206 protein-coding genes, 2 tRNA genes, 5 pseudogenes, 1 riboswitch and 1 other annotated feature (1 of these 215 running past the window's edge) are annotated in these 230686 nt (G+C 45.0%); of the genes and pseudogenes, 172 read left to right on the plus strand and 41 right to left on the minus strand.

Features of this window, described 5'->3' with window-relative positions:
- Nucleotides 1-63: 63 nt before the first annotated feature.
- The 4 genes from EKN16_RS02150 (at nucleotide 64) to EKN16_RS02165 (ending at nucleotide 2542) form a co-directional block, all read left to right on the plus strand.
- Complete coding sequence (locus EKN16_RS02150; RefSeq protein WP_125653491.1) at nucleotides 64-489, plus strand: DUF86 domain-containing protein; 426 nt, start codon at nucleotides 64-66, stop codon at nucleotides 487-489.
- A 161-nt stretch (nucleotides 490-650) separates the two neighbouring features.
- The gene (locus EKN16_RS02155) at nucleotides 651-1322 is read left to right on the plus strand and encodes a helix-turn-helix transcriptional regulator (RefSeq protein WP_232016159.1); all 672 of its coding nucleotides are present in this window, start codon (nucleotides 651-653) and stop codon (nucleotides 1320-1322) included.
- Nucleotides 1323-1502: 180 nt separating this feature from the next.
- Nucleotides 1503-1988, plus strand: a complete 486-nt coding sequence (locus EKN16_RS02160) for a DUF948 domain-containing protein (RefSeq protein WP_125653492.1) — start codon at nucleotides 1503-1505, stop codon at nucleotides 1986-1988.
- 149 nt (nucleotides 1989-2137) lie between these two features.
- A complete protein-coding gene (locus tag EKN16_RS02165; RefSeq protein ID WP_125653493.1) occupies nucleotides 2138-2542 on the plus strand; it encodes a YtxH domain-containing protein in 405 nt (134 codons plus the stop codon).
- Nucleotides 2543-2670: 128 nt separating this feature from the next.
- On the opposite strand, the gene EKN16_RS02170 is transcribed toward EKN16_RS02165, so the two are convergent.
- From EKN16_RS02170 to EKN16_RS02180, 3 genes are all read right to left on the minus strand, one after another.
- Nucleotides 2671-4251 (minus strand): MDR family MFS transporter, encoded by a 1581-nt coding sequence (locus tag EKN16_RS02170; RefSeq protein WP_125665775.1) that lies wholly within the window; start codon nucleotides 4249-4251, stop codon nucleotides 2671-2673.
- 147 nt (nucleotides 4252-4398) lie between these two features.
- Nucleotides 4399-4860 carry a MarR family winged helix-turn-helix transcriptional regulator gene (locus EKN16_RS02175; protein WP_125653494.1) on the minus strand — a complete coding sequence of 154 codons (462 nt, stop codon included), beginning with the start codon at nucleotides 4858-4860 and terminating at the stop codon, nucleotides 4399-4401.
- Between the two features lie 175 nt (nucleotides 4861-5035).
- A complete protein-coding gene (locus tag EKN16_RS02180; RefSeq protein ID WP_125653495.1) occupies nucleotides 5036-5914 on the minus strand; it encodes an AraC family transcriptional regulator in 879 nt (292 codons plus the stop codon).
- Nucleotides 5915-6122: 208 nt separating this feature from the next.
- On the opposite strand from EKN16_RS02180, the gene melA reads away from it, so the two are divergent.
- The 9 genes from melA (at nucleotide 6123) to EKN16_RS02225 (ending at nucleotide 12901) form a co-directional block, all read left to right on the plus strand.
- Complete coding sequence (gene melA / locus EKN16_RS02185; RefSeq protein WP_125653496.1) at nucleotides 6123-7421, plus strand: alpha-glucosidase/alpha-galactosidase; 1299 nt, start codon at nucleotides 6123-6125, stop codon at nucleotides 7419-7421.
- 331 nt (nucleotides 7422-7752) lie between these two features.
- Complete coding sequence (gene racE / locus EKN16_RS02190; RefSeq protein WP_125653497.1) at nucleotides 7753-8562, plus strand: glutamate racemase; 810 nt, start codon at nucleotides 7753-7755, stop codon at nucleotides 8560-8562.
- A gap of 132 nt (nucleotides 8563-8694) precedes the next feature.
- Nucleotides 8695-9060 (plus strand): GntR family transcriptional regulator, encoded by a 366-nt coding sequence (locus tag EKN16_RS02195; RefSeq protein WP_125653498.1) that lies wholly within the window; start codon nucleotides 8695-8697, stop codon nucleotides 9058-9060.
- Nucleotides 9061-9062: 2 nt separating this feature from the next.
- The gene (locus EKN16_RS02200; RefSeq protein WP_125653499.1) at nucleotides 9063-9953 is read left to right on the plus strand and encodes an ATP-binding cassette domain-containing protein; all 891 of its coding nucleotides are present in this window, start codon (nucleotides 9063-9065) and stop codon (nucleotides 9951-9953) included.
- 1 nt (nucleotide 9954) lies between these two features.
- Complete coding sequence (locus EKN16_RS02205) at nucleotides 9955-10644, plus strand: hypothetical protein (protein ID WP_125653500.1); 690 nt, start codon at nucleotides 9955-9957, stop codon at nucleotides 10642-10644.
- 105 nt (nucleotides 10645-10749) lie between these two features.
- Nucleotides 10750-11961: a M14 family metallopeptidase gene (locus EKN16_RS02210; RefSeq protein ID WP_125653501.1), complete on the plus strand. Its 1212-nt coding sequence runs from the start codon at nucleotides 10750-10752 to the stop codon at nucleotides 11959-11961.
- Between the two features lie 50 nt (nucleotides 11962-12011).
- Complete coding sequence (locus EKN16_RS02215) at nucleotides 12012-12251, plus strand: hypothetical protein (RefSeq protein ID WP_125653502.1); 240 nt, start codon at nucleotides 12012-12014, stop codon at nucleotides 12249-12251.
- An 81-nt stretch (nucleotides 12252-12332) separates the two neighbouring features.
- Nucleotides 12333-12635 (plus strand): iron-sulfur cluster assembly accessory protein, encoded by a 303-nt coding sequence (locus tag EKN16_RS02220; RefSeq protein ID WP_125653503.1) that lies wholly within the window; start codon nucleotides 12333-12335, stop codon nucleotides 12633-12635.
- Between the two features lie 41 nt (nucleotides 12636-12676).
- Nucleotides 12677-12901: a YuzB family protein gene (locus EKN16_RS02225; protein WP_125653504.1), complete on the plus strand. Its 225-nt coding sequence runs from the start codon at nucleotides 12677-12679 to the stop codon at nucleotides 12899-12901.
- A gap of 51 nt (nucleotides 12902-12952) precedes the next feature.
- Here EKN16_RS02225 and EKN16_RS02230 read toward each other — a convergent pair whose 3' ends face one another.
- The 3 genes from EKN16_RS02230 to EKN16_RS02240 form a co-directional block, all read right to left on the minus strand.
- Complete coding sequence (locus tag EKN16_RS02230) at nucleotides 12953-13510, minus strand: NADPH-dependent FMN reductase (protein WP_125653505.1); 558 nt, start codon at nucleotides 13508-13510, stop codon at nucleotides 12953-12955.
- A 144-nt stretch (nucleotides 13511-13654) separates the two neighbouring features.
- Nucleotides 13655-15634, minus strand: coding sequence for an LTA synthase family protein (locus EKN16_RS02235; protein ID WP_125653506.1), 1980 nt, complete (start codon nucleotides 15632-15634; stop codon nucleotides 13655-13657).
- Nucleotides 15635-15724: 90 nt separating this feature from the next.
- Entirely contained in the window at nucleotides 15725-16867 is a 1143-nt protein-coding gene (locus EKN16_RS02240) for a THUMP domain-containing class I SAM-dependent RNA methyltransferase (protein ID WP_125653507.1), read from the minus strand.
- A gap of 127 nt (nucleotides 16868-16994) precedes the next feature.
- On the opposite strand from EKN16_RS02240, the gene EKN16_RS02245 reads away from it, so the two are divergent.
- Nucleotides 16995-17621: an O-methyltransferase gene (locus EKN16_RS02245; RefSeq protein ID WP_125653508.1), complete on the plus strand. Its 627-nt coding sequence runs from the start codon at nucleotides 16995-16997 to the stop codon at nucleotides 17619-17621.
- A gap of 30 nt (nucleotides 17622-17651) precedes the next feature.
- Here the strand turns inward: EKN16_RS02245 and EKN16_RS02250 are convergent, their stop codons facing one another.
- Nucleotides 17652-18869: an MFS transporter gene (locus tag EKN16_RS02250; RefSeq protein WP_125653509.1), complete on the minus strand. Its 1218-nt coding sequence runs from the start codon at nucleotides 18867-18869 to the stop codon at nucleotides 17652-17654.
- Between the two features lie 235 nt (nucleotides 18870-19104).
- Between EKN16_RS02250 and hemE the strand changes: the two genes are divergently transcribed.
- The 5 genes and pseudogenes from hemE to EKN16_RS32790 all read left to right on the plus strand — a co-directional run.
- Nucleotides 19105-20175, plus strand: a complete 1071-nt coding sequence (hemE, locus tag EKN16_RS02255) for a uroporphyrinogen decarboxylase (protein WP_125653510.1) — start codon at nucleotides 19105-19107, stop codon at nucleotides 20173-20175.
- Entirely contained in the window at nucleotides 20168-21100 is a 933-nt protein-coding gene (hemH, locus tag EKN16_RS02260) for a ferrochelatase (RefSeq protein ID WP_125653511.1), read from the plus strand. The genes hemE and hemH overlap by 8 nt, the downstream gene beginning before the upstream one ends.
- Nucleotides 21101-21135: 35 nt before the next feature.
- The gene (gene hemG / locus EKN16_RS02265) at nucleotides 21136-22617 is read left to right on the plus strand and encodes a protoporphyrinogen oxidase (RefSeq protein ID WP_232016160.1); all 1482 of its coding nucleotides are present in this window, start codon (nucleotides 21136-21138) and stop codon (nucleotides 22615-22617) included.
- A gap of 58 nt (nucleotides 22618-22675) precedes the next feature.
- Nucleotides 22676-22758, plus strand: a riboswitch (ZMP/ZTP riboswitch).
- Nucleotides 22759-22816: 58 nt separating this feature from the next.
- Nucleotides 22817-23656: pseudogene (locus EKN16_RS32785) on the plus strand (bifunctional 5,10-methylenetetrahydrofolate dehydrogenase/5,10-methenyltetrahydrofolate cyclohydrolase); the annotation flags it as partial.
- Between the two features lie 99 nt (nucleotides 23657-23755).
- Nucleotides 23756-24235: pseudogene (locus EKN16_RS32790) on the plus strand (GNAT family N-acetyltransferase); the annotation flags it as partial.
- On the opposite strand, the gene EKN16_RS02275 reads toward EKN16_RS32790, so the two are convergent.
- From EKN16_RS02275 to EKN16_RS02305, 7 genes are all read right to left on the minus strand, one after another.
- Entirely contained in the window at nucleotides 24165-24344 is a 180-nt protein-coding gene (locus tag EKN16_RS02275; RefSeq protein WP_125653512.1) for a small acid-soluble spore protein H, read from the minus strand. The pseudogene EKN16_RS32790 and the gene EKN16_RS02275 sit on opposite strands and share 71 nt — an antisense overlap.
- A gap of 95 nt (nucleotides 24345-24439) precedes the next feature.
- A complete protein-coding gene (locus tag EKN16_RS02280; protein WP_125653513.1) occupies nucleotides 24440-24667 on the minus strand; it encodes a hypothetical protein in 228 nt (75 codons plus the stop codon).
- Nucleotides 24664-25875: a Ger(x)C family spore germination protein gene (locus EKN16_RS02285; RefSeq protein ID WP_125653514.1), complete on the minus strand. Its 1212-nt coding sequence runs from the start codon at nucleotides 25873-25875 to the stop codon at nucleotides 24664-24666. The genes EKN16_RS02280 and EKN16_RS02285 overlap by 4 nt, the downstream gene beginning before the upstream one ends.
- Before the next feature lie 31 nt (nucleotides 25876-25906).
- Nucleotides 25907-27001: a GerAB/ArcD/ProY family transporter gene (locus tag EKN16_RS02290; protein WP_179955584.1), complete on the minus strand. Its 1095-nt coding sequence runs from the start codon at nucleotides 26999-27001 to the stop codon at nucleotides 25907-25909.
- A gap of 50 nt (nucleotides 27002-27051) precedes the next feature.
- A complete protein-coding gene (locus tag EKN16_RS02295; RefSeq protein ID WP_179955585.1) occupies nucleotides 27052-28158 on the minus strand; it encodes a GerAB/ArcD/ProY family transporter in 1107 nt (368 codons plus the stop codon).
- Nucleotides 28155-29735, minus strand: coding sequence for a spore germination protein (locus tag EKN16_RS02300; RefSeq protein WP_125653515.1), 1581 nt, complete (start codon nucleotides 29733-29735; stop codon nucleotides 28155-28157). The genes EKN16_RS02295 and EKN16_RS02300 overlap by 4 nt, the downstream gene beginning before the upstream one ends.
- Nucleotides 29736-30045: 310 nt before the next feature.
- Nucleotides 30046-31416, minus strand: a complete 1371-nt coding sequence (locus EKN16_RS02305) for an MFS transporter (RefSeq protein ID WP_125653516.1) — start codon at nucleotides 31414-31416, stop codon at nucleotides 30046-30048.
- Nucleotides 31417-31584: 168 nt separating this feature from the next.
- Between EKN16_RS02305 and EKN16_RS02310 the strand changes: the two genes are divergently transcribed.
- The 18 genes from EKN16_RS02310 (at nucleotide 31585) to EKN16_RS02395 (ending at nucleotide 51237) form a co-directional block, all read left to right on the plus strand.
- Nucleotides 31585-32268: a helix-turn-helix transcriptional regulator gene (locus EKN16_RS02310; protein WP_125653517.1), complete on the plus strand. Its 684-nt coding sequence runs from the start codon at nucleotides 31585-31587 to the stop codon at nucleotides 32266-32268.
- A gap of 189 nt (nucleotides 32269-32457) precedes the next feature.
- The gene (locus tag EKN16_RS02315) at nucleotides 32458-33063 is read left to right on the plus strand and encodes a hypothetical protein (RefSeq protein WP_125653518.1); all 606 of its coding nucleotides are present in this window, start codon (nucleotides 32458-32460) and stop codon (nucleotides 33061-33063) included.
- A gap of 69 nt (nucleotides 33064-33132) precedes the next feature.
- A complete protein-coding gene (locus tag EKN16_RS02320) occupies nucleotides 33133-33723 on the plus strand; it encodes a hypothetical protein (protein ID WP_125653519.1) in 591 nt (196 codons plus the stop codon).
- A gap of 348 nt (nucleotides 33724-34071) precedes the next feature.
- Entirely contained in the window at nucleotides 34072-34596 is a 525-nt protein-coding gene (locus tag EKN16_RS02325) for a GNAT family N-acetyltransferase (RefSeq protein ID WP_125653520.1), read from the plus strand.
- Nucleotides 34597-34645: 49 nt separating this feature from the next.
- Nucleotides 34646-35065: an HD domain-containing protein gene (locus EKN16_RS02330; protein ID WP_125653521.1), complete on the plus strand. Its 420-nt coding sequence runs from the start codon at nucleotides 34646-34648 to the stop codon at nucleotides 35063-35065.
- 39 nt (nucleotides 35066-35104) lie between these two features.
- Entirely contained in the window at nucleotides 35105-35569 is a 465-nt protein-coding gene (locus tag EKN16_RS02335; RefSeq protein ID WP_125653522.1) for a hypothetical protein, read from the plus strand.
- Nucleotides 35570-35751: 182 nt separating this feature from the next.
- Nucleotides 35752-37575 (plus strand): sensor histidine kinase, encoded by a 1824-nt coding sequence (locus EKN16_RS02340; protein WP_125653523.1) that lies wholly within the window; start codon nucleotides 35752-35754, stop codon nucleotides 37573-37575.
- Complete coding sequence (locus EKN16_RS02345) at nucleotides 37572-39146, plus strand: response regulator (protein ID WP_125653524.1); 1575 nt, start codon at nucleotides 37572-37574, stop codon at nucleotides 39144-39146. The genes EKN16_RS02340 and EKN16_RS02345 overlap by 4 nt, the downstream gene beginning before the upstream one ends.
- A gap of 154 nt (nucleotides 39147-39300) precedes the next feature.
- Complete coding sequence (locus tag EKN16_RS02350; protein ID WP_164522643.1) at nucleotides 39301-40641, plus strand: ABC transporter substrate-binding protein; 1341 nt, start codon at nucleotides 39301-39303, stop codon at nucleotides 40639-40641.
- A gap of 71 nt (nucleotides 40642-40712) precedes the next feature.
- The gene (locus EKN16_RS02355; RefSeq protein WP_197719120.1) at nucleotides 40713-41579 is read left to right on the plus strand and encodes a carbohydrate ABC transporter permease; all 867 of its coding nucleotides are present in this window, start codon (nucleotides 40713-40715) and stop codon (nucleotides 41577-41579) included.
- 9 nt (nucleotides 41580-41588) lie between these two features.
- Nucleotides 41589-42419 (plus strand): carbohydrate ABC transporter permease, encoded by an 831-nt coding sequence (locus EKN16_RS02360; RefSeq protein ID WP_125653527.1) that lies wholly within the window; start codon nucleotides 41589-41591, stop codon nucleotides 42417-42419.
- 32 nt (nucleotides 42420-42451) lie between these two features.
- Nucleotides 42452-43231 (plus strand): SDR family NAD(P)-dependent oxidoreductase, encoded by a 780-nt coding sequence (locus tag EKN16_RS02365; protein ID WP_125653528.1) that lies wholly within the window; start codon nucleotides 42452-42454, stop codon nucleotides 43229-43231.
- A 51-nt stretch (nucleotides 43232-43282) separates the two neighbouring features.
- Nucleotides 43283-44629: a family 4 glycosyl hydrolase gene (locus EKN16_RS02370; protein WP_125653529.1), complete on the plus strand. Its 1347-nt coding sequence runs from the start codon at nucleotides 43283-43285 to the stop codon at nucleotides 44627-44629.
- A 13-nt stretch (nucleotides 44630-44642) separates the two neighbouring features.
- The gene (locus EKN16_RS02375) at nucleotides 44643-45620 is read left to right on the plus strand and encodes an aldose 1-epimerase (protein WP_125653530.1); all 978 of its coding nucleotides are present in this window, start codon (nucleotides 44643-44645) and stop codon (nucleotides 45618-45620) included.
- A gap of 2 nt (nucleotides 45621-45622) precedes the next feature.
- On the plus strand, nucleotides 45623-47344 hold the full coding sequence (locus EKN16_RS02380) for a dihydroxy-acid dehydratase (RefSeq protein WP_125653531.1): 1722 nt from the start codon (nucleotides 45623-45625) through the stop codon (nucleotides 47342-47344).
- A gap of 38 nt (nucleotides 47345-47382) precedes the next feature.
- The gene (locus tag EKN16_RS02385; protein WP_125653532.1) at nucleotides 47383-48315 is read left to right on the plus strand and encodes a hypothetical protein; all 933 of its coding nucleotides are present in this window, start codon (nucleotides 47383-47385) and stop codon (nucleotides 48313-48315) included.
- A 33-nt stretch (nucleotides 48316-48348) separates the two neighbouring features.
- Nucleotides 48349-49806 carry an alpha-ketoglutaric semialdehyde dehydrogenase GucD gene (gene gucD / locus EKN16_RS02390; protein ID WP_125653533.1) on the plus strand — a complete coding sequence of 486 codons (1458 nt, stop codon included), beginning with the start codon at nucleotides 48349-48351 and terminating at the stop codon, nucleotides 49804-49806.
- A gap of 291 nt (nucleotides 49807-50097) precedes the next feature.
- The gene (locus tag EKN16_RS02395; RefSeq protein ID WP_125653534.1) at nucleotides 50098-51237 is read left to right on the plus strand and encodes a glycosyltransferase WbsX family protein; all 1140 of its coding nucleotides are present in this window, start codon (nucleotides 50098-50100) and stop codon (nucleotides 51235-51237) included.
- Nucleotides 51238-51279: 42 nt separating this feature from the next.
- Here the strand turns inward: EKN16_RS02395 and EKN16_RS02400 are convergent, their stop codons facing one another.
- The 3 genes from EKN16_RS02400 to EKN16_RS02410 all read right to left on the minus strand — a co-directional run bounded on the left by EKN16_RS02400 (nucleotide 51280) and on the right by EKN16_RS02410 (nucleotide 55514).
- Nucleotides 51280-52245, minus strand: a complete 966-nt coding sequence (locus EKN16_RS02400; protein WP_183530625.1) for an AraC family transcriptional regulator — start codon at nucleotides 52243-52245, stop codon at nucleotides 51280-51282.
- 90 nt (nucleotides 52246-52335) lie between these two features.
- Entirely contained in the window at nucleotides 52336-53874 is a 1539-nt protein-coding gene (locus tag EKN16_RS02405; RefSeq protein WP_125653536.1) for a response regulator, read from the minus strand.
- A gap of 11 nt (nucleotides 53875-53885) precedes the next feature.
- Complete coding sequence (locus tag EKN16_RS02410; protein ID WP_164522645.1) at nucleotides 53886-55514, minus strand: sensor histidine kinase; 1629 nt, start codon at nucleotides 55512-55514, stop codon at nucleotides 53886-53888.
- A gap of 266 nt (nucleotides 55515-55780) precedes the next feature.
- Between EKN16_RS02410 and EKN16_RS02415 the strand changes: the two genes are divergently transcribed.
- The 10 genes from EKN16_RS02415 (at nucleotide 55781) to nagA (ending at nucleotide 73172) form a co-directional block, all read left to right on the plus strand.
- On the plus strand, nucleotides 55781-58396 hold the full coding sequence (locus EKN16_RS02415) for a discoidin domain-containing protein (protein WP_125653538.1): 2616 nt from the start codon (nucleotides 55781-55783) through the stop codon (nucleotides 58394-58396).
- A gap of 189 nt (nucleotides 58397-58585) precedes the next feature.
- Nucleotides 58586-59950 (plus strand): ABC transporter substrate-binding protein, encoded by a 1365-nt coding sequence (locus EKN16_RS02420; RefSeq protein ID WP_164522646.1) that lies wholly within the window; start codon nucleotides 58586-58588, stop codon nucleotides 59948-59950.
- A 94-nt stretch (nucleotides 59951-60044) separates the two neighbouring features.
- The gene (locus EKN16_RS02425) at nucleotides 60045-60923 is read left to right on the plus strand and encodes a carbohydrate ABC transporter permease (RefSeq protein WP_125653540.1); all 879 of its coding nucleotides are present in this window, start codon (nucleotides 60045-60047) and stop codon (nucleotides 60921-60923) included.
- Complete coding sequence (locus EKN16_RS02430; protein ID WP_125653541.1) at nucleotides 60923-61762, plus strand: carbohydrate ABC transporter permease; 840 nt, start codon at nucleotides 60923-60925, stop codon at nucleotides 61760-61762. Before EKN16_RS02425 ends, EKN16_RS02430 begins: the two co-directional genes overlap by 1 nt.
- Before the next feature lie 48 nt (nucleotides 61763-61810).
- Nucleotides 61811-62899 carry a glycoside hydrolase family 99-like domain-containing protein gene (locus tag EKN16_RS02435; RefSeq protein ID WP_125653542.1) on the plus strand — a complete coding sequence of 363 codons (1089 nt, stop codon included), beginning with the start codon at nucleotides 61811-61813 and terminating at the stop codon, nucleotides 62897-62899.
- Nucleotides 62900-62942: 43 nt separating this feature from the next.
- On the plus strand, nucleotides 62943-68225 hold the full coding sequence (locus tag EKN16_RS02440; protein ID WP_125653543.1) for an S-layer homology domain-containing protein: 5283 nt from the start codon (nucleotides 62943-62945) through the stop codon (nucleotides 68223-68225).
- Nucleotides 68226-68619: 394 nt separating this feature from the next.
- Nucleotides 68620-69627, plus strand: coding sequence for a zinc-dependent alcohol dehydrogenase (locus tag EKN16_RS02445; RefSeq protein WP_125653544.1), 1008 nt, complete (start codon nucleotides 68620-68622; stop codon nucleotides 69625-69627).
- A gap of 45 nt (nucleotides 69628-69672) precedes the next feature.
- Nucleotides 69673-70734, plus strand: coding sequence for a Gfo/Idh/MocA family protein (locus tag EKN16_RS02450; protein ID WP_125653545.1), 1062 nt, complete (start codon nucleotides 69673-69675; stop codon nucleotides 70732-70734).
- Between the two features lies 1 nt (nucleotide 70735).
- Nucleotides 70736-71698 (plus strand): acetylxylan esterase, encoded by a 963-nt coding sequence (locus tag EKN16_RS02455; RefSeq protein WP_125653546.1) that lies wholly within the window; start codon nucleotides 70736-70738, stop codon nucleotides 71696-71698.
- Nucleotides 71699-71921: 223 nt separating this feature from the next.
- The gene (gene nagA / locus EKN16_RS02460) at nucleotides 71922-73172 is read left to right on the plus strand and encodes an N-acetylglucosamine-6-phosphate deacetylase (RefSeq protein WP_125653547.1); all 1251 of its coding nucleotides are present in this window, start codon (nucleotides 71922-71924) and stop codon (nucleotides 73170-73172) included.
- A 27-nt stretch (nucleotides 73173-73199) separates the two neighbouring features.
- Here the strand turns inward: nagA and EKN16_RS02465 are convergent, their stop codons facing one another.
- Nucleotides 73200-74312 (minus strand): GntR family transcriptional regulator, encoded by a 1113-nt coding sequence (locus tag EKN16_RS02465; protein ID WP_125653548.1) that lies wholly within the window; start codon nucleotides 74310-74312, stop codon nucleotides 73200-73202.
- 170 nt (nucleotides 74313-74482) lie between these two features.
- Between EKN16_RS02465 and EKN16_RS02470 the strand changes: the two genes are divergently transcribed.
- The 11 genes from EKN16_RS02470 to EKN16_RS32800 all read left to right on the plus strand — a co-directional run bounded on the left by EKN16_RS02470 (nucleotide 74483) and on the right by EKN16_RS32800 (nucleotide 85847).
- The gene (locus EKN16_RS02470) at nucleotides 74483-76957 is read left to right on the plus strand and encodes a glycoside hydrolase family 38 N-terminal domain-containing protein (RefSeq protein WP_125653549.1); all 2475 of its coding nucleotides are present in this window, start codon (nucleotides 74483-74485) and stop codon (nucleotides 76955-76957) included.
- Nucleotides 76958-77234: 277 nt separating this feature from the next.
- A complete protein-coding gene (locus tag EKN16_RS02475) occupies nucleotides 77235-77792 on the plus strand; it encodes a DUF1003 domain-containing protein (RefSeq protein WP_125653550.1) in 558 nt (185 codons plus the stop codon).
- 223 nt (nucleotides 77793-78015) lie between these two features.
- Complete coding sequence (locus EKN16_RS02480; protein WP_125653551.1) at nucleotides 78016-78672, plus strand: response regulator transcription factor; 657 nt, start codon at nucleotides 78016-78018, stop codon at nucleotides 78670-78672.
- A 3-nt stretch (nucleotides 78673-78675) separates the two neighbouring features.
- The gene (locus EKN16_RS02485) at nucleotides 78676-80115 is read left to right on the plus strand and encodes a sensor histidine kinase (protein ID WP_125653552.1); all 1440 of its coding nucleotides are present in this window, start codon (nucleotides 78676-78678) and stop codon (nucleotides 80113-80115) included.
- A complete protein-coding gene (locus tag EKN16_RS02490) occupies nucleotides 80112-80870 on the plus strand; it encodes a hypothetical protein (RefSeq protein WP_125653553.1) in 759 nt (252 codons plus the stop codon). The genes EKN16_RS02485 and EKN16_RS02490 overlap by 4 nt, the downstream gene beginning before the upstream one ends.
- A 177-nt stretch (nucleotides 80871-81047) precedes the next feature.
- Entirely contained in the window at nucleotides 81048-82481 is a 1434-nt protein-coding gene (locus EKN16_RS02495; protein ID WP_125653554.1) for an ABC transporter substrate-binding protein, read from the plus strand.
- A gap of 117 nt (nucleotides 82482-82598) precedes the next feature.
- A complete protein-coding gene (locus tag EKN16_RS02500) occupies nucleotides 82599-83462 on the plus strand; it encodes a carbohydrate ABC transporter permease (RefSeq protein ID WP_125665783.1) in 864 nt (287 codons plus the stop codon).
- Nucleotides 83463-84353 carry a carbohydrate ABC transporter permease gene (locus EKN16_RS02505; RefSeq protein ID WP_125653555.1) on the plus strand — a complete coding sequence of 297 codons (891 nt, stop codon included), beginning with the start codon at nucleotides 83463-83465 and terminating at the stop codon, nucleotides 84351-84353.
- A 50-nt stretch (nucleotides 84354-84403) separates the two neighbouring features.
- The gene (locus tag EKN16_RS02510; RefSeq protein WP_125653556.1) at nucleotides 84404-85537 is read left to right on the plus strand and encodes an efflux RND transporter periplasmic adaptor subunit; all 1134 of its coding nucleotides are present in this window, start codon (nucleotides 84404-84406) and stop codon (nucleotides 85535-85537) included.
- A gap of 35 nt (nucleotides 85538-85572) precedes the next feature.
- Nucleotides 85573-85722 carry a hypothetical protein gene (locus EKN16_RS32795; protein WP_232016161.1) on the plus strand — a complete coding sequence of 50 codons (150 nt, stop codon included), beginning with the start codon at nucleotides 85573-85575 and terminating at the stop codon, nucleotides 85720-85722.
- Nucleotides 85719-85847 carry a hypothetical protein gene (locus tag EKN16_RS32800; protein ID WP_232016163.1) on the plus strand — a complete coding sequence of 43 codons (129 nt, stop codon included), beginning with the start codon at nucleotides 85719-85721 and terminating at the stop codon, nucleotides 85845-85847. Before EKN16_RS32795 ends, EKN16_RS32800 begins: the two co-directional genes overlap by 4 nt.
- A gap of 142 nt (nucleotides 85848-85989) precedes the next feature.
- Here EKN16_RS32800 and EKN16_RS02520 read toward each other — a convergent pair whose 3' ends face one another.
- On the minus strand, nucleotides 85990-86529 hold the full coding sequence (locus EKN16_RS02520) for a phosphatidylglycerophosphatase A family protein (RefSeq protein WP_125653557.1): 540 nt from the start codon (nucleotides 86527-86529) through the stop codon (nucleotides 85990-85992).
- Between the two features lie 149 nt (nucleotides 86530-86678).
- On the opposite strand from EKN16_RS02520, the gene EKN16_RS02525 reads away from it, so the two are divergent.
- Nucleotides 86679-87740, plus strand: coding sequence for a GerMN domain-containing protein (locus EKN16_RS02525; RefSeq protein ID WP_125653558.1), 1062 nt, complete (start codon nucleotides 86679-86681; stop codon nucleotides 87738-87740).
- 77 nt (nucleotides 87741-87817) lie between these two features.
- On the opposite strand, the gene EKN16_RS02530 is transcribed toward EKN16_RS02525, so the two are convergent.
- Nucleotides 87818-89314: an alpha/beta hydrolase family protein gene (locus tag EKN16_RS02530; protein ID WP_125653559.1), complete on the minus strand. Its 1497-nt coding sequence runs from the start codon at nucleotides 89312-89314 to the stop codon at nucleotides 87818-87820.
- Nucleotides 89315-89579: 265 nt separating this feature from the next.
- Between EKN16_RS02530 and rph the strand changes: the two genes are divergently transcribed.
- Both rph and rdgB read left to right on the plus strand, forming a co-directional pair.
- Nucleotides 89580-90326: a ribonuclease PH gene (rph, locus tag EKN16_RS02535; protein ID WP_125653560.1), complete on the plus strand. Its 747-nt coding sequence runs from the start codon at nucleotides 89580-89582 to the stop codon at nucleotides 90324-90326.
- Complete coding sequence (gene rdgB / locus EKN16_RS02540; RefSeq protein ID WP_125653561.1) at nucleotides 90323-90982, plus strand: RdgB/HAM1 family non-canonical purine NTP pyrophosphatase; 660 nt, start codon at nucleotides 90323-90325, stop codon at nucleotides 90980-90982. Before rph ends, rdgB begins: the two co-directional genes overlap by 4 nt.
- A gap of 172 nt (nucleotides 90983-91154) precedes the next feature.
- On the opposite strand, the gene EKN16_RS02545 is transcribed toward rdgB, so the two are convergent.
- The 3 genes from EKN16_RS02545 to asnB form a co-directional block, all read right to left on the minus strand.
- Entirely contained in the window at nucleotides 91155-91967 is an 813-nt protein-coding gene (locus EKN16_RS02545; protein WP_125653562.1) for an AAC(3) family N-acetyltransferase, read from the minus strand.
- A 264-nt stretch (nucleotides 91968-92231) separates the two neighbouring features.
- The gene (locus EKN16_RS02550; RefSeq protein ID WP_125653563.1) at nucleotides 92232-92432 is read right to left on the minus strand and encodes a cold-shock protein; all 201 of its coding nucleotides are present in this window, start codon (nucleotides 92430-92432) and stop codon (nucleotides 92232-92234) included.
- A 298-nt stretch (nucleotides 92433-92730) separates the two neighbouring features.
- Nucleotides 92731-94575, minus strand: a complete 1845-nt coding sequence (gene asnB / locus EKN16_RS02555; protein ID WP_125653564.1) for an asparagine synthase (glutamine-hydrolyzing) — start codon at nucleotides 94573-94575, stop codon at nucleotides 92731-92733.
- A gap of 136 nt (nucleotides 94576-94711) precedes the next feature.
- On the opposite strand from asnB, the gene EKN16_RS02560 reads away from it, so the two are divergent.
- The 4 genes from EKN16_RS02560 (at nucleotide 94712) to EKN16_RS02570 (ending at nucleotide 97044) form a co-directional block, all read left to right on the plus strand.
- Complete coding sequence (locus EKN16_RS02560) at nucleotides 94712-95083, plus strand: hypothetical protein (protein ID WP_125653565.1); 372 nt, start codon at nucleotides 94712-94714, stop codon at nucleotides 95081-95083.
- Nucleotides 95080-95442: a hypothetical protein gene (locus EKN16_RS02565; RefSeq protein ID WP_125653566.1), complete on the plus strand. Its 363-nt coding sequence runs from the start codon at nucleotides 95080-95082 to the stop codon at nucleotides 95440-95442. The genes EKN16_RS02560 and EKN16_RS02565 overlap by 4 nt, the downstream gene beginning before the upstream one ends.
- Nucleotides 95443-95452: 10 nt before the next feature.
- Nucleotides 95453-95587: a hypothetical protein gene (locus EKN16_RS33405; protein ID WP_260182340.1), complete on the plus strand. Its 135-nt coding sequence runs from the start codon at nucleotides 95453-95455 to the stop codon at nucleotides 95585-95587.
- Between the two features lie 128 nt (nucleotides 95588-95715).
- Nucleotides 95716-97044 carry a 5'-deoxyadenosine deaminase gene (locus tag EKN16_RS02570; protein ID WP_125653567.1) on the plus strand — a complete coding sequence of 443 codons (1329 nt, stop codon included), beginning with the start codon at nucleotides 95716-95718 and terminating at the stop codon, nucleotides 97042-97044.
- A 292-nt stretch (nucleotides 97045-97336) separates the two neighbouring features.
- On the opposite strand, the gene EKN16_RS02575 is transcribed toward EKN16_RS02570, so the two are convergent.
- The 4 genes from EKN16_RS02575 to EKN16_RS02585 all read right to left on the minus strand — a co-directional run bounded on the left by EKN16_RS02575 (nucleotide 97337) and on the right by EKN16_RS02585 (nucleotide 99647).
- Nucleotides 97337-98239 carry an SDR family oxidoreductase gene (locus EKN16_RS02575; protein ID WP_125653568.1) on the minus strand — a complete coding sequence of 301 codons (903 nt, stop codon included), beginning with the start codon at nucleotides 98237-98239 and terminating at the stop codon, nucleotides 97337-97339.
- Nucleotides 98240-98309: 70 nt separating this feature from the next.
- The gene (locus EKN16_RS32015; protein ID WP_164522648.1) at nucleotides 98310-98474 is read right to left on the minus strand and encodes a hypothetical protein; all 165 of its coding nucleotides are present in this window, start codon (nucleotides 98472-98474) and stop codon (nucleotides 98310-98312) included.
- Nucleotides 98475-98549: 75 nt separating this feature from the next.
- Nucleotides 98550-98924 carry a hypothetical protein gene (locus tag EKN16_RS02580; RefSeq protein WP_125653569.1) on the minus strand — a complete coding sequence of 125 codons (375 nt, stop codon included), beginning with the start codon at nucleotides 98922-98924 and terminating at the stop codon, nucleotides 98550-98552.
- Nucleotides 98925-99570: 646 nt separating this feature from the next.
- Nucleotides 99571-99647, minus strand: a tRNA-Arg gene (locus EKN16_RS02585).
- A 169-nt stretch (nucleotides 99648-99816) separates the two neighbouring features.
- Between EKN16_RS02585 and EKN16_RS02590 the strand changes: the two genes are divergently transcribed.
- Nucleotides 99817-102981, plus strand: coding sequence for an efflux RND transporter permease subunit (locus EKN16_RS02590; protein ID WP_125653570.1), 3165 nt, complete (start codon nucleotides 99817-99819; stop codon nucleotides 102979-102981).
- An 18-nt stretch (nucleotides 102982-102999) separates the two neighbouring features.
- Entirely contained in the window at nucleotides 103000-103890 is an 891-nt protein-coding gene (locus EKN16_RS02595; protein WP_125653571.1) for a TetR/AcrR family transcriptional regulator, read from the plus strand.
- 756 nt (nucleotides 103891-104646) lie between these two features.
- Here the strand turns inward: EKN16_RS02595 and EKN16_RS02600 are convergent.
- Nucleotides 104647-104717 (minus strand) — tRNA-Gly (locus tag EKN16_RS02600).
- 195 nt (nucleotides 104718-104912) lie between these two features.
- Here EKN16_RS02600 and EKN16_RS02605 point away from each other — a divergent pair.
- From EKN16_RS02605 to EKN16_RS02715, 23 genes are all read left to right on the plus strand, one after another.
- Nucleotides 104913-105797 (plus strand): hypothetical protein, encoded by an 885-nt coding sequence (locus EKN16_RS02605; RefSeq protein WP_125653572.1) that lies wholly within the window; start codon nucleotides 104913-104915, stop codon nucleotides 105795-105797.
- Between the two features lie 91 nt (nucleotides 105798-105888).
- Nucleotides 105889-107190: a trigger factor gene (gene tig, locus EKN16_RS02610; RefSeq protein ID WP_125653573.1), complete on the plus strand. Its 1302-nt coding sequence runs from the start codon at nucleotides 105889-105891 to the stop codon at nucleotides 107188-107190.
- Between the two features lie 233 nt (nucleotides 107191-107423).
- On the plus strand, nucleotides 107424-108011 hold the full coding sequence (clpP, locus tag EKN16_RS02615; protein ID WP_125665787.1) for an ATP-dependent Clp endopeptidase proteolytic subunit ClpP: 588 nt from the start codon (nucleotides 107424-107426) through the stop codon (nucleotides 108009-108011).
- A 21-nt stretch (nucleotides 108012-108032) separates the two neighbouring features.
- Nucleotides 108033-109289 carry an ATP-dependent protease ATP-binding subunit ClpX gene (gene clpX / locus EKN16_RS02620; RefSeq protein WP_125653574.1) on the plus strand — a complete coding sequence of 419 codons (1257 nt, stop codon included), beginning with the start codon at nucleotides 108033-108035 and terminating at the stop codon, nucleotides 109287-109289.
- A 98-nt stretch (nucleotides 109290-109387) separates the two neighbouring features.
- Complete coding sequence (ispG, locus tag EKN16_RS02625) at nucleotides 109388-110503, plus strand: flavodoxin-dependent (E)-4-hydroxy-3-methylbut-2-enyl-diphosphate synthase (protein WP_125653575.1); 1116 nt, start codon at nucleotides 109388-109390, stop codon at nucleotides 110501-110503.
- 135 nt (nucleotides 110504-110638) lie between these two features.
- A complete protein-coding gene (lonB, locus tag EKN16_RS02630) occupies nucleotides 110639-112345 on the plus strand; it encodes an ATP-dependent protease LonB (RefSeq protein ID WP_125653576.1) in 1707 nt (568 codons plus the stop codon).
- Nucleotides 112346-112429: 84 nt separating this feature from the next.
- On the plus strand, nucleotides 112430-114772 hold the full coding sequence (gene lon, locus EKN16_RS02635) for an endopeptidase La (RefSeq protein WP_125653577.1): 2343 nt from the start codon (nucleotides 112430-112432) through the stop codon (nucleotides 114770-114772).
- 18 nt (nucleotides 114773-114790) lie between these two features.
- The gene (gene yihA / locus EKN16_RS02640; RefSeq protein WP_125653578.1) at nucleotides 114791-115411 is read left to right on the plus strand and encodes a ribosome biogenesis GTP-binding protein YihA/YsxC; all 621 of its coding nucleotides are present in this window, start codon (nucleotides 114791-114793) and stop codon (nucleotides 115409-115411) included.
- A gap of 168 nt (nucleotides 115412-115579) precedes the next feature.
- Entirely contained in the window at nucleotides 115580-116170 is a 591-nt protein-coding gene (locus EKN16_RS02645; protein ID WP_125653579.1) for a non-ribosomal peptide synthetase module, read from the plus strand.
- A gap of 339 nt (nucleotides 116171-116509) precedes the next feature.
- Complete coding sequence (gene speD / locus EKN16_RS02650; RefSeq protein ID WP_125653580.1) at nucleotides 116510-116908, plus strand: adenosylmethionine decarboxylase; 399 nt, start codon at nucleotides 116510-116512, stop codon at nucleotides 116906-116908.
- Between the two features lie 163 nt (nucleotides 116909-117071).
- Nucleotides 117072-118475, plus strand: coding sequence for a glutamyl-tRNA reductase (gene hemA / locus EKN16_RS02655; RefSeq protein ID WP_125653581.1), 1404 nt, complete (start codon nucleotides 117072-117074; stop codon nucleotides 118473-118475).
- 97 nt (nucleotides 118476-118572) lie between these two features.
- Entirely contained in the window at nucleotides 118573-119391 is an 819-nt protein-coding gene (ccsA, locus tag EKN16_RS02660; protein ID WP_125653582.1) for a cytochrome c biogenesis protein CcsA, read from the plus strand.
- A complete protein-coding gene (locus tag EKN16_RS02665) occupies nucleotides 119378-120085 on the plus strand; it encodes a precorrin-2 dehydrogenase/sirohydrochlorin ferrochelatase family protein (protein ID WP_125653583.1) in 708 nt (235 codons plus the stop codon). The genes ccsA and EKN16_RS02665 overlap by 14 nt, the downstream gene beginning before the upstream one ends.
- Nucleotides 120082-121050 carry a hydroxymethylbilane synthase gene (hemC, locus tag EKN16_RS02670; RefSeq protein WP_125653584.1) on the plus strand — a complete coding sequence of 323 codons (969 nt, stop codon included), beginning with the start codon at nucleotides 120082-120084 and terminating at the stop codon, nucleotides 121048-121050. Before EKN16_RS02665 ends, hemC begins: the two co-directional genes overlap by 4 nt.
- A gap of 5 nt (nucleotides 121051-121055) precedes the next feature.
- Entirely contained in the window at nucleotides 121056-122618 is a 1563-nt protein-coding gene (gene cobA / locus EKN16_RS02675) for a uroporphyrinogen-III C-methyltransferase (RefSeq protein WP_232016165.1), read from the plus strand.
- Nucleotides 122619-123205: 587 nt separating this feature from the next.
- Nucleotides 123206-124201, plus strand: a complete 996-nt coding sequence (hemB, locus tag EKN16_RS02680; RefSeq protein ID WP_125653586.1) for a porphobilinogen synthase — start codon at nucleotides 123206-123208, stop codon at nucleotides 124199-124201.
- A 40-nt stretch (nucleotides 124202-124241) separates the two neighbouring features.
- Nucleotides 124242-125543: a glutamate-1-semialdehyde 2,1-aminomutase gene (gene hemL / locus EKN16_RS02685; protein WP_125653587.1), complete on the plus strand. Its 1302-nt coding sequence runs from the start codon at nucleotides 124242-124244 to the stop codon at nucleotides 125541-125543.
- Between the two features lie 15 nt (nucleotides 125544-125558).
- Nucleotides 125559-126533, plus strand: coding sequence for an RluA family pseudouridine synthase (locus EKN16_RS02690; protein WP_125653588.1), 975 nt, complete (start codon nucleotides 125559-125561; stop codon nucleotides 126531-126533).
- A 92-nt stretch (nucleotides 126534-126625) separates the two neighbouring features.
- A complete protein-coding gene (locus tag EKN16_RS02695) occupies nucleotides 126626-128056 on the plus strand; it encodes a LysM peptidoglycan-binding domain-containing protein (RefSeq protein ID WP_125653589.1) in 1431 nt (476 codons plus the stop codon).
- Nucleotides 128057-128204: 148 nt separating this feature from the next.
- Nucleotides 128205-128435, plus strand: a binding site (T-box leader).
- A gap of 207 nt (nucleotides 128436-128642) precedes the next feature.
- Nucleotides 128643-131303, plus strand: coding sequence for a valine--tRNA ligase (locus EKN16_RS02700; RefSeq protein ID WP_125653590.1), 2661 nt, complete (start codon nucleotides 128643-128645; stop codon nucleotides 131301-131303).
- Nucleotides 131304-131334: 31 nt separating this feature from the next.
- Nucleotides 131335-132711, plus strand: a complete 1377-nt coding sequence (locus tag EKN16_RS02705) for a bifunctional folylpolyglutamate synthase/dihydrofolate synthase (protein WP_125653591.1) — start codon at nucleotides 131335-131337, stop codon at nucleotides 132709-132711.
- A gap of 7 nt (nucleotides 132712-132718) precedes the next feature.
- Nucleotides 132719-134116 carry a UDP-N-acetylmuramate--L-alanine ligase gene (murC, locus tag EKN16_RS02710; RefSeq protein WP_179955587.1) on the plus strand — a complete coding sequence of 466 codons (1398 nt, stop codon included), beginning with the start codon at nucleotides 132719-132721 and terminating at the stop codon, nucleotides 134114-134116.
- Between the two features lie 155 nt (nucleotides 134117-134271).
- Nucleotides 134272-134919: a hypothetical protein gene (locus EKN16_RS02715; RefSeq protein ID WP_125653593.1), complete on the plus strand. Its 648-nt coding sequence runs from the start codon at nucleotides 134272-134274 to the stop codon at nucleotides 134917-134919.
- Nucleotides 134920-135226: 307 nt separating this feature from the next.
- Here EKN16_RS02715 and EKN16_RS02720 read toward each other — a convergent pair whose 3' ends face one another.
- On the minus strand, nucleotides 135227-136117 hold the full coding sequence (locus EKN16_RS02720) for an AraC family transcriptional regulator (protein WP_125653594.1): 891 nt from the start codon (nucleotides 136115-136117) through the stop codon (nucleotides 135227-135229).
- 118 nt (nucleotides 136118-136235) lie between these two features.
- Between EKN16_RS02720 and EKN16_RS02725 the strand changes: the two genes are divergently transcribed.
- From EKN16_RS02725 to EKN16_RS02750, 6 genes are all read left to right on the plus strand, one after another.
- Complete coding sequence (locus tag EKN16_RS02725; RefSeq protein ID WP_164522650.1) at nucleotides 136236-138125, plus strand: ADP-ribosylglycohydrolase family protein; 1890 nt, start codon at nucleotides 136236-136238, stop codon at nucleotides 138123-138125.
- A 3-nt stretch (nucleotides 138126-138128) separates the two neighbouring features.
- Nucleotides 138129-138965, plus strand: coding sequence for an amidohydrolase family protein (locus EKN16_RS02730; RefSeq protein ID WP_125653596.1), 837 nt, complete (start codon nucleotides 138129-138131; stop codon nucleotides 138963-138965).
- A gap of 216 nt (nucleotides 138966-139181) precedes the next feature.
- Complete coding sequence (locus EKN16_RS02735; RefSeq protein ID WP_125653597.1) at nucleotides 139182-139469, plus strand: hypothetical protein; 288 nt, start codon at nucleotides 139182-139184, stop codon at nucleotides 139467-139469.
- A gap of 417 nt (nucleotides 139470-139886) precedes the next feature.
- Nucleotides 139887-141086: an aspartate aminotransferase family protein gene (locus tag EKN16_RS02740; protein ID WP_125653598.1), complete on the plus strand. Its 1200-nt coding sequence runs from the start codon at nucleotides 139887-139889 to the stop codon at nucleotides 141084-141086.
- A 361-nt stretch (nucleotides 141087-141447) separates the two neighbouring features.
- Nucleotides 141448-141594, plus strand: coding sequence for a hypothetical protein (locus EKN16_RS32810; protein ID WP_232016167.1), 147 nt, complete (start codon nucleotides 141448-141450; stop codon nucleotides 141592-141594).
- Nucleotides 141595-141745: 151 nt separating this feature from the next.
- On the plus strand, nucleotides 141746-142567 hold the full coding sequence (locus EKN16_RS02750) for an AraC family transcriptional regulator (RefSeq protein ID WP_232016168.1): 822 nt from the start codon (nucleotides 141746-141748) through the stop codon (nucleotides 142565-142567).
- Between the two features lie 235 nt (nucleotides 142568-142802).
- On the opposite strand, the pseudogene EKN16_RS02755 reads toward EKN16_RS02750, so the two are convergent.
- Nucleotides 142803-143133: pseudogene (locus tag EKN16_RS02755) on the minus strand (GNAT family N-acetyltransferase).
- Between the two features lie 216 nt (nucleotides 143134-143349).
- Here EKN16_RS02755 and EKN16_RS02760 point away from each other — a divergent pair.
- From EKN16_RS02760 to EKN16_RS02800, 8 genes and pseudogenes are all read left to right on the plus strand, one after another.
- Nucleotides 143350-143802, plus strand: coding sequence for a VOC family protein (locus tag EKN16_RS02760; protein ID WP_125653600.1), 453 nt, complete (start codon nucleotides 143350-143352; stop codon nucleotides 143800-143802).
- Nucleotides 143803-144067: 265 nt separating this feature from the next.
- Nucleotides 144068-144607, plus strand: a complete 540-nt coding sequence (locus EKN16_RS02765; RefSeq protein WP_125653601.1) for a GrpB family protein — start codon at nucleotides 144068-144070, stop codon at nucleotides 144605-144607.
- A gap of 157 nt (nucleotides 144608-144764) precedes the next feature.
- Entirely contained in the window at nucleotides 144765-145448 is a 684-nt protein-coding gene (locus EKN16_RS02770) for a response regulator transcription factor (protein WP_125653602.1), read from the plus strand.
- The gene (locus tag EKN16_RS02775; RefSeq protein ID WP_125653603.1) at nucleotides 145449-146450 is read left to right on the plus strand and encodes a sensor histidine kinase; all 1002 of its coding nucleotides are present in this window, start codon (nucleotides 145449-145451) and stop codon (nucleotides 146448-146450) included.
- Nucleotides 146451-146551: 101 nt separating this feature from the next.
- Nucleotides 146552-147302 (plus strand): annotated as a pseudogene (locus EKN16_RS02780) (VanZ family protein); the annotation flags it as partial.
- A 34-nt stretch (nucleotides 147303-147336) separates the two neighbouring features.
- Entirely contained in the window at nucleotides 147337-148245 is a 909-nt protein-coding gene (locus tag EKN16_RS02785; protein WP_125665789.1) for a VanZ family protein, read from the plus strand.
- 231 nt (nucleotides 148246-148476) lie between these two features.
- Nucleotides 148477-149160 carry an ABC transporter ATP-binding protein gene (locus tag EKN16_RS02795; protein ID WP_125653604.1) on the plus strand — a complete coding sequence of 228 codons (684 nt, stop codon included), beginning with the start codon at nucleotides 148477-148479 and terminating at the stop codon, nucleotides 149158-149160.
- Nucleotides 149157-151745 (plus strand): ABC transporter permease, encoded by a 2589-nt coding sequence (locus tag EKN16_RS02800; protein WP_125653605.1) that lies wholly within the window; start codon nucleotides 149157-149159, stop codon nucleotides 151743-151745. The genes EKN16_RS02795 and EKN16_RS02800 overlap by 4 nt, the downstream gene beginning before the upstream one ends.
- A 587-nt stretch (nucleotides 151746-152332) precedes the next feature.
- On the opposite strand, the gene EKN16_RS02805 is transcribed toward EKN16_RS02800, so the two are convergent.
- Nucleotides 152333-153283 carry a DsbA family protein gene (locus tag EKN16_RS02805; RefSeq protein WP_125653606.1) on the minus strand — a complete coding sequence of 317 codons (951 nt, stop codon included), beginning with the start codon at nucleotides 153281-153283 and terminating at the stop codon, nucleotides 152333-152335.
- Nucleotides 153284-153454: 171 nt separating this feature from the next.
- Between EKN16_RS02805 and EKN16_RS02810 the strand changes: the two genes are divergently transcribed.
- From EKN16_RS02810 to EKN16_RS02830, 5 genes are all read left to right on the plus strand, one after another.
- Complete coding sequence (locus tag EKN16_RS02810) at nucleotides 153455-154015, plus strand: TetR/AcrR family transcriptional regulator (protein ID WP_125653607.1); 561 nt, start codon at nucleotides 153455-153457, stop codon at nucleotides 154013-154015.
- Nucleotides 154016-154255: 240 nt separating this feature from the next.
- On the plus strand, nucleotides 154256-154717 hold the full coding sequence (locus EKN16_RS02815) for a DUF8821 family protein (RefSeq protein WP_125653608.1): 462 nt from the start codon (nucleotides 154256-154258) through the stop codon (nucleotides 154715-154717).
- 1057 nt (nucleotides 154718-155774) lie between these two features.
- A complete protein-coding gene (locus EKN16_RS02820; protein WP_125653609.1) occupies nucleotides 155775-156242 on the plus strand; it encodes a DinB family protein in 468 nt (155 codons plus the stop codon).
- A 216-nt stretch (nucleotides 156243-156458) separates the two neighbouring features.
- A complete protein-coding gene (locus EKN16_RS02825; RefSeq protein ID WP_125653610.1) occupies nucleotides 156459-157652 on the plus strand; it encodes a winged helix-turn-helix domain-containing protein in 1194 nt (397 codons plus the stop codon).
- A gap of 735 nt (nucleotides 157653-158387) precedes the next feature.
- Nucleotides 158388-158771 carry a VOC family protein gene (locus EKN16_RS02830; RefSeq protein WP_125653611.1) on the plus strand — a complete coding sequence of 128 codons (384 nt, stop codon included), beginning with the start codon at nucleotides 158388-158390 and terminating at the stop codon, nucleotides 158769-158771.
- A 339-nt stretch (nucleotides 158772-159110) separates the two neighbouring features.
- On the opposite strand, the gene EKN16_RS02835 is transcribed toward EKN16_RS02830, so the two are convergent.
- Genes EKN16_RS02835 through EKN16_RS02850 form a run of 4 tightly spaced genes read right to left on the minus strand, consistent with a single transcriptional unit; the run spans nucleotide 159111 to nucleotide 161671 of the window.
- Nucleotides 159111-159524 (minus strand): cupin domain-containing protein, encoded by a 414-nt coding sequence (locus EKN16_RS02835; protein ID WP_125653612.1) that lies wholly within the window; start codon nucleotides 159522-159524, stop codon nucleotides 159111-159113.
- A 41-nt stretch (nucleotides 159525-159565) separates the two neighbouring features.
- The gene (locus EKN16_RS02840) at nucleotides 159566-160306 is read right to left on the minus strand and encodes an SDR family oxidoreductase (RefSeq protein ID WP_125653613.1); all 741 of its coding nucleotides are present in this window, start codon (nucleotides 160304-160306) and stop codon (nucleotides 159566-159568) included.
- 25 nt (nucleotides 160307-160331) lie between these two features.
- Nucleotides 160332-160661, minus strand: coding sequence for a carboxymuconolactone decarboxylase family protein (locus tag EKN16_RS02845; RefSeq protein ID WP_125653614.1), 330 nt, complete (start codon nucleotides 160659-160661; stop codon nucleotides 160332-160334).
- Nucleotides 160662-160690: 29 nt separating this feature from the next.
- The gene (locus EKN16_RS02850; RefSeq protein ID WP_179955588.1) at nucleotides 160691-161671 is read right to left on the minus strand and encodes an aldo/keto reductase; all 981 of its coding nucleotides are present in this window, start codon (nucleotides 161669-161671) and stop codon (nucleotides 160691-160693) included.
- A gap of 186 nt (nucleotides 161672-161857) precedes the next feature.
- Here EKN16_RS02850 and EKN16_RS02855 point away from each other — a divergent pair, with 186 nt between their 5' ends.
- The 18 genes and pseudogenes from EKN16_RS02855 (at nucleotide 161858) to EKN16_RS02940 (ending at nucleotide 176763) form a co-directional block, all read left to right on the plus strand.
- The gene (locus tag EKN16_RS02855; protein WP_125653616.1) at nucleotides 161858-162775 is read left to right on the plus strand and encodes an AraC family transcriptional regulator; all 918 of its coding nucleotides are present in this window, start codon (nucleotides 161858-161860) and stop codon (nucleotides 162773-162775) included.
- Nucleotides 162776-163151: 376 nt separating this feature from the next.
- A complete protein-coding gene (locus tag EKN16_RS02860) occupies nucleotides 163152-163505 on the plus strand; it encodes a hypothetical protein (RefSeq protein ID WP_125653617.1) in 354 nt (117 codons plus the stop codon).
- 157 nt (nucleotides 163506-163662) lie between these two features.
- Nucleotides 163663-163866 (plus strand): annotated as a pseudogene (locus EKN16_RS32815) (HIT family protein); the annotation flags it as partial.
- 98 nt (nucleotides 163867-163964) lie between these two features.
- Nucleotides 163965-164489 (plus strand): hypothetical protein, encoded by a 525-nt coding sequence (locus tag EKN16_RS02870; protein ID WP_125653618.1) that lies wholly within the window; start codon nucleotides 163965-163967, stop codon nucleotides 164487-164489.
- Nucleotides 164490-164514: 25 nt separating this feature from the next.
- On the plus strand, nucleotides 164515-164991 hold the full coding sequence (locus EKN16_RS02875; protein ID WP_125653619.1) for a UPF0158 family protein: 477 nt from the start codon (nucleotides 164515-164517) through the stop codon (nucleotides 164989-164991).
- A 105-nt stretch (nucleotides 164992-165096) separates the two neighbouring features.
- Entirely contained in the window at nucleotides 165097-166515 is a 1419-nt protein-coding gene (locus tag EKN16_RS02880) for an SPOR domain-containing protein (RefSeq protein ID WP_125653620.1), read from the plus strand.
- Between the two features lie 62 nt (nucleotides 166516-166577).
- Nucleotides 166578-166820, plus strand: a complete 243-nt coding sequence (locus EKN16_RS02885) for a DUF4321 domain-containing protein (RefSeq protein ID WP_125653621.1) — start codon at nucleotides 166578-166580, stop codon at nucleotides 166818-166820.
- A gap of 36 nt (nucleotides 166821-166856) precedes the next feature.
- Nucleotides 166857-167486, plus strand: coding sequence for a Maf family protein (locus tag EKN16_RS02890; RefSeq protein ID WP_125653622.1), 630 nt, complete (start codon nucleotides 166857-166859; stop codon nucleotides 167484-167486).
- Between the two features lie 58 nt (nucleotides 167487-167544).
- Nucleotides 167545-168234 carry a RadC family protein gene (gene radC, locus EKN16_RS02895; protein WP_125653623.1) on the plus strand — a complete coding sequence of 230 codons (690 nt, stop codon included), beginning with the start codon at nucleotides 167545-167547 and terminating at the stop codon, nucleotides 168232-168234.
- A gap of 43 nt (nucleotides 168235-168277) precedes the next feature.
- On the plus strand, nucleotides 168278-169312 hold the full coding sequence (locus EKN16_RS02900; RefSeq protein WP_125653624.1) for a rod shape-determining protein: 1035 nt from the start codon (nucleotides 168278-168280) through the stop codon (nucleotides 169310-169312).
- 70 nt (nucleotides 169313-169382) lie between these two features.
- Nucleotides 169383-170240 carry a rod shape-determining protein MreC gene (gene mreC, locus EKN16_RS02905; RefSeq protein ID WP_125653625.1) on the plus strand — a complete coding sequence of 286 codons (858 nt, stop codon included), beginning with the start codon at nucleotides 169383-169385 and terminating at the stop codon, nucleotides 170238-170240.
- Nucleotides 170237-170761 carry a rod shape-determining protein MreD gene (mreD, locus tag EKN16_RS02910; RefSeq protein WP_125653626.1) on the plus strand — a complete coding sequence of 175 codons (525 nt, stop codon included), beginning with the start codon at nucleotides 170237-170239 and terminating at the stop codon, nucleotides 170759-170761. The genes mreC and mreD overlap by 4 nt, the downstream gene beginning before the upstream one ends.
- 63 nt (nucleotides 170762-170824) lie before the next feature.
- On the plus strand, nucleotides 170825-171484 hold the full coding sequence (locus tag EKN16_RS02915; protein WP_125653627.1) for a septum site-determining protein MinC: 660 nt from the start codon (nucleotides 170825-170827) through the stop codon (nucleotides 171482-171484).
- Nucleotides 171485-171566: 82 nt separating this feature from the next.
- A complete protein-coding gene (minD, locus tag EKN16_RS02920) occupies nucleotides 171567-172358 on the plus strand; it encodes a septum site-determining protein MinD (RefSeq protein WP_125653628.1) in 792 nt (263 codons plus the stop codon).
- A 7-nt stretch (nucleotides 172359-172365) separates the two neighbouring features.
- Nucleotides 172366-173514 carry an FtsW/RodA/SpoVE family cell cycle protein gene (locus tag EKN16_RS02925; protein WP_125653629.1) on the plus strand — a complete coding sequence of 383 codons (1149 nt, stop codon included), beginning with the start codon at nucleotides 172366-172368 and terminating at the stop codon, nucleotides 173512-173514.
- A gap of 131 nt (nucleotides 173515-173645) precedes the next feature.
- Nucleotides 173646-174611 carry a M23 family metallopeptidase gene (locus EKN16_RS02930; protein WP_125653630.1) on the plus strand — a complete coding sequence of 322 codons (966 nt, stop codon included), beginning with the start codon at nucleotides 173646-173648 and terminating at the stop codon, nucleotides 174609-174611.
- Nucleotides 174604-175488, plus strand: a complete 885-nt coding sequence (locus EKN16_RS02935; RefSeq protein WP_125653631.1) for a site-2 protease family protein — start codon at nucleotides 174604-174606, stop codon at nucleotides 175486-175488. The genes EKN16_RS02930 and EKN16_RS02935 overlap by 8 nt, the downstream gene beginning before the upstream one ends.
- A 39-nt stretch (nucleotides 175489-175527) precedes the next feature.
- Complete coding sequence (locus EKN16_RS02940) at nucleotides 175528-176763, plus strand: Rne/Rng family ribonuclease (protein WP_125653632.1); 1236 nt, start codon at nucleotides 175528-175530, stop codon at nucleotides 176761-176763.
- Between the two features lie 18 nt (nucleotides 176764-176781).
- On the opposite strand, the gene EKN16_RS02945 is transcribed toward EKN16_RS02940, so the two are convergent.
- Complete coding sequence (locus EKN16_RS02945; RefSeq protein WP_125653633.1) at nucleotides 176782-178152, minus strand: arsenic transporter; 1371 nt, start codon at nucleotides 178150-178152, stop codon at nucleotides 176782-176784.
- Nucleotides 178153-178201: 49 nt separating this feature from the next.
- Nucleotides 178202-178348 (minus strand): hypothetical protein, encoded by a 147-nt coding sequence (locus EKN16_RS32020; protein WP_164522651.1) that lies wholly within the window; start codon nucleotides 178346-178348, stop codon nucleotides 178202-178204.
- A gap of 301 nt (nucleotides 178349-178649) precedes the next feature.
- Between EKN16_RS32020 and rplU the strand changes: the two genes are divergently transcribed.
- The 21 genes from rplU to yajC all read left to right on the plus strand — a co-directional run bounded on the left by rplU (nucleotide 178650) and on the right by yajC (nucleotide 197809).
- Nucleotides 178650-178961: a 50S ribosomal protein L21 gene (gene rplU, locus EKN16_RS02950; RefSeq protein ID WP_125653634.1), complete on the plus strand. Its 312-nt coding sequence runs from the start codon at nucleotides 178650-178652 to the stop codon at nucleotides 178959-178961.
- 11 nt (nucleotides 178962-178972) lie between these two features.
- Nucleotides 178973-179314, plus strand: coding sequence for a ribosomal-processing cysteine protease Prp (locus EKN16_RS02955; RefSeq protein ID WP_125653635.1), 342 nt, complete (start codon nucleotides 178973-178975; stop codon nucleotides 179312-179314).
- 14 nt (nucleotides 179315-179328) lie between these two features.
- Nucleotides 179329-179640 carry a 50S ribosomal protein L27 gene (rpmA, locus tag EKN16_RS02960; protein ID WP_125653636.1) on the plus strand — a complete coding sequence of 104 codons (312 nt, stop codon included), beginning with the start codon at nucleotides 179329-179331 and terminating at the stop codon, nucleotides 179638-179640.
- 140 nt (nucleotides 179641-179780) lie between these two features.
- Complete coding sequence (locus EKN16_RS02965; RefSeq protein ID WP_125653637.1) at nucleotides 179781-180518, plus strand: Spo0B domain-containing protein; 738 nt, start codon at nucleotides 179781-179783, stop codon at nucleotides 180516-180518.
- Nucleotides 180519-180534: 16 nt separating this feature from the next.
- Entirely contained in the window at nucleotides 180535-181872 is a 1338-nt protein-coding gene (gene obgE, locus EKN16_RS02970) for a GTPase ObgE (protein WP_125653638.1), read from the plus strand.
- Between the two features lie 147 nt (nucleotides 181873-182019).
- The gene (locus tag EKN16_RS02975; RefSeq protein ID WP_125653639.1) at nucleotides 182020-182457 is read left to right on the plus strand and encodes an ACT domain-containing protein; all 438 of its coding nucleotides are present in this window, start codon (nucleotides 182020-182022) and stop codon (nucleotides 182455-182457) included.
- 25 nt (nucleotides 182458-182482) lie between these two features.
- Nucleotides 182483-183769, plus strand: coding sequence for a homoserine dehydrogenase (locus tag EKN16_RS02980; protein ID WP_125665791.1), 1287 nt, complete (start codon nucleotides 182483-182485; stop codon nucleotides 183767-183769).
- A gap of 36 nt (nucleotides 183770-183805) precedes the next feature.
- Nucleotides 183806-183970 (plus strand): hypothetical protein, encoded by a 165-nt coding sequence (locus tag EKN16_RS32025; protein ID WP_164522598.1) that lies wholly within the window; start codon nucleotides 183806-183808, stop codon nucleotides 183968-183970.
- Complete coding sequence (gene thrB, locus EKN16_RS02985) at nucleotides 183967-184950, plus strand: homoserine kinase (RefSeq protein WP_125653640.1); 984 nt, start codon at nucleotides 183967-183969, stop codon at nucleotides 184948-184950. Before EKN16_RS32025 ends, thrB begins: the two co-directional genes overlap by 4 nt.
- Nucleotides 184947-185816 (plus strand): prephenate dehydratase, encoded by an 870-nt coding sequence (gene pheA / locus EKN16_RS02990; RefSeq protein WP_125653641.1) that lies wholly within the window; start codon nucleotides 184947-184949, stop codon nucleotides 185814-185816. Before thrB ends, pheA begins: the two co-directional genes overlap by 4 nt.
- Nucleotides 185817-185854: 38 nt before the next feature.
- Entirely contained in the window at nucleotides 185855-186736 is an 882-nt protein-coding gene (gene ilvE / locus EKN16_RS02995) for a branched-chain-amino-acid transaminase (protein ID WP_125653642.1), read from the plus strand.
- 189 nt (nucleotides 186737-186925) lie between these two features.
- Nucleotides 186926-189292: a LysM peptidoglycan-binding domain-containing protein gene (locus tag EKN16_RS33610; RefSeq protein WP_179955589.1), complete on the plus strand. Its 2367-nt coding sequence runs from the start codon at nucleotides 186926-186928 to the stop codon at nucleotides 189290-189292.
- Nucleotides 189293-189560: 268 nt separating this feature from the next.
- Nucleotides 189561-190226, plus strand: a complete 666-nt coding sequence (locus EKN16_RS03005; RefSeq protein ID WP_164522652.1) for a BofC C-terminal domain-containing protein — start codon at nucleotides 189561-189563, stop codon at nucleotides 190224-190226.
- 161 nt (nucleotides 190227-190387) lie between these two features.
- Nucleotides 190388-190891 carry a crossover junction endodeoxyribonuclease RuvC gene (gene ruvC / locus EKN16_RS03010; protein WP_125653644.1) on the plus strand — a complete coding sequence of 168 codons (504 nt, stop codon included), beginning with the start codon at nucleotides 190388-190390 and terminating at the stop codon, nucleotides 190889-190891.
- Nucleotides 190888-191523, plus strand: a complete 636-nt coding sequence (ruvA, locus tag EKN16_RS03015) for a Holliday junction branch migration protein RuvA (protein WP_125653645.1) — start codon at nucleotides 190888-190890, stop codon at nucleotides 191521-191523. Before ruvC ends, ruvA begins: the two co-directional genes overlap by 4 nt.
- A 20-nt stretch (nucleotides 191524-191543) precedes the next feature.
- On the plus strand, nucleotides 191544-192584 hold the full coding sequence (ruvB, locus tag EKN16_RS03020; protein WP_125653646.1) for a Holliday junction branch migration DNA helicase RuvB: 1041 nt from the start codon (nucleotides 191544-191546) through the stop codon (nucleotides 192582-192584).
- A gap of 5 nt (nucleotides 192585-192589) precedes the next feature.
- A complete protein-coding gene (locus tag EKN16_RS03025) occupies nucleotides 192590-193033 on the plus strand; it encodes a thiol-disulfide oxidoreductase DCC family protein (protein ID WP_125653647.1) in 444 nt (147 codons plus the stop codon).
- Between the two features lie 22 nt (nucleotides 193034-193055).
- Nucleotides 193056-195218 carry a SpoIID/LytB domain-containing protein gene (locus EKN16_RS03030; RefSeq protein WP_232016173.1) on the plus strand — a complete coding sequence of 721 codons (2163 nt, stop codon included), beginning with the start codon at nucleotides 193056-193058 and terminating at the stop codon, nucleotides 195216-195218.
- Between the two features lie 8 nt (nucleotides 195219-195226).
- Entirely contained in the window at nucleotides 195227-196273 is a 1047-nt protein-coding gene (gene queA / locus EKN16_RS03035) for a tRNA preQ1(34) S-adenosylmethionine ribosyltransferase-isomerase QueA (RefSeq protein ID WP_125653648.1), read from the plus strand.
- Nucleotides 196274-196330: 57 nt separating this feature from the next.
- Entirely contained in the window at nucleotides 196331-197464 is a 1134-nt protein-coding gene (gene tgt, locus EKN16_RS03040; protein WP_125653649.1) for a tRNA guanosine(34) transglycosylase Tgt, read from the plus strand.
- A gap of 18 nt (nucleotides 197465-197482) precedes the next feature.
- Nucleotides 197483-197809, plus strand: a complete 327-nt coding sequence (gene yajC, locus EKN16_RS03045; protein ID WP_125653650.1) for a preprotein translocase subunit YajC — start codon at nucleotides 197483-197485, stop codon at nucleotides 197807-197809.
- Between the two features lie 148 nt (nucleotides 197810-197957).
- Here yajC and EKN16_RS03050 read toward each other — a convergent pair whose 3' ends face one another.
- Together EKN16_RS03050 and EKN16_RS03055 are read right to left on the minus strand one after the other, a co-directional pair.
- Entirely contained in the window at nucleotides 197958-198803 is an 846-nt protein-coding gene (locus tag EKN16_RS03050) for a phosphatase PAP2 family protein (protein WP_232016175.1), read from the minus strand.
- Nucleotides 198804-198975: 172 nt separating this feature from the next.
- The gene (locus tag EKN16_RS03055; RefSeq protein WP_221226551.1) at nucleotides 198976-199389 is read right to left on the minus strand and encodes a TIGR04086 family membrane protein; all 414 of its coding nucleotides are present in this window, start codon (nucleotides 199387-199389) and stop codon (nucleotides 198976-198978) included.
- A 142-nt stretch (nucleotides 199390-199531) separates the two neighbouring features.
- Here EKN16_RS03055 and EKN16_RS03060 point away from each other — a divergent pair, with 142 nt between their 5' ends.
- Together EKN16_RS03060 and EKN16_RS03065 are read left to right on the plus strand one after the other, a co-directional pair.
- Nucleotides 199532-200857 (plus strand): ArsB/NhaD family transporter, encoded by a 1326-nt coding sequence (locus EKN16_RS03060; protein ID WP_125653652.1) that lies wholly within the window; start codon nucleotides 199532-199534, stop codon nucleotides 200855-200857.
- A 233-nt stretch (nucleotides 200858-201090) separates the two neighbouring features.
- Nucleotides 201091-201792, plus strand: a complete 702-nt coding sequence (locus EKN16_RS03065; RefSeq protein WP_408636399.1) for a YetF domain-containing protein — start codon at nucleotides 201091-201093, stop codon at nucleotides 201790-201792.
- Between the two features lie 71 nt (nucleotides 201793-201863).
- Here the strand turns inward: EKN16_RS03065 and spoVB are convergent, their stop codons facing one another.
- Complete coding sequence (spoVB, locus tag EKN16_RS03070; RefSeq protein WP_125665798.1) at nucleotides 201864-203447, minus strand: stage V sporulation protein B; 1584 nt, start codon at nucleotides 203445-203447, stop codon at nucleotides 201864-201866.
- Nucleotides 203448-203655: 208 nt separating this feature from the next.
- Here spoVB and EKN16_RS03075 point away from each other — a divergent pair, with 208 nt between their 5' ends.
- The 16 genes from EKN16_RS03075 to EKN16_RS03145 all read left to right on the plus strand — a co-directional run bounded on the left by EKN16_RS03075 (nucleotide 203656) and on the right by EKN16_RS03145 (nucleotide 224086).
- Complete coding sequence (locus tag EKN16_RS03075; protein WP_232016180.1) at nucleotides 203656-203937, plus strand: post-transcriptional regulator; 282 nt, start codon at nucleotides 203656-203658, stop codon at nucleotides 203935-203937.
- Nucleotides 203938-204026: 89 nt separating this feature from the next.
- Nucleotides 204027-205304, plus strand: a complete 1278-nt coding sequence (gene secD, locus EKN16_RS03080; RefSeq protein WP_125653653.1) for a protein translocase subunit SecD — start codon at nucleotides 204027-204029, stop codon at nucleotides 205302-205304.
- On the plus strand, nucleotides 205294-206226 hold the full coding sequence (gene secF / locus EKN16_RS03085) for a protein translocase subunit SecF (protein ID WP_125653654.1): 933 nt from the start codon (nucleotides 205294-205296) through the stop codon (nucleotides 206224-206226). The genes secD and secF overlap by 11 nt, the downstream gene beginning before the upstream one ends.
- A 41-nt stretch (nucleotides 206227-206267) precedes the next feature.
- Nucleotides 206268-207179 carry a cation diffusion facilitator family transporter gene (locus EKN16_RS03090; protein WP_125653655.1) on the plus strand — a complete coding sequence of 304 codons (912 nt, stop codon included), beginning with the start codon at nucleotides 206268-206270 and terminating at the stop codon, nucleotides 207177-207179.
- A 151-nt stretch (nucleotides 207180-207330) separates the two neighbouring features.
- Entirely contained in the window at nucleotides 207331-209778 is a 2448-nt protein-coding gene (gene recJ / locus EKN16_RS03095) for a single-stranded-DNA-specific exonuclease RecJ (RefSeq protein WP_125653656.1), read from the plus strand.
- 43 nt (nucleotides 209779-209821) lie between these two features.
- Entirely contained in the window at nucleotides 209822-210334 is a 513-nt protein-coding gene (locus tag EKN16_RS03100; RefSeq protein ID WP_125653657.1) for an adenine phosphoribosyltransferase, read from the plus strand.
- Between the two features lie 383 nt (nucleotides 210335-210717).
- Nucleotides 210718-212901 carry a RelA/SpoT family protein gene (locus EKN16_RS03105; RefSeq protein ID WP_125653658.1) on the plus strand — a complete coding sequence of 728 codons (2184 nt, stop codon included), beginning with the start codon at nucleotides 210718-210720 and terminating at the stop codon, nucleotides 212899-212901.
- A 28-nt stretch (nucleotides 212902-212929) separates the two neighbouring features.
- Entirely contained in the window at nucleotides 212930-213373 is a 444-nt protein-coding gene (dtd, locus tag EKN16_RS03110; RefSeq protein ID WP_125653659.1) for a D-aminoacyl-tRNA deacylase, read from the plus strand.
- A 196-nt stretch (nucleotides 213374-213569) separates the two neighbouring features.
- Entirely contained in the window at nucleotides 213570-213746 is a 177-nt protein-coding gene (locus tag EKN16_RS32030) for a hypothetical protein (protein ID WP_164522653.1), read from the plus strand.
- A gap of 1066 nt (nucleotides 213747-214812) precedes the next feature.
- Nucleotides 214813-216057: a histidine--tRNA ligase gene (gene hisS / locus EKN16_RS03115; RefSeq protein WP_125653660.1), complete on the plus strand. Its 1245-nt coding sequence runs from the start codon at nucleotides 214813-214815 to the stop codon at nucleotides 216055-216057.
- A 91-nt stretch (nucleotides 216058-216148) separates the two neighbouring features.
- Nucleotides 216149-217966, plus strand: a complete 1818-nt coding sequence (gene aspS, locus EKN16_RS03120) for an aspartate--tRNA ligase (RefSeq protein WP_125665802.1) — start codon at nucleotides 216149-216151, stop codon at nucleotides 217964-217966.
- Nucleotides 217967-218001: 35 nt separating this feature from the next.
- Nucleotides 218002-218757, plus strand: a complete 756-nt coding sequence (locus EKN16_RS03125; RefSeq protein ID WP_125653661.1) for a tRNA threonylcarbamoyladenosine dehydratase — start codon at nucleotides 218002-218004, stop codon at nucleotides 218755-218757.
- Nucleotides 218754-219413, plus strand: coding sequence for a YdeI/OmpD-associated family protein (locus tag EKN16_RS03130; RefSeq protein WP_125653662.1), 660 nt, complete (start codon nucleotides 218754-218756; stop codon nucleotides 219411-219413). The genes EKN16_RS03125 and EKN16_RS03130 overlap by 4 nt, the downstream gene beginning before the upstream one ends.
- A gap of 217 nt (nucleotides 219414-219630) precedes the next feature.
- Nucleotides 219631-220977 carry an Nramp family divalent metal transporter gene (locus EKN16_RS03135; protein WP_125653663.1) on the plus strand — a complete coding sequence of 449 codons (1347 nt, stop codon included), beginning with the start codon at nucleotides 219631-219633 and terminating at the stop codon, nucleotides 220975-220977.
- Nucleotides 220978-221180: 203 nt separating this feature from the next.
- A complete protein-coding gene (locus EKN16_RS03140) occupies nucleotides 221181-222488 on the plus strand; it encodes a replication-associated recombination protein A (protein ID WP_125653664.1) in 1308 nt (435 codons plus the stop codon).
- Between the two features lie 251 nt (nucleotides 222489-222739).
- Nucleotides 222740-224086, plus strand: a complete 1347-nt coding sequence (locus EKN16_RS03145) for a hemolysin family protein (protein WP_125653665.1) — start codon at nucleotides 222740-222742, stop codon at nucleotides 224084-224086.
- Nucleotides 224087-224175: 89 nt separating this feature from the next.
- On the opposite strand, the gene mnmA is transcribed toward EKN16_RS03145, so the two are convergent.
- Nucleotides 224176-225276, minus strand: a complete 1101-nt coding sequence (mnmA, locus tag EKN16_RS03150; RefSeq protein WP_125653666.1) for a tRNA 2-thiouridine(34) synthase MnmA — start codon at nucleotides 225274-225276, stop codon at nucleotides 224176-224178.
- A gap of 250 nt (nucleotides 225277-225526) precedes the next feature.
- Between mnmA and cymR the strand changes: the two genes are divergently transcribed.
- The 6 genes from cymR to alaS all read left to right on the plus strand — a co-directional run.
- Nucleotides 225527-225946, plus strand: coding sequence for a cysteine metabolism transcriptional regulator CymR (gene cymR, locus EKN16_RS03155; RefSeq protein WP_125665804.1), 420 nt, complete (start codon nucleotides 225527-225529; stop codon nucleotides 225944-225946).
- 53 nt (nucleotides 225947-225999) lie between these two features.
- On the plus strand, nucleotides 226000-227154 hold the full coding sequence (locus tag EKN16_RS03160) for a cysteine desulfurase family protein (RefSeq protein ID WP_125653667.1): 1155 nt from the start codon (nucleotides 226000-226002) through the stop codon (nucleotides 227152-227154).
- Between the two features lie 15 nt (nucleotides 227155-227169).
- Nucleotides 227170-227718: a PRC-barrel domain-containing protein gene (locus EKN16_RS03165; RefSeq protein ID WP_125653668.1), complete on the plus strand. Its 549-nt coding sequence runs from the start codon at nucleotides 227170-227172 to the stop codon at nucleotides 227716-227718.
- Nucleotides 227718-227912 (plus strand): hypothetical protein, encoded by a 195-nt coding sequence (locus tag EKN16_RS03170; protein ID WP_179955590.1) that lies wholly within the window; start codon nucleotides 227718-227720, stop codon nucleotides 227910-227912. The genes EKN16_RS03165 and EKN16_RS03170 overlap by 1 nt, the downstream gene beginning before the upstream one ends.
- A 241-nt stretch (nucleotides 227913-228153) precedes the next feature.
- Nucleotides 228154-229224, plus strand: a complete 1071-nt coding sequence (locus EKN16_RS03175; RefSeq protein ID WP_125653670.1) for an AI-2E family transporter — start codon at nucleotides 228154-228156, stop codon at nucleotides 229222-229224.
- A gap of 370 nt (nucleotides 229225-229594) precedes the next feature.
- Nucleotides 229595-230686, plus strand: partial view of an alanine--tRNA ligase gene (gene alaS / locus EKN16_RS03180; protein ID WP_125653671.1) — the 5' end (the start) only. The gene runs 1545 nt beyond the window's last position; 1092 of the gene's 2637 nt are visible here — the first part of the coding sequence; its start codon is at nucleotides 229595-229597; its stop codon lies off the right edge, out of view.

Genomic DNA, 230686 nt, shown 5'->3' on the forward strand with positions numbered 1-230686 from the left:
CACGCAAAAATAAGCAGTAAATAAAGGTAAATAAATGGTAATACGAGGCAGGGATTAAAGCGGATGTATTATGTGAATCGCGAACAAATATCAGCCAGACTGCGTATCATACCATCCCTTGTGGAAGCCATGCAGACCCTTGATTCTCAGTGGGATGGGAGCTTAATTCAAGGCTTGGCGCAAGAACGCGCACTACACTTGGCAATTGAAGCTGTGACGGATATCGGAAGCTGCTTGATCGACGGTTTTATTATGCGAGACGCGAGCAGCTATGAGGATATTGTGGATATTATCGCGGGGGAGAATGTTTTCTCCGCAGAGCTGCATGAACCTTTGCTTGAGCTTGTACGCCTTCGCCGACCGCTTGTCCAGGATTACTATGAATGGCCCCACTTCGAGCGTCATCCCATGACTCATTCACTGCCATCCAACCTGCTAGCCTTTAAGTTAGCGGTTGAGAGGTATCTAATTCAAGAGCTTGGAGAATAGATCTAGAAGTAAATGGAAAGTGAGCAGTGAAGGCCTAAGGCCTTCACCGCTCACTTTCTTTGTCGTCGATTTACGAAACGGTAAAAATGCGTTACAATGACGCTACATGAAGTGGCTATTCGTGCTGAATTAGTCATTCGACACGCAAGGTGGTGGTGAGATTGGAACAATCTGGCAGTCTGTTCGTGCAGAAAGAACTGTCGTTTAAGCAGGAAGGATCGACACGACAAACCGTGTTAACACTTCTTAAGACACAGGGTCAGCTGAATGCGGCTGAATTAGCCAGGCAGCTGGACATTACTGAGATGGCGGTAAGAAGGCATCTATCCACGCTGGAACGCGATGGTCTGATAAGTCCGATCATCGTTAGACAAGCCATGGGAAGGCCCACGCATCGTTTTCAACTCACGGAGCAAGCTGAGCATTTGTTTCCAAAGAATTATCATGTACTTGCGCTTGATCTGCTTGAAGAGCTGGAGGATGCTCCTGAGACGGCTGTTCTGGTGGAACGTTTATTCGAGGGACGCAAACGCAAACTATTGGAGCGTTACGCCTTCCGAATGGAAGGGAAAACGTTGAAAGAAAAGGTTATAGAATTAGCGGCTATTCAGAATGATGGGGGCTACATGGTACAGCTTCAAGAAGATGAAGAGGTGCTTGTATTGAACGAATATAATTGCCCGATTGCTCAGGTTGCCAAACGCTATCAGCATGCATGTCAATGTGAACTGGCTTTATTCGAACAATTGCTTGAGGCTGAGGTGGAGCGGTCGGAATGCTTGGCCAAGGGTGGCGAGAAATGCAGCTACCGTATTACCCATTCGAGATCCTAGCTATCATTTTGATTCTAATTAAATAAATGAATTCCATTCACGGGAGCTGCATCCCCGTGTTTTTTTGTTTTCCTTTCTTCTCATCTATGTGTGTCAAGTCAAGCCCATGCTGCTTATAATGACAGTACGAATTGGGCTCTCGTCTAGAGCACAGGAGTCATGCAGAGGAGGTGTTTACTCTTGGCTACCATTTGGATGCAAGCTGTGTTTGTTGCTGCGTTTGTGACGTTGGTCGTTGGCGTACTGCTGTGGTTAAGGTCGGCTGATCGGAAGCTGGCTCAGCTGGTGCAAAGCGCTCAGACCATGGAGCTGCATGCAAGAGCGGCAGCTATTCAGGTAGGTGACCTGGTTCAGTCTACAGAAGCCACGATGCAGACCGTCCAAAGTCAGCTAGAGGGTGTTACGAAGCTGATGGAGGCGACCAAACGTATCGGCAGCGCTGCCGAGCAAGCTTCATCCACGGTAAGTCGATTGGCTAATGCTTGGTCCGAAACGGCTGAACAGCATATCTCAAAAGCGGGTGGCAAATATAAGCATCAAATTGCTAATGCGCTCGATTGGGCGGAAATAGGCTGTACAGCCTGGCAGTTCTGGCAAACCAAGCGTAAAGAAAATGCTTCTCCTGTATGTTCCAAGCATGACGAAGGGCACGATACAAAAGAATAGCTGACAACCGAGCTGACAGTACCCAACTAGCGGTTGCAGTATTACTGACAACCGAGCTGACAGAACCCCAGCTAACGGTTGCAGTATTACTGACAACCGAGCTGACAAAACCCAGCTAACGGTTGCAGTATTAAAGGGAGCGATAAACCATGGCAAAAAGTAAAACGAGAAATTTCCTGCTCGGAGCGCTAGCAGGAGGTATTGCTGGATCCGTTACTGCATTGCTTTTAGCACCTAAATCAGGCCGTGAGCTGCGTAAGGATATCGTAGTGGGAGCTCAGCAAGTAAGCGAGCGAACCGTTCAAATTGCGAGTCAGGTTGGAGAATCGACCACTCGCCTTGCTAGGCAGGTTGGTAATGGAGCGACGGAGTTCGCTGGTAAAGCACGTGATACTGCTAGTAATGTCATTGAGAGCGTGCGCAGCTGGCGCTCCCCGCAAGTTGATGGAGAGCTGGATGATATCTCGGATGCAGCCTCAAATTTATTAGAAACTGGAGCTTCAGAGACCGATGAGGAAAATGCAGATAAATCGGTATTGCAAACAATAAGTTGAAACATTTCAACTTAGATGAAGAAAATAGAAAAGAGCTTCGCCTATGCGTTTTGCATGGGTGAAGCTCTTTCTTATTAGCATGATACTTTGGGAGAAAGGGCTGGAAAATCTAGAAAATGTGCTTGCTTCTAATGAGAATCTGCCGTATGCAAGGAGGCGTCCTGCTTCTCTTCCTTGGTACGCTGCTTTAATTTAACGGATCCTAAGAAGATGGCAAGAATCGCACCAATTAGAATAAAGCCAAGGCCGTATATGAAGACACTATGGAGCGAATCGACCAATGTTGATTTTAGAACAGGAACTATTTTTCCGAGCGCTGCTTGGGGGATCTGCTGGAGTGCTTCCTTATTAAGCAGTGAATTATATAAAGCTTGCGGATCTGTCTGAATAAGCTCGAGTGTTTTTGTTTTGAAAACTGTTGTCTTATCCGTCGTAGCAATATCATTGATAATTGGTGTTAATTTCTCACCAAGCTTGCCGCTTGAAGTGTGATTCATAATGACACCAAGAATAGTGATCCCGAAAGTACCGCCGATTGAGCGGAAGAATTGGCTGGAGGAAGTAACAACCCCAAGCTCCTCTTTCTTAAAGCTTTCTTGCAAGATCAATGTGAGCAAGGGCATGACAAGTCCGATCCCTACACCCATAATAATCATGTAGGTGGATGCAAGCAGCCGAGTCGTACTCTGATCCATCGTTGAAAGTAAGAAGAAGCTAACGGCAGCAATAATCATCCCCGTTACCATTTGACGGCGAACACCAATTTTGTAAACAAATTGACCGCCGATGACACTTGCTGCAATAAGAGCTAGCATCATAGGCATCATGACTGTGCCTGAAGCAGAGGCACTGATACCGACAATGCCCTGCATGAATAAGGGAACGAACACGACTGCGCCAAACATCCCAAGACTCATGAAGAAACCAATTCCGTTAACCTTGGTGAACGTCCCATTCCGGAATAGATGCATCGGTAGAATGGGTTCACTCGTTTTTGTCTCAATGCGTACAAAAAGAATCAAAGAAACAACAGCAAGAACGAACATTCCAATGATCTGCCAGGATACCCATGGGAAATTTTTCCCTCCCAGTGATAGGGCAAGCAATAGGCTCACAACACCGATAATCATCGTAACAATTCCGGCGTAGTCAATTTTTACGGCGCCTTTGGACTTATGACGCGGCAAGCCTGCTATGATGAAGGCTAGGGCCACAAAGCCGACAGGAAGATTAATAAAGAAGATCCAGTGCCAATTGACGGAATCGACAATCCATCCACCGATTTGTGGACCGATAACTGAGGAAAGACCAAAGATCGCTCCGAACATCCCCTGCCATTTGGCACGCTGCTTACCAGTGAAGAGATCCCCGATAATAATCATCGCCATTGGCATCATAACACCGCCGCCGATACCTTGTATACCGCGGAAAATAATCAACTGTTCCATAGATTGAGCCACGCCGCATAGTGCGGAACCGGCAATAAAGATCAGAATACCTAGTACATAAATAAGCTTACGACCGAATAAGTCAGCGAGCTTGCCGGCAATGGGAACAACCGTTGTTGAAGTTAACATGTAAGCTGTTGTTACCCAAGTGATTAACCCAAGTCCGCCCATTTCGCCGACAATCTTAGGCATTGCTGTACCGACAATTGTATTATCAAGTGAGGCGAAGAGCATGGCAATCATTAGGCCGGCAATGAGCATCCCTTTATGTTTGAAAGGCTGGTCTTGCGGTTCTGGTACGACACCAGATTTTGTTTTTGTTAGTTCCACGGGATGTTCATCTCCTTCAATTTGTTCGAAGAAAACAGACTTCGAAAGTTTAAACTAAATTGTAACGCGGACAGCTCGTTATCCTTCTAAGGTGGAAGCGGCCAGCGCGATTCGCTCGAAAGTGTTAACGAAATGCTCAATTTCAGCGGGATCTAGCGTGTTGAGAAGCCGATTATGGATTTTTCGTGACTCCAAAATAACCTTCTCCATAGCAATAGAGCCTTTCTCTGTAGGGAGCAGCAACGTGACACGCCGATCCTGTTCATCGGCTAAACGCTTCACGAAGCCATGCTGTACGAGTCTGTCGATCATTACTGTAATAGCGCTTGGTTTTACTTCCATTCTTTCCGCCAACATAGAGGCCGTTACGCGCTTCTCTTCAGAGATCAGCTTCAGAATATAGCATTGTGGCCCTGTTAAACCATCCTCTAGCTTCTCGCTAATTAAGGAGCTTATCTTTCGTGTCGTCGAGCTCATAGCAAGCTGGAATCGTACAGTATTACTTTCGGAGCTTGTCGGTTGATCTTGTTGGTCACCCAAACGTGGTAACCTCCTTGCGTGATAATTTCCTTTCCTACTTATTCATTCAGCATTAAATAGTTAGACTATTCAATAATTCATTGATAAATAGTTAAATGATTTAACTAAATGATAAAAGAAAAATCGCCTTGCTGTCAAGACGATTTTTACATCAATATTTATATATGATGACTCACTAAGAATGTTCGTTTCGATACTCCGAGCGGAAATCAGAGGGAGAATAGCCAGTCGCTCGGCGAAACTGCTTGGAGAAATAAAGGGCATCACGATAACCTACAGAGGTCGCAACTTGATCGATGGTCAATAGAATTTTGCCAGACAACAGCTCCTTCGCGCGCTCAATCCTGACTCTTAGCAGAAATTGCATGGGCGATACACCTGTATATTGCTTGAACATTTTGGATAAATGGGTTCTATGATAGCCGAGGCTTTGAGATAAGTCATCAATGGATATTTCTTTGGCAAATTGATAGGAAAGAAAACGAACTGCCTGCTTGATCTGCCGCTCCATATCAGGAAGGATCGCAAGCGAGTTCAGTGTTAATCTGCCTGCATTGACCTCGCCGAATTCTTTGAGCAGAATGCGAAGCAAACCATTGGCTTCCAAGTCCGCTAGCTCTGGAAAAGGTGTTTGTTTAAGCGTTTGCTGCATTTTTCGGTAAAGGTGTACGACCGACCGAATATCATCTTTATGCACAACGGGATGAGCGACAGAAAAACCTAAGCTTGACAGCAAAGGCTCAGCCAAAAAGCCTCGAAAAGCAACCCATCGATAATGCCATGGATCTGTATCATGAGCAGAATAGGTAAACAGTACATCTGGAAAGATAAAGAAGGTATCACCCTTCACGCACTCATAGCGTTTGCCATCGATCTCGAAGGTTCCTCTGCCTGATAGGACAGTATGTACAAGGTAATAATTATGTACGGCAGGACCAATCTGATGGAGCGGGAATGGTTTGCCTTCGCCACTGAATAAGACCGTCAACTCGCCATTCCCCGGCTGCGTGTTTGAGCCGATGCTAATTTTGAAATGTTCAACGGGTGGTTTCATATATACCTTTTACTTCCTTTCCTGATGTACCTGATTTCCTTTCTTCAGCCTATCGCATGAAACTACAAATGTCCATAAATATCATACTTTATTTCCTACTCAAATTTAACGATTATGGTCTATAGTGTGAATGAGAAGAAGACATTAATCCGGTTTCATAAAAAAAGCTTTGATCGACTAATACTATTTTTTATAGGAGGATTTCTCTATGTCGAAGATTACTTTCATTGGTGCGGGAAGCACGGTTTTTGCTAAAAATGTGTTGGGCGACTGCTTGAAGACACCAGTGCTGCAAGGGTTCGAAATTGCTATTTTTGATATTAATCCAGAGCGGCTTGCTGATTCAGAAACGATGTTGAATCATATTAAGAATACGAGCGGCAGCACCTGTGTGATTCATGCGTATTCGGATCGCAAAGAGGCGCTTCGGGGTGCCAAATATGTCGTTAATGCCATTCAAGTAGGCGGTTACGATCCATGTACCATTACGGATTTCGAGATCCCGAAGAAATACGGCCTGCGTCAGACTATCGCGGATACAGTTGGTATTGGCGGTATATTCCGCAACCTGCGGACGATTCCGGTTATGCTTGATTTTGCCCAAGATATTAATGAGGTATGTCCAGATGCGTTATTCTTGAACTATACGAATCCAATGGCGGTTCTTACGAATGTAATGAACACGTATGGCGGCGTTAAGACAGTCGGATTATGCCACAGCGTGCAATCCTGCGTCAGTGAGTTATTCAAGCATCTAGGAATGGATACAGCAGGGGTTAAATCCAAAATTGCCGGCATTAACCATATGGCTTGGCTGCTTGAAGCATCCAAAGACGGTGTAGATCTGTATCCAGAAATCAAACGACGTGCACGTGAGAAACAAAATGAAAAGCATCACGACATGGTGCGTTACGAGATGATGCTTAAGTTTGGCTACTATATTACGGAATCGTCTGAACACAATGCGGAGTATCATCCGTATTTTATCAAACGCAATTATCCGGAGCTTGTGGATCGGTTTAACATTCCGCTTGATGAATACCCGCGTCGCTGTATCGAGCAAATCGGCAACTGGAAGAAACTTAAGGCAGATCTCGTTAACAACACCGAGCTGCATCATGAACGTTCCCATGAATATGCCTCCTACATTTTTGAAGCGATTGAAACGAATGTTCCGTTCAAAATTGGCGGGAACGTCATGAATACCGGCTTGATAACGAACCTGCCTCGTGAGGCAGTTGTTGAAGTATCCTGCCTGGTTGATCGCAATGGCGTAACACCAACATTCGTCGGTGACCTGCCGCCGCAATGCGCAGCGCTAAACCGGACAAATATTAATACGCAGCTGCTAACCATCGAAGCAGCAATTACACGTAAACGTGAACATATTTATCATGCTGCAATGCTGGATCCACATACAGCAGCTGAGCTGTCGATCGACGATATCATTGCAATGTGCGACGATTTAATTGAAGCTCATGGTGATTGGCTGCCGCAATACATCTAAATGTAAGGGAAAAGCAACCGCGCCGCTGCTGACGAAGAGCTTGCCGCAAATCGGAAAAGCTTTGAAAATTGTGCTCCAGCCCAATCTTTCAACAGATGAAACAACCGCAATACCAACGACACCAGAGAAATAAGGGATTCCTTTTAGTAAAGAACGGCGTCTGCCTTGCCTGCATAGGTGAGAGCATAGCCGTTTTTTTGTTTTGCTTTTTCCCATGTTCCTTTTACCCTTGTACCTTGTCCTGAATTGCGCTACGATGTAGGTACGTTTTTTTAATAGCGTTCATATTCTATTGAAGTCCTGCCAAAACGTACAAGAAAGCGGTGTTTCCGTGCAACAACCGATCGCAGTATTGGATTCTGGCGTAGGCGGTTTGACCGTCGTTAGAGAAGTGATGCGTCAGCTTCCCCGAGAGAAAATCATTTACTTCGGTGATACCGCCCGTACACCTTACGGTCCGCGTCCTGCGGAAGAAGTAACACGGTTTACTCGGGAAATTGTCGACTATCTCATTCAATTTCGTCCTAAAATGATTGTAATAGCTTGTAATACAGCAACAGCTGTAGCGCTTGAGGATATCCGGTCAAGAGTAACTATTCCTGTCGTTGGCGTGATTCATCCGGGAGCACGAGCTGCTAATGGTCGTACCCAATCAGGTGTCGTTGGTGTGATTGGAACGGAAGGTACGATTCGCAGCGCTGCCTATGAACATGCGCTTAAAGGGCTATCGCCTAACCTAGAGGTGATCAGTCTAGCTTGCCCTCGTTTTGTTCCTTTGGTGGAGCAGGGGAATTTTCGTTCCGCTGAAACCTACGAGGTCGTTCAATCCTCGTTGGAATCATTGAAGTGTCGTCAGCTGGATACGCTTATTCTAGGTTGTACACACTATCCATTCCTTGCGGATACCATTTCGGAAGTAATGGGTAATAATGTGACGTTAATTAACTCCGCGGATGAAACGGCTCGTGAGATCAGTACGATTCTCCATGATCGTAACCGGCTTGCACGTAATGAAGCGCTGCCGGTACATCAGTTCTTTTGCAGCGGCGATCCACGTATGTTCAAGACCATTGCCCAGCAATGGCTTGGAGAGCAAATTGAATTGACGCCAGTCGTATGGCAAGTTCCTCAAATCGGATAATACCAGAGTAAGTAAAAAGAGCGATTCTTTCGTCCCTGTTGGACGAGGAATCGCTTTTTTTTTGTTGACAACAATGTGTTTAAGTTATATGGTTAGTTACATAAGTAACTAACCAACTAGGTGGTGAGGAAAATGGCTTCTTTAATTGATGATGGCCGTCCGATATTCGTTCAAATTGCCCAGCGAATCGAAGACGATATCATAAATGGTGGACTTCAGGAGGAATCACAGGTTCCTTCCACGAACGAATTTGCATCTTTCTACCAAATTAACCCGGCTACGGCAGCTAAAGGCGTTAATCTTCTCGTAGACCAACAAATTCTATACAAGAAGCGGGGAATTGGAATGTTTGTATCAACCGGAGCTCGTGGCGTGCTAATAGAGAAGAGAAAAGAACAGTTCTATGAGCAATATGTCATAACGATGATTAAAGAGGCACAGAAGCTCGGTATTACGATTGAGCAGCTGAAGGAAATGATTCAGAAAGGGGATCAATAGAAATGAAGAACATCGTTGAAGTAAACGGATTGACCAAGACTTATGGGAATGTTGCAGCTGTTCATGATGTAAGTTTCACGCTAGATAGCGACAAGATTTATGGATTACTCGGTAGGAATGGCGCTGGCAAAACAACAATCATGCATATGATCGCAGCACAGCAGTTCGCAACAAAAGGTGAGATTAAGTTGTTTGGGGAAACCCCGTACGAGAACAACAAAGTCCTAAGCCAATTATGTTTTATCAAAGAAAGTCAGAAATATCCAGATAGCTTTCGTATTGTCGATGTCCTTCATGTGGCGGCTACATTATTCTCCAATTGGGATCAGAAATTTGCAGAATTATTGATTGAAGATTTTCGACTGCCAATCAAGCGTCGAATGAAGAAATTATCCAGAGGGATGCTTTCCTCAGTCGGTATAATTATTGGCCTTGCCAGCAGGGCACCATTGACGATGTTCGATGAGCCCTATATCGGACTTGATGCTGTAGCAAGAGGTGTGTTTTACAACCGACTCATTGAGGATTATGCCTTGTACCCGCGGACGATCCTTCTCTCCACGCATCTCATCGACGAGGTTAGCCAAATCTTAGAGCATGTCTTGATTATTGATGGAGGCAAGCTGATGATGAATGAGGATGCCGATTTTCTTCGAGGTCTGGGATGCACGGTTATAGGATTGTCTACTGCTGTTGAAGCTTTTACGGCAGGTAGAGAGGTCATAAACCGGGAGTCATTAGGGGGAATGATCGCCATAACTATCACGGGCAAATTATCGGCTGAGGATCGACTTACAGCTGCTGAGCAGGGACTTCAGCTTAGTCCTGTCTCGATGCAGCAACTGATTGTTCACATGACGAGTCAAAAGAAGGAAAGAAAGGAAGTGCTTTAGGATGAACCGAATCCCAGCTGTTGTTAACATTCATTGGAGAGACAAGACGGTTTGGCTCGTTGTACCTTGGCTCATTCTAACCAGTAGTTTTGTCGTTAACCTCGTTGTCGGTCTCTTTATGAAGGAGGGTGAATACATTTATTCCGGTGGGCTAGCTTCCATATTTATATATATACTTGTAGTCGGCATTCTTACCTTATCCCAATCGTTTCCATTCGCGCTTGGCTTATCTGTAAGAAGGACGGATTACTTCTTAGGTACTGGAATAGCTGCACTGGGTATCAGCTTCATTACAGGAATTCTGCTCTATCTACTCTCATTCATTGAGAATGATTTGACGGATGGCTGGGGGGTGCGTGTTCATTTCTTTCACCTGCCTTATCTCAATGACGGGACGCCCTTGGAGCAATTATTTATTTATTTTATGTCTATGTTAGCTATTTTCTTCTTCGGATTTATGATAGCAAGCATTTATCGGCGTTTTGGCAGAATGGGGATGTTTGTTTGTTCACTCCTTGTCTTGGTGTTCGGTACAATTGGGAGCTATATGATGACTCATTTTGGACTGTGGATGGATATGTTTGAAGTCTTGAAGCCATTGTCGGCGTTTATGCTAGCCTTATGGTTAATACCGATTACGGCTTGTACCACAGGAATATCCTATCTTCTGCTGCGAAGAGCATCCATGTAACAAATGAGGCATGTGACTAGTGGCAGCGGCATAGCATGTGACTAGACCGATTGAAGTGCTAACTTAAAGCAAAGTCAACGGCTGGACTATTGAGGAGGTATAGCGATGCTTCCCTATGTTGTGAAACCGGGAGATACCGTGCTGCGCATTGCTCAAAGGTTTGCCATTAATCCCACATCGCTCCTAGCAACTAACCCCCAGATTGACGTATCCTCACAGCTCATTCCTGGCTTGGTACTGTTCATCCCCTCGCATGCGGGCACGATGTATTGTGTTCAGCAAGGGGATACGTTTCTGCGGCTTGCTTCTCTCTTCTCTATGTCTCTTGCGGCTTTACTCGCCGCTAATCCATTTCTTGATCCGAAGCAGCTTGTACCCGGACAGCTGTTAGCCATCCCGCTAGGCGGATATCACCGAATTGTTGATGCACGCGCTGAATATGGTTATAAGGAACTGCTGCAGGATATGGATGCGCTTGAGCTGGAATATCCTTTTCTCGAGCGTGTTTGTATAGGGCAAAGTGTGATGGGCAAACCCATATATGCGCTCCGAATCGGCGAGGGACCACGTAAGGTTCACTTTAACGCTGCAATGCATGCGAATGAATGGATTACAACACCCTTGCTTATGACCTTTATTGAAGATGCAGCTGGGGCTTGCTCGCTAAGCAGGAAGCTTGGTGGCGTAGATATGAGGGCATTGATCGAGCAAGTGACGTTATGGTTCGTACCTATGGTCAATCCCGACGGTGTAGAGCTGGTACAGGAAGGATTAAGGCATGAACATCCTCATTATGCTGAACTTCTACAATGGAATAGGCAATCCCATCGTTTTACCAAATGGAAGGCCAACATCCGTGGCGTAGATCTCAACGACCAATTCCCGGCATTCTGGGAGGAGGAGGTTGAACGTCGGGCTGTTGCTGGACCTGGACCGCGTGATTATCCGGGAACTGCTCCACTATCGGAACCAGAAGCGAAGGCACTGGCCGCGTTCACGACTGAGCAGCAGTTCGATCTAGTAGTTGCGATGCATACGCAAGGGCAAGAAATCTATTGGAATTATCGCGGGTATGAGCCGCCTGAAGCGGAGTCTATTGCTGGAAGGCTCGGGCAGGCAAGCGGATATAAGCCCGTGAAGCTGCGCGGAAGCGATGCGGGATATAAGGACTGGTTTATTTATGAGTATCGTAAGCCAGGCTTTACAATCGAGGTGGGGCAAGGTGTTAACCCGCTGCCGATTGAATCCTTTCCCGATCTGTATGATGAAGTGCGTCCGCTGCTTCTAGCCGTTATTCAGACGATGTGCGGGAAGTGAACGGAGCCTCCTGCTCTTATGCTATAATGAGCGAAAAGGAGGTAGTCTGCATGCGTAAATTACTTTCACTCCGACATTGGCGCCTGGTGTTTGTCCGAATATTCCGCTTGCTAACCGCAAGGGAAGTTCGGCTGATGGACAAGCTTTTATACCTGATTCCGGTGCTGCTTTACTGGGTACTGCCGGATGTAATGCCCTTTATACCGATAGATGATATCGCCGTAACAATGATTGCTGCGGAGTTATATACCCGTTATATGGAACGTAAGTACAAGGCACTTTTACGATAGCGGTTGAACATTAAGCAAGGTTTCTTTACAATAGATAATAGAAAAATTGAAAGTAAATAAAAACATATAGGAGATGAAATCATGAATTGCAAAATAACACGCAATGCTGCAAAAGTACTCCGCGAGGAACTGAATAAACCTGAGAATGAAGGAAAGCTTCTTCGTGTATTCGTCACGCATTCGCATGGCGACCATGCGCATTATGGAATGAAAATGGACGAGTCTGGTGCGAATGATGAAGTGATTGAGACCGACAAAGAAATAAGCGTTATACTGGAAAAGGGGATCGAGCTGCTGGACGGTGTACGTATTGATTATTTTTATGTACCTGAGGAAGGCTTTGTTATTTCTAATCCGACTAAAGGCAACAACGGCGACCACTAAGCGAGCAAGGCTGCTGTAAAAGGTGGAGCGGGGAGATTAATATGGCAAACGATATTCGGATATGCGATAAATGCAAACATATGAAGATAAAATCAATGTTACCGAAACTCGAGCAGATGGCACCGGGTGTTGAAATCAAGGTAGCCTGCAAGTCCTATTGCGGACCTTGCTCCCGGTTCGCATTTGTCTTTATAAATGGACGTTATATAACGGCACCGACTGAAGATGAAGTCATCGAGAAAGCACGTAAATATGTAAAGAAATAAAGGGGAGCAGTTCTTCGATAGCCAGGATGGCTAATGAAAAACTGCTCTTTTTTAGGTTTCCTTTGTGTGGATAGCTTGCTCAAGTGTTTGGAGCAGAAGGCGGCAAGCCTCTGCTGTTTGGAGGTCTATGATCATGCCTTCTGTACTGAGCTTTGAGCGAATGAAAGGCACCGACATTGTGGCGGAATCAACGATTACAGCGCTCATTATCGTTAACGTGAGTAATAGGGAAGCAAGTGCCTTATCGCCGCCCAAAGGGTTAGGGGATGCGCTTATTGCTGCAACTGGTTTATTCATGAGTTCACCGGAGGATACGATCCAATCGAGGGCGTTCTTGAGTACACCCGGCACGCCATTGGCATATTCAGGTGTACAGATGACCACGGCATCGGCATGTTTAAGTTTTGCTCGCAAATCCGCTACTGCAGCAGAGGGGATGGCATCGTCACCGTCTAGATCGGGATTGAAATGCGGCAGAGTATCAAGCCCTGCATAGTTTATAAAGGTAAAGTTTCCTGGGGCCAAAGCTGCCAAACCGTGCAAGAAAAGGCTATTCGATGATTGTTTACGAAGACTCCCGGATAGGGTCAAGATGGTTCGTGTATTCATGTTGGACCTCCTACAGTTTTCTGTATCACCAATATAAACTATGACATCAATGGCAGGGTCAAGCATAATGTTCCTTTTTTGACCTTGCAGCTAATGTATACCAAACAAGAGCGTCCGCAGTAAACTGCGAACGCTCTATTTCGATCATTTTTTCCTAAACTCTTTAATTAAATCATGCTGCACAAGTAAGTCCGATTCGATGAGCTCTTTGTTGGCATCGGCTGCTCCGGCCTTGCATAAATTGACATCCGTGAGTTTGCCGCTAGCCACATCATAACATTTGCTATGCTCAGGCTTGCCGTCATCAGGCGGAATGTAGAATACTTTGCCATCCGTATAGGAGCCATTGCGCAATACGACCTTTTTACCTGCTAGCGGTTTCTCCGTCACTAGTGGTGTACCTACGAAGTACTTATTCGCTGAGGAGATCCCAAGCAAATGTAAAATGGTAGGTGTCAGATCGATCTGGCCGCCTACTTGATCATACACGCCTGCACGGTCACCGTTTGGCAGATGAACGACTAATGGAACCTGTTTCAGAATATTGAGCTGGTCCAGCTCTGTTAACGGCTTACCTAAGAAGGTCTCAAACGGCTTCCAGTCGCGAATGGAATTATCATGATCACCATAGAACAGGAAGATGGACTTGTCCCACAGGCCTTCAGCCTTTAGACGCTCTACCATCTTGCCGACCGACTCATCTACATAATGAACGGCTTCTAGATAATCACCGAAGATTGTCCCTTTAAAGTCACCCACATCCAAGGTTTGGTGGTCTTCCGGAAGTGTGTAAGGGTGATGGCTGGACAGCGTGATTAAGAAGGAGTAGAACGGCTGCTTTTGCTTCTTCATGATATCCATAGACTGTTGGAAGAAGGAGGTATCGCCCAGCGACCAGCCAACGGGCTCATCAATTTTAAAGCTTTTTTTACTATAAAAGGTATCATACCTAAGTGTCTGGTACATCATATTCCGATTCCAGAAGCCACCATCATAAGCATGGAACACCGATGTCAAATAGCCATTATCCTTCAGTGTCGATGGCATACTATCGTACTCGTGCTGTGCATAGCGGATAAAGATAGAGCCCGCTATAAGCGGCTGAAGGGAGGCATTGGCTGCCATATCGGCGTCCGATGTACGTCCTTGTGAGGTCTGATGATAGAAGTTCTTAAAGTACATGGACTCGCCAAGCAGCTTATTCATGTTCGGTGTTACTTCTTGACCATTTATTTTTTGCCCGATGACGAAATTCTGGAATGCTTCAAGCTGAATCATGATCACATTCATGCCTTTATACTTACCGAACAACGGATCAGATTCGAGCTGCTTACGCTCCTGACCACGATCAGCGAACCATTGCTTGACTTCATTGATCGTCTCTGGAGGAACCGTGTTGTTCTGGAACCAATGTTCTTTGGTATATCGGTAAATATCATAGCCGTGGAACCCGATTACGCCCGTTACATTATAGAGAGACATGTTCCACCAATTGCCCACAAACAAGCCGACTGCCCATGTTTTCTTGGCGATATTAATCGGAACGAAGACAAGCGTTACGCCAGTTGCAAAAATAATGCAGCTCAGTGATATCCGCATAACGACGCGGTGAAGCAGCTTTGGCTTGGTAAAGGAAAGCTGCACGGATTGTTGACGCTTGCGGAAGATCACAAAGATGGCGAACAGAATAATAAACGGCCAATCTATGAAGAACCAGATATCTATAACACTGAGCAGCGAACCAATACTATCGCCGAGTGAACTGACTTGACCTGCCTGCAAAAGAACAGGAATCGAGATCAAATCTTGAAAGTAACGGAAATAAATCAGGTCCGAATACACCAGTGCGGTAAGCAGCAGGTTGAGAATGGTAAGCGCAATAATGCGTCCTCTGAGCGGCAGCCACAATGTCCAGAAGGAAGTCAATGCCAATGTTCCTAATGCGACGAACACATCATCGACACTCATGGCCATATTAGGGACATGAACATAACGGTCGAAGAGAACAAGCTTGTACATCATTAGAATAAAAAATAAAAAGAGATCGAAGCCCTTCATACGGACGATCGCCCTCATCGTCGCTTGATAGCCACGATTGGCGAACGTTTGTTTCTGTTGAGCCATAAGCTGAGTATTCCTTTCTTTATTTACAAAATATTCAAAGTGCTACAACCAATTATAGTATACTTCCCCTTCAATACAAGGCTCAGAAGTTTATTCCTTATTACGTGGGGGAAGAGGGCCGAAATATTGGTAAAGGACACATTCGATTCGACCGTTAAACAGCTTTCGTTTCTTGTCCGCATTGCGTCCGATTGTTTGTTCAAATGCCTTAGATTGGGTAAAAGCAAACATCGACCATGTAGGCAAATAAAGCGAGCTCAGGCCTAATTGCTTGACGGCTTTGTCTGCTTCAGCCTCATCACCAAGACGCAATCCATAAGGGGGATTCGTAATGATACAGCCATAATCGCCTTCCGGCTTTAATCTAGATACCGGCATAACGCTGAGTTTAATGTCGCGCTCGAAGCCTGCTTTCTTCACGGCAGCCATCGCAACATCGATAGCCGAAGGGTCAATGTCGGAGCCTGATATCATAAGCGGAATATCATCCTTGACGGAATCGTAAGCTTCTTCTCGCGCTTGCTCCCATAGCTCATCTGGAATTAGAGGCCATCCCTCGCTGTTGAATGCACGACGGAGTCCTGGTGCGATATTCCAGCCGATCATGGCAGCTTCAATTGGAATCGTTCCTGATCCGCAGAAGGGATCATATAGTGGACGTTCCGGCTGCCATCTGCTCAGCAGCACCAACGCTGCTGCCATCGTTTCTTTGAGTGGTGCTTCGGTTACCAGCTTCCGGTAGCCGCGTTTGTGCAGACCGGGGCCAGTCGTATCTAATGTTATCATCGCCATATCGTTCAACATCCACACTTCAATGACGAATCTACCGCCATCCTCAGGAAACCATTCGGTTCCATGGACGGTTTTCATTTTCTCGACAACCGCTTTTTTTACGATCTTTTGGCATGCAGGAACGCTGGTCAGCTGCGATTTATGCGAACGGCCCTCAACAGGGAACTCGCCATCTTCAGGAATCCAGTCTGGCCAGTTAATGGCTTTTGTACCTTCGAATAGCTCTTCAAATGTGGTTGCTGGGAATTCGGCCATTTTAATAAGTACGCGATCTGACGTACGCAGCCAAAGATTGGCACGGCAAATATCCGCCGGTCCACCGGTAAAGATAACGCGACCGTTCTCCACTTTCAAATCGTTATAACCCAAATCCTTGAGTTCTCGTGCCACAACTGCTTCAAGCCCCATAGGGGCGGTTGCGATAAGTTGTAATTTCTCCATTAATAATCACTCCACTTCGGACGACTCGGTTGTTTCCGGTCCATAAAAATCATACAATCAAGTATAGGCCATTCTAGGGATTAATTACAAACATTACGTAGCGGAAAATGAGGAAGGAGCAGGAATAATGACGACTGAACAGTATGTAGAGCGTTTGCTTGGTGAAGATATAGATTTGGAACGTGTGATTAGGGTAATCAGCGAGCAAGGTATGCCAGATATTTCGATTGCAGCGGGCTATGGTCGATTGCTTACGATGCTGGTACGCACGTCAGGTGCGAAGAATGTTCTCGAAATCGGAGCGCTCGGCGGCTATAGCGGAATTTGCTTGGCAAGAGGACTGACAGAAGGCGGACAATTAACATCGCTTGAGCTTGTTCAGCAGTATGCGGATGTGGCTCGCGGGAATCTGGAGGCAGCTGGTTTTGGCGGACAGGTGAGCTATATTGTAGGGGATGCCAAAGTGAGCTTGGCGGAGCTAAAGGAGCAGGGCAAGAAATTCGATTTCTTCTTTATCGATGCGGATAAGGAAAATTATCCGGTTTATCTGGAGCTTGCCATTTCACTTGCGAATCCCGGTGCTATTATAACGGGTGATAATGCTCTGCTTCATGGACGAACGATTGATCCAGAGAAGAATGGCCCTTCAGTCTTGGCGATGCGTCAATTTAATGAACGTATGGTTAATGATGAACGACTTATAGGTACACTGCTACCAGCTTACGATGGGTTGGCAGTTGCGGTTGTGAAATAAAAAGCTGATTGTGGCAAAGGGGCGCCCTCGTTATGAGGCGCCCTTTGTTGTTATTGGTCGGGTTACGAGAGTCTTGCGGACCCATAAAGCATTAAGCACGAACAATCCAGACGAGACTAGGAATACCCCGCCGATACCAATCCAACCCGATACAAGTCCACCTACGATTGGTCCGATCATATTGCCGAGGGACAGCATGCTGCTGTTAAAGCTGTATGCACGGCCTTCCATGCCATCTGGCGTAAACCTGCGGACCAGTGCATTAACGGAAGGAATTAGCCCGCCCAGGAATACACCCTGCAGCAAGCGGAAGAGCAGCAGCTGCCATACAGTCGTTGCCATCGCTTGCGGAATGAATAATAAGGCGGCACCAATTAGCGAGACAACGAGCACACGCTCTTGACCGATTCGATCACTTAGCCGTCCGAGCAGTGGCGAGGCAATCATATTCGATAGTCCTGCTGCGGAACCGACAAAGCCAGCCCAGAAGGCTAGATTAACAGTGGTACCATGCAGCTGCTGGACATAGAGCGGCATGAGCGGCATCGGTCCAATCATGGCGAACTGAAGCAGGAATGTGACGGCGAATAGCGAGTATAGCTGGGGAACGCGGCCCAACTGCCGGAAGCCGGCGATGATCGAGACATTGGGACGAGCTGCGGCCCCAGCTCGATCGAATTGTTCCCGGACGACGAAGAACGCCAGAAGCGATGCAGCGAACAACAATGCGCCTGTGAAATAAAAGATCGGTCGAAAACCAATTGCATCAGCGAGCAGTCCGCCGATGAATGGGCCAAGAATCGTGCCAGCAATTCCGCCGGATTGCAATGTTCCCATAGCGAAGCCCATTCGTTTCTTAGGCGTCGAGGCGGATATTAGGGAGACGGCAGCTGGGTTGAAGCCGGAGATCGTTCCGTTAAGCATGCGAAGGAAAAGCAAATGCCAAGGTGACGTAGCAAAGCCCATAAGAACCATCACGATGGCCATTCCGAATCCGGAGCGCAGCAGCATCATTTTACGTCCATATTGATCCGAGAGCTTGCCCCATAAGGGTTGAAACAGAAAGGCGGTTACGAAATTTCCTGCAAAAATGATACCTGCCCAGGTCGCGATCTCACGTTGATTGGTCAAGCCAATCCGATCAGATTGCAAGTAGAGTGACATAAAAGGGATGATCATTGTCATGCCGCCCATGACTAGAAATTGCCCAATCCAAAGGACGGCGAGATTCTTCTTCCATTGTTCCATGGTGAGCTCCTGTTCTATCCGTTTATCTGGCTGTCTACACAATAAAGTCAGTATAGCATAAACAATCAAGCGAGTTTAAAGCAGACAAATCCTGTGGTTATTGATAGAATGATAAGTTGGAGCAGCGGGATTTGTCATAGCTTTGTCAAGGAAAGTCGACTGATGACGGTTGTTACACTCCTGTAAAAAGGGCATAATGGAAACGTAGGGAAAACGAGAGAAATGGGGAACGTCAATGAGCTACAACGACCGATTCATCCGGGCATGCCGGAAGGAGCAAGTCGATCGCTTGCCTGCATGGTATATGAGACAAGCGGGACGCTATGATCCCGATTACCGTAAAATTAAAGAAAAATATTCACTTCTTGAAATATGCAGTCAACCTGAACTCGCAGCTGAAGTTACACTTATGCCGGTGAAGAAGCTCGGCGTGGATGCGGCGATTTTGTATTCTGATATTATGAATCCTGTTGCATCGATCGGTATTGATTTCGATATCGTTGCGAATGTTGGGCCTGTTATTGCTAATCCGATTTGCTCGGCTGCTGACGTTGCGAAACTGAAGCCTATCGATGTAGAAGGTGATCTTTCCCATGTCATCGAGACGATTCGTATTCTGGACCGTGAGCTTAATGTGCCTCTTATTACATTCGCAGGCGCACCTTTTACGATTGCGAGCTACTTAATTGAAGGCCGTCCTTCGAAGTCTTACATAAAGACCAAGACGCTGATGTACACCGAGCCAGCTGTGTGGTTCCTGTTGATGGACAAGCTTGGCGATATGGTTATCACTTATTTGCGTGCCCATGTAGCGGCAGGAGGCAAAGCATTCCAACTGTTCGACAGCTGGGTTGGTGCGCTCGCTCCAAATGACTTTAAAAAGTATGTTCTGCCTACGATTGAGCGGATTTTCGCAGAGCTAGCCGATTTGAAAGAACCGAAGATCTACTTCCCAGGTGTGGCATCGGGAGAGCTTCTTCCGACACTCATTGGCTTGCAAGCGGATGTTATCGGCCTGGATTGGCGGGTGCCGATTGCTGAAGGGCGCCGTCGTCTTGATGGTAACTATGCGGTTCAAGGTAACCTTGATCCATTCGTATTGACTGCACCAATAGAAGTCATTAAAGAGTATGCCAAAGGGATTATTGATGAAGGCATTAAGGAGCCAGGCTTTGTCTTTAATCTGGGACATGGGCTATTCCCTGAAGCTTCACTTGATAAGCTGAGCGAGCTGACTGCATTCGTTCATTCCTATTCAGCCGAAGCGATTGCAGGCTTGAGAGAAAAGGAGGCTCGACATGTCTAATCGGGTAGGTGTGCTCGTCATGTCTTACGGAACGCCGGAGAGCATGGATGGTATTGAAGAATATTACACCCATATACGCAGAGGCAATGCTCCGACTCCAGAGCTTCTTGCCGAGCTAAGCGGACGCTATGAGGCTGTAGTAGGCGGCGTATTCCCGCTTCGCGAGAATACGAATCGTCAAGTAGCAGGATTGCAAGCTGTGTTGGATAATACCCAGCCAGGGCGCTATGTTTGCTATCAAGGGCTTAAGCATGCACGTCCATACATAGAAGATGGTGTTTCGAACATGGCAGCTGACGGCATCCGTCAAGCCATCGGTATTGTACTGGCACCACACTATTCGACAATGAGCGTTGGCGGCTATGTGTTGCGTGCGAAGGAACGCGCTGATGAGCTTGGCATCCAAATGACTTTCGTTGAGAGCTATCATTTGCATCCCAAATTGATTGAAGCGTTGGTTGATCGTGTTCAAACCGCTATAGCACCTTTCAACAAGGAAGAGCCGATCAAGGTTTTGTTCAGTGCACATAGTCTGCCAGTTAAGATTCGTGAGGTGAATGATCCTTATGAGAGTCAGCTTCTAGAAACATCCTCTGCCGTTGCTGAGGCAGCAGGTGTGAAGGATTGGCAGTTTACTTGGCAGAGCGCTGGTCGGACTCGTGATCCTTGGCTAGGACCTGATATTTTAGAAACGTTAAAGGAAGTAAGCAGCGCTGGATATAAGCAGGTGTTGGCTGCTCCAGTCGGCTTTGTCTCGGACCATCTGGAAGTCTTATATGACTTAGATATTGAAGCACAAGCAGCGGCCAAGGGCTTGGATATGAAGCTCGCTCGCATTCAAATGCTTAACACGGACCCGCTGTATATGGAGACACTTGCTGAGTCTGTTATTGCGAAGGACCTATGGACACAAGAAATAGAATAGCACACTGGAAGTAACTAAGGCACAAGGAGATGAACATGATGCGGAGAGAAGGACTACCTGATCGATTTGTCGTCATTGGCGGAGGGATCAGCGGACTGAGCTCCGCTTTTTATTTGCTTTGGGAGGCACATTTGCGAGGACGAGCGGCTGTTGTTACGCTTGTAGATCCCTCAGAGCGATTAGGTGGCAAAATCAATACGCTGAAGCGGGACGGTTTTGTCATTGAAAAAGGACCGGATTCCTTCCTGGCTCGTAAGACGCCAATTATCGATCTTGCCCGAGATTTGGGTATTGCCCATGAGCTTGTTGGTACGAACCCCGCAGCGAAGAAGACGTATATTCTGCATAAAGGTAAGCTGCATGCTATGCCTCCTGGACTTGTTCTGGGAATCCCGACGGAGATCGCTCCGTTCGCTAAGTCCAGCCTGCTCAGCTGGGGCGGGAAGCTCCGGGCATTCATGGATTTCTTGAAGCCCGCGAGCAAGGACACAGACGATGAATCACTTGGTGATTTCTTAACGCGTCGGCTTGGGCCTGAAGTGATGGAGCGGGTAGCAGAGCCGCTGCTTGCCGGCATTTATGCTGGAGATTTGCGAAAGCTTAGCTTGCAGGCTACCTTCCCTCAGTTTAAGGAAGCCGAGCGGAAGCACGGCAGCTTAATCCGTGGTATGCGGGCTAACAAACGTAAAGCCGGTGCAGTACCTTCTGCTGGTCCTAGCAGCCTTCCTGCTGCTGTAAGAAGCAGTGTATTCATGACCTTCAGAGGCGGTCTAGCTACGATGATAGACGCTCTTAACGAGGCATTGGTAGATGTAGACCGGAGACTTGGAGTGAAGGCTGTAGCCTTTCGTCAAAATGATCCGATGACCGATGGCGAGGATGTTGCGCCTTATGAAGTGCTGCTAAGCAGCGGCGAGGTGCTGGATGCAGACGGTATTGTCATAACCGCTCCAGCCTTCGATGCTGCGGATCTGCTTGAACCCCATATTAACGTAGATGCGCTGCGAGCAGTCCAATATGTATCGGTAGCTAACGTCGTGATGGCTTTTGATAAGAAGAATTTTGGAATCGATTTCGATGGATCTGGTTTTGTTGTACCAAGATCTGAAGGGACGACAATTACAGCTTGTACGTGGACGTCGGCCAAGTGGCTTCATTCCAGTCCGAGTAATAAAGTGCTTCTGCGCTGCTATGTGGGCAGATCGGGTGATGAGGAAGTCGTAGACCTTCCTGACGATCAGCTTACTGAAGCGGTACGCAAGGATATTCGAGACGTGATGGGGATTACGGCAACGCCGTTATTCACAGAGATTACTCGGCTGCATAAGTCGATGCCGCAGTATCCAGTTGGACATCTGCAAGAGACTGCTAAACTGCGGACAAAGCTGCGTTCTGAGATGCCAGGTGTTTGGGTAACTGGCGCGGCATTCGATGGCGTGGGATTGCCTGATTGTATTCGCCAAGGTAAGGAAGCGGCAGTAGGTGTTTATAAATCGCTTTTCGGCGAATTTAAATAATACCGTTCCAGAAAAAGATAGCCATTTTCGCTAGTTACGTGTACACTCTTCTTAACATTTCACGATGCGTGACTGGCGGAGCATGGGTGTAAACCATGAGGGAGCGCATAACATAATTAGCCGTACGCCTGGGCAAAGGTAAGGGGATTCTCCTCTTGCCTTTTTATGCTTTTAATAACCTTTGGAAGGGTTGAGGCAGATGAATGCAGAGAAAAGGACGATCATATTGAATGGTTTGCCAGTTGCGGAGAGGATCAAAGAAGGCTTGAGACAGCAGGTTGAGAAGCTGACACAGCGCGGCGTTATTCCTTGTCTAGCGACTATTCTAGTCGGAGATGATCTTGCTTCTGAAACGTACGTGAGAATGAAAGGCAATGCCTGTCGTAAGCTGGGTATCGATTCCAAGCGAATCCTGCTGGATAAAGGTATCTCTACCGATGAGCTAATCAAGGTTATCGAGCAATTAAATGGAGACTCCGCCATTCACGGCATTCTTCTACAGCATCCTGTACCCTCGCATATTGACGAGAGAGCGGCATTCGAAGCGATCTGCATCGATAAAGATGTGGACGGAGTGACAACGTTAGGTTTTGCCCAAAATGCTTTTGGCTTCGCACAATTTCCTTCCTGTACGCCTGCGGCCATTATGTCGATTCTAGAAGATTATGAGATTCCGGTAGAGGGTAAACATGCAGTGGTTATCGGTAGAAGCCCGATTCTTGGCAAACCAGTTGCCATGATGCTCTTGAATAAGCATGCAACCGTTACAATCTGTCATTCCAAAACAACGGATCTAGCAGCTATTGTACGATCTGGCGATATTATTGTTGCTGCAGTGGGAAGAGCGAGGTTTGTCCAGGCCGATTGGATCAAGCCGGGTGCTGTTATTTTGGATGCTGGTTATAATGCCGGTAACGTAGGAGACGTCGATTATGATGCTTGCGAGCCAATTGCTAGTGCAATTACTCCTGTTCCAGCAGGAGTAGGTCCTATCACGATTGCCACGCTGCTGAAGCATACGGTTGAAGCGGCTGAGAGGTTATCTCTCATTAAACCGATTACGATTGATGTGAAGCGAGCAGCTATAGAGGAAAGCAGCGATGTTCTGCAGCTTTGGAAAGGCTCTGCACAGTGGCTCCAATCCAAGGGAATCAACCAATGGGATCCAGATTTTTTTCGAATTGAACAAATTCACGAATCCTTTCAAGATGGCTCGGAAATATATATAGCTCGGCTAAATGGAGAACTAGTAGGGACCTTACAGATATGGTGGTCCGATCCAGAGGTATGGGAGGCACTTGATGATCAAGAATCCGGCTATATCCATCGATTTGCGGTAAGCAGGAATCATGGAGGGCTTGGCATCGGTTCATTATTATTGGATTGGGCGGAGACTTATATCAGGAGCAAAGGCAAGCATCAGGTAAGGCTGGATTGCATGGCGACTAACGAGAGATTGAATCAATATTACTTGGATAATGGCTATCAGCCTCGAGGAGTAAAGGTTTGGGGGAATGGGTGGAAAAGCAACTTGTTTTGGCTTACTATTAATGTTCTACTAAGCTATTTAAAGGAACTTCATGTTCATTCTCCGGTTGGTCGAGAGGATAAATTCTAGCTTTTTCATTCTGTTCATCCACGCGTTGAATATAAATGGGGACCCCATCATAGAAAACATTAGCCATAACAGGTGAAGTTACAATCTCGTTTGCTCGTTGTGCATTCATTTATATAACCTCCAATGGTGTAATGATTATTATGCTTTCTCAAAATGGCCAAATTATTCATCTCCATGTTGAATCCGACTTTCTGAATCACCGGTTTATTTTTCAAGAAGCTTTCCCAATGGCTTATAAATTGCGTCCACCATCTGGGTGGGACCCGGCATGTCCGGATAGAAAACAAGCAGGATGGCAAGCAGCCATCCGATTATCAGTATGGCTGCAAAGGCTACCTTCTCCTTTTTCAGATGTTGATTCATTTTCGGCCATTCATACATAGCCATGAGAACAACGATGACCGTTATCCCTAGTATGGCTGCCCACCTCACTTTTTCTTCACCTCTTTTTCCGGTCTAACCGCTCCCTCACTGGACATGCCCGGTCGGAGTATTCTTGCTTTCGCTTCAATATTCACTTCAATTTCAGGAAATATTTCGTCCCAGTGTTCCTTCGCCTCATTCCATTGCTTCGGATATTTGCGATGAAAGGCGTCCGCAACACCGAAGATGTCCGCATTGAACTTGTGTTGTCCTTGAGCAAGGGCCATTTTTACGCGCCTTTCGATATTTTCGTTCAAATCATTTTCTATTTTCTTTACAAATTTTGGATTCGTCAAATTTAGATTAGTTGTATTTTGCACCACATCGTCTTCCGTTTCAATCCTAACCGTCATGATCCATTTTTTATCCTTAATTTCCGGAATCAGCTCCGTTTTACTGCGCAGCAATCTCATGGATATGTGACCATCTGCCTCCTTTGGCTTAATGGTGACAGTGGCTATTTTGATCTCGTTCCTCAGCCACAGCAATCCCCTTGTCACCTTATCATCCATCCGTCCGACCATTTTATCTTTCTTAAACACGGCAGTTCCGGTTATGTACGGAATCGTTTGTTTTTCCTTATCCGGCTCCGGCGGCAATATTTCAAGCCAAGGCAGGGCAGCTGTACCCGCATCGCCGGTCAGCATTTGCGCCAAATCGTTGACCGTTGTTTTCATCCCGATTCGGGTTTTCGCCAATTCCCGCAGCACTTCCGCTGAGCTTCGTTCAAGCGGGGGGAGTAATTCCATTACAGCCTTTGCTTTTCCTTTGCTAACAAACACATCAGCGCGTTCGCGGGGTTCCGGATCCCGCATAATGAAATCAATATGCTCACGAATTCCTTTCTTCGCTATTTTTTCACCGATGACGAATACTTCGCAATGCCCCCAGAAGATTCTGCGCGGAAGCTTCTCTTGAAGCTTGGACATCGCGTCAGCAATCGTAGTTCCTTCCGCGGATCTCACCAACGTTTGTCCCGCTCCACCACCGCCGCCGCCGCTACCACCGCCAGCCATGCCCCCCCCGCCACCTGCCGCTCTCGGAATAAACACTTGAATGGAAAGTTCGATGGTCTTATCATTCTTTTTATCAAATCCTGCCGCCATAACCAGCGCCAAATCATTGACTTCCTCTCTGTCCCAGCAGCCGGTGAGCAGCATAAGAGTGATAGAGAGCGAAACAAGGTGGAGAACTTTTCTTGAAAAAGAGGCATTCATCTTTTTGCTCTCCCTTATTTATGGAATTTTGTTAGCTCTTTTTCTTGAACTTTTGTTGTACGAAAACGATGATTAACAGCAACATTGGAATAACTGCTTTTATAGATATAAGATAAAAAAAGTCAGACGTACGGATAAAATGGGACATTTCCTGCAGGTTGGGTGCTACCCAAATACTGATTGGCACCAATAGAAAACCGAGTGGAAATACAATCGGTCGGTAGTCGGACAGATTCAACCATTGCGAGGTGATAAGAACAAGCACATAATAATACATTGAAATTTTAACAAACGCACCCAGCACCCAAAACGCCATCACGAGCGACTCCATATGTTCAAGAAAGCCGGCAAGGCTGATGTATCGTGCGGCGACCATCACCGGATAATTGAAACTACCTGTAATTGCTCCGAATAAAAAAAGAGCTACAATACTGGTAACCACCATAGTAAGCATCACCGCAAACACCGAGATTATTCCCCATTTCATTCCTTTTTCCCGATCGGTCAAGAATGGGAGCAGAAAAGTAATGTCAATGAATTCAACGAACCAGCTTTGTGCTGAAATAGAACCCATTAGGGAGGGTTTCATTCCCTTCTCCATCACCGGAAACATATGGTTCGGTTTCATGTCCGGAATGAGCAGAATACACATCAATAGGAGAATAATCATCATAACCGGAACGAACATCTGGGCGCACCTTCCCAGCACTTCCACACCACCCCGCACAGCGAAAGCACAGACTAGTATCATACTGCTTATGACCACGATGATCGGGGTTTTAGGAAGAAAAGTACCTACAATGAACTCCCCGTATTGCCTGATGACGAAACCATTATCATGCACATAAACGAAAAAGTAGACGAACCCAAGAATCTTTCCTGGGATCTGACCGAGGATATGTCCACTGTATTCGACGATGCTCTCCTTCGGGTACAGCTTATTCAACTGATAGGTGAAAAACACTATAAGAATCCCCATCAAAGAAGCCCAAATTGGCGATAGCCACATATCTCGTCCGGCATGTGTCGCCATGATCGTCGGCAACGAGATAATAGCTGTTGCAATTATCGTCGGATACATCATGATCGCCATCTGGAATGCGGAAATTTTGCCTTTTTCGATCATCCTTGTTCACCCCCTTTGGTTGGACCTCGGATCTGCCCTGCGGACTACCGTTACTTGTTGGCTTCATGTTTCTGTTGAATTTTTTTTCGTACGAACGCGATGAATAACAGTAATATGGGGATAACTATTTGCACGGATATTAAATAAGGAGCGTCTGACGTACTGAGAAAATGGGTCAGTTCCTGCAGGTTGGGTGCTACCCAAAGACTGAACAGCACCAACAAAAAACCGACTGGAAATACGATTGGCCGATAGCTTACGAGATTTAACCATTGCGAGGTGCCCAGAACAAGCGCATAATAGAACACTGAGATTTTGACGAACGCACTCGCCACCCAAATCGCCATTACGATCGACTCCAAATGTTCAAAAAAGTCAGCAAGGCTAATATACCTTGCCGCAGTTATCACCGGATAAACCAAAACGCCTGTAACTCCTCCGAATAAAAAGAGGATGGCAAAATTGGTAAGCACCATGAGAAGCATTACGGCAACCACCGAGATCATTCCCCATTTCATTCCTTTTTCCCGGTCAGAGAGAAATGGAAGTAGAAAAGAGATGAGCATGAATTCACTGAACCAGCCCTGCGGTACAACAGAACCTAGAAAAGAGGGTTTCAGTCCATGCTCCATCATCGGAAACATATTTTTCGGATGTAAGTCCGGAATGAGCAGAACAATAAGTAATAAAAAAAGAATCGTCACACCTGGCATGAAAAACTGGGCACACCTTCCCAAAACTTCCACGCCGCCCCGTACCGCGAAAGCACAAACCAGCACGATACTTCCCAGAACCATGACCATTGGGGTTTGAAGAAGAGTCGTGCTCACGACGAACTCTCCATATTCTCTGATAATGATGCCATTAATGTGCAGATAAAAAACCAAGTAGATCAACCCAATGAGCTTTCCCGGAATCCGACCGAGGATATGTTGGCTGTATTCAACGATGCTCTCCTTCGGGTAGAGCTTATTCAACTGATAGACGATATACACGATAAGAAATCCGATAGAAGAAGCCCAAATCGGCGATAGCCACAGATCCCGTTCCGCATGTTTTGCCGTGATAGACGGTACCAAGAGAAGAGCAGTTGCCAGTACCGACGGGTACATCATGATCCCCATCTGGAAAGCGGATATTTTTCCTTTTTCAATCATCCATGTTCATCTCCTTTGGTCGGATCCGGTTTCTGCCCGGGGGACTGCCGGTATTTGTTGCCGTCTCCGGATAAATGGGGGCGCGTGTTCAGCATCCAGAGTGGAGCTCTAATCAGTACGTCTTTCATATCACGGCCTTTCATCGGGGCCAACGGACTCAGGTACGGAACACCGAAAGAACGCAGCGTACAGAGATGAACGACGATCATGATGACCCCAAGCATCAGGCCGAGCAATCCCAGCATACCGGCGAGGATCATAATGGGGAAACGCAGCAGCCTTAATGCAATCCCTGCGGTATAGCGAGGGATCATAAAGGAGGCGGTCCCGGTAATCGCCACCACCATGACCATCGGCGCTGAAACGAGACCGGCTGAGGTCGCCGCTTGACCGATAACAAGGGCGCCGACAATACTGACGGCTGCGCCAATTTGCTTGGGAATCCTGGCACCTGCTTCACGTAACGCCTCGAAAGTAATCTCCATCAGCAAAGCCTCAACGAGTGCCGGAAACGGAATCTCTTCCCGCGACTTTGCAATACTGAGCAGGAGAGTGGTCGGAACCATCTCTTGATGGTACGTCAGGATCGCAACATAAGCCGAAGGAACCAGTAAGGCGACTCCAAAGAAAAAGTAACGCAACCAACGAATAGCGGTACCAACCACGAACCTTTGATAATAATCCTCAGGTGATTGCAATAACGAAAAGAGGGTAGTCGGAGCTATCAGGATAAAGGGAGTACCGTCCACCAAAATGACTACACGGCCTTCCAATAGATTCGCAGTGGCCACATCAGGCCGTTCTGACGTCAAGAGTTGAGGAAAAGGGGAATAAGGATTATCCTCTATCAGTTCCTCGAGATACGCGCTTTCGAGCACACCGTCGATATCAATTCGCTGCAGCCGACTCGTAATCTCTTCGATCAGTGTATAGTCTGCAATACCCTCTATATAGGCGATGACGACCTGTGTTTGGGAATAGAGTCCGATTTTCATCGATTTCATTTTTAGCATCGGACTCTTAATCTTTCTTCTTAGGAGAGAGGTATTGACCGCTAATGTTTCCGTGAACCCTTCACGCGGACCCCGCACAACCGCTTCAGCCACCGGCTCTTCAATCCCGCGCTTTTCCCACTTGGCTAATCCTAAAGCGATGCCCTGCTGTTCCTGATCGATGAGGAGCACTGGGTTTCCGTTTGAAATTTGTCCAATCACGTAGAGAACCGTTTTTACTTCCTTCCTACTGGAAACGGAGATCTTCGTTTGAAGAATCATATTCATATTGCCTTGTTCCGCCGCTGTCTCCTGCATGAGCGGGGTAAGTACATGCTGATCGATCAAATCTATATTCGACAGACCTTCTATATAAATAAGTACTGCTTTTGTTTTTCCCGCGATTAAAAAGTTGTGGATGACGACATCCGTGCAATTCGCATAGATGGCATACAAAACTTGCAAGTTTTCATTCAAATCCGTAGAGAGAGGGGGTTGTTGGTTAGTCGCCTGCTGCTCGTTATTCGATGGTTTACGCGAACTAGTTCTCAATAGGTTTTTGATTACTGTTTTAGAAAAGCGCATGGCTTATCTCCTCACCTCATTTCTATCCATGTTCACCATAATGGGCAGCTTATATAACCTCATGAACTTAACTCTTCATATAAATTATACCCCTGAATTTTCCAGTAGGTTTAGGGAATCATCATGAGCCTTCTATATATAAAAAAATTGACATTCAAACTATGGTCAGTTTGATTGTCAATTTTATCGTTAATCAGGTGCTTTGCACCTCATAAGGGGGAACCCGTTAACCTCAAAGGCGGAGCGTGTCGTTAGACCTCATTGATAACATCCGAAGCGGTCATGCAATCCAAGATGGTTGTCGATCCATCTATTCTTGACTAATCGACCTTATTAGTGCAATTCGACTACTTGCGAACAAACTCATTAGTATTAACAAGAGATGGAATCCCATCGTAACAATCAATCCAGATTGCATCGTCATTCCTGCAGCTTGACTAACAACAAGGATGGCACCACCTATACCGATGACCACACCCGGTGTAAAAGAATCTGCAAATTGCAGATTCGCGGAAGTCTCGCCAGCCCCATCTGCTTGAGTATGAGCAAATGCCACTGCACCGCTAGTTGGATGCGCCAATCCCATTCCGATTCCCGCTATGATTTGTCCAATGACAGCAAAGCCAATCGTTACAGCTGGAATCCAAAACACGATTGAAAATCCAACTATTAGCAGCAGCACACCCAGGACAATTCTTTTATTTCGCCCATGACCTTGGTCTGCTGAATCCCATCGGCCTTGCATATAGGCAAAGACACACCAGCTTAGTGCTGCGCTGGCTACTATTAATCCGGCCTGAGCGGGCGTTGTACCTTTCACATTGATTAGAGCTAATACCAAGAAATTCTGTGTGCTGATATATGCGGCGAAGAACAGTCCTCGTGCTGCAAGAATAGCTGGCATACCTCTTCGGAATGTAAGAGTTCCCCTAGGCAGCAGCTTGCGCAGTGGTTGTGCCATTAACGCTAGTCCAGCAATGACTAAGACAATCCCCGTAATTTTCGGCAGCATACCAAGACCAACTAAGAAAATCCCAGTACCAATCGTTAATAATACGGCCATCCATGTAGCGGTGGCTCCGCTTCCCTCTTGTGAACCCTGTGCCCTTAATTTCCTGAAGGCCGGTAAACTGAGAAGTGCTGATACGATCAGAATCGGTAATATTCCCCAGAAAACAAACCGCCAAGACCACTGTTCTGCAATAATGCCTGCGACGTAGGGACCAAGCATGGACGGAAGAACATAGGCAGTACCGAATGCTCCAAGTATCTTTGCGCGTAATTCATCGGGATAACTTAACGATATCGCAGTGTAAACGCAAGTCATCATAGCACCGGCACCTAGACCCTGCATCGCTCGTGCCACTATCATCATCCACATGTCGCTTGCAGTCGCTGCAACGATCAGCCCCGCGATAAACAAAAGAAGTGCGAAAGTAAACGGTGCTGCTGGTCCTTGTCGATCAATGATACGGCCAACGACCAAGGTGCCAATAATCTGGGCAAGCAGATAAGTGCTGAATATCCAACCAAACAGATCAATTCCATTCAAGTCGCCAGCGATGGAAGGTGCGATCGTAGTGACTGCTAAGCCTTCGAATCCAACTGCCATCACGGAGAGAATAATTCCTATCGATAGTGCAAAATAACGCGGGCTGAAAATACTTTGATGATTAGACATTAATATTAGGCCTCCAAAAACAGTTTTTATATGTACACAACGTATCCGGATACTTAGTAAACATATTTATTTATAAAGTAAACATACATGGTATCTTTGACTTTGTAAACATTTATATTTAAAATGTAGAGAGAGGTGCAGATCCATTACGTATGAAGGGGGAGCCAAATGAATCGGAATGAAACGAATAAGGATTCCTCAACTCGAACCCGAAGAGGGATCATTGATCTTCTCAAGCAGCAGGGAGCGATGGATGTCATGGCACTGTCCTCTGAATTCTCGCTATCTGGGATGGCTATTCGTCAGCATTTAAATGCCCTGCAAGATGAAGGGTTAGTAACCTATGAAGAAGAAGCCCGTCCTATGGGGCGGCCGGCGAAGCTATGGAGACTAACTCCCGCGGCTAATCGATTCTTCCCAAGCGGGTATTCAGAGTTGTCGGTTAGTCTGATTGATTCGATGAGAGAGGCCTTCGGAAATACGGGGTTAGACAAGCTGCTGGCTGTACGCAACAAGAATATGCAAGAGCAATATCAGCAGCAACTTGGCAGCTTATCAAGTGTAAGGGGAAAGCTGGAGAAACTAGCCGATATTCGGACCAATGAAGGCTATATGGCAGAGGTTCAGGATCAAGACGATGGGAGTCACTTGTTGATTGAGAAGCATTGTCCGATCTGCGAGGCTGCCGCTGCCTGTAAAGGGTTATGTGCGAATGAGTTGAAGCTATTCCGGAGTATTCTTGGAGATCATGTTCTTATTGAACGGGAAGAGCATATTTTATCGGGGGGAAGGCACTGTGTATACAGAGTTATGGAAGCCGAACAAGTCCAAGATACAAAAATGCCAGTATAACTTAATTTGAGTATTATTTATAGATCTACAGTAAACGGACGGTCACTCCACGAGATTGCTGTCCCTTTTTTGTTTGAATCTTAAAATATCGAATATTAATTAGCAAAAGTTTGGGAGAATACCGGGATATTTTGGAGGTTATTGAATATTACCGCAGGCTTAAAATCTTTCATTCATAGGAGAGGTTCAATGTTTAAATGGTTGAAAAAAAATCGGAAGATAACGATTCAAGAACAACAAAACAAACTCAGAGAAATTGGCGTAAATCTTAAAGAGCATATAAGAATTGATAAGTATCTGAATTTTGAAATATCCGACTATGAAAAAAGACCTTATTTGTTCTTGATGATGGCAATGGGGTCTGAAACAGAAGATGAAGATTCGCTGTTCATAAGCGACGATGTTTGGTATTTCGATAGAGAATGTATTGAAGATAAAGGGGATTATATTCGGATCATAGAGCGAATATCAGAAATAGTAAAATTCGAAATAACTATAGAGGACATTGATGATTATGTGAATATAGAAAATGAGCAAATATGGATTTCATTTAAGGTAAACGGAAATACGTACAAGTATGAGCTTGTTGTAAATTATGATTGGATGGATATTCGTATATTCGAAATATTTTCAGAATTATTAGAGCGATATGGAAGTGGAAAAAGATTCTATTTTTCTGATATAGATCAAAGCTTATTAGTAGTTGCTATTCAGAAAGAATATTATAAAGACTTAAATCAATTATTAAATATTTTTATTCCTGCGTACCTCGGAGAAGGCAGAACCAACATTTGACCTCAGGTACGTGAATAGTAGCGCTTTAACTAAAATAGTTGTGTCTTTGTGCGGAAAGGGGCAGATCCTATGTTAGTTGTCCATTGGTCACCAGTAAACAACTCAAAGAGCATATTAAAAAATGGAATAAAGAAAGAAACCAATGGTGTATATTGCTTCCCATTAACGGGTCATCAGTCATTAGATAGATGGTGGATGAAAGCGTTAAAGAGATTTCGAAAAGATGGAAAAAGGTACAACGGATTTATCTTTAGATTACAGGAAAGAGATCTTCCAGCCTATTTTGGTCATTTTGTCGGACACACGACAAGTGATAAATTTGAAAAACCAATCCAAACATTAATAGAATTAGGTAAAGAAATAGAGGACACGATTATATGGCGAATCGGTGAGAGAGTTTTTTGGAACACCGCTGAATCATTCAATCATTTTGATGATTATTTAGAGCGTGGAAGAGCCGAAATGAGAGAAAACCCAAAGAAATATAAAGAGTCGTTAACCGACGCAGCATTTATGGAGTACATACTCGAAGACTATCAAATTGTATTAACGAATCGAATAACGGCTGACAGAATCATTCGTGTAATTCCGCCGATGGAGGAATTTGGAAGAATTTTATATAAGAATAAGAAGCAGAAACCTTTTGCAGGTGAATTCTAAGGTGGATAACACTGCCAATGGAGGGGATTTTAATATAAAGTCGAAATGTTAAAAGGATCGGCTGTTTCCAGGCTATACGCTTCCGAGGGACTCGGATAAGATATACTAATTCCGATTACTAGACTGCAACTTCGTTCACTTTTAATCGTCTATATATTTATCCAAATCCAATATATGGCGGGAGTGGACGGGAGAATGCAGATCAATGCGAAGCGAATTCGTTCAAATACAGGAAACAGGCTGTTCGCCTTCATGGCGATGACGGCCTTATTCATGTTTGCTGTAGGCTGCGACGAACCTTTTTTGTAAAGAACGCAATTTCAAATCATGATCATTAGAGGTGCATAAATGCAAAGTTTATTGAGAGTAGTTCAACCATCTATTGATTATCGGGAAGTCTATCTTTCCTTCTATGAGGATTGGAAAAGCAGTGGAGAGGATATGGTACCCTGGGTTATAGAAAAGGAACCTACGAATTTCCAATCGATGATTGATTTTTTATATGAACAAGATAGCGAAGAGAAGCTCAAGAACGATTGGGTTCCGCACTCCACCTATTGGTTAATGGATGAATCGAAGCAAGTGGTGGGTGCGGTGAACATCCGCCATCGTTTAAATGAGAAGTTGTTTAATAGCGGAGGTCATATCGGCTACGGAATTCGCCCCTCAGAACGACGTAAAGGCTATGCAACCTTTCTATTATCAGCGGCATTAGAAAAGACGAGAAACTTGGGAATTAATAGAGTTCTCGTAGTATGTGATAAAGGGAATATAGGCTCTGAACGGACCATTATAAAAAATGGGGGTCAGTTTGAATCAGAGTTTGTTGAGGAAGATGGCAATGTGGTTCGAAGATTCTGGATCGATCAATAGCAGACAGTGAAAAAGGCATTTTTAAATTTCTTCAGCCAGGAGGATATTCGTGGATATTACAACCGCATTAATAATTGCAGCTACGGCACATAAAGGACAATATGATAAGGGCAATAAACCCTATATTTTACATCCATTAGCTGTTATGAATCGAGTACATACACTGGAAGAAAAAATAGTCGCCATTCTGCATGATGTTGTTGAAGATACAAGTGTTACTTTGGAGGTATTAAGTGTTCAAGGATTCACGCCAGTTATGATTGATGCCATCGATCGATTAACCAAAAGAGAGAGCGAAAGCTACATGGATTTTATACAAAGGGCAAAAGAAAATGAGATTTCTAGAAATGTCAAAATAGCAGATATTCAAGAAAATATGGATTTATCAAGGCTAACTAAGCCAACTGATAAAGATCATGAGAGAGTGGAGAAATATCAAAAGGCATTACACGAATTAATGGTGGATTAGTTTTGTTTTCATAGGAAAAAGCGAGGAGATTCTTCTAAAATGAAGCGAATGATCATCTTTCTATTAGTAGGCATCGTGCTAGTTTCCTGTTCGAACCAGGATAAAGTTACTAAGGGAACAACGCTAACTACGATGCCTGATGGATTTAAACCTATACAGGTAGAGGTTATCCGGCTGGACCCCTTAAAGCAATTCAAAACCAGTGAATTCGCTAAGACAATTACAGCCAATAATCAAGTTGAAGGACTATTCAAGCTCATAACAGCGTTGCCTTTATTCCCAGAGGGATACGTACATTGTCCAATGGACAACGGGGTTGAATATAAGCTTGCTTTTAAAGATGCAGAGGAGCAAATCATACCAGCAAAAGTAAGAGCGACCGGCTGTCAGCAGGTGGAGATTAACAATCAAATCTACTGGGGTCTGGGGTCAAACGGCATTGGTTTTATGAGTTTACTAATTGAAGCGTTGGGGCTGACAAGAGAAGAATTTAGGGGAACATAAAACTAAGGATAAGGGGTTCTCACTTTGTTAAAAGGTGAGGGCTTTTTTCGTTTATCGCTTAGCCTTCTTATGTGTGCCCAGCATGGGCACTATCTTATAAGTTAAAGAATTCCTAAGTCATTGACCGTAATCATTAACTAATCGTATACTTGGTGGAAATTAATGCCCGAGGGGGTCTAAGGATGATTCGGATGAAACGTCGACTGAACTTAATCACGCTTATACTGCTGCTCATGTGCATTATTATCATTCCAGTTCTGATCCAAGGTTATGTGCTAGGAAAAGGTGCGGTTCAGCAAGTGGAGTCGCTGTATGATAAATCGGTTTCCAGCAATATGGAGTCGCTTTCTATTAGCTTGGACTTTTATGTGAATCATATTGAAGATTATATTCGTACGCTATCGCAGGATCTGGAACTGCAGAGGCTGCTAGATCGTAAAGAGAGTTCATCTGCCTCGGGCATTCAAGCAGTCAGGGACCGTTTGAATGTATTCACTGCGTCCTATCGATTGAGAGTTCCTTTAAACGTACAAATCATTAATGATCAAGAGGAAGTATTCAGCAGTAATCTCATGCACGATACAGAAGTGGTAAGATTAAAGGAAATCGTGCATCAGTTTAAATGGATGAATGACAGAATACCATATGACAACAGCATCATGTATCGCAATGTTGGTGCCGATTTTCACGATCTTACCACTGGGCGTAACGCCTTATATTTTACGAAAAATATCGTTCAGGGGAATATGGCTCTTGGTCTCTTGAACGTCCAGGTGAGCGATACCCTATTTCAACGGCTGCTTCGCAAAATTCAATTGAATAGTTCTACACTTGCTTTTATTAGCCAAGATAATGGCGATCTGCTCATTTCTAGCGAAGACAAGAATTCCGATCTGCAGGAACTGACCAGCAATGCAATTGCCCATGCAAAGATCAACGGAGGAGAATATTCAAGCTTTCGTATCCAGTGGAATAAGAAAAGCTACTTCTGCTCCATTCAAAGTATGCCTTTTTTAAAATGGTACTTAATTGCCTTAACGCCTGAAGACTCACTGGCTAGTCCGACCAAACAGTTATGGAATCATACACTTACCGTAACCATTTCCTCCATTCTCCTTATTTCGCTTATCCTTTACATTTTCACGAGAAAAGCGATGCTTCCTATATTGAATTTATCCAAAACGGTTCGGAAAATCCGCTTTAACGATACCGGAGAAAGTCAAAATGTGATTTGGCAATTTGATTACAAGGGCCTGGAAGAAATTGAAATTTTATGTTCAGGCATTAATCAGATGGTAAGTCGAATAAATGAACAGATTGAGCAAATCAAATCAGATGAGCGGGAAAAATCGAATCTGGAATTGAATCTGCTGCTGTCACAAATCAAACCCCACTTTTTGCATAATTCAATCAACTCCATTCGCTGGATGGCAGAAATGAAGGGGGAGAAGACGATCGCCCAAACCCTTGTCAATTTGAGCAGCATGCTCAATTATACGCTTAGCAAATCGCTCACCATCTGGAGTACCATTGGTGAAGAGCTGGATTATGTAAAAAGCTATATCGCGTTTCAGGAGAAACGGATGTTCATGAAAATTGAAACGCAGTGGGATGTTCCACAGGAGGTCCTACATGCGAGTATACTTAAACTAACACTTCAGCCCATTGTAGAGAATGCCATCTTGCATGGGTTCACGAATATCGATGGGATTACACCAAAATTAACGATATTATGTGCTGTGGAAGAGGACCAGATACAGGTGGTAGTTATGGACAACGGAGTCGGCATGGAGGAATCCATAGCTGCAGGAATCCTGCTAAACGATATAAATGAGATTGAGGATGAAGAGAGAACCTCAGGTATTGGCATGAAAAATGTGCACCGCCGCATGCAGCTGGAATATGGCATTCGGTATGGTATTGATATTCGAAGTGAAAAGGGTAAGGGAACGACCGTAACGCTAACCTTCCCGTACAGGAATCATATTGGAGGAATATCCGAATGAAAGTAATGATTGTTGAAGATGATATGTTGGTTAGAATGGGAATCAAATCTTTGATTCCTTGGTCTGAGATGGGGCTTGAGGTCGTCTGTGAAGCAAGAGATGGAGCTGAAGCTGTTGAACTATACGAGACCTATTTGCCTGACATTGCACTTGTAGATATTCAGCTTCCAAGAATGAATGGACTGGATTTTATTGAGAAAGTGAAACCGCTCAATCCTCACGGTGAGTTTATTATTCTTACCTGCAATCAAGATTTCGAAACGGTTCGAAAATCGCTGCGTCTGGGCGTTCATGATTTCATTGTCAAATCAACGATGGAAATTGAAGAGCTTCAGCTCATTTTGAAGCAGTTAACGAGCAAGATGAAAGCCAAAGACTTAGAGCACGTCGATCAAGAGGAATCGACATCGGAGGCGGGTCCCAGAAATATTCGTAAAGCAGGTCTATTGAGAGATTGGCTGCACGGATTGTATAACGGTTCGGAGACAGAAGAGTTTGCCGAGAAATTGGGGGAATTTAAACATTTCCTGCAGGAGGGAGAGTTTCAGTCATGGGTCGTTGCATTGGATATTTCTCAGCATGATTCGATTCTAACCTCTCAGGAATTGGTTAAAATCGGACATTCAATCGATAATATGGCAGCTGAACTTTACCGGGGCAAGCTAATCGGGTTTGTAGAAAACATCAAAGATAATCGTTGGCATGTACTTCTGCACAGCGAGAATAGCTTGGAGATCGACCCCATTCTGTTAATCGATTCTGTTTCGCAGTATCTTGGTTATTCCCTGTCCATTGCAGTGAGTAATAGGTTTACAGATTGGCGGGAGTGGATCGATTATGACCGCCAAGCCAATGAGCTGTTAAGCCTCAAGTATTTTCGTGAAAATGATCATTTGTTTCAGGGTGAGCTGCTGGAATCCACGCTTTCGGATGCCGTGTTTATTTGGAAAAAGGCTGTATTGAACAAGCTATCCAGCTTTCAATTCGAGCAGGCGGAAGCTCTGCTTGCTGAGCTGAAGCAGATCATTGGTCCGCCATATCCCAAACCGGCGCTGGTACACAATGTATTGGAGGACGTTTTATTCCAGTTGAAGCAGATTAGTGAAATGTCAGGATGGCATTCACTGGAGGCACATTTCCAAAGAACGGAGCTATTGGACTGTGTTTCATTAACACAAGCTGTTCATTTGCTGACCAACGGGATTCACATTTTACAGGATACGACCTTCAAGGAGAAGAACGGTCATGAAAGAAAGAAGTTTGTCGATGCCACCGAATTGTTTATTCAAGAGCACCGGTTTGAGGAGATCAGTTTAAATGGCATAGCCGCGCATCTTCATGTCAGTCCGGTTTATCTAAGCCGGATTTATAAAGAAGAGAAGGGGATGTCCTTCAGCACCGCTGTATTGACAGCCAAAGTAGAGCAAGCTGAAGCGATGATCCGCAGTGGAATGACCTTAACGGAGATTTCCGATAAGCTGGGATACTTAAATCTCAGCTCATTTACCCGTATGTTCAAGAAAATTAAGGGTGTCGCTCCGTCGCATTACACGGAAACCGAAACCGATTAAAAAATGATAAACCTACATTAAAAAATGATAAACCTTTTCCGCTTTGGGTATAAAATGATAAATCAAATGGTTGGCTTTGGACATTCATCTATGAATGGAAAGTTCCTATACTAAAGGTGCTAGACAACAAAGAATGAAAGAGGGGAAGCTTTCCATGAAATTAAAAAAAGGCACCGCATTAATTACAGCAGTAATGTTGATGACAGCACTTACCCTTAGTGCCTGTTCATCAGGCTCAAATGAAAGCGCTACACCAAATGATTCCTCTACCTCCGGTAGTGGGGACAAAGTCAATATTGTTTTTTGGAATTCAGGGTATGCAACTATTGACGAAAATAACAAATCCAAGAAAAAAGAAGACTTCTACATTTCTCAAGCAGTGGCTAGATATGAGAAGGCACATCCGAATGTAACGATTGATGTGCAGGACATCCCTTCGGGAGATCAGCTGTTCGCTAAATTCCAAACAGCTAGTATTGCCAATAATGGTCCGGATATGACTGTTCTCTGGTCGGGTACGTACATGCTTCGCTTCAAGCAGTTCTTGGAGCCGATGGATAGTTACTTTACAAGTGAAGAAAGATCCAGAATCGTTGGCTGGAACGCAGTTACGGAAGACTTCAAGACAGACGGCAAAGCCTATGGTGTTCCATTCCAGACGGACGGCACGTTTGTTCTAGCGTATAACAAGAAGATCTTTGCTGATGCAGGGGTTGATCCTATTGCACAGCGTCCGAAGAATTTCCAGGAATTCGTAGCCATGTTGGATAAAATCAAATCAAAAGAGGTTACACCTCTTGGATTGTTCAAGGACAGTTTCCTTCATGTACCGGACTACTGGATTGCACAGACGGTGGATACTTCCGGTCTGGACAAATTGGTTAAAGGCAAAATGGACTTCTCCGATCCAAAGCTTGTGAATGTCATGAAGGGCTGGCGTGAGCTGTTTGCCAAAGACTTGGTCATTGCCGATGATTCAATCCGACAATTGTTTATTCAAGGACAATTAGGTATGGCTGTAGGCGCCAATTCAGATATCTTGACCTATAGCAAAGAGATGGGCGACAACTTGGGTATCATGAAACTTCCTGATTTCAGCGAGGATGTCAAAATCCACGATGGCGGTCCAGGCGGAGTCGGCGCTGCATTTGTCGTGACGAATTACTCCGAGCACAAAAAAGAAACAGCAGATTTCATCAAGTTCCTCATGAGCAAGGACGAGCAAATTAACAAAATCAAGTCAGGTGAAGCTCGTATTACTGTAGTCAATGATGTCGATGTGAATCAATATGATTCGAATCCATTGGTGAAACAGATGCAGGATATGGCTAATGAGCCGAGCACGATTTTCTGGCCTGATAATGTGTACCCTGCAGAGCTGACAAGTGAAATGATGTCGCTGCAATCCCTTGTTTCCAACGGGAAAATGTCGGCGGAAGATTTCATGAAAAAGATTGATAAAAAACGTAATGAGGTGCTGAAAAGCGCGCAATAGCCAGTAAAGTGTTAAATTGATGAGCCCCCTTAGGGGGGCCACTTTTATGAATAGCAAGGAGGAGTATGGGAATGAGTCTCAAGCAAGAGCGCTGGGTTGGTTTATTGTCCTTGCTGCCGGCTTTTCTGTTATTAGCCATATTTGTGGGTTATCCCATGCTTAATACGTTCTTTCATAGCTTTACTTCATGGGACGGGGTAACATCCAAATTTATCGGATTAAGCAACTTTAAGAATATCATCACGAATGGCGATTTGCCGCTCATGCTGCGAAACAATCTGATCTTCCTGTTATCTGTTCCAGGCATATTGTTGATCTCACTTGTGGTATCTGTACTGCTGCACGAGGAGGTTCTAGGCTGGCGCTTCTTCCGTTCCGTTTATTATTTACCTAGTATTTTGTCTACGGTCGTTATCGGTTTCTTGGTTAAGACGATGTTCTCAGGCAGAGGTGTCGTTAATACCATTATGGAGAGCGTCGGACTAGGCGATTATATTGTGAGCTGGCTTGAGAACGTTCCTGCCGAATTCATGATATTGATCCTTTGCTTCTACTGGCAGACTCTTGGTCAGGGTACGCTCATTTTCTTGTCAGGGCTGTCATCCATTTCTCCTGAATTGTACGATGCTGCTAAGATAGATGGAACAACCTGGTGGCAGCGATTATTCCATATCATCATTCCATCTCTTTATCCAACCATTTTCTACTTTACGATTGTCAATGTTATTTATGTTTTTGTCGGATTATTTGGACTTGTCTTTGCCGTTACTGGCGGAGGGCCAGGCTACGAAACGACTCCGATCGATTATATGATTTATATTCAGGCCTTCAAAAGCGGCAATATGGGCTACGCGAGCGCGCTTTCGATGTTTCTGTTCGTCATTGTTATGTTTATTACCTGGATTCAGTTGAAAATATCCAAACGATTGGATCAATAGGAGGACATTATGAATACTGCCACTAGAAGAGGGATTCGATTCTTAATCTTTATCACTCTCGCTATTATCGCCATCACGGCATTGTATCCCCTCCTTTACATGGTTTTTAGCAGTATGAAGCCTACGATTGAATTTATCAAGCACCCAATTGGGCCTCCCAAAACCTGGTATATTGATAATTTCAAAGCGTTGATTTATCGCTTTTCCATGTTTCGCGTATTTGGTAATTCCATCTTATATGTAGGGCTGAGCATGATTGCTTGTCTAGCTATTTCTATTCCAGCTGCATACGCTTTTGCAAAATTGAAATTTGCATTTAGAAACGGCTTTTACATTATCATGATTGCTACGATGACGATTCCTGGCATCACCTTTATTATTCCCAACTATCTATTGATGTCAAAAATCGGTTGGACCAACCACATCATTTCTGTTATTGTCATCTGGGCAGTAACGGCTATTCCTAGTACGGTTTTCTTGCTCACATCATTGATGCGGGCAATGCCTGATGAAGTGCTCGAAGCGATAAAAATTGACGGTGCAAAATATTTCCAGACGATGACGAAATTAATTCTGCCCATGAGCTTGCCAGGCGTGGTGACGGTATCAATATTCAATGCAACGAACTGGTGGAATGATTTATTGACCCCATTGATTTATCTGCAATCCGAAAAGCTGAATACGATGACCGTTGTAGTAGCGACTGTTCTTAACAGGTTCAGCTCGGACTTCCCACTTCTCTTATCAGGATTGCTGCTTGTTTCACTGCCGCCGATTGCGATTTATATTGTATTCCAAGGTTATATTCGTAAAGGTTTAGTTGTGGGAGCTGTCAAATAGACCAAATTGTGGAGCGAAAGGAATGGATACGCATGAATAAGAAGCAAGGTCGTCTCTTTTCAAAAGTAGCTATTGTCACAGGAGCAGCAGCGGGAATCGGTAAAGGAACTGCTTTACTCTTTGCCGAGGAGGACGCTAGCGTTGTACTGGTCGATGTTAACGAGGAGAAATTAAACGAGGTTGCCGCAGAGATTCGCCAAATGGGTGGAAGCTGTGAAATCGTGTGCGGGAATGTGGGTCTAATGAAGACTGCGGAGGAAGCAGTAGCATGCGCGGTTAATGTCTACGGCCGACTCGATATTTTATTTAACAATGCGGGAATTATGCCCGTCGGCGATATTCTGGATTATCCTGAAGAGATTTGGGATGAAGTACTGCAGGTCAACCTGAAGTCCATGTTCCTGATGTGCAAAAAGGCCATTCCGGAGATGCTCAAAAGAAACAGCGGCTCCATTATTAATACGTCCTCTGTAATGGCTTCATTAACAGAGCCGGGCTATACAGCCTATTCGGCTTCCAAAGCGGGTATTATCGGCTTGACCAAGGAAATTGCCGTCTCGTATACCGAGAAGGGAATTCGCTGCAACTCCATTGCACCGGGCTGGGTTGAAACGGATATGAACGTTCGACTCGCCGAAAGTATGGGGGGCATGGACAAATTGTACCCGATTATCAAGCAGCAGCAGCCGCTCGGAAGAATGGCTACGACACGCGAAGTTGCTTATGCGGTGCTGTTTCTGGCCTCGGATGAATCCGTCGCTGTCAGCGGTTCTTGCCTGAGCATCGATGGAGCGGCATCGGCTGCGATTTAACGACGAAAATTCTTAATAAAAAATAAGTCATTTTAATTTGGAGGAATTCCCATGGTTAAAATCAGTATTATTGGAGCAGGCTCTGCCATGTTTTCCCTAAGTCTAATCAAAGATATTTGCCTTACACCTTCCCTTGAAGGCAGTGTAATCAGCTTTATGGACATCGATGAGCAGCGTTTGAACAGCGCCTATTCGCTTTGTGAGCGTTATGCCAAAGAGGCAAATATTCAGCTGACTCTTGAAAAAACGACAGACCGGAGAGAATCAATTCGCGGAGCTGACTTTGTCTTGCTCGCGGCGTTAGTTGGAGGACATCAGCGTCTGAAAGACGGATGGGATATTGCTCAGAAACATGGTTATCGCTTTGGAGGAAGCCTTCACGTCATGCATGATGAAGGATTCTGGATCAATTTCGATCAGCTGCGCCTAATGGAATCTGTTATGCAGGATATTTTGGAGATCTGTCCGAATGCTTGGTACATGCTTGTGTCCAACCCTGTTATGGCTGGCGTAACTTACTTGCAGCGCAAATATCCGCAAGCCAAACTTGCAGGCTTCTGCCACGGCTCCAATGGAGTAAAAGCAGTCGCTGAGGTGATTGGTCTTGATCCGGAACATATTACTTATGAGATTCCAGGCGTTAACCATTTTATCTGGCTGACAGAGTTCCGTTACAAAGGGGAAAATGCATTTCCTATTCTGGATCGCTGGATCGAAGAGAAATCGGCAGCCTACATTGAGACTTGTGCGACCTGCGACTGGCTCGGACCAAAGGCGATTGATCTTTACAAGAAATTCGGCGTATTCCCAATCGGCGATACAGGAAATCCTGGGGGCGGTTCATGGCCAGCTTGGCATCATGCGGATGAAGCAACAGAGCTCCTTTACAAGGAAGATCCTCAGGCATGGTGGCGTGACCTTTACTTCGCAGGAGGAGCTGCGGGCGTAGAGAAAATCCAGAAAGTTTCAGAGAATACGGCTGAGAACGTTATGGATAGCTTCCCGCCAGTGCATTCGTCCGAACCGATGATTCCGTTTATCGAAGCGATTGCTTGCGATGTTCCTAGAGTGATGATCCTTAATATTTTGAATGATAGCAGTTATGTGCCTGGCATCCCGCAAGATTTTCAGGTAGAAATTCCTTGCTACGTCAGTGGAATAGGGGTCCAAGGCATCAAAACGAAAGGCTTGCCTAAACCTTTGATTAACTTTGCACTGCGTGATCGTGTTGCACCAGTCGAGCTGGAGCTGCAAGCCTACGAAAGCGGAAACTATGGCGACCTTGTGCAATTAATTATGATGGATCCGTGGACTCGTTCTGAACAACAGGCGCGGGCGCTGCTGGATGAGATCCTTGAATTACCTAGCCTTGCTGCGATGAGAGAGCATTTTAATTAAAGGAGCGGGTTGTATGGCAATCGAACAGTTTGACCTTTACGGCGAAACCGCGATAAGAGTGCAAAATGAGGAGATGGAATTCATTCTTGTTCCCGCATGGGGGAGCAATTTATTGTCTTTGCGATTAAAAAGCAAAAACCTTGAATTGCTGCGGTTTCCGAAAAGTCGGGAATTGTACCAGGCAGATCCAATATTGTATGGACTGCCGATTCTCTTTCCTCCCAATCGTATTGCCGATGGTACGTTTGATTTTAATGGCAAGAAGTATTGCTTTAACATCAACGACCCTTTAGAACACAATCATACGCATGGGTTGCTGTTCGATGCGCCGTGGACGTTCCTGCGGGCTGAAGCTGAAGGGGAACGAATCGTGCTGGAGACGATCATTCATTCGGAAGAGCATGAAGAGATTATGGCTCAATTCCCTCATCTCTTTACCGTTCATATGCATTACATTCTGGAGCAGACAACGCTTACCATCGAAGCAACGATCAGCAGTCGGGATACAGCTCCATTTCCTTGGGGACTTGGTTATCATACGACATTCAATTATCCCTTTAATGGTTCTGGAGATCACTCCTTATGCCGGTTTTCACTTAATGCGGATAAGCAGTGGGTGCTGGACGAGAGATTTTTGCCGACAGGGGAGCTTGTAGATATCCCTTATTTGGAACAGCTGCAAGAAGGGAAAAGCTTGGTTGGACACGCGCTTGATGATGCTTTCCAAACAGCAAAAACCGGAGCAAATGAAGCGGTGCTGACAGATAGGGGTTCCGGAATTTGCGTTGTATACAGCGGTGATGAGTATTTTAAACATTGGGTTATTTACAATGATGATTCTAAGCAGGGTTATCTATGCCCAGAGCCGTATACGTGGATAACGAATGCGCCTAATTTGCAGCTTCCGGAGGAACTGACGGGTTTCCGCGTTCTCCAACCTGGCGAACAAGTGAAAACGACAACTCGAATTGTGATTGAAGAGGTGGTTTAAACATGTCTTTGCGCAGTGATCGATGGTTTAAACATCCGTCTAAAGAAACGCGATTTCAGCATCTGTCGGCAATGAGGGCGAATGGCCATGTACCAGAATCGTTTGTAGGTAAGCCGATCATTGGCATTTTTAACTCATGGAGCGATTTGAACAGCTGCAATGCGCCTCATAAAGAATTGGTCGAGTTTGTTAAACGTGGCGTGCTGCTCGCCGGAGGATACCCGCTTGAGATGCATACGATCACCACACCTTCTGATTTCATGAAGCCCTCGGATCTGCCCTACCGCAACCTGATGGCGATGGATGTTGAGGAATCTATTCGGGCATTGCCAATTGACGGCGCGGTGCTGCTCTGTGAATGCGATAAGACGACTCCTGCTCAGCTTATGGGCGCAGCCAGCAGTAATATTCCTTCCATTCAGCTTGCTGCTGGGCATCGGGCATCCGGATCGTTTCGCGGGAAGAAAGTGAATTATGGTACCGATCTTTGGCGATTAATGGATGATTACAATGCTGGACTGATGACAGACGAGGAATGGAAAGAGCTGGAGAAATGTATTTCGTGTACGCAGGGGGGATGTCCTGTAATGGGGACTTCTTCCACCATGAAATGTCTTTCGGAAGTACTTGGTATGATGCTTCCAGGCACATCCACTATTCCAGCCACGCATGCAGGCCGCAAATGGGCAGCGGAAGAAACGGGTAAACGAATTGTCGAGATGGTCAGGGAAGACTTGACACCAGCTCGTTTAATGACGGAAGCTGCTTTCGATAATGCGATCAAGCTGCTCGCAGCGATTGGTGGCTCTACCAATGCGGTTATCCACTTGACTGCGATTGCAGGTCGTCTCGGCATCAGCATCCCTTTGAAGAGGTATGAAGAATTGTCTGTGGACATTCCACTTCTGGTCAATCTTCAGCCGAGTGGTGAGCACAGTATGGACGATTTCTTTGAAGCAGGCGGGCTTGGAGCTGTAATCAGCAGACTGCTGCCAGAGCTGGATACGACCTGTCTTAGCGCATTAGGTACTACGCTAGAAGAATCCTATCGCGATTATATGTCGTTCCGGGACGATGTTATTTATACAATAGATGAACCGTTCAAAGCGGATGCTGGCATTGCAGTGTTCACTGGTAATTTGGCACCTAGCGGCGCGATTCTGAAACGAGCAGCCAGTTCCCTCATCAACCATAAACACAGAGGCAAAGCGATTGTATTCGATAGTTATGAAGACATGCATGCACGAATAGATAGTGAAGAGCTGGAAGTCGACGAGATGTCCGTGCTTGTTCTGCGAAACTGCGGGCCTATTGGCGCAGGTATGCCAGAATGGGGAGCACTGCCGATTCCCAAGAAGCTATTAAAGCAGGGTGTACGGGATATGGTTAGAATAAGCGATGCCCGTATGAGCGGAACAAGCTTCGGCACGAATATTCTGCATGTTTCACCGGAAGCGCAGCTTGGAGGACCACTGGCGGCAATCCGCAGCGGGGACTGGATCGAAGTGGATCTGGATCAGGGCATTCTTCATGTAGAACTGGATGAAGCGGAAATAGCTGAACGAATGAAGGAATGGACGCCTGTTCGCGTGCATAAGCGTGGCTTTATGCGACTGCATACTGATCATATCCTGCAAGCCGAAGAAGGCTGCGATCTCGATTTCCTCCGTCCACGATCCAAAGAAGACGCGCATTTTATAGAACCAACCGTTGGAAGAGGTTAATTGAAAACAGCTTCGAATGATTCGAGGGGGAAACAGCAATGAACAAAGCACAAGCATTTGCGGCTAGCCTTGGTCTGCCGGCAAAGGAACAATATCAGCTTGCAACAAGTGAAAAAAGATTTGAAGATGGCGCACATTATCGAGTGGAAATTCCTTCTGTTGAAGGTCCAGCAGTTATGGAAAGCGTAATAGCAGAAGCCAAGCAATTCGGACTAACCGTCAACCGTGTCTCACAAGGCAGCGGCATTATGCTGTTAAGTGATTCAGAGATTCGAGACATGGCACAAATGGGGATTGACGAAGGGATAGAGGTATGCCTTTTTGTCGGGCCGCGAATGAGCTTCGATATCGGAGCGATGTCACTTAGCAGCAGCGGTAAGCTGCTTGGAGGACGTCATGCTGGTATGGATCAATTGTTATATGGGCTGGAAGAAATTTTCCGCGCAGCGGAGCTAGGTATTCGAAGTGTTCTTGTGGCGGATGAAGGCTTATTATGGCTGATTGATCAGGCTAAAAGCAAAGGTCAGCTGCCTAGCGATTTGGTGGTCAAGATTTCGGCGCTGATGAGCCCAACAAATCCGGTAAGCTCCCGAATTTTAACCGAGCTTGGCGGTACAACCTTGAATGTACCTGGAGATAGCACACTTCCACAGCTTTCGTCGATTCGAACCGTTGTAGATGCTCCAATTGACCTGTATGTTGAATCTCCGGATGATTTGGGTGGGTTTATCCGCAATTATGAAATTCCAGAAATCGTAAGAGTCGCATCGCCAGTTTACTTGAAATTCGGACTGCGTAATGCAACTAGTGTCTATCCGTCAGGCGTTCATAATATGGGAGTAGCTATTGCACAGTGCAGAGAGAAAGTACGCAGAGCGCATCTGGGTCTTCAGGTGCTTGAACGGAATAACTCGAGTTTCATTCAATCTGGCAAAGCTGCCAAAGGCCTAGGAATCCCTGTAAAGAGCTAAAGGTACAAGAAATGGGATGGAGGGAATAGAGAAATGACTAAAAAGCAAACTTATTTAAACTATATAGACGGACAATGGAGCCCATCCCTAAGTGGAAAATTGACTCCGAGCATCAATCCTGCCAATAGGGAGGAAATCGTCGGCTATGTGCAGGATTCTGCTGGCCCAGATCTTGAGCTTGCCGTGAGCGCTGCTAATCGTGCCAAAGGGGCATGGCGAAAGCTTTCGGGTGCAGCACGTGGCGATTATCTGTTTAAGGCGGCCAATCTCTTGGAGGCAAGGCTTGAAGATATAGCAGAAACAATGATGCTGGAGATGGGTAAAACCTTTGCTGAATGTAAAGGTGAAACGGCTCGTGGAGTCGCGATTCTCCGTTATTATGCCGGAGAGGGTATGCGTAAGACGGGTGACGTTATCCCTTCCACAGACCATGAGGCGATGATGTTCACAATGCGAGTGCCTCTTGGAGTCGTAGGTGTCATTACACCTTGGAATTTCCCTGTTGCGATCCCGATGTGGAAAATGGCGCCTGCACTTATTTACGGAAATACAGTTGTGATCAAGCCAGCAATCGAAACCTCGATTACGGCAGCCAAGCTTCTGGCTTGCTTCGACGAAGCGGGCTTCCCGCCAGGTGTTGTTAACATGGTTACAGGCGATGGCGAAGTGATCGGAGGCGGCATTGCGCGTCATGCCGATATTCAAGGGATTACCTTTACAGGCTCCAATAAAGTCGGGAAACAGATTGGTCAAACTGCTCTAGCCCGTGGAGCAAAGTATCAGCTGGAGATGGGCGGGAAAAATCCGCTTATCGTTGCAGAGGATGCCAATCTTGATCTTGCCGTAGATGCGGCAATTACCGGCGGATTGAAATCCACTGGGCAGAAGTGTACAGCAACCAGCCGAGTTCTTGTTCATGCTTCTATCTATGAAACCTTCAGAGCCAAGCTGTTGGATCGTGTGCAGCAGCTGAAGCTGGGGAACGGGAATGATGCTTCAACGTGGATGGGTCCTTGTGCCAATGAGAAGCAGCGTAATACGGTTCTTTCCTATATTAACAAAGGGATTGAAGAAGGAGCGAGCTTGCTCTTCGGCGGAGGCATACCTGATAACGAGGATTTGAAAAACGGATATTACGTACAGCCTACTGTATTTGACAATGTGACTTCGAGTATGACCATTGCCAAAGAAGAAATCTTCGGACCTGTGCTGGCGCTCATGCCTTTTGATAATCTGGAAGAAGCTTTATCACTTGCAAACGACGTGGAATATGGGTTAAGTGCCTCGATTTTCACGCAAAATATCTCATATATCCTCACCTTTATTGCAGATATGGATGCAGGCTTAGTACGTATTAACGCTGAAACCGCAGGTGTTGAGCTCCAGGCTCCATTTGGCGGCATGAAGCAATCCAGCTCTCATTCTAGAGAGCAAGGACAGGCAGCCATCGAGTTCTTTACATCAATTAAAACGGTTTTCTTAAAAGGTTAACTACACCAAGCGCCAGATCATTCGCAAAAACATTAGCGGGTATAGAAGCGTTGCATAAGTTGCGATGTTTGTGATCCAAATAATGGTACGAAACATACGCTCTACAGCTATTGTCTTATGAATCGAAAAAAGCACTTAAGGTGTCGCCGCTCGTTTCCTTGCCGGGAACGAGCGGCTTTTTAATTGACAATAAATCGGTGATTCGGACAAAAATATCGGTATATCTGCCAAATACGTAGGAAACATTCCCCTATATACTGTATCTATTCCAGAAATAAGGAGCGTATTCAGATGAATCAAAAACCACAAGTAGCCGTTTATTATTTTCCCAATTATCATATCGATCCACGGAATGAAGCCTGGCACGGTAAAGGCTGGACCGAATGGGATTTAGTTAAAGGTGCCACTCCTCGTTTTCCTGGGCACCAGCAGCCTAAGGTGCCGATGTGGGGTTATCTCGACGAATCGAAGCCGGAAACGGCGCAGCTGCAAATCGATGCTGCCGCAGATCATGGCATTGATGCATTTATTTACGATTGGTATTGGTACGAGGACGGCCCTTTCCTCAATCATGCGCTGGAAGAGGGATTCTTAAAGGCACCCAATAATGATCGTCTTAAATTCTCTCTAATGTGGGCGAATCACGACTGGATCAATATATTTCCTTACAAACGCAGCACAGATCATACTTTTCTTCAAAGTGGTAAGGTCTCTGATCTAGCATTTGATGCGGCTGCCGATTATATGATTGATAAGTATTTTAGTCATGCTTCTTATTGGAGAGTGGATGGAGGATTATATGTATCCTTTTATGAGCTGATGAGCTTGATTCAAAGCATGGGAGGTGTCGAACAGACACGGGCTGCTCTGGATCGCCTTCGCGTTAAAACACGCAAAGCCGGCTTAGGCGAGATTCATCTGAATGCAGTTGTTTGGGGGATTCAGAATTTGCCGGGTGAACAGACGCTGGAAAACCCTAATGAAATGGTGAAGGAATTTGGTTTTGACAGCGTCACTTCATATGTTTGGATTCACAATGTGCCAATGGAATCCTTTCCAACTATTGATTACCCGCAATATGCGCAGAAAGCGGAGCAGGACTGGTATAAGTTCCGCGAGCAGTATGAGATTCCTTACTTCCCTAACGTATCCATGGGCTGGGATTCCAGTCCGCGAACCGTGCAAACAGATGTATTCGACCAGTTGGGTTATCCTTTCACATCCGTCTTAATAGGTAACACACCGCAAGCGTTCCAAGCTTCCTTGGAAGCTGTGAAAGTATTTTTAACGGATGAAGAAGCAAGCTCTCCGCCTATTGTTACAATCAATTCATGGAACGAGTGGACGGAAGGCAGCTATATTGAGCCGGATACTGTGCATGGCATGGCCTATCTAGAAGCGATTAAGGATGTATTCGGAAGCAAGGAATGAAGCAAATAAAGAGCCAGCCCTTAAATACTTAGGGGCTGGCTTTTATAGCATTGCTGTCTTATCTCGCAGCGTATCTGCATAAAATTTGGGTGAAATACCTTCCGCTTTTTTGAAGATTCTGCTGAAATTATAAATGTTGTTATAGCCGACAAGATCGCATATTTCCCCGATGGAGTGCTTCTTTTTCTTTAAATATTCTTTGGCCTTATCCATGCGAATATGGGTATGAAATTCTAATGGTGTTTTGCCTGTTGCTTCTTTAAACAGGGTTCGAAAGTAATTCGTGGATAATGCCAAGGAATGGGATAAATCATGGACATTCAGATCCTCTTGGTAATGGTCGTACATATATTGAATCGCACGCATCATTTCTATTTTGTGGGAATGCTCCTTTTCAATGCCTTCTTTCGTCTTACAATCTCGAATCAAATACTTTAATATTTGCAGCATTAGTGCACGAGCTTCGATCGGATAGGTGAGCTGTTTTTCCTGAGATGCCAGCACCAGCTCTCTAAATAGCTGCAAATATTTATGTGGATCTGAAGCGTTGGCTGTCACTGGGAAATTGATTTCATTCAAAACAACAACTGGGCGATCGGATAGCTGTTGCTCTAAAGGAACTTGATTTAAATTTTTATAATCGATATTTCGATAAACATGATCCGCTGAAAAGTCCAAGCTTTCTCCCATATAGAGCAGGTCAAAATGAACGGCAAAATAGTGATAAGCTTTACCAGGGCTAATGGAATAGGAATGGCGGACATGGGGAGGTATAATAAAAACATTTCCCGGTTTCATGTAGTATTTCTTATCATTGATGTGAAACTCGCCTGTGCCCTCCATTAGAAAAATGATCTCATAATCATAGATCACTCTAGGGGGGATAACCACAATTTCTTCGATTTTGTTCCACAATTCTTGTACAAACCGAACATAAGGAGCAAGATTCAGCAAATCGATTTTTCTCATGATTGGGGCTATAGCAGAAGAGGCTTCTATTTGTACCAAATTGCTCACCACCTTTATACGTTGAGTATAAAAGGCATGGGTGGATAAGTACATGTGTTCAAAAAGCCATTTCTAGGGCAAAATTGTGGTTTATTTATAATCCTTTGGGCTTATCCCAACGGTTTTTTTGAACAGCTGACTGAAATAAGCAGGATCCTTGAAACCAACCTTATAGGCAATCTCATAGGATTTCATAGATTGTGTCAAGAGCAGTCTCTTGGCTTCTTGGATTCGATATTCGGTTAATAAATCGCTGAAATGCTTCCCTGTCTCTTGTTTGATTTTTCGGCTTAAATAGGTGTAAGAGTAGTTTAAAAAAAGTTGGTCCTTCAAGGTTTGCAATGTAATCTCATCCATATAGTTCAAACGGATATAATTCGTGATTGCTTTTATTTCTTCGGAAACCATATTTTGTTTGGAATGAGTAATAGCGGCCATGGTTTCCTTGAGATAATTCTCCAGCACCACCATCATATCGGACAAGATGTCGATCGCGAAGATTTGTTTGCGAATTTGCAAATACAACTCGTTATTGATTTCCAGACTGAATTCTTTCCTTGTTCGATCTGTAATTTCAAGTAGGTTTAATATCTTTTGCTGGACTTGGTTCTTATTCAATCCAGTGCCCATGATCTCTTTATAGATGATTCGAATAAAGGCATGCAGCTCTTCAGCACCGCCTACGCGCAAAACCTCTTCCAGTGCTTGCTCGTTCAACTCTTTTCGGTGGCTTATAGGGTCATCCAGCTGCTGCAGGACATCAAAGGAAATAATAGAATTTTTTCCAAGCAGCATGCGATAGTCCTGACATTGTTTAATCTCTTGAATGCCCTGCGGCAATTGCACCAAAGATGCCAACAAGCTGCTAAGCTCAATTGAAGTACTGAACAAGATGCTATCCGCACACATTTGCAGAATTTCTCTTGCGATCAGAAAGACATGATCCCGGAAAGCAGTTGTTTCTTCATCTCCGGAGAAGATAAGCAAATAAATACCGGATGGGGAAAGGAAGCTCCAGTGCACATAGGGATAAGTTTTCATTAAATTATTGGCTTTTCCGTGCAGAGATAATTTAGAGAAGGTTATCCCGCTTTGATGAAGCAGATCAATATTGTCGATATCAATCGAGAGTACGATGAATTTCCGCTCTGCCATTTGGATGCTTTGCAGAAAATTACATTTTTCCTCCTCTGACTTCAATGGATTTACAAGCAGCTGAAAGGCTTCATCCTGCCATTTTTGCTGCTCTTCTTGTGAGTCCAGCTTGCCAACCTTAATTAGGCGGACGCGCTCAATCAGCTCTGGAACATGGATGGGCTTCGTAATAAAATCCGAAACACCAAGCTTAATCGCTTGCTTGGCATATTCAAAATCGCTATATGCCGTAAGGAAAATGATATAAATTTCGGGATAGCTTTCACGCACGAGCTTGGCTAGCTGCAGACCATCCATGATCGGCATACGAATGTCGGTAATGAGAATATCCGGTGGATCGGCATGAATCAGCTGCAAGGCTTCTTCGCCATCGGCAGCCTCACCGCTAATTTGACAGTCCATCGATTCCCATTCGGGAATGGTCGCGATTGCTTCGCGAATTTTCGGCATATCATCTACAATGATTATTTTCATTCAACTTTCTCCTACATCAGAATGGGCAGTTTCAGGCGGACCAGAGTGCCGTGCCTCACAGGCATAAACTCAAGCCCATATTTATCTCCGAAATGATGTTGAATTCTAGACTGAATCATGGCTAATCCCGTTCCCAATCCTTTGGAGTTCAAAGCGCTGTCATTTATTCCTCCACCATTATCCTCTACCTCTATTATCATTTCGTAATTTTCCTCATAGGCGCGAATGATTAACACCCCTTGTTCTTTATTGGCATCAATGCCATGGATGAATGCATTCTCAACCAAAGGCTGTAAAATGAGCTTGGGAACCTTGACATTCATTAAGTGCGGGTCGGTTTGGAGCTCATATCGAAAGCGCTCCCCGTAGCTGTATTGATGGATTTGGATATAATTTTGCAAAAATTCCAATTCGGTATGTAGCGGGATGAGCGGATGTCCCGGTGAAATGGAAAAACGGAAGATGGCTGCTATTTTTTGCATAATATCCGGGATGTGTTCGATATTCGTTCTTGTTCTGGCTAAGCTGCTAATATACTCCAGACTATTGTATAAAAAGTGCGGATTCATATACATACGTATCGCTTTGAGCTCCGCTTCCTTATGCAGCAATTCTGTCTTGTACACCTTTTGAATCAAATCCTGGGTTTCGAGGATGAGTCGATTAAAGCTGTGGCAGAGCGTAGCAATCTCATCCTGTGAACGAATATTGCTGATCAGCGCATACTCCCCCCGTTCTGCCCGTTTCATTAATTTGGTTAGCGTGCGCAGCGGGTTGGTTACATTTTTGAGAATGAAATAGGTTATGAATAACACGCTAATCCAGGAAAGCAGCGTTATGGCTGCAGCGAATAGGGTTTGATTGACCATTTCAGAGCTTAGCTCATTCGTGCGAATAATACTCAAGTATTTAAAGTCTGCATATTTAGAGGAAGTAGAGTCAACCACTATGTTTCTATCTTTCGGTTTCTCGAATAACTGACCGATTTGGGTCAAGGTGTTCATAGAAAGGATAATATTGTTCTTAGATGTAATTAAGAAGGTATTCGGGCTGTAGTTATCATATAATTGCTGCACCTTTTGCGGGTTGAGCATGAGAGTCAAGTATCCTAATGTCATGCCATTCTCTCGATCTAAGATTTGCAGGTTGCAAACAAGGCGTTGATGATCGATAAAAAAGGCCCATTCTGCTTGTCCTTCCCGTTCAAAGGTCATCACATGAAGTCCTTCCAGGAATTGAATGGGGATTTGTGAGCCAGTCGAATATATCAAATTAGTTCCTTCATGGAGATAGATTGCATCTGCGTAATCGCCAATTTCGAGCTTCATATTATCCATCTCGGAATCCAGAACATTCTGTACGGTAGTAATAATCCTTTGTTTTTCGTTAGACTCTAGTGGATATTTTGTAGGCATGACCGTATTACGCAATAATTTAACAATTTGCGGCTGATCGCCGATATCATTCGTTTTTTTGGCAAAGGCTCGCAGGATCCCGTCTATTTTCCCCGCTGTTTCCATAAGGGTCTGGTTTCTGGACTCCATTAATTTTTGCTCCAAAATATGTTTGGAACGTAGATAAAAGGTGCCGCTAACCAGCGTTAAAGGGATCAAGGTTAATAAAGAATAGATTACCATCATTTTGTAAAGTAGTCTGGACCGCATCCATTCCTTCAATTTACGCACTACGCTGATATCCTTCCCTTGTACGGAATAATTTTGATTCATTTTAGTGTAGTGTAAAATCTGGTAAAAATACAGTAGGATCTGGTAAAAATACAGTAGGATGTGTCAAATACAAAAAAGATAACTTGCATTAACATATAAAATGTAAGCGCTATCTCGAATGCTGGAGCTAAGGTGCTCGAGAGTGAAGCTTAATTATAATTTGGAAAGAGGGATGAATAATGTTGAAAAAGTGGTACGTTCAAAGCCTGCTCTTGTTTGGATTCACAATTGCTTTGCTATTGATTTGCGGCGGGTATGCGAGCGCGGCTAGCTACTATGTGAATAACCTCTCTGGATCAAATTGCAGCAACAGTTATGCGGGAACGCTCAGTACAAGCGACGGCACGAATGGTCCATGGTGCAGCTTTACACCTATAAATGCAACGACATTCACCGCAGGTGACCAAATTTTATTGCACAATGGCGCTACATGGACAGGGCAAACGCTAACATTGAAAGGAAACGGAACAGCGACTAACCCTATCCTGCTGTCATCTTACGGATCGGGAAGTAATCCGATTATCGCTCCAGGTATAACAAATGCAACTACGATTTTACTGAATGGGGTAGGCGGCTGGAAGATCACAAATCTTGAATTACAGAATGCTTTCGAAGGCATTCGGCTGCAGTACGATCATGTGACGAATAAAGATTACATTTGGATTGAGAATGTAGTCATCCGGCATATGAACAGCAGCTATAACAGCAATCCGTCAGCTTACAGCCACACTTCTGCGGGAATCAGCGTGCGAACTTTAGCGGATGTGTCTTCTCCTCAAGATTCGGATATCGTGAACGCTCCCTCCAGATTAACAGCGTTGACCCATTTAACGATCAAGTCTGTATCCATGTATGACTGCGACACAGGAACCTGGTTCGGGATTAAAGCTGACTCTGGCTTCGGCGGTCCTAATGATGCGCAGATGTGGATAAAAAAAATAACGATGCAGGATGTCTCCATTGACGGCGGCGGAATGTGGGGCTTTGATTTTCACTTTATAGACGGAGGCACCTTCACCAATCTCATAGCTAGAAATGTTGGGACAGTAACGAATCCGTTCGGATCAGCAGGTATCGTCGTCGCCTACTCCAAAAATGCTGAGTTTATTGGAGGTGAAATCAGCAATGTGGTTCGAAATCCAGCTCAGAACTATGATGGGTGCGGGTTTGACTTCGAAGGGGTCGGTAAGAATATCTCACTGCGCGATATGAACATTCACGATACAGCCGGAGCGGGAATTTTTCATTTTAATAATGCAAACACACCTGATGTGGATACGGTCATCAACAATAATGTCATCAGCCATTATGGCAAGAATACGTCCAATACCAGCAACCAAGAAGGAATTACTTTTGCTGGAGGCAGCGGGATTGTTACGAATAACATTTTTAATAATAGCAAAAGTAGAAGTCAATATGCAGGGACTTATTCTGGATTTACTTTCATTAACAATTCGGTCAATACGGTAAGCAGCAGCTTTGTACCAGCCGCTCCAGCAGCTCTAGCATCCCCTGCGGGAACAAGTCTAGTATCTGGCCAAACGCTGGGTACACTTCGCAACGATTATACGGGACAAGTGGGGATGAGATTTACGACAGGCAGCAGCGCTATGACCATTTATGGTCTGGGTAGGCAATTTGTCACTGGTAACTTGAATACCCATACGGTTGCCTTGTATAAGGATAGCGATAAGTCACAAGTTGCGCTTTGCAGTGTGAGTACTTCGACCGGCACTGCGGATGCGTTAGGATATAAATATTGTAAGCTGGCTTCAGCTGTAACTTTATCGGCAAATTCCAGCTATTTCATCGTGACCGCAGAGGACAGCTCAGGCGACCAATGGTATAACGACGACACCACCATTTCCCCGAGCGCTGGAACAATCCAGACATCAGGTGTTTATGGGGGTGGAAATTGGTTTAACAGTACAGCCGGGAATCGCAATTATGGTCCTGTCAATCTTCTCTATGTGCCGACAACTAATCTGGCGCTTGGAGCAACCGCATCCGCTTCTGGAACGGATACTGCAAACGGTTATGCAGCGAGTAAAATAAATGACGGTCTTGCCAGCACGGACTTCAATGGATGGGCAAGTGCAAGCCCAGTCATGCCGCAGTGGGTACAATTGGATTGGGGAATGAATAAGACATTTGATACGGTCGAGCTGTACACAACAACCGGCTATGAAACGAGAGGTTACCAAATTCAATATTGGAATGGATCCTCCTGGGTCAATTGCTTCGCTGCGGTGACAGGAAATAACCAAGCCCATAGGTCGCATACGTTTCCAGCGGTTACGGGGTCAAAAATTAGAATATATGTGAACCAAGGGGATGCAGCTTCCAGTTATGCAAGGGTAAGCGAGCTAGAGGTCTATTTTGCAAATCCTAATTTAGCACCTGGAGCAATCACTTCAGCCTCTGGGACGGATACAGGGAACGGCTACGCGATGAGTAAAATAAATGACGGTATTGCCAGCACAGACTTCAACGGTTGGGCAAGTGCAAGCACGGTCATGCCGCAGTGGGTACAAATGGATTGGGGAGTGAATAAGACATTCAGCCGAGTGGAGCTGTATACGACCAGCGGCTATGAAACGCGAGACTACCAAATCCAGTATTGGAACGGAACCTCTTGGATAGATTGCCTTACCGCGATAACGGGTAATACGCTTGCGCATCGAACACATACTTTCACAGCTGTTACAGGATCGAAGCTCAGGGTTTATGTGAACCAAGGGGATGCACTTAGCAGCTTTGCGAGGGTGAATGAGTTGGAGGTTTATTACAACTAGAGGGAAGAAGCTTGCTTCACCGCCAAGGATGGCTAGAGCCGTCTCTTCTTGTACCGAATCATTTTGTTTCGTTAAATGGCAGTGTAAAATCGGGTAAAAAGACAGGAAGATATGTCAAATACAAAAGGGGTAACTTCTATTAACATAGTAAATGTAAGCGCACCACAACAAAACGGGGAGGTTATCATTTTGAAAAAGAGATTAGGGATCATACTCACAGCAGCATTAATGGTAAGTTTATTAGCAGGCTGCAGTAAAAGTGAAAATAAGGTTTCGACGGACATTACAACGCCAGAAGGAAACAAAGGTACGAATTCTAGTCCAGTTGAGCCAACAGGCGGGGATAGCGAGGCTTTTACCATACGTGCTTCAACTTGGTTCTTTGATGATACAACTACAGCTTACCAAGCTGCGATCGAGAAGAAGTATAAAGAAATGTATCCAAACGCGACGATTCAATGGGATGTACTGCTTGGGGAAAAATATTTTGATAAATTAAAAACGGAATTGGCTACGAACTCAGCAGCCGACGTGATCTTCTTCCAAAACTTTGGAGGACAGGATCTATTGAATTTATATAACAAAGCAGGCTATTTGACGGATCTAAGCGATCAGCCTTGGGTATCTACTGTAGTTGAAGCTTCGCTTCCTTTCTTAAAAAGCGAGGATGGCAAAGTGGTGGCAGCTGGTACGACAGTAGGCGGAGAAGGCTTTTGGTACAACAAGAAAATTTTTGCCGATAATGGGTTAACAGCTCCTACAAACTGGGATGAATTCATTAAACTGAACGAAGCCTTGAAAGCGAAAACAATCACACCGATAGTAGCAGGGTTTAAGGATCAATGGACGCTCGGAATGACGTTGACGGATCTCATTCAAACGATTAAATCCTCCAAAAACATCAATTTTGATCGCGATCTTTATGACGGTAAGGAAAAAATCAACGGTCCGGAATATCAAGAAGCTTTGGATAAATTCGCCGAACTAACTTCTAAGGGCTTCTTCAACAAAAATGCATTGACGATTGATTGGCCGCAAAGCCGGTTGGAATTCGCAGCAGGCAAAGCTGGGATGATCTATCAAGGGAACTGGCTGCCGGGTATGCTCGATGCTGATTGGAAGGACAAAGGCTTAACTGCTTTTGATGTCGGGTATTTTGCAATGCCTGCTGGACCTAAACCGGTATTTTCAATTGGCGCAGGTGACTACATTGCTGTTAATGCAAAAACAAAATATGTGCAGCAATCCAAGGATTTGCTAAGCGCCATCATTGATGAATCGACCTTATCGATTCGCGCTAACGATTCAGGCTCTGTGCCTATCTACAAAGATATGAAGGTAACCTATACGGTTCCTGCGACGAATGATTTCTTGGCACTGTTTCAAAATGGCATAAAGGTACCAGGTTATGCATTAATACCACCATCTGTTGGTGATACGCTTCTGCAGGCAGCCTCAAGATTGGTTGCTGGAGAGAAATTATCAGGCAAAGAACTGGAAGATGCACAGAAGAATTATGACAAAGACAAAGGCTCACTCATCTTGCCTAAATAAGGATTGCTATTAAATAAGTTAACTATTCAGGAGCCAATGGTAGATAAAGCTGATCCTAGCGACCATTGGCTCATCTACTAAGGTGGGGAGTCAAATGAAACCGAACAGAAGGCTGTTTTGGTGGGGGGCAGGTTTTCTTATGCCCTCTATGATTATCTTTGCATTGTTTGTCTATTACCCATTTACAAGCAGCTTGTATTATTCGCTAACTGATTGGAATGGCATTACCAAGCCCAATTTTGTTGGAATTTCAAATTATAAAGATTTCTTTGAAGATGGTATGGTCATGCACGGTTTAATGAATACCTTCTATATCACTCTATTCGTCATGATCATATCGAATCCGATATCGCTGATTTTAGCCCTGCTGTTGAACCGACCCTTGAAATCACGAGGCTTTCTCCGCTCAGCCTTTTATTTACCTTCTATTATTAGTCTAGTCGTCATCTCGATTGTATGGGGCAATATATTGCAATATGAAGGGGTAATGAACACTTTATTGCATCGTTTTGGTTTGGATACGTGGATACAGGATTGGCTGGGATCCTCGAAGTCAGCCATGCTCAGTATTGTTGCAATTAGTGTGTGGCAGTTCACAGGTTATGGAGCTGTTATCTATTTGGCAGGTCTACAATCCATTCCAGTTGATATCTATGAAGCCTCCAAAATTGATGGTGCTAGCGGCTGGAGCCTCTTCTCTCGCATAACCTTTCCTTTGCTTATGCCATCTGTAACGATTTGCACATTTTTAGGATTGGTTGGCGGCTTGAAATTTTTTGATCTGCCCTTTATCTTAACGAATGGCGGTCCTGGTGATTCAACAACTACGCTTTCTATGGTGATCTTTAAAATTGCCTTTTCTTTTAGCAAATATGGATATGCCACTGCTGCAGGTGTTTTGTTTATGTGCTTAATCATTATAGTGACAACCATCCAATTGCGAATTACGCGGAAAAGGGAGGTTGAATACTAATGCAATCGTACACAGGTCTTCGGAAGAATAAGTTGAATGCTTTTGTTGAAATTATACTGTTTATCATTTCTTTGATTTTTTTGTATCCGGTTTACTATATGATCGAAGCCAGCGTGAAGCCAGCTAAGGATTTCTACACCCCGCTTCAATTACCGACAAGTATTATTTGGGATAATTACACGGCTGTGTTTAATAAGGTCAATGTATGGAACGGATTTATGAACTCCTTACTGATTTGCGCTGGAACGCTTGCCATCGTGGTCGCGTTTTGTTCGATGGGTGGATATGTAATCTCTAGACTGAATCATCGTTTTTTTAAATTGATATTTTTTATTTTTCTGTCCGGAATGATCATCCCGCTGCAGACAAGTATGATCCCTCTATTCAAGCTGGCTTTGCTGTTTGATTTAATGAATACGCGAACATTAATGGTCTTGATCTATACGGCGGGCACCATTCCACTAGCCACGATGCTGTACGTCGGTTACACCAAGAATATTCCGATTGAGTTGGAGGATGCGGCCTTTATCGATGGGAGCAGCCGTACGCGTATGTTCTGGAGGATAATTTTCCCCTTGCTGCTGCCGGCTACAGGGACATTGGTTGTTATATCTTTATTCGGATTTTGGAACGATTTTATTACGCCGCTGATCTTCATGCAGGATCAGAACAAAATGACGTTAATTATGCAAATCTATCGCTTTAAAGGTGCGCACTCCGTAGAATATGGGCCGATTTTTGCCCTCTGTGCTTTGGCAACGGTACCTTTGGTCATCATTTTTGTTTTTATTCAGAAATATTTGATCAAAGGCATTACAGCAGGTGCGATTAAGGGTTAGAAGTGTAATTTAGAAGCGTAAGATCTATTACAATTCGGAGGTCATGATATGTCGAGAAAACCCTATGAAATTGCTGCTTATTACTTTCCACAATGGCATGCAGACCCGCAAAATGAATTGAAATTTGGCGAAGGGTGGTCGGAATGGATTGGCTTAAGGCAAGCAAAGAAAAGGTTTCCTGGACATGAACAGCCAAAAACACCGCTGTGGGGGGAGCTCGATGAAGCCGATCCACTTGTATCTGAGATACAGATAAATGCGGCCGCCGATCATGGAATTACGTGCTTTATCTATGATTGGTATTGGGATTTGGGCAGCTCCCAGCTAGGCCCCTTTCTACATCGAGCATTAGAGGAAGGTTACTTACAGGCTCCCAATAAAGATCGTCTGGACTTCGCATTAATGTGGGCGAATCATAATCCAATCAATCGCGAGCGCTTCGAGGCGATGGCGGATTACATTGTAGAGCATTATTTCTCCTATGAACATTACTGGAAGGTAGAGGGTGGTTTGTACTTTTCCATTTATGAAATGCACACGCTCGTCCAAGGCTTAGGTGGGGTCACTGCAACTAGAGATGCCTTACAAAGCTTTCGCGATAAAGCTAAAGCAGCAGGATATGGAGAGCTCCATATTAACGCAGTTGAGTGGGGCTTGCAAGATACGCATAAAGCCATTCTAGGCGAGGACTCCAATGTGTTTATTCAATTGGTTGGGATCGATAGCGTGACTTCCTATGTTTGGTTCCACAATGAAGTGCCTCAAGGATTTCCAGAGATGTCTTACGATGAAGGGGCTGTGATAGCGAATCGGCTTTGGACGGCTTTTACAGATCAATTCATTGTTCCTTATTATCCTAACGTTACGATGGGCTGGGATCCTAGTCCGCGGACTGATCAAGCGAATGACTACATACAGGGGGACTATCCGAATACCTCGATTTATGTAGGTAATACGCCAAGTGCATTCCAGAGATCCTTGGAGCAGGTAAAGGAATATCTGGATCTACAGCAGCTGGAAAAACCCAAGATTGTCACCTTATATGCTTGGAATGAATGGACAGAAGGCGGATATTTGGAACCGGATACAATACATGGCTATGGTTATCTGGAGGCTATAAAAGCAGTATTTGGTTAGGAGCTTTTTTTTGAAATCCATTATATGAGGAGTGAAAAAGTCTATGTTAACGGCTTTTGGAATGACCACAAGGAATGGTAAAAGGTTGTTCACTTGGTTTCTGGCGGTTACTTTATTACTGTCCGTTATACCAATAAGTAAAGCATCAGCAGATGCTCCAAAATTATATACTGAGGTGCCTTCAGAGGCTAGGCTTGTCTCACAAGGTGCACCAGTCACGGCGTATAATGGCATGGAAATTCATGATGGCCCTCAAAGTAACTTAACAGATGGCGATCTTACTACACTGTCTGGAGGAGCATTGGGATTTGTTGATTTGTATTTGGATCTGGGTCAAAAAATGGGATTGGATTATGTGAAGATCAATTTCAATCGCCATTGGACAGGGGTTAATACCATCTATGTGTCCGATGACGCCACGAACTGGACGGAAGTCGTCAGTGGAGACGGCAGCCTAGGCAAATATGAATATTTGCAGAATACGACGATCACCGATATTTTGAAGAATAATATTTTCGGTGCCTTATTACCCTCCAATACATCGGGTAGGTATGTAAGAATAAGAGCCCAACAGGATTATGTGAATATTAATGAAATTCAGGTTTATTCACAAGATGCTCCACCTGTAGTGGTTTCTAAACAATATACAGAGGTGCCTTCAGGAGCAAGGCTTGTCTCACAAGGTGCACCAGTCACGGCGTACAATAATATGGAAATTCATGATGGCCCGCAAAGCAACTTAACAGATGGCGATCTTACTACACTGTCTGGAGGAGCATTGGGATTTGTTGATCTATATTTGGACCTGGGTCAAAAACTATCATTTGATTACGTTAAAGTTTTTTTTACTAGACTCTGGAACGGAACAAATACCATTTATGTGTCAGACGATGCCCAAAATTGGACGGAAGTAATCACTGGAAATGGCAGCATAGGGAAATATGAATATTTAAAAGATACTACTGCCACAGATGCAATTAATCAAACTAATATTTTGGGTGCATTATTACCAGCCCATACAGCAGGCAGATATGTAAGGTTAAGAGCGCAGCAGGATTATGTGAATATGTATGAAATCCAAGTGTATTCCTCACAGTCTGTGCCTTTAGAGCATTTGAAAGTAGAAGGTTCATCCACGATGAGCGTTGTACAAGGTTTCTCGATGCAAATGAATGTTAAAGCACAACCGGAGCTGGCGTCAGATAAAAGCGTTACATGGAGCGTTGTGCCAAAAGCAGGTTCAACAGGTGTAGCTTCGATAGACGCTGCTACTGGCCTTTTAACAGCAATAACAGCAGGGATCGTAACCGTTAAAGCGACCGCAAACGATGGCTCCGGGATTATGGATTCAGCGGATGTTAGTATTAACCCTTCCGTTGAACAGTGGAGAGAAATGGAGTTTTCATTAGTAAGCTCCAAAACCTACAACAATCCATTTATGGATGTGGATGTGACGGCTAGTTTTACGGGTCCGAATGGTGAAATTCTGACACGTCCCGCATTCTGGGATGGTGGGGAAACGTGGAAGGTTAGGTTCTCACCAACTACTGTAGGGGAATGGTCGGTTACTACCCAAGCTACCGATTCCACAGATACAGGCCTTAACAGCAGCACGCCAATCTCCTTCAATAGTGTTGAATACAAAGGAACGTTGGATATCTATAAGCGAGGTTTTCTTAAAATAAGCGATACGAAGCGTTATTTCTCTTATAATGACGGAACTCCGTTCTTTTACTTGGGTGATACGCATTGGTTCATGCCATCCGAGGACTTTGATGCTTCAAACGTTGACGGGATTGATTCACAATTCAAATATGCCGCGGATCATCGAGTAAGCCAAGGCTATACGGTTTATCAGTCAGAACCGCTTTATACAAATGGTAATTACCTTGATGTTTCACATGGAATTGTGCCCACACATCTAGCAAGGCTTCAGGATATGGATCGGAAATTTCAATATATTGCGGATGCTGGACTTGTTCATGCTAATGCCGCTCTAACCTTTAGATCTTTATTGAATGTGACAGATCCTATTACAATAGAAAAATTAGGAAAATATTGGCAAGCTAGATTTGGAGCTTTCCCTGTCTTGTGGACGACTGCACAAGAGGTCGACCCGGGCAATGATGTTAATCCGTATTGGCATATGGTTGCGAAAGCGATCTATGATAGCGATGCTTATCATCGCCCATTAACAGCTCACATGGAAGGCGGCGATGCGCTTCATTCAGGTTGGGGAGATAAGTATTATCATTCTTGGTTTGCTGTGCAGCCCTCCAATTTGCAAAAAGATGGCTATCAAACCTTTTGGGATTATGCTATAAAGCAGCCATATGTTGCCTATGAAACAGGCTACGAATTTAACCGGACTACAACTGATGTGGCACGTTCTACTCCTTATCGAGCATTCTCCAATGGTGCTTTTGGATTTGGTTACGGCGTACAGGGAGTATGGGCATTAAGTGATTCGCCGGATAATTGGTTTCCTTATGGTCCGTATTATCGATGGTTTGATGGATTGAATGCATTAGGCGGCTTTCAGATGACGTATTTCAAAAACTTCTATGAAAGCTTGCAGTGGTGGAATCTCACGCCAACCTTCCGTGACACAACGTACGCTGACTTTACAGGGAAGGATCTTTCTTACCTGCTGATTGATGGGAACAAGACCTATATTGCTTATTTTGCTGAGACGAATAAAACAACAGGTACCCTTAAACAAATGGAAAACACCGTATATAAAGCAGAGTGGTACAACACAAGAACGGGTCAGTACACACTTATATCGGATCAAGTAACACCTGTTAACGGACAGTGGGTTATTCCGCAAAAACCCGATAACTTGGACTGGATCCTATTGGTGACTTCAAGCCAGTCAGCGCTTTCGCCAAAGCTTGTCGTATCCAGTGCAAACCAAGCAACGACGATTAATACGCAGCATGCAACGCTGCAGATGTCAGCTGTTATAAATGTGGAGCATACACCTGCTCAGGTTAGTTGGAAGGTGACCCAAGTTGACGGATCCGCTACTGATTTGGCAACGATCGATCAGAACGGTTTATTGACCAGCTTGAAAAACGGAAATGTACTGGTTACCGCAACAACTGGAAACGGCTTATTGACCGCTTCCAAAACCGTTATCTTAACCAGAAAGGACAAAGCTAATCCTCCTGAAAAAGCGCAAAGCCTGACTGTAGTCGATGGGGGAGAAAAATTTGCGGGGAATAAGCAATTCCTGACTTATTTTTCGCCAAGCAATACTTGGGATCAAAGAGTGGACTGGGCTGTCTATGAATCAGACGGAGTAACGCCTACGGATAAAGCGATGATCAGTCCATTTGGAATCATTACTTTATTGAAGGAAGGCAATGTGAAAATTGTCGCAACTGCAATGGATGGATCAGGAGTTAAAGGTTCCTACGATTACCCGATCCATTTTGATATTACGAACCCATTACTTGTAGGAGCAGATGCAACTGCTTCCTCATCTGATTATGGCAATGATTATACACCAGCGAAAGCGATTTTGAGTAAGCATGGTGCTTTCGAGGGATGGAGCTCATCGGCGGAAATCCCAACCTCCTATGACAAGCCGGATTGGCTGCAGGTTAAATTTGCTCAGCCGACGGTCTTGAATCATATTGAAGTCTTTACAACAGGTTATGGTTATAACATGAAGGATTTTGATGTGCAATACTGGGATGGAAGCAAATGGACCAATCTATATTCAGTAAAAGGGAATACGAAGGACGTAATAAAGGTACTGTTTCCCGAGATTACGACAACCCAAATCAGGGTGATATGCTACAAAGGGGATGCAGGGGGCATAAGCCGTATAGACAGCATTGAAGTATATAAAGACCCTAAATCGCATGATGCAAGTTTAAGTGGCATTTCTGTTGGAGGGAAAGTGATTAACGGTTTTACGCCTGGTACTAAAAGCTATCAGGTCGTGCTGCCAGCAGGGACATCTGCAGCTCCAACGGTTACAGCGGCAGTGAATGACAGTCACGCGAATGTTACGATCACTCAAGCAGCGGCATTACCTGGTACTGCAGTTATTAATGTGACGGCAGAGGATGGAGAGACAACAGTTGTTTACGAGGTTAAGTTTACTGTTGCCACAAGTCCACCTGCAACAACGCCTTCTACGTCAACGCCAACAACACCAAAGCAAGGCAAATCAGGCAGCGTGAATGTGGAAGCAAAGGTAGATAGCAGCGGCATAGCAGCAGTTGATGTGAAGGCGGCTGATTTACAGGATGCTATCGAGCATGCTGTTAACGGAATCGTAACCATCAATGTGCTGGGCACGAAAGAGGCTGACAAAGTAACGGTGACCATTCCGGCACAGCAGTTCCGTACAGGAACCGGGACCCAAATTGAGCTCCTTATCGTGGATACCGGTCTTGCCGTTCTATCGATAAAGGCAGAAGCATTAGGGGGTTGGATAGATGCTGATTCGCAATATATTCAGTTATCTGTGTCCAAAACGGATACACCTGAACAAGTAAAACAACAGATAGGCAGCCATGTCGTTTATGACTTTAGCCTCAGTATCGACGGGAAGCCAATTAGTGAATTCAAAGGAAATTCAATAAAAGTGTCAAGAGACTACACGCTCCAGCCCGGCGAAGACCCATATACCATAGTCGTATATTACATCGATGATAATGGAAAGTTGGAAGTTGTAAAGAATGGACTTTACAATTCTGCCACCGGTCGAATGGAGTTTTCACCTAAACACTTTAGCAAATATGTGATCGCGAATAACCAAGTGAACTTTAGCGATGTGGCAGCTGTAGTTTGGGCCAAGAATAGTATTCATGCATTGGCTGCTAGAGGGGTTATTGCGGGGAATGGTAGCGGTCAATTCAAGCCAAATGACCATGTCACTCGAGCAGAGTTTTTGAAGATGCTGATGGAATCCTTGGACCTCGTCGATGGAAAGGATACGTCTTCTTTCAGCGATGTGAAGAAAGGGAGCTGGTATTACAGTTCTATCGCAGCTGCACAAAAGCTAGGCATTGTTAAAGGGAAGAACGACGGCAGCTTTGGGGTGAATGAACCTATTACTAGGCAGGATATGGCCGTAATTGTATACAAAGCAGCACAAGTGGTAAAAGCAAAGCTGAACGGCGGCAGTAATGGAGTTCCGTTTACGGATCAAGGGGATATATCCACTTATGCCTCGGAAGCGGTGCTGGCCATTCAAAAAGCGGGCATCATCAATGGATTGGATAACGGCAGCTTCGCTCCGAAAAGCCAAGCTACGAGAGCGCAAGCAGCTGTAATGATCTACAAATTGTTTACTCTTATAAGTTGAACTTAAGAAACGAATAATGAACCGCTGCACAGATGGAATGTTCTTCCGATCGCTGTTGAGCCCGGATTCCTTGTTTTGTCCCCTGATAAGGGGGAAATCCGGTCTCAAAGGCGAGCGCTGACGCTTCTCCAGAATCATCCATCCGCTCCTGCACCAAATGGACCGCCCGATGATTTGCCGGGCGGTTGATTGTAATCAGTGTTTGCCATAACGAAAACAAAAGCGAAGCGGACGGAATCGTTCTGAAGAAGCGATAGCGTTCGCCTTTGTCTCCGGATTTCTACCTCTAAAGGATAGAATCAAGAAATAGGGAGACAACAGCGATCGTAAGAATGATCCGTCAGCGTAGCGGGCTTTCACGCACAAACAATGCTTCGAAAGGGGAATAGCTTCTATGTCAAATCCGACTATCTTTTTTCCGCAGACCAAACAAGTTGAAATTGAGAATCGGCCAATGCCCAGCCCAGCTAACGATGAACTGCTGATTGAAACGTTGTATACGCTAATAAGTACAGGAACTGAGTTGACCATATTAAACGGAGGCTTCAAGGAAGGATCCGGTTGGGATCTGTATGGCAAATTCCCTTTTAGTCCTGGATACAATAATATCGGCAAAGTAATCGATGTCGGGGAGGATGTGCCCAGGGATTGGATCGGGAAAAAAGTGGCCTCTTATGGTTCTCATGCCAAATATGTTGTGAGCAGCATTCAACACACCCGCCTCATTCACCGAGATATCCCGGATGAGCACGCCGCTTTCTTTACCTTGGCGGAAATTGCGATGAACGGGATTCGCCGCAGTCACATAACATGGGGGGAATCTGCTGTCGTGTACGGCTTGGGACTGATTGGACAATTAGCTGTCCGCTTCGCAAAAAATTGTGGCGCTCAACCGGTTTTTGCGGTGGATATTTCCGATGAGCGATTACGTAAACTGCCTCGTGATCCCGCTATTATTCCGATTAATTCGATAAAGGAAAATGTTGTGGAAATCGTGAAGCAGGCAACAAGAGGACGGATGGCGGATGTTGTTTTTGAAGTTACAGGATCTGGGCCACTCATTCCTGAGGAATTCAAAACATTAAAGAAACAAGGGCGGTTTGTGCTCTTAAGCAGTCCCCATTCGGCTACGCCTAATTTCGATTTTCATGACCTGTGCAACGGTCCAAGCATCACCATAATAGGAGCTCACAATAGCTCTCATCCGCAGCATGAAACCGATGACAATCCATGGACGAAGAGTAGGCATGCAGAGCTTTTCTTCGATCTGGTTGGTGATAAAATGCTTGATGTGGAACCGTTAATTAGCCACCGCGATATCTATACGAATGCTGCTAGTCTCTATCAAATGCTGCTTACGGACAGGTCGGCAGCGATGGGCGTTGTGCTCAAGTGGTTTTAATATAAACAAGAAATTCTGTAATTATTATATGGAGGTATTTCCTAAATGCGAAAAATGAAAGTAGCCGTAATTGGCTGCGGGACGATTGCCAGCAGCCAACACATTGGAGCTTATGCTCGGAACGAATTCGCCGAAATCAAGTATCTTGTAGATGTCAGACAGAGTCATGTTGAGGAAATGGCCAAAACGTATAATGTACCCTTTACGGAAACAGATTTCAGAAAGATCCTCCTTGATGAGGAAGTGGAGGCTGTCTCGATTTGCACCCCTAATGATACTCATGCTCCAATAGCCATTGCTTGTTTGAATGCAGGCAAGCATGTCCTGTGTGAGAAGCCTGCCGCTATCAATTTGGAACAGGCTGTAGAAATGAAGAAGGCTGCTGACCGGAATAATAAAATTCTCAATATCGGTATGGTCAATCGTTATAATACGGCTGTTAATCGAGTTAAACAAATGATCGACAACGGTGAGCTAGGCAAGATTTATCATGTGAATTGTTCTTTCCGGACCCATCGTGCAATCCCCGGTTTGGGAGGACCGTTTACGACAAAGGCCAAATCGGGTGGTGGTGTATTGATCGACAGAGGTGTGCATTTTCTGGATCTAATCTTCTATAGTTTAAGTCAGCCTAACGTACTGACCGTGACTGGTGCTGTACATAGTGAAATGGCCAAGGATATGAAGCAATATACCTATCTTGATATGTGGGCAGGGCCGCCTAGATTCGATGGAACTTATGATGTGGAGGATTATGTTACGGGAATGATGCGTACCTCGGGTCCGACCATCAGCTTGAATGGGGCATGGGCCCAGAATATCGGGGAGACCGCCATGTTTGTGGAATTTCTCGGAGATAAAGCCGGAATAAAGCTGCAATATGGTGGAGAAGATTTTAAAATTTATTCAGCGGAAAAAGGAGCACTTTTCGAAACAATGCCCTCCTTCCCTGCTGCGGACATGTTCTTTGACGAAATTGATGGATTTCTTCGTTCCGCCATGGAAAATACAAAAGACAGAGCTAATATTGACCATGTCATCCTTACTTCAGAGGTGATGGAATCCATCTATAAATCAGCTGAACTCGGAAAAGAGGTCAGTTGGTAACATGCCTACAATTGATATGACCCTTGATGAACTGAGGCAATACAAGGGGACCAATCCTTGTCCTGTCGATTTGGATTCGTTCTGGGATGAGTCTATCCAAGAGATGAAAAGTGTTCATGCTAATGTGGAGTTAGTTCCAAGTAAGTTTCAAGTGCCCTCAGCAGACTGCTTCGACCTTTATTTTACCGGCGTGGGAGGAGCGAGAATTCATGCCAAATATTTAAGGCCCAAGCATGCTTCTGAGCCGCATCCGGCAGTTGTGAATTTTCATGGGTACAGCCTTGATTCAGGAGACTGGATAGATAAGCTTAGCTATGTAAGTTTAGGCTATTCCGTTTTAGCAATGGATTGCCGGGGACAGGGAGGTAAGTCAGAAGACTCAGGCAGCATTAAAGGTGGAAATACATACTTTGGCCATATTATCCGAGGGCTGGATATGGGGCCTAAGCATTTGTTATTTAGGCAAATTTTCTTGGATACCGCCCAATTGGCCGGCATAGCTATGGAGCTTCCAGAAGTGGACGGCACACGTGTTGGTGCATTTGGTGAGTCACAGGGAGGGGGATTGGTCTTAGCTTGTGCGGCATTAGAGCCGAGGATCAAGCTGGCGGCACCGGTGTTTCCATTTTTGAGTGATTATAAACGGGTCTGGGACATGGATTTAGACGTTAGTGCTTATCAAGAGCTTCGCAACTACTTCAGACAATTTGATCCTTTGCATGAAAGAGAAGATGAGATATTCGAAAACCTGGGGTATATCGATATTCAATTCTTGGCTAAACGAATACGAGGTAAGGTGATGATGGCTGTTGGTTTAATGGATACAGTATGTCCGCCTTCCACTCAATTTGCCGCATATAATAAGATCAACGCTGAGAAACAAGTAGTCATTTATCCGGATTTTGCTCATGAAAGATTGCCAGGAATTAATGATAGAACATTAGAGTTTATGTGCGGGTTGTGACGTAATCACAGAAACAAAGTTACTAGCGACTACACGCACTAGTAACTGGATAACCGTTTCTCCACCAAGGGGCCGTTCGATAATTTGTCGGGCGGTTTCTTGTCCTTAGAAAATTGCGGGGGCGGCATCGTCAGCAGCTGGTGCTGGATGCAATCAATAGGATAAAACTGGACTCATTGCTGTCTGTAAGCCAAATTCAGAAAACGTATAGGAGGCAGGAAAGATGAGTGAGCAATCGTTACTATTCCGAAATGGTAAGATCTATACTCCCGATGGGAACCTTTATCAGGAGCGTTTAACGATTGTTTACAACGGTAAAATCGTAACAGAAACTAGCGGTATTATTGAAGGCGGTATAGTTGCTTGGCAAGGTGAGCGGATCGTTTATGTGGGCCCAGATGAAGGTTTTTTCGAGACAGAACAAATAAACAATCAATCACATTTATTAATTGATGCAGAAGGTGGCTGGGTACTTCCGGGATTTATTGATGTACATGTGCACGGTGGATATGGTCATGATTTTATGGAGGCAACTGTCGAAGCGTTTGATGAACTTACACGATTTCATGCCGCTCATGGCACAACGGCTATACTTGCTACAACGGTTACTGCTCCACGAGATGCCCTTAGCGATGTAATCCAGACTGTACATGGGTATAGAAGTAGAGACTTACGTTATGCAGAACTTCTGGGTGTCCATCTTGAAGGACCTTTTATTAGTTCTAAATGGTCTGGCGCGCAAAACCCCGAGCATATACTGCCACCACAATCAGACTGGTTAGAAGAATGGGTTAGAGAATATCCGGGTATTATCAAGATAGTTACACTTGCGCCGGAGAGTGAAGGAGCCATGTCGCTTATTACATGGCTTAGCCAGCAGGGTATTGTGCCTGCATGTGGGCATACAGATGCAACCTATGACTGTATCCTTGAGGCCGTTCACAATGGCTTGCGTCATGGGGTTCATACGTTTAATGCAATGAAAGAGCTTCACCACCGCGAACCTGGAACAGTGGGGGCTATCCTCAGCGATGATCGTATAAGTACTGAAATCATCGCGGATGGTTATCATGTACATCCAGCTTGCATTAGGATTATGACCAAGCTGAAACGAGCGGATCAAGTCATTCTTATTACGGATGCCATACCAGCAGCTGGATTGAGTGATGGCGAATACACAATTGCGGGGCTTGATGTCATTGTGAAGGATTCCGTTTCACGTCTAAAAGAAGGGGGGAACTTAGCCGGCAGCATGTTGACGATGATTGAAGCCTTCCGATTTATGATCCATGTTGTAAAGTTGGAGATCGAACAGGTAAGCCGGTTCGCGAGTGGCAACCCGGCACTGTTACTTGGCATTGAATCGGATATGGGAAGTCTTCAAGCAGGCAAGCTTGCTAACATACTGCTTCTCTCGCCGGATTTAGAACTCTTGCAGGTATGGGGGCGCGGCCGTTCTATATTTGAACAATAGCGTCTATAAGTGCCTGGGGTGTCAGCCTTATTTGATTAAAGCACGCGTGCTCTCTCTAACAATCAAATGAGGTGATACTTGTGACTCCGCATTTTCAAGCTTTGTATCTCCATAAAGCAGCTTTTCGGCTGCCATTTTGCCAAACTGAAAGGTGTTCTGATCCACGGTAGTAAGACGCGGCGATGTCCACTGCCCTAAAGGCTGGCCATCATAGCCGATGATGCTGATGTCATTAGATACCTGTAAACCGCGATTGTTAGCTGCTTGAATTGCACCAATGGCTTTATAATCACTCGCTGCAAAAACGGCTGTTGGGGGCTCAGCAAGCTCCATTAATTCGTTGAAGCCTTCATAACCAGAGGCCTCTGTTTCTTCACTGCAATCTTTAACAATTACTAAGTCAGGATCAAATGCGATATTATGATTGCTAAGTGCAAGTCGGTAACCTTGGAGGCGAAAGGAAAAGTCCGAGAAAATCTCCATTTGTGATTTGCCGGATACAATTATGCCAATACGAGTATGCCCCAAATCCAAAAGATGCTGCGTGGCTAAGTAACCACCTGCTAAGTTGTCTCCTGTAATATAGGGAATTTCAAGGTGAGGGAAATAGAATTGAATAGTGAGCATTTTCCGTTTTTCTAGCTTCCACTGGGAAACTGTGTTCATGAATTCTGCCATGTTGTCATCGAATAAACCGAAGAGAATATAACCCGCTTCCAAATCTTCCGGCAGTTGTAGACGATCACCCATATTATAGATAGCAAATTCAATCTTATGCTTGTTGCAAACCTCAGCAATCCCAGACAACATAGCTAAATAGAAGCCGTCATTTAAAAGTCTGGAGAGAACGTTGCGATGAACAAAATATATTTTTGAAAGTGCAGACGAAATTGTCGCTGACTCGAGCATGCCAGAGGTAGCTTTAATAAAGCTGCCTTTTTTGCGTATACGAATAATTAAATCCTCCTCGGCAAGATAAGCAAGTGCCTTGCGCATGGTCATTTCGCTTGTTTTATAGATGCGAGCGAGCTCTGTTTGTGACGGAATGGGATCGTTAGGTTTAAGCTCTCCGGTTGATATGCGATGTTTAAAGTCATCGATGATTTGTTTGTAAATTGGTTTTTTCGGGGCGAGACTCAATCGGATCACTCCTGCTTCTATGTGGTTGCCTATTGATTAAAGATACTGGAGTTATTCGAATTAAGCAATATAATAAAGATACATAAATAAATTATTAAAGATATTTACAACTGTATATAAAGACTTAATATAGATTATAAGATATCTTTTAAATATGAGGAGGCATTTTAATGAAAACATTTCATTTGCTTAGCAATGCACATTTAGACCCTGTTTGGCTTTGGGAATGGGAGGAAGGCGCAGCCGAGGCGATTTCAACCTTTCGAGTTGCGGCTGATTTGTGTGAGGAGTTTAACGGCTTTATTTTTAATCACAATGAGGTCACGCTTTATAAGTGGGTTGAAGAGTATGAGCCTGTTTTATTCGCTCGCATTCAAGAGCTAGTTAAACAAGGGAAATGGAATATTATGGGCGGGTGGTATCTACAGCCAGATTGCAATATGCCTAGCGGGGAGTCATTTGTTCGGCAAATGCTGCTCGGTCGAAATTATTTTCAGGAGAAGTTTGGGGTAAAACCAACGACCGCGATCAATTTTGATCCATTTGGCCATACGCGTGGGTTAGTGCAAATCATGAATAAAGCGGGCTTTGATTCTTATATCTTTTGTCGCCCAACTCAGAAGGATTGCGAGCTGCCTGATCATGATTTTGTTTGGGTGGGATACGATGGTTCGGAAATTATCGGACATCGTGCAGATGAATTCTATAATTCCCCACGTGGAAAGGCTGACGAGAAAGTTCGTGAATGGATCGAAAAGACTGCGGATCAACCGATTGGCTCTGTGCTTTGGGGTGTAGGTAATCATGGTGGTGGACCCTCCCGAGAAGATCTGCACAAGTTAAAGCTGCTTATGGCGGAAACCAAGGATGTTCAAATTATTCATTCGATACCCGAAGCCTTTTTCAAGGAATTACGTGTTGTAAAAGAAAACTTGCATCGACATGAAAAAGATATTAATGCCTGGGCACCTGGCTGTTACACCTCGCAAATTCGGATTAAACAAAAGCATCGTCTTTTGGAAAATGAAATATATATGCTGGAAAAAATGATGTCGCATACCTCACTGCAAGGCTTAATCGCTTATCCGTATGATCTGATACATGAGGCCTTATGCGACCTAATGGTAACTGAATTCCATGATGTACTGCCAGGGTCGTCCATACAGCCAGTGGAGGAAGCGTCCTTGCGTTTAGTGGATCATGGACTTGAAATCATTTCCAGACTGAAAGCGCGTGCATTCTTTGCACTAGCAAATGGACAGAAGAAAGCGGAAGAGGGAGAAATTCCGATATTAATCTACAATCCACATCCGTATAAAGTTAGCGGGATTTTCGAGTGCGAGTTTCAGCTGGCGGATCAGAATTGGAAGGATGAATTCTCACTGCCATTGGTCTATAAGGATGGTGTGCAAATTGCTTCACAAGCTGAAAAGGAACTTAGTAATTTGAACTTGGACTGGCGTAAACGTGCTGTGTTTCAGGCAGATCTTGAGCCAGGGCAAATGAATCGCTTTGATGTTCGGTTAGAGGTGCTGCCGAAAAAGCCAGTTCCAGCACTGCAGCCGCAGGATGGAAAAATTAACTTCCTAACAGAAGAGTTAGAGGTCATCATTAACTGTGAAACAGGATTGATCGATCGTTATAGAGCAAATGGTATGGATTATGTGCAGCCGAATGCCTTTGTTCCGATTGTCATTGATGATAATGACGACCCTTGGGAGACGCAAGCGTTGAGCTTTCGCAATGTAGAAGGCGCGTTTAAGCTGATGTCTGCGGAAGAGGGTACTCGTTTCTCAGGTATTCGCGGCAGTCGTTTGGAATCCGTGCGTGTCATTGAGGATGGAGCGGTTCGTACCGTAGTGGAAACTTTGTTTGAATACGGGGACTCCTTTATTATTCAAACCTACAAGCTGCCGAAAAAGGGCACTGAAATTGAAGTGCAAATCCGTGTGCATTGGAATGAAAAAAGCAAGATGCTCAAGCTCTCCATCCCAACTGTATTCGCGGAAGGCAGGTATTGGGGGCAGGTTGCTTATGGTCGGAATGAGCTGCCTAGCAACGGAAATGAAGCTGTTTCGCAAAAGTGGTTGGCTGTAATAGATGAAAAACAGGATTTGGCGTTAACCTGTATTAATGACGGTGTCTATGGGTCAGACTATTTAGATGGGGAGATGCGTATTTCATTGCTGCGTTCTGCTGGTTACTCCGGGCATCCCATTGAGGATCGTCCCATTATGGCGCAGGATCGTTATTCCAGCCGGATTGATCAAGGTGAGAGATTGTATCGCTTTTGGTTTAACGGAGGTAAAGCTTCCCAGCGGATGGACCTTATTGATCGTGAAGCTCTCTCTTGGAATGAGAAGCCATTTGTGCTTTCGTTCTTTCCTTCAGGTGCTGGGGCTTTACCAGAGAACGCTATAAGCCTAAGTGACTCGACCATTCTCTTAACCGCGTTCAAAAGAGCTGAGTTATCCGATGATTTCATCATTCGCTTATTCGAGCCAACGGGTGAGGCAAGAGTAACGACAATAACAATTCCAGCTCTCGGGATCAAACAAGAGATTGAGCTTGGTAAATTTGAGATTAAGACGCTGAAGGTAAATACTACTTCTAAAGAGATAACTGAGGCTAGCTTGATGGAATAGGAGTGTAAAGAATTGATTTTATGAAACAAACACCTATATACAAAGTGGATAGCATCGGAATATGATAATGAAGACATAAAAAACTTATGAGCGAAGGAGTTGAGTATTTTCATGGGTAGTCAAAGATCGTTAGAACCGGAGCCTGATAGTAGCACGGGGGGAAGTCATTTTCGGACCTTGTGCAATGAAGATTTGATTACTTCAAGAAAAAGTGCTCAACTCTTCCGAAACATGGGTTTAAATTGACTTCCTCACAATAAATGAGGAGGTTAACAACATGGCAAAAAGAAATTATTTTCAGTGGAAAAAAGAATTTGCAGATGCTTCTAAAATTCAGGGATTTGATATTGAGCTTAATCAGGAGAGTACCAAACGGATTGATCGGCTAGTTAACCATTATGAAAAAAGCATTCTTTCTCATTTGGATGAGGAATATTTGAGAAAGACGAGTTGGTCAGATCGGATTGCTGATCGAATGGCCTACTTTGGGGGCAGCTGGAGATTCATCATCTACTTCGCCATATTTCTTGTGGTTTGGATTACATGGAATGAAGTTCCGTTCACGCCCTTTCATTTTGATAATGCCCCGTTCATTTTATTAAATTTATGCCTCTCATTTGTTGCTGCTTTTCAAGCGCCAGTCATTATGATGAGCCAGAATAGGCAAGCTGCAAGGGATAAACATGAATCCATTATTGACTTTGCGATTAATTATAAAGCAGAACAGGAAATTGATGATATGCAAAGCCATCTACACCGGATTGAAAGTGAACTATTAGAAGTCAAAAAACTTCTTTTGGCATTTTCTCCACAGAATAATAACCCAGAGGATTAGCTGGAAATTGCTATAGGATAGCTGCTAGCGCTCCTAAGCAAAATTATAGCTTATTGGAATAACGTGGACGTCGATTACGGAACCGTAATTGACGTCCCTATTTGTTTTCTATGAAAGGTCGGTACAAACGTGGCGGTGGCTAACAATCATGCCTTGGTTTCAGAATTATGTTAATATAGTTGAGGTCAACGCCCAACAAAATAGTTCCCAGGAGACTACTAAGATGCAGAAAAAGATCTTGATCGTTGAAGACGATATCCATATATCCAAAATCATTAAAATGAATCTCAACATCGTGAATTACGCGACTATTGAGGTTTATGATGGCTTGTCAGCGCTGGAAATGATCAAGCGGGAAAAGTTTGATCTCATTCTATTGGACGTGATGGTTCCACAGTTGGATGGGTTTGCGCTGATGGAGAAAATTCAGCCATTAGGCATTCCGGTCATCTTCCTAACGGCGAAAAACTCCGTGTACGACAAGGTCAATGGCTTAAAGCTGGGAGCCGATGATTATATGGTCAAGCCTTTCGAAGCGATCGAGCTGCTTGCTCGGATCGAAACGGTGCTGCGCAGATATGGTAAGGAAGAGCATGTGATAAAGTTTCAAGATATCCAAGTAGATCTGGACAAACGGGAAGTGACCATTCAGGAGAATACCGTTGAAATGACGCCAAAGGAATATGATTTGCTTGTCGTGCTGATGAAGAATAAGAACATTGCTCTCTCCAGAGAACAGTTTATCGATAGAGTGTGGGGCGGCGATTATTACGGTGAAACGAGAACCGTTGATATGCATATCAAATCGTTACGCAAGAAGCTTCAACTGCAGGAGCATATCAAGACCATTTACAAAATCGGTTACCGGCTGGAGGATTGATCGATGAAATTTTGGCATAAAATTTATTTGTTCTCGCTTCTGGCTTTCGTTCTTATCTTTAATGCGGCCTCCATCATGGTCATTGAGCAGAGCCACAACAAAATGCTTAGCCAGGAAATTAACAGCGCTTTAAGTAAAAACATGAGTATTCATTCCAGTGTCGATGCTATTGTTCCGATCCTTCGTATCTATGACTCCATTGATTACGAGAAAACCGTACTAACGAATATCGCCAATGAATTTGTCCAAAGAAACAGCGATGAACCTATTTATTTGGATATCAAGAATGAAAAGCAGCACACCATCTTCAGTAATGCTGATTTCAAGATGCCGGCGAAACGCGGTGAATTGGACAAGCTGGCTGAGGATCAAATTAATTATATTTTGCGTGATATCGGCCAGCGTACCATTTTATTTACCACGAACATGACGGATATTAATCATAAAAGCTACGTTTTCACCTACATGAAGGATGTAACTTCTGTCTACCAAGGACGAGTGGACCAGTACCGTTTTTTCGTCAAAGTAGATGTAGCTGCATGCTTTCTCTATATGCTTATTATGTTTTTCGTGAGTAGAGGGCTGACAAGGCCAATTGATCGTCTCAATCGAACGGCTCAAGTTATTGCGCAGGGAGACTTCTCGGAACGCGCATCGTTCAAGTCAAAGGATGAGATTGGCGTTCTGGCGCGCAACTTTAACGATATGGCATCAGTTGTTGAGGATAAAATCAATGATCTGGAGCGGCATAATCTGGAAAAGCAAAGGTTCATCGATAATTTCACCCATGAATTAAAAACGCCGCTAACCTCAATTATCGGATATGCCAATTTTTTAAGGACGACCAAATATAACGAAGAGCTCTTCCTGGATGGCTTGGATGTCATCTACTCGGAAGGCAAGCGTTTGGAGTCGCTGTCTCTTAAGCTAATGGATTTGATTTTGCTTCAGAAGGATAAATTTCAATTCGAGGAACATGATCTGGGCGCTATTATTACGGAGATCGAGCCTGCGCTCAAGATGAAGGCCAAGGAGAAGCGAATTTCAATTCTAATGGATTGCGAAGTGGGCAGACTGCTGCTCGAAAAGGACTTAATCAAAACGATGATCTTCAATCTTGTAGACAATGCAATTAAAGCTTCTGCTGAAGAGCAGCGTATTACGCTCCGTACTTATTGGATGGATAGTCGTTATATTCTTGAAGTGATCGACCAAGGCATCGGCATTGCCAAAGAGCATTGGGACAAAATCTTTGAACCGTTCTACATGGCAGATAAAGCTAGAACAAAAACCAATAACGGAGCAGGCTTAGGCCTCTCGATATGTCAAAGTGTTGCAAGTATGCATCATGCCTTCATCGAAGTAAACAGTAAAGAAAATGAAGGCACGACGATTAGAGTCATCTTTGCTCATACATCTCCGAAAGGAGTGATGAATCCATGAATAAGCTTATCATCGTAATTATGTGTGCAGCATTCATGATTCTGACGACGGGATGTGAGGGAGTCTTCAATACTATCAAGAAAAACACCGTCATGGTCAAAAAAGTAACCAATGAGCATAAAACCAATGAAATCAATTATGATGGTGTGCTCTCTCAGGAGGCTGTGAAGACGCTCAGTTTGAATGCAGTGAACAAGTACTATAACGAAAAGCTGACCATGAACGAAGTGCAATTCGAGCTGATGGCGGTAGAGCAGAAGAAGCTGAAGGATTTGCTGCAAAGGATTCACTACGGTGTCGTGGAGCGACCACAGGTAATACTGGGGAGCCAAGTCGATTTTGCCGAAGCACTGAATAAAATTCCTAACGGCCTGTTTTATATGACTTTGACTCAATCATCCGCTCCTAATGATGTCTATGATATTGTATTGAATGCCAGAGACGGTGACGTCGTTAAAGTTTCCAAAAAAGAACAGGAGCCTCGAGCTGCTTATGGAGATACACGACAAACTATGATTGTGGATGAGATGAGCGGGATTGCTGCTCAGTTTATACAGGATAAGGGAAGCTATGCTTTAACCGAGTTGACCTTGGACAAGAAATCCATCCGATGGGGCAGTAATGTAGAGTTATTTTATATGAGTAAGGGTAAGCAAACGTTAAGTTATAGTGTCGTCGTTGACTTGATAACGAAACAAGTGGTGGGATTTAACAAAGACGTGATGGCTATACTCAGCTATTATTCACAATCGTAAGGACGATAACTAGGCTAGCTGCACTCGCGCAGTTGGCTTTTTTTTGTGCTTGTTGTATTCAAATTTTACAACTTCAATACAAGTCCATCTAACTTATCATATATTCTCGCATTACACTGGTAGAAGACCAGCGAAGGAAGCATAGGTTCCATTCGAAGAAGGAGAGGAAGAATACATATGAAGAAAATGTTGCTGATTTTAATAGCGATGATATTGATTACCTCTGTTACTGCTTGCAGCAGCCAAGCGAGGAATGGAGACGAGGTACAAGCACCTAACAAGAGTCAGACAGCAAATCAACCAAAGGGAGATGAACCAACAAAAACACCGGGTGGGAAAAAAACAGATGAGGTTAAATCCAGCGGCGGGAAAAAAACGATTGTATTTTCTACTTTTTTTCATGCTGAATTCTTTAAGGAAGCGAAGAAGAAATATGAAGCCAAACATCCCAATATTACGATTGACCTGAAATATATAGAAAGTGAAGATGGTGAACAAGGAAAAGCTGCTTCTGAGAAATTTATTAAAACGACGAACACAGCCATGTTATCAGGTAAAGGACCTGATTTGATTGAAATGGACTTATTGCCAGTAGATAAATATGTCAATAAACAATTGTTAGCCAATATGAGTGAAATGATAGATGCAGATCCCTCTTTCAAGAAAGAGCAATATTTCACGAATATTTTGGACCATTCCAAGTTAAACGGTGGGCTATACGGCATGCCCTTGAATTTCTTTATGTATGGTTTAATTGGAAATGAAACCTTGATCGAGAAAAGCGGATTGAAATTTGATGACAAGCATTGGAATTGGACGGAATATATCGACGTAGTCAAGGCTCTGATGAAGGTTGGCGATCAAAATAACAGCAAATATGGGCTATTCGCATCACCGGATTCAATGGTCATTTCAATGGTCACTGATCAGTACTCCACCTATGTGGATGAGGTAAATAGGAAGGCGAAATTCGATTCGGATACCTTTATTCAATTACTTAAGCAAGTTAAGTCTTTATCCGACCAACATATTATCACACTGGATAATGTACAATCTCTGTTCATGAATGTCTCTATTGTCTCACCCACCGATTATATTCGTGAAATCAACCAGAGTGAATTTTTGCCAAAGGGCTATCAGTACAAGGCGAAGCTGTACGCCAAACCACATGCAGACGACCTGCAGGCTGGAGGTTATTTTAGAAGCTATAAAACCATTGGGATCAACGCGAAGTCGTCTGTGAAGGAGGAGGCATGGGACTTCATTAAATTCATGATGTCTGATGAAATGCAGAGTTCACTAGGCAGTGCGGGCTTCCCAATCAATAAAAGCGTCTATCAAAAACAATTGAAGCAGCTGCAACAGGTGGGACATGTGAAGTCCGATCAAGAGATGGGACCTATGAAAGGCAAGCTATTCAAGGTAACTGCTGAGGATGTTCAAGGCTTAGAGGATTTTCTTACTGGAGCCATCTATCCGGTTGCGTTCAAGCCTTCTAAGGTGGAAGAGATCATTTTGGATGAATCCAAAGCCTACTTCAGTGGGCAGAAATCAGCTGAGGCAGTAGCGAAGCTTATTCAAAATAGGGTTGCAACTTTCTTGAATGAATAATCACAACCAACTGCTCGTCTTGAACCTTGGATGACAATTCAGGGTTCATTTTTTCTTTAAACCATGGTTCTAGGGGGTGTAATATACGTGTCGGACAACCGTAATCCGAGTAAGTTCATGAAGCTGCTGCGAAAGGATTGGACAGCAGCTTCTCTCTTCTTGGCACCAAGCTTAATCGGCTTCGCGATTTTTTATCTGATTCCGTTTGCCATGGGATTCTTCTATTCCTTTGAGGACAACACGATTGATGGCAAATTTGTCGGTTTTGACAATTATAATGACCTGTTTGCCAGCGGCTCCTTCCGTAAAGCAGCTGTAAACACCTTCCTCTTCACTGGGATCAGCGTACCTCTCATTATTGTTCTGTCCTTATTTGCTGCGCTCTTGCTCAATCAAAAGCTGTTTATTCGGAATTGGCTGCAGACTGCTTTTGTATTGCCGCTTGTTGTGCCCATTGCATCCATCATTATGATGTGGCAGATCTTATTCGATTGGAATGGTACCGTGAATGTTTGGCTGCAGAGTATGCATATGGATCGGATCGATTGGATGAAATCAGATTGGTCAATGGGTGTATTTGTCATTGTTTATATATGGAAGAACATCGGGTACAACATTATTTTGTTTCTGGCAGGGCTGCAGAGTATACCGAAGGATTATTATGAAACGGCTGATATTGAAGGCGCGGGTCGCCTTCACAAATTGAGGCATATCACGCTTATCTATTTGACCCCGACGATGTTCTTTGTTGTGCTAATGTCCATTATTAATTCATTCAAGGTATTCCGCGAAACATATCTGATCGCAGGCGATTATCCGCATGATCGAATTTATATGCTGCAGCATTATATGAACAATATGTTTCTCTCACTGGATATTCAGAAGCTGACCGCAGCTGCCACCTCCATGGTAGGCTGTATTCTAATTTTCGTGATCGTCATGCTTTCCATAGAACGACGGTTTCGGCAATTCATCGATTAGATGGCAAAGGACGGTGATCACTTGACATTATTTCACAAACTGTTGTTAACGTTGGTGATGGGGGTTATCGCCGCGATGATGCTGTTCCCCATAGTGGTCACATTCACAAACTCCTTGATGACGGAGGGAGAGATTGATCATAATTACAGCCTTATTGGCAAGATGGTTAATATTGCAGGGGGAGAGAAAGACGGATTTATTAACTTAAAGCTGCTTCCTGATTGGCTGTCGTTCCATCAATATGCGGAAGTGTTGATTCATAAGCCGATGTTCCTCCAGATGTTTTGGAACTCTGTATTGATGGTCACACCGATCATTGCGGGCCAAGTGCTTGTCGCATCTCTGGCTGCCTATGCTTTTGCCAAGCTCCGATTTAAGGGGCGAGATAAGCTGTTCGTTATTTACTTAATGACTATGCTTATGCCTTTTCAGGTCACATTGGTTCCCAATTACATTATTGCGGAGAAGCTTGGGTTAATCAACACGACATCTGCAATCATTTTACCGGGAATATTCAGTGCTTTCGGTGTATTTATGCTTAGACAGTTCATGCTGCATATTCCGAATTCCTATTTGGAAGCAGCCAAAATGGATGGGGCTGGCCACTTGAGGATTTTCTTTAACATTATTATTCCACTTATTCAGCCTGGTATTGCTGCATTGATTGTATTGCTGTTTGTAGACAATTGGAATATGGTCGAACAGCCTTTAATTTTTCTAGAGGACTCCTTCAAGCAGCCGTTATCGCTCTATTTGTCCCGTATTAACGAAGGAGCCCGCGGAGTAGCTTTTGCCGCAGCAGCACTTTATATGGCTCCTATGGTGCTGTTGTTCTTATATGCTGAGTCTTACTTTGTTGAAGGCATTCAGCTTTCTGGAATTAAAGGCTAGTGAAAATCAAGACTTCTTGTTTCACTTGGATAATTATAGGGGTGATAATAATGGAATTACAACATACGGAACAGTTGCATTCAAGACGTAAACGAATCATTCGCCTACTTATCAGATTGTTCATCGGCCTCCTGATTATGTTAACGCTGCTTAGCAATACTTTGAAGGCTCTCACTTTACCCAAGGTAGCGGTAATCGAATTGAGCTCAGGACAGCTTGATCATAAGTTTCAAGGAAGTGGAGTATTGAAGTGGAGTTCAGAGGCCTCATTAACCAATAGCACAGGTTGGAAAGTGAAGCGTGTAGCTGTCAAGGAAGGGGATATCGTGAAGAAAGGACAGGCTCTGGTGTTCTATGACACTAAAGCAGCGAAACAACAGCTTCTCGACGAGCAAGCGAATATGGACAAGCTTAAGCTTACCATTGAAGAGCTCCAAGGCAATTTCATTGAGGCTTCGGTGAGTGGTGATCAGAAGAGTATTAACAGCGCGAAACGATCGATAGAGATGAGCAAAATCGATCTGGATGTTGAGCAGCGAAAAATACAAGGATTAAAGGATTTTTTAGTAGCGAATAGCCAATTAGTGGCTCCCTTTGACGGGCTCATTATGAAAGTAAACGCGACAGAGGGATTAGTTGCTGCAAGTGGGGGATCAGATGTGCAGATATCCAATAGTAGTCTTGGATTTGAGTTTGAGGTATTGGCTCCTGCGGATGTGGCTGCTGTGCAGAAGATCGGGGATAAACTAGATGTTCAATTGAATGGAGATACTTACGAGGGCCAAATTGCCCAAATCCAAGATTCGAATCTCATCGATCATTCAGGTGAAGGAGACAGTGTGACCATAAATACGCCCATGAAGCGTCTTCTGATTACGCTGCAGGGCATTGGTTTGAAGGGTGGCGAGAGCGCCCAAGTGGAGCTGACGAAACCGACAACCGATGATGCAATATTGTTGCCCAATAAGGCCATTCATGAGGATAGCGGTGGAAAATATATATTCAAAATCGAAGAGAGAAACGGTCCGCTAGGCAATGATTTTTACATCCGTAAAACATCTATTGCCATCGCGGATTCGAATAATAATGAGTCAGCCGTAGCCGAAGGCGTATTCGAGCATGATCAAGTTATCATCGAGAGCAGCCAGCCGCTGCAGGATGGAGATAAGGTTCGTATGCAGTAGGGTTAAAGAATAATCTAAGATTAATATTTCAGTACATGCTTATGCAAATTTTAGTCATGCTGTTATTGATCATGTTCATCTATTTGGCACTGAATTTCATAACGTTGTTCTGCCGGAAAGTGTCGATCGGAATTTTAATCCAGACGGAGACTATAAGCCAATCCGTTTCCATAATTGCGATTTGAGCAAAGGGCAGCTAATAAACTGCAATTTATCGAACATGGAAATCAGTGCATGTAATATTGTCGGACTAAAGATTAACGGATTTTTAATTGAAGATTTAATCAGAGCCGCTGGTGAAAATAAATAATATTCCGCAGGCATCAAGGAGACAAGTTGTCTTCAAAACGCTCGATCTTTCAAACAATCAATGGATGTTGGTTTTCAAATCAAAAAGGGTCACAAAAGCCGAAAAGCTTTGTGACCCTTTGTGTTTACCTATTAAAACCCACTCAATCAAGCGGCGGCTCTATACGATTTTCGCGTTCTGCTTGATTGCGATGCGCGAGCCGGCTGCTTGCTGAGGCAGCAATTGCGCCAACGATATCATCCAAGAAAGTATGACAGGAGCTGCTTTCTTTATCGTTGAGCTGCTTTAGAATGCCTGGCTTTAATTTATCGACATAACCAAAATTAGTGAATCCAATGCTGCCATAGACGTTTACAATAGATAGCGCTAATATTTCATCGCATCCATATAAGCCTTCATCGTTCTCGATCATTTCCTGTAGGGGAGGGAGAAGTTTGCCTTCCTCAGCAAGGATATCAAGCTGAATACCGGTTAGAACCGCATTCTGTACCTCGCGTTTGGTGAGCACCGCCTCCACGTTGAGCTCGCATTCTTCCAACGTTAGTTCCGGAAAGTAATCTTTTTGCAGGAAAATAACGAGTTCCGCGATTTGCGTAATCGTAACACCGCGTTTGAGCAGCCATTCCCTTGTAGCAGAGGCAACAGTTTGGCTATTCAGGTTGTATAATTTCGATTTTGGCATTGGCTTCACCTCTTGTCTTAATTTGTGGGACAAAACAGGTCTATTTACAACGGAGGGCTCGTATACATAGTACTACAAAAGAGGAACTTGTACCAAATGACTGACAAGCCTTCAAACAATTCACTTACCAATGGGGAGGAAAAATCGACATGACTCACTATCGCCTGTTTCGCCGTGCTGCGCTCGCCGGAGCGCTGGCGCTGCCCATTCTGACTACCGGCTGTGGCTTGTTCTCGCAAGAAGCGAGCCAATCCATCGACCCGCCACAAAACAGCACGCAGAATGTTAGTGGTAATGCAGCGGACAATGGGACAACAGCAGCTGTCAATCAGAAGGATCAAACACAAATGACGGTTTACTTGAAGGATCACAATGGTCTACTGGCTCCTGTTACGGTGTTAGCCTCATTAGGCGGAGCGGAGAAAGCAGGCCAGAAGGCATTGGAATTAATGGTTGACGGCGGATCTTCTGCTAAGGAGATTCCCGAAGGCTTCCAAGCCATTATTCCAAAAGGAACAACCGTTAAGAATTTCACCATCGTACCTGACCAGAAGCTAGCCGTCGTTGATTTCTCCAAATCGTTCGCCATGTATACGGCTGCAGAAGAACGCCAAATTGTTGAGGCAGTTACTTGGACGCTGACTGGTATGCCAGGCATTAACAAAGTCGATATTTGGATGGAAGGCAAGAAGCTGGCGCAAATGCCGGTGAACGGCTTGCCAATGGATGGACCGCTAACCCGATCTGTGGGCATCAATCTTCAGGCAGCAGATGGTGTGAACTATAGTCAGTCGACCCCGGTCACACTGTATTTCTCTGCTGTAACGCCAAATAATGAATCTTATTATGTACCAGTAACCCGTTTGGTTAACCGCTCGGATAATAAAGCCAAATCAGCCATTCAGCAGCTAATCAATGGACCTCTAGTTACGGATCCTCTGACTGCTGTCATTACACCTGATGTGGTCGTGAAGAGTGTGACGAAGAAGAATGATATCATAACCGTCGAGCTTCAGGATAATGCCTATCAAGAGGGTCAGCAAGAGCCAGCTGAGATGCTGCAGGCAGTCGTGCTTGCTTTGACTGAGAATACAACGGCGACGAAGGTTCAAATTAAACTAAATGGGAAAACCAATATCATAGATACGAATAACCAATCCTACAGCGAGCCAGTCAGTCGTCCAGAGCATGTGAACGCGTTTAAATCTTAATCAGGAAAGGCTGCCCCTCAAGTCATGTGAATGACGAGAGGGGCAGCCTTTCTTTGTTTTTCGCTTATAAGCTTCCTTCATTTTATCTCTAATGCAGCTTCTGGGTAGGGAGATTTGGAATCATTTAGTAATGACGGATTCGTTTGCTTCAAGGTTTTCTCGAAAAAAGCCAACGTATAGTCGTTAATGATTCGATGCGCTAGTTTCGTATCAGTTCGATCCCCGAATATAAGAGGAATGAGAGGTGAATACAAAGGAATGTCTGAAAAGGTGTAATGTTCAACTCCTTTGATCCAAACCTGATAACCATGATTATTAAGAGCGTGCTTGGAGTTATTACTGAATAGGGTTAGAAAGTCTTGATTTTTCGCATATTCCTCACGTGTAGCACCAAGCTTTTTGAGGTCCGACTCTGACATTTCCTCGGCCGTAAGAAAGGATGGAGCCTTTTCACTTTCCGGAACATCAGCTGATATTTGCATGAAAGGTTTAGGTATACTGGTACTTGGCAAAGCAACTGTTCCGAACAGCGTGCCATCTAAATTAATGGCTGCTTTTACTCTGGAATCAAGGAATAGGGTTTGTGCTGCAGCTGCGCCGCCGAAGGAATGCCCTAACATTCCAACTCGCAGCATATCCAGCTTTCCTTTGAACATGGTTTCGGAAGAGGACAAGTTGATATTTTGCAAATAATCGAGAACCGATCCAGCGTCCTTCACCCACACTTTGTTCAGTATCTCATTCATGTCGATGAAGCCTTGAAATTTACTCAGATTTATTGGCTGATCGGAAAGTTTCCGACCATCAGGCAAGACAGTTAGAAGTGCATTATAAGTATGCTGAATGGCGACCACAATAAAGCCATGAGAGGCGAGTTCTTCCATTTGGTACGTATTCTGAAATCCATATAAGCTCAAGCCATGCGAGAATAGTAGGACAGGGTACGCGCTCTCCCTTGTAGAGATAGGTGCGTCTTTCGTTGAATAGGTTTTAACCATTTCTAGATTGCTCAGAAGTATGGCAGGTATCTGATAATCCTTCTCAACCTCTTTGAGGATTGCATGCGAATTGACTCCATAGTTGCCTGTTGTTGAGTGAGTCGGTTGACTGCTTGGATACCAGATCTGGATAAGCAATTCCCTATGATCATTAGGATCTGCCGTAAAAGTTTCCTCTCGTGAAGGATCTGTCACATAACGTATCGTAGTTCCAACTGTATAGCTGCCCGTTGGTTTATCAAAGCTGAATACAGGCAGCACAATAGGTAAAGCCGCCGAAAGTGTATATCCTAATAAACTAAGTATGACGAGGGGGATAACTACCCAGCTCTTCAGTGTACTAACTAGCTGTTGTGGCTTCTTTATCCATACGACGACCGATATCAGAAGAATCATGAAATAGATTAGAATCATCTGAGCGCGGAAGCCTTCCGTAATACCGTGTATGGCAGCTGCAACAATTGAAAGGAAACTTAGAATGCGGGCCATCTGTCTTGTTCTGTAGGTATATCTAAGATTTGCAAGGGTAAGCATCCCTCCTGCAAATGCGAGTAGTACCCATTCCATCATTCTCATCCTGCACAACCTTTCAAATTATGATGACATTTTCTGCTTCTCCCAACGAGCCATTTCAGTATACAATGCATCAAAAAATGGAAAAACCGACCAAAGTTGAGTGAAGGCTAGACTTTGGTCGGGATTTAAATTAATTCTGTGTAAAGCTCAAACTGGAATGGACAGCAGGGCGGCGGGTGCTTTTCACGCCTGTCTTTGGTAAACTAGGATAGTTGGAAAAGCAATCAAATAAGAAGCTGCAGCTGAATATGGAGGATTATTGAACATGAGAACAGACGGACGACAGTGGAACGAGCTACGCCCGGTCACGATAACGATGAACCCGAACAAATATGCGGAAGGCTCGGTATTGGTTGAATTCGGTGATACGAAGGTTCTTTGCACCGCATCAGTCGAGGAAAGAGTTCCTCCTTTTATGAAAGGCCAAGGTAAGGGCTGGATCAACGCTGAATATTCGATGCTGCCTCGTGCAACCCAAGTACGTAATCAACGCGAGTCGGCAAGAGGTAAGCTGACTGGACGCACAATGGAGATTCAGCGGCTAATCGGTCGCGCTCTGCGTTCAATCGTTGATTTGCAAGCTTTAGGTGAGCGGACCATTACACTGGATTGTGATGTTATTCAAGCGGATGGAGGGACACGAACAACCTCGATCACGGGTGCCTTTGTTGCACTTTCCCTTGCAGTCCATAAGCTGTCGAAGACGCATGAATTCGCGAAATACCCAATCACGGACTATCTGGCATCGGTCAGCGTTGGCGTTATCCAAGAGAGAACGCTGCTTGATCTGAATTATGATGAAGATTCCAAAGCGAAGGTTGATATGAATGTAGTTATGACTGGTTCAGGTAAATTTGTTGAAGTACAAGGAACTGGTGAGGAAGCGCCATTCTCAAGGCAGGAGCTAGATGGGCTTCTAGGCATTGCGGAGGAAGGTATCCATGCACTTATTGCTAAGCAGCGTGACGTACTTGGAGTCAAAGGAAGTCGAATCGGTGTTATAACGGTATGAAACGAGGAGATACTGTTGTCGTCGCAACGAAGAATGCCGGTAAGGTGAAGGAGTTCGCCCATGCCTTTGGCAAGCTCGGTTTGAACGTAGTGAGTATGTTCGACTACCCGGATTTGCCAGAAGTCGTAGAGGATGGACTAACCTTTGCAGAGAATGCCCGCAAGAAAGCCAGAGAGGTTGCAGAAGCGCTGGGAATGCCTGTTCTTGCAGATGATTCCGGACTGGAAGTGGAGGCGCTTGGCGGTGATCCTGGCGTATATTCCGCTAGATACGCTGGTCCAGGAGCAACTGATACGCTTAACAATGCAAAGCTGTTAATGGAACTGGAGCACTTAGCAAAGGACTCCTTCACTACTGATGGTAAGCAGAATCAATTGGAGGATGGGACGAAGCTGCTCAGCCCCGCTCGGTTTGTATGTACATTAGCTTTGTTCGATCCTGCAAGCGGTAAATTCATGGAGTCGATCGGCTTTGTTGATGGCCAGATTGCGAGTAAGCCTAGAGGGAGCGGTGGCTTCGGTTATGATCCATTATTCTGGCTTCCTACGCACGGCAAAGCAATGGCTGAGCTCACTATGGAAGAGAAACAAGCGATAAGTCACCGAGGAGCAGCACTTGCCTTGCTGCTTGGGAAACTAGAGAACCATTCCGAATAGATAGATGAAACGAATATGACCACGGGACCTTTGTAGAAAAGTTCCCCGTGGTCATGTTTTTGTTGTTTGAGCGATTACGATATTATATCGATTACGGTATTATATTGAAAATTTCTGATTTCCACCTCGCGATGTGATGGATGATTTCTTTGTTATTCCTTATGAATCTTCCTTATTGGCCCCACCGGTAGCTGTCCATCCAGTACTTAGCATAATCTACAAGTTCTCTTTGCGGCATTAAGCGAACCGTAGCGTCCCCAATTGTACCTATGCGTACGAGTCCACTTGCTTGTTCGAACGCTTGTCCAATCTCGATGAAATCCTCCGTATCAAATGAAATGTCGTCGAAGGACACCCATTCTCTCTGACCGTTAACCTTACAGGCTGTCTCTAGCTTGGTTTGCTTTTTATGTGGATAGTCTGATCTATACTCAGCCAAATGCAAGGAAGTGTTATTGTCATGATTGACGCCTATTAGAAGCACCCAGGCATTCCGATCATAGAGACGAGCGAGAGGGGACTGCTCCCCAAGACCATAGGGAAGGGAATGATCTCCCGTTATGAAGAGCGCTTCAGGTCCTCTAGCAGCAAAAGAAACCTGCGGATGATTGCTGCGATGGGTTCCATCTTGCTTACGAAAGCATTCCGCCACTGCGCCCATGCCCCAAGTAGGGGTCAGATCTCGGTCAAATGCAGGCATTTCCTTGCGGATTGTATCCCACCAGGCCTTTGGAACAGGTGGATTCTCCCAAAGTGTCGGATCTGACAAATCACTGGTATGCGTAGGCATGACGAGCGTTCCTTCTTCACCAATTGCTTCCTCAAGGGCATGAATAACAGCGGGTGGTCCGCCAACGATCCATCGGTTCAGCGATTTAAGTGAAGAGTGAACCAGTAGGGTCATCCCCTTAGCAACACCCAGACCTGTGAAATCTTCCGTTAGTGAGGAAACGGTAGCTGGCCAGGCAGATTCGTTAACCTTCATCTTCTGACATCCTTTCATACGACATTCTTTCGTAACGCCGCATTTGTGAAGCGGTGAGCTGCATGTAGTCTTAACGTTATAAGAAGTAATAGGGATGTTATCCATCATACCATCGTTCACATGATCTAAGAAACGGTTCCAATGATTAAATTTGAAACGAGGCGTCTTGATGGAAGAGGGAGGAGGCTGTGGTGTATGTTCCAATAAATAAACATAAAAAAAAGAGTTCCTAACGAATGTTAGGAACTCTTTGGAAACTGTAAACTACAGTTTTACAACGTTTTCTGCTTGTGGTCCACGGTTGCCTTGAACAACGTTGAATTCAACATGTTGTCCTTCGTCAAGGGATTTGAAGCCTTCGCCTTGAATTGCGGAGAAATGTACGAATACGTCATTTCCACCTTCAACTTCGATAAAACCGAAACCTTTTTCTGCGTTAAACCATTTAACTGTTCCTTGTGCCATTTTGAATGACCTCCAAAAGTTTATTTAATATGTTTATTTTTGATTTATAACAAAAAATCACACATTGAAAAAGGTATCATCTTTACAAATGCTAACCTTTTCAATAAGTGAATTTAAGGTCTAATTTGTTTATAAATGTATCCTACCACACTAAAATGAACAAAGCAAATGCCTTTTTATATTTTACGAAAATTTGTTTGCTTTAGGAGCGGAATGGTGTGTGCAATTGGCCGATTAGATAACCCCCGGAAGAGAGCGAGCAAATGGCTAACTCCGGGGGTTTGCCTATCAGACTCGATTACCGAATCGAAACGTTATACTCGCGAAGCCACATATCGACTTGCAATAAATAGGCAAAAAGTTGGGGACCCGACATAAGCTGACCAAACCAAGGGAGGTTCGAGCTGGCTGTCTCGGACTCCGCAATCTCACGTATTTTCCTCACATTGATAAGTGGAAGCAGCGGGGAGTTCCCTTCATTCAAGATATCAAGCAATCGTGTGCGGACGGCAGATAAATAATTGGGGTTATGTGTTTTCGGATATGGGCTTTTTTTGCGATACAGGACGTCATTAGGCAGGACACCCTCGAGTGATTGACGGAGAATCCCTTTTTCACGGTCGCCAGCCATTTTGATCTGCCATGGAATATTAAATACGTATTCAACCAAACGGTGATCACAATAAGGTACACGCACCTCAAGGCCAACTGCCATACTCATCCGATCTTTTCGATCGAGCAGCGTTGGCATGAACCGAGATATATTGAGGTAAGACATTTCCCTCATTCTTGATGCAGCAGCATCTTCGCCCTTCAACCTCGGAACCTCAGCGATCGCATCTGAATAGCGGTCACCCAGATATTCAAGAGGTCTGATCCAAGCGGCAACATCCTCAGATAACAACCCAGCACGCATACCTGCAGCGAGTGACCAAGGGAACGTGCCTGCATTTAATGCATCCTCCCGATGAAACCAAGGGTAACCTCCGAATATTTCATCCGCTGCTTCTCCCGATATGGCGACTGTTGCTTCCTTCTTTATTTCTTTGCAAAAGAGCAGCAGCGATGCGTCAACATCCGCCATGCCAGGTAAATCCCTTGCAATCATCGCATCGCGAAGGGCTTCCACTAGCTCGGGCGTATCAAACGCAATGGGGTGATGTTCAGTTTGCAGATGCTCTGTCATTCGCTTGATCCAAGGCGCATCAGCATTAGGTTGAAAGGCATGTGCTTTGAAATGTTTATCATTATCCACATAATCGACGGAGAAGGTATGGACATTGCCTTGACCTGATTCCATATAATAGCGAACGGCAAGCGCGGTTAAGGCGCTGGAATCTAATCCTCCAGACAATAAGGTGCAAAGAGGGACATCAGATACGAGTTGACGCTCAACTGTATCGCTGAGCAGTTCTCCCACTGTGCGAGCTGTAGCATCGACATCTTCCGTATGCGGTTTGCTCTCCAGTCTCCAATAAGTAGTGATGGATACCCCGGAACGGTTGACGATGGCGCAGTGACCAGGCAGCAGCTCGGAGAGATCACGATAAACGCCATGTCCCGGTGTACGTGCTGGACCCACGATGAAGATTTCTGCCAATCCTTCAGGCCCTACCTCTGGTTTGACGGCAGGATGAGCAAGTAATGCTTTGGGCTCGGAGCCGAAAATAAAGCGGCCCAGCTGTTTGGCATAGAATAGCGGTTTAACGCCTAGACGATCTCTTGCAAGGAACAGCTGCTGTTCCTTTGAATCCCAAAGAGCAAAAGCGAAGATTCCATTGAATTTCTCAACACAAGCGGGTCCCCATTCCATATAAGCAACTAACAATACCTCGGTGTCACAGGTTGTGATAAAGCGTCTTCCTCGTCCTTCAAGCTCGCGTTTCAGTTCTGGAGCGTTATAGAGCTCTCCGTTATATACGAGGACATAAGTATCATCTTCTGAGTTGCGTACCATCGGTTGAGCACCGTTTACCGGATCAATGACCGAAAGTCGTCGGTGTCCCAAAGCGCAATGTGGCGAAATCCAAGTACCCGAGGCATCCGGACCACGGTTGGCCAGCGTTCCAGTCATCTTTTCCAGCGTCGCGGATTGTTTTGTCAGGTCATCGGTCCAATCGATCCAGCCCGTGAATCCACACATGGTTCTCATTCCTCTCTTTGCAGTGCGTAAACAGCGATACTAAGATGGTTATGCGCTAATTAAGGATATAATGTCTGTCCGTAAGGGGATGCTAAGAGAAGGCGATAATTGATAAATAGAAGGGGAAGTTGTGGGTGTGAATAACAATACTGGTGTGAAAAACAATAATGATGAAGCATTTTACGCTAGAAAACGATATTATGTGTCCGTTCAAGCAGGTTCCATTCTGGAGAGTCCCACATTAGCGGCCTATGAGCTGGTCATTGAGGCAAATCAAGAGGAGAGGGACCAACTTGAAGAATGGTTTGGGGAGCTGTCATCAATGGATGAAGCGGAGGCGCTCCATTTTACCGAGCATCCCTTCGGGTCAGCCACGGTTGAAGAAATGAGCAGGGGCGTAGATGGCATACTAGAGGAGATTTATAAACAGCTGTACCGATTAGGCACTTCCGAAACGAAAAATCATATCGCGATGATGGGGTTATTTCCCGAAGGGAATTTGAAATGAAAGTGATTGAAGCCTATGTCAGGAGGGCTGTTGACCGTGATGGGATACACTGCTGTGAAGTTGAGGTTCATACGGACCAGCAGGAGTCACCGGAGCTGCTTGCTTTTTTTGGCACATCCTTAGATAACGATTATGATTTGGTGGCAATTGTCAGGAATGATGCTAGTACTGAGGTAGATTGGTATGACAATAGCATGCACAGCGCCTTCAGTGACATCAGTATGGAGCTGTTCGAGACAAGCACAATGAAGACGGACTGGGGAGAGAGGGAGTTCTTCAAGGAGCAAGTTCTTTCTTATTCTGGTATTAGAGAAGAGCTGAATCGGCTGTTGGATCACAGCTATTATGAAAGGGGGTGAAATCAACAATATGTCCCAATCCCAAAAAGACAAGAGCCTAAAGTATGCCAAGAATCCAAACTTTGCTGAGGATGTTGTGAAGAAGCGTGAGCAAAATGCACAGCAAATTATACCGGGTGTGAAAGGGAGAAATAAGACGTTCTAATTGTATTGAATTTGAATTCCGCCTCCTTTGCATCGTTCATGCTACGTTGGAAGCATAAAGACATTCGACATTCGAGAACTAAATGCTCGCAGTTTATCGTATGCATACGAGAATGAGGAGGCGGCTTCATGAGTACAACCTTATTACACAAAGCGACAATTGTTACAATGAATGAGCTGGATGAAATTCTGGTTGGCGATGTGCTGCTGATGGATGAGAAAATCGTATCCGTTGGTAAGGAAATTCCAGAGTACGAGGCAGAGACAACGGTTATCGAAGCAAAAGGAAAGCTGCTGCTGCCCGGATTCGTGCAGACGCATATTCATCTTTGCCAAACATTATTTCGTGGGCAAGCTGATGACATGGCTCTGATGGATTGGCTGCGCAAACGCGTGTGGCCTTTAGAAGCCGCACATGATGAGGATTCGGTCTATTATTCGGCTCTATTGGGTATTGGAGAGCTGCTGTGCAGCGGGACAACTACTATACTAGATATGGAGACGGTCAGCCATACGGATTCGGCCTTTCAAGCGATGGCGAGCAGCGGTATTCGGGCGATCTCAGGCAAGGTTATGATGGATGCCGGCGGTGATGTACCCTTGGGTCTCCAAGAGCAGACGCAGCATTCTGTTGAAGAGAGCACAAGGCTGTTAGAGAAGTGGAATGGTTATGATGGAGGACGACTTGGCTACGCCTATTGTCCACGATTCGTGGTCTCCTGCTCTGAGCAGCTTCTTACAGAGGTTAGAGATTTATCTGCACATTACAATGTGCTTGTACATACACATGCAGCTGAGAATCTAGAGGAGATTGAGCTTGTTCAGAGTCAACGAGGAATGCGGAATATCGTCTACCTCGATCATATCGGACTTACATCACCAAGGCTTGTTCTCGCTCATTGCATCTGGCTCGATGAACAGGAACGCGAGATTCTGAGGCGTACGGGTACGAAAATGACACATTGCCCCGGCTCGAACTTGAAGCTTGCTTCGGGGATTGCTATGGTGCCTGAGCTTATGGAGCAAGGAGTAGAAGTTGGCATTGGAGCCGATGGGGCGCCATGTAACAATACACTCGATATGTTCCAAGAGATGCGGTTAACTGCTCTGCTGCATAAAGTGCGCTGCGGTCCAGAATCCATGGATGCACGTAAGGTGCTTCGGATGGCAACGATTGGTGGAGCTCGCACACTTGGGCTCGATCACCTCATCGGCTCCATCGAGATTGGGAAGAAGGCGGATCTTGTGCTGCTTGATTTAAATGACTTCCACACCTTTCCTTCCTATGAAGCAGACCCGTATTCGAGAGTTGTTTATGCCGCCTCACGCAGTAATGTGGATTCGGTCTGGGTCGATGGGAAGCGGGTTGTTGAACGAGGCAAAGTTCGTACGGTAGATAAGAGGGTTGTACTAAAAGAGGCAGATCGCTCCATAGCGAGGCTGCTTAAACGGATTTAATCAGGTTCCTTTTTCTAGGCTAGGTAAGAAACAATTCATTATGCTGCATACATTATACAAAAAGCTAAGTGCCGCCAAATGCTCTTAGCTTTTTGCTTTTTGTGTTGTGTGAAGGGATTTATTTGCTAGCTATATAAGTTGAACTAGAGATATAACAAGTGAGTGCAGCAGATGGATGATTCTGGAGAAGCGTCAGCGTTCGCCTTTGAGACCGGAAGAACATTCCATCTGTGCAGCGGCTCATTGTTCGTTTCTTAAGTTCAACTTATATGGTTGAATATAGAGGACGCTCTTAGCCGTTGATAATTTCCCCGCCATTGATATGAAGAACCTGTCCATTCATATAAGAGGAATCCTCTGTGGCCAAGTAAACATAAGCTGGTGCCATCTCATCAGGCTGACCACATCGCTTCAGAGGTACATCAGAGCCAAATGTGGTCACCTGTGGCGCGTCGGAGGTCGAAGGGATCAATGGCGTCCACACCGGACCTGGTGCGACAGCATTCACGCGAATTCCCTTATCCGCGAGATTCATGGATAAAGATCGTGTGAAAGACACGACGGCGCCTTTCGTCGCAGAATAATCAAGTAGGTTCGGACTTCCGCGGTAGGCCGTTACGGAAGCTGTATTAATAATTGCAGCTCCTTTGTGCAGATGCGGCATTGCAGCTTGGGTCAAATAGAATATACCAAAGATATTCGTCTTGAAGGTTCGCTCCAGCTGTGCTGGCGTGATCTGCTCAATGGTTTTCTGAGGATGCTGCTCAGCTGCATTATTGACCAAGATATCCAGCTTACTAAGCTGCTTTACGGTTTGAACAACGGCCTTAAGGCAAAAGGCCGGATCGCCGACATCACCCGCAATCGTTATACATCGTCGGCCCTTTTCTTCCACGAGCCGCTTCGTTTCCTGCGCATCTTCATCCTCGTTCAAGTAGATGATGGCTACATCTGCGCCTTCCTTGGCATAGATAATCGAAATGGCGCGGCCTATACCGCTGTCTCCACCTGATATAAGAGCCACTTTTCCTTCTAGCTTGCCAGCAGGACGGTAAACAGGTGAATCCGATTGAGGTATGGGATTCATGACGGCCTGCAATCCAGGCTGTCGATCCTGATGCTGAGGCGGAAAAGACGTCGGCCTTACTGGTGGTAAGGGTTGATTGGATGATGGGGGCTGCTGTTGCTGTGTCATAAGTTATGCACTCCTTTTAGAGGAGTAGTATGTCTAGTGCAGATCACTTTTACACATGTACACATGGTTATTACTCTATCTTGCTAGGATTATTCGAATGGTTGAGAAGATTAGAATTGTAATAAGGATAGTCCATAGCTTGCTGTATTTGTTCAACCGTCTCTGCGTCGCTGAATAGCTCCACGACATATAAGCCAAGATCGAGCGCGGCGGAAACTCCACCGGCTGTAATCATATAACCGTCCTGGACAATTCGAGCGGATACGACTTGCTACAAGTAACTGTTATCCGTAAGAACGGTTAGTGTGATCTATTTACATACGGAACTTGGATTAGTATAAACGGTTGGATCTAGCTTCATTATTTCCTTCTCCAGTTGACAAAATTTATCCTTAATAAAGGATGATTTTTTACTATCTATTACCAATTTCCTGAGGTTTGTATAATCTTCCGCTAGGGAATTATTCGTGTTATTCCTCTTATTTATCTGGTATTTAAATTCATCAATGATATCCCTATTTTCCTCTTGTTCATATTCATCAATGACATTCCTGATACTATCATGCATTTGGATCAAAGCTTGACGATCATCCTCTTTTTTCTTCTCATAGAGATACAAACTAACTGGTACTCCGAATAAAATAATTAATGTAATAATCAAGGTGAGACGTTTTTTAGATTTCATTCTTGACTCCAGTTATATTCCTCATCGGCTGAGGTATTTGCTTTCACATAATCGACAATATTTTACTACAAAAGTCTCTTTCTCGATATATTAGAGCGCCCATTATAAAAACATACCGTATAGCGGGTCTTATGAGCACGGTTGAAGAGCAGTTATTGAAAAGAGAGCAACTATTAACTGAGCTACGATCTGGATCCTTTCACCGTCTTCGGAGACAAAGATTCCGCCTATTAAAGTAGCAAGTCTGTCAATCGAGCTGACAGCCTTGAAATAGGAATTATGGAATCTAGTTCCATGTATATTCATTTCAAGAAATTCAGGAAGTATTAATGGCTGTGTTGAGGAAACATTTTCTACACACGGAGGTAGAGAAAAAACGGGTTCATTTTAATCAAGACAGAATTCCCCATTTTCAACAATGAAATGCCCCAGCAGTGTTGTTTATTTATTGTAAACTTAGTGTATGTCGATTGCCGCTGCCTGAATTGGGTATTCAAGTAAAAAGTGTGTAGAAAAAAACTGAAACGTATCGTTTCCAATCGGATTCTGAATTCAATATTACAATGCAAAAAAACCTCGAATCCCAATGATATCAAGGGATTCGAGGTTTTTTGGTATGTATTAAAAGTAACGTGTTTGAATGTTATGGCGTCCCAGGAGGGATTCGAACCCCCGACCCACGCCTTAGAAGGGCGTTGCTCTATCCAGCTGAGCTACTGGGACAGCGTAAGGCATATTATATCATGATAATTTGAAAAATTGCAATACCTAAATATTGTGTCGTTTTTGTGACTGGAATTCCACTTCGTTGACTATCGAACATCGTTCAAATATGATGGAATTATTATTGAACAATTGGTCAAAAAGCTAGAAATAGACAAGGAGTGGGAGAATGAAAGGTATCATCGGTTTTTCGATTAACAACAAGTTTGCGATTTGGATCATGACGATCATTGTCACAATCGGCGGTCTTTATGCCGGGCTGAACATGAAGCAAGAGACCATTCCTAACATTGTTGTCCCAGTATTAACGGTTAACACCATTTATCCTGGTGCGACACCTGAGGAAGTGGCAAATAATCTTACGAAGCCTCTTGAGTCTCGAATCAAGAATTTGAATGGCGTTACTGCATTCACCTCAACCTCAATGGAGAATGTCTCGTCTATTGTTGTTGAATATGATTATAGCAAAGATATGAAGGAAGCGGAAAGTGAGCTAAAGGATGCCGCAAGCGCTTTGACTCCTCCAGAAGGTGCTCAAGCAACCAAAATATCCAAAATCAGCTTGAATGATTTTCCAGTTCTCTCCTTAAGCATTACTTCAAGCAAACAAACACCTGAAGAGGTTACAAAACTGGTTGAAGAAGAGATTAAGCCTTCTCTAGAAGGGATTGACGGAATCGGAACTGTCTCTATATCTGGACAACAGATGAAAGAAGTACAATTGTCCTTTAAGAAGGACAGGCTGCAAGCACTCGGCTTATCTGAAGATACGATCAAAGCGATTGTTCAGGCGTCGGCCATCAAAGCGCCTCTTGGCATTTTTGAAATGGAAAAGTCTGAGAAATCTATCGTGGTGGATGGTAATGTAAATACGTTGGAGCAGCTGCAAAATGTATCGATTCCAGTGATTCCATCCGCTGCTGGAGCACAAGGTGGACCGACGAAGGGTGCTGTACCATCAGGTATTGCGTCGTCACAGGCAGGCACTGCGCTGCAGAAAGCTCCCCAAGGTCAGGCTGGAGCACCGATAAGCATTCCGACTGTTAAGCTATCTGAGGTAGCAGATATTAAGCTTGTGTCAATTGCAGAGTCCATTTCCCGTACGAATGGCGAACCGTCCATTGGCATCAATGTAACCAAGGCCTCAGACGCCAATACAGTGGATGTCGTCAATGCGGTGAAGGATCAAGCGGCTCAAATTGAAAAAGATCATCCAGGCGTGAAAATGATTGTTCTGCTTGATCAAGGTAAGCCAATCGAGAAGTCGGTCAGCACGATGATTGATAAAGCTTTGTTCGGTGCATTATTCGCCGTCATTGTTATTCTGCTGTTCCTTCGCAATTTCCGTACCACAATTATCTCCATTATTTCGATTCCATTATCACTTGTAATCGCGCTTCTTGTATTGAAGCAAATGGATATTACCCTCAACATTATGACGCTTGGCGCGATGACGGTAGCTATAGGACGGGTTGTGGATGACTCCATTGTCGTCATCGAGAATAACTATCGACGGATGTCGCTTCGTTCCGAGAAATTAAAGGGAAAAGCACTTGTTATTGACGCAACGCGTGAAATGTTTATTCCGATTTTGTCCTCCACTCTCGTCACAATTGCAGTTTTCCTGCCGCTTGGCACCGTGAGTGGACCGATCGGCCAGATCTTTATGCCATTTGCCTTAACGATGGTTTTTGCTCTGCTGGCCTCGTTGTTAGTGGCGATAACCGTTGTCCCAATGATGACAAATCTGATGTTCCGCAAGGGATTGAAGGAATCGCAGAGGCATGAAGAGAAGCCAGGCGTAATTGCCATACGATACCGCAAGATTTTAAAATGGACGCTCAATCATAAGTTAATTACATTTATCTCGGCGATTGTTATACTAGCAGCCAGCTTTGCGCTTGTACCCAAGGTTGGCGTTAGCTTCCTTCCGGACGAGCCGAATAAATATGTCATGGTGACATACGCACCAGCACCGGGTCAACTGCTGGAGGATGTGGAGAAGACTTCACTTGAGGCTGAGAAGCTTATTATGAAACGTGCGCATGTAGCTAACCTACAGTATTCTATAGGTGGTCAAAGCAATTTTAGCGTAGGACCTAACAAGTCGGCGTTATTCTATATTCAATATGAATCCGACACGAAAGACTTCAACAAAGAGAAAGAACTTCTAGTTGAAGATTTAAAAAAAATCGCTCCTGCTGGTAAATGGGGACAGCTGGATTTTGGTGGAGGCGGCCTTGGCGGAAGCAAATTAAGCCTATCCGTTTATGGGGACAGCTTTGAACAAATCAAGCCGGTAGTTGCTCAAATTCAGGCTTTGGTTGAGAAAAACAAATCATTCGAAAAAGTGGATACGTCACTCTCGAAACAATATGAGCAATATACACTTGTCGCTAATCAAGAGAAGCTTAGCCAATATGGGTTAACAGCTGGTCAAATCGCAATGAAGCTTAGTCCAGTTCGTCAACGTCCTGTATTGACTAAGGTCGCTATGGATGGAAAAGAATACAGCGTTTATGTGGAAGTCGATACGAAGCAGTATACTTCTATTGCAGATATCGAGAATGAAACGATTACTTCTCCACTTGGTATTGCAGTACCCCTTAAAGATGTCGTTAAAGTGGAAAAAGGCACATCAGCTAATACAGTCACAAGTAAGAATGGCAAGCTGTATGTAGAAATCTCTGCTAACATCGTTGCCAAAGATGTAAACAAAGCTTCCTCTGACTTGAAGAAAGAGACAGACAAGCTGAAATTGCCGGCAAATATGTCACTTGATTATGGTGGCGTAACTGCGCAAATTAACGATACCTTCAAACAATTAGGTCTTGCTATCGCAGCTGCCATTGCTATTGTATACTTGCTGCTCGTCATTACGTTTGGTGGGGCACTAACGCCTTTCGCGATCTTGTTCTCCTTGCCATTCACAATTATCGGGGCGTTGATTGGTTTGTACGTTTCGGGAGAAACGATTAGCGCAGCGGCTATGATGGGGGCTCTGATGCTCATTGGTATCGTCGTTACGAATGCGATCGTTCTATTGGACCGTGTACTCCATATGGAGAAAGCGGGCATGTCGACACGCGAAGCGCTTATCGAGGCAGCAGGCACGAGACTGCGTCCAATTCTTATGACTGCACTAGCAACAATTGGAGCTTTATTGCCACTCGTTCTAGGTTTTGAAGGAGAAAGTGGCGGACTGATCTCTAAAGGACTAGGGGTTACCGTTATTGGCGGACTAGCAAGTTCAACGGTGCTTACTCTGTTAATTGTTCCAATTGTATACGAGTTTCTCGCTAAATTCCGCAGAAAAACCGCAGCCGAGGAATAAAGAAGGCGGTGACGTGTTGTGGAAGGGAAAAAGGATAAAATTATTGTAGCAGCTATCAAATGCTTTTCCGAAAAAGGCTACCGAGGGACGTCCATTCAAGATATCGCGGACTCCCTGGGGATCGCCAAAGGATCGATGTATTTCTACTTCAAATCGAAGGATGATTTGCTTCAATCGATTTGTAAGCATTACTTGGAAGCTATCGTTAAGCAGGCGCAAGCTGTTGCGGAGTCTTCCCTGTTACCTAAGGAGAAGCTGGCCAAACTCATTATTCTAAGCTATGAGCAGTATGAGCGGAATCAAGGCTTCATTTCCACACTGATACAGGAACGTTTTGATATTAAAGATGAACTGCATGAGTTAATCGTAAAAGTGAGAAGGGTATTGCTGCTTTCAAGCCGCTCTATCATTTGCGAGCAATATGGCTCTGAAGCGGAGCCTTATGCTTGTGATGCAGCTGTAATGTTCCACGCCTTTATCGATGGTTACCTCGGATTTGTCATTTTGGAGAAGAAGCAGTTTAATGTCGAGCGGCTTTCAGGTTTTATTTTGAAGCGCTTGGATGAGCTTATTTCGGGAATGATTGTGAAGAACTCTGATATTATCATGGGAATGGATATTTTGGAGCAGTGGAGCTCTGCCGCAGATGCAGGAAATGGTATGGGGAAAACAGGCATTCTTGCACAGATTGATACGATTCGTACCGAGGTAGAGGGCTCCATTAAGTTCACTGCCGATCAAAGGAATGAGATAACAGCGGCTTTACAGGTGATTGAGGTCGAACTTGAAAAGTCGGAGCCGCAGCCTGTTGTGATTAAAGGCATGCTCTCACTGCTCAAGAGTGTGAAGGTGGGCGAAATCAAGAAGCAGCTTGTTAAGCTTGAAGCTTATGTATTAGAGATAATTTAGCCCTTCATCGGGATAGATCAAAAAGGACGGCCTACTCTCGAGAAGAGAAGTGGGTCGTCCTTTTTGCGTTCATTTTATCTCATAACCAGTGGTTGACTATTTTGTAACGGGCCCGTTTCGAGCCTAAGCTGAGCGGACTGTGGAACCTCTATTCAGATCGAAACACGACTCCAAACAAGTTCAGCGGACATAGGTTCCGCTATCAACTAAAATGAAGCCTATTTCAGATGATTTGCTGGAGAATAGCGTCTTCTCTGTCCTTTAATCCCCCTACATGCAGCGATTGGACTGAAATAAGAGCTCTCCTGTCCGCTCAGTATCTGATTACCTTCGTCGTCAACCACTAGTTTTGGTTTTGAGCCAAAAAACACTACCCAATTGAGTTGGCTCTCAAATGGATAGTGTGTGGTTAGGCTTTATATTATGAAATTCAATTTATTAACTCAAATCCTGATTAAAGTGTTCCCGTTCGGGAACTTTTATAAGGTAGATTTCGACGCTCGTCCTACTTAGTTGATTCATGGAAGCTTATACGGACGGTCGAACCGCTGAGGGTTCTCATCCCTTCCGAAGAAGCAAATTCATAACGAAGCGGGTGAAGGGAATATTCGAAATCCTGATTAAAGTGTTCCCGTTCGGGAACTTTTATAAGGTAGATTTCGACGCTCGTCCTACTTAGATGATTCATGGAAGCTTATACGGACGGTCGAACCGCTGAGGGTTCTCATCCCTTCCGAAGAAGCAAATTCATAACGAAGCGGGTGAAGGGAATCGAACCCTCGCCTCAAGCTTGGGAAGCTGGCGTTCTGCCACTGAACTACACCCGCATGTAATAAATACAAGCAGTCCCAATAATAGCATAGGCACAAATGGAAATCAACAACAGGTAGTGTTATAATCGATCTCGAACCAGACATAGACAAGGTGACTCGTTTTGGTTCGACAGACAAGGCGGTGATTGTATTACAACTTCTATCCCTCCGCAGGACGATAGTAAAGAAAATGTTTATCTTTTTCCTAGTATGCTTGATCAATACCAGAACCAGCTGACCCGGATGCTAGAGGCTGAGCAGTATGGAGAAGCAAAGGAGCTTCTGCGGTTTTTATTGCAATGCCAAGGGGAAGAGAAGCGGCATTACGATGAGTGGGGCAACTTACTTACTTGGCTTGAAGTGGCTTTCCCCTTCGATGAGGCAGAAAATTCTGGTGAGGGTTCACATGAGCTTGAGGATGAAGAAATGGAAGCCTCATTCCGCAGAGAAGCACTTGTTCCTGAACAATACGATGAAACTTATGTACAACAGGTTCTATACATCATTCAGCATCATCCTGTTGCAGATCAGCAGATTCTCGCTCTCGAGCGTGCAACACATCTTAAATATCCAGGTGTGGACGAGACAATTGTGAGCTGGCTTACAACGAATGAACTGCATCCAGCCCTGCAGTTCAAGGCGCTCCAATGCTTGCGAAGACGTGGTCTTACAGGCCCTCTTCAATTGGAACGGCTTGGCGAACTCGTGGAATTGGATATCGAACAAACGCCTTTAGCAATGGATGATTTTCCACAGGTGGTTGCGAGAGTTGTAGAACGGGTAGAATTAGTAACAGAGGTTATCGATGTGACAATGCCGCATTTTGCCAAAGAGTTATGGAAGGACTGCCTTCAATGCTTGTATGGGACATCGGCCTATGATCGCATGCTCAAGGATGATGACGAAACGGTAGATTGCTTTGCAGCTGCTCTCCACCAAGTGCTTGAGCTTTCGCTTTATGGTAGAGTGAATGATGACGACGTAAGGGATACATATGGCATTACAGATACGCTGAGATTCCGTTATGAGCAAGCTTGTCGTTCCTTGAGACAGGTCGCCTTGCTTAGAGAAAATGGCAATGGAGACGAGTCTTGATATTCGAGCGGATGTTGATTATAATAGAATGGTTTATTACGCGTAAAACCTGACGCTCAAGCGTCATTTAATTTGGAGGGGAAAGCATAACATGACAGCAACTTGGGAAAAAATAGACAAGAACCTTGTCTCGATCGAAGTGGAAGTAGCAGCAGAGAAAGTTAACGAAGCGATAGACAAAGCATTTAAGAAAGTCGTAGCAAAAGTAAACGTACCTGGATTCCGTAAAGGGAAGGTACCACGGGGTATTTTTGAAGCTCGTTTTGGTATCGAAAGTCTGTACCAAGATGCAATTGATATTTTGCTTCCGGATGCTTATTCTGAAGCTCTTCAAGAAACGGGTATTCTTCCAGTTGACCGTCCTGATATCGATGTAGATCAATTTGGTAAAGGTCAATCCTTTAAATTCAAAGCTAAAGTAACAGTTAAACCTGAAGTACAGCTTGGTGATTATAAAGGTCTTGAAGTTCCAGCGGCTGATGCATCCGTTAGTGAAGAAGAAGTGGCTGCTGAGCTTGACCGTTTGCAACAGCGTCATGCTGAGCTTACGGTTATCGAAGAAGGCGCAGCTGAGAATGGTGATGTTACAGTCATCGATTTTGATGGCTACGTAGATGGCGAAGCATTCGAAGGCGGCAAAAGCGAGCGTCACTCCCTTGAGCTTGGTTCAGGCTCATTTATCCCAGGGTTCGAAGAGCAAGTAGTAGGTCTGCAAACAGGTGACTTTAAAGATATCGAAGTTACATTCCCTGAGAGCTACCACGCTGAGAACCTTGCTGGTAAACAAGCTATTTTCAAAGTGAAGCTGCATGAGATCAAACGCAAGAACCTTCCGGCTCTTGATGATGAATTTGCTAAAGACGTCAGCGAATTCGATACACTGGAAGAATTCAAGCAAGATCTCGTAAGCAAGCTGGCTGATCGCAAGCTGAAAGAAAGCGAAGCAGCACGCGAAACAGCTGTTGTGGAGAAAGCTTCAGAAGCAGCTGAGATCGACATCCCAGATGCAATGATCGATTCCGAAACAAACTTCATGCTTCGTGATTTCGAGAACCGTCTGAAACAGCAAGGAATGAACCTTGAACTGTACTTCCAGTTCTCCGGTCAAGACGAAGCAGCGCTTCGCAGCCAAATGCACGGTGATGCAGTGAAACGCGTTCGCAACAATCTTGTTTTGGAGCAAATCGCGAAGACAGAAGGCATTACAGCGGATGATTCCGATTTGAATGAAGAATTAGAGAATCTCTCCAAGCAATACGGACGTTCCGTTGAAGAGCTTCGTACGATCTTCGAAGGAAACGGCAACCTAGACAACATCAAGGAAGATCTTGTTCTACGTAAAACCATTAAATTCTTGCTTGAAAACAGCAAAGCAGAAACAGTAGTTGCATAAGAAAGACGTTGGTTGTTCATTAGGACAAACCCGTTCTATGATTCGATAAGGCACGTATCCACGTGCCTTATTTCAACCTTATCGTACCTTTCTATTAACAAATTGGGCTTCGTCCCGTACATATGTAATACCGAGTATCGTATAATGTAGTATTGAGAAAAATGACATTGCTTCCGGAACATGATAAAATAAGTACGGATCAAAAGTCGATGGAGAGAAAGAAGGTTGGTCGCATGAATCTGGTGCCTATGGTCGTTGAACAAACGAATCGGGGAGAGCGTTCTTACGATATTTACTCCCGTTTATTGAAGGATCGGATAATATTTCTAGGAAGTGCGATCGACGATGATGTTGCTAATGCCGTCATTGCACAGTTGCTTTTCTTGGCTGCTGACGACCCGGAGAAAGACATCAGTCTGTATATTAACTCACCAGGTGGTTCAGTAACCGCTGGTATGGGTATTTACGATACGATGCAGTTCATCAAGCCGGAAGTATCGACGATTTGTGTCGGTCTTGCTGCAAGTATGGGCGCTCTCTTACTTACTGCTGGTGCAAAAGGCAAGCGTCTTGCCCTCCCGAACAGTGAAGTAATGATTCATCAGCCGCTTGGCGGCGTTCGAGGCCAAGCTTCCGATATCAAGATTCACGCGGACTGGATTTTGAAAACGAAACAAAAGCTGAATCAAATTTTAGTTGATCGTACAGGACAGCCTTACGAGAAAATAGACCGTGATACAGATCGTGACAACTTTATGAGTGCTGAAGAGGCTCTTAATTATGGCCTTATTGATAAGGTCGTAACATCATCCAGCCAGTAAAAGAAATGAAAGGGTGATTTCATGTTTAAATTCAATGACGAGAAAGGCCAGCTGAAGTGTTCCTTCTGCGGCAAATCGCAAGATCAAGTGCGAAAGCTCGTTGCCGGCCCAGGCGTCTATATATGCGATGAATGTATCGAACTTTGTACGGAAATCGTTGAGGAGGAGCTCGGTCATGAAGAAGAGCTTGATCTGAAGGATATTCCTAAACCAAAGGATATTCGCAACATTCTCGATCAATATGTTATTGGTCAAGATCAAGCGAAAAAATCGCTCTCTGTAGCGGTATACAATCATTACAAACGTATCAATTCCCAGAATAAACTGGAAGATGTTGAGCTTCAAAAGAGTAACATCCTTCTTGTAGGACCGACAGGCTCTGGTAAAACGTTGCTCGCACAGACGATGGCCAAAATCCTGAACGTTCCGTTCGCGATTGCGGATGCAACTTCTTTGACTGAAGCTGGTTATGTCGGTGAAGATGTTGAGAACATTTTGCTTAAGCTGATTCAATCTGCTGACTATGATGTGGAGAAAGCCGAGCGCGGCATTATCTATATCGATGAAATCGATAAAGTAGCACGCAAATCGGAGAACCCATCTATCACGCGCGATGTCTCAGGCGAAGGCGTACAACAAGCGCTGCTTAAGATTTTAGAAGGAACGGTAGCTTCTGTTCCCCCACAAGGTGGACGGAAACATCCGCATCAAGAGTTTATCCAAATTGACACGACTAACATCTTGTTTATTTGCGGTGGTGCTTTTGATGGTCTTGAACAGCTCATTAAGAGACGTATCGGCAAGAAAGTCATTGGCTTCAATACAGCCGGCGACAGCGTGAAGGATCTGAAAGCAGGCGAATACCTGTCGATGGTTCTTCCGGAAGACTTGCTTAAATTCGGGCTAATCCCTGAGTTTGTTGGCCGGTTACCGGTCATCTCAACTCTTGAGCCGCTTGATGAGCCAGCTCTCGTTCGGATTCTTTCCGAGCCGAAGAACGCGCTTGTTAAGCAGTATCAGAAGCTGCTTGAGATGGATAACGTGAAGCTCGAGTTTGAAGCTGCAGCTTTGGATGCAATAGCCAAGGAAGCAATCAAACGTAATACGGGAGCGCGTGGACTACGGGCCATCATTGAAGGCCTGATGCTGGACGTGATGTACGAGGTTCCTTCTCGTGATGATGTCAGCACTTGTCTGATCACGGAGAAAGTCGTTATGGACAGAATTATGCCAGAACTGACGCCGAAGAAGGGCAAGAAAAAGGAAGAAAGCGCCTGATCCAATAGACACCGACAATATTTCCACCCTTGCCTCAAGCGGCGTATAATGCCGCCGCAAGCAAGGGTGGACTTTGACGTTAATGGGAGTGATTAAGGATGTATACGCGTAAAGATACCGTACCTGTTAAAGTCGGGCCTCTTACAATTGGCGGCAGCGACGAAGTTATCATTCAAAGTATGTGTACAACGAAGACCGCGGATGTAGAAGCGACTGTCTCCGAAATTTTACGTTTAGAAGAAGCGGGCTGCCAAGTGGTTCGTGTAACCGTTAATAACAAGGAAGCTGCTGAAGCGATCAAAGAAATTAAGAAACGCATTCATATTCCGCTAGTAGCAGACATTCATTTTGATCATCGTTTGGCCTTATTAGCGATTGAGAATGGTGTGGACAAGGTTCGAATCAATCCAGGCAACATCGGACGTCGCGAGAAGGTGGAAGCCGTTGTTAAAGCCTGTAAAGACCGCGGAATTCCAATTCGAATTGGGGTCAATGCAGGTTCACTAGAGAATCATTTGCTTGAAAAGTATGGCTATCCGACTCCGGAAGCAATGGTAGAAAGTGCCCTTTTCCATATCGGTATTCTTGAAGAATTAGATTTCCACGATATCATCGTCTCATTGAAGGCATCTGATGTACCCATGGCTATTGCTGCATACCGGATGGCTGCGGAGCAAATTCGTTATCCTCTTCATCTGGGTATTACAGAAGCAGGGACACTCCATTCAGGCACAATCAAGAGCTCTGCTGGTATTGGGGCCTTGCTTTCAATGGGAATTGGGAACACGGTGCGTATTAGCTTAAGCGCAGATCCGGTTGAAGAGGTCAAGGTAGCGCGCGAGCTATTGAAATGCTTCGGTCTTATTACGAACGCAGCTACCCTTGTTTCTTGTCCGACATGCGGACGATTGGATATTGATTTGTTCTCTATTGCCAATGAAGTTGAAGAATATATTAGCAAAATCAAAGTTCCGATTAAAGTGTCGGTGCTTGGCTGTGCGGTGAATGGACCCGGTGAAGCGCGTGAAGCTGATATCGGTATTGCTGGAGCACGGGGCGAAGGGATGCTGTTCCGTTACGGAGAGATGATCCGTAAGGTTCCAGAGGCCGACATGCTTGTTGAGCTCAAGAAAGAAATCGATGAGATTGTCCGTGTGTTTGAGGCAACTGGAGAAATTCCAGGGCGTAAACCTCATCCTATTCCAGCTAAGTAATAGCGTCTTTAGGGAAGCGATTCAAACTTTACATCAAAATAGCGATTATTCCATCCGGCTGGAGGCAATACTGAAAAGTATGAGTCCATTAAAGCCGGATGTTTTTTTCTTCTTACCTGAGAGGAGTAAATCGCTATGAGTTTAAGTATGATGTTAATGTTGGTTCAAGTTTTCTTTGCTATTGTAATTGGTTTGTATTTCTGGAACTTATTACGCAACCAGAAGACAAACCGCTCTGCCGTTGATCGTGAATCACGTAAAGAAATGGATAAACTGCGGAAGCTTCGTTCTGTTTCGCTCACTAAGCCTCTGTCCGAGAAGACACGTCCCCAATCGATCAATGATATCGTAGGTCAGCGGGATGGTCTGCGGGCGCTGAAGGCGGCGTTATGCAGTGCTAATCCACAGCATGTCATTATCTATGGACCACCGGGAGTCGGCAAGACAGCGGCTGCTCGTGTTGTGCTAGAGGAAGCCAAGAAGAACCCGACCTCCCCCTTTCTTCAAGATGCCAAATTTACCGAGATTGACGCAACGACCGCCCGTTTTGATGAGCGCGGTATAGCGGATCCTCTGATTGGCTCCGTTCATGATCCGATCTATCAAGGTGCGGGAGCGATGGGTGTTGCCGGTATACCGCAGCCAAAACCAGGTGCAGTAACGAAAGCGCATGGTGGTATGCTGTTTATTGATGAGATTGGTGAATTACACCCGATCCAGATGAATAAGTTGTTAAAAGTACTCGAGGATCGAAAGGTATTTCTAGAGAGCGCCTATTACAACTCCGAAGATACGAATATCCCGATGTATATTCATGACATTTTTCAAAATGGGCTGCCAGCAGACTTTCGACTTGTTGGAGCTACTACACGCTCACCGCAGGAGCTGCCGCCAGCTCTACGGTCACGCTGTATGGAAATTTATTTCCGTCCTTTGCTGCCAGGTGAGGTTTCCCAGATTGCAGTCAATGCATTGAAGAAAATTGGTTTGCCTCCATGTCAGGAAGCAATAGATGTCATTACGCGCTATGCAACGAATGGTCGTGAAGCAGTCAATGTTATTCAGCTTGCAGCAGGACTTGCACTTTCGGAGAAACGAGACTCCATTTCGGCTGCTGATGTGGAATGGGTTGTGAACAGCAGTCAGATCCCGCCGCGCCCAGATCGGAAGGTTCCAGCAATGCCGCAGGTTGGTTTCGTGAATGGACTAGCCGTTTATGGTCCCAATATGGGCACGCTGCTTGAGATTGAAGTCAGTGCGATTCCAGCACGTACAGGTAAGGGCGTTTATACGATCACAGGGGTTGTTGATGAAGAAGAGCTTGGCGGTGGAAGCAGTCGGACATTAAGACGTAAAAGTATGGCCAAAGGATCCATTGAGAATGTTCTCACGGTATTAAGACGAATTGGGATGAAGCCGGAGAATTATGATCTCCACATCAATTTCCCAGGCGGTACGCCAATTGATGGTCCTTCTGCAGGGATTGCGATGGCTACGGCTATTGCATCCGCTATTAAAGGAGAGCCGATTGACAATAAACTCGCCATGACAGGTGAAGTGGGTATTCATGGTAATGTGAAGCCCGTTGGCGGTGTTCTAGCAAAAGTCGAGGCGGCTTTTCAAGCGGGGGCAGATACGGTTATAATACCACGAGAGAACTGGCAGGCTATATTTGCCGACTTACAAGGCTTGCAAGTCATCCCGGTTGACCATGTTGAGGAAGTGTTCCGTCATGTGTTCCAAACCGTCGATCTATCGATTCCTATTGTTCAACCTGCACCTGCCACGGACGTTTTTATTGCGAAGGGACTGCCCTATTTGCAGGCGGATTCCGTTGAGTGATAAAATAGGAGAAAGCCATAAGCTGAAACCGAAGTTTTTCGACACGGGTAAGGTGGAAAAAACTTCAAAGATGGAGGTGCTGATATGGGACCTGCTAAATGGAAAGGTCGTCGGCTACCCTTATTGCCGCTCAGGGGGCTTCTCGTATACCCTAGTATGGTGCTCCACCTAGATGTGGGCAGGGAAAAGTCTGTACGCGCGTTAGATCGTGCGATGCTTGACGATCATATGATTTTGCTATGTTCACAGTCGGAAGTAAACATTGAAGAGCCAACACAAGAAGATATCTACCGCGTTGGTACAGTGGCGCGGGTGCGGCAGATGCTTAAGCTGCCTAACGGCACAATTCGCGTTCTGGTAGAGGGTGTTGTTCGTGCAGAGATTGTGGATTATTTGCCGAATGATGACTTTTATGAAGTAACTGTTAAAGAAATGCCGGAGGCTGAATCAACCGATCCAGAAATTGATGCGCTCATGCGTACGGTACTCAGTCAGTTCGAACATTATATTAATTTGTCGAAGAAGGTAACACCTGAGACACTCGCGGCTGTTTCTGATATCGATGAGCCTGGAAGGCTTGCTGATGTGATTACGAGCCATTTAACTCTCAAAATCAAAGATAAGCAGGATATCTTAGAAACGATTGATGTGAGGGATCGTCTTGAGAAGCTTCTCGACATCTTAGGTAATGAACGTGAAGTGCTGGAGCTTGAGCGTAAGATCAGCCAGCGCGTGAAGAAGCAAATGGAGAAAACGCAGAAAGAATATTATTTGCGTGAACAGATGAAGGCGATTCAAAAGGAGCTTGGCGAGAAGGAAGGCAGAGCGGGGGAAGTTGAAGAGCTTCGTACCCAAATGGCTGAGGCCGGCTTGCCAGAAAAAGTGAAAGAGAAGGTTGAAAAAGAAATTGACCGTCTCGAGAAGATGCCATCTACCTCTGCGGAGGGTGGTGTCATCCGCAATTATATCGATTGGCTTCTATCGCTCCCATGGAATAACAAAACGAGTGATGACCTGAATGTGACCAAAGCCGAAACGATCCTCAACGAGGATCATTACGGACTTGAGAAACCGAAGGAACGGGTACTTGAATACTTGGCCGTTCAACAGCTGGTGAAGAAAATGAAAGGTCCGATCTTATGCTTAGTCGGCCCGCCGGGTGTCGGTAAAACTTCCATGGCTCGATCGATTGCCAAATCCCTGGAGCGCCAGTTTGTCCGGATTTCGCTCGGTGGAGTGCGTGATGAAGCCGAAATACGCGGTCATCGCCGTACCTATGTCGGCGCTATGCCAGGACGAATCATTCAAGGGATGAAGACAGCAGGTTCGCTTAATCCCGTCTTCTTACTCGATGAGATTGATAAGATGGCGATGGATTTCAGGGGTGACCCGGCATCAGCTCTGCTTGAGGTGCTGGATCCTGAGCAGAACAATACCTTTAGTGATCATTTTATTGAGGTTCCTTTTGATCTCTCAAATGTCATGTTCATTACGACAGCTAATGCCGTTCACAACATTCCAAGACCACTTCTCGACCGTATGGAGATGCTCTATATCCCAGGTTATACGGAACTTGAGAAGATGCAGATTGCAAAGCGTTATTTACTGCCGAAGCAAAAACGCGAGCATGGTCTAGAGGAAGAGAAGCTGGTCGTGGAGGATAGCGCACTGCTTCAGATTATCCGTGAATATACGAGAGAGTCTGGCGTACGGAATTTGGAGCAGCAGGTTGCAGCCATTTGTCGTAAAGCAGCAAAAGCGCTTGTTACGGATGAAGCCATCACTAGCATTGACGTCGATATCGCAAAGATTAAAGAATGGCTAGGGCCTGCTAAGTTCCGTTATGGAATGGCCGAGGTCGAGGATCAAATTGGCGCGGTTACAGGTCTTGCTTGGACAGAAGTCGGTGGAGATACACTCGTTATCGAGGTTACCGTTCTTCCTGGCAGCGGTAAATTAACGCTTACGGGCCAGCTTGGAGATGTTATGAAAGAGTCCGCTCAAGCCGCTTTTAGTTATACACGCTCTAAAGCGACGGAATTGAAAATTGATTCTGACTTTCATGAGAAGAATGATATCCATATTCATATCCCTGAAGGTGCTATTCCGAAGGATGGGCCCTCTGCTGGCATTACAATGGCCACAGCACTCATCTCGGCTCTCACTGGCAGATATGTTTCCAAGGAAGTAGCCATGACCGGAGAGATTACACTTCGCGGCCGTGTGCTGCCAATCGGTGGATTGAAAGAAAAGTCGCTTGCCGCACATCGGGCAGGCATCACAAAAGTGCTTATACCTAAAGAGAATGAACGCGATCTTCGCGACATTCCAGACAGCATAAGAGCGGATCTGGAATTCATTCCAGTCAGTCATATGGACGAAGTGCTCTTGCATGCTCTAGCGCAAGCTCCCGTTCAGACGCACTAAGAAAGCAGGTTATTTAACGTGAAGATTATGCAAGTTGAATTCGTTATAAGTGCTGTAGAGCCACATCAATATCCTGTTGACGCCTTGCCAGAGATAGCTCTGGCAGGGCGTTCCAACGTCGGAAAATCCTCACTCATAAATAAATTAATTCAGCGCAAAGGGCTTGCTCGTACAAGCTCACAGCCGGGTAAGACACAGCAGCTTAACTATTATCGCGTGAATGAACGCCTATACCTAGTGGATTTTCCAGGGTATGGCTATGCCAAGGTTTCTAAAGTTCAGAGAGCTCAATTTGGTGAAATGATTGAGAGGTTCCTAAGCGACCGAGATCCGCTTAAGATGGTATTGCAGATTATCGATATTCGCCATCCTCCTTCCAAAGATGATTGCCTGATGTATGACTGGCTGAAGCACTTTGATATTCCTGTGTGTGTGGTTACAACCAAAGCGGACAAGATCCCACGCAGTAAATGGGACAAGCATGTGAAGGTTATCAAAGAAACAATCGGATTCAAAGCGGGTGACCAGCATGTGCTGTTCTCATCGGAAACAGGCTTGGGCAGAGATGAGCTTTGGGCAGTCATTAATGGGGCGATTGCACAAGAACAAGAAGAAAGCATTGAAGTTTCGTTCGAATAGTGAGGATAACGCATAAAAGCAAGGACTCTTCGTAAAATCTCCCTGATTTTTCTGAAATATGCGAGAATATCGTGAACAGCAGACAGGAATAAACCTTGATGATCGAGTATAATATACTTAGACAGAAGGTTTACAAAGGTGCAAGTTCAAAGAATTGAGGAGATTTTTATGGCTCAGCGGATAGCCACGGAGTATGTCAATGCTTCTCTGCAATTGACGGCTGAAGAGATGTCGGGATTTGTTCACTTCTTTGAAGAGCAGCATGTAAAGCAGCAAGTGCGAGTGCTCGACAACGGCAATCACGAAATGGTTCTCGAGGACGACGCAGGTCGGGAGGAAGTCCGCTTAACTTTCGAGCGTCAACAGGATCGATATGTTTGTGTTATGTCCTGTCGTTTGGTTCACCCTAAACTAACGAACGCGATGCGCAAAGCAGTATCTGTTTTTCGAGGAGATGCCATCGTTAATCGCATTTATTCTAATTATACGATGAATTATACTTATGAGCAGGGTGCCGTTCGGAAGATCGTTGAACATGCAGCCGGCAGCATGAGGGTTGTCTTTGAATACAAGGATACCGTCGGACAGCTGGAAGCACAGTTCAAGATTACAGACGTTGAGCAAGAGATTCACGTTCTGCATGGCGCCATCAATCAACTGCTTGATCTTCGAAACCAGTGTACCGATCAAGAGCAAATTGCAGCCATTGATGATCGATTAAGAAATCATACACATGCCTTGTTCATCCGTGAAGCTTAGTCTTTGTTCAAATGCTTGGAAACAACAGCAGCCGCATCTATGGTGCGGCTTTTTTTTATTGTCCGAAAAGGGTCTGAACGCTACACCGTTTGAGGTGTTGATACATACCTTTATATTGGGGTTTTCACACCCTGCTCAAAGGAGCAGACACAAAAAAAACTATTGCATTTCTCAGCAATAGATGTTATTTTTATTCTCGTTGAAATGAATATTAGGAACCAGGATTCACTCAGGACATGGTAATGTTGCGAGAGGTTATTCCCTCGGGCAGTGAATGACGTAGGTCCTAGCGGATGAAATTTTTCAAACATTTTATTCCTAGGAAGGGGGAACCGAGAGATGGAATACTCAACTTTCGGAAGACACGTGGCTGTTGATACTTGGGGTGTAGATTTTGACCTACTCAACAACGCGGAATTTTTACAAGCCCAAATGGTGGAGGCTGCAGAAGCATGCGGCGCTACCGTACTCTCAGTGCAAGGCAAACAGTTCGAGCCGCAAGGCGCTACTGTACTCGTACTACTGTCTGAAAGTCATCTCTCCATTCACACATACCCAGAAAGAGGCTTCGCTGCTCTTGACTGTTATACGTGTGGAGAAACAGTGGATCCGCAGCTCGCGATCGACTACATGCTGTCTGTGTTGAAGCCAACAACGACTCATGCAAAGAAACTTGTTCGTGGTATGGGTGAACTTCAAGTCGTTGAGCCGGAAATGAAGCAAGTGGAACTTGTATAAGTTTTGAATAGGAACGAACGAATGATCATGGAGAAATCCATGATCATTTTTTATTAATTATGTCTCATTTATTTCAAATAATTTTCATATTTGCAGGGGTATAGGTTGGCTAACTGTGCTATACTAAATGATGATTAATTGATCAAAAGGCAGGTGAACGCGCATGCACATTATCGTTGTCGGGCTTAATTATCGGACAGCTCCTGTTGAAGTCAGAGAACGGTTTACATTCTCTGAGAAGGATATGCCTAAAGCTCTCAAACAATTGCAACAAACCAAAAGCATAATGGAATGTGTCATTGTGGCGACCTGTAACCGTACAGAGCTATACGCCGTAGTGGATCGTCCACATCTTTGCGGTCACTACATTCGTAACTTTATGGAGCAATGGTTCAACTTGCCGAGACAACAGTTTACAACTGATTTATATATGTATGAGGATGAGAAGGCAATTGATCATCTGTTCCGTGTAACATGTGGATTAGACTCTATGGTTATTGGAGAAACGCAAATTCTCGGTCAGGTTAAGCAAGCATTCTCGCTTGCCCAGGAGCATAAGACGACAGGGACCCTTTTCAATGCTATTTTCAAACAAGCCGTAACATTAGCTAAAAAAGCCCATTCCGAAACTTCAATTGGAGAATCAGCTGTTTCTGTCAGTTACGCTGCTGTAGAGCTGGGTAAACGGATTTTCGGGCAGTTCAATGGTAAGACCGTTATGATTATAGGTGCGGGCAAGATGAGTGAACTGACAGCCAAGCATTTGTACGCGAATGGCGTCAAGCGCGTGTTTGTTGTCAATCGGACTTATGATCGTGCCGTCCAGCTTGCTGACAAATTTAATGGAATACCCTTATCCATGATAGATGCTATCCAGAAGCTGCCTGAGACGGATATTGTGATCAGCTCAACGGGGTCTGACGGTTATGTACTTACTCGGGAGCAGATGGCGACAGCCATGCACAAACGCAAATCTCGCCCACTATTCATGATTGATATCGCTGTTCCGCGTGACTTAGATCCAGCTATTGCTTCGGTAGAGAACGTGTTCTTGTATGATATCGATGATTTGGAAGGAATTGTGGAGAGCAATCTAGATCAGCGTCGTACAGAAGCGGCTAAGATCGAAGTGTTCATTACAGAAGAGATTCTTGCTTACCGTCAATGGTATAAGACGCTCGGTGTAGCGCCGCTAATTCGTGCTCTGCAGGACAAAGCAGCTTCGATTCATCAAGAGACGATGGACAGTTTAACGAATAAGCTGCCGGATTTGGGTGAACGCGAGATGAAGATTATTCGCAAGCTGACTAAGAGTATTGTCAATCAGATGCTGAGTGATCCGATCGTACGGGTTAAAGAACTTGCAGGCGAGAAGCATGCGGATGAAGCTATGGACATGTTTGTGAAAATTTTCGCTTTGGAAGAAACGCTTGAGCAAGCGAAGGAAGATAAACGGAAGACGGCGGTTCTCACAGAAGCACCGCTTGCAGCCGATAGCTCCTCCACATTCGGAATAGGGTTAAATGCACAGACGGCTGCAGGTTCAATTGCAGCTGTAACAAGATAATTCGCTCCGAGAAAAGGATAAGCGGGTTTAAACGGCAGGGAAGTGGCGGCGGAGAGCCGCCGTTTCCCTATCTAGATGCCGTAAGGTGGAGGCGCCTATGGTTACACATAATTGGCTTTATGATGGAATGCTTTATATTTACGCCCTGAGCCTTCTGTTTTATTTTTCTGATTTCATTGATCGAAATCGGCGAGCTAAACGGATGGGCACAGGGCTGCTTATTTTCGTCTGGGTGCTGCAAACTGGTTTTCTTATTCACCGTATCATTTCTCACTTGGATATGACTTTAATGACGCCTTTTGAATACTTACTTGTATTCTCGTGGCTGCTCATAACCGTATCGTTAGTCATTAGTCGGTTTTTTAGAATTGAGTTTCTCGTCTTTTTCGTGAATGTAATTGGTTTTGCTGTGCTGACTGTTAATCTCTTCGTCATTGGTTCGGGGGCGTCACTAGCTATATGGGAGTTAGTACGTGAGCTTCTTGTCGTACATGTTATTCTTATGATTTGTGCTTATGTGGCTTTCACGATTAGCGTCATATTCTCTGGGATGTATATGTTCCTTCATGGCAGATTGAAGGGAAAGCAATGGTCCAAGTCCATGCAGCGTCTCCCTAGTCTGGATGCGATCAACCGATTAATGCTGGGGACGACACTTGTTGGTACACCATTATTGATGTTATCCCTAGCAGTTGCGGTTACATCGATTCTGACAGAAGGACGTTATGGACTGTTGTTAGATGCGAAGGTCATCATTTCGTTCGTCGCGTTAGCATTATATATCGGAATTCTTTTGCAATATCGATGGTTCAATGGAACGGGCTGGAAATTCGCTAAATGGAATGTATTATGCTTTGCGGTTATGCTATTTAACTTGCTGATTAATAAATTATCATCCTTTCATGGATGGTCATGAAAGCAGGCGACTGGCGATGTCGGGTTACTATCCTTTAATGGTGAATCTCGTGGGACGACGTTGTGTCGTAATCGGTGGCGGTAAGATTGCGGAACGTAAAGTGAACGGCTTACTGGAATCGGGAGCCAATGATGTGTTAGTTGTCGCTCTAGAGGCTTCAGGAGGTATTCTAGAGCTGTCAGCAAAGGGGTCTATACGACTGGAACAGAGGGCATACAAGGAAGAGGATTTAGTAGATGCCTTTCTTGTGTTCGCCGCAACGAATGTCCGGCAAATCAATCAGTCCGTCGCGAGCCATGGAGCTCGCCTCGGGCTTCTCGTAAATGTAGCGGATAAAGCCGAAGAGGGTGTATTCATCTCACCATCCACTCTGAGGCGCGGAGGATTATTGCTCACGGTAACAACAGGTGGAGCAAGTCCAGCCCTTACCGCCCAGATTAAACAAGAATTAGCTAAGCAGTATGGTGAAGATTACGCTCAGAAAGTTGAGATGCTGGGCTTGCTTCGCGAGAGGATGCTTCTAAGAGGGTCTTTTGACTCGTTTCGACATGAAGTACTTCGTAAGGCAGCAGAGCAGTTAGCGGGTAATAACATCGATGTAGAGGTAGATACATTTAGCCCAAGCCAGTTAGAGGCGTATATAGATCAGTGGATGATTCAGCTGCAGCAAAATGTAGATAGGAGGCAAAGATGATGGTGTATTCAGTTGATGGGCGGCGTGTTATCGTCGTTGGAACTCGGCAAAGCGCGCTTGCGCTGACACAGACAGGTCAAGTTATTGATCAATTAAAGGCACTTTGCGCAATACATAAATTGGATTATGATTTTGACATTCGTAAAATCGTGACCAAAGGCGATCGCATTCTTGATGTAACGTTATCTAAAGTCGGTGGCAAGGGTCTTTTTGTTAAAGAAATTGAACAAGCCCTATTCGATGGCGAAATCGATCTTGCCGTACACAGCATGAAGGATATGCCTTATGAGCTGCCGGAAGGTTTGATTAACGGCGCTGTTCCCAAGCGTGTGGACCCTAGAGATTGTCTGATTTCAAAGGGCGGTCTAAGCCTCGAGGAGCTTCCTCAAGGCGCGAAGGTAGGTACAAGCAGTCTACGTAGATCAAGCCAGCTTAAGCATGCCAGACCGGATCTGCAGATTGAATCTATACGAGGTAATATCGATTCGCGAATCGGTAAACTGGAAACGGAAGGTTTCGATGCGATCGTGCTTGCCGCTGCTGGTTTACACCGGATGGGCTGGGAATCGAAGATTTCTTCCTATGTGCCAGTAGAGCTTTCTGTTCCTGCAGTCGGTCAAGGTGCTCTTGGTATCGAGTGCCGTGAGGATGATCAGCAAATTCGTGCTCTTCTCACGCTCTATACCGACTCCCTCACGCTTCTAGCTGTTCGTGCAGAGCGCAGCTTTCTGGGTGAGCTTAATGGTGGCTGCCAGATTCCCATCGGCGCTTATGCAACAGTAGTAGAGCAGCAGGAAGGGGAATCTCCATTACTTGAATTAACAGGTATTGTAGGCTCTCCAGATGGCTCTGTGTTGTTAAAGGAAACGGTTCGGGGTCATAATCCGGAAGTGCTTGGCAAAGAAGCCGCTGATGCGCTCAGAGCTCGCGGTGCGGATCGCATACTGGCTGAAGTTAGGGGATGAGCGGTTTGCTGAAGCAGAAGAATAAAGGAAAAGTATATCTAGTCGGCGCTGGCCCTGGGGATCCGAAGCTCATCACAGTTCGAGGTTTAGAATGTATTAAGGCATGTGATGTTGTTGTGTATGATCGATTGGCAAGTCCGCGATTATTAAAATTTTTAAAGCCCGGAACAGAGAAGGTTTATGTAGGCAAGCTGCCTGATCGTCATACGATGAAGCAAGAGGATATTAACCAGCTTCTTGTCGATTTAGCGCTTGAGGGAAAGATAGTTACTCGTTTAAAAGGCGGAGATCCGACAATATTCGGTAGAGTTGGGGAAGAAGCGGAGCTGCTTTATCAGAACGGGATCGAATTTGATATTGTACCTGGAATTACATCAGCGATTGCTGTACCTGCATATGCGGGTATTCCTGTTACACATCGCGACTTGGCTTCCTCCTTATCGATCATAACGGGACATGAAAGTCCAGATAAACTGGATGAGTCTATTCATTGGGATAAAGTAACGAATGCCACAGGAACACTCGTTTTCTTGATGGGAGTCGCGAAAATCGGCTATATTGCGCAGCAATTAATAAAGCATGGGAAGCTTCCGGATACACCTGTTGCCCTTATTCGTTGGGGCACAAGAGTTGAGCAGCGAACGATTACAGGGACGCTCGAGACGATAGAAGCGATCGTTAAGGCAGCAGATTTTAAACCACCAGCAGTCATCGTGGTCGGTGAAGTGGTTCGTCAAAGAGAGAAGTTGAAATGGTACGAGCTTAAACCATTGTTTGGGACTCGTGTTCTTGTTACAAGAGCGAGAGCTCAAAGCAGCGATTTAGTGGACAGAATAGAGGAGCTAGGCGGAGAGCCTTGCGAATTCCCTGTAATTGAAACGCGTGAGCCATCAGAGGCTGGCGTAATCGCAGTGCTTGAAGAAGCGTTACATGATGCTCGGCAGTATGACTGGCTTATGTTTACCAGTGTGAACGGAGTCGAATATTTCTTCAGCTGGATCAAGAAATTACGAATTGATATTCGTCAGTTTCATCAGGCCCGTATTGCGGCCGTTGGACCAAGAACAGCTGAGGCGCTGGAAAAGCATGGCCTGTTCGTCGATGTGCTTCCGGTTAAGTTTCAAGCTGAGGATTTGTTAGATAGCCTATCGGATAGTTTAATACCTGGTCAACGTGTGCTGCTCCCTCGTGGGGATTTGGCAAGAGAAATTCTGCCGCAAGAGCTTAAGAAAAAAGGACTTATACCTATAGAAATCGATGTATACGAGACCATTATCTCAGCTGACCAAGATGAGGAAATACTTGAATTACTTCTGAAGCGCAAAGTAGATGTGATTACATTCGCTAGCTCATCAACGGTTACAAATTTACTTGAAGTGCTTCGGCGAATGGGTGTAGAACAACCGCTAGAAGTGCTGGAAGGCGTCGATATCGCTTGCATCGGCCCCGTAACCGCTAAGACTGCCACGGAGTGTGGACTGACGGTTACGATCCAACCAGAGGATGCGACGATCGATGCGTTGATCGATGCGATTTCAGCAGCAAGGGTCGCTAGTCGCAAGATCTAGTGCTGGTACGTAAGGTCCGCTAGACGCAAGATCTAGTGCTATACTTAAGGTCCGCTACGTGGACGGATCATTCTTCCGATCGCTGTTGCAGCCCGATTCTTTGATTTTCTTAACACTTACAGGGTAAGAATCCGGCTGCAAAGGCGAACACTTTCGTTTCTCCAGAACGATTCCGTCCGCTCCGCTAAGTTATTCAATGGCAGATAGAACCTAGCAAAAACTAAGCTTATGCTTCCGAAGTGAGTTTTTCCTCAATCATTCCTTTAATGAGGAATGACTATATAAGTTGAACTAGAGAGATAACAAGTGAGCGGAGCAGATGGATGATTCTGGAGAAGCGTCAGCGTTCGCCTTTGAGACCGGATTTCCCCCTTAACAGGGGACAAAATAAGAAATCCGGGCTCAACAGCGATCGGAAGAACATTCCCTCTGTGCAGCGGCTCATTGTCCGTTTCTTAAGTTCAACTTATATTGCAGAGCCTCACAAAATCTTAGTTTATGCTTCCGAAGTGAGTTTTTGCTCAGTCATTCCTTTAATTAGGAATGACTAGATAAAACCTCGCAAAAACTTTTAGGAGGGTTACATCATGAGTTTTCCAATAACTAGACATCGCCGGTTACGACGTTCGGCTGCACTGCGCAGTATGGTGCGTGAGACGCAATTAACAGTTAATGATTTTATTTATCCACTATTTGTTACAGTCGGCAATGACGTTAAAGAAGAAATTCCTTCGATGCCGGGTGTTTATCATTTCTCTATGGATCGGCTTCAAGAAGAAATCGAAAAGGTCGTTGCCTCAGGTATACAATCGATTCTGCTTTTCGGCGTTCCAGCTACCAAAGACGCAGTGGCTTCATCGGCTTACGATCATAACGGAATTGTGCAAGAAGCGACACGTGCGATAAAGTCATGGGCACCGCAGCTGGTTATTGTTGCTGATACCTGTTTGTGTCAGTTCACTGATCATGGCCATTGTGGAGTGGTTCATCATGACGATGAGACTGGTGCTGCTGAGGTCGATAACGACAGCTCCTTAGCGTTACTAGTGAAAACAGCGATTTCGCAAGCAGAAGCCGGTGCTGATATTATCGCTCCATCCAATATGATGGACGGTTTTGTTAGTGCAATTCGTGAAGGACTTGATGAGGCTGGTTTTGAAATGGTGCCTGTTATGTCCTATTCCGTTAAATATGCATCTGCCTATTACGGTCCTTTCCGTGAAGCGGCACATTCGACTCCACAATTCGGTGATCGCAAAACGTATCAAATGGATCCTGCTAATGTTCGTGAAGCACTTCGCGAGGCGGAGTCGGATGTTTTAGAGGGAGCAGATATGCTGATGGTTAAGCCTGCCCTTGCTTACTTGGACGTTTTACGAATGCTGAAGGAGCACTTTGACTTACCCGTAGTTGCCTATAACGTAAGTGCTGAATACTCGATGGTCAAAGCAGCTGCAGCCAACGGTTGGATCGACGAGCGTGCTGTAGTGTTAGAAACCTTAACAGGTATGAAACGGGCTGGTGCGGATATTATTATCACTTACCATGCGCTGGATGCTGCTCGCTGGTTAAAAGGGGAATAATAAAAGTAATATAACTATTTAACAGGTAGGTGTAGTCGAAATGAGCGAAAAAAGTCAAAAAAGGTCAGATGAACGCTCCGCAGCAGCATTTGCTAAAGCGAAGCAAGTGATCCCAGGTGGCGTTAACTCCCCGGTGCGTGCTTTTCGGTCTGTAGGACTAACGCCCGTTTATATGGAACGCGGAGAAGGCTATCGCGTATTCGACATTGATGGTAACAGCTACATTGATTATGTAGGGTCATGGGGGCCTCTCATTATGGGTCATGCCCATCCAGAAGTCATCGAAGCGATAAAACGTACGGCTGAGAAGGGAACGAGCTTTGGCGCACCTACTGAGCTTGAGACGTTAATGGCAGAGCTGGTTTGCGAGCGTGTTCCATCCGTAGAAGTTGTAAGAATGGTGAACTCCGGTACAGAAGCAACGATGAGTGCTTTGCGACTTGCACGAGGCTACACCAAACGCAGCAAAATCTTGAAGTTCGAAGGCTCTTATCATGGACATGCGGACAGCTTGCTCATAAAAGCGGGTTCAGGTGTCGCGACGTTAGGATTGCCGGATAGTCCTGGTGTTCCGGAGAGCGTAGCTTCCCATACGCTTACCGTTCCTTACAATGATTTAGCTTCTGTTCAAGTAGCATTCGAGAAATTTGGTGAAGAGATTGCTTGTATTATTGTCGAGCCTATCGCTGGTAATATGGGTGTCGTTCCTCCATTGCCAGGCTTTCTCCAAGGCTTGCGTGAGATAACGGAGCAATATGGCAGCTTGCTTATCTTTGACGAGGTTATGACTGGTTTCCGGGTCAACTATCATTGCGCGCAGGGGCTTTACGGTATCACGCCTGATTTGACCTGTTTGGGCAAAGTTATTGGCGGCGGTCTGCCTGTTGGGGCTTATGGTGGTAAAAGGGAGATCATGGAGATGATCGCACCAAGCGGTCCGATCTATCAAGCAGGAACGCTCTCTGGTAATCCTCTTGCAATGATTGCAGGCTATACGACACTTCGTTTACTTACTCAGGAAACCTATGAACACTTGGAACGGATGTCTGTGAGATTGCAGCTTGGATTCGAAGCAAATGCGTCTAAAAATGGAATTCCGGTTACGATTAATCGTGTTGGCTCTATGGTTTGTCCATTCTTTACGGACACCCATGTCATTAATTATGAGACAGCCAAACAATCCGATTTAGAGCGGTTTAAGGCTTATTTTGCAGCCATGCTGGATCTTGGAATTAGTGTCGCTCCATCGCAATTCGAAGGCATGTTTGTATCTGCTGTTCATGATGAAGCTGCCATCGATGCTACCATTGCTGCACATGATGAAGCGCTCCGGCAATTGTAGGAGATGATGATGAATATGCCTCAGGCAAACTTTGATTATAAAAGAAATGGCGAGTGGCTGGAGTTAACCGTATCTGTATTGAAAAGTCTAGCCACTACTGCCGTAAAAGACGAACAAGCCTTACAAGCCAATAGCCATCCGCACCACGTGCGGCAGTGGTTGTTGGCTCTTGCTTTATTCCCGGCCAAATGGATCAATCGGCTGTTCTCCATCGGTGGCATACAAATGGTTGACGATGTTGTAAAGCTCCGTACGTTTATCCCTGTGGAGATGGGCAGAGATGTGATGTATGAGCTGGCGAAACTGCCAGTGATAGGACGTCATAATGAGGTGCCAGTCTTATTTGAAGATGATTGGTGTCTGGTTTTGGATAAACCTGCGGGTATGCCCGTTCATCCATCAGCACCTGGTCATAGGGGTACGCTCGATGAAGCTGCGGCAAGGCATTGTATAAAGTCAGGAGAGCTCATGCCTGTCAAACATATTCATCGGTTAGATGATGACACGGCCGGTCCAGTGTTGTATGCGAAGAATGAATTAGCCCAGCTCCAACTGGATGAAGCGATGAGGAACAAAGAAATTGATCGTAGGTATCAAGCACTTGCTCAAGGTCAGCTAAAGCACAAACAAGGTACTATAAATGAACCAATCGGCAAAGATAGACATCATAACACAAGAAGGAAAGTCTCGCCTACAGGCGATTCTGCCGTGACACATTACGAAACGTTGGCATGCTACCCGAGAGCGACCCTTCTAAAGGTCCGTTTGGAAACAGGCCGGACTCATCAGATTCGTGTTCATTTGAGTTATATTGGACATCCACTAGTTGGTGATACGCTATATGGAGGAAGCGATCCACTGCTTAAGCATCAAGCACTCCGTGGTGAGCTTTTGGCTTTCAAGCATCCATTTACCGGTCAAATGCTTACGATTCACGCCATAGAGCCTGATTGGTTCAGGCAAGTTCGAGAGCGTTATGCCATACTGTGAAAATCGTAGTCATGCCTGCCCCACCCTTACCATATAGATAAATAGGGAAGAGTGCTGTAACAAGCTATGTGAGGGGAAGGAGGACGACCTGCGTGTCCAATCAAACGAACGGTCTACGATTTGATGTTTATGAACGCGTTCATCTGCCTGATGATGTGGCAGCAATCGAAGAGCTTGAAGAAATTGAACTGGTACCCCGTATTCAAATCGTTCAGCAAGGCGAACAGGTTTTGTTGAAAGGTCATTTGCTTCTATCCGGGGTTTATCGCGCTCAGAATGAATTAGATTCTGAACAAGCCTTAGAGCATTGGATACCTGTAGAGATCACGCTTCCGATGAATCGCGTTCAACGTCTAGACGACGTTTCGGTGGAAATTGATAATTTCGATGTCGATTTGCTGTCCGCTCGAACGCTCAATATCACGGGGGTATTATCGCTATTGGGCATTGAGCTCGATCAGCCTAGAGAGCAGGAACAATGGCCGCGTGAAGAGCCGTTTATCGTTGTTCACAAGAGGGAAGAAGAGGAACAGAATCAGAGAGAGTCAGAAGAGGCTCAGGAAGAGGATGAATATTCCTCGAATGAACTGGAGTTTACCGAACTCTCTGAACAAACTGATGGCGGATTATCGTATCCGTCGTTCAGTGATTCATTCAATCGAGAAGCAGCTCATCGTGAGACGCAAACTCATCAAGCCTTGCAATGGGAGCAAGAAGCGCAGCTTGCTGAAGCTCAAAGGCAAGCAGCTCGGCAGGAGATTCTACAGCGTGAGTCAATTGCTCGTGCAGCCTTTCTCAGGGAAGAGCAGCTATTGGCTGAGGCGAGGAAGGATGCTCTTCAACGTGAGTCTAACTTGCCCGCACAAGAGTGGTCCGCACAAGAGCAATTGGAACAGGAGCCTCAGGAACAAGAACGATCGGAAAGCGAAGTTTTCGACATTGACAGTGAACTCGCTCAACGCGAGCCCGATCTTGTTGCTGATGCTGAAACAAACAGAAGCACGGAGGAGCTCCTCAATGAGCAGGACCAGGACCAGGAGTCCATCAATCGAATCGAAGAGCCGGCTCCTATACAAGCTGCCTTTTCCATTGATGTCGAGCCTGCGACTGTTGAAACACCTGCTTTAGAATCAGAGCTGGAACGGAAAGAAATGCGTGTTGCACTTGGAAGCAAGCGTATCGAAGAAGAGAAGGCGCCGTCGACTGGCGGAATTGGCTTTCGTTCTCTTCTCCAATCAAGCCGAAGAGAGCAGGAGGCAAGAGCCGCTGCGGAGCAAGTGGCTGAGAAGGCTGCCGCGGAAGCAAGAAAATCTACAGGTGATGATATAGAGTGGAAGAATCTATTCTATGGTCGATCTAACGATGATCATTCTTTCCGTAAACTAAAGCTTTGTATTGTCCAACGCGAAGAAACACTAGAGACTATTGCCGGAAGATATCAGCTGCAGCCGCGAGAAATTATTCTCTATAATCGATTGTCGGATCAGAGCGTATCGGAAGGTCAAGTACTGTACATTCCATAATGGCAATATTCAGAGCCCTCTCAAGCTTATTAATAGCTTAAGGGGGCTTTTGCATGGGGAAAGGACCTCAAAGAGAGTGGAGTGCCTGCTGGGATTGACGCGGGCAAATAAGAACGTGTATGATAGAAAATATAGGGTTATACTTCAAGTAAAGACGTTGAAGGGGAAGAGTAGTAGCAATGCCTTCAGAGAGCGGAACCGGTGCGCTGAGAGGTTCTGCAGGATGTTTAGCTGCAACAAGTCACCCCAGAGTTGCTCGAATGAACGATGTTATCGTTAGTTCAAGCCGGCCACAGCCGTTATCTGTTTGAGTTGTCGCTTAGCATGACTTAAGCGAAACAAAGGTGGTACCGCGGAAGCAAAACCTTTCGTCCTTTGCTGTTTAAGGGCGGAAGGTTTATTTTTTTTTCAAAATATAAGAAAGTATAAGTTTTCTCCATATACTTTGCCTATATTTCAGAGGGAAGAAACTTGTTTTGCTGCCAAGGACGGCGTCAGCCGTTTCTCCTTGCACGGATGTACACCTAGCGAACTTAAGTAAACAACCCCAAATTAGGGTTTATGAATTTATTGGAGGTAAGAAGCCATGTCTGACAAACAACCGACGACTGAGATGCCAACCACATATGACCCGAAGGCATCTGAAGCCAAGTGGTATGACTATTGGATGGAAGGAAAGTATTTTGAGGCCGGTAAACGTCCTTCCGCCAAGACCTATACGATCGTAATTCCGCCGCCGAACGTAACTGGAATGCTGCATATTGGTCATGCTCTGGACTTCACTTTACAGGACATTCTCATTCGTGCGAAAAGGATGCAAGGCTTCGATACGCTCTGGCTGCCCGGAAGTGACCATGCCGGAATCGCAACGCAGACGAAAGTAGAGCAGAAGCTGCGCGAGGAAGGATTGACCCGTTATGATCTTGGGCGGGAGAAATTCGTGGAAAAAGTATGGGAATGGAAAGAAATTTATGCAGGTACGATTCATGAGCAATGGGCTAAGATGGGATTCTCGCTGGATTACTCGCGTGAACGCTTCACCCTCGATGAGGGGTTATCGAAGGCCGTTCGTGAGGTGTTCGTTCGTCTCTATGAGAAGGGACTCATCTATCGCGGCAAAAAGATTATTAACTGGGATCCTGCCGCTCGAACTGCTCTTTCTGATATTGAGGTCGAGCATAAAGAAGTGAATGGACATCTCTATCATCTTCAGTATCCACTCAAAGACGGCAGTGGATTTATGACGGTTGCAACAACTCGTCCTGAAACCATGCTGGGTGATACGGCAGTTGCCGTTCATCCTGAGGATATGCGTTATAAGCATCTAATCGGACAGATGCTTATTCTTCCCATCGTCGGACGTGAAATTCCGATTATTGGGGATGAATATGTAGAGCAGGAATTTGGTTCCGGAGCAGTTAAAATAACACCTGCGCATGATCCGAATGACTTCGAGGTCGGTCTTCGTCATGACTTGCCGCAAATTGTCATCATGGACGAAAGCGGTGTAATGAACAATGAAGCCGGGCCTTATCAAGGTCTTGATCGTGCAGTATGCCGTAAACAAATTGTTGCAGACCTTCAAGAGCAAGGAGTATGCATCAAAATAGAAGATCACGTCCATCAGGTTGGTCATAGTGAACGAAGCGGGGCAGTGGTTGAGCCTTACTTGTCGACCCAATGGTTTGTTTCCATGAAGCCGCTCGCTGAAGTAGCTATTGAAGCGCAGCGTTCGGGTAAAGGAGTAAATTTCGTACCGGATCGTTTCGATAAGATCTATCTGCAGTGGATTGAGAATGTCCGCGATTGGTGTATCTCCCGTCAGCTCTGGTGGGGACATCGAATTCCGGCATGGTACTGCGATGACTGTGGTCATATGCATGTCGGTCGCGATGATTTGCAGACTTGTGATAAATGCGGAAGCACAGCGATCCGTCAGGACGAGGATGTGCTTGATACGTGGTTTAGCTCGGCCTTATGGCCGTTCTCAACACTTGGCTGGCCTGAGCAAACCAATGATCTCAAGCGTTTCTATCCGACAGATGTATTAGTCACAGGTTATGATATTATTTATTTCTGGGTTGCTCGAATGATATTCACCGCTCTCGAGTTTACGGAACAAATTCCATTTAAGGATGTTCTCATGCATGGACTCGTTCGGGATGAAAATGGACAGAAAATGTCCAAATCAATCGGGAATGGCGTTGATCCATTAGAGGTTATTGAGAAATATGGCGCAGATGCCATGCGGTTTATGATTTCGACGAGCAGCACGCCAGGCCAGGATTTGCGTTTCCGCTGGGAGAAAGTCGAACAAGCGCGCAACTTTGCGAACAAAATATGGAATGCCTCGAGATTTGCGCTCATGAATTTAGAGGGCGTTTCTATTGAGGATGTTAATATCGATGTGAAGCTAGGCACAGCTGATCGATGGATTCTGCACCGACTGAATGAAACATCGCGTGAGGTTAAGCGTCTGATTGATGCTTATGAGTTCGGTGAAACCGGTCGCGTATTGACGACTTTCATATGGGATGACTTATGCGATTGGTACATTGAGTTTGCGAAGCTGAACTTATACGGCACGGACGCCGAGGCTAAGAAAGCAACGCAATCCGTTCTCGCTTATGTATTAGATCGGACACAGCGTCTTATCCATCCTTTCATGCCGTTTATCAGCGAGGAAATATGGCAACACTTGCCGCATGAAGGTGATAGTATTACACTTGCGGCTTGGCCGGAATACGAGGAGAAGTTCGAAGCACCGGATGCCCTTCGTGAAATGGAGCTACTAATGGGGATTATCCGCTCGGTAAGGAATATCCGTGCTGAGGTGAATGTGCCGATGAGCAAGAAGGTTGAGCTTAATATTAAACCTTCCGGTGAAACGGAAGCTGCCATATTGAGCCGCAATGAAGAATTCATCAGCCGTTTCTGTGGAACATCGAATTTGGAGATTAGCCTTTCATTAGCTGCTCCAGATAAAGCCATGACAGCAATCGTAACGGGGGCGGAGTTGTATTTGCCACTTGCTGGTTTGCTTGATATTGATCAAGAAATTGCCAGATTAGAGAAAGAAATTGCTCATTTGAGCGGTGAAGTGGAACGTGTAGAGAAGAAATTGGCTAATGAAGGATTCGTTGCCAAGGCTCCTGCAAAGGTCATTGATGAGGAACGCGCTAAGATGGCAGATTACGCGGACAAACGTGACAAGGTCAAAGCACGGATTGCTGAACTTCGTGGTTAAGGGCCTTTACAAGGAAGAAGGACGAGATTCGATGATAGACAATCTTCATATAGAAAGTAAGGCTCCTCTTACAAGCTACGAGGAAGCAAGGGATTGGATTACAGGGCTTGTTGTCTATGGCATTCGTCCAGGCATGGAACGGATACAATTATTGCTTGAAGCCTTTGGTAATCCTGAGCGCCGATTGAAGTTCATTCATGTAGCGGGTACGAATGGGAAAGGTTCCGTTTGTGCTTACTTAACTAGCGTTCTAATTCGCAGTGGTTATGATGTGGGGACATTCACATCCCCTTACATCACTAAATTCACGAATCGATTTCAGTATAATGGAACGGATATTCCTGAGGAGGTCTTGCTTCAGCTGAGCAATGAGCTGAAGCCTCATGTTGAGGCGATCGCTCAAACCGAGCTAGGCTCACCTTCTATGTTCGAAGTATCCACAGCACTTGCCATTCTTTACTTTGCGAAAGTCTCTTATCCCGATTTCGTGGTATGGGAGACAGGTCTTGGCGGTCGATTGGATGTAACAAACATCGTTTCACCGATCATTTCTGTCATCACGAATGTCGGCCACGATCATATGGACATACTCGGTGACACGATCGAAGCAGTCACTCACGAGAAAGCGGGTATCATAAAACCGGGTATGCCAGTGGTAAGTGCTGTTAGCCAGCCTGAGGCGGTCTCAATTATCAAGTCTACGGCCCAAGCGGCAAACAGCTCGCTCTATTTACTTGGTGAGAAATTCAGCGAAACACCGCTGGATGTTCGTGAGAATGAACAGATCTTTCGTTTCAATGGATTATTCCGCGATATTGAGCCATTAACAATAACAATGAATGGCGCACATCAGCGAACGAATGCCGCTGTTGCTGTAATGACATTAGAAATTCTACGTCAATACTATGCGTTGATTGTTGAAGATGAAGCGCTGCAGGAAGGTTTGAGAGATACGTCATGGCCTGGACGCTTGGAGATGGTTACAACATCGCCACGGGTTCTTGTCGATGGCGCACATAATCCAGAAGGCGCAGCAACGCTTGCTGCTGCACTTCAGGATACCTATCAGTACGAGCGGCTGCATCTCATGATGGGGATGCTCGCGAATAAGAATCATCATGACACGTTGCGGCATATACTACCTCTAGTGGATACGCTTGTCGTGACCGAGGCCGACTTTCGCAAAGCAATGCCCGCGGAGGCATTGGCTAAGCTTGTTCAAGAAATAAAAGAGCAGTATGGATATTCTTTTGAGCTTATCGTTGAACCCAATTGGAGGCAGGCACTTTCTCGCCTTCAGACGTTGACAAGCGATGCCGATTTGGCAGTCGTAACAGGAACGCTATATTTGATTGCGGATGTCCGCTCCCAATTGCTCTACAAGATGGATTCTGAAAAAGGGTGGTGAACCGTCTTTGAAAACGGCAGAACACGTTCATTTCATCGGGATCGGCGGTTATGGTATGAGCGCTATTGCGCGAGTCATGCTAGAAATGGGCTATAAAGTAACCGGTTCCGATGTTGCCAGGCAGGAGCTTACAGAGAAGCTCGTTGCGAATGGAGCACATATTTACATTGGTCATGAGCCAGAGCATGTTAAAGGAGCCGATCTTGTCGTCTATTCAACTGCATTGTCCCGGGATAATGTGGAACGAAGAGCGGCAGAAGAGCTCAATATTCCTATTTTGCATCGTGCCCAAATGCTGGCACAGCTGATGAATAACGCCAAAGGCGTAGCCGTAGCGGGTGCGCATGGCAAAACGACAACCTCGTCGATGATTGCGCTCGTTATGGAGAATTGCAAGCTTGATCCGACCTATATTATTGGGGGAGAGATCGTTAATGTTGGAACGAATGCGAAAGCGGGAAAAGGCGAATATGTCGTTGCTGAAGCAGACGAAAGCGATGGCTCCTTTTTACAATATCACCCTGCGATAGCGATCGTAACAAACATTGAACCCGATCATCTCGAGAACTATGATGGTGATTTTAATAAACTAAAAGCAGCTTATGTCCAATTCTTAAGTCAAGTTAAGGAAGACGGAAAAGCGATTGTTTGCACGGATGATGAAAACATACGTGAAATGCTGCCTATGCTCGAAGCTGGGCCACTTGGCAGCGCTGGAGTTCTTACCTATGCCATTAATAGCGACGCTGGTTACAAGGCGGAAGACATTACTTTAGGCGACCGGAAAGTATCGTTCAATGTGACTAAGCATGGCCAATTGCTAGGTCGCATTCAATTGTCAGTACCAGGTCTGCATAATGTATCGAATGCTATGGCAACCGTAATCACATGCTTGGAAGCGGGTATTCCGTTTGCTTCAATAGCAGACGCAATCGTTGATTTTCGTGGAGCGAAGCGCAGGTTTCAGGTGCTCGGCGAAGTAAACGATATTCTGATCATTGATGATTACGCTCATCATCCAACTGAGATTCAGGCAACAATTAGCGCGGCCAAGTCAACTGGAAAACGGATTATTGCCGTGTTCCAGCCGCAGCGTTATTCCCGAACTTTCTTTTTGCTTGACCAATTCAGCCGTGCTTTCACGGAAGCCGACGAGGTCATCATTACGGACATCTACTCGCCAGCTGGTGAATTGCAGATCGAAGGCGTCCATTCGAAGAAGCTGGTGGAGCTCATCTTGCATAATAGCAACGCCAACACCTCATACTTCCCAACCAAGGAAGAAGCGCTTGCTGATCTGACTGGACGCGTCGCACCTGGTGACCTTGTTATTACAATGGGCGCAGGCGACATCTGGAAGATCGCAGATAGTCTGGCCAAGACTCTGCGTGCGCAATACGAGTAATTTAGCCTCATGTCTTACGAGCTCACCTTAGAGCTCTGGTCCTCTGGATACCCCGTTTATGTGGGTGTTCAGGGGACTTTTCTTTTTTCTATTGAAGTAACGGGAAGTAATCTTTGGTATGATGATTTCAAATAATTGTTAGTTGGAGGTTTTTAGTGAGCCACATAAGAGGAGTTATTCTAGAGGGGTATTCAAATGCTGGAAAAACGTCTGTTTTAAAAGCTCTAAAGCTACTTCAAGCAAAAGATGAATCATCGGAGCGTAGTATCATTGTTCTTAGTGAACATTATTCCCAAGTATTAAACAATGTTCATGGCGAGTTTCAACGTTTAAATCGTGATGAACATCTTAAGCTATTGAAAGAACGGGTTAGCATGTTACGACAATTAAACGAATGGGCAACTTATCTGGGTCCAGATGCATCTCGGGCTTCGAGAGGTTTATTTTTTATATTGGAAAGATTTCATTTGAATCACAGAGTGGCATTTCCCAGCGAATCTTCATATGAAATCGAATCGCTTGAAAATGAAATGCTCAACCTTGGGGCTAAATGTGTATTATTAACGGTATCTTCTGAAAACGTAGAGGAAAGAATGCAAAGTCGAACACCTCACGAATGGACGAATAAAACAAGAGAAGAAATCAGAAAGTCAGCAGATGAATTTATACAAACCCAATCAGAATTACGTAAACAATCTAGTCTATCTGTCCTACCAACCATAGAAATAAATACTGATAATAAGGATTGGATTGCATATGCAAACAAAGTAATGGATTTAGGTCTTCCTCTTAGGGGGTTATGAAAACTGGTTCTGGAAGAAGAGAGGACTTGCCTGATAAAGCATACACCTTTAGCATGACATACGAAGGAACATACATGGAAAAGGCACAGAATACAGGCCCTAGCCCCATCGTTGTATTAGCATGTCTTACTTGGGCACCTATCAGGAGAAAACGCAGAACACGGGCTTGACTGAGACGGTTGTATTTGAGTAGTACAAATCGATACTTTTATTTGAATCTTGAAAAAACAACAGCCCGCATCCAATTAGATGCGGGCTGCAACGTTTGCACTGCGGTAGTTGGAGTCGTCAAGTTCAACCGTCACTTCTACCCCATCGGTTCTTTATTCCGATAATGCTGAGGTGCGACGCCTTCGATCTTTTTAAACATCCGGCTGAAGTAAAAAGGATCTGGATATCCGACTTCATTGGCAATCTCCTGAACGCTTTTATCTGTACTGCGCAGCAGGTGTTTGGCACGTTGGGTTTTAAGCTGGTGGATGTAGTTGTGGATGTTCGTTCCAGCATATTTTTTAAACACCTGACAAAGATATTCGTATTTTCGATCCAGCAACCGCTCTAACGTTTCTTTGGAAATGTCCGAATCGTAAAAATTGTTCAAATGATTGACTAGCTTGCGGAATGTGAGGTATGAAGCGGGGAAAGCTGTGTCCAAATCACTTTGCTTCAAAAAATCACTCGCCATAAGCCGGAGTATTTCACCAAGCAATAAGGTGGCATGAAAACGAAAATAGCCCTTGGGTTGTTTCATTGTCTCCACCAGATCTTCAAACAAGCCGAGCAGCTTATACCGCTGTAAGGAACGAAACTGACGCGGGACGACAAGCAAATCCTCATGAAGGATATCCGTGGTTCTTAGCTCCGTCCGTTCGGCATGGACAATATTAAGCTCGGATGCCCGATCCAGCACGAATTCATTGAGGCAGGGATCACAGGAAAATTGCACCCAAAAAAATTGACCCTGTTTTTCATCGGAATTCCATCCGGAATGTGTCTCCCAAGGCCTCATAAGCAGTGACTCCCCAGCTTGTAAGCTCATACGCGCTTCGCCAGTCTGCAAATGTACCGTTCCGTCGGCAATGACGATTAGTTCGTAATGTGGATTATGATGCTGGCCGAAGAAATGGAGGTTATTTGCATCGTAAAGATCCGCCCATTTGACATCTAGCGTAGATAATCGAGAAAGAGAGTAGTACATGGCATGACATCCCCCGATGTTTTTTCTTTTGAAAACAAAACGATGTGCATGGCACTATAAAGTAACCGCTCCTATACTAAAATCATCACTATTATATCAAACCAACGGAGGTTTTCACATGAATACAAGTATTTTAAATGAACAAGACTACTATCGTATCGTATACGGAGGATGGCTAGGGAAAAATATCGGGGGGACGCTTGGGGCACCGGTCGAAGGCAAGAAAGAGCTTCTTGAATTGACCTTTTATCCGGAGCTGCCGGACGGTCCGCTAGAGAACGATGACTTGGATATGCAATTGGTGTGGCTGCACGCATTGGAGCAGTATGGTCCGGGATTGACCGCCCGCGAGCTCGGGCAAGAATGGTTGGAGCATATCTTTTTCCCGTTTGATGAATACGGTTATGCCCTGACGAATCTGCGAAGAGGTCTACTCGCGCCGGTTGCAGGTTGGTTCAACAATCCTTTCAACAACTGTATGGGCTCACCTATTCGTTCTGAAATTTGGGCAATGGCGGCACCCGGAGCGCCGGAAACTGCGGCCCACTATGCGTATCAGGATGCGATTGTAGACCATGCCGGAGGGGAAGGGGTATATGGTGAAATGTTTTTTGCCGCTTTGGAAAGCGCTATTTTCTTTGAGAAAGACCGGGATCGGTTGATTGAGATTGGAATGAGCTATATTCCTGAGGATTGCCGTACCGCCAAAGCGCTGAAAGATCTGCTCCGTTGGCATCAGGAAGGGAAGAGCTGGACCGAAACGCGCTTGCTCATTCTGGAGCACCATGGCAGCGACAACTTCACAGATGCTCCACAAAATATTGCATTTACGATCCTTGGATGGTTGTTTGGTGAAGATTTTGAAGACGCGATATTGAAAGCTGTCAACTGCGGTTACGATACGGATTGTACCGCAGCAACGCTGGGTGCGATATTGGGAATGCTGCTTGGACCGGAAGGCTTGCCTGCCAAATGGGTGAAGCCGGTTGGTGACCGAGTCGTTGTCAGTCCTCCAATCAAAGGATTCCCAGCGCCTAAGAACTTGGATGAGCTGACCCGCCGCACGATCCGCATGGGCAAACAGATTCTCGCCGCTTGGGATACGGGGATTTTGGTGCATCCCGACCTTCCTACTTCTTGGAACCGATTGGTGACTGCAGGAGAAGTGAATGAATCGATAAGGGAGCTTTGGGAGAGAAAGGTAACGTCCAATCTTTACTTGCTGCCTCAGGGAACGCAAAGCTGTCCGGACGCTGAGTTATTAATCGACTTCGGACCTGATGGCCCAGCCATTGGAGCGGGTCAAAGGAAGGTACTGCATTTCACGCTGAAGAACCGATCGCTTACCCCATTATATGGAAAAATTGCATTGGAGCTGCCTTCAGGATGGGAGGGACCGAAAACACTTGAGATTAGCCTGCAGCCAGACGAATTCTTCCAGTGGGACACGGAAATCCTAGCTGGGACGGTTACAGCCGCATGTCATGAGCTTGCTTTTCACTGGACGCGAAGTCATGATCATGCGGTATGGGCTGTTCAGAAAGTGCCTTTCTCATTGGTCAGCTCATCCAAATGGACCGTCTGGGGACCAGAAGACGGTGTGGGAAAAGAGATTTATGTCCCAGGGAACCGAGTGGAATGGGAGAAGGGTCTTGGGTCAAATTCAGTTGGTTTGATGGCAGACGGTGTGTACCGGGCACAAACGATACTTACCAACCCGATCGAACGCAAGGTTCGACTCATTGCAGCTGCGAATAGTCCCGTTACGCTGAAGTTGAACGGACAGACTGTGATTGAGTGCAAAGAAACGTTGGAATTCATGCCGGCGTATCATCGTGCCCATGATCAACAATCGGTGGAGTTAACTTTATCAGCCGGAAGCCATTTAATTGAAGTGGAAGCTTTCAGAGAGGGCTCTCCTCTTGAGATGTATATCTTGCCGGTTGCACTTAGCGACACAACATCACCCGGTCCTAACTATTACTATACGGATATACTGTTGGGTTGAAGTATGAGAATCGATGCGCATCAGCATTATTGGAAAACAGCGCGTGGAGACTACGGTTGGCTGACTCCGGAACAAGGAATTTTATATGCGGACTATATGCCGGAGCAGCTGCATGAAACACTGGCAGGTTATGGCTTCGAACGTACGATTGTAGTGCAAGCTGCGCCCACGCTGGAAGAAACTGAATTCATGCTGGCACTATATGAAAAGTATGACAGCATTGCCGGGGTAGTCGGCTGGCTGGATCTGGCTTCGCCGGAATTTGGAGAGCAATATGCCAAGTTCCGCAAGCATCAAGGCTTTGTTGGGTTTCGACCGATGCTGCAGGATTTACCTGACCAATGGATCATTCAGACTCAGGTCATGGCAAATTTGGAGTTGGTAGTCAGGGATGAATTTCCGATTGATTTACAGCTTAGGCCACGCCATCTCCCCTATATGTTGGAGGCGTTACGCGTCTTTCCAACCCTCAGGGCGGTGATCGACCATGCGGCCAAGCCTTTTATCGCAGAGAAGACCTTAGACCCGTGGAAGATGCAAATGACTGAAATGGCTGCCTACCCTAACGTTATGTGCAAGCTGTCCGGTCTGGTCACGGAGGCCAACCAACAAGCTTGGAGCTGGGAGGACTTAGTCCCCTACGTGCACCATGTCGTAGAAGTATTTGGTACAGATCGGATCATGTTCGGGAGCGATTGGCCTGTTTGTTTAACGACTTGCAGTTACCAAGAGGTTTATGACGTTTTGTTGAAGGCTCTCCCACCCTACATGTCCCAGGACGATCATGATGCCCTCTTTGGGGGCAATGTAAAGCGATTTTATGATTTGCGTTGCACCTAGTAAAAAACTTCTATCTCAACAACTTCAACAACTGATTATTCTGCTAATGAAAAACCATAGTGAAGGAGCGGCATTGAAGCTGCTCCTTTTTTGCTTTCATTGAAGTAACGGACAGGATAACTTCAATCACTTCGCGAATACTTCAAGTACAAAGTTCATAAAATTACTCGTTAATATATTGATAAGTTGAATGTTCTTTAGAGGAGGTATAACGATATGCTTTTTTTTGAAAGGGTTAGAAAGCTATCAAATGTATGTATTGTAATTTTTGTGTTATTTTTCATTTTGATGATTGTTTCATTTTCAAACAGTAAGTTCTCTGAAATATTACAGCATAATTTTACAAATGATTTAAGAGGAACAATTTTTACATTAATTAGCTTTATAATTTCAATCTTTTCATTAACTTTAGGAATTAGTTTGAAATACATTGTAAAAGATGCAAATGAAGAGATAAAACTGCTTGAAGAACGTACCAAAAAAAATTCGGGGGAGCAGATTTAGCCCTAGTTCTTCATTAAGCTCCCATGAAAATTAAATTAGCTCAAAACTAGTAAAAGAGCTATAGAGTTAGGTAGACCGAAAACAACTTACGGTAACCTTCTTACCTAGAATTTGAGCAGTGGCTATTTTATACTGTAAGCGCTATTATTTCTAATTATCCCAATTCTAACACTGGAATAGCACAATTTACAACATGAAATATTCCATTAATATAAAAACGGTTTTGTTGATGCAAATGCAAACTATTGGTTCCATTGTGCCGAACACTTGGAATCCGAATGCATTCGCAGTGGAGGTTAGCGTATTGCTATTGTACGTTAGCGGATACCTTCCTACGGATTATACTCCTTGTCCTAGATTGAATATTTATCCGATAATATGTATAATAATTCATTATCGGATAGGGGTGAGATTGTCATGATCCAAAGCAGCAACAGGCAGTTGGAGGAAGCAAAAGATTCGATTTTGTTCACTGCTGCGCGTTCAGATATCGTGATGGAACGCGGAGAGGGAATGTACTTGTGGGACACGGAAGGCAAGCTGTATTTGGATTTTATCGGAGGATGGGCCGTAACATGCTTGGGCCATTCTCCCGCCGTGATTAGAGAAGCATTAGAGAGGCAAGCGTCCGTATTGGTAAACGCAAGTCCCGCATTTTACAATAAACCGATGCTCGAATTGGCCAAGTTGCTAACGGATCTATCTTGCTTCGATAAAGTTTTTTTTGCCAGCAGTGGAGCGGAAGCCAACGAAAGTGCTATAAAACTCGCGAGGAAGCACGGCTTGAAAAATCTGGGTGGAGCGTACGAAATCATTACGATGACAAACGGTTTTCATGGGCGTTCTCTCGCTACGATGTCCGCGACGGGGAAATCACAATGGGAGCCCCTATTTGCTCCGAAAGTACCTGGATTTAGGCACGTCTCCCTGAACGACATCGATTCGCTAATGTCGGTCATGAATCGAAACACATGCGCGGTTATGTTGGAGCTAGTTCAAGGAGAGGGCGGAATTCGTCCTGTTGATGTTGAATATTTATACAAACTGAGAAAAGTATGCGACGAGTATGGAGTGATGCTAATCTATGACGAAATCCAAACCGGGCTTGGCAGGACGGGAAAGCTTTTCGCCTATGAACTTTACGGAATTGAAGCGGATGTCATGACGTTGGGCAAAGGAATCGGAGGCGGGTTTCCTCTTTCTGCGATGTTAACGAAAGAGGCATTTAACCTGTTCGACCCTGGTGACCAAGGTGGGACCTATTCCGGACAACCGCTGGCGATGGCTGTAGGACTCGCGGTTGTGAACGAAGTAGTGAACCGTAATCTTCCTGCTCACGCCGGAGTTCAAGGAGATTACATTCTCGAGCGATTGCACGGAATAAAAGAAACCTATCAGTTCACAAGCATCCGTGGTCAAGGATTGTTGATTGCATTCGACCTTCCGGATCCGAAGGGCGCTGAATTGGTTTCTGAATGTTTAAAAGAAGGCTTGTTAATCAACTCTCCAAGCCCGCATACGATACGGTTGATGCCGGCCTTAATTGTATCGCGTGATGAAATCGACGCCATGTTCGATAAATTATGCCGGGTGATGGACCGGGTCCTGGCTATTTAAAGGGACTTCTTCGTTGAACCGTGCCACTGGTTATTAAAGTGCAGGGATGGATAACTATAGTTATAACTAATAGGATGAGGCTGCCAATATCATAGGCGGCCTTTCCCATGCTGAACATTCCTGTAGGGCCTAAGATTGTCAAAAAAGGAGCGCCCCGGTATGATGGTTGCATTGAACGATTTTCCACATCTCACCTTGTTGTGGGTATAGAATCCAGCCACCACCAAACGAAACAAGGAGAACCGTGATAATTCTCCCTCCAAAAGTGATCCGAAGGATGCGCTTGTCATTGCTGACGTGATCAGCCGAGGCTATTACTAAGAGGGTCTTATCTGATAAGAATTATCCTGAATGGCGTGATATGCTTCGAAAGACATACTATGATTTAGACTTGTTTTATGAGGGTGAGGAGTCCAGTGACACAGCTATGAACCTTGCCGTTACATACAGCGAACGTGGACAGAATGAATATACTTTAGAGCAAACACCATCAATTAGCAAATGGTAGACGATTCATTTTCCGGACAAAACGGCGCACTCGCGAACAGGAATGAAATATTTACCTAATGTACACTGAATACGAAAGGAGATGAGATCAGATAGAGTCGTTAAGACTGCTTCGCCAGGCCATCGATTATATCGAGGATCATCTGCATGTTGTGCCTGAGATTGATGATATTGCGAAGGCAGCTTTGTCATCAAGGTATCATTTTCAACGAATGTTCCATGCATTAACCGGCTTCACGGTTACCGAGTACGTTCGGAATCGACGGTTAACGCTTGCGGCTGAAGAGTTGGCTGGCACGGATAGCAAGGTTATCGATATCGCACTGAAGTACGGTTACGAAAGTCCGGAGGCTTTTGCCAAGGCTTTTCAAAGGTTACACGGAGTGACACCGTCCGCGGCGAAGAAAATGGATGTAAAGCTCAAGGCATTCTCTCGAATCTCCTTTCAAATTCAGATAAAGGGAGAATTTGAAATGAATTATCGCATTGTGGAACAGCAGGCCTCTACCGTAATTGGTAAGGATGTCGTCATCCGTACCGATCCCTTTAAGGAGATACCCGAATTCGTCGAGAAAATTTGGAAAAACGGCACGCATGACCAGATTAATGAGGTGGTCGGTAGATCGTTCGGTACGCTGCTCTACGGCTATTATTTTGATTTTAAGGAGGATGGGACTAGGCGTTATATGATGGGGTACGAGTTGCCAGAAGGATGCGATGCCCCACCTGGATTTACTGTTATACATGTACCAACCCAAATGTATGCGGTATTTGAAAGCCGAGAAACGATGACAGAGGACGTCGAGATTGGTCTGGAGATTCAGAATGTTTGGCGTCGTATCTACTCCGAATGGTTTCCTTCGTCAAACTTTGAACAGGTGGAAAGTCCATGTATCGAAAAATACTACTGGGTAGACGACAGGCAGGTTGATTCGATTTGCGAGGTCTGGATACCAGTCAAAAGAAAGGGCTAGTGTTGTTATTGCCCTACAGATAATGACAGTTGCATGAACCAGCAAAAGGATACGCCGCGGCGGATCCTTTTTACTTGCTCATAAAAAAAGTTGTTATGTACAGATCTCCTTCTCGAGTCGTTGAACTAATGGAACACGAGAGCTCAAACGGGTAAAGAGAGCGCGTTCCCATAGCTTTAATTTTATAGCAAAAAAAGAGCACAATAAAACGGGTTCTCAATTATAAATTTTTATTTTATTCATACACCATAACCCAATATTTCTCTCCTGGACTACCTTCTTCAACAACTTTCTTCCAACCATTATTCGCATAGAAATTTATTGCTTTTTGATTTTCAGATACAAATTTCAATGTCAATGGTTTATTCATTTTCTCTATTGCAGCATGAAGTAACTTACTACCAACACCTTTACCTGAAAAATCAGGGTGAACAAATAAATTATGAATAAAATCATCTGGCAGTCATTTCTATTTTATTCACCCATTCAAAACTCTTACGACGTGATTCAAAGTATATCTGTCTTAATTCAGGATAGTCTAGTTCACTTGCTACTCTAATCTTCAAATTTCCACACACTCTTTCTTTTACGGGAGATCATAATAGTATATCTTAATCTAATACACATTTAGCGTATGTCAGTTTACAGGTAACTTTCGGCATCAGACTAATTGTACGAAATAACCTTCTGGGAGGTAGTAAGTAAGACGTGATTTATTGTGAGCACAACTGGTATAATGTTACAATTAATCATGTCGATGAACTCTATGGGGAGGAAGAAGAATGATGAATGAAATCGGTACGTCCAGTGCAACAAAGTTGGAACCCAAATTGTTGAATTTATCATGTATTTATCTGCCAGCAAAGCACCCATACACAACTGCAAAATGGTACAGCGAGATTTTTGATTTAGAAACAGCTGATTTTGCACCATTAGACCCTAACGCAAATCTTGTTGTCTTAAACATTTCTAACGATATTCCAGGTGGAGGAACAATTTTTTTCGTACAGTCCAACGATAAGTTTTCAATGAATTTTAATAATATCGAAGGATATAATCACGCCATTTTGATGTTTCAAGTCAAAGATATAGAAGAAATCTATGAAAGAATGAAAGAAAAAGGAGTAGAACTTACCACAGATGGAATTAAAGATCGTGGTGGATGTGGCAAAGAGATTGCATTTTTCGATCCTGACGGACGAAAAATAGAAATTAATGACTACGGTACGAGATAATTTATCCGCTTGTGATAAAACGGGACACGAGAGTTCAATAACAGCGAAGGCAGTCGGCTAAGTGGAGCGGCTGCCTTCGCTCAATTCTATTATTTTCGGACCAGAAAACATGGATTACAACATGAGAGACCTCTTAGTAGAAGACCTCAATGGTTATAGACTCTGTTTTGGTGACCCTACAAATCCGCTAAGAACAGTAGAGCAAGAGGAAAGGTATTCATGAAGCAAGATAGAAATAGTTAGTAAATTATATAGTGGAGGAATTATGAAAAGTAGATGGGAAATTACTCCATGGACTAACGAATGGAATCAGAAGTATGGTATTGAAGCAGAATTATTAAAAGCGATATTCCAGGAGGAAATAATAGAAATTCACCATGTTGGTAGTACATCTGTGCCATCAATTGGATACGCAAAACCAATCATCGATATTTTATTAATCGTAAAAGATGTCAACAGAGTGAATTTTTATAACGAGCCTATGATAAATCTGGGATACCGAGTAAGAGGAGAAAATGGAATACCAAATAGGAGATATTTCACTAAAGGGGATATTCCACGAACTCATCACGTACATATTTATCAAAATAACGATTCAAGAATACTAACATACTTGGACTTCAAATCATACTTATTAGACCACCCAAAAGAAGCTGAGGATTATGGCCATCTAAAGTTGAAAATATTGGAATCTTTCTCTTATGATGAATATCAGCAAGAAAAAGAAAATCGTATGGATAATTTGGTCGAAAGAGCCTTGAATTGGGGAGAACTCAGAAGAAATCAGCTATTGAGGGACGGATAACGATAGCTCAATACGTAATGACGATAAGACTGCCGATGATGGGTAGCTTTACTGAGCTAACTGCAGGGTCGTTGAAGATTAACTGGGGGGAACCATACCATAAGTAACGGCGAAAATTTTTTTGAATAATTAATCCAATCGTAAGGATGATCTGCTTATGAAAATTCTATTAGTCGAAGATGATAAGACGATCGCATCGGGTCTGGAATATTCGCTGCAGCAGGATGGTTTTTCGACCGTTCTCTGCCATGATGTCGCCTCAGCCAAAAAGGTGCTCGCCGAAGACATGGATCAGTTCGCTTTATGCTTGTTCGATTTACAGCTTCCGGACGGAAGCGGCTATGAATTGTGCAAGATGGTGAAGGAGCGACGAGACATTCCGGTCATCTTCTTAACGGTGATCGATGATGAGGTCAATGTCGTTATGGGGCTCGACATGGGAGCCGACGATTACATTACCAAACCTTTTCGAGTTCGTGAGCTGCTGTCCCGAATCAAGTCCGTCTTGCGGAGATACCAGAAGCCGTCCCAAGCCAGAGCGATCATCGACATCGACCATGTCCGAATCAATACGCTGGAAGGCAAAGTGCATAAAAACGGCGCCGAAATTTCACTCACCGCCTTGGAATATCGCTTATTGCTGATCTTCGGCAGTCACATTGGACAGGTTCTCACAAGGAATCAGCTCTTAGAGCAAATCTGGGACGTGGCCGGCGACTTCGTGAACGACAATACGTTAACGGTGTATATCAAAAGGCTGAGGGAAAAGCTGGAGGATGATCCAGGGCATCCGACATTGATCAAAACGGTACGCGGTTTAGGCTATAAGGTTGGTGATTAGATGTTGCGTAATCGAGAAATTCAAATAATATTACTCCTCATGGGCTTGATCAGCTTAGCGGCGCTCGTTGCCGCTACTTTCATTTCGACTGTCGCCGCGGCGCTCGTATTCATTCTATCCATGCTACTCATTGGCAGTAGCTTGTTATTCACGAGATGGAGATATCGCGAGCTAGCGAAGCTGTCCGTCTATTTGCGGGAAATTAGCAACGGCAATGATTCCCTCGACGTTCGCGATAACCAAGAAGGCGAGCTGAGCATTTTAAAGAATGACATTTACAAAGTGACGCTCATGCTATCGGAGCACCGGTCGCTATTGCAGCGGGACAAAATTCAACTGACGGATGCCATCTCCGATATTTCCCATCAGCTCAAGACGCCGCTTACCTCCATGACGGTAATGGCGGATTTGTTAAGCGCCCCTGACCTGCCTCCGGCCAAGAGATCGGAGTTCACCCATCATATTCGCGTCCAGCTTGATCGCATCGATTGGCTGGTTTCTTCCTTACTAAAGTTATCGAAAATTGACGCGAAGACCATCCCATTCAAAAAAGATCGAATACTCATGATAAACCTGATCCAAAAGGCATTAGAGCCAGTACTGATTCCGATGGATATTAAGGGACAGACGGTTTCCATCGCGGGCGATGACGACGTCTCTTTTGTCGGCGATTTCAATTGGACTGCCGAAGCGGTCATCAATATTTTGAAGAACGGCGTGGAGCATACGCCTGAAGGCGGAGCGATCGCCATCGCATTTTCCGAAAACGCGCTATTTACGGAAATCGTCATTGCCGACAACGGCAAAGGCATTCCGAAAGAAGATTTGCCTTATATTTTCAAACGTTTTTACAAAGGAAAGAACGCCGGCGAAGGAAGCATCGGCATAGGACTTGCGATGGCTCACAGCATCATTGCCAGCCAGAATGGCGTGATCGATGTAACGAGCGACGGCGGGAAGGGTACGCAGTTTCGGATTAAATTTTATAAGCAAGTGATTTAACGGCACGCCGTAAGTGACTGAATTGTCACCTCCATCGTCACTGGATAGTCATTTTAGACAGATAAAATGATATTCATCAGCTAAGCGATGGAGGTAAGACAATGCAATTGAAGCAACACCGAAAGATGATTTTGGCTATAACCATATCCTATACCCTTTTGATTCTTTATTTTTTGTTTTTCGCTTTCGGCAGAGTAGGTAAGGTAGATCAAATCACCGAGTACACCTTTATTTTTTTGCCGGACGGTTTCTTTAGGCTGCCAGGTCTATCCGATCTTCTACATCCTACGCTTATGGACTTTGTGGGTTTCGGGAACATCGCAGCCTTCATCCCTATTGGCATCTTCATTCCGTTATTATATCGGACCAACTTTATTCGATTCATGACATGGTTCATCCTATCCATTCTCGTGCTGGAGACGATTCAGGCACTAACTTTCCTCGGAAGCTTCGACATGAACGACGTCATACAGAACGCATCAGGCGCAGCCATCGGATTCGGGGCGTATAAGCTTGGCTTTCGTACGAAAAATGACTGGATAAATATGGCTGCTACGGGCATTTCCAGTGTTGTCCTGATGCTTGGGGTATGGGGGGGCTTCGGGCTGGTTGACCAAGCGTTCACCAAAGAAATCGGCCCCTTTGTGGCGATCAACGAATTGAATGATAGTAACGGGAATCCATCGACGGTACCAAACGGTACAGTCTCAAGATTGGCGGTCAAAACGTAGAAACCAGATATAATGCGTATAGCGTCGAAGGCAAAAAAAAGAAACGTACACGTATATGTGGGGCAATAAGGAGGAGATATATCTCTCCTTGAAAGTTCCCGATCAAGGGGATTTCCATGGCAGATAAAATATTTATTATTCTAAAGAGGTGTAAAATGAATTTTATTAATGAACGAGAAAAGAAATTTACTAAACGACAAATTATATTACTTATATTAATAATAGGATATTATTCCCTTTTACTAATAGCTACCACATTTGGTCGTTCAGCTGAGAATATCTTTGTAAGAACAATTGATTTCGATGTACTGAGCGAGTATCAACAAGCATGGAATCAATTTTCATTTCATTCTTTTTTTCATATCATTGTTAATATAGGTATGCTGTTTCCGTTAGGGATTTTATTACCTTTATTTAGTGAAGTTTTTTTAAAAGCAAAATGGATGTTATTCAGTTCAATTACAACATCTTTATTTATTGAAACTCTTCAATTTATAACACTTCGTGGAAGTGCGGAACTAGACGATTTACTTCATAATACGATAGGAATGATGCTAGGGTATTGTATATTAAATATAGCTCTTATTTTTTTGAAAAAAAAGGAATCATACACACAAATAGTCAAATATTTAATCTTACCCACTGCAGTAAGCTTCGTCGCACTTGGAATAATTATTTCGTATCAAATGAAGGAATTTGGTAATATGCCATTTGATCCTTATGGAAAAACAGATATGTCTCATGTCACTATAAAAACATCACTAGAGTTAAGTGATGAAGGTAAAAAAATGCCTGTTTACGATTCCAAAGGTCAAAAAGTGCGAGACGTCGATATTATTTCTCCAAAAGAAGCATTTCAAAAACTGAAACAAGGAGACATGTATCCTATGGGACCTTTCGGAGCGGGTGAAGAATTTGAAGGCGAGACATTAGTCATTACAGAGTATAATTTAGAGCACGCCACTGATACAAAAGGTTTTTCTCAACCTGTATATATTTTTCGCGTACAGTTAAAAGATAATGACGTAGTTCTTACGGCTCCACCTATTTCCGCAAGGAAATAATGTGAACTTTCTTATTTTGTATATATGATCATCAGGGTTGCCGTCGATGGACATGAGTTCCTGTCCGTATCTGCAGAAGCGCAACGTCATGAGCCAGATATGTCCAAAATTTTTCTCTCACAGGCAAATGAACTTACGATAACCTTGGAGGGAAATGAAACCCTATGGGATGTTGGATTTAGAGAGATGATATATTTCTGGAACTGAGCATCAGGGCAAGGAGGTATGACTATGGAAATTTTAAAAATCGAGCATCTGTCTAAAATATACGGCAAAGGCGAATCGGCAGTGAAGGCGCTTGACGATGTTTCTTTCTCGGTTCAAAAAGGCGAATTTGTTGCGATTATCGGCCCGTCCGGATCGGGGAAATCGACGCTCCTCCATATGTTGGGCGGCGTGGATCGGCCGACTGGCGGTAAAGTTTATGTTGAGGATACGGATATGTATGCCTTGAACGAAACGCAGCTGGCCATCTTCAGGCGCAGGCAAATCGGCCTGATCTACCAGTTCTTCAATCTGATTCCCGTCCTGACGGTAGAGGAGAATATGACGCTGCCGCTCTTGCTGGATAACCAAAAAGTAGATCAAAAGCAGTTGGATAGTCTTGTAAATACGCTGAATTTGCAGCATCGATTAAATCACCTGCCGAATCAGCTATCCGGCGGACAACAGCAACGGGTCTCGATCGGCAGAGCACTCATCGGCAATCCTGCGATCATGCTGGCCGACGAGCCGACCGGGAATCTGGACAGCAAGAATAGCAGCGAGATCGTCGACTTATTAAAAATGTTGAATAAAACCTATCAGCAGACGCTGATTGTTATTACGCACGACGAACGAATCGCCTTGCAAGCCGACAGGATTATTTCGATTGTAGACGGGAGGATTGCCAAAGACGAGGTGATCCGACGATGAACATTGTTAACACGCTAACCATCCGGCATCTGAAGCAGAACAAGAGAAGAACGCTCGTAACCATCATCGGCGTCATCATTTCGGTTGCCATGGTGACCGCCGTCGCTACGCTTGTGTTTTCCTTTTCGGATTTATTGATCAAGCAAGCTATCGCGGATACAGGGGAGTGGCATGTCCAATATCAAGATGTCTCCAAAGAACAGCTTGCGGCGATACAGGGCGATGACGCAACCAAAACCGTCGCGATGGCAAGAGATCTTGGGTTTGCCCCACTAGAAGGGGGGCAAAATCCCAATAAGCCGTACTTGTTCATCAAGGCATATGACGCGCAAGGTTTCGCGCAATTTCAGGTTGAACTAAGCAAGGGGCGTCTTCCGCTTACGGACAAGGAAGTCGTTATCTCCGAACCCGTTGCAATGAACGCCAAAGTGAAGTACGAAATCGGCGATCGTCTAACCCTTCGCGTCGGCGAACGATTCGAACAAGGGGGTGATCATCCCCTGGATCAGACCGAACCGCTGCGTAGGGAAGACGGCACAGTGAAGGAAACGTTGCAGCATATCAAGACAAGGGAGTATACGGTGGTAGGCATCATTAAGACTCCCTTAGGGGAAACGGCCTGGTCCCCGGGGTATACAATCCTTAGCTATGTCGATGAAAATATCATCGGGGCAAACGATCGAGTCGATGCGTCGGTGGTGTTGCAGCGTGTCAATCCGTTCTTGTTCGCTCATGCGGAGGATTTGGCTGAGAAAAACCATATGGTGTCCGTCCAATATAATAACAGTTTGCTTCGTTATTACGGCTTGTCCAAAAGCAGTGGCTCGTCGAGCATGATGTTCTTCTTATCGGCGATTATTATGGGGGTCATTATGATCGGCTCGGTGTCGCTGATCTATAATGCTTTTGCGATATCCGTCTCGGAACGTTCCCGCCATTTAGGGATGCTGGCGAGCGTGGGGGCAACGAAAAGGCAGAAGCGTAATTCGGTGCTTTTTGAAGGTGTCGTCATTGGATTGATCAGCATTCCCATTGGCATCCTATGCGGTCTTGCCGGAATTGGGATCACTTTTTGGTTCATGAATTCCATGATTCAAGGGGCATTATGGACCAATGAAAAGTTGACGCTTATCGTCACGCCGTTATCGCTCTTAATTACTTGTGTTGTATCGCTGTTGACGATTTTCATTTCGTCGTATCTCCCGGCGATCAGGGCATCCAAGGTATCCGCGATGGACGCGATTCGCCAGACTACCGACGTCAAGCTTACGGCCAAAGCCGTGAAAACGTCGAAGTTCATTCGCAAGTTCTTCGGGATTGAAGCGGAGATTGGGCTGAAAAACTTAAAAAGGAACAAACGGAGATATCATGCCATCGTATTTTCGCTCGTCATCAGCATTGTTTTGTTTTTGACGGTATCATTTTTTACGGCCGGCATGACACAATCCCTGGAACTGTCGCGGGAAGGCATCAAATATGATATTGAAGTGTTGCACGGCAACGGAAAAAGAATAGACGACCGGTTGATACAATCGATTGTATCCCTGGATGGCGTCACGGAATATAACGTGATTCGTGAGATGTATGGGAACGCTTGGGTCGATGCAGCGATCATCGCCGATGAATTGCAAGCGAAGGTGAAGAAGGACAAGAGCTTACTGCAAGACGGCAAATACCCTTACGATATTAAGATTCATGCATTGGACGATTCGAGCCTGCAAGCCTATGCCAGAGCGGTCGGCGCAGATTACGCGCAGCTTACGGATCCGGATCATCCCGCCGCGATCGTGATGGATAGGATCCATTACAAAGATATGGATACGGGGAAATACGTCCAGACGAAGGCCATCTATACGAAGGTCGGCCAACGTATCGAGGTAACGAACTTCTATAAAGAAAATGGGAAAGAAACGAAGGCAAACGAAGTGACCGTTGCCGCGCTAACGGATCAAGCACCGATGGGGATGAGCCCGACAGGCGTAGGCGGGTTAAATATGATCGTGTCGGAACGCGTCATGAATCGATTGGCAGACGACGATCTTGGTAACGTTCAGATGTACCTCCATTTGAAAAGCACGGAACCGCTGCGAACGCAGCAGGAAATCGAAGAGATGCATGAGACCGATCTTAATGTCTTCAATGTATATCAATCCAGAAAAAGCGAAGAACAACAGATTCTATTGATGTCCGTCTTCTCTTATGGATTTATCGTATTGATTTCGGCGATTTCCATTGCGAACATTTTTAATACGATCTCGACGGGCATATCCCTTCGAAAACGAGAATTTGCGATGCTGAAATCCGTTGGCATGACCCCAAAAGGCTTTGCGAAAATGATGAACTATGAAAGCATTTTTTATGGGGTCAAGTCGCTGCTCTTCGGGCTCCCCGTCAGTTTCGTCGTGATGTATCTGATCTATAGGGCATTTGCGAACAAATTTAGCTACGGGTTCACCCTCCCTTGGATGAGCATTCTTTCGGTCATTGTCGCCGTATTTGTCATTGTCGGTTCCGCCATGTTATATTCCGGCGCGAAAATAAAAAAGGAAAACATTATTGATGCATTAAAGCAAGAGAATATATGATAGGCCATCGCCCCTGACTTGGTTGAAGTCAGGGCTTGCTTCGTTTAGGGGGCTCAACGAGCCGCACCCCATCTATTGCACACGTTTAAGAAAAAGAGATTCAGGCTAAAGGGATCTTCGGGTAGTTTTCGCCGATAGACCCGTTAAGGTGAGCCTTATCATAAATGAGGCAAATTTTATTTGGGGGAAACAACGGGGTTTATCATAACCAAAACATGAACGTTTATATTGAATCATTTTTGGTATAATATTTGGTAGATTCGGAGTGGAATTTGATAAGCTATAAGTCAGCATAGTGAACGCAAGTGAGAAATGATGTGGTGCAAAAAACTTGATGATACCTTACCCCGCAACTTACTCTTTTGGTGGGTGCAGGATATTCCGCGCACTTGGACCGCAGGGAGGGGCTTATCGAGGTTGGGGTTTGCGTTATTTGGGTGATACGGTGAACCCTACCGCAAATGACGGAAAGCGTTTGTTATGCATGAGTTTTGTCCAATTTTTATGCCAAAAGAAAAGGAGCAGCACTTAAGCGGCTCCTTTTCTTTTGATTTCACTTTCATTAATTTTCAAGGTTTTCTTCATTATTATTTCGTGATTGTAAAATAGGATTCCCCTAGAAGTTCCTTCACTTGATAACTGCTTGGTGAAAGTTCTTTTTCAACAAAAGTGTTGATTTCCGACTTTTCAATATCATACATAACTTCAATTTCTTTAGAAAATAATAGCTTTTCTTTTTCAAGCAAGTTAGAAAGGGATGGTTGTTGTTTTGGTTGTATTTCTTCCGTATTTAGAATTTGCTGTAGGCCCTCAACATAGGACTCAAACGGACGACTACCTACGATTTTAAATCCTTTATTTTTCTTGTTGATCATAATGATCGTCGGGAAACCTCTAGCTCCAAGGCTTCTAGCGAGACTAAAATCTTCATTCAATAATTGTTGGCCGGTTTGTTGTTCGGCATCTTTTACAATAGCTTCTCCATCAAGTCCAAGCTGATTTACGATGTCTATCATGATGGATTCATCGGCGATATTTCGATTAAATGCGAACAGAGCTTCTCGTGATCGTCTTAAGTAATCATAGGCTAATGCATCGTTATAATTTTTCTGAATCACTTTAAATACACGAGAAGGCGGGAAGGAGGATTGGACCGGATTGTCGAGCATCAGTGAACCGTCAATCGGCATGCGAGAATATTCTCCAACCTCTCTCCAGTGGCCGAAGACGTCAGCAGGTCCTGATATTCCGTTACGTGGGTCGACAGGCTCATCACTCCATTTTTCCAGCAATCCACCCATAACCGTATGAAAGTTGAAATAATGTCCATACTGCTCTTTAAAACGACGAAGAACAGGATCAAGCGCCCAGCAGTGAGAGCAAATTGGATCCGTTACATAATACACTTCAATGGATTTTTGGGGTTGATTAAAATCGATCATCTCCATTTCTTCCTCCCCAGCTACTCCACATACACCTGTTTCTAAATCACAAATCATATGATTATCGTTCGCCATTCGTTTATCCTCATTTACCATGATTGTTGCCTCCTTGAAGTGTCATAAACAAGCGTTACTAGAAACTTTGCTTCGCTTTGTTTTACAATCAAATTCTAGCCATAATTAATCGATCGGAACACCAATAGATCATTCCATTTGTCGTTTATGCAACACATTGATACAATTGTTTAAAAAGTGGAGGGACATGATATGACTCAATCAAAGACAGATCCCCGAATTTTAAGAACTCGTAAGTTAATCATGGACTCTTTTATTGAACTTTCAGGGAAAAAAGAATTCAAGGATATTACCGTTAAGGATATTACGACAGAGGCTAATATTAATCGCGCAACGTTCTATTATCACTTTGAAGATATATATGACTTGTTGGACAAGGTATTATCGGAAGTTTTATTGATAAATTTGAATGCCATAGACTTCGAGAGAAGGGAACTAAATGAAGCATCGATTATTGATATCTTCGTGGCCATAACGGATTTTCAAAGAGCGTTATCCAGTCGGTGTCATAGAGGATATGATGAGACCATAGCCCGTATTATTAGGGAACAACTTGAAATCATTTTCTATGGAATGTTGCGAAAACAACATACAACAGAAGAGGATGAATCTCTAAAAATTACAGCTGTCATTTTAAGTTGGGGCGTTTATGGTGCTTCTGTGGAGTGGAGGAGAAATCGTAAGGAATTATCGCCGGAAGAATTTATCAAGTCGGCCATTCCTTTTCTGATGTCTGGGATTGAACACGTTTGAGACTTTGTTGCCTCCACGAGACTCCATGGAACTCTCGAGGGTACCCTTTGATTTCGCCGATAGCTCCGTTACGGTGAATCTTATCATAAATGAGGCAAATTTTATTTGGGGGAATCAACGGGGTTTATCATATCCAAAACGTGAACGTTTATATTGAATCATTTTTGGTATAATATATTGGTAGATAAAGAAGATTAATTTATGTTGTTGGGGAATAATGAGAGAAAACGAGGGATGAAAATGTCGTATATCGTTGATTTTAAAAATGTGTCTACGGTAGGTTTAGAGTCTTCACCTGTAGCAGAAGCGCTTGCTGGTTTACGTGCCAATGAAGCCCGTTACTTTATGAACAAATACAAACATGAATTTACGGTTGTTCCAGCTAGCGAAAGTCAGGAGAATCTTGATTATGTGAACCGCATTTTGAAAGAACGTGATATTACGTTTGCGGCCAAACCTTTAGAAACGTCGCGTTTTCAAGTGGAAAACATCCAATTTACCTACGTATTTTATGAGGATGGTCTTGGGATCAATGTCATGTATACGGTTGATGACCCTAAGAAGCGGGCTGTTGGTTTTAAGCTTTCTGAGGGGATGGAGGTACCAAAGGAGTTAGAAGGGAAGTTTAAGTTTGCTAGGCAGAAGTCTAAACTAGCTGGAACAATTCGGGGCTCGTTTTTTGTTATTAAAAGAGAATATTAAAGTAAGCAAAAGTGCGATTTGGAGGAATCGATCCACTTGTTCTATTTGCAAAAAAGATGCGAAATCAAAGAATGGGCCATCCTGCAAAAGGATGGTCCTAAATCTTGCCGTTACAGACAGCACGGAGATGCGTATCGCGCATGCTGGTACAGCAAAGAGTTGAGTTAAAAGTTGAAGCAGCAATGCTAAAAGTGACAGTAGGTACGTAGGTCACAGCACTCGAATCTTGTGAAGTGCTGTGTGTCGGTAGTGAGAAAGCATTGATATAACGCCACATTTACCTGAATGTAATATCTCATTATACCCAAGTGGACACATCGCTTGGGCTTTTAGTTTCTTGAAAGACTTGGTTAAAGTTTATGTTGATTTCTTGCTAAGCAGGATAGTTTAAAATCAACTACGGTGAACCATACCACAAGTGATGGTACACACGATTAGGAATGAAATTGTGCTTGATAGTAGCTATATCTGTAGATTAAACACATAATATCCCTTTTTAATCCATTTAAATTGGACGCTAAGGATATCTACAAGTTACATGGAATAAAAACCCTACTTTTAAAAATATAAAAACTCCTAATTTAATTCATGCTTGGTGGATGATTTGTCTCCATTGCTACACATACCTTAAAAGACAATCTATGAGGTCTTATGGTATTGCCCTCCTAAAAAACACCTAACAAAAATAAAATTATCTCTTATTAGGTGTTTCCATTTAAAGATGGAATTTTGCTTATTTGCATAGTAGAGATACCTTTTCAATTGATTATCTGTCAAAATCAAACGTTCAAGAAACCCCGCACTTAATATTTCGTCTGCATTTTTTAAACGTTCTATTGTGATAATTTTTACTTGTGGTAAATCGCATAAATGTTTAATAGAATGATCGTGCATCTATATACCTCGCTAACCTGTTTGATGGTATTCTCAAGTTTAGCGGATACAGATGTTTTTTTGTACGCATTTTTTAACGAGAACATATGTTTGTTTTTTCCTTTTCTTTTGAGCAAATATTTTGTATGATAAAAGAGACGTGAATGATAGAGGAGGAGTTTGGATGTATCGACAAGTGGATGATTTTTTAAAGGAATGGGCAGTGGCTGTGAAAGGGACATTGCAAGTATTACAAGCCGTAACAGATGACAAATTAGGACAAAGTATTTTGGAAGGGCATAGTACACTAGGTTGGTTAGGCTGGCATTTAGTAGAAACAACAGGTTATTTTAGTCATTTAGCAGGTTTAACTGTACCAATGATTGGTCAAGATGAACCAGTTCCAGCGACAGCAAGAGAAATTGTAGCAGCTTACGAAAAAGCAGCAGAGGCGGTCAAGGAAGAGGTAGCCAAGCTATCAAATGAGGACTTGCTAACAGAAACAGGCTTAGAAAGTCTTGCAACAAAAGGCGCATTATTACGTTTCTTAATTGACCACCAAACACATCACCGCGGCCAAATGATGGTGCTATTACGTCAAGCAGGCTTACCAGTACCTCCTGTGATGGGTCCAACAAAAGAAATGCAATAACGAATAGATGTCTTCCTTGGTAGTGACTCCTTAAAGTTAGAGTTTTTAATATGCGGCTGATTGGTTGGTTTGAGTTCGGTATTGCATTGGACTCAGCCAGTCAATAAAAAGTACAAGAAACACCCTCAGCGAGTACGTGAACAAATTCCCCTTCACGCCTTCGTTTTTATTTTCCCCTCGATCCTCCACTGTACTAAACTAGAGGTAGGTGCGAACATGATCCAATTAACAAACCGCCAGGCACGGCAGTTTCTGTTATTGAAGCACGGGCTGTTGGGCGAATATCAATTTACCGGAAAGCAGGGAGTATTGGATTTTGTGCGACAGGTCGGTTGTATTCAATACGATCCCATCGATGTTTGCGGAAAAAACGCCGAACTGGTGCTGCAGTCGCGAATCAGAGGATTTACCAAGAACATGCTCGACGAGTTGCTGTATAAAGATAGATTCCTGGTTGATTATCCCGACAAGAATCTGGCTATTATCCCTGTCGAGGACTGGCCGTACTTTGAGCGGTACAGGCAGGCTGCCCGACAACATGCGAAGCGCTATCCCGAAATGGAAGCGTTGGCAGAGCAAGTGCTGGCTCACATCCAAAATCACGGTGTGCTAAGTTCGGATGATCTAAAATTGGATGGAAATTTCACTTGGCAATCGGTCATCCACTGGAGCAGCGGAAACAATTCATCCCGGTCGGTGCTGGAGCAGATGTACTCGACAGGCGAGTTGATTATCCATCACAAAAAAGGAACGCGTAAATATTACGATATCGCCGGGAAGTACATACAGCCAAATCTGCTGAATGCGCCGGAGCCGTTGAAGGGCGAGCTTGAGCATCATAAGTGGCGGGTACTGCGTCGAATCGGCGCTGTTGGCCTTTTATGGAATCGCGCATCCGATGCCTGGCTGAACATATGGGGATTGAAAGCGGAGCAGCGCAACGAGGTTTTCAGCCAGCTGTTGCACGAAGCTCGCATTGTTGCTGTTGCCGTGGAACAAATGAAGGATACACTGTACTGCCGCGCGGAGGATTTGCCGCTTATTGAAGCCGTCCTGCAAAATCCGGCGCCGAAATTGCGCTGCGAGCTGATTGCCCCTCTAGATAATTTCATATGGGATAGAAAACTGATCAACGAATTGTTTGGATTCGATTACACTTGGGAGATTTATAAGCCTGCAATCAAACGGAAGTTCGGCTATTATGTGCTGCCTCTATTATACGGAGAAAGCCTCATTGGACGAGCTGAGGTAATCGCGGAGCGAAAATCCAGGACGCTCGTTGTTAAAAACATCTGGTACGAGTGCGGCATAAAGCCAACAAAGCAATTGCGAACAGCCTTAGACAGTTGTTTCCAGGATTTCGCATTATTCAACGGATGCAAGACGATTTCGACAGAGTCTTTGAACTGATATTTCCAGTTCCCTGGTAACACTTTCCGACGAGTTTCCGCGTAATACGAAGTTGTACAGTATGGGTTTATTGAGAAGATCGTGGTGTCGAAGGATAGCACGGTTAAGATTTATTATCGTTTTGAGGGTACGTCAGAAATTCTCGAACTGCTCGCTTGATGGTAATTCATGTAAGGTATGCCGACCGTTTGGCGGTTTTATTTTTGGGGAATTGTGCAACGCTCGGTAGTCCTCACATATAGAGTGCTATGTGTCGCTGGTAAGGGAGTAGCGTTATAAGAGTCGTATTTACCGATAATATTGCAAGACAAAGCCCAAGCGGATGATAAAGCTTGGGCTTTTCTTTATGCGTAAAAGTACTTGAAGAATCCTCTCATCAGAGCTATCATACAAAAAACACTAAAGGTGGTAGACACTTACTTATGGGTAGTATAGGCATACCTTCAAACCGCTATTCCTTAATTGGACTATCCGAGACCAAGATCGAAAATTCGATGTTGGATAAGTTGCCCTTATTTCATGAAATTTACTCTTGTGAAGAACCCTTTGAGTATGAGGAACGAAATATTTAGTTTTTTTTCGAGCAGTAATGGTCAGAACTCAAGGCCTATCTGCGCACCGATAAGGCTCGTTCGGTCATCGCTGTTCGCCTTCCTAAAGAGTAAATTGTCTCAATAGAATTACCGACACTAGGCCGCGAGTAATTCGACGGCCTTCTGTGCTGTTACGAACGTATTGTCGGATGATGTTTCCCGATTGGGGAGATTTTATTGTGAGGTGCTTGGATTTAATACCGTTGTTGAGGAAGGTCATTATGTTGAATTTAAAAATGACGGAGTTCGCTTCGCGATTTGTGCCAAGTCATTAATGGCTGATAATACGAACGATCATTATTCCTTTATAGAAGAGCGCAAGGGGCAAGCTTTTGAATTTAATTTTCAATGTGAATCTCCAGAAGCCGTCCGTCTGATTTATGGTGATTTCGTCTCGAAGGGAGCCATATCGATTACGGAGCCGATGTCAATGTCTTGGGAGCATACAACGGGATCCTTCGCGGATCCTGATGGTAATATTCATTCCCTCTTTGCTGTCAACCCAATTACTGTGGAGGAAGAATAAGTACAAGTCACTTACTCACATATGTATTGAAGGAGCAAGCCGGGCCTTGGGTGGACCGAGACGCGGCTCTTTTTCATTCGAATTATTTGGAAGTAGTGGGGACCGCAATTTTACTAATAAAATGTAAAAAAAACCTACAAGAGCAATCTTTAGCATCCCCAAAAGGCGAGTGAATTGAACCAAAGGGCATCCATTCGGATGCCCCTTAGATTTCGCTCTATAGATGTTATGGAGAACGGTATCACAAGTAGAGCGGAATTTGTTGTAGTATAATCAAGTAGAAAACCGTTCGTTGACAAAACGGCAGCCATGGATTTGGATGCCGTTTCTTAGAGTCTACTAAGCTTTATTTAAATTGTTGTATTCTTCATCCGTTACGGGTTTCAACCATTCGGTGTCTCCCCTATGGACATTTGTGCTTATCGCAATATGTGAAAACCAACTATCAGGATTAGCGCCATGCCAATGTTTTACGTTCGGAGCGATCTTTACAACATCACCTTCGTGAAGCACTTGTACTGGCTTACCTTCTTCCTGATAATATCCGATGCCACTAGTTACAAGCAGAATTTGGCCACCGGCATGCTTATGCCAATTATTCCTTGCTCCTGGTTCAAACGTTACATTACCGACCGGGCAATTAAAGGTAGTATCAAAAGGAACAAGCATTTCAAGCCAGGCTTCCCCAATGAAATAGTTATTTGTTATTTTTTGACCTTTCGGGAAGATTACACTTTCAGATAAATTACTCATGTTTTCTATGTTCCTCTCATTCAACCGTAATTAAGCAATGATTACCGCTCTTGATTGGTAGGGCGAATAATCATCTCGTTAATAGCTACATCAGATGGTTGTTCAATGGCAAAAGCAATGGCACGTGCAATGCTTTCTGATTCAATTGCCCCTTCATACATTTGATCAACTGCCTGTTTAAATTCCTTAACAGTGATCGATTCTGTTAATTCGGACTTCACCATTCCTGGCGAGATAATGGTAGAACGAATATTGTTGCCGAACTCTTCTTTACGGAGTCCTTCGGAAATCGCGCGTACAGCAAACTTCGTTCCGGCATAGATGGCGCTTCCCGCGCCGACAAAGTGTCCGGCCACCGAAGAAATATTAATAATGTGACCTGATTTACGTTCTCTCATGGAAGGAAGAACAGCCGCAATTCCATAAAGAACGCCTTTGATATTTACGTCAATCATTTTGTTCCAATCATCGATTTTTTTCATATAAAGAAATGAATTGGGCATGAGCCCGGCATTGTTGATTAATACGTCGATTTTTCCAAACGTTTGAAGCGCAAACTCGGCGAGCTCTTCCATTTGTTCATTTGAAGTCACATCGGTTACTTTATAAATCGCTTGCCCGCCATGATTTTGAATCTCTTCTTGTAGCGTCTCTAAACGATCTTCACGACGAGCGGCTAACACCAACTTCGCACCTTTAGACGCGAGTTCTTTGGCAGTAGCTTCTCCAATTCCGCTAGAGGCACCCGTAATAATGACAACTTGATCTTGAATATTAGACATACCGCAACACATCCTATTTGTTGTTTTATTTTTCTTTCGAGAATATTTCTTTGGCCACCGTAAGGGCAGTCATGGCCTTCGGCCAACCGGCATAAAAAGCAAGATGGGTCATGATTTCAATTAGTTCCTCTTCTGAAAGACCATTTTGTTTTGCCAAGTTTAAATGGGATTTCAACTGCTGCGTATTTCCGCCAGTAATTAAGCTAGATACGGTAATTAGGCTTCGATCGCGCGGAGAAAGCTCCTTCCGTCTCCATATGTCTCCGAATAAAACGTCATCAGTTAATTCAACAATTTTTGGTGCGAAATCTCCCATCATTTTCTGGGCGACCGTAAGTTCTTTTGAATCTGACATTTATTATCCCTTCTTTCAATGTAGATTTCCTATTTGTCGATTCTTTTTTCGTATTCTGCAGGATAGCGATCTCCCGAAATCTCGATCTTCGAGAGCGCATCGTTCAAATCCGTTATTTCCTTGGGAATCAGGTCGACATTCGCTGCACCAAGATTTTCTTCCAGGCGCTCCAATTTGCGCGTGCCAGGGATCGGAACAATCCATGATTTCTGGGCAAGCACCCATGCCAGTGCGATTTGAGCTGGAGTAGTGTTTTTCCCTGCAGCAATTTTCATTATCAGCTGGACCAAAACCTGATTAGCTTCGATATTCTCCGGTTGAAAGCGAGGAACAATGCTACGGAAATCGGTGTTAACGAAAGTTGCGTTCTTATCAATATTTCCGGTAAGGAGACCCTTACCCAGCGGGCTAAACGGAACAAAGCCGATTCCGAGTTCCTCGAGCGTGGGCAACAGTTCTTTTTCAGGACTTCTCCACATCATGGAGTATTCACTCTGGACTGCGGTGAGCGGATGAGCGGCGTGCGCACGACGAATCGTCTTTACGCTGGCCTCGGAAAGTCCCCAATGCTTAACCTTACCTTCCTCGATCAGATCTTTAACAGCTCCCGCAACCTCCTCGATCGGCACGGCCGGATCAACTCGATGCTGGTAATATAGGTCAATGGCTTCGACTTTCAGCCTTTTCAGCGAGCCCTCTACCACTTTCTTGATATGCTCAGGCCGACTATTCATCCCTGCCTGCTTTTCATCTTGAATATCGAAGCCGAACTTGGTCGCAATAACCACCTGATTCCGAAAAGGAAGGAGTGCTTCCCCTATGAGTTCTTCGTTCATGTAGGGTCCGTACACTTCGGCTGTATCAAAGAACGTAACGCCACGATCTATCGCTGCATAGATAAGCGAGACCATTTCTCTCTTGTCCGAAGCCGGACCATAGCCGTAGCTCATTCCCATGCAACCGAGCCCGATCGCAGAAACCTCCAGGTCGCCCAATTGACGCTTTTGCACGATTCATCTTCCTTTCTTCGTATCATGTCCCTTAAAGCTATTCTTATTATGCAGCAATTGAAAAAGAGACCGTTATCCCAATCGTCTCTAATGATTGCCTAATCCTCTCACTACCACTTTCGCAACAGACGAATGTTGTTTTATAATGAAATTATCAAGGACAAAGGGGCAAGGAGGGAGGAAATAATGTCTGGATCCATATCTGAACAGCAGGATGAGCTCACCAAACTGATTGAGCGTCATTCGGGTGAAGATGGAGGTTACGAGACCGCTATCCCATCTTTAATATTAATTCGCCTCTCTAATGTGATCGAGCCAGTCTACAGAGTTTACAAGCCAGCCTTATGTTTCATTGCTCAAGGTATGAAGGAGGTATTGCTGGCACAAGAGTTGTTTGAGTACGGCCCTACAAATTATCTTATATCCTCCATGAACTTGCCGGTGATCGGTCATGTAATAAAAGCTTCTCCCGATGCTCCATATTTGAGTTTGAAACTTGAATTTACACAGAATCAAATTTTAGAGGTTTTACAGGATTCTCAAATTCAAATCACCCCGCAGGAAAATGCAAAGCGAGCTATGTTTGTCGGACAGATGGATTTATCTATTCTGGATGCGATACTCAGATTAGCTCGTTTGCTGGATAGTCCTAAAGACATTCCGTTCCTGGCTCCTATCTACACAAAGGAGATTCTATATAAGCTTTTGCAAGGACAGTATGGAGTTACACTGGCACAAATCGCGATGGAAGGAAGCAGCACCTATCGAATCAGGGAGGCAATCGAACAAATTATCAATCACAGTGATGAGCCTTTGCGAATCGAAGAGCTTGCAGAAATAGCCAGTATGGGTGTTTCTACGTTTCACAGACACTTTAAAGAAGTAACCGCTATGAGCCCTATTCAGTTTCAAAAACATCTGAGATTGCAGGAAGCTCGGCGCCTTTTATTATCCGAGTCAGCGGATGCCGCAGATGTGGCTTTCCGGGTAGGCTATGAAAGTGCATCCCAATTCAGTCGTGAATATTCTCGTATGTTTGGTTTTCCGCCTAGAGAAGATATGAAGCGCCTGAGGGCGAAATATGAACAAAGGATACACGCATGATTCCTCTGCTTAATAGGTGGAAACGGCAACGGCGTAAACTTTGTCTTCAAAGGTTATAGTGTAAAAGTGAGTGCACTATTTAAAGTAGGGGCTTTTCCAGACAAAGGAAAAGCCCCTTCCGCTATTGGTTCGGCGGAAGGGGCTACGCTTGAAGCAGCCAAGGCTAATATAGAAAGCCAATTTGAAATAAAGTGGAGACAAAGAATTTGAATGTTTGACGACCCGTATGCTAACGCTCACTTAAGGCTCTCGGGTTCGTGAATACAAGAACGTTAAGTGAAATTACCACAATATTAAAACCATATAAAAATCGAAATCGAAAAGCTATATAAGGCAACTTGCAATGGATATTTTGAGAGAGGAGAGGAAGGGATAAATGACTATATTAGGAACTATACTTGCAATAATTTTAGCAATTGGTTTTACGGTAGTAATCGGACCATTCGGAGGACTACTGTTAATAGCGATCATTTTTGGATTAGTATTTAGTACACATCAAAGGAATAAACGAATATTTGATGATCTACAAAGAATTAAAGAGAAATTAGGTATCGAGGATAAGGATGAATTTAATATGAAAAACGAAGAAATCGAAAAAGAGTTAGAACAAGAACTAAAACAATCACAAGAAGCAAGTGATTTAAGTGATCTAAATAAGGAAAATGAAAAAGAATTAGAAGATTTTAATGGAAAGAACAAAGGGAATGAAGATAAGAACTCTGACCGGTAAATAACAGTGGATAAGAAATATAAGAGACAAGTTTGAAAGTGAATTCGAAGAAGGCGGTAACATCTCTTAACACCGTTCGCTGCGGCTCCTACGGAGCCTTGGTCTGCCAGAGGGTTTTCGAAAGAGTCGTATCTTATTTAAAACCAAGAGGCGAAGTATGCCAAGGCATATTACATTGGCTGACGGAAGAGCGATAGAAGTCGAATGCTTAAGTTGCGCATTAACAAGTGGATTAATCAAACCAACGGGCGGAACGATTTATGAAAGCTCCAATTTTCATGTTCATCAAGATGTTGCTTACCCTATTAAAGGTTTAGTGATTCTAGCTTCGAAAAGGCATTTTTACAGCATGGATGAGTTATGTCCCACGGACAGTGACGTTCTACCCCGGCTAACGTTAATGGCATCTCCTCTTTTTGTTAGACGTTATACAAAATTCCCTTGAAAGGATAATAATTAATGAATCAATATAAATTGAGTGATATTGCGATACAAATTGCAATTCACTCATTTCTAAAAGAAACAAAACAATCAGATGAACATATGAAGCAAACCCTTGCATATTTGTACAAAACAATAGATATTATTGGCACCAATAATAGTGCATTACGAAACCCTCTAAATCTTGACGAATCCGTTTTTTATTTTAGAGATAGGGAAAATCCATTAACGGGACAAGAAATAATTACAGGAGATTATTTAATTTTTGATTATATTGGTCACAATGGAGATATGTTCATTAAACAATTCAATTCTATTGATGAACTAGAAGAAGAGATTACTGGAAGCGGAGGGATAACCAATACATTTACAACATATCAAATTGCCATTGTTATGGGGAAAGTTCGTCACTACAATATCACATTTACAAATGGGAACGACGGCCAGGAGTATAACTTTGTAAAAGATGTTCACGATGCACTACCAGAATATAATTATGAAGAAGAAATAATTACAAATGTAAAGATACATTGGCTTGATTAATCGAGGTAGAAAGGGAAGGGATAAAATGAAGAAAAAAGTAGCGGTGAAATTAGAGGATCTAATTAATGAAATTGATATGCAAATGGACGAGACCTTTACATATATAAACACCCAGACAGGAGAAGTTATCACATTAACAAGTGAAGAGATAAGAGCGGCTGAAGATGAAGAGCCTCTTAATAAATATCCGGATTGGCAACGAGAGAACATTGAAAAAGCAATAGAAATTATAGAGGATGAAAACGAGGCTTATCTGGATTTCACACTAAGAAATGAATACCATGAGTATGAAATAATAGAAGAATTTATCGGAACATTAAGCGAAGTTGAGGTTCAAGAAGAATTGTTTGGAGCTATTCAAGGAAGAGGGGCATTTAGAAGATTTAAGGACGGGATCAGGGAACATGACGTCGAAGAACAATGGTATGAATTCAAAGGGAAAAAGGTAAAGGAATTAGTTATCGAATGGTGTGAAGAGAAGGGCCTCGCAATAGAGGAATGAAGCATTATTGGTGCAATCGAGAAACAAGAGAATGGAGGAAAAAGGTATAAATCTCTTAGATTGTTCATAGACTTTACTAGAGTATGTGGACAAGGAGAGAATGATATGAATTCAAAAGCGCGCATTACGTACCGATTTGACAAACAAGATGGCTCACGAACAGAACAAAAGCCATCAGAGACGGAACGTTCGAACAAGTCAAATGTCGTGCCTTTTTTTCAAGAAGAAATGAAGTTTACTTCGGAAATCGGAGCTTGGAATAGTCCTTTTCAAAATGACGCTCATGCCTTAGAGCAGCTTATTCGGGATACAGATCGCAAGCCGCAGAGTAAGCCCTCCACAATAAATCCACCTACAGCAGCCATACCCTCTAATCCAAAGCCTCTCAATAGGGAAACAAGTCATCCACACACACAATTACGGGAAGAGGAATGGAATGATCATATACAGCTAGGTGATGAGAGGGATATTCGCGATACGATCATCCACACGCAAGCCTACCCCATTGTCGATATCAATGAAGATGAACGGTATGAAATGGATTCAACAGATGTACGGACGTCAAAGGGGCTAGGCGCCTTCAAGACCGCAACGAATTATCGGCCTTCCAGGGGTCCTTCATGGTATAAAGTGTTCGCATCAGTGACCGCGGCAATTGTTACGGGCGCGCTCTTTGGGTATTTTGTGCTGGCACTATTTACAAGCAATTCTGCAACGACTCCTTCGAATCCAGCAGAGTCTAAACTTGGTGATTCGATCACGAATCCTGGTGGTACGGCGACGACAACGAAGGATGGAGCTTCTTCAACAGTAACGGGTGCAGCTGCTAATAAAACCAATTCAGATAATTCCGTTGGAGTGACTGGGACAGATAGCAGTACAAACACGAAGAGCGGATCTGCTTCATTGATAAAGGTCCAAGTGCCATCGGTTACGTATTATATGCTGCAATATGGGGTGTTTAGCAATAAAGAAGGATTGACTGCTGCGGTAAACGAATTGAATAACAAAGGCTTGGCAGCAGCTTCTTTGACAACGCCGGATGATTATCGCGTATATGTAGGTATGTCGACAGAACGGAATGAAGTGCAGGCGCTTGGACAAACTCTGACGGACATGGATGTGTATGTGAAGCAAATAGACTTGCCGGCTTTGAGTCAGCTGGCTTTCACCGGGAATAAAAAAACAGTGGAGAGCTTTTTCGACCAGACCGCTGCATTAATCAAACAATTAGATACAATGACCCTCAGTGGATTAAATACGACTGGCACCGCTATAAATAGCAATTGGACGGATCTTCATCAGAAATGGACGAAATCAGCCACTCAAGTAGAAGCTGGCCTTGTGAATAAAGCAGATAAAACAGCTTTGCTCAAGCTGGAACAATTAATAAATACGGCTGTAGTAGCAGCTTCTGAATACGCTAAGAAACCAGCGAATGCCCATCTATGGTCCATGCAGACTGCTCTCATGGAAGCTATCTTTACTCAGAAAGTATGGTTTGTGTCTATGGATGCATTGTAAAGCCCTTTTTTGACGGTTATAATAGAGGGTGTGTGTCAAATTGTGGCGAGGGACGTTGGATAATGAAGAAAAACTTTTGGATTTTGCTCCTATTCATCGTAATCGGATTGCTGACAGGCGCTCTGGTGTCACGTTGGCTTGCTCCCGTCCCAGGCCTTGCGTTTCTAACCCAAACGTCAAAGGTTGTGTGGTCGCCAGCTGCAGATTTTCTTGTTTTCAGCTATGATTTCACCTTGCGGATCGATTTGAGCTTACTGAGCATTATCGGACTAATCCTTGCGATTTGGTTATACCGAAAAATGTAAGGAGCCGCTGATGCTACTTTAAGGAGTCGTATTACGATGAATATACCCAATAAAAATTCATTAAACATTCGCCAGCTTGTTCTGGCTTCATCTTCTCCACGCCGGCGGGAATTGGTCGCTTCACTTGACCTTTCCTTGCCGGTTCTCATTTTGTCGACTGATGCGGATGAACAAACGCCTGCGGATTGGGTGCCGTCACAAATTGTCGAGCAGCTCGGACTTCGCAAGGCGCTTGCAGCCGTTGATAGAATGATAAATGATGAACATGCCTCCCACTCGTTGGTCATAGGTGCCGATACAATCGTAGTATGGGAAGGCGAGGTGATGGGGAAACCCGTTGATCAAGCAGATGCAATAGCTATGCTAACGAAGCTTCAAGGCAATCAACATGAGGTCTATTCAGGTATAGCTTGTGTAGAAACCTCAAGTGGACGGCAGCTTATAGCGCATCGCATGACTCGAGTAACGATGAAGCCGCTTAGCCAGGAGAGAATCGAGCGTTATGTCGCTTCGGGCGAGCCTATGGACAAGGCTGGCAGCTACGCCATTCAGGGGCTGGGGGCCACAATCGTCGATCGTATTGACGGTTGTTATTTCAACGTTGTTGGACTGCCGTTGTCGCTATTATCGGACATGCTAGCCTCCTTTGACGTTGAGGTCCTCTGAAAGATTTGCTCACACGAAGATTGTCTCAACAGATTCATTATAGAAGGCAGGGAAGGACATGGAAGCGCAGTCGTATGTGCTGAAAGATGTCCCCAGCGAAGACAGACCTAGAGAGCGCATGATGATGGTTGGGGCAGAAGCCTTAAGTCACGCGGAATTGCTTGCGATATTACTTCGGACGGGCACACAGCGAGAGTCCGCCGTATTGCTTGCCACAAAGTTACTAATTCAAAGCAGGGGCCTGAGAGGCCTTGTTGATATGAGTATTGAAGAGATGACATCCATTCGTGGAATCGGACCCGCCAAAGCGGTTCAGCTTCTTGCTGGCATTGAGCTTGGGCGACGTTTGGCCAGAAGCCAGCAGGGCGATCTGCCCACCATTCGCAAGCCTGCGGATGCAGCAGATCTCATGATGGAACAGCTCCGTTATTTGAAGAAGGAGCACTTCATCTGCTTGTTTCTGAACACGAAGAACCAAGTTATCTCACAGGAAACATTATCGGTTGGAACGCTTAATGCATCTCTCGTACATCCGCGTGAAGTATTCCGTGCGGCAATGAAGTGCAGTAGTGCTTCCATAATTTGCATCCACAATCATCCGAGCGGTGATCCAACACCAAGTCCAGAGGATATTGCACTAACCCGGCGCCTTTATGAGGCGGGCGAGCTAGTGGGCATCGATGTACTCGATCATTTGGTAATAGGTGACAACCGCTTTATTAGTTTGAAGGAGCAGGGCTATATGTAATATAATAAAAGAGCTTGTTTTTGAATAGAAAGGAAGATTAAACATGTTTGGTGGCTTTACGAAAGACCTAGGCATCGATCTAGGAACAGCAAATACTCTTGTCTATGTAAAAGGTAAAGGCATCGTCGTTAGAGAACCCTCAGTGGTTGCCATACGTACGGATACGAAAACGATTGAAGCAGTTGGCGAACATGCCAAAAAAATGATTGGTCGTACACCAGGGAATATTCGTGCCATTCGTCCTATGAAGGATGGTGTTATTGCGGATTTTGAAACGACCGCAACGATGATCAAATATTTCATTCGTCAAGCGCAAAAGCAGCGTTCGTTGTTTGCACGCCATCCTAACGTGATGGTATGTGTACCTTCAGGTATTACAGCAGTTGAACAGCGTGCGGTTAAAGAAGCGACAGAGCAAGCGGGAGCGCGTGAGGCTTTTACAATTGAAGAGCCGTTTGCTGCAGCTATCGGAGCTGATCTACCTGTATGGGAGCCGACAGGCAGTATGGTCGTCGATATTGGTGGAGGTACGACTGAAGTAGCGGTTATTTCCCTCGGCGGTATTGTTACCAGCCGATCCATTCGAGTCGCTGGCGATGAGATGGATGAGGCGATTACGCAGTACATTAAACGGATGTATAATCTTATGATCGGTGAGCGTACCGCAGAACAACTGAAAATGGAGATTGGCTCAGCACTTACCTTTGATAAGGTGGAGACGATTGAAATTCGTGGACGGGATCTTGTTTCTGGTTTACCTAAGACGCTGCCTATTTCCTCGGAGGAAATTTGCGAAGCTCTGGCAGATACAGTCAATTCGATTGTTGATGCGGTAAAAGTAACTTTAGAGAAATGTCCGCCTGAACTATCGGCTGATATTATGGATCGCGGAATTGTATTGACAGGCGGCGGAGCCCTGCTGCGCAACCTAGATAAATTGCTGGCTCGTGAGACAGGCATGCCTGTTATTGTGGCGGAGAATCCACTGGATTGTGTCGCTATTGGTACAGGAAGAGCTTTAGATAACATCGATTTATTCAAAACTCGGGGCGGCCCGGTCACTCGTTCCAAACGATAACGTCCGTGAAGTCGTCATAAGAAAAACCGGATGATTGGAATGGGCGGGTGATGATAAATTGTTTAACTGGATGCGCAACAAACGCATGTTTGTTCTAATGATTGTTTTTATTGTGTTCGTTGCTGTAATGGGATTCTCTATTGGTGATCGGAAGAAACTGACTTGGCCAGAGAACTTCGTGCTTGATTCATCTGCTTTGGCACAGGAAGTTTTTTACAGGCCCGCTGGCTATATAGCGGGTCTGTTTAAAGATCTGTCGAATCTGCACGATGTCTACAAAGAAAATGAGCAGCTGCGTTTAGCCGCAGCTGCTTATGCGCGTGACAGTATTAAATATAATTTTATTGAATCCGAGAATAAGCGCCTGCAAGAAGATCTGGATTTTAAGAATCGCCAGAAGTTGTTATACCAATACAATTATATAATTGCGCAGGTAGTTGCTGTTAGCAGTAATCCGTATGATGCAACCATTCGAATCAATCAGGGTTCTAAGGATGGGATCAAACCGAACATGGTTGTTGTGACTCCTAAGGGCTTGGTCGGTATTGTTAGTCGGGTAGACCCTTTCTACTCATCTGTAATGCCACTTACAGAGCTTAATGAGAACTCAACCTCCAAACCAGCAGCGACGGTACTTGGCAAAGAAAAAGAATCTTTCGGCGTTATTGAGAGCTATCACAGTGACACTGGCAAGCTAACCATGACGAAGATTGCGGAGAATGATCCCATTGCTCCAGGCGATACTGTTATTACTTCGGGCCTTGGAAATGTATTTCCCCGTGGAATGGTTATTGGTAAGGTGGATTCCAAGCAGGTGGGAGATTTCGGTCTAACGCTCACAGCTACTATTACGCCTGCTGCAGATTTCGACCATCTGACAGAAGTGTTTGTGGTGGAAAATCCGGAGACAGGGGAGAGCGGCCAATGAGCACGCAGCGAATTGTATTCGTGATGCTGCTCTTCTTCCTATTGGAAGGAACGCTGTTCTATTGGCTGCTGCCTGATAGTCTAGTTGGTAGAGTTGTTCCGATGTTCACACTAGCATTCGTACTCTACTCCGCTTTATATCGTGGACGACATACCTCGCTCATACTAGGTATGTCTTTTGGATTACTGCAGGATGTAGCGTTCTATGGAGAAATTATTGGCGTTCATTCTTTTTCAATGGGGCTTGTCGGTTATCTGACTGGACTTCTCATGGAACGCAAGAGAAGCACCTTGCTTATGGCTTTGACCATGATCGGGATATCGACACTCGTTTTTCAAGTGGTGAATTATTTCATCTATAGGGTGTTTCGATTAACAGACCAAACGTTTGAATGGGCGTTACTCCAGCACATATTACCAAGCTTGTTTCTTCAGCTATTATTTGCACTCGTTATCTACGTTCCTGCTAGACGATGGTTTGAAGGCGGTGGAGGCAAGAAAAACGATGAAGAAGAAGAATAAAGCTGCAGGCAGGAATTGGTACACATCAACCAGAATCGTATAGGTAAAGAAGGAGGGACGAGCGTGACCGATAAGCAGCATATTACGATAAAAGGAGTCAAGGAAGGATTAGTCTTTCTTCTTGACGACGATTGTGAATTTTCCGCCTTGCTAGAAGAACTTCAGTATAAGTTGGAAAAGTCGCACCAACAGCTGCTGACCGGTCCGATCGTTCATGTTCATGTAAAGCTGGGCACTCGTCAATTGGATGAAGACGATAAGGAGCGAATTAAGGCTGCTATTCGTCAGCAGGGTAATTTGCTCGTTCAGTCCGTAGAAAGCGATGCACCTGAACTGCCCCTTGGCGAGGATGGACGCAACATTAAAATATTGACCGGTATTATCAGATCCGGACAAACGGTAGAACATGAAGGCAATTTGCTGCTTATGGGAGACCTGAATCCAGGTGGAACCTTAATGTGTACAGGCGATATCTATGTCATGGGTGCCCTTCGTGGTCTTGCTCATGCAGGCATTAAGGGATTGGAGAATGCTATCATTGCAGCATCTTTGCTGCGTCCTACTCAGCTTCGAATTGGTGAGGTAATTAGTCGTCCGCCGGACGAGTGGATGACAGGTGATGCGACGATGGAGTTTGCTTATTTGAATGAAGGTGTAATGAAAATCGACAAGATGACTCAATTGCACCGTATGCGCAAAGAGCCGGTCATTTTTAAGGCATAGTGCAGGTGAATAAGGTACGTATGACTGTAGTATTTCAGGCTTGCTTATACAGGAGCAAGGCTGCAGCGGGGAGTGTTGAGTCATGGGAGAAGCAATTGTAGTCACATCTGGAAAAGGCGGAGTTGGCAAGACAACAACTTCCGCGAATGTAGGAACAGCTTTGGCGCTATTGGGCAAAAAGGTATGTATGGTTGATACCGACATTGGTCTGCGTAATTTAGATGTTGTGATGGGCCTTGAGAACCGTATTATTTATGACCTTATCGATGTTGCTGAGGGGCGCTGCCGTCTTAATCAAGCACTAGTGAAGGATAAACGATTCGATGAATTGTATATGCTGCCGGCTGCTCAAACAAAGGACAAGCATGATGTAACCCCGGAACAGGTCCGAGATATGGTTCTCGAGCTTAAGAAGGATTTTGATTATGTGATTATTGATTGCCCAGCAGGAATCGAGCAGGGTTTCCGCAATGCGGTAGCCGGAGCTGACCGTGCAATTGTCGTGACAACGCCAGAGAACGCAGCTGTTCGTGATGCAGACCGTGTCATTGGCTTACTAGAGAAGTCACAAGTGCCGTCTAGACTTGTTATTAACCGGATTCGGGCAAATATGGTCCGGAGTGGTGAGATGCTGGATATTGATGAGATTTGCCAAGTACTTGCAGTTGATTTATTAGGTATTGTACCAGATGATGAGAAGGTCATTAAATCTGCGAATGCAGGTGAACCTACAGTAATGGATCCCACTTCTCGCGCAGCGATTGCTTATCGTAATATCGCACGCAGAATGTTGGGGGATATGGTGCCGCTTATGCCGCTTGAAGAGAAATCCAGTACATTCAAGAGATTTCGTAAGTTCCTTGGAATAGGATGAGTAAAAAGTGTTCAATAAACTGAAGAAACTAGACATCGGCATCATACTCATTCTGCTGGCACTGATGGTAGTCAGCACGCTGCTTGTTCATAGTGCAACGTACGGGAATCCTGGTTATGCGGATTATGATGTCAAAACAGTCCTCTTTTTCGGACTCGGCTTTATAGTCGTCATTCTCGTTACGATGATTGATTACCGTGTTTTCCTGAAATCCTGGTTGTTTTTATACTTGCTTGGCAATGTGCTGCTGGTTGTCGTCTTCTTGACAGCTCCTGTTATTAATGGTGCCAGAGCATGGTTCCAATTGCCAGGAGGCCTGCAGTTTCAGCCTGCTGAGATGGTCAAGATTATTTTGATCATCATGACTGCCCATTTGATGGGGAAAAGGCAAGGCGACACCCTTAGAGCTAGTAAAGATTTACTCGTTATCGCTGCGCTATCATTCGTTCCGTTTATGCTTGTTATGATCCAACCGGATCTTGGTAATGCCATTATCTACCTGGTTATTCTGCTTGGTATGCTCTGGATTGGTAACGTTAAATATTCGCATGTATTACTAGGACTTACGATTATTATCGGGGGATTATTCTTATTCATATTCCTCTTTAATACGTACAATAAACCAATTCATGACTATTTGTACGATCATGACAAAGTGCATTGGTACGAGCGGATTAATGGCTTCGTCAACCCAGGGACAGCTTCCGAGAAAGAGATCTATCAGGCGAGTAAAGCAAAGATAGCGATTGGCTCCGGCGGCTTGACAGGTGATGGCTATATGAAGGGCGAATCCAAGAATCGAAAGTTTATTCCTTATCCATACTCAGATGCGATCTTCGTTGTTATTGGTGAGGAATTCGGTTTCCAGGGTGCTGCTGTTGTACTCATGCTGTATTTCCTACTCATTTATCGGATGATCATTATCGCCTTTCAGTGCTTTGACAGGAGAGGCTCCTTCATCATCGTCGGTATTGTGTCGATGTTTGTATTCCAGGTGTTCCAGAATATTGGAATGATGATTGGTCTTATGCCAATTACAGGTATTACACTCCCTTTTATCAGCTATGGAGGTACTTCACTTCTACTCAATATGATCTGCATCGGTCTTGTATTTAGCGTTAAAGCTCATCAAGAAAAATATGAAATGGCTACATAACCGTTTAGCGAATCCCGCTAAGCGGTTTTTTGTTTGTCCCATGCAGCTTGTATCTTTTTCACGTCAACATAAAGAAGCCCTCCTTCTCATATAAATAAGGCGAACAAGCTTTATAGATGGAGGGATGAGCCATGGAGACGAAGAACGGAATCCGTCAGCGTCGGCAAGAGCGGATACGCCGGATCATGGACAATAGTCAGTTAGCACCAGGATTACAGCATATTCGCGAGCCTGAAAGTGCCGTGGACTTTATCCAACAGGCATTGCCTACCGAACCGTTAATTCGAGAGAGTAATGACCGTAATCGTGAGAGGGAGGGTGGGCTCGGAGCTCGTGAGCAGGACCCTGAACGACTATGGAAGGCTCAATCGAATCCGTGGGAAAGTGCGGGTTGGAGACTAGCTCCTGCTTCGAGTAAAGAGAGTAGAAAAGCTCCATCTGGCAGCGGAAATAAACCAAGCCCAAACTATAGATTTATAGTAAGAGGGCTATTTATTCAAACGATGATCTCGTTAGCTTTGTTTATCATTTTATTCGTAATGTTTCGTATGGATAATCCGATGGCTAAGCAAGGCCAACAGGTCGTTACAGCTGCTTTAACGGAACAGATCAATTTCGATTCTGCAGCGAATTGGTACAAGCAGGTTTTCTCAGGAGCACCTTCATTTATTCCGATGTTTGGAAGCGATAAAGAGAAAGAATCAAAGCTAGCGGAAGGGGTCATGGAGTTATCGATTGTAGCCCCCCTATCCAAGGGCGCGGTGGTCCGAAGCTTTGCGGAAACGTTAAGTGGCGTGGAAATTGCGGGCGAATCTCAGGAAGCCGTTCTTGCAGCTGAAGTTGGCCGGGTATTGCTCGTGACGGATGATGAGAGGACGGGGAAAACGATCGTCATTCAGCATGCCGATAATCGTGTTACTGTTTATGGGCGACTGGGACAGGTAGCGACAGCGGTTAATGATTGGGTGGAAGCTGGACAAACTTTAGGCAAGCTTCCAGCTGCAGATGCAGCCGAGGGTGGGAAAAGCTTATTGTTTTTTGCCGTAAAGGAGAAAGGAGCGTACGTCAATCCTGCCGACGTCGTTCCGCTTGATTAGAGTTGCTGGCATAACGTGGTCGATCCATCCCTTATTCGTATTAGTGATGATGGCTTCCGTAATGACAGGCTACTTCGTGGAGCTGATCACGTTATTTGCCATTGTGTTCGTGCATGAGCTGGGTCATGTCATTACGGCTCGGGGGTTCGGTTGGACGGTGCGGGAAGTGAAGCTGCTGCCGTTTGGAGGCGTAGCTGAGGTAGAGGAAGCGGGCAGTTTGCCTTCTAAAGAAGATGCTATTGTTGCAATCGCCGGGCCTCTTCAAAACGTATGGATGGGCGCGGTCGCATGGACATTCGGTCAGCTTGGCTTATGGAATGTCGAATGGTCTGATTATGTATGGAGAGCGAATGTAATGATCGGGTTATTTAATCTACTTCCGATCCTTCCTCTAGATGGTGGGAAACTGATGCAAGCAGCCTTGAGCCAAACGCTTGCGTTTCATCAAACTTTAGTGTGGGCAATAAGAATCAGTCTTGTTTTAAGTATCATTATGATTGGTTATGCCATTGTTCCGGTCGTTTATTCCGGTGGGATGGGCATTCAATTTAATTTATTAACAGTCGGCCTTTTTTTATTCTTCACGAATTGGACGGCCTATCGGCATATCCCTTTTCTATTTCTCCGTTTTCTAACCAATCGAGAAATGGCCTCGTCTCGGTCCATTACTAAGGGGGCATGGGCACTTCCAATCATCGTTAATAAGCGGCATACCGTTTCAGCAGCCTTGCGACTATTTAAGCGTGATAGCTACCATTTAGTCATTGTGATGGAGGAGCAAGGGCGGATTCTAGCCGTTCTTCCAGAGCAAAGAGTAGTGAATGGATTTTTGTCAGATGGAAAAGCGGATCGTGCAGTTTTGGATCTTTTCATGTAAAATAAATAAAAAAGACGGATACGGCAGGAGGTTGATAGGATGAAACGAATGATCGTTCACGGTCAAAAGGAGCTGCTCCAAATCGCGGTTGTTGATGAAGGTCGCTTGATTGAATTTTATATGGAGCAATCAGAAAACGCCGGACAATTAGTGGGTAGTGTCTTTAAAGGTCGGATTGTTAATGTGCTCCCAGGCATGCAAGCGGCTTTCGTCGATATCGGACTCGCCAAGAATGCCTTCCTATACATTGATGATGTTTTGCATCCACATCTAGAACGTCAACCGTTAGTAAAACCAGCAATAGACCAGCTGCTCAAGGTCGGACAAGAAATTGTCGTTCAAGTGATGAAAGAACCGCTAGGAAGCAAAGGAGCGCGTGTTACGACGCACTTCTCGCTTCCTGGTCGATTCCTTGTGTACATGCCTCATGCGGATTATGTGGGTGTATCCAAGAAAGTAAATGGAGAGCATGAGCGGGGAAGAATGCGCATCGTCGGTGAATCTATTCGGCAGCAGGGTGAAGGTGTTATTATGCGAACGGCTGCCGAAGGAGAGAGCAATGAATCACTAAAGGCAGATGTGAAGTTTCTACGGGAGCTATGGCAGGGGATTGAAGCCCTTGCGGTTACTGCCTCCTCACCGATTGAATTGCATCGTGAAGCCGATTTGGTGCATCGATTAGTCCGGGACTTGCTCACAACGGAAATGGATGAGGTATGGATTGACGATCAGGCAAGCTATCAAAAAACCGAGTCCATCATGAAGCAGATGGCACCATCCATGGTTGCACGTATGCGTTTATTCGAGATGCAAGGATCAGCCACGTTATTCCAACAATACCGGATTGACGAGCAGCTGCATGAGGCATTTGAAAGGCGCATTCGACTTCATAACGGCGGGGATCTTGTGCTGGATCAGACGGAAGCGTTGACGGTCATAGACGTCAACACCGGTAAGTTTGTAGGTACAAGTGACCTAGAGGATACGGTGTTTCGGACCAACATGGAAGCGGTGGATCAAATCGCGCGGCTCATTCGGCTTCGAGATATTGGCGGCATCATTATCATTGATTTCATTGATATGGAGCTGGAGGAGCACCGGAATCAAATTATACAAAGGCTTGAGCTGCTGATTCGTCAAGATAGAACGAGATGTCAGGTCGTAGGATGGACAAGACTTGGTTTAGTAGAAATAACTCGTAAAAAGGTACGCGAGCATGCGATGACTAAGATGTTAGAAACATGCCCGATTTGTAAAGGCAGGGGGAAAATATAAAGGAAGACATTCGATCCTTTAGAAAAGCCAGCTGACCCAATAGTAGAGGACAAATAGCGTAAATAATACGGTTGGCGGTATTACAAGTATAGTTATCCTTGTATAATCCTTCCAATGGATTTTCACCTTATTTTTTCTTAAGATATGCATCCAAATAAGGGACGCCAAGGTGCCTATAGGAAGCAGCAAGGACCCGATATCACTGCCAACTACATTGGCTAAATAAGCGATTTTCAGAGTGAGTGGATCAAGGTTCATCTCCGTTAAGGTTAAGGTTCCAATCATGAGCGCCGGATGATTGTTGAACAAAGTGGACATGAGGCTTTGGACACCTCCCATGATTAAGCTGGCATTGAGCAGACTGCCGTTAACAATTGGCTGGAAGTAGGTCACAAGCCAATGGGTGAATCCGATATTATGAATGCCATAAATGATGATATACATGCCGAATGCAAAAACAAGAATATGCCAAGGTGTCTTCTTGATCATATCGGTCGGAGGGATTTTTAAGTTATACCATCTCCAGCCGAGAAGGACAGCGGATCCGATCACGGAGACAATCTCAATCGGAATTGATAGATAAGAGGCAACAAATAAGCTCACACGAACAAAGAATACAAAAAGCAGTACTTTTTGCATAAACCGTGTCCGCTGCTTGGTGGTCATGCTTGTAATTTTGGTTTCGGCGTTCTCCTTTAAAGGGTGGTGCCAAGCATGATGGTTATGGGACCAGAGCTTGCCGTGAATAACAGGCAGTCGGGCCGGAAGAGAGCGATAGCAGATTAGGAAGAGCAGGAGAACCATGAATAGAAGACCGAGTGTAGCAGGTACGAACATCATAAGGGTATGCATGTACAAGCTCATATGAACGATTTTTAGTGCAATTAAATTAACGATGTTGCTTACTCCGATAGGGGCACTTGAAGCAGTTGCGACGAGAGCGCCAGAAAGAAGGTAAGGTATTTTTTGATGATTCTTCAATCCTAAGTTTTGCAGCAGGATGAGCAGAATCGGCGTTGTTATGAGAATGCTTCCGTCGTTATTAAAGAAGAGGGTCATCAAAAAGCAAATTAAATTGACATACCAGAACAAACGTATCCCCGATCCCTTTGCCCTTGCAGCTAGTCCTTCTGCCGCCCAAATAAAAAAGCCGAAGCTCTCCAGCACGACAGCCATAACAATCGTAGCCATAATAGTGATAGCTGCACCACTGACAGTTGCACTAATTTGTCCAAAATCAGCCAAGGAAACAGTCCCGCTAATTAGGACGAGCAAGGCCCCCAGAGAGGAAGGAATGGCTTCATTGATATCTTTGGGTCTCCATAGAATCAGAATCACGGTCATAATAAACGCAAAAATAGTGATACTCGTTGCTACTGAGCCATACATAGTTAAGATTCACCCCTGACTGAACTCGTTTGATTAACTGAAATTGCAGTTATGATGATATTTCTGTTAGCATGATGATTCCAGCTTCTTCCTCCTGTTCTTTTTGATAGACCATTACATAATCAGGATCGGGTGGTTGTAGTAAAAAGAACAACAAACAACCTGCGATAGCAATAATCATGAGCACAATAATCAATGAGTTCGCCTCCCTTGGCAGTTATACGAATCTATCATTTGTCTTGGATAGATGTTCATACTTCAATATATGAGAGATTAATAGTAAGGGTATAGTCGACAATCCTATGAGCGAGAATATCTTTCATTTTATTTTTGTTTGCTATTGAACATCTCCTGTGCTAAAATACTATGGTGCATGAGAAGGTGTTAAAGCCTATCATCCATTTACCGCACAGAACAGGTCTACAAGCGCGCAGCGGTTTCATTACCGGCGACACCTGCCTCAGGCGAGTCTTCGAAAATAAGGAGGTGCAACACACATGTTTGCGATTATTGAAACTGGCGGAAAACAGTATAAAGTTCAAGAGGGCGATGTTCTATACATCGAGAAATTGAACGCTTTCGAAGGTGAGGACTTTACGTTCGACCGGGTATTGGCTGTAACTAAAGGCGACGAGTTTGTAACAGGTACACCGGTTATTGCCGGCGCTACTGTAACAGCTAAAGTCGAGAAACACGGCAGAGGACAAAAAATCATCGTTTACAAATACAAAGCGAAGAAAAACTACCGCCGTAAGCAAGGTCATCGTCAGCCTTACTCCAAAGTAACGATTGGCAAAATCCAAGCTTAAGAGGTTAAATTATGATAACGGTCACCATTGTGCGGCAATCCGCCGACGATAAACAGATCGTGTCGTTTGCAATTGAGGGACATGCCAAGTTTGCGAATCCGGGCAAAGATATTATTTGTGCGGGTGTATCAGCCGTCTCGGTTGGTACGGTGAACGCCATTGAACAGCTGGCTGGCCTTGCGCTTCCAGCTTCAATGAAGAACGGCTGGCTCCAATCGGATATTCCTCTGCAATCGGACCCCTCAGTTAATGAGCGAGTACAACTGCTTTTGGAATCTATGATTGTGATGCTGAATACAATTGCTGCCTCATACGGTAAGTACGTTGTTATTCGTCACAAAATTTTTGAATGAAGGAGGGAACAACTATGTTGAAACTGAATCTTCAGCTATTCGCTTCGAAGAAAGGTGTAGGGTCCACGCGAAATGGACGTGACAGCCAATCGAAGCGTCTTGGCGCAAAACGTGCTGATGGTCAAGCGGTAACGGCGGGAAGCATTCTATTTCGTCAACGCGGAACAAAAGTACATCCAGGTAACAACGTTGGTATCGGTAAAGACGACACTCTTTTCGCGAAAGTGGAAGGCGTCGTTAAGTTCGAACGTTGGGGACGCGATCGGAAGAAAGTAAGTGTCTACCCGATTGTTGCTGCTCCTGTAGCAGCAGCTTCTGAAATGTAATAATGGCTTTCGCCCCGGCCCTGCTTGCAGGACCGGGGTTTTCTTTTTTTCTTAGACAAGCCGATTGCTGGGATGAACTTTCACCTTTCTCGTGCTATACTATTTAAGGTTAGGAAAGAACAGGAAAGTAGGATCGGCTCATGAATCGCTTACGAATGACCAAGCACTACGCGGCTGCATCTGTCTTGCTGCCAACGGCTGCCGTTCTCATTTGGCGATCCGAGCTTTGGCTGCTAACGGTTTTTATAGCTTGGATAGTAATAGCAGCTTTGCTCTGGGTATGGTGTGAACGTAAAGAACATGCATGGCGAATGGCGAGGTCCCTTCATGCCCTTCAGACGGCATCTATTAGAACCTTGAATCATCATCGTCATGATTGGATGAATGATCTTCAAGTGCTTTATGGATATATTCGAATGAATAAAGCGGATAAGACCGTTCAGTATGTGGAACAAATAAGAGATCGAATGATGACAGAAAGCAAGATAGCAAAGCTCGGCATTCCTTCGCTCGTAACGTTTATGCAATCGTTTCGTACGATGACGCATTCGCTGCAGTTTGAGGTCGGCATTGAAGGTGAGCTAAATTTGGCCGATTTGCCAATAGACGGTGAGCTAGCAGCGGAGACGATAGTGGAATTAATAAATGCTTATCGCTTCTCGGTCAAATCGGGAATGGGTGAAGTCGCTAAGCTGACTGTTGATTTGGTACTAGAAGAGAAGGCTCTTTCCGTATCGTTCCGTTACGAGGGCAGCTTGAATGATATGGGTGAATGGAAACAGAAATGCAAGCGCGCCCTTGAGGGATCTCCGCTCAAGCCGATCCATTCGGACCTATTGCCGGAGAATATGAACCTACAAGCGCAGCTTGTGAATTAAACGGAGGCTAGGACACATGTTTGTCGATAAAGCAAAGATATTCGTTAAAGGCGGAGATGGTGGGAACGGAATCGTTTCTTACCGCCGTGAGAAGTACGTTCCCAATGGCGGACCAGCCGGTGGTGATGGCGGTAATGGCGGAGATGTTATTTTCCGTGTGGATGAAGGCTTGCGTACACTGATGGATTTTCGCTATCAGAAGCATTTTAAAGGTGAAAAGGGCGAGCGTGGTAAAGTAAAATCGATGCACGGAGCCAATGCGGAGGACACAATCATCCGGATTCCCCCAGGTACAATTATCATCGATGATGATACCCAGGAAATCATTGCGGATATGACGCAGCATGGATCAGAAATTGTTGTAGGTAAAGGTGGAAGAGGCGGAAGAGGTAACTGTCGCTTCGCAACGCAAAGCAATCCGGCGCCGGATTTTTGTGAGAATGGTGAAGAAGGTCGGGAGCGTTGGATCATACTCGAGCTTAAAGTTATGGCAGACGTTGGCCTTGTTGGATATCCGAGCGTTGGTAAATCCACTTTATTATCTATCGTAACAGCTGCAACACCGAAGATTGGTGCTTATCACTTCACAACGCTATCTCCAAATCTGGGTGTTGTTGATGTGGGAGATGGACGAAGCTTCGTTATGGCTGATCTACCTGGTCTAATAGAAGGCGCGAGTGAAGGGATCGGACTTGGACATGATTTCTTAAGGCATGTTGAGCGGACTCGGATCATTCTCCATATTATAGATATGTCCGGTTCAGAAGGCCGTGACCCTTATGAGGATTGGGTAACCATTAATGAAGAACTAGAGCAATATAATCCACTTCTAGCGACTCGTCCTCAAATTATTGTAGCGAACAAAATGGACATGCCAGATGCTGAAGAGCAGCTTGCGATGTTCCGTGAACAGCTTGCAGCAGATGCAGCCGAGGATGAAGAAGGTACTGTTCACCACGAGATCGTACCGATGTCTTCAGTTACAAAGCAGGGTGTTCAAGAATTGCTGTATAAGGCGGCAGACTTGCTCGCGACCGTACCTGAGATGCCTCTCCTTGAAGAGGTTAAGGATGTTGCTGAGCGCAAAGTCTATACGCTTGAAAAAGAAGACGATAACTCCTTTGTTGTTTATCGTGAGAATGAAGGCTTCGTCTTGGAGAGCGCTGCGATAACGAAATTTATGAAGCGAATCAATCTAAACACGTATGATGCGGTCAATAAATTTGGTCGTACCTTACGTTATATGGGTGTCGATGCTGAACTTCGCAAAATTGGCGCTAAAGATGGAGATACAGTTCGAATAGGCGATTTTGAATTCGAATTCTTTGAAGGTAGTGAATATTCCAGTCAATAAATAAAAGAATCGCTGCGGTCAGCCTTTGCATTTATTATGCGAATGCTGTCAATGGCGGTTTTTTGGTTTTGCCTATTGCCGCCTTTCATTTATTTTGATAAAATGTCCACTATACACGTACAAATGTCTTTTTTAGGAGGACGGTAGGTGACGGAACGATATTTTGTCGTCCGCGAGGACATCTTACCCGAGGCGATTGTCAAAACCATTCAGGTAAAAGAGATGCTTCGCCGCGGGGAGGCTGCAACTGTTCATGAGGCAACGGAACGGGTGGGGCTAAGTCGCAGCGCTTTCTATAAGTACAAAGACGGTGTCTACACGCAGAATCAATTAGCACGTGAGCAAATTGTCACCATTTCTATGGATTTGGACCACCGCTCTGGTGTCCTATCCAAAGTTCTTGGCCTTGTAGCCAGCTCAGAGGGAAATGTGTTGACGATGCATCAATCCATACCTTTACAGGGACTCGCGAATGTAGTTATTTCCGTGGAAACATCACTAATGAGCGGTGATTTATCGGAGCTCATCGAGACGATTAGACGTCATGATGGCGTTCGGAAGATAGCCATCATTGGACAAGGATAGAACATATAATGGAGGCAAAATGATGGTGAAACCAGTAAAAGTAGGTCTTCTTGGTCTAGGAACAGTCGGAACAGGTGTTGTTCGAATTGTGGAAGGACATCAATCAGATTTGGAAAGTCAGGTCGGTTCACCGATCATTATAGAAAAAATACTCGTTCAGAATAAAAGCAAGGAGCGTGCGATCAGTATCGATCCCGAAAAACTGACCGAAGATCCTTGGGAAATCATTCATCATCCTGAAATTGATGTTATTGTTGAGGTTATGGGCGGAATTGAGGACACAAAAGGCTATATTCTCGAAGCTTTATCTCGGGGTAAGCATGTCGTCACAGCCAACAAGGATTTGATGGCTATGCATGGTCCAGAAATTCTTGCTAAAGCACAAGAACATCAGTGTGACGTTCTCTATGAAGCAAGCGTTGCGGGCGGTATCCCCATTATTCGTACGCTGATTGAAGGCTTCTCGTCAGATCGTATTACCAAGATTATGGGTATCGTTAACGGAACAACCAACTATATTCTCTCCAAGATGAGCCAAGAAGGCGCAGCGTATGCTGACGTTCTAAAGGAAGCACAAGAGCTAGGCTATGCGGAATCTGACCCAACCTCCGATGTTGAAGGGCTGGATGCGGCGCGTAAAATGACAATTCTTGCAACACTTGGATTCCGTGCAAATGTAGCACTTGAGGATGTCGATGTGAAGGGGATTTCGTCGGTCAGCCGTGAGGATATTCTATATGCGAAACGACTGGGCTATGAAGTGAAGCTGCTCGGCATTGCAGAGCGTCAGGATGATTTCATCAGCGTTAGTGTGCAGCCAACGATGGTGAAACAAAGCCATCCAATTGCTTCTGTTAACGGTGTATTCAATGCAGTTTATGTATACGGTGAAGCGGTCGGCGAGACCATGTTCTATGGCGCCGGTGCGGGTGAATTGCCGACAGCAACATCTGTCGTTGCTGACTTGGTAGCTGTTGTAAAGAACCTCAAGCTTGGTGTTAATGGTAAACAGAACTTGCTCTCCTACAAGATTAAGAAGCTCAAAACAGACGAGCAAATTGCATCTAAATATTTCATGCTGCTCCATGTCGATGACCGCGCAGGCGTGCTAGCACGCATTACGCAAGCCTTTGCAGAGTTTGAGGTTAGTTTGGAGTCTGTACTTCAACAGCCTAACGTAAGTAATCCAGAAGCAGAAATTATTATCATTACGCATGATGCTAATAAAGCAGCGGTTCAAAAGGTTCTGCAGGCCTTCGAAGGTATGGAAGTCGTGAAGAGCGTGAAGAGCGTTTACCGTGTAGAAGGATAAAGGGTCACATATATTTAAAGGAGTCCAAAACTAATCATGAGATATCTTGGCTTACTAGATACTTATAAAGAATATTTGCCTGTGACGGACCAAGATCCTAATATAGCGATTAAAAGCGTGAACGCTGAACCTCTGGTTTTGGAAGATTCAGAGGAAGCGGTCATGGAGGCTATTCGCAAGCTTCAAGGTGGAGACAAATGACAGATCGTCGGATATTCGTCAAGGTTCCAGCCAGTACAGCTAACCTAGGACCGGGCTTCGATACGCTCGGAATGGCGCTCTCCCTTTACTTCTGGATTGAAATGTCCGGTTCTACAAATGGAGACACGTCAATTAACCTTTACGGTGATGGGTTGAATGGGATTGCAAGGGATAAGTCCAATCTTATCTATAAAGTGGCTCAGCTGGTTTTTAACGAAGCGGGGGTTTCTCTGCCGGAGCTGAGCATCTCCATGTATAGCGATATTCCGTTGACACGAGGACTTGGCAGCAGTGCTTCTGCTATCGTAGGGGCATTAGTGGCAGCCAATGCGCTCATTGGAGGTCCACTCTCGGATGACAATCTATTCCAGTTAGCGACTAAGCTAGAAGGTCATCCCGATAATGTAGGCGCATCTCTCTTCGGAGGGATAGTCATCTCCGCATGGGATGGTACAAGGGCTGCGAAGGTTCGTCTTGAGCCTCATTCGCAGCTGGAAGTGCTGGTCGCGATACCAGCCTTCCAATTATCAACGGAGAAGGCTAGGCATGCTTTACCAACTCAAATCACGATGAAAGATGCTGTGTTCAACCTTGGCTGCAGCTCGCTGCTTGTGGCAGCTCTTGCAAGCGGACAGCTCGATCTTATCCCATTTGCAATGCGTGACCGACTCCATCAGCCTTATCGGGCTGCGCTTATTCCTGGCATGGCTGAAATTCTGGACAACGCAACAGAGCATGGTGCTTTAGGAGCCGCCCTAAGCGGTGCGGGTCCTACACTGCTTGCTCTTGTGGATGCGAGCAGCACGCGTAAAGAGGAGCTTGAACAATTCTTGATTGATACGCTCAGCAAAGAAGGCATCCACGCAAAGACATTGTGGCTGCAGCCATGCGCTAAAGGTCCGGAGCTTGAAGTTCTTGAGGGCCCTGTGGCTGCGGGCTATTCCTTCTTGGAGCGGGTTAAAGGAGAAAAAGGGATATGATAACTGCAGCATGTTTGACGAAAGGCTCGACATCTGATGAAGCGGCAAGATATATATTCAGCGGTGTAGACGTTCAGCTTGAGTACCACCGTATTATCGCTGATGTTTTTCTGGCCACAGCTGAGGGGAAGACGCAGTACAGTGTTATCCCAATCGAGAATACGATTGATGGTTCTGTAGGTCTACATACCGACTGGCTGGTTGATGAAGTAGAATTGCCGATTCAGACGGAATGGGTATTCCCGTCCATCCAGAACTTAATCGGGCCTAGCAGCGAATTAACAGAAGAGAATGGTGAAATAGCCTACGATCGGATTGTTAAAGTTCTGAGTCATCCGGTTGCGATGGCGCAATGTTTGCAGTATATACGCAAGTATATTCCTCATGCAGAGCTTGAGCATGTTGGCAGCACATCGGAAGCGGTGCGTATCGTCCGTGACAATCCTCACAGAGGATGGGCAGCTATTGGACAAATATCGGCGGCTGCCGATAATGGATTGGATGTTCTGGAGCGAAGCGTTACGGATCATGACAATAATTTCACGAGGTTCCTGCTTGTTGGCCCCGAGCCATTCCGCAATGGTGAGCCGAATCTGTATAAAACGAGCATTCTTATCAACATGCCTGAGGATCATCCAGGAGCGCTTCACCAAGTGCTCTCAGCCTTTTCTTGGCGTCGTATCAATTTGTCACGTATTGAATCCCGGCCAACGAAGAAAAAGCTGGGTGATTATTATTTCCTCATAGATATCGATATGTCATTGGACACCGTACTGCTGCCAGCTGCAATTGCAGAGATTGAAGCTATAGGTTATCAGGTGCGCGTTCTAGGAAGCTACCCTAGTTATAATTACGTAGCAAAATAAGCTAACCATACCGAAATGAATGCTGGAGGTATAACGTAATGGCAGAGCAAGTGATTTATTTGAACGGTGAGTATGTGAGCAAAGAAAACGCTAAGATATCGGTATTTGATCACGGTTTTCTGTATGGTGACGGTATATTCGAAGGTATACGTATCTACAACGGTAACATTTTCAAATGCAAGGAGCATCTCGATCGACTTTATGATTCAGCCAAATCGATCATGCTTGATATTCCGCTTTCATACACTGAAATGGAGCAGGCGCTCATTGAAACCATTCGACGTAATGAATTCCGCGATGGCTACATTCGCCTTGTTGTTTCCCGTGGTCCCGGGAATCTGGGGCTCGATCCGACACGCTGTCCGAAGGCTTGGGTTATCATCATTGTTGAGCAGCTTGCTATCTATTCAGAGGAAGCTTACCGTGACGGTCTTGTCTCGGTCTCCGTTGTGCAGCGCCGAAACATTCCGGATGCACTTAATCCAAAGATCAAATCACTTAATTACTTGAACAATATTCTCGTCAAAATTCAAGCGAATCTAGCTGGTGTTGGCGAAGCCATCATGCTTAATGCACAAGGCTACGTTGCAGAAGGCTCAAGTGATAATATTTTCATTATCAAAAAAGGAGTTGTGTACACGCCGCCATGTTATATAGGCGCTCTCGAGGGGATTACGCGTGCCGCAATTATGGAGCTTTGCGATAAGCTTGGCTATAAGCTGAAGGAGGAGCCCTTCACACTGCATGATGTCTATGTAGCTGATGAAGTATTCTTCACGGGGACAGCAGCGGAAGTCATCGCGGTTCGTGAGGTAGATGGCCGTCAGATTGGTGCAGGAAAAGCAGGTACAATTACGACGCATCTGCTTGAAGAATTCCGCAAAATCGTTGACGTTGATGGTGTTAAAGTATACGAGTAAAAAACCGCCCGGATTAGGTGGATTAATATTGAAGAAGCTTATCTTGAGCCATTGGCCATAGGAGCTTCTTTTTTTTTCTGCTAATAGGGTGACAGTCGCCTATCTTCTGCATAGGATGTAGGGAATGATAACGGGCGTTTGCCGCGTCAACAATCAGGGCGTGAGAACGTGACAGGAGGCATGTGGCGAGTGAAAATCCATATTGTTAAGAAAGGCGATTCGTTATTTTCAATTGCGCAGAAATATGACGTCTCGTTGGAAGAAGTTTTACAGCTTAATCCATCCATTGCGAACCCGGATGTGATCGAAGTAGGCATGAAGATTAAAATACCTACGTCTAAACCAAGTGATATGGAGATTATGCATCAACATGTCGTGAAGCAAGGTGATTCCCTATGGCAACTTTCCAAAGCATGGGGTGTGCCTTTAAGCGATATGATCAAAGCTAATCCACAGCTGAAAAATCCAAATGTGCTGCTGACAGGTGAAGTTGTTAATATACCTAAAGCCAGCACACCAAGCAATATGCCAAAGATGCAAGAGAGTACTCAAGGTGCGCATCTCCTGGAACACCATGCAGGGCATCATGCAGGACATCATGTTGAGCATCAAGCAGGACACCACGCAGGGCATCATGGTGAGCATCAAGCGGGGCACCATCTAGCGATGCAAAGTACGGAGCATGCACATCACCCTTTACATCCATTGTCGATGATGGAGGGCGTTCAAGGGCTTATGGGGAAAATGTCAACAGCTCCTATTGGCAAAGTTCCAACTGGACAGAAACCGAGTACGGCACCCTTACCAACACCTGTACCAGTTCCAGTACCAACACCGGTACCAGTTCCAGTACCAGTTCCAGTACCAACACCAGTTCCAGCACCAACTCCTGTTCCAACACCAGTACCTACACCAGTTCCAGCGCCGGCTCCGATGCCGATTGAGAAGCCAATTGTTGAAAAACCGATTGAACACAAACAATACCCTGTCCATATTCAATATGAGAAAAACATTAATCTTTTCCAACAATATAACGTTCCTGCTACGGAAGTGATTGCACACCACGAGATGCCAAAAACAGAAATATCTCCAGCGATCCAAGCGCCAACGTATGGGTACGGCTATAGCCAAACTACAATTTCTCCCGCTTCTACTGGAGGATATGGCTATCCTCAATCTGTGACCAGTCCTGCATCAAATGTGTCTCCAGAGTGGTGTCCGCCGGAAGAAGTAATGGGGGCATCTACCTTACCTTGGGGAGCACCTCCTCCAGTTTCTTATGGATCTTGGAATTCGCCGCATGGTTACGGTTTTGAGCAGCCAATGGCGGTATCCCCAGCAGCAACCGGCCCGCAGGGTTACAGCCACGGCTATGGTTTTGAGCAGCCAATGGCGGTATCCCCAGCAGCAACCGGCCCGCAGGGTTACAGCCACGGCTATGGTTTTGAGCAGCCAATGGCGGTATCCCCAGCAGCAACCGGCCCGCAGGGTTACAGCCACGGCTATGGTTTCGAGCAGCCAATGGCGGTATCCCCAGCAGCAACCGGCCCGCAGGGTTACAGCCACGGCTATGGTTTCGAGCAGCCAATGGCGGTATCCCCAGCAGTAACCGGCCCGCAGGGATTCGGCTATGGATTCGAACAGCCAATGGCGGTATCCCCAGCAGCAACCGGCCCGCAGGGTTACAGCCACGGCTATGGTTTCGAGCAGCCAATGGCGGTATCCCCAGCAGCAACCGGACCGCAAGGTTACGGCTATGGTTTCGAGCAGCCAACGGCGGTATCCCCAGCAGCAACCGACCCGCAGGGTTACAGCCACGGCTTTGGTTTCGAACAGCCAACAGCCGTATCACCTGCAGCAACCGGACCGCAAGGTTACGGCTTTGGTTTCGAGCAGCCAACGGCGGTATCCCCAGCAGCGACCGGCCCGCAAGGTTTCGGCTATGGATTTGAACAGCCAATGGCGGTATCCCCAGCAGCAACCGGCCCGCTAGGATTCGGCTATGGCTATGAGCACCCGATGGCAGTGTTACCAGCAGCAACCGGTCCGATGGGATACGGCTATGGCTATGAGCATCCGATGGCAGTGTCACCAGCAGCAACCGGTCCGATGGGATACGGCTATGGCTATGAGCACCCAATGGCAGTATCACCAGCAAATGTAGGACCACAAGGATACGGTTATGGTTATCACCCAACAGCGGTATCACCAGCTGGAGTCGGACCACTTGATTGTTATGGCTATGGTTATCCATCCATGGTTTCTCCAGAGTCTGTTGGTCCACAAGGATCACCTTATCCAGGCTACACCTATGCAGGTCATGGCCAGCTATCACCTGTCCAGACTGCGGGAGCAAAGAAGAAACCTTGCAATTGCGGATGTCATGATCGTGAAGAAGAATTGGAAGTAGATGCTGCTGTAGTTGAAGAAAAGGTTGAACTGCTCAATAATATTAAATCCGTATCCGCGCGCAAACCAGTCAAAAAGGCTGCAATCCGCCAGACACGTCAATCTCAGCCCAAACGCAGTGGTAGCCTGCCATGGATTAATCGATAGTTCCTAGTAAGACTTGCAGTTTGTTGAACACCTCAAAGATGAACACGGTTGGCGCGAGTCCAATCGATGTTTATCTCTGAGGTGTTTTTTGCTTGCAAAATATGAAAGTAAAACTTTTCTCTATACTTTGCTTATATTTCAGAGGGAAGAAACTTGCTTCGCCGCCAAGGACGGCGTTAGCCGTTTCTTACTTGTAATAAACAATTGTGCATATTTCCCTAACCAAGGAGGGATGATAACAAAAAAGGAAATAAGGGGGAGTTCCTCCATGATAGAATTTAGTCTATGGAAGCAGTTAAAGAAGAAGTTACGCCGTAATCGTGGACCCGTATGGCAGCTCGGATGTTATATTGTTGCCGTGATCGGGTTGCTCATGTTCATATCTCCTGGCTCCGTTCACGCTCAGCCCCTTCGAAATAATGAAGTTGTTGATTCATTTCTGAAACCGGGAGAGGAAGTCCGAAGCGTTATTCAAATGCTGGATGAGCATAAAGGTTTAATTACAGTGAAGCTTCACCGCTTGTACCTATGCGGGGATGAAATAACTTCCCTAGGACAAATGAATGCCAGGGACGTTCTTCAACTATTGCGAGACCATTCCGAGTGGACGGCCATTCAGGATCAGTCAGGTACGGTAGTTCTGGAGCAGCGAATTGACGATATGTCTAATGCTTGCAAACAAAATGCCTTTATTGGGATGGATAAGCACGGTAATCTTTCTTTATTCGAAGGCTCACCAAAGAAAGAGAAAGTGCTTCGAACTTTTTTTCAGCTGGATGTACGTTACATGGAAAGCAGTCTCCCGAAGGATCAGCTTGATAATCTGATAAACGGCATTCGAATTACAGATAAGGATGCTTATAACAGCGTGTTGTCCACCTTTAGTGATTTTGCAGTTGAAAAAAGCCAGAAAGTGATGAAACCCACCTACTAATTGAATTTAGGATGAGAGGAGAGGACGACTGATCATTGATCTAGGACGTCCTCTTTATTATGTCTCTAGGACAAAACGCGTGTTCTCATACCGCTTATCATTTGCTATAATAGATGGAAGCCAATTTTTGACCATTGCATTGGCGTGAGGAGAGAAGCGGCTTGCGTGTACTAGGAATTGATCCGGGTATTGCTATTGTAGGATTCGGTTTTATTGACAAAATCGGGAGTAAACTCGTCCCCGTCCAATATGGCTGCATTCAGACGGAAGCGCACACACCTCAAGAGGAACGGTTGAAGCAGGTGTACGAGTCCGCATGTGCGTTAATGGATAAGTACAAGCCAGACACGGTTGCGGTAGAGAAGCTCTTTTTCAATAAGAATGTAACCACTGCATTTTCGGTTGGTCAGGCTCGTGGTGTTATCATATTAGCAGCGGCTCAGCGAGGCTTATCGGTTGCAGAATTCACTCCGCTTCAAGTGAAGCAGGCAGTCGTCGGTTATGGCAAAGCGGAGAAACGTCAGGTTCAAGAGATGGTGCGAATGCTGCTTAAGTTAAGCGCGATACCCAAGCCCGATGACGTAGCGGATGCTTTGGCCGTGGCGATTTGCCACGCTCATTCTTATGTTCTGACACAGAAAGTAAATGAGGTGAACGGTCGATGATCGATTTTGTGCGAGGCCGTGTGGTTCATTGGGATACCGAATATGTAGTTGTCGATGTGAGGGATATAGGTTATCGATTGTTCACACCGAATCCGTATACCTTTGTGAAGAATGATGATACTGTGACGATTTACACGCATCATCATGTACGCGAAGACGCTGTGCTGCTGTTTGGCTTTGCTACCAGAGAAGAGCAGGCGATGTTCAGGAAGCTTCTAGAGGTATCAGGTATTGGTCCGCGTGTTGCGCTCGGTATCCTTGCAGGGGGCAAACCCGAAACGATTGCGGCGGCGATTCAGCAGGAGAATATTGTGTTCTTAACGAAGCTGCCTGGAATCGGTAAGAAAACCGCACAGCGGATGATTCTAGATTTGAAAGATAAGCTGGATGCTATTCCTGGCGGGTTCAGTTTCGCTGCTGCTGGGCTTGAGCTAGAAGGGGCATTCGGAGGAAGCAGTGATGGACTTCAAGGTGGAGAAGACTGGCGTGAAGCTCGCGAAGCACTCGCTGCTCTTGGGTATACAGCAGCGGAGCTGGATCGAGCTTGGCAAGCACTTAAAGATGCTCCTGTCTTAAATGAATCGGTAGATGCATTAATGAAGCGAGCGTTGCAGCAGCTGTTTAAAGGTTGATTGGAGAGGGGCAAGCGTGAATGGACGATCGGATAATTTCCGCCAACCTCATGATGGAAGATCAAGCGGTGGAGCTAAGTTTGCGTCCGCGTTATTTGTCTGAATATATCGGCCAAACGCAAGTGAAAGAGAATTTAAAAGTTTTCATCGAAGCAGCTAAGCTTCGCAAGGAAGCACTTGATCATGTATTGCTATATGGTCCTCCTGGACTTGGCAAAACTACTCTATCGAACATCATTGCAAATGAGCTTGGGGTTAGCTTAAGAACGACTAGTGGTCCTGCTATTGAAAGACCCGGTGATCTCGCCGCACTTCTGACTAACCTGCAGGAGGGCGACGTGCTGTTCATCGATGAGATACATCGTCTTCACCGCTCGGTAGAGGAAGTGTTATATCCGGCGATGGAAGACTTTGCGCTTGATATTATGATTGGCAAAGGGCCAAGCGCGCGTTCAGTTAGACTAGAACTTCCGCCTTTTACATTGATTGGTGCTACAACTAGGGCTGGATTGCTTTCTGCGCCACTTCGTGATCGATTCGGCGTGGTCAGCAGATTGGAGTTCTATAATGTTGATGAGCTAGCTTATATTGTCATGCGGGCTTCCGAGATTCTTGGTGTCACTGTTATTGGGGAAGCAGCCGGCGAGATCGCTACGCGTTCACGAGGGACGCCTCGTATTGCGAACCGACTTTTGAAGCGGGTACGTGATTTTGCCCAGGTGCGCGGCGATGGAATTGTGACACATCAGCTAGCTCGTTCAGCGCTTGAGCTTATTCAGGTCGATCCGCTGGGCCTGGACCAGATTGATCACAAAATGCTGCGTGCCATGATCTCGATTTATCGTGGAGGCCCTGTAGGATTGGATACGATCGCTGCAACCATTGGCGAGGAAAGCCAAACAATTGAAGATGTCTATGAACCTTATCTGATGCAGATTGGCTTTCTTCAGCGGACACCGCGCGGCCGTATGGTTACGCCGCTTGCTTATCGGCATTTAGGACTTCCAGTGCCACAGCAGCCCGGCGATGTGGAGAGCTTATTGGATGAAGGAGGCGTATAGTCGTCATGAGTAAACGGTTGGATACAAGCAAGCGTAAACGCGACAAGCTATATGTGATCTATGATGGCACCTGTAATTTATGTCTGACAAGTGTGCGTCGGTTAAAGGAGCTTCGTTCCAACGCTATATTACGGTTTGTGTCCATTCAGTCCTTGGAGGATTCTTACGAGGAAATCCCAGGTATTGATTCTGTTTCTCATGAGCGGCTTATGTCAAAAATACATGTTATCGAACAAAATGGACATATTTATGCGGGCGCTGATGGAATCATTCGGATTCTTCGCACGGTTAGAGGATTTGCATGGTTAGCATTGTTTTATCGCGTTCCAGGGATGCGTGGCGTTGCAGATGTGCTTTACCGATTCATAGCGACCAAAAGGTATGATTGGTTCGGTAAGACGGATGAAAGCTGTGAGAATGGAGCTTGCAACCTACCGAGGCGCAATTAAGCATTAGGGGGATGAGCGGCGAATGAAAGTCGTAAGTGTTCATGCAGATAGGAATGACAAACGAACGGTTAGGTTTGGGATACCCAAAATGATGCGAACAATTACGGTACTCCTATCTCTGCTTTTGATATTATCGATTTGGACAGAAAGGCCATCACTTGGGGCAGTGCCGAAGCTTGATACGGTACGAGTAGGGATATTCCTTGAAGTTCCAGGAAAGTACAAGCTCAATACGACGAGTACGACCTTCAGCTCAGCTGCAGCCATTCAAGTTGGTTTGCGTCAGCCTGCTGGTGTAAGTCCGATCTTTCAAACTAAAGCAGCAGAGACGATTCGGTTCACGCTGGATGATTATAAGCCCATCGTTGTCGAAAACGCGAACTTTCAGACGGCCTTAGCTGTATTGAAACGTTTGAAGGCACTTGGCGGCACAGGAATTCTGACTTCGTTATACCAGAGCAGCGGTCTGGTTTATCAGGTAATTGAAGGCGCGTATGCAACAGCAGCTGAAGCCCGTACAGCAGCAGACCGTTGGAGTAAGGACAGTGCCATCGCTGGTTTAATCGGAGGTAATTCAAAGCTGGATTTGAAGGGGCCGCTTCATTTGGAAGCAGGTACTTTCACCTCAAAGGCAGATGCGATCATAGGAGCGCAATCATTCGGAGCTGTGGGTGTCGATGCTTTTCCAGCGCTGAAGCAGACAGGAGCTGCGGCGTCCACATACACGGTACTTGTTGGTGCAGCAACAGATGCTGCATCCCTTGAGAATGTGAAAGCGCTAGCGACTAAAGGTGCGAATGGAATTTCTTTGCGACCTTTGGATGCTTCATCCGTATATATGGCATTGCGTGATGATTACACAATAGCGGAATCCGCTCAGAACCCTCTTACTTTATATACGGTTCCCATGAGTGGTGCTAAGATTTCTCTTTCAACGACTGCATCCACTGGCATCAAGCTTGTGGAGCGATATAATCGCAGCTATCGGGGGCAATTCGAAGTTAGTGGATTTAATAATAAGCTTGCCATTATCAATGAGCTCCCTTTTGAGCAATACCTATATGCGGTTGTCGGTGCAGAGATGCCATCATCTTGGTCGGCTGAAGCTTTAAAAGCACAAGCGGTCGCTGCACGAACCTATGCCATCTACCAAGGATTTGGTTTTCAAATCGCTCATGTAGTGGATACCACCTTAAGTCAGGCTTACGGAGGTATAGGCTCGGAGAAGCCGTCTACAATTGCAGCTGTTGATGCAACCAGCGGTGAAGTGGCCATGTATAATGGCAAGGTTATCGAGTCGGTTTTCTCTTCAAGTGCAGGAGGAGCTACAGCAGATGCTAAAGAAATTTGGGGCAGTGATGTTGCTTATCTAAAAACAGTATCCAGCCCTGACGAGTCTTCGGAGAAGGGACTAAATCGCTGGTATCGGGTTGTCTTGCCTAACGGAGATGTTGGTTATGTTCGTGAGGATCTGGTAGAAGATTCCGGGCAAAAGACAGCAATCGGACAAGCACTCCTGCGAATTAAAGGGGATGGCGTTAAAGTTCGTCCGATACCGCTTGTTCAAGATGATGTGCCTGCTGTGGGACAGGCAAATAAAGGGACGCTTGTTGTCATGCTTGAAAAGGTTTCGCAATCCAATGAAATGTCATGGATTAGGGGCCCTTACACACCAGAGGCATTACTGGCTCTGACGGCAGGCAAGCTGAATAAGCCAATTAGCGGACCTATTCGAACGTTAGAGGCAAGCCAGATCGGACCGTCCGGCCGCCCAACCGAGCTTTTAGCCAATGGCGTAAAGCTTGCAGTGAAGACCCCGGATAGTTTCCGTGCAGCATTTGGCGGATTGCCGAGTACCCGGTTCGATATTGACGAAACAGCTCGTATGACAATTGCCGGAACGGATGGTCTGGTGCAGGAGCGTCCAGCTTCCAGCAGCGTGCTTGTGGTGGTAGGTGGCGATGGGCAGGCCAAAGAACTTGCAGGCAATAATATATTTATTATGAATGGCGAAGGAAAGCTCCGGGCAGCAACTAAAAATCCTACCTTCCGGTTTGTCGGTAATGGAAACGGCCATGGTGTTGGACTTTCTCAGTACGGTGCGAGAGGCTTGGCAGAATTAGGGTATGACTACAAATATATTTTGCAATACTACTATAAAGACATAAAGATTGTTAAGGACTGACACTAACGATGAATGTTGATGATTTTGATTTTGAACTTCCGGAGTCTTTGATTGCGCAAACTCCACTTGCTGACCGTACCTCATCCAGACTTCTCACCCTTGATCGCCAATCTGGACAGGCGGGGCATCATACGTTTACAGAGCTGGCCTCCATGCTGCAATCAGGCGACACACTTGTCCTGAATGATACTAGAGTCATGCCAGCAAGATTGGTTGGTGCCAAGGCTGACACAGGGGCAAGAGCGGAGCTTCTTTTATTGAAGCAGCTTTCAGGTGATCGATGGGAGACGCTTGCCAAGCCTGGCAAGCGGCTAAAGATTGGAGCAGAGATCGCGTTTGGTGATGATGGCACAGGCAAGCCACTGCTTATTGCGACAGTTGTTAGCGAGGGCGACATGGGAGGACGGGAAGTTGAATTCCGTTACACAGGTATCTTCCAAGAGCTGCTAGACCGCTTAGGGGACATGCCTTTGCCGCCTTATATTAAAGAACGGCTCGACGATCGTGAACGCTATCAAACTGTATATGCGAAGCATGAAGGCTCAGCAGCAGCTCCTACGGCAGGTCTTCATTTTACACAGGCGTTTCTTGAGCAGCTAATCCTAAAAGGTATCCAGGTTGCCTATGTTACGCTGCATGTCGGATTAGGTACATTCCGACCGATGTCGGTTGATCTCATCGAAGAGCATAAGATGCATTCCGAATATTATGAGCTTAGCGAGCAAACGGCTGAGATCCTTCGTGCAACCCGGGAACGGGGTGGTCGCATCGTGGCAGTTGGTACAACCTCAGCCAGGACGTTAGAAACGGCTGCTTCACGCTTCCCGGTTGGACAAATCCAGGCATGCACTGGATGGACCGATATTTTTATTTACCCTGGTTATGAGTTTAAGCTGGTTGATGCGCTTCTGACTAACTTTCATCTGCCCAAGTCGACGCTTGTTATGCTCGTCAGCGCATTGGCTGGTCGTTCTGCTGTTATGAATGCTTATCAGGAGGCAATTAACCAGGAATACCGTTTCTTCAGCTTTGGTGATGCAATGTTTATTTACTAGAAGAGCAAATTTGCGAGTTGAATCATAATTTGCTCAAAGGATAAGGAAGAGTGCAAAGTGGCCATAAATTACGAACTAATTAAAACATGTAAACAATCAGGTGCCCGTCTCGGACGGGTTCATACGCCTCATGGAGTTGTTGAAACACCCGCATTTATGCCCGTTGGTACGCAAGCAACTGTTAAGACGATGAGCCCAGAAGAATTGAAGACAATGGATGCTCAGATTATTTTAAGCAATACGTACCATCTTTTTATCCGTCCAGGACATGAAATTGTGAAGCAAGCTGGGGGATTGCATAAATTCATGAATTGGGATCGTCCGATTCTAACGGACAGCGGTGGCTTCCAAGTATTCAGCCTAAGTAATATGCGGAAGATTAAAGAAGAAGGCGTTGAATTCCGTAATCATTTGAATGGTGACAAGCTGTTCCTCTCCCCTGAGAAGGCAATGGAAATTCAAAATGCACTTGGCTCCGATATTATGATGGCTTTTGACGAATGTGCTCCTTTCCCAGCTGAATATGATTATGTGAAAAAATCACTTGAACGGACAACGCGTTGGGCTGAGAGATGTCTGGCTTCACATACACGCCCGCATGACCAAGCTTTGTTCGCGATTGTGCAAGGTGGAATGTATGAGGATCTTCGTCGCCAAAGCGCGCTCGAGTTGACTTCCATGGATTTCCCGGGGTATGCTATTGGTGGATTGAGCGTCGGAGAACCGAAGGATATGATGTATAAGGTGCTCGAATGTACAGTTCCGTTATTACCGACTACGAAGCCGCGTTACTTAATGGGAGTTGGATCACCAGACGCGCTTATAGACGGTTCTATTCGCGGAATAGATATGTTCGATTGTGTACTTCCAACACGTATCGCTCGTAATGGGACTACGATGACAAGTTCGGGTAGATTGAATATTAAGAATGCGAAATTCGCGGAAGACTTTGGTCCATTAGATTCGGAATGCAGCTGCTACACCTGCACGAATTACTCCAGAGCGTACATCCGTCATCTGATTAAAGCCGATGAAACCTTTGGCCTTCGTCTGACGACGATCCACAATTTGCATTTCTTATTGCAGCTCATGCGTGACGTTCGTCAAGCCATTATGGATGACCGACTGCTTGATTTCCGGGAAGCTTTCTTTACAAAATATGGACTTTTTGAGAACAATAAAGGCTTTTGAGGAAAGGGGTGAATTATTATGTCAGGAGCAGCATCGATTCTTCCATTTGTTCTTATGTTTGCGGTTTTCTATTTCCTTCTTATCCGCCCGCAGCAGCGTAAGTCCAAGGTCCGTAACGCAATGCTGAGTCAGCTGAAGAAAGGTGACAAGATCGTCACAATCGGAGGTATGCACGGTACGATTATGGAGATCTCCGATGATATCGTCGTCCTTCGCGTCAACGATGCAACCAAGATCACATTTGATCGCAGTTCAATCAATAACGTAACGAATAGCGCAGCAGTCACAGCATCCGCACCTTCGCTCGAGAAGAAAGAAGAAAAAGCGGACGATATTAAAGCTTAGCATTAGTTACATAGTTACCAATGTTCCATTCTAAAGCCAGGTCAATGAGATTGCATTCTCATTGACCTGGCTTTTTATTAGTTAACTATGACAAAAGCCAGCCTCTCGGTTGTTCACCGGAAGCTGGCTTTTGTTTCTGGGAGCGTTATTATTTTGCATCCTCACGGACATAGTTAATGTTAGAGCGCTTGAGTGTACGCTGACTTCTGCGAAGTGAGAATTGAGCAGAGCTGAGGCGCATTGCTATAGTGGATGCAAGAACTCCTAGTAGAACGCCGCCACACATATCAATCAGCCAATGAATGCCTAGATAAAAGATAGAGAAAATGATAATGGCTGCACTCGTACAGCAGAACCATGCCCAACGTTTATTACCAGAACGAACGGCGAGAATGGAAAGCGTAACAGAGATGGCTGTATGCAAACTTGGGAAGCAGTTATCTATACCTGATAGAGCTCGGTACTGTGATTCGAAGTTCGGGAAGACATGATCCGTGACCATTAGGAATTGAACAGTTGGGTCATAGGCCCAAACTTCATTAACGGGCAAGAATAAATAAAAGGGAATGGCCACTAAATAGATGATCATGACTGCATAACAGACGGCGTAGAACATTCTTCTGTCCTTACTTTGAAAGGTATAGATAGCGATCGAAGCAATGAGCAGAGCTTGAAAGACGATCACATACATAAATCCAAGAAAGGTCGTTAAGTACTTGTTATGAAAAGCATCTTGAAGGTTCTTTACAAAATTGCCCTCAATGGAATGGAAGAATGCTGCATAGTCATAAGTAACTGTCATCGTACTCTCAATCTGAAGCTCCAGTTTATTGCAGAAAAGAATGAGCATTAAGGCCACGAAATGAAGCATATATTTGCGGTTCAAGACCATTTCCTTTAGGAATAACCCACCGATCCGAAAAGGATTCGACGCTGCTCCATACCAAATCAACAAGGTTACCGTGATTGCAGAGTATATGGAAACTGTTCTCATGCTGTCAAACAAAGTCATAGTATTGTCTTTCCCCCTAGAATGTTGCATAACAAAACGGCTTCCAATTGCTTAAGAAGCACATTTTGCATCCGAATTATTCGGCTCGACTTAGTATAGCACACTATAGAGGGGGGATTACAAATCCAATCCTGTTCACAAACGGTATTCGTTGTCAGGAGCGCTTCGCATTTACCCCCACAATTCCACCAAAAGCACCAGCTAATAAAGTCTCCCCTAGCATAGCTAGCGTTCTTCCGCTTATGCCTGTATTAGAAGCCAAAAAACTGACAAGCAGGACGAGCAAGCCGTATACAACGCCCAATAAGCCACCATAATACCAGCCCTTTGTCCCAGAACGTTTCCCAGCAATATAGCCGCCTGCCAAGGCTGACAAGCCGTGTACGAGCATACTGTAGAGCGGCAGCTCACTCTCTTGCATGCTGCCAAAGCGAAGCAGTGCGGAGAGCAGCAGCGCACCTACTGCCAGCCATATTGCTGCATATAGAATTCCGGATAGCATAGGTGTCGTCACTTGAACTTTTGCAGGAACATTTTTGGTGGAATTGATTGCATTTACCTGTTTCATTCCCATCATCCTTCCGACCTATTTCTGAGCGGGTACTTCTATATAGAACATATGGTCAAGCCTCTGAAAATAGTACAAGATAGACGAGCGAATATGTGTTCCTGTATAATGTTGGAGAATGCGAACAGAGAGGATGTGCTTCATGGAGCATGAAGTAGCCGGCAATCCGGCTTTTTGGCAGGTTGTATCGGCGGTTATCATTTTTCTACTTACTTATGCCATCATCATAACGGAAAAAATGAATCGAGCTGTGATAGCGATTTTTGGTGCAGTCATTATGCTGTTGCTTGGTATCGTGGACTTGCAGGTCGCTTTTTCAGCCTATATTGAATGGAGTACGATTTTTCTACTCATTGGAATGATGATGCTGGTGGGGATTGCAAACAAAACAGGTGTTTTTGAATACATTGCGATCAAAGCTTCTCAGCAAGCAAAAGGAGAACCGCTGCGGATCCTTATCATTCTCACGTTATTGACGGCCGTCGGGTCTGCACTTCTGGATAATGTGACCACGGTGCTGTTGGTCGTGCCCATTACCCTTTCGATTACGAGAATTTTAAAAATCTCGCCTGTTCCCTATTTAATATCTGAAATTCTGGCTTCTAATATCGGTGGTACTGCAACGTTAATTGGGGATCCTCCTAATATTATGATTGGGTCAGCTAATCCACATTTAACGTTCAATGCGTTTCTAATTCATCTCGCTCCTATAGCCATCATTATTATGGTGGTAACGATGGCGATATTGGTATGGATCTATCGGCGTAAGCTGACCGTTACTGAAGCGGCTAAAAAAGAATTACGATCCTTATCAGCAAAAGAAAGCATTCGCGATCCTAAGCTAATGCGCAAGTCGGTCGTGGTCATGCTGCTAACAGTAATTGGTTTTGTTCTGCATTCTACCCTTCATGTCGAGGCAGCTGTCATTGCTATTGCTGGAGCAACATTGCTCATGCTGGTTGGAGTGAGTAAGCATGCTGTTGAACAAGTATTTGATTTGGTGGAATGGGAGATGATCTTCTTCTTTATTGGTCTTTTCATTTTGGTTGGCGGATTAATTGAGGCGGGTGTTATTGGGAAATTGGCCTCCATGACCTTGGAGATAACATCGGGTGACTTGACCTACACTTCGATGCTCATCTTATGGGTGTCTGGCATCGCATCAGCCACAATTGATAATATCCCGTTTGTAGCAACCATGATTCCACTTATACAGAATTTAGGGGTAGAGATGAACTTGGGAAGTCCAGAGGCGTTGAATCCGCTTTGGTGGTCTTTAGCGCTCGGGGCTTGCTTAGGAGGCAACGGTACGCTAATCGGCGCATCTGCTAACGTAATCGTGGCAGGCCTTGCTTCGCGTGAAGGGAAGGGCTTTAGCTATATGGAGTTTCTCAAAGTTGGGGCTCCGCTTACGATATTATCGCTTGTTATTTCAACAGGTTATTTATATTATTTTCTGCTCCCATAATTTCGAAATCGACTCCCCGTATGATGGGAAGGCCCAAAGGTGACAATACTTCCATGATCGGTTATTCGTTTTATTTACAACAATGGCCGACACACGATAAAACCATGGGTCAATGCTTGCGAAGTGCACCCAAGCATTTCGTGAAACATGAACATCCTAGGAGGGCGGTCCCATTGGAAATATGGAGTCTGTTGATCCGTACGGTTTTCATCTATTTTATCGTGTTTTTAATTATGCGATTTATGGGGAAGAGGGAAATTGGGAAGCTTTCGGTGCTGGATCTTGTCATTTCCGTCATGATTGCTGAGATTGCAGTGATCGTCATCGAGGATACGAAGCGGCCTTTGATGGACGGGCTGCTTCCGATGATCCTATTAATGGGGATTCAAATCGGATTGGCTTTTCTGACCTTAAAGAACCGTAAGCTGCGACTTTGGTTTGATGGGAAACCAACGGTTATTATCGAACGTGGAAAGATAAATCGTGATGCGATGAACAAGCAGCGCTACAATCTGGATGATCTCATGGTCCAGCTGAGAGAGAATCAAGTCTCTACTGTTGCTGACGTTGAATTTGCTTTTCTCGAGACAACAGGAAAACTTTCGGTTATTCAGAAGGAAAAACCGCAAAGCTCCTCCAGTCAGCAGCAAAGCTCAGCAACATCAGCTTCTGGTAATGGCAGTCAACAGCCGCCAAGCATTACGAAGCTTGCAAAGCCCTTTCCCAAAAACTTCAGATTCGAATCTTTACCCGTACCGCTCATCATGGATGGTAAAGTTGTTTCCGATAATTTGGAAAGTCTAGGCAAAGATCGATTTTGGTTGAACAATCAGCTTCGGCAGAAAGGGATCACAGACCTTAAACAGGTGTTCCTGTGCACCTTGGATCATAAAGGGAAGCTCTTTATTGATTCGCGGCGTACTCCAAGACAATAATAATGGATCGAAAGAGGAGCAAAGCATGAGTCCTATGTGCTGCTCCTCTTTTTGTCATATTTTTCGTGCAGTTAACGAAACCATCGACCAAACCCAGGTAAACGTGCAATGTCATAACGGTCAATAATTCGCATGTAGATCATGAGAATGAGGTAAACCACGAGACCCGCGATGCAAGCTATGGACAAATTTTGCCACAAGGCAGTTAATGCCTGCTGATTCATTACCCAAAGCGATGAAGCGCCCATGATGAACATTGCTGCTCCAACCTTAATGAAATCAAGGAATTGCATGCGAAAACCAACGAATCGCACGACGCTGATCCAGTGCAGCACGGTAACGAGAACAATATTAATATTGATCGCAATTAACGCACCATAGATGCCAAATGAAGGATCTGAGGCTAATTTTACAATGAGAACTAATTTAACGACTGCGCCGATGAAGGTATTCATCAAAGCTGTTCCTGGCTTGTCTAACGCTTGTAGAGCGGCCTGAAGGGGAGCTTGCAAATAGATAAACAAGCCGATTGGCGCCATTAATCTGAGCATGGGAGCGATCTCAGTGTGATTATAAAGGATGCGGCAGATTGGTTCAGCGAATAAGGTCATCACGACGACAAAAGGAGCTCCAGTCACAAGGGCAAGCCGCATCGATTGATGGAGTCGTTTATGGATCGTTGCACGGTCCCCCTTTGCAGCCGCTTCAGAGAGGGAGGGTACTAGTGAAACAGCCAATGAGTAAGTCAGAGCTGTAGGAAGCAAGAGAACCGGAATGATCATGCCTTGGAGTGCTCCATATTGTGCTGTGGCAATGCTTGTAGCTATTCCTGCTTTTGCCAAAGCTCGAGCCGTTAGAATAGATTCGAAGAGATAGGACAACGAACCGATCATTCGGCTTACAGTAACGGGAATGGAAAGATTAACAAGCTTGCGTAGTGCCGGCTGTGGAGGGCCTAACAGTAAGGAGGTAACTCCAAAATCTTCATTTTCTGTTGGGAGCTGCTTAGCGTTCGTTGCATGACGGCGGTCTTTTGCATACTGCCAGAGCAAGATAGCGATTCCGGCAATTTCTCCAATGACGACACCTATCATCGCTCCAGCAGCAGCCCAAGCTAAGCCGTAAGGCAATAACCAAATCGCGAATAATAAAGTGAATATGATGCGGAATATGGTCTCTATGGTTTGCGATAAAGCGGTTGGGAGCATATTTTGCTTACCTTGAAAATAGCCGCGATAAACGGAAGATATACCCACGATGAGAAGCAAAGGACTCATAACCAAAAAGGTTTGATACACACGTTTATCGGTCATAAGATGATTAATGATCCAAGGGGTGAAGAGAAGGAAAAGTGCTGTGAGAACAATGGATAAACCGACTGTAAGACCCATCGCAGTGCGGAAAATTTGCTTAACCCGCCCATGATCACCCTTGGATTCTGCTTCTGCAATCCATTTTGCTACGGCAAGAGGAATGCCGCCTGTGATGACGGTGAGCATAACAATGAGAAAAGGATAGCCTAACTGATAAATGCCGACGCCCTCTGCACCGATAATACGGGGCAGTGCGATACGAGGGATGAATGCAAGTATGCGATTGATGATTCCTGCTGTAAGCAGGATAAGCGCCCCTTTAATAAACGATTGCTTCGTCACGGTCGTTCCCACTTTCTTGGACACTCGAACATGAGTGTGTCATTCGTAGAGCCGCATTAACATGTCCTATCTTCATACTTATGCGCGGCATGTCCATTTCCATGCAGTCATTTTTTTGTAAGGAATTCGGGATGGGGGCAGGAATCAAGGTGCATGATATCGAATGACTACTAGTGCAGAGGCTTCGCAAGAGAAGGAGGACAGGCCGATGACAAACGAGGATCATCCGGATTTAGAGCCAGCAAGGCAAATGACCGAGTATGAGTGGACAGCAACCATTGAGTCGTTATGCAATAGTAAGGCGGAGGAATTCAGAATGATTGGTTATGAGCATGTGTCAGGAAATGACGTCTGGCAGTGTGTGAATGATAAATACGTAAAGACGGGTCAACCTGCGATGCATCAAGTCGTGAATGATATATTGTCGTTAAAAGTCGTGAAATTCATGAATTTTATGACATTAAGCGCCTATAAAGGTACCCATTTTTAAAAGATGGGTTCTTTTTTTTTGACTGGATTTTCTGTCATCGCTATAATAGGAATATTGATAAGCGAACTTAAGGGGGAACTAAGAGTATTATGAATCGTCTGTTAGCATTCGTGCTCATCGTCGTCATTTCCATTGGCGTCGTCGGAGCAACAAGCCCAAGCCTCGTCAACAAGGTTAAGTTAGGCCTTGATTTGAAGGGTGGATTCGAGATTTTGTATGAAGCACAGCCCATTGAAAAGGGCGGGAAAGTAACGAAAGATTCGCTTATTGAAACAGCAAAAAGCTTAGAGTCACGTGCAAATGCAACTGGTGTGGCTGAACCAGACGTAACAACAGAAGGCAGCAATCGTATTCGTGTTAAGATTGCTGGTATTACAGATGAGGCCAAGGTACGAGATATTCTTAAGAAGCCAGCGGAGCTGACCTTCCGTAGTACTCGTGGATGTGTGGCGAGCAAGGACCCGGCAAATCCGAACTATTGTAAAGTCGAGCTTCTAGGCAATGATTTTAAGCAAAACGGCGCTTCTGTCCAACAAACGAATCTCAATGCTTATGAGATTTCGATTAAGATGAAGGATGGTAAAAAGTTTGCTGAAATTACACGTGAAATTGCTAAGCTAAGCCCAACTAATCAGCTTGCTATTTATCTGGATGATAAACAGCTATCTGCACCTAACGTATCCCAAGAAATCAACAGCACAGATGCTGTTATAACAGGTAACTATACGCGTCAAGAAGCAACGGATATTAAAAATACGATCAACCTAGGTTCTCTGCCGCTTAAGCTGACGGAGAAATATACACAAAGCGTTGGCGCTACACTTGGTAAGCTTTCCTTGCAAGAAACGCTGTTCGCTGGTGGACTTGGAACGGTACTTATTCTCGTGTTCATGATGCTGTTCTATCGCTTGCCGGGTACGATTGCGAGCTTCTCGATTATCGTCTACATCTGGCTGCTGCTGCTTGGATTTAATCTCATCCATGCTACATTGACGCTTCCAGGTATTGCGGCATTCATTCTTGGAGTCGGGATAGCCGTTGATGCGAATATCATTATGGCAGAGCGGATCAAAGAGGAATTGCGCAGTGGCAAGAGTCTTCTATCCTCTCAGAAAGCGGGATCGAGACATTCCTTCCGGACGATTATCGATTCTCACGTAACGACGCTTATCGCCGGTCTTGTTCTATTTTTCATCGGTGTAGGCTCAGTAAAAGGCTTTGCTGTTATTCTAATACTTAGTATTATCATCAGTATAATAACGAACGTTTTCTTCTCGCGCTTGCTCCTTTCCTTACTCATTCGAAGCAATGTAGTGAAAAAGAAATCCTACTTCGGAGTTAAGGAGAGTGAGATTCGTGCGCTTTAGTACAGCAAATACAGAAAATCCAAACAAATTTAACTTTGTTAAGAAAGCTCGTTACTTTTTCATTTTCTCCATCATTATCACCGTCTTGGGTATATTGACACTCGGTATATTCGGTCTTAATTATGGTGTAGACTTCCGTGCTGGCTCCAGTGTGGATATTGCCGTAAAGAAGGATTTGACGGGGCAGAAGACAGAAATTGAGAAGTTTTTGGTTGACAATGACTTTGGCAAGCCAGGCCTAACTGTTGGAGCCTCCAGGGTTACGTTAAGGTTTGACGAAGTGCTGAATCCCACCAAAGAAAAAGCGTTGAAGCAGGGCTTTGCTGCTAAATTCGATAAGGATGCTTCTGCAGAAGTCAACACAGTCGATGTGGAGATCGCAAAAGAATTGCAATGGAATGCGCTCAAAGCTATTCTTGTTGCAAGCATCGGTATTGTTATTTATGTCAGTATCCGCTTCGAATGGCGCTTTGCGGTTGCAGCGATTGTTGCCTTGCTGCATGATGCGTTTATCGTAATTAGCTTGTTCTCGATATTCCGCTTGGAGGTTAACCTGCCGTTTATCGTTGCGGTTCTAACCATCATCGGTTATTCCATTAATGATACGATCGTTATTTTCGACCGAGTGCGTGAGAACATGCGTTTTGCAAAAATCAAGTCTAAACTTGATATCGCTCGTGTCGTTAATGAAAGTATCTGGCAGACACTTACCCGTTCGGTGAATACAGTTATGACCGTTGTGGTTGCAGCGCTTTGTCTCTTGATATTCGGAAGCGAAGCGATCAAATTGTTCTCCTTGGCTATTCTTTTTGGCCTAATCAGCGGTGCTTATTCTTCGATCTTCATTGCAAGCCCGCTTTGGCTGGTGCTTAAGAATAAACAAAAACCAAAGACAGCAGTTAAATCGTCTACTGTGATATAGTGCATCAAGTGAACCCTAGCAAAAAATTGTAGGAGGCGTCCATGACAGCGAACCAACGTTACGCGAAAGCGGAGTCCGCAGCGTGGACCGGACTCATCGGCAATGCCTGTATTGCAGCTGTAAAGGGCGGAATCGGGGTTCAAACCGGCAGTAAAACGCTGCTTACGGATGCCTGTCGATCAGCCTCGGCTGCAGCTGCATCATTCGTCTCCTTAACAGGTGTACGTAGATCTCGGCAGCTAGGAGCTCCTGATGCTCCAGTGCCGGCACTGCGTGGCCGTATGGAGGCTGCAACTGGAGTGGTGGCCTCACTATTTCTAATGATTGTTGGATTAGAGATCGGTATTTCAGCTATCAAGTCAATTGCCGATGGTGTGGATGAAGGACCAAGCTGGACAGCCGCTGTTGTCGTCGTGCTTGCAGTGGCCATAAAGGAGCTGCTGTTTCCGGTGAAGGAACGGCGGTCGGACTTATACGCTTCATTAGCTGCTATTGTAGGAACTGGGGGAGCCGCGCTAGGTGACCCGCTCGATTTGCCTATACTCTACTATTTTGATCCTGCTGCTTCGCTTATTATTGTTGTCTTTGTGTTCACAAGCGGATATCGCATCGCCTCGGCTTCCGTAATGAGAAGCCAATTCTGTGAAGTTGAACCGGCTGATAGGAGTGAAATAACGGCTGCGGTACAGCGTTTGGAGGGTGTCATTGCTATTGAAGAGCTACGTGCTCGTGAGCATGGACATTACGTCGTTGTAGAAGTTGTCATTAGTGTTAATCCAAGAATATCAGTTCTGGAAGGCAATGAAATCGCGAAGAGGGTCAACTACTTTGTAATGAAACGGTTTAGTCATATTACCGAGGTTACAGTGCATGTTGAGCCGTACGACCCTGGTTTTCCCTACAAATCCAATCATGATCTCAGTCAAGACCAGATGCCGACGTTGCTGCAATAGCAGCAGCGTCTTTTTTAAAAAATAAGAAAGTATAAGTTTTCTCCATACTTTGCTTATTTTTCAGAGGGAAGAAACTTGCTTCGCCGCCAAGGACGGCGTTAGCCGTTTCTTCTTGTGTATTACACGCTAAATCGTATAGGAGGTGGCCGTCTTGATCCGTTCTAAAACACGCTGGACGGTGGCTTCATTGGATGCAGAAGGAGAGGCGAATGCTGCTTCTTTGGCAAGCGCATTGTCACTTTCACCACTTGTGGCTAAGCTGCTAGTTCAGCGAGGCTTTGATCATGTGGAAGCAGCTGCCCGTTTTCTCAGCGGCGGTTTGGAATGCTTGCATGATCCTTTTTTGTTGAAAGGAATGTCTGAAGCCGTAGACCGCATCCGCTTAGCTATAGATCGTGGGGAGCGCGTGCGGATATATGGTGATTACGATGCAGATGGTGTGTCCTCCACGACATTAATGACTTACCTGTTCCAACGTCTAGAGATGTCATTTGACTCTTATATTCCACATCGTACCTTGGAAGGCTACGGACTCAATAACAAAGCGATTGAACTTGCATCCGAGCTTGGTGTTACGCTAATCGTTACTGTAGATACAGGCATTAGTGCGGTTGAGCAGGTAGCTTACGCGGCTAGTCTCGGGATTGATGTCATAGTGACTGATCATCATGAACCGCCCCATGATCTTCCAGCCGCCTTAGCTATCGTTAATCCGAAGCAAGAAGATTGTCCTTATCCATTTAAAGGATTGGCAGGAGTCGGTGTTGCATTCAAGCTGGCACAAGCTCTGTTGGGTGAACCGCCAATCGAGTGGACTGATGTCGTGGCCCTTGGTACGATTGCTGATCTTATGCCGCTTCTTGATGAGAATCGCGTTCTTGTAAGACTTGGACTTGAGCAGCTTCGGAATAGTGAGAAGCCTGGCTTCCAAGCTTTAGCTGAGATCGCTGGTGTTGAATTATCCACGATTACAGCAACCGATGTCGCTTTTGGTATGGCACCGCGAATTAATGCAGCAGGCCGTCTGCGGCATGCTGGACAGGCGGTACACTTATTAACGGCGAATGATAGAGAAACAGCGGGAGCTGCAGCATTGATTTTAGATCAGCTGAATAAGGAAAGACAGCTCCTTGTGGAGACGATTGTCAATGAAGCACAGGCACAGTGGCTGGAGAAGTGTGAGCGGGCTGCAAAGAATGGCCGTCCTGAGCCATCTGTTATTGTCTTGGCGGCAGATAGCTGGAACCCTGGCGTTGTCGGAATCGTCGCTTCTAAATTTGTTGAGAAACAATACAAGCCGACTCTTGTTCTTGGTATTCATCCAGACAGTGGCATGTGTAAGGGCTCTGCTCGTTCCATTGCTGGCTTTGACTTACATGCGGCTCTTACGGAATGTGAGGAGCTTCTTGACCACTACGGCGGTCATCAGGCAGCGGCAGGCATGAGCTTGCACAGAGATAAGCTGGACCTTTTTGAAGAAAGATTGAGCAAGCTTGCTGATGAATGGCTGCAAGAAGAGGATTGGATAGCGAAGACCTCAATCGATCTCGCCTGTAAGCTGGAAGACGCCACATTGAACGTAAGGGAGCAGTTGGCTCTGCTGGAGCCATTTGGTATGGGGAATGCAGCGCCGAAGCTGCTGCTGCAAGGTGCGGTTGTGGCTGATCAAAGGACGATGGGGAAAGAAAATAAACATCTGAAGCTTTCATTAAGTGAAGATGGCAGACTTCTCGATGCAGTTGGATTTGGTTTAGGAATGCTATCTGATCGGATATCGGGCGGAGCGGCAATTGAGTTGGTTGGAGAGCTTACTATTAATGAATGGAATGGCCAGCGTAAGGCGCAGTTTCTCATGCAGGACATCCGAGTTGCTCATGTGCAGTTATTTGATCATCGTTATGGGGCCGGTTCCGATTATATCGCTTCTCTTCATAAGCTGATTCAAAATGCAAAACTGACCGTAGGAACCGTACTTGTTCCATTAGCGGTATTGCAGGAAGCCTTATCGTTCCAACAAGAATTCTCATTGCCAGAACAGCTGAGGATTTGCACCTATGAGACATTTATCGGTGAACCTTCAAATTGTCCCAATTTAATTCTATTTGGCAGGCCCCCAAGCGCTTCAGTTCTTATTGAAGCCATTCATGCGGCTGTAGAACTTGAAGTCGTCTATGTCCTTTATGAGGATCAGAGGATAACAACAGATGCAGGTCGTCGATCTGGCGCTCCAGCACGTCCCAAGAAAGGGAAGGAGCAGCCTGTGGTATTAACCGAGGAGCCCTCTTTTCCTACCCGCGAGAAGTTCGGTCAGCTTTACCAGACGCTGCGCCGTGTATGTCCGATTGCAGTGGATGGACATAAGGAACGCTTAGCGACCATGATGGCTTGGCCAATAGAGCAAATTTCATTCATACTAGGTGTATTCCACGAGTTGGAGCTTGTTATTACACAGGAAAATCAGCTACAATTGGTGCTGGCTCCAGTTAAAAGAGAGCTGTCAGATTCGGTGTTATATCGAGAAGAGCAGCGACTTTCGGAATCAGAGAAAATGTTGTTTGCAGAAACGAAAGAGCTGTCTGCTTGGATAGCGCGGCTATAATTAGTTATTATTAACTTATTACCACTTAAGGAGTGCTTACACAATGAATTATAAAGACTATATTAGGGTCATCCCTGATTATCCTAAACCAGGTATCCGGTTCAAGGATATTACAACACTCATCAATAATGGGCCTGTCTATGCTGCTGCAATAGAAGCGATTAAGCAAGCTGTATCCGATAAACAGATTGATCTCATTGCAGGGCCGGAAGCGCGTGGCTTTATCGTAGGCGCACCGCTTGCTGTCTCGCTTGGTTTAGGGTTTGTACCGGTCCGTAAGAGCGGAAAACTTCCTGGCGAGGTTGTCGAAGCGAGCTATGATCTTGAATACGGCAATGATAAGCTAGCCATACACAAAGATGCCATAAAACCAGGTCAACGTATTCTTATTGCCGATGATTTGCTTGCTACAGGTGGCACGATTGCAACGACGATCAACTTGATTCGCCAACTCGGTGGCGAAGTAATTGGTGCTGCATTTTTGATTGAGCTTGGCTATCTGGAAGGCCGCGAGAAATTGGATGGGATCGATGTTTTCTCGCTTGTTACTTATTAATTAGTCCTATCTACAACGCCGAACGGAGGCTATAACCTCTGGTCGGCGTTTTTGTTTCGACTAGTAGTGCCTGCATTGAATGAACTTTTACGAAATTCTGTTGTAAGGCAGCATAAATAGTCAACATCTTGTAAGAACTTTCATGGTTAGGCTTCCTTCGACTTACACGGTCATCGAACCCTGTCTAAGTACCTATCATACTTCTGCAGCTTCGGGTTGACGGAAAGCATTCAAAACAGGCATAATAGTATGAAAACGACGAGATTAAACATGCGGCCGCATCCAGCGGTTGTTTTTTTGTTATAGGTCCATATTTGTAGACGTACGAAGTTGGAAAGTGAAACGCGCGTGCGATGCGCCTTTCGGGAAAGGGACATTCATTCATGGGCATAGAGCATTTACTCGATAAAGCATCAACTTACATGAAGGAACAAGACTTGAAGCGGATTAGTGAAGCCTACGAATTTGCCGAACAAGCTCATCACGGGCAAGTGCGTAAATCGGGCGAGCCCTATATCCTTCACCCTGTAGCCGTAGCCGAAATACTCGTTAACATGCAGATGGATGTGTTGTCGATTATTGCCGCGCTTCTACATGATGTAGTTGAAGATACGACTGTCCCGCTCGAAGAGGTGCGGTCCCGGTTTGGGGAAGCTTGCGCGGCGGTGGTAGATGGGTTGACGAAGCTGGAGAAGATTCAGTTCCGCTCCAAAGAAGAGCAGCAGAACGAGAATTATCGAAAAATGTTTGTCGCAATGGCGCAGGACATTCGAGTAATTCTTATTAAGCTTGCTGATCGTCTACACAATATGCGTACGCTGAAGTATCAATCTGAGGAAGCTCAACGCCGTATTGCTTATGAAACGCTCGAGATATTTTGTCCAATTGCGCATAGACTCGGGATTTCCGCGATCAAATGGGAAATGGAAGATATCGCACTGCGCTATTTAAATCCACAGCAATATTACCGAATCGCCAACCTGATGAAGAAGAAGCGGGCGGAGCGTGAACAATATATTACGGATGTTATCAACCGTATTATTGAAAAGCTGGAGGAAATGAACATTGAGGGCGATATCTCCGGCAGACCCAAGCATATATACAGTATTTACAAGAAAATGACAGCTCGAAGCAAGCAGTTTAATGAAATCTATGATCTGCTTGCGATTCGGATTATCGTGGATAATATTAAGGACTGTTATGCAACGTTAGGTATCATTCATACGCTTTGGAAGCCGATGCCTGGAAGGTTTAAAGATTACATCGCCATGCCAAAAGCGAATATGTATCAATCCTTGCATACAACAGTGATCGGACCGACAGGGGAACCAACTGAAGTGCAAATCCGGACATGGGACATGCACAGAACCTCAGAGTTTGGTATCGCAGCACACTGGGCCTACAAAGAAGGCAGCGTAGTTCCAGGTGGGTATTTTGAAGATAAAATGACGCTTTTCCGTGAGATTATTGAACTGCAGGATGAAGCAAGTGATGCCTCGGAGTTTGTGGAATCACTTAAGATGGATTTCTTCTCCGATCTCGTCTTTGTATTTACGCCAAAGGGAGAGGTTTTCGAGCTGCCAGCTGGTTCCGTGCCGCTTGATTTTGCTTATCGGGTTCATACTGAGGTTGGTAATCGGACGATCGGGTCAAAGGTCAACGGACGAATCGTGCCACTGGATTATAAGCTCAAAACAGGTGACATTGTTGAAATCCTAACCTCTAAGCATTCATATGGCCCTAGTCAAGACTGGGTCAAAATTGCACAATCGTCACATGCACGCAGTAAAATCAAGCAATGGTTCAAGAAAGAAAGACGCGAAGAGAATGTAGCTAAAGGCCGCGATCTACTAGAACGTGAGCTGAAACGTCTGGGTTTGGAGCCTTCTGGCTGGTTATCAGATTCGCAGCTGCAGGAAGCGGCGCTTAAGTATAACTTCAATGATATTGAAGATATGCTCTCTGCCATCGGCTTCGGTGGTATAACAGCTGCTCAAATATGTACTAAATTGACTGAGAAAATGCGCAAAGAAGCCGAAGAAGCGAATCAAATCGAGCTTTCTAAAGAAATGAAGGAAGTGAAGTCGGCTCCAACCGTGAGAAAGATGCGTCCGACTCATGGCATTTCTGTTAAGGGTGTAGATAATTTACTCGTTCGATTCGCTCGCTGCTGTAATCCGGTTCCTGGTGATGAGATTATCGGCTATATAACGCGTGGGCGTGGCGTTTCTGTCCATCGATTTTATTGTCAGAACTTGCCTTCAAGTTCAGATGGCGAGGAAGCAGCTCGTGTCATCGAGGTTGAGTGGGAACAATCGGTAGAAGCAAATTATAGTGTCGATATTGAGATTACAGGTCATAATCGCAATGGATTATTGAATGAAGTGCTTCAAGCCGTTTCGGAGAGTAAGACGGCCATCTCAGCTGTATCCGGAAGATCGGACAAGAATAAGCATTCGATGATCCACATGACCATTCTTATTCGTAATATCGAGCATTTACAGGCCGTTGTTGAGAAACTCAAGCGTGTGAAAGACGTCTATACGGTTACGCGTATTATGCAATAATGAGGGTTTGGAAAGGGATTTAGAAGAGATGAGGGTAGTTGTACAACGAAGTAAAGAGGCAGCGGTGACTGTTAATGGCGAGTTGATTGGTTCTATAGATCAAGGTCTCGTACTGCTGGTTGGAATTACGCATGAAGACACCGAGGCTGATGTGCGCTGGATGTCGGATAAAATTGCAGGATTGCGAATTTTTGAGGATGACTCAGGGAAAATGAATAACTCAATCCTTGATGCAGGCGGTGCCATTCTATCCGTCTCCCAGTTTACGTTATATGGAGACTGCCGAAAGGGCAGGAGACCTAACTTTATGGCCGCAGCAAGACCAGAGCAAGCTGAGGTGCTGTACATGCAGTTTAATAAAGCGCTACGCACCGCAGGCTTACAAGTGGCGACTGGACAGTTTGGGGCGATGATGGAAGTATCGCTCATTAACTGGGGACCAGTAACATTAATCCTCGACAGTAAAGGCTAAGTAACGAATAGAGCAGCTAACTTGATTAATTGATTCAAGTGAAGTGCGTTTCGCTGCTTCCGTGTTAGAAATAGACAAGGCGGGCAACACTAGAAACCGTGGAAACATTCACAAGCTCGGGCGACATCTCGGTGAATATTACCCGAAGAATGGCGTCGACAGCTTGTGTAACATCGGTGGAAGGAGCTTGCCTAACATGCATCAATCACGTAAAGAGCAAGGAATAGAGCGGTCATCAAGAAAATTATTAAACCCCGACCGTAGAGAAGCCCAGCTATTCGCCCAGCTCGAGGAGGACATAGAAGCCGCCTCCGAGTTCACAGGCGGTGAATCCTCCCCCCGCAGAGCCCCGCTAGGCGGACGCGGATTCTAAAGGTATCTTGAGAAATAGCAAAGCTTCCTTAAAGCTGCGCGCTATTCAGCAGTCATAGGGACCTCCGTAGGAGCAAGGTTGATCTCTAGGTTCGGCTCTAAGGTTTAAGCTAAGTTTCAAGGTTAAGGTAAGATTGTTGCTCTAATGTCTAATGTCAAATGTCTAATGTCTAATGTCTAAGGTCTAAGGTCTAAGGTCTAAGGTCTAAGGTCTAAGGTAAGGTTTAAGGCAAGGTCTCAAGCTCTTAGCTTTTTTAAGCTTCAAGCTTAAAAAAAGCCATAAACCCTGCAGCGGAGGTTTTGAGCATTCGAACGACTTTTGTGCGCAGCACAACGGGAGTACGAATGCCAAAACCGGAGCCTGAAAACCGGAGCCTGAAAACCGGAGCCTTGTTAGCGCTTCACATCTTGTAATCTAAATGTAACTTATTTTCAATGTTCCTATAACATGCTCGGACTATACTAGAACTCGACCCCCTTTTTTGAATATATAATTGATGGACCTACAACTTGTTTGTAGGTTTTTTTCTGCCCTTTTTACTTATGCAAACGCGAAAGATCAGCTTAGAAGAACCATTCTAATATAAGAACACCGCAGCTTACGAGCCGAACTTCAGCGGACTTTACATCCTAGTTATGCATCCCTTGACAGGTGATTGTAGGATGGATACAATTGAGGGTATATTGTGTCGATCCTAAGATGGGACCGCGTCGTTCTTAAGTACCTAAGCAGAGAGGGATTCCTAGGCTGGAAGAATCCTTAGCGTGCATGAACGAACAGACTTCCCGGAGGACAGATTGTGAATGGTATGCGATGATAATCGCTGCTTAGTAGCTTTTCTGCGTAGTCAGGGCGTTAACCGATAAGCGAAGCAATTACGTGATTAAGCGTGGTTGATTCGAAAATGTGGGTGGTACCACGGTAGCTTCGCACACGCGCAGCTCTCGTCCCTTTTGCCTTGTATAAGGCGGAGGACGGGAGCTTTTTTTGATATTATCTCGCGTTGTCAGGCTTTGCGCTGCATCCTAACCAAAGCTGTAGCATCAAACTTTAAGGAGGGTTTAAGATGGGCTTTCAGAAGCCTCCGGGCACACAGGATTTCCTGCCGGGTGCAGTAGAGAAGTGGCAGTTTGTCGAAAGCAAAGCGCGTGAAATTTGTCGTCGTTTCAATTTTCGAGAAATTCGCACACCACTATTTGAATCGACGGATTTGTACAAACGTGGAGTAGGCGAGACGACAGATATCGTCGAGAAAGAGATGTACACCTTTACTGACCGTGGTAATCGTAGTATTACCCTACGTCCGGAAGGTACAGCAGGAGCGGTACGCGCTTTTGTGGAGAATAAGCTATATGGTGAGCCTGATCTGACGAAGCTGTACTATATCGGTCCTATGTTCCGCTATGAGCGTCAGCAAGCTGGACGTTATCGTCAGTTTCATCAGTTTGGAGTGGAAGCACTCGGCGCTGTTGATTCTGCTTTAGACGCAGAGGTGATTGCTCTTGGCTATACCTTCTACACAGAAGTGGGACTGACCGGTGTTCGTGTCGAGATCAATTCAGTGGGTACTCCAGCCGTTCGTGCAGCCTATCGGGAACGATTGCTTGCTTTCTTAGAGCCGAAGCGGGAATTGCTTTGTAAGGACTGCCAATCCCGGATGGACCGCAATCCTCTGCGAGTGCTTGATTGCAAAGTGGATCAGCATCATTTTGTAGGGGCACCTTCCATTTTGGAAAGCTTGGATGAGGAATGCAGGACGCATTTTGAAGCGCTGCAGTTTCATTTGACCAGCATGAATATTCCTTACACAATTAACCCGAGCTTGGTTCGCGGACTTGATTATTACACGCATACAGCGTTTGAGTTCAAGTCAGAGGGAATCGGCGCCATCGATACGATAGGAGGCGGCGGTCGTTACAATGGTCTCGTGGCCGAGATTGGCGGACCTGATCAACCAGGTGTAGGTCTTGGCCTTGGTCTGGAGCGAACGGTTATGCTGCTGGAAAGTCAAGGCGTTCAACTGAACGATTTGCACCGTCTTGATGTCTATCTGATAGGTCTAGGCGAAGCGGCAGATAAGGAGCTAACTCGTATCCTGCACAGCTTACGATTGCATGGCATCGCCGCTGAACGTGACTATCAAGGGCGGAAGATGAAGGCGCAGATGAAATCGGCCGATCGTCTCCAAGTTCGTTACACCGCTATTCTAGGGGATGATGAGCTGGAACGCGGAGAAATAACACTCAAGAATATGTCTACAGGCGAGCAGCTGCTTGTGCCGATTGACCAGCTTGCTGAACAAATCAAATAAATAAATTAATTAATAAATAAATTAATGAATTAATGAATTAATCAAACATGAATATCCCAATTTACTAATCATAGAGGAGTCGACTTAAATGATGATGTTAAAAACTCATTCTTGTGGAACGCTGACTAAAGCAGAGGTAGGACAAACCGTTACTTTGAACGGCTGGGTACAGCGCCGTCGTGATCTTGGCGGCGTCTTGTTTATTGATCTGCGTGACCGTACAGGTATTATGCAAATTGTCTTTAACCCGGATTTCTCCGGTGACGCGCTTGCGATTGCCGACCGTGCTCGTAATGAATATGTATTAGCAATTCGCGGTGAAGTGGTCGAACGTGATTCAGAGACAGTCAACAAAAACCTTGCGACAGGTGAAATTGAAATACGTGTTACCGAGATCGAAATTATGAATGCTGCAAAAACACCTCCTTTCCCAATCGAAGATGGTGTTGAAGTTGACGAGTCTATCCGTCTTAAATATCGCTATCTGGATCTGCGTCGCCCAGAAATGCAAAAAACGCTGCTGCTTCGTTCAAAAGCAGCGAAAATTTTCCGCGATTTCCTGGATGGCGAAGGATTTATTGATATCGAAACACCAATTCTTACTAAGAGCACACCTGAAGGAGCTCGCGACTACTTGGTTCCAAGCCGTGTTCATCCAGGTGAGTTCTTTGCACTACCGCAGTCACCACAAATTTTCAAACAGCTTCTTATGGTTAGTGGTTTAGAGCGATACTATCAAATTGCTCGTTGTTTCCGCGATGAGGATCTTCGTGCTGACCGTCAGCCAGAGTTCACACAAGTCGACATCGAGACCTCATTCCTTTCACAGGATCAGCTGCTTGAGCTTTTGGAACAGCTTGTTGCCAAACTACTGCGCGAGACGGTTGGGGTAGAGCTCCAATTGCCTTTCCAACGTATTACTTATGCTGATGCTATGAACAAATATGGTTCAGACAAACCAGATTTGCGTTTTGGCATGGAAATGGAAGATATCACGGACATCGTCTCGAGTTGTGATGTAAAAGTATTTGCTTCTGTAGCCGCTAGCGGCGGTGTTGTTAAAGCGCTGAATGCAAAAGGCTGTGCAAGCTGGAGTCGTAAGGAGCTTGATGATCTACAGCCGTTTGCCGCTCGTTATGGCGGTAAAGGTCTGGCATGGGTAACCGTCAAGGAAGGCGAGTGGCGCGGCCCGATCGTGAAGTTCTTCAAGCCTGAAGAAATCGCAGCCTTAACTGACCGTCTTGGCGTTGAAGAGGGTGACCTGCTGCTCTTCTCTGCAGATAAGAAGAAAGTGGTTGCAGATGTTCTTGGTAACCTTCGTCTGAGAATCGGAAAACAGCTGGGCTTGATTGACGAATCCAAATTTAAATTCGAATGGGTCGTAGACTTCCCACTCCTTGGATATGATGAAGAAGCGAAACGTTATGTAGCCGAACATCATCCATTCACACGCCCGAACGAAGCCGATATTCCTCTATTTGACACCGATCCGGGACAAATTAGAGCGCAGGCATATGATCTTGTTCTAAACGGTTATGAAGTTGGCGGCGGATCCATGCGGATTTACCAACGTGATGTTCAAGAACTTATGTTTAAAGCGCTTGGTTTCTCAACAGAGGAAGCGCATGAGAAATTCGGCTTCTTGCTAGATGCATTTGACTATGGAACACCTCCACATGGTGGTTTTGCATTCGGCTTCGACCGACTTGTTATGCTGCTTACTGGACGTACGAACCTTCGTGAAACGATTGCATTCCCGAAAACAGCGAGTGCAACAGATCTACTTTGCGATGCACCGTCCGAGGTTGATATCACGCAGCTTCAACAGCTGCATATCCGCACGCTGCCAAAGGCTGTTAAACAGACAGAAGCTGCAGCAGTCGGCAGTACGCCGCAAGCAAACGAATAGCCATTGTGCATGCTATACATGAGGAGGGAATAACCGTGCTGCATCAATTTTCGCGTACGGAGCTAGCGATTGGCCCCGAGGGGCTTGATATCATGAAGCAAAGCACAGTAGCCGTGCTTGGAATCGGCGGTGTGGGTGGAATCGCGGCAGAAGCGTTAGCTCGTACGGGTATCGGGCGAATTATTTTGATTGATAAGGATATCGTTGACATCACGAATATCAATCGTCAAATTCATGCCTTGACCACAACGGTCGGTCAGCCAAAGGCAGATCTGATGCGGGATCGTATTAAGCTTATTAATCCAGACTGTGATGTCATCTCGCTCCGAATGTTCTACACAGAAGAAACGTATGAGAAGCTCTTCGAGTATCCGCTGGATTACGTTGTCGATGCCTCCGATACGATTGAATATAAGATTCATTTGATCAAACAGTGCTTGGAGCGTAAAATTCCGATTATTTCAAGCATGGGCGCAGCGAATAAGATGGATCCAACAAGATTTCAGGTAGCTGATATATCTAAGACATCGATGGATCCAATTGCGCGCGTCGTGCGGCAGCGGCTCCGTAAAGAAGGAATTAAGAAGGGCGTTAAAGTCGTTTTCTCGACCGAGGAGCCGCAAAAGCCGCGTGAGGATGTTACACAGCGGATCGTGCCTGAGAACGCGCCGGAAATTCGCAAGGCTAAGCAGCCTCCTGCAAGTAACGCGTTCGTTCCTCCGGTCGCAGGACTTATTATGGTGAGTGTGGTCGTTCGCGACCTCCTCATAACGGGAGGACAACCAACATGAATGCAGCATTAGTGAACAAGCTAGGTCTGTCCCTGGATATGAAGGTCTTGGTGCTTGAATCGCCTGATTCCTCTTACCAGGATAGTCTGGGAGTAGATAAGGATAACAGTACCTATCAATCGTCAAATGACGGTACGTATGATTTTGTTCTTTTGTTTGCTCAGGATATTGCTGGGCTTAAGGAACATGCTCCTGAAGCATTAAAGGCTGTTAAGAGGGACGGGCTGCTCTGGATTTGTTATCCCGAGGAATCCTCCAAGATTCGCAGTGATATTAATCGTCAGCGTGGCTGGCGAGTCGTAACCGACGAAGGCTGGGAAGCCGTCTCTTTGATTTCCATTGATGATACGTGGACAGCAAAGCGATTCCGTCCTGAAGGACTTGAAGCCGTTAAGACGACTACAAGATCCAATCGTACCCCAAGCACGGTTAGCCGGGTAATTCCTGCTCAAGAATTAAACGTTCCAGAGCCGCTAATAAAGGCACTTGAGAATGAGCCTGAAGCAGATGCATTCTTCATAGCTTTAGAACCGCTGGATCGCATTGCCTATGTGAACTGGATCAATGAAGCAAAGAATGAAGAAGCGCAAGAAGCACGTATTTCCGAGACTGTGGAGAAATTACTTCTGAAGCTTAAACGCCCATCAGATAAATAAATAAGCTGTAAACCGATCCGTTAAAAGCGATAGCAGGAGAGATGCTGCTATCACTTTTAACGGATTTTTTTGCGGACTTTTGTCCATACGAACAAAAGTTGCCTTTGACAAACTTTTTTGTATGTGTACAATGAAATTAGGAAACAATGGTTTTGGCCCTGCATACATGTAGGGAGTAGATTTAGAAAATAATGAAGTCAACTAGAGGTGATAAACGATGAGTGAACAGCCAGTTCCAATGTTGGAAGAAAAAGGATGGCGCAAGAAAAGGGTGAATTCAACGCTCCCAGAAGTATATCGGACGATGAAAATACCAAAGACAGGCTCTTGGTTCCGGAAATTTCTTGCTTTTGCAGGGCCTGGATATTTAGTAGCAGTAGGGTATATGGATCCAGGTAACTGGGCAACAGACTTAGCCGGAGGCTCCATGTTCGGTTACACGCTTCTGTCGGTTATTCTTCTTTCCAATTTGATGGCCATCCTTCTGCAAGCGTTAGCCGGTAAACTTGGCATCGTTACTGGACGCGACTTGGCACAGGCTTGCCGAGATCACTACAGTAAACCGGTATCCATGATGCTATGGGTCATGTGTGAGCTCGCGATAGCGGCATGTGATTTGGCAGAGGTCATCGGGGCAGCTATTGCGTTAAATCTCTTATTCAATATACCGCTTATTGCGGGGGTTATTATTACGGTTTTGGATGTTCTCATTCTGCTGCTTCTGCAGAATAAAGGGTTTCGATATATAGAAGCTCTTGTGATCATGCTGATTGTGACGATAGGCGGCTGCTTCCTAGTGGAGATGTTCTTAGCTAAGCCACAGGTCGTTGATGTAATGAAAGGCTTCATTCCAAGCGGAGAAATTGTAACGAATCCTGCGATGCTTTATATTGCAATTGGTATACTGGGTGCAACGGTTATGCCGCATAATCTATATCTGCATTCCTCCATTGTCCAAACTAGGCAATTTGATCAAACGGAGCTCGGTAAACGCCAAGCGATCAAATACTCCACATGGGATTCAACCATTGCTTTGTTCTTTGCCCTATTTATCAATGCGGCTATTCTGATTATTGCAGCCGCAACCTTTCATACGAAAGGGCTCACAGGCGTGGCAGAAATTCAGGAGGCTTACCATCTCCTTGCACCGATGTTAGGAACGAGCGCCGCGAGTATTTTATTCGGAGTTGCACTGCTTGCAGCGGGTCAAAATTCCACTTTAACAGGAACGCTTGCTGGTCAGATTGTTATGGAAGGCTTCCTCAATATACGTCTTCCTGGCTGGATCCGGCGTCTTGTAACACGATTAATTGCCATCATACCTGCTGTTATCGTCACGGCTTTGTATGGACCGAGCGGAACGATGGATCTATTGATATTAAGTCAAGTCATTCTTTCTCTGCAGCTATCATTTGCCGTTATCCCATTGGTTAAATTTACGAGCGATAAGGAAAAGATGGGGAAGTTTGCGAATCCGCTTTGGATGAAAATACTCGCATGGACCGTGGCTGTCATTATTGCAGGATTGAATATTGTCTTACTGATCCAAACCTTTACCCAATAAGAAGCATTGGCTATTTTATATTCCCATACTTAGAAGCCCCTTTCCAAATGACTTGGAAAGGGGCTTTACATTGTGCGTACCTGAGTGTCATAAAGTCATTCTTCAGCAGCATGTCAGGTATCGCGGAACGAGTTTGCTTTGTCCGCTGTGGCGAACGTTTGTGCTTGTGTGGTATGATCCTATAAAAAAGGTAGTGCTGCATAATGGATTTATTCTCGTATCAGGAAGCTTCAGAAGCGCCGCGTGGCAAGCTGCTTGCAGATCGTATGCGTCCTGAAACCATTGATGAATACATTGGTCAGAACATGATTGTGGGGCCTGGCAAGCTGCTTAGACGAGCTATAGAAGCAGATCAAGTTTCATCGATTTTGTTATATGGGCCACCTGGCTGTGGCAAAACAACACTCGCACATATCATTTCCAAACGTACACAAGGTGAATTCGTTAAACTTAATGCCGTCGAAGCATCCGTCAAGGATGTTCGGGCCGTTATAGATCAAGCTCGAATGAATAAGTCCATGTATGGCCGTAAAACGATACTTTTCTTGGATGAGGTTCATCGCTTTAACTCCTCGCGACAAGATGCGCTTTTGCCAGCTGTGGAGCAGGGGATTATCATTTTTATCGGAGCTACGACTGAGAATCCGTTCCACTATGTAAATGGGGCCTTATTATCTCGTTCGACGCTGTTTCAGCTTGAAGCTCTTACATGTGTGGATGCGCTTGAAGCTATGAACCGTGCACTTACGGACTCCGTGCGAGGACTCGGATTTATGGATTTACATATTAATGAAGCAGCGCTGCAGCATATTGCCAATATGGCAGGCGGAGATATTCGCAGAGCGCTTAATGCCCTGGAGCTTGCAGCAGTTACAACACCATCTCAAGCAGATGGCTCAGTGCATGTTACCTTAGAAATCGCTGAAGAATCCATTCGAAAGCCCACCATTCGTGCGGATGAATCCACCCAGTACGATGTCCTGTCTGCCTTTCATAAGAGTGTAAGGGGGTCAAGTGATGCTGCGCTCTTCTGGTTTCTGTATGCGGTTGAGAAGCTGGGTATGGACCCGATGACATTCATTCGGCGTCTAATTGTGGCCTGTAGTGAGGATATTGGTCTTGCGAACCCGCAGGCAATGGTGCAAGCAGTAACGGCAATGGATGCGTATCATAAGATCGGTTGGCCAGAAGCCAAATATAATATGGCACAAGCTATATTATTTGCTGTCGAAAGTCCCAAGTCGAATGCAACTGCAGTCGCAATAGGAAATGTGATGGGAACGATTGAAGCAATCGGCTCAGCCGATGTGCCGCTTCACCTTAGAGATACCCATTATAGTGGTGCAGAAAAGCTTGGTCATATGGGCTACAAGTATCCGCATGATTATCCTGAGCATTATGTAAAACAAGCTTACTTGCCTGAGCGCATTGCGAATAAATCCTTTTATAAGGCATCGGAACAAGGGATGGAGGACAAGATTCGTCACAATCAGGAGCGCAGAAAAAAGTAAATAACAGCGATGATTACACAAAAACGGTAGCAGGAGCTAGCAATCCGTGCATAAAGGGGTACCTTAACGGAATAAACATAATTACAGACCCAAAATGCCCTAATGGCAGGGTTACGTCGTTTGACGTAAAGTTCCGCTTCGACTAATCTAGTATTATAAACATTATTTATAATTTTCATATCCAGAAGGAGGTGCACCTGTCGTTGCTTTGGTCGTCTACAAACGACAAGTGGCAGACAGGGAATCGTTAAATGAGTGACCCGTTACCCATATTGATGAATGGTATTTTGATTTTGCTGCTCGTCTTCTTGAATGGCTTTTTCGTTGCCGCAGAGTTTGCAATGGTGAAAGTGAGAAGTAGTCGTATAGACCTGCTTGTTTCGGACGGTAATACCCGTGCGCGGTTTGCCTTAATGTTGACTAACAACCTGGATGCTTATCTATCCGCATGTCAACTAGGTATTACACTCGCTTCTCTTGGTCTTGGTTGGATCGGAGAACCGGCGATTAAAGACTTGATTGAGCCTTTACTGCTCAAGCTTGGTTCTAATGAAGCCGTGATCGAGACGATTTCCTTCATCATCGCATTCTCCATTATTACTCTCCTGCACATTGTGCTTGGTGAGTTGGCTCCGAAGACAATTGCTATTCGCAAATCGGAAGACGTCACGATGTGGACTGCTATTCCACTCATCGTGTTTCGCAAAATAATGTATCCATTCATCTGGTTTCTTAATGGCACGGCCAATTTTCTGCTTAATCGAATTGGTATAGAACCGGCCTCTGAGCATGATTCCGCACATACAGAGGAAGAAATACGGATTTTGATGAAAGAAAGTCACAAATCTGGTCTTATTGATAATACAGAATTAACGCTTGTGGACAATATATTTGATTTTGCTGAAACGCATGCGAGAGAGATTATGATTCCTCGGACCGAAATGGTATGTCTGTATGCCAACCTTTCATTCGAAGAAAATAAGGCAATTGCTCTCAAAGAAATGTTAACCCGATATCCGGTATGTAATGGGGATAAGGATAACATTATCGGTTTTGTTCATATCAAGGATATGCTTAAGGTATCAGGTATGGTTGGAGCCGATCTTCGCCAAATCACACGTCCGATGACGACAGTGCCAGATTCTATGCAGATCAGCTCCTTGCTAAAGCTAATGCAGAAGAAGAAGACACAAATTGCTATTCTAATTGATGAGTATGGTGGCACCTCAGGACTGGTTACACTTGAGGATATTATGGAAGAGATCGTTGGAGAAATTCAAGATGAATTTGATGAGGAACGTGCTGATATCGAGCTTCGGGACGATGATTCTCATTCCATCAACGGACTTATGCTTATTCAAGAAGTGAATAGTTATTTCGGCTCGGACATTGAGAGTGATGATTATGATACGATTGGCGGATGGATGTATGCTCAGATTGAAATTACGCCAACGCAGGATCAAATCGTGTACCATCCTGGTGGCTTTGAATTTATAGTCGAGGAAACCGATCATTTGCGCATTTCTAGGATTACGTTAAGAAAACGAATGCCAGCTGAGAGGCAGCAGCAAGAAGAGCTTCGAGCTGATGCAGGTTAACAGGTAGATGAAACGCACTTATAACCTATGCTTGTAATAAAATAGAAGCCGTCTTGTCCACTTAGGACATAGACGGCTTCTATTTATTATTAATTTTGATGAACGATGTCGATCGTTCCGCCACCTAAACAAATATCACCCTCGTAGAATACAACGGCTTGACCTGGCGTGATCGCCTTCTGTGGGTTATCAAAGATAACTTCAGCCGTTGTGCCATCCGCGCTGAACGTCAAGTTCACGCCTTGATCCGGTTGGCGATAGCGGAATTTAGCCGTACATTTGAAAGGGGCTGTGGGCTTCACTGGTGAGATCCAATTGATTCCTGTTGCGGTTAGACTTGTGGAATACATACTTGGATGCTTGTCGCCTTGGACGACATACAGAATATTTTCCTTTAAGTCCTTCGCTGTTACAAACCAAGGCTCGCCGTTACCAGAGCCGCCAATACCAAGTCCTTGGCGCTGACCAAGCGTGTAATACATGAGACCGTCGTGGCGACCTTTAGTCTCGCCGGTCTCGATATCAATCATATCTCCAGGCTGTGCCGGCAAATAGCCGCTAAGAAATTGTTTGAAATTACGTTCCCCAATGAAACAAACACCGGTGCTGTCTTTTTTCTTAGCTGTTGCCAGTCCAAATTCTTCGGCAATCCGTCTTACTTCTGGCTTGGGCAAGTGACCAATGGGGAACATCGCCATAGCAAGCTGATCCTGGTTAAGTGCATGAAGGAAATAAGTCTGATCCTTATTGGAATCTTCCCCTCGAAGCAATTTGGTTTCTCCATCTGCTGTGCGTTCTACGCGGGCATAATGACCTGTGGCGAGATAATCAGCTCCCAGATCGATTGCTTTACGCAGAAAGTCACCAAACTTGATCTCACGGTTACACATGACGTCTGGATTCGGCGTTCGGCCAAGGCGGTACTCGTCCAGAAAGTAAGCGAAAACCTTCTCAAAATAAGCTTTCTCAAAGTTCACCGTATAATAGGGGATACCGATCTGATCACAGACACGGCGTACATCTTCCGCATCCTCATCAGCCGTACATTGGCCGAACTCATCTGTATCGTCCCAGTTTTTCATAAAGATACCGATTACGTCATAGCCTTGCTGCTTTAGCAGAAGAGCTGTAACGGAAGAATCTACGCCGCCGGACATTCCGACTACAACACGCGTTTTTGCGTTACTCATAACAATACACCACCTTGATTGATACACAATAAAACGTGGATTTCACTTCATTAGCGAAAAATACACGCTTGAGTTTCTCTATTGTAGCATAGTTTGAACAAAATTTTTATGAAAAAGACAAGCTTTTTCACCATAATCGTCGACAATATGTTAACATAGATATGATATGGGAATACAATGATTTAGATGCTTGACCGCAAGTCACAACTCTTAAATGAGATTTAGTTTCTTTGGAGAAGAGGTGTCCGAGTTGAAAATATCAACCAAAGGCCGTTACGGCTTGACAATTATGATGGAATTAGCAGTTAAATTTGGCGAAGGACCTACATCGCTGAAAAGTATTGCAGAACGTAATCAATTATCGGAGCACTATTTAGAACAGCTGATAGCGCCTTTGCGTAATGCGGGTCTTGTGAAAAGTGTTCGCGGTGCATACGGTGGATATATTCTTTCACATGAACCCGAGACGATTACAGCAGGGGATGTCATTCGTATTCTCGAAGGGCCAATTTCGCCTGTCGACTTTACCGAAGAGGATGACCCGGCCAAACGCAACCTATGGCTGAGGATTCGTGATAGCATTGCAAGCGTACTGGATTCGACGACGTTAGCTGATCTTGTCTCTTACAAAGAAGAGGGTCAATTAGACTCTTACATGTTCTATATCTAAGCCGAATCCATATTCGTTAGTATGGATTTATGAATGAATAAGGATGATTAATCATGACAAACAACTATTTTGATCATGCGGCTTCTGCGCCGATGCATCCAGATGTGGCAAAGGCAATGATGGATGTTCTCACCAAAACGGTTGGCAATGCTTCCAGCGTTCATCGTTTTGGTCGCGAAGCTCGCCAGCTTATTAATCAAGCTCGAGACAGTATTGCAGCTGGAATTGGCTGCAGCTCCTCTGAGCTTATATTTACATCAGGCGGAACAGAAAGCGACAATGCTGCTATAGTTGGTATTGCCAAAGCATGCCGTAAGCGAGGTAAAACTCACATTATTACATCCGCGGTTGAACATCACGCCGTCCTTCATACATGCGAAGCACTTGAGCGGGAAGGCTTCAGGCTAACCGTACTTCCGGTAGATGAGTTTGGTCGAGTAACTCCCGCCGATGTGGAAGCTGCCATTAGACCTGATACCGCACTAATCAGCATCATGTACGCCAACAATGAGACCGGAACGATACAACCGATTGAAGAGATCGGTTGTATCGCCCGGTCTAATGCTGTCTTTTTTCATGTTGACGCGGTTCAGGCTCTTGGATTGCTTCCTATCGATTTACGATCGCTGCCAGTTGATTTGATGAGTTTCTCCGCGCACAAAATAAACGGACCTCAAGGTGTAGGCGCACTATACATTAAAAAGCAGATTCCGTTTGAGCCTTTGCTATACGGGGGTCAACAAGAGCGTAAACGTCGTGCTGGAACTGAAAATGTGGCTGGAATCATTGGATTTGCCAAAGCGTTTGAACTTTCTGTGAATTTCATGCCAGAACGGAAACTTTTCTTGGATAAGCTTCGTTATACATGGATAGATAGGTTGCAACAATTAGTCGGTGCTGAAGACCTAATCTTGAATGGGCATAAGGCGGAAAGACTTCCTCACATTGTGAACCTTAGCTTTATTGGCGTGGATACTGAGACGCTGTTAATGAATCTTGATCTGGAAGGTATAGCGGCTTCCAGCGGGTCAGCCTGTACAGCAGGTGCCCTTGAACCCTCTCATGTGCTGCGTGCTATGGGAATATCTCAAGAACGAATCTCATCCGCTGTTCGTTTTAGCTTTGGTTTGGGGAATACTATGGAGGAGATCGAACAAGCGGCAAAAAAAGTTGCAACTTTTATAAACCGTGTTCGTAATAATTCCTAGGAGGACATCCTACCAGTGATAAGACTCCAGCAGGTGATTGGACTTCCTGTGATTGAAATGAGTGCCGGCAAACATGTCGGACATGTTAAAGATGCTTGGTTTGACGAACATTGGCAGCTGGACGGTATTGTATTGGATGCCGGCAGACGGTTTCTAACAGCAATGAAAGCAGTCCTTTGGAGTGACGTGCTCATTTGCGGGGACGACGCGGTTCTCATTATGAATGAAGCCTCGATTCGTAGGACAAAGATAGCCGAAGTACAGCGTTCTTTTCAAACCGGGACCATACGATTGAAGGATTTACCCATCGTAACGGAGCATGGTGAACAACTTGGCCGCGTGTCAGATGTTTATTTTGACGATTTACAGGGTACACAAATAGTAGGTTATGAATTGACAGATGGTTTTATAGCGGATTTGATGGAAGGACGCAAATGGCTTCCTGTTCCGCTCAATACCGATGATGTCATGCTTGGAGAAGATGCGATAATTGTTCCGGCCGGCAGTGAAGCACGTTTGGAACCAGTCGCCGCTTCTGATTCGGATATAGGGAGAAATGTATAATGAAATGCCCAAATTGTAATTCGAAGGATATTGGAAAAATCGGATCCCACCAGTACTATTGTTGGGGCTGCTTCATTGAACTTACTGTGAATGGAGAAAAGATGTCTGTCTATCAAGTGGAAGAAGACGGCACTTTAAGCTCACTTGATGATTTGTTCTTTGAGGATGAAATGCCTCAGATTCATGCAAACTAATCAAAAGTAAAAAACGTTGCTATTCCATAAAGGAGAAGCAGCGTTTTTTATATTGAAGGGGACGATTAAGCATTCGCGTAATCGTCTTTTTTGTTGTGAGCCAATCGTTTAGGAACACTTGTTGTAGGGATGATTTGCCCTACTTGTACATATACTGAAACAAATGAAGAGCCGGACGACCTGTCTAATGACATTAGGGGGATGTATCGGACAAGAATCTGCGGGATTAGGGGGAAAAGCCGTGGAACGGTTTACCAAAAGTCGATTGTTTGCTTGGCTGATCTATCTAATTCTTGGACTCATTTCTATGTACCTGCTGCTTTTGCTTAAGCCAGTAATCGTTCAAATTTATATATTTCTACGCTCAGTGTTTGCTCCTTTTCTCATTGCCATGATTATTTCGTATGTCCTCAATCCAATCGTTAGCTTATTGAATGACAGAAAGGTACCTCGGACGATAGCTGTTCTGCTTATCTACGCTGTGTTCTGTGCATCTCTGACTGTTATACTCATGAATGCGATTCCAATGTTCCTTGAACAGCTGGATGAGCTTAACCGACATATGCCGGATTTCACAATGAAGGCGCAGAGCATCGTGAACGATCTGAACAATTCCTCTTTCTTGCCTGAGAGTATTCGCGAGGGGATCAATAAGTCGCTGTATAAACTGGAGAAGCAAGCATCGGAATCGATATTTGATTTTATTAATAATATTGGAGCGATGATTAATTTTGTGTTTATCGCATTCATCATCCCTTTTCTGGCTTTTTACATTTTGAAGGACTTTGAAGTGTTCGAACGTACACTATTGACTTACGTACCGAAATCGCATCGCAAGCATGCGGTTCGCCTGCTTAAGGATGTTGATCATGCTCTGGGCAGCTACATTCGAGGACAATTCCTAGTATGTCTAATCGTCGGGATACTTGCTTATATCGGTTACGTGATTATTGGGATGCCATATCCACTTTTATTGGCAAGTGTCGTAGCAGTTACGAACATCATTCCATACCTTGGCCCTTTCTTTGGTGCAGCACCTGCGCTTGTGATGGCCACTACGATTTCGTTCAAAATGATGCTAATGGTTGTCATTGTAAACACAGCGTGTCAGATTCTTGAGAGCAACGTTATCTCCCCTCAGGTCGTAGGGCGGACGCTGCATATGCATCCCCTTTCGATCATCTTTGCCCTTTTAGTGGGGGGCGAGATTGCGGGCATTGTGGGCATGATTTTGGCGGTGCCGATATTTGCCGCTGTCAAAGTCATCATCCAGCATGTGTTCGCTTATTATGTTAGAAGAAAGACCATTTGACATTGCCCTATAGGTGTAGATATACTGATGATAATTATTTCAATTGCATGACATAAATCGTGGATGAAACTGAAGTACGGCATAGCCCTCCAGATCAGAGAAGGAATTTCTTCGTGGTGGTCCATACTATCACGTTGGCTGAGAAAATTCTTATGGTGAAGAATGCTCGGAAGCTAGTTTCGGAGTGTGAATTAAATTCATCGGTGAGGCCCGTTAGAGCCTGTTTGAGGAGATTGCCAATGGGGGAGAAGGCGAAGTTATACAACAGCCTATTCCAACTATGCAATAACCAGGGTGGTACCGCGAATGATTCGTCCCTGTTTTTAGGGGCGTTTTTTTTATTTTTTCAACTAATGGAGGTTTGAACCCTATGAAAGCAAGTGAAATCCGTTCCAAGTGGCTTACCTTTTTCGAAAGTAAAGGTCACATTATTGAACCAAGTGCTTCTCTTGTACCTCACAACGATCCTTCGCTGCTATGGATTAATGCTGGGATGGCACCGCTTAAGGCTTACTTTGACGGCCGAGTGAAGCCTGAGAATCCGCGTATTGCTAACTCCCAGAAATGCATTCGTACGAATGATATCGAGAATGTAGGTAAGACTCGGCGCCATCATACCTTCTTTGAAATGCTCGGTAACTTTTCTATAGGCGATTATTTTAAAGAAGAAATTATTACATGGGCATGGGAATTCATGACAGATCCGAAGTGGATTGGCTTTGATCCGAACCGTCTATCTGTCACTGTATACCCAGAAGACGAAGAGGCATACCGTTTTTGGAATGAGAAGATCGGTCTCCCAGCAGAGCGAATTTATAAGCTTGAAGAGAATTTCTGGGATATCGGCGAAGGCCCTTGTGGACCGTGTACAGAGATATTTTATGATCGTGGAGACAAATATGGTGACCTGAGCGATCCTGAATGTTGGCCTGGCGGAGAAAATGAACGGTTCCTTGAAGTATGGAACCTGGTGTTTTCGCAATATAATCATAATAAAGACGGAAGCTACACGCCGCTGCCTAATAAAAACATTGATACAGGTGCCGGACTTGAGCGGTTTGCCTCCATTTTGCAGGATGTGGATTCGAACTTCGACACGGATCTATTTCAGCCGCTCATCTTGCAAACGAGTGAGATAACCGGTTTTAAGTATCATGTTAACGAGGAGCATGATATTGCTTTCAAAGTTATCGCTGACCATATACGTACGGTGGCATTCGCGGTAGGTGATGGTGTAATGCCTTCAAATGAAGGCAGAGGCTATGTCATCCGTCGTCTACTGAGACGTGCAGTGCGTTATGGAAAAACGCTTGGTATAGATCGTCCTTTCCTTCATGAGCTGGTTAAGGTAGTTGGCGATATTATGGGCGGTTACTATCCAGAAGTGGTAGAGAAACGCGAATTCATCGAGAAAGTTATTCGGACCGAAGAGGAACGTTTCCATGAGACGCTGTCAGATGGA

Source organism: Paenibacillus baekrokdamisoli (assembly GCF_003945345.1).
In the GTDB taxonomy this organism is placed as follows: domain Bacteria; phylum Bacillota; class Bacilli; order Paenibacillales; family Paenibacillaceae; genus Paenibacillus_Z; species Paenibacillus_Z baekrokdamisoli.

Bases quoted from the DNA above. Each gene is read 5' to 3' on its own strand.
- EKN16_RS02215 (WP_125653502.1), top strand. From the start codon at position 12,012: ATGCGTAAATTACTTTCACTCCGACATTGGCGCCTGGTGTTTGTCCGA.
- EKN16_RS02900 (WP_125653624.1), top strand. From the start codon at position 168,278: ATGTTTGGTGGCTTTACGAAAGACCTAGGCATCGATCTAGGAACAGCA.
- EKN16_RS02210 (WP_125653501.1), top strand. From the start codon at position 10,750: ATGCTTCCCTATGTTGTGAAACCGGGAGATACCGTGCTGCGCATTGCT.
- EKN16_RS02785 (WP_125665789.1), top strand. From the start codon at position 147,337: ATGAATTTTATTAATGAACGAGAAAAGAAATTTACTAAACGACAAATT.
- EKN16_RS02855 (WP_125653616.1), top strand. From the start codon at position 161,858: ATGTCTGGATCCATATCTGAACAGCAGGATGAGCTCACCAAACTGATT.
- dtd (WP_125653659.1), top strand. From the start codon at position 212,930: ATGAGGGTAGTTGTACAACGAAGTAAAGAGGCAGCGGTGACTGTTAAT.
- yajC (WP_125653650.1), top strand. From the start codon at position 197,483: ATGTCAGGAGCAGCATCGATTCTTCCATTTGTTCTTATGTTTGCGGTT.
- EKN16_RS02450 (WP_125653545.1), top strand. From the start codon at position 69,673: ATGCGAAAAATGAAAGTAGCCGTAATTGGCTGCGGGACGATTGCCAGC.
- EKN16_RS02375 (WP_125653530.1), top strand. From the start codon at position 44,643: ATGGCAATCGAACAGTTTGACCTTTACGGCGAAACCGCGATAAGAGTG.
- EKN16_RS02795 (WP_125653604.1), top strand. From the start codon at position 148,477: ATGGAAATTTTAAAAATCGAGCATCTGTCTAAAATATACGGCAAAGGC.
- mreC (WP_125653625.1), top strand. From the start codon at position 169,383: ATGCGCAACAAACGCATGTTTGTTCTAATGATTGTTTTTATTGTGTTC.
- ruvA (WP_125653645.1), top strand. From the start codon at position 190,888: ATGATCGATTTTGTGCGAGGCCGTGTGGTTCATTGGGATACCGAATAT.
- EKN16_RS02955 (WP_125653635.1), top strand. From the start codon at position 178,973: ATGATAACGGTCACCATTGTGCGGCAATCCGCCGACGATAAACAGATC.
- EKN16_RS03160 (WP_125653667.1), top strand. From the start codon at position 226,000: ATGACAAACAACTATTTTGATCATGCGGCTTCTGCGCCGATGCATCCA.
- EKN16_RS02835 (WP_125653612.1), bottom strand. From the start codon at position 159,524: ATGAGTAATTTATCTGAAAGTGTAATCTTCCCGAAAGGTCAAAAAATA.
- EKN16_RS02690 (WP_125653588.1), top strand. From the start codon at position 125,559: ATGCCTCAGGCAAACTTTGATTATAAAAGAAATGGCGAGTGGCTGGAG.
- EKN16_RS02500 (WP_125665783.1), top strand. From the start codon at position 82,599: ATGAAGCTGCTGCGAAAGGATTGGACAGCAGCTTCTCTCTTCTTGGCA.
- EKN16_RS02530 (WP_125653559.1), bottom strand. From the start codon at position 89,314: ATGAGAATGATGGAATGGGTACTACTCGCATTTGCAGGAGGGATGCTT.
- rpmA (WP_125653636.1), top strand. From the start codon at position 179,329: ATGTTGAAACTGAATCTTCAGCTATTCGCTTCGAAGAAAGGTGTAGGG.
- EKN16_RS03135 (WP_125653663.1), top strand. From the start codon at position 219,631: ATGAGTGAACAGCCAGTTCCAATGTTGGAAGAAAAAGGATGGCGCAAG.
- EKN16_RS03145 (WP_125653665.1), top strand. From the start codon at position 222,740: ATGAGTGACCCGTTACCCATATTGATGAATGGTATTTTGATTTTGCTG.
- EKN16_RS02340 (WP_125653523.1), top strand. From the start codon at position 35,752: ATGATTCGGATGAAACGTCGACTGAACTTAATCACGCTTATACTGCTG.
- EKN16_RS02350 (WP_164522643.1), top strand. From the start codon at position 39,301: ATGAAATTAAAAAAAGGCACCGCATTAATTACAGCAGTAATGTTGATG.
- minD (WP_125653628.1), top strand. From the start codon at position 171,567: ATGGGAGAAGCAATTGTAGTCACATCTGGAAAAGGCGGAGTTGGCAAG.
- EKN16_RS02490 (WP_125653553.1), top strand. From the start codon at position 80,112: ATGAATAAGCTTATCATCGTAATTATGTGTGCAGCATTCATGATTCTG.
- clpP (WP_125665787.1), top strand. From the start codon at position 107,424: ATGAATCTGGTGCCTATGGTCGTTGAACAAACGAATCGGGGAGAGCGT.
- EKN16_RS02395 (WP_125653534.1), top strand. From the start codon at position 50,098: ATGAATCAAAAACCACAAGTAGCCGTTTATTATTTTCCCAATTATCAT.
- EKN16_RS02930 (WP_125653630.1), top strand. From the start codon at position 173,646: ATGGAGACGAAGAACGGAATCCGTCAGCGTCGGCAAGAGCGGATACGC.
- ilvE (WP_125653642.1), top strand. From the start codon at position 185,855: ATGGCAGAGCAAGTGATTTATTTGAACGGTGAGTATGTGAGCAAAGAA.
- EKN16_RS02470 (WP_125653549.1), top strand. From the start codon at position 74,483: ATGAAAACATTTCATTTGCTTAGCAATGCACATTTAGACCCTGTTTGG.
- EKN16_RS02550 (WP_125653563.1), bottom strand. From the start codon at position 92,432: ATGGCACAAGGAACAGTTAAATGGTTTAACGCAGAAAAAGGTTTCGGT.
- EKN16_RS02495 (WP_125653554.1), top strand. From the start codon at position 81,048: ATGAAGAAAATGTTGCTGATTTTAATAGCGATGATATTGATTACCTCT.
- hemL (WP_125653587.1), top strand. From the start codon at position 124,242: ATGAGCGAAAAAAGTCAAAAAAGGTCAGATGAACGCTCCGCAGCAGCA.
- EKN16_RS02385 (WP_125653532.1), top strand. From the start codon at position 47,383: ATGAACAAAGCACAAGCATTTGCGGCTAGCCTTGGTCTGCCGGCAAAG.
- radC (WP_125653623.1), top strand. From the start codon at position 167,545: ATGGAAGCGCAGTCGTATGTGCTGAAAGATGTCCCCAGCGAAGACAGA.
- rdgB (WP_125653561.1), top strand. From the start codon at position 90,323: ATGAAACGAGGAGATACTGTTGTCGTCGCAACGAAGAATGCCGGTAAG.
- melA (WP_125653496.1), top strand. From the start codon at position 6,123: ATGTCGAAGATTACTTTCATTGGTGCGGGAAGCACGGTTTTTGCTAAA.
- EKN16_RS02235 (WP_125653506.1), bottom strand. From the start codon at position 15,634: ATGGCTCAACAGAAACAAACGTTCGCCAATCGTGGCTATCAAGCGACG.
- EKN16_RS02800 (WP_125653605.1), top strand. From the start codon at position 149,157: ATGAACATTGTTAACACGCTAACCATCCGGCATCTGAAGCAGAACAAG.
- EKN16_RS02820 (WP_125653609.1), top strand. From the start codon at position 155,775: ATGTATCGACAAGTGGATGATTTTTTAAAGGAATGGGCAGTGGCTGTG.
- EKN16_RS02315 (WP_125653518.1), top strand. From the start codon at position 32,458: ATGTTTAAATGGTTGAAAAAAAATCGGAAGATAACGATTCAAGAACAA.
- EKN16_RS02760 (WP_125653600.1), top strand. From the start codon at position 143,350: ATGATGAATGAAATCGGTACGTCCAGTGCAACAAAGTTGGAACCCAAA.
- EKN16_RS02740 (WP_125653598.1), top strand. From the start codon at position 139,887: ATGATCCAAAGCAGCAACAGGCAGTTGGAGGAAGCAAAAGATTCGATT.
- EKN16_RS02860 (WP_125653617.1), top strand. From the start codon at position 163,152: ATGACTATATTAGGAACTATACTTGCAATAATTTTAGCAATTGGTTTT.
- EKN16_RS02220 (WP_125653503.1), top strand. From the start codon at position 12,333: ATGAATTGCAAAATAACACGCAATGCTGCAAAAGTACTCCGCGAGGAA.
- EKN16_RS02890 (WP_125653622.1), top strand. From the start codon at position 166,857: ATGAATATACCCAATAAAAATTCATTAAACATTCGCCAGCTTGTTCTG.
- EKN16_RS02250 (WP_125653509.1), bottom strand. From the start codon at position 18,869: ATGGAACAATGGAAGAAGAATCTCGCCGTCCTTTGGATTGGGCAATTT.
- EKN16_RS02525 (WP_125653558.1), top strand. From the start codon at position 86,679: ATGACTCACTATCGCCTGTTTCGCCGTGCTGCGCTCGCCGGAGCGCTG.
- EKN16_RS02545 (WP_125653562.1), bottom strand. From the start codon at position 91,967: ATGAAGGTTAACGAATCTGCCTGGCCAGCTACCGTTTCCTCACTAACG.
- EKN16_RS03130 (WP_125653662.1), top strand. From the start codon at position 218,754: ATGAATGCAGCATTAGTGAACAAGCTAGGTCTGTCCCTGGATATGAAG.
- EKN16_RS02150 (WP_125653491.1), top strand. From the start codon at position 64: ATGTATTATGTGAATCGCGAACAAATATCAGCCAGACTGCGTATCATA.
- EKN16_RS02505 (WP_125653555.1), top strand. From the start codon at position 83,463: ATGGCAAAGGACGGTGATCACTTGACATTATTTCACAAACTGTTGTTA.
- EKN16_RS02355 (WP_197719120.1), top strand. From the start codon at position 40,713: ATGAGTCTCAAGCAAGAGCGCTGGGTTGGTTTATTGTCCTTGCTGCCG.
- rplU (WP_125653634.1), top strand. From the start codon at position 178,650: ATGTTTGCGATTATTGAAACTGGCGGAAAACAGTATAAAGTTCAAGAG.
- ccsA (WP_125653582.1), top strand. From the start codon at position 118,573: ATGGTTACACATAATTGGCTTTATGATGGAATGCTTTATATTTACGCC.
- EKN16_RS02775 (WP_125653603.1), top strand. From the start codon at position 145,449: ATGTTGCGTAATCGAGAAATTCAAATAATATTACTCCTCATGGGCTTG.
- EKN16_RS02380 (WP_125653531.1), top strand. From the start codon at position 45,623: ATGTCTTTGCGCAGTGATCGATGGTTTAAACATCCGTCTAAAGAAACG.
- ispG (WP_125653575.1), top strand. From the start codon at position 109,388: ATGTATACGCGTAAAGATACCGTACCTGTTAAAGTCGGGCCTCTTACA.
- EKN16_RS02725 (WP_164522650.1), top strand. From the start codon at position 136,236: ATGAATACAAGTATTTTAAATGAACAAGACTACTATCGTATCGTATAC.
- EKN16_RS02645 (WP_125653579.1), top strand. From the start codon at position 115,580: ATGGCTCAGCGGATAGCCACGGAGTATGTCAATGCTTCTCTGCAATTG.
- lon (WP_125653577.1), top strand. From the start codon at position 112,430: ATGGGACCTGCTAAATGGAAAGGTCGTCGGCTACCCTTATTGCCGCTC.
- EKN16_RS02485 (WP_125653552.1), top strand. From the start codon at position 78,676: ATGAAATTTTGGCATAAAATTTATTTGTTCTCGCTTCTGGCTTTCGTT.
- EKN16_RS03100 (WP_125653657.1), top strand. From the start codon at position 209,822: ATGAATTATAAAGACTATATTAGGGTCATCCCTGATTATCCTAAACCA.
- EKN16_RS02810 (WP_125653607.1), top strand. From the start codon at position 153,455: ATGACTCAATCAAAGACAGATCCCCGAATTTTAAGAACTCGTAAGTTA.
- hemB (WP_125653586.1), top strand. From the start codon at position 123,206: ATGAGTTTTCCAATAACTAGACATCGCCGGTTACGACGTTCGGCTGCA.
- EKN16_RS02940 (WP_125653632.1), top strand. From the start codon at position 175,528: ATGAAACGAATGATCGTTCACGGTCAAAAGGAGCTGCTCCAAATCGCG.
- EKN16_RS02735 (WP_125653597.1), top strand. From the start codon at position 139,182: ATGCTTTTTTTTGAAAGGGTTAGAAAGCTATCAAATGTATGTATTGTA.
- EKN16_RS03025 (WP_125653647.1), top strand. From the start codon at position 192,590: ATGAGTAAACGGTTGGATACAAGCAAGCGTAAACGCGACAAGCTATAT.
- EKN16_RS02580 (WP_125653569.1), bottom strand. From the start codon at position 98,924: ATGAAATCTAAAAAACGTCTCACCTTGATTATTACATTAATTATTTTA.
- EKN16_RS02945 (WP_125653633.1), bottom strand. From the start codon at position 178,152: ATGTATGGCTCAGTAGCAACGAGTATCACTATTTTTGCGTTTATTATG.
- EKN16_RS32795 (WP_232016161.1), top strand. From the start codon at position 85,573: ATGCTTATGCAAATTTTAGTCATGCTGTTATTGATCATGTTCATCTAT.
- aspS (WP_125665802.1), top strand. From the start codon at position 216,149: ATGATGTTAAAAACTCATTCTTGTGGAACGCTGACTAAAGCAGAGGTA.
- EKN16_RS02365 (WP_125653528.1), top strand. From the start codon at position 42,452: ATGAATAAGAAGCAAGGTCGTCTCTTTTCAAAAGTAGCTATTGTCACA.
- EKN16_RS33405 (WP_260182340.1), top strand. From the start codon at position 95,453: ATGTCCCAATCCCAAAAAGACAAGAGCCTAAAGTATGCCAAGAATCCA.
- hemA (WP_125653581.1), top strand. From the start codon at position 117,072: ATGCACATTATCGTTGTCGGGCTTAATTATCGGACAGCTCCTGTTGAA.
- EKN16_RS32025 (WP_164522598.1), top strand. From the start codon at position 183,806: ATGAGATATCTTGGCTTACTAGATACTTATAAAGAATATTTGCCTGTG.
- EKN16_RS02815 (WP_125653608.1), top strand. From the start codon at position 154,256: ATGTCGTATATCGTTGATTTTAAAAATGTGTCTACGGTAGGTTTAGAG.
- EKN16_RS02720 (WP_125653594.1), bottom strand. From the start codon at position 136,117: ATGTACTACTCTCTTTCTCGATTATCTACGCTAGATGTCAAATGGGCG.
- EKN16_RS02870 (WP_125653618.1), top strand. From the start codon at position 163,965: ATGAATCAATATAAATTGAGTGATATTGCGATACAAATTGCAATTCAC.
- thrB (WP_125653640.1), top strand. From the start codon at position 183,967: ATGACAGATCGTCGGATATTCGTCAAGGTTCCAGCCAGTACAGCTAAC.
- EKN16_RS02605 (WP_125653572.1), top strand. From the start codon at position 104,913: ATGCTTGATCAATACCAGAACCAGCTGACCCGGATGCTAGAGGCTGAG.
- EKN16_RS02335 (WP_125653522.1), top strand. From the start codon at position 35,105: ATGAAGCGAATGATCATCTTTCTATTAGTAGGCATCGTGCTAGTTTCC.
- hemC (WP_125653584.1), top strand. From the start codon at position 120,082: ATGATGGTGTATTCAGTTGATGGGCGGCGTGTTATCGTCGTTGGAACT.
- gucD (WP_125653533.1), top strand. From the start codon at position 48,349: ATGACTAAAAAGCAAACTTATTTAAACTATATAGACGGACAATGGAGC.
- EKN16_RS02840 (WP_125653613.1), bottom strand. From the start codon at position 160,306: ATGTCTAATATTCAAGATCAAGTTGTCATTATTACGGGTGCCTCTAGC.
- EKN16_RS02825 (WP_125653610.1), top strand. From the start codon at position 156,459: ATGATCCAATTAACAAACCGCCAGGCACGGCAGTTTCTGTTATTGAAG.
- hisS (WP_125653660.1), top strand. From the start codon at position 214,813: ATGGGCTTTCAGAAGCCTCCGGGCACACAGGATTTCCTGCCGGGTGCA.
- EKN16_RS02510 (WP_125653556.1), top strand. From the start codon at position 84,404: ATGGAATTACAACATACGGAACAGTTGCATTCAAGACGTAAACGAATC.
- EKN16_RS02325 (WP_125653520.1), top strand. From the start codon at position 34,072: ATGCAAAGTTTATTGAGAGTAGTTCAACCATCTATTGATTATCGGGAA.
- EKN16_RS02475 (WP_125653550.1), top strand. From the start codon at position 77,235: ATGGCAAAAAGAAATTATTTTCAGTGGAAAAAAGAATTTGCAGATGCT.
- EKN16_RS02805 (WP_125653606.1), bottom strand. From the start codon at position 153,283: ATGGTAAATGAGGATAAACGAATGGCGAACGATAATCATATGATTTGT.
- secD (WP_125653653.1), top strand. From the start codon at position 204,027: ATGAATCGTCTGTTAGCATTCGTGCTCATCGTCGTCATTTCCATTGGC.
- EKN16_RS02410 (WP_164522645.1), bottom strand. From the start codon at position 55,514: ATGATGGTAATCTATTCTTTATTAACCTTGATCCCTTTAACGCTGGTT.
- EKN16_RS02520 (WP_125653557.1), bottom strand. From the start codon at position 86,529: ATGCCAAAATCGAAATTATACAACCTGAATAGCCAAACTGTTGCCTCT.
- EKN16_RS03075 (WP_232016180.1), top strand. From the start codon at position 203,656: ATGACAAACGAGGATCATCCGGATTTAGAGCCAGCAAGGCAAATGACC.
- EKN16_RS03065 (WP_408636399.1), top strand. From the start codon at position 201,091: ATGCGATTTATGGGGAAGAGGGAAATTGGGAAGCTTTCGGTGCTGGAT.
- clpX (WP_125653574.1), top strand. From the start codon at position 108,033: ATGTTTAAATTCAATGACGAGAAAGGCCAGCTGAAGTGTTCCTTCTGC.
- nagA (WP_125653547.1), top strand. From the start codon at position 71,922: ATGAGTGAGCAATCGTTACTATTCCGAAATGGTAAGATCTATACTCCC.
- EKN16_RS03170 (WP_179955590.1), top strand. From the start codon at position 227,718: ATGAAATGCCCAAATTGTAATTCGAAGGATATTGGAAAAATCGGATCC.
- EKN16_RS02700 (WP_125653590.1), top strand. From the start codon at position 128,643: ATGTCTGACAAACAACCGACGACTGAGATGCCAACCACATATGACCCG.
- EKN16_RS02360 (WP_125653527.1), top strand. From the start codon at position 41,589: ATGAATACTGCCACTAGAAGAGGGATTCGATTCTTAATCTTTATCACT.
- EKN16_RS02405 (WP_125653536.1), bottom strand. From the start codon at position 53,874: ATGAAAATAATCATTGTAGATGATATGCCGAAAATTCGCGAAGCAATC.
- EKN16_RS02875 (WP_125653619.1), top strand. From the start codon at position 164,515: ATGAAGAAAAAAGTAGCGGTGAAATTAGAGGATCTAATTAATGAAATT.
- EKN16_RS02200 (WP_125653499.1), top strand. From the start codon at position 9,063: ATGAAGAACATCGTTGAAGTAAACGGATTGACCAAGACTTATGGGAAT.
- EKN16_RS02480 (WP_125653551.1), top strand. From the start codon at position 78,016: ATGCAGAAAAAGATCTTGATCGTTGAAGACGATATCCATATATCCAAA.
- EKN16_RS02305 (WP_125653516.1), bottom strand. From the start codon at position 31,416: ATGTCTAATCATCAAAGTATTTTCAGCCCGCGTTATTTTGCACTATCG.
- EKN16_RS02430 (WP_125653541.1), top strand. From the start codon at position 60,923: ATGCAATCGTACACAGGTCTTCGGAAGAATAAGTTGAATGCTTTTGTT.
- EKN16_RS02370 (WP_125653529.1), top strand. From the start codon at position 43,283: ATGGTTAAAATCAGTATTATTGGAGCAGGCTCTGCCATGTTTTCCCTA.
- EKN16_RS02445 (WP_125653544.1), top strand. From the start codon at position 68,620: ATGTCAAATCCGACTATCTTTTTTCCGCAGACCAAACAAGTTGAAATT.
- EKN16_RS02705 (WP_125653591.1), top strand. From the start codon at position 131,335: ATGATAGACAATCTTCATATAGAAAGTAAGGCTCCTCTTACAAGCTAC.
- EKN16_RS02275 (WP_125653512.1), bottom strand. From the start codon at position 24,344: ATGAATGCACAACGAGCAAACGAGATTGTAACTTCACCTGTTATGGCT.
- EKN16_RS02665 (WP_125653583.1), top strand. From the start codon at position 119,378: ATGGATGGTCATGAAAGCAGGCGACTGGCGATGTCGGGTTACTATCCT.
- EKN16_RS02205 (WP_125653500.1), top strand. From the start codon at position 9,955: ATGAACCGAATCCCAGCTGTTGTTAACATTCATTGGAGAGACAAGACG.
- EKN16_RS03050 (WP_232016175.1), bottom strand. From the start codon at position 198,803: ATGAGAACAGTTTCCATATACTCTGCAATCACGGTAACCTTGTTGATT.
- EKN16_RS03105 (WP_125653658.1), top strand. From the start codon at position 210,718: ATGGGCATAGAGCATTTACTCGATAAAGCATCAACTTACATGAAGGAA.
- queA (WP_125653648.1), top strand. From the start codon at position 195,227: ATGAATGTTGATGATTTTGATTTTGAACTTCCGGAGTCTTTGATTGCG.
- EKN16_RS03090 (WP_125653655.1), top strand. From the start codon at position 206,268: ATGACAGCGAACCAACGTTACGCGAAAGCGGAGTCCGCAGCGTGGACC.
- EKN16_RS02590 (WP_125653570.1), top strand. From the start codon at position 99,817: ATGAAAGGTATCATCGGTTTTTCGATTAACAACAAGTTTGCGATTTGG.
- EKN16_RS02440 (WP_125653543.1), top strand. From the start codon at position 62,943: ATGTTAACGGCTTTTGGAATGACCACAAGGAATGGTAAAAGGTTGTTC.
- EKN16_RS02195 (WP_125653498.1), top strand. From the start codon at position 8,695: ATGGCTTCTTTAATTGATGATGGCCGTCCGATATTCGTTCAAATTGCC.
- EKN16_RS02285 (WP_125653514.1), bottom strand. From the start codon at position 25,875: ATGAATGCCTCTTTTTCAAGAAAAGTTCTCCACCTTGTTTCGCTCTCT.
- asnB (WP_125653564.1), bottom strand. From the start codon at position 94,575: ATGTGTGGATTCACGGGCTGGATCGATTGGACCGATGACCTGACAAAA.
- EKN16_RS02845 (WP_125653614.1), bottom strand. From the start codon at position 160,661: ATGTCAGATTCAAAAGAACTTACGGTCGCCCAGAAAATGATGGGAGAT.
- EKN16_RS02170 (WP_125665775.1), bottom strand. From the start codon at position 4,251: ATGCTCATTGCCGGCCTAATGATTGCCATGCTCTTCGCCTCACTTGAT.
- EKN16_RS02885 (WP_125653621.1), top strand. From the start codon at position 166,578: ATGAAGAAAAACTTTTGGATTTTGCTCCTATTCATCGTAATCGGATTG.
- mreD (WP_125653626.1), top strand. From the start codon at position 170,237: ATGAGCACGCAGCGAATTGTATTCGTGATGCTGCTCTTCTTCCTATTG.
- EKN16_RS02730 (WP_125653596.1), top strand. From the start codon at position 138,129: ATGAGAATCGATGCGCATCAGCATTATTGGAAAACAGCGCGTGGAGAC.
- mnmA (WP_125653666.1), bottom strand. From the start codon at position 225,276: ATGAGTAACGCAAAAACGCGTGTTGTAGTCGGAATGTCCGGCGGCGTA.
- EKN16_RS02310 (WP_125653517.1), top strand. From the start codon at position 31,585: ATGAATCGGAATGAAACGAATAAGGATTCCTCAACTCGAACCCGAAGA.
- ruvB (WP_125653646.1), top strand. From the start codon at position 191,544: ATGGACGATCGGATAATTTCCGCCAACCTCATGATGGAAGATCAAGCG.
- EKN16_RS02425 (WP_125653540.1), top strand. From the start codon at position 60,045: ATGAAACCGAACAGAAGGCTGTTTTGGTGGGGGGCAGGTTTTCTTATG.
- EKN16_RS02345 (WP_125653524.1), top strand. From the start codon at position 37,572: ATGAAAGTAATGATTGTTGAAGATGATATGTTGGTTAGAATGGGAATC.
- EKN16_RS02320 (WP_125653519.1), top strand. From the start codon at position 33,133: ATGTTAGTTGTCCATTGGTCACCAGTAAACAACTCAAAGAGCATATTA.
- pheA (WP_125653641.1), top strand. From the start codon at position 184,947: ATGATAACTGCAGCATGTTTGACGAAAGGCTCGACATCTGATGAAGCG.
- tig (WP_125653573.1), top strand. From the start codon at position 105,889: ATGACAGCAACTTGGGAAAAAATAGACAAGAACCTTGTCTCGATCGAA.
- EKN16_RS02455 (WP_125653546.1), top strand. From the start codon at position 70,736: ATGCCTACAATTGATATGACCCTTGATGAACTGAGGCAATACAAGGGG.
- EKN16_RS02415 (WP_125653538.1), top strand. From the start codon at position 55,781: ATGTTGAAAAAGTGGTACGTTCAAAGCCTGCTCTTGTTTGGATTCACA.
- EKN16_RS32015 (WP_164522648.1), bottom strand. From the start codon at position 98,474: ATGATTACAGCCGGTGGAGTTTCCGCCGCGCTCGATCTTGGCTTATAT.
- EKN16_RS02880 (WP_125653620.1), top strand. From the start codon at position 165,097: ATGAATTCAAAAGCGCGCATTACGTACCGATTTGACAAACAAGATGGC.
- EKN16_RS02300 (WP_125653515.1), bottom strand. From the start codon at position 29,735: ATGCGCTTTTCTAAAACAGTAATCAAAAACCTATTGAGAACTAGTTCG.
- EKN16_RS02245 (WP_125653508.1), top strand. From the start codon at position 16,995: ATGACGACTGAACAGTATGTAGAGCGTTTGCTTGGTGAAGATATAGAT.
- EKN16_RS02765 (WP_125653601.1), top strand. From the start codon at position 144,068: ATGAAAAGTAGATGGGAAATTACTCCATGGACTAACGAATGGAATCAG.
- EKN16_RS02295 (WP_179955585.1), bottom strand. From the start codon at position 28,158: ATGATTGAAAAAGGAAAAATATCCGCTTTCCAGATGGGGATCATGATG.
- speD (WP_125653580.1), top strand. From the start codon at position 116,510: ATGGAATACTCAACTTTCGGAAGACACGTGGCTGTTGATACTTGGGGT.
- EKN16_RS02180 (WP_125653495.1), bottom strand. From the start codon at position 5,914: ATGAAACCACCCGTTGAACATTTCAAAATTAGCATCGGCTCAAACACG.
- hemG (WP_232016160.1), top strand. From the start codon at position 21,136: ATGATGCGGAGAGAAGGACTACCTGATCGATTTGTCGTCATTGGCGGA.
- EKN16_RS02240 (WP_125653507.1), bottom strand. From the start codon at position 16,867: ATGGAGAAATTACAACTTATCGCAACCGCCCCTATGGGGCTTGAAGCA.
- hemH (WP_125653511.1), top strand. From the start codon at position 20,168: ATGTCTAATCGGGTAGGTGTGCTCGTCATGTCTTACGGAACGCCGGAG.
- EKN16_RS03005 (WP_164522652.1), top strand. From the start codon at position 189,561: ATGATAGAATTTAGTCTATGGAAGCAGTTAAAGAAGAAGTTACGCCGT.
- EKN16_RS02230 (WP_125653505.1), bottom strand. From the start codon at position 13,510: ATGAATACACGAACCATCTTGACCCTATCCGGGAGTCTTCGTAAACAA.
- hemE (WP_125653510.1), top strand. From the start codon at position 19,105: ATGAGCTACAACGACCGATTCATCCGGGCATGCCGGAAGGAGCAAGTC.
- lonB (WP_125653576.1), top strand. From the start codon at position 110,639: ATGAGTTTAAGTATGATGTTAATGTTGGTTCAAGTTTTCTTTGCTATT.
- EKN16_RS03030 (WP_232016173.1), top strand. From the start codon at position 193,056: ATGAAAGTCGTAAGTGTTCATGCAGATAGGAATGACAAACGAACGGTT.
- EKN16_RS02435 (WP_125653542.1), top strand. From the start codon at position 61,811: ATGTCGAGAAAACCCTATGAAATTGCTGCTTATTACTTTCCACAATGG.
- rph (WP_125653560.1), top strand. From the start codon at position 89,580: ATGAGAACAGACGGACGACAGTGGAACGAGCTACGCCCGGTCACGATA.
- EKN16_RS02575 (WP_125653568.1), bottom strand. From the start codon at position 98,239: ATGACACAGCAACAGCAGCCCCCATCATCCAATCAACCCTTACCACCA.
- EKN16_RS02770 (WP_125653602.1), top strand. From the start codon at position 144,765: ATGAAAATTCTATTAGTCGAAGATGATAAGACGATCGCATCGGGTCTG.
- EKN16_RS02565 (WP_125653566.1), top strand. From the start codon at position 95,080: ATGAAAGTGATTGAAGCCTATGTCAGGAGGGCTGTTGACCGTGATGGG.
- EKN16_RS02290 (WP_179955584.1), bottom strand. From the start codon at position 27,001: ATGATCGAAAAAGGCAAAATTTCCGCATTCCAGATGGCGATCATGATG.
- EKN16_RS32030 (WP_164522653.1), top strand. From the start codon at position 213,570: ATGCATCAATCACGTAAAGAGCAAGGAATAGAGCGGTCATCAAGAAAA.
- EKN16_RS03055 (WP_221226551.1), bottom strand. From the start codon at position 199,389: ATGAAACAGGTAAATGCAATCAATTCCACCAAAAATGTTCCTGCAAAA.
- EKN16_RS02225 (WP_125653504.1), top strand. From the start codon at position 12,677: ATGGCAAACGATATTCGGATATGCGATAAATGCAAACATATGAAGATA.
- EKN16_RS02965 (WP_125653637.1), top strand. From the start codon at position 179,781: ATGAATCGCTTACGAATGACCAAGCACTACGCGGCTGCATCTGTCTTG.
- EKN16_RS03060 (WP_125653652.1), top strand. From the start codon at position 199,532: ATGGAGCATGAAGTAGCCGGCAATCCGGCTTTTTGGCAGGTTGTATCG.
- obgE (WP_125653638.1), top strand. From the start codon at position 180,535: ATGTTTGTCGATAAAGCAAAGATATTCGTTAAAGGCGGAGATGGTGGG.
- EKN16_RS02165 (WP_125653493.1), top strand. From the start codon at position 2,138: ATGGCAAAAAGTAAAACGAGAAATTTCCTGCTCGGAGCGCTAGCAGGA.
- EKN16_RS32810 (WP_232016167.1), top strand. From the start codon at position 141,448: ATGCTTCGAAAGACATACTATGATTTAGACTTGTTTTATGAGGGTGAG.
- EKN16_RS02570 (WP_125653567.1), top strand. From the start codon at position 95,716: ATGAGTACAACCTTATTACACAAAGCGACAATTGTTACAATGAATGAG.
- EKN16_RS03140 (WP_125653664.1), top strand. From the start codon at position 221,181: ATGGATTTATTCTCGTATCAGGAAGCTTCAGAAGCGCCGCGTGGCAAG.